Genomic DNA, 172,191 nt, shown 5'->3' on the forward strand with positions numbered 1-172,191 from the left:
GGCGGCCCCGCCAGGACCCTGCGCGCCGTCCGATCGGCCGGCTGCGCACCCGCCTTGAGTACCTGGACTCGCAAGCCCTCGAGGACCAATTGCCCACCCTGCTGCGGGACCTGCAGCAGGCCTGCATGGCGTCCGCGGACGCGGTGGCCGAGCGGTTCTTCCCCTACCAGGGGCCCGTCGAGTGGGCCCAGGAAGGAGCGTGAGCATGACCCGCCGGCTCCGCATCAAGCACACCACCCGCGTCTCCTACGCCCAGCCCGCGGCCTCCTCGCACAACGAGGTCCGCATGACCCCGCTGACGCTGCCCGGCCAGACCACCCTGGACGCCCGGGTCACCGTCAACCCGACGACGCCCACCTGGTCGTACTGGGACTACTGGGGCACCCAGGTCACCGGCTTCGACCTGATGGACCCGCACGGGAACCTCACCATCACGGCCTCCAGCCTGGTCGAGACGTCCCCGCCGAGCCCGCTGCCGGCCGCGCCCGGCTGGCCGGACATCGCCGAACGCACGGCGCACTCCCGGCTGCTGGAGTTCGCCGGCCCGACGGGCCGTACGACCGTCCCGCCCCGGCTGGTGAAGAAGGCGCGGAAGGCCGCCGCCGGCCTGGACCCGCACGAGACGGCGCTCGCGGTCTCCGCGCTGGTCGCCGACCGGGTCTCCTACCTCCCCGGCGCCACCAGCGTGAACACCTCGCCCGTCGAGGCCTGGGAGCAGGGCGCGGGCGTCTGCCAGGACATCACGCACCTCACGATCGCCCTGCTGCGCGGCGTCGGCCTGCCCACCCGCTACGTCTCCGGCTACCTGCACCCCGAACGCGAGGCCGAACTGCACCGGCCCGTCGCCGGCCAGAGCCACGCCTGGATCGAGTACTGGGCGGGCGACTGGTGCGGCTACGACCCCACCAACCGCGTCCGCGCCGACGAGTCCCACGTCGTGGTGGCCCGCGGCCGCGACTACGACGACGTGACCCCGCACAAGGGCGTCTACCGGGGAGTCGCGGGCGGACCGCCCGAGGTGTCGGTGGAGTTCACGCGGGTGGCGTGAAGCGTCACTTCAGGCCGACCGCCGAGCACTTCGACTTGTAGGCGCCGGTGCAGATGTCGGAGACCGTGTAGATGCCGTCCGCGACGACCGTCGACTTGATGGTCTTCGCGGTCAGGGCGCTCACGGTGACCAGTTGGGCGGGGATGCCCTTGTTGGTGGGGCTGTCCACGCTGTCCGCGGTGAGGGCGTCGAACTGGATGTCCTTGCCCTGCACCTTGAACACGGCCATCTGGGCGGCGGCGTCGGCCTCGTCCGGGTAGGGCTTGTAGACGGTCATGTACTGCTCGCCGGAGAGGATGCGCTGCACCGCGTCGAGGTCCGCGTCCTGGCCGGTGATCGGCGGCATCTTGGTGACGCCGGCCGCCTTGAGGGCCTTGACGATCCCGCCCGCCATCGCGTCGTTGGCGGAGTAGACCGCCGCGATGTTGTCCTTGCCCATCGCGTCGACCGCCTGGGTCGTCTCCTTCTGGGCGATCTTCGGGTTCCAGTCCTTGGTGTCGTAGGACCGCGCGACCGTCACCTTGCCGTTGAGCTCGGACATGGCACCCGCCTTGAACTGCTTGGCGTTCGGGTCCGTCGGCGAGCCGTTGATCATGACGACCTTGGTGGAGGTGTCGGCGTTCGGGCCCAGCGCGTCCAGCAGCGTACGGGCCTGCACCTCGCCCACCAGCTCGTTGTCGAAGGAGACGTAGGCGGCGATCGGGCCCTCGGCGAGGCGGTCGTAGGCGATGACCGGGATGCCGGCGTCCTTGGCCTTCTGCACCTCGCCGGCGATGGCGTGCGAGTCGACGGAGTCGAGCACGATGATGTCGACCTTGTCGTCGATCATCTTCTGCATCTGCTGCGCCTGCTTCGGGGCGGACGACCCGGCGTTGGCGTAGTCGACCTTGCCCTGGTTCTTCGTGAGCTCCAGGATCTTCTTCTTCATGATCGGGTAGTCGAAGTTGCTGTACCGGGTGTTGATGAGGTCCGGCATCAGGACGCCCACGGTCATGTCGTTGCCCTTGGTCGGGGCCGCCGAGGAGCTGCTCCCCGAGATCCCCAGCACGCCGCAGCCCGCCAGCGAGAGGGTCAGCGTGGGCGCTGCCACGGTTATGGCGATACGACGCATGGAACTGCTCACTGGGCTGCTCACTTCTGATGCCTTCGGGTGCCTTTGGGGAGATGTCTGAAAAGACAACGCGGCCCCGCCCCCGGGCGTCAAGCGGAACCACTTAACGAGTGCGCAACGCCACGCTCCGCTTGTGGTGTGAAGATGTGGCACAACCCCCTCCAAAGGGCCTTTACGGACCGTTCAGATTCCCCACGGTTCCCGATCATGTCATCCCCGAACACCGGTGCGGAACCGACCATGCGATCGAACGAACCCGGCCAGACGTACGCCGGCCCACGCGCCGGACACGGCGAGGGGCCCGGAGGTTCGCCGTGAACCTCCGGGCCCCTGTCGCCCGTGCCGTCCGTCGCCCGCGGGTCAGTCCTGCGGTCGCTTGGGCCGCCAGACCACCAACGCGCTCGTCTGCTGCACCTCCTGGTACGGCACCAGGTCGCGCCGGTAGGAGGCGTGCACCGCCGCCTCGCGCTGGCGCATCGCCGCCGCCGCGCCGTCCACCGCCGCCTGGAGCTCGGCCACGCGCTGCTGGAGCGCGGCGACCTGGTTCTCCAGTTCGATGATGCGCTTGATGCCGGCCAGGTTGATGCCCTCGTCCTGCGACAACTGCTGCACCTGACGCAGCAGTTCGATGTCACGGGCCGAGTAGCGCCGGCCCCGGCCGGGGGTCCGGTCGGGCGAGACCAGGCCCAGACGGTCGTACTGACGCAGTGTCTGCGGGTGCAGACCGGAGAGCTGGGCCGCCACCGAGATGACGTAGACCGGGGTCTCCTCGGTCAGTTCGTACGGGTTGCGACGACGGCCGTCCATCTCTGTCATGCTCCCTTCGCGGCCTGGAACAGCTCCGCCCGTGGGTCCTCGCCCACGGTCGCCTCGCGATACGCCTCGAGCGCGTCACGAGCCTTCCCCGTCACGTCCTTCGGGACACTCACCTCGACGGTGACCAACAGGTCCCCGCGGGTGCCGTCCTTACGGACCGCGCCCTTGCCCCGGGCGCGCATCGTACGGCCGTTGGGCGTGCCCGGCGGCACCTTCAGGGTGACCGGCGGTCCGCCCAGGGTGGGGACCCTGACCTCGCCGCCGAGCGCCGCCTCCGCGAACGTCACCGGGACGGTCACCGTGAGGTTGTCGCCCTTGCGGCCGAAGACGGGGTGCGCGGAGACGTGCACCGTGACGTACAGGTCGCCCGCGGGGCCGCCCCGTTCGCCCGGCGCGCCCTTGCCGCGCAGCCGGATGCGCTGCCCGTCGGACACCCCGGCCGGGATGCGGACCTGCATGGTGCGCGAGGACTTGGCGCGCCCGGAGCCCTTGCAGACCTCGCAGGGGTTCTCCGCGATCAGGCCGCGGCCCTTGCAGTCCGGGCAGGGGTCGGTGAGGGAGAACCCGCCGCCGGAGCCCCGGGCGACCTGGCCGGTGCCGACGCACGTCGGGCACACCCGCGGGTTGCCGTTCGCGTCGCCGGTGCCCGAACAGGCCTTGCACGGTGCCTGCGAGGACATGCGCAGCGGGACCGTCGCCCCCTCGATCGCCTCGGTGAAGCTGAGACTGACCTCGGTGTCGATGTCCTGGCCGCGCCGCGGCTGGGTACGGGTCGTGCCCGTGCCGCCGCGGTTGAAGAGGCCCCCGAAGACGTCTCCGAGTCCGCCGCCGAAGCCGCCGGCCCCGGAGCCCCCGCCCTGCGCGCCGCCTCCGAAGAGGTCGCCCAGGTCGAAGTTGAAGGAGCCGCCGCCCGCGCCCGGCCCCGGACGGAAACCGCCGTTGCCGAAGAGGGTGCGGGCCTCGTCGTACTCCTTGCGCTTCTTGGGGTCGCCGAGGACGTCGTTCGCCTCGGAGATCTCCTTGAAGCGCTCCTCGGCCTTGGCGTTGCCCTTGTTCGCGTCCGGGTGGTACTCGCGGGCGAGCTTGCGGTACGCCTTCTTGATCTCGGCCTCGGTGGCGTCCTTGGGGACGCCGAGGACCTTGTAGTAGTCCTTCTCGATGAAGTCCTTCGTACTCATCCCCGACGTACCCCCTTTCCGGTGTTCCGCTCGGTGTCTACGTCAGCCCTCCTCAGGGCCGTTGTCCTTCTTCTCCTCGGCCGCCTCGGAACTCTCCTCGGCCTTGACCGGCTGCGCGCCCGGCTGCGGTTCGGCGACCGCCACCCGCGCGGGGCGGATGGTGCGTTCGCCGATGCGATACCCGGGCTGCAGGATCGCCACGCAGGTCGTCTCGGTGACGTCCGGCGCGTAGGAGTGCATCAGGGCCTCGTGGATCGTCGGGTCGAAGGGCTCGCCCTCTTTGCCGAACTGCTGCAGGCCCATCTTCGCCGCGACGGTCTCCAGCGACTCCGCGACGGACTTGAACCCGCCGACGAGTTCGCCGTGTTCCCGCGCGCGGCCGATGTCGTCGAGCACGGGCAGGAGTTCGGTCAGGAGGTTCGCGATGGCGATCTCCTTGACCGTGATCCGGTCCCGCTCCACACGGCGGCGGTAGTTCTGGAACTCGGCCTGCAGCCGCTGGAGGTCCGCGGTGCGCTCCTCGAGCGCCTTGCGCACCTGGTCCAGCTGGGCCGTCAGACCGGCGATCTGCGCTGCGTCCCCGGCCGGGGCCGCCCCCTCGGAGGCGGCCTTCGGCTCGGCGTCGTCAGAGGTGGCGCCGGAGGGGACGTCGGGCTTCTCCTCGAAGCCCGGGGTCTCCTCCGTCACGCGGCACCGTCCTTGCGCTCGTCGTCCACGATCTCGGCGTCGACCACGTCGTCGTCGGCCTTCGGGGCCTCGGCGTCGGCGGACGCGCCACCGGCGGCCTGGGCGTCGGCGTACATGGCCTGGCCGAGCTTCTGCGAGACGGCCGCGACCTTCTCCGTGGCGGTGCGGATCTCGGCGGTGTCCTCGCCCTTGAGCGCGGCCTTCAGCTCCTCGATGGACGCCTCGACCTCGGTCTTGATCTCGCCGGGGACCTTGTCCTCGTTGTCCTTGAGGAACTTCTCCGTCTGGTAGACGAGCTGCTCGCCCTGGTTGCGGGTCTCGGCGGCCTCGCGGCGGCGGTGGTCCTCCTCCGCGTACTGCTCGGCCTCCTGGCGCATGCGGTCGACCTCGTCCTTCGGCAGCGAGGAGCCGCCGGTGACGGTCATCTTCTGCTCCTTGCCCGTGCCCAGGTCCTTCGCGGTCACGTGCATGATGCCGTTGGCGTCGATGTCGAAGGACACCTCGATCTGCGGGACGCCGCGGGGCGCCGGCGGCAGACCGGTCAGCTCGAACATGCCGAGCTTCTTGTTGTACGCCGCGATCTCGCGCTCGCCCTGGTAGACCTGGATCTGCACGGAGGGCTGGTTGTCCTCGGCGGTGGTGAAGATCTCGGACCGCTTGGTCGGGATCGTCGTGTTCCGCTCGATGAGCTTGGTCATGATGCCGCCCTTGGTCTCGATGCCGAGGGACAGCGGGGTCACGTCGAGGAGCAGGACGTCCTTGACCTCACCCTTGAGGACACCGGCCTGGAGCGAGGCGCCGATGGCGACGACCTCGTCCGGGTTCACGCCCTTGTTCGCCTCCTTGCCGCCGGTCAGCTCCTTGACGAGCTCGGCGACGGCGGGCATACGGGTGGAGCCACCGACCAGGACGACGTGGTCGATCTCGTTGATCGAGATGCCGGCGTCCTTGATGACGTTGTGGAACGGCGTCTTGCAGCGCTCCAGCAGGTCCGCGGTCAGCTGCTGGAACTGGGCGCGGGTGAGCTTCTCGTCCAGGTGCAGCGGGCCCTCGGCGGAGGCCGTGATGTAGGGCAGGTTGATCGAGGTCTCGGTGGACGAGGACAGCTCGATCTTGGCCTTCTCGGCGGCCTCACGCAGACGCTGCAGGGCCATCTTGTCCTTGCCGAGGTCCACGCCGTGACCGCCGGCGAACTGCTTGACCAGGTAGTCGACGATGCGCTGGTCCCAGTCGTCACCACCGAGGTGGTTGTCACCGTTGGTGGCCTTCACCTCGACCACGCCGTCGCCGATCTCCAGCAGCGAGACGTCGAACGTACCGCCACCGAGGTCGAAGACGAGGATCGTCTGGTCGTCCTTGTCGAGGCCGTACGCGAGCGCGGCCGCGGTCGGCTCGTTCACGATGCGCAGGACGTTCAGACCGGCGATCTCGCCGGCCTCCTTGGTCGCCTGGCGCTCGGAGTCGTTGAAGTAGGCGGGGACGGTGATGACCGCGTCCGTGACCTTCTCGCCCAGGTAGGACTCGGCGTCGCGCTTCAGCTTCTGCAGGATGAAGGCGGAGATCTGCTGCGGGTTGAAGTCCTTCCCGTCCAGCTGGATCTTCCAGTCCGTGCCCATGTGGCGCTTCACGGAGCGGATGGTCCGGTCCACGTTGGTGACCGCCTGACGCTTGGCCACCTCTCCGACGAGCACCTCACCGTTCTTGGCGAAGGCGACGACGGACGGCGTGGTCCTGGCGCCCTCGGCGTTGGTGATGACGGTGGGCTCGCCGCCCTCCAGAACGCTGACGACGGAGTTAGTCGTGCCCAGGTCGATGCCGACCGCACGTGCCATGGTTGATTCCTCCAGCTGACTTGAGTGGAACGGACTCAAGTGTGCACGACGCCCGCCGATGGGTCAACAGACCTGAGTCGCCACGACTCAAGTCTTATCCGTTCCTTACACGCAACTGGCCTCTGACCTGCGTCGATACCGAACCCCTAGGGGGATAATCGGGGACACGAAGGAGTGAGAGAACCAGCACGAGCGCCCCGCCCGCCACCCAGAACACCCCGGACCGCGCGACCCATCCCAGGTGCACGAGCACCCCGACGAGTACCCCCACGAACGCCCCGAGACCGAGCAGCACCGTCGCCCCCGGCGGGGTCAGCCCGGTCCGCCGCAGCCGGTGCGCGAGATGGTCGGGCCCGCGCCGCAGCAGCGGCCGCCCGGTCAGCCGCCGCCCCAGCACCACCAGGAGGACGTCGGCGCCCGCGACGGCGGTGAGGCTGAACAGCACGCCCGCGCTGGAGGCGAGCCCGTACCCGGCCCGCGTGAACACGGCGGAGGCGGCCAGCACGAACCCCGTGAACAGCGAGCCGCACGCACCGAGCCCCACGCGCGCGGGATGCCAGTTGTGCATCAGGAACCCGGTCAGCGCGGCCGCGAGCACGCTCAGCAGCACCGCGAGCCCGTCCATCACCTCGGCCGCCGCGCAGGCCCCCACCCCGAAGGCGGTGACGACCCCCACGGTCCCGGCGAGCGCGTCGGCATGGTCGAGCGCCCGGAAGGCGAGGGTGACGAAGACGATCCAGCCGACGGCGAGCAGCCCCGCCCCGAGCCCGGTCTCCTCGTACGGCACCACCGAGGCCGCCGCCACGGCCGTACCGACGACCAGCACCCGGGCCTTCACCCGCCGCACGTCGGCGACCAGCCCGAGCAGGGCGACGGCGCCTCCCGCGACGAGCAGCCGGCCGACCCCGTCGCCGAGCCGCGTCACCCCCGCCCAGTCCCCGCCGACCGCGACGGCACAACTGGCGGTCACCACGGCGACCCCGCCGAACAGCGGCAACGGCCGCTGGCGTCGGCGGTCGACGACCCCGAGGCGCAGGGCGGGCACCCGCAGCAGCGCGCTGAGCACGGCGGCGAGCAGAAGGGCTGAGGTTGCGGCGGCGATCCCGTAGAGCACGGGTCTAAGTTAGGGGCGAATGTAGCAATTTGGTACGAATAACACGATCGGATCGTCCCGGACCTTTGAGGTCACCCTCAGCGACGCAGATCACCGCACCCCTGACTACAGTGCGGCGGAGAATGTGGGTAGTCTCAGACGGACTGCATAAGTTACCGCTTAGTAATGTCGAGGATTCCCTCGAAGAAACCCTCGCAGGCCCGAGGAGCCCCGAAATGCAACTCGCCGCGATCATCGTGTCGCTGGTCCTGATCGTGGTTGGCGTCGCCCTGTTCGCGCGCGCCATCCTGCAGATCTACACCTTCATGCGGCTCGGCCAGAACGTGCCCGCCGGTACCCGTACCGACGAGCCCGTCCAGCGCACCGTCACGGTGGCCAGGGAGTTCCTCGGCCACACCCGGATGAACCGCTGGGGCGTCGTCGGCGTGGCGCACTGGTTCGTGGCGGTGGGCTTCTTCACCCTGCTGCTGACGATCGTCAACGCCATCGGTCAGCTCTTCCAGGCCGACTGGCTCCTGCCGGTCCTCGGCGACTGGACCCCGTACAACGTCTTCGTCGAGTTCATCGGCACGATGACCGTGCTCGGCATCCTGGTCCTGATCGGCATCCGGCAGCTGAGCCACCCGCGCCGGCCGGGCCGCAAGTCCCGGTTCGCCGGCTCCAACTTCGGCCAGGCCTACTTCGTCGAGACGGTCATCCTCGTCGTCGGCGTCTGCATCTTCATGCTGCACGCCCTCGAAGGCGCCCAGCACCACGTGAGCGGCTACGAGACCTCGTTCTTCATCTCCTACCCGGTGGTCCACTGGCTCGCGGGCATGGACGTCTCCACGCTGCAGAACCTCACCTACTTCTTCGCCGGCCTGAAGATCGCGACCTCGTTCATCTGGATGATCGTCGTCGCCCTGAAGACCGACATGGGCGTGGCCTGGCACCGCTTCCTCGCCTTCCCGAACATCTGGTTCAAGCGCAACGCCACCGGCGAGACCTCGCTCGGCGCCCTGCTGCCGATGACCTCGGGCGGCAAGCCGATCGACTTCACCGACCCCGGCGACGACGACGTCTTCGGCGTCTCCCAGGTCGAGCAGTTCTCCTGGAAGGGCCTGCTCGACTTCTCCACCTGCACCGAGTGCGGCCGCTGCCAGTCGCAGTGCCCCGCCTGGAACACGGGCAAGCCCCTGTCCCCCAAGCTCCTGATCATGTCCCTGCGCGACCACGCGCACGCCAAGGCGCCCTACCTGCTCGCGGGCGGCGGCAAGTCCATGGAGGGCGAGGAGAAGGCCTCCGAGGAGCAGCTCGCCGGTGTGCCGGCCGCCGCCCTCGCGGAGGCCGAGCGCCCGCTGATCGGCACCGCCGAGGAGAACGGCGTCATCGACCCGGACGTCCTGTGGTCCTGCACGACCTGCGGCGCCTGCGTCGAGCAGTGCCCCGTCGACATCGAGCACATCGACCACATCGTCGACATGCGCCGCTACCAGGTCATGATCGAGTCGGCCTTCCCCTCCGAGGCGGGCACGATGCTCAAGAACCTGGAGAAGAAGGGCAACCCCTGGGGCCTGGCCAAGAAGCAGCGCCTGGAGTGGCTCAAGGAGGTCGACTTCGAGGTCCCGGTCGTCGGCCAGGACATCGAGGACCTCACCGAGGTCGAGTACCTGTACTGGGTCGGCTGCGCGGGCTCCCTCGAGGACCGCGCCAAGAAGACCACGAAGGCGTTCGCCGAACTCCTCCACATCGCCGGCGTGAAGTTCGCGATCATGGGCGGCGACGAGAAGTGCACCGGTGACTCCGCGCGCCGCCTCGGCAACGAGCCCCTGTTCCAGGAGCTCGGCATGGAGAACGTCATGGCGCTGAACATGGCGTTCGGCGAGGAGCTGGACGACGACGGCAAGGTGGTCCCGGAGTCCGCCAAGCCGAAGTCGGCGAAGAAGATCGTCGCCACCTGCCCGCACTGCCTCAACACGATCGGCAACGAGTACCCGCAGCTCGGCGGCGACTACGAGGTCATCCACCACACCCAGCTGCTGCAGCACCTGGTCGACGAGGGCAAGCTGGTCCCGGTCACCCCGGTCGAGGGCATCATCACCTACCACGACCCCTGCTACCTGGGCCGCCACAACAAGATCTACACGCCCCCGCGCGAGATCATCGCGGGCGTCCCGGGCCTGCGCAACGAGGAGATGCACCGCCACAAGGAGCGCGGCTTCTGCTGCGGCGCGGGCGGCGCACGGATGTGGATGGAGGAACGGATCGGCAAGCGCATCAACAACGAGCGCGTCGACGAGGCCCTCTCCCTCAACCCCGACATCGTCTCGACGGCCTGCCCGTTCTGCCTGGTCATGCTCACGGACTCGGTGAACGGCAAGAAGAACGACGGCAAGGCGAAGGAATCCATCCAGGTGGTGGACGTAGCACAGCTGCTCCTCGACTCCGTCAAGACCCCGACCGACCCGGCGGGCGAGGAGAAGTCGGAGAGCGCCCCGGAACCGGAGCCGGTGAAGTAGCCCGTACGCAGCGCGGCGCCCCCTGTCTCCCACGAGCCAGGGGGCGCCGTCGTAAGCGCTGCTAGGCCCCCTTCGGCCCCGCCTGCTGCACCACGTCGAACGACCAGAGGGTGGACCCGGACGCCGCGGGCTTCGGCCGCTCGCCGCCACCCTCACCACCCCCCTGGTGGGCGGACTTCATCGGCCCTTCCATCCAGGCCTGAAACGCCTCCTCGTCCCGCCAACGCGTGTACACGAGATACTGCTCGGTCCCCTCGACCGGCCGCAGCAGCTCGAACCACTCGAACCCGTCGGAGCTCTCCACAGCATGGGCCCGCGAGGCGAACCGCTTCTCCAGGATCTCCCGCTGCTCAGCGGGAACGGTCAGTACGTTGATCTTGACTACGCTCATGGGTTCATCCTGCCGCAGGGGCGATGAGAAGGGCGTGAGCGGCCGGCTCAGTTGATGGTGAGGGCGGCGGAGTCGTTGCGGCCGTTCGGATCGAAGGCGGGCCGGTGGGAGTGGGCCGGATCCGGGCCCCAGTTCAGCTGGACGCTGCCCGCGGCGTGGGTGATCACGTCGTCGACCCGCAGGGTCAGGGAGAAGTCGGCGACCTGTCCCCTGGGCACGAGGTAGCCCGGCAGGTGACAGACGTAGGGTCCCTTGGCCGCGGCGGTCGGATTGTCCTCCTGCCACGGATCGCAGTCGGCCGAATGGCCGACGACGGTGGTGCCGGGCGGGAGCGTCACCCAGGCGGTGGGCACTCCGTCACCACCGCTGCGGTCGTACAGGGTCGCCGGACCGTTGGCGGCCAGGTGGAAGCGGAGGGTCGCGGTCTTGCCCGCACCCGCTTGAGCACTCGCGCCGGAGACCGCGAAGTCGGCCGTGTTGCGGGCCTTGAGGGACGCGATCCCGTAGTCCGTGACGGTGCCGTCCTGCGGCAGGGAGACGGATCCCGCCGGGACCGAGGAGTGCCGGCCTGCCTTGATCACCCTCAGTTTGAGCGCGGGCGCGGTCTTCTTGCCCCACGTCCACTTCATGCCCGGGCCGTCCGGCCAACCTGGCTGGCCGAGAGGCGCGGTGAGGACGTCGAGGTAGGTGAACAGGGCGGTGGAGTTCACGTGCAGGCGCACCGGGGCGGACAGGGCGGCCGTCTCCGCGATGTCGATGGCGCCCTTGGGGTAGCACCTGGCGAGGTGGACGACGCCGTCGGACCCGTACTGGCAGTTGGAGTAGTGGTCGACGAAGTCCAGGCCGGGTGAGACCGCCAGGACGGTCTGCACACCGCGGGCGGGACGGTTGCCGACGTTGCTGAACTGGACCGGCTCCGTGAGGTTGCTGCCGACCTTCAGATCGGTGTGATCGGCGAGGCGGTTCAGGCCGAAGGACGGCCCTCCCACGGTGACCGATCCCGTGCCGCCCACGATCTGCGCGTGCGCGGACCGGCCGGTGATCTTGTACGTTCCCGTGGCGCCCAGCCGGCTGCCTCGGAGCGCGGTCAGGGTCAGCTGGGTCTCGGACCCGAGTCCGTTCTTCGGATCGGAGCCGGACTCGAACATCTCCCCACACGTGGCCACCAGGCCATGGGCGGTGCAGTTGCTCGAGAACGTCACCTTGGCGATCTTCGACAGACCCCGGGCGTCCACGGTCAGCGTGGCGTCGTACGCCTGGAGGTTCTTGGTCTTGGTGTGGAACTCGAAGGACACGCCCGCCGTGGCGGGAGCGGCCGGCAGGGCCGCCGGAGCCGGCGCGTCCAGCGTGATCACCGGCTGGCTGGAAGTGGCGACGGCCGGACCCGCGACCAGCAGCGATGCGGCCAGACCGGCAGCAGAGGCGAACACCGCGGTTAAGCCGGTGAGGGAGTTACGTCTCATCAACGTCCTTATGTGGGAAGGGGTTTGCGTGGGTTCGGTGAACGGAACCGGTGCGACCTTAGATCACTGGTACGACAAACGCCCACGCCTATTCCTGTCACACGACCGGCTCGCCGATGCCCAGCAGGTTGCCCTCGCTGTCGTGGAACCAGGCGCCGCGCTCGCCCCGGTAGCCCTTGCTGGGGTAGTGGCCCTCGACCTCGGCGATGCCGTCCACGGTCCGCAGTCCCGGCACGTCCACGTCCTCGAACTCCACGCCCCGGCGCCTGAGTTCGGCGACGACCGCCTCGATGTCCGACACCTCCCAGGCCATCTGCGTGAAGGTGCCGGGCGAGGCGCCGGTCGACCGGAAGAGGACGAAGTCCACGCCGCCGCACCGGTACAGCAGACCGCCGGGCCGCTCGTCCACGGGCTCCAGGCCGAGCACCTCGGCATAGAAGCGCCGGGCACGGTCGAGGTCCTGTGCGGGCAGCCGGGTGGCGACCCTTCCTGCGGCCAGGAGCCTCCGTGCGTCCGGGGCGTCGTTGTCCTCCATGTCTCCACTGTGCCGCCTTCGGCAGACAGCGACGCTCACCGAACTCTTGTACAACCCTTACGGTCCATCGGAGGTCTCCCCTGCGCGACACCACGATGCAGGAGTCACCCGCGCCCCTTGGAGCCCTTCTTGCCCAGCCGTACCCGCGCGAGCTCCCGGCACCGTCCCATCGACCGGGGGCGGCCGTCCGGCACCCCCGACTGCCGCAGGAGAAACCGCATGCACCAGCCACTCCGCCTCGCCCTCGCGACGGCCACCGCCGTCGCGCTGACGGGCGGGCTGCTCACGTTCACCGCCGCCACCGCGTCCGCCGCCGACTCCGTCCGCGTCAAGCAGGCCGACTTCAACGGCGACGGCATCGGCGACATCGCCACCTCGGCGGCGACCGCCTCCGTCGGCGGCCAGAAGAACGCGGGCCAGATCGTCGCCCTCTACGGCAGCGTCACCGGCATCTCCTCCGCCAAGCGCTCCACCATCAGCCAGAACACGCCCGGCGTCCCGGGCACCGCCGAGGCCGGCGACGAGTTCGGCGCGGACCTGGTGTACGCCGACTTCAACGGCGACGGCTACGACGACCTCGCCGTCTCCTCCCCGAACGAGAAGCTCGGCACCGACGTCAACGCCGGCTCCCTCGCCATCCTGCTGGGCTCCAGGAGCGGCCTCACCGGCAAGAGCATCGACGTCCCGGACCCGGCCCCCTCCTCGCACGACTTCTGGGGCAAGAATCTGGCCGCCGGCGACTTCGACGGCGACGGCAAGGCCGACCTGGCCGTCGGCAGCTCCTCCAACGTCGTCTACGTCTACAAGGGCGGCTTCAGCAACGCCGGCACCCCCGGCGGCCGCTACACCATCAAGCCGCCGATCCAGTCGGGCACCGACGACTTCCCGTACGGCCCGCTGCACCTGACCGCCGGTGACGTCAACGGCGACGGCCGCACCGACCTGATCGTCGACGGCTACGAGACCCGAACCTCCCGCGGCTGGAACACCAACTACTGGATCCCCGGCTCCGCGAACGGCCTCACCGTCGCCGGCGCCAAGACCCTCAAGACCGGCGTCGTCACCGGCATCGGCGACATCAACGGCGACGGCTACGGCGACATCGTCAGCGGCGCCTCCTGGGACGCGACGGCCGGTGACGGCGCGACGATCCCGGACTCCGCCACCGGCGGCAAGGTGAACATCACCTACGGCTCCGCGTCCGGGCCCGCCTCGACCACCGGCGTCACCCAGAACACCGGCAACGTCCCCGGCTCCTCCGAGAAGGGCGACGGCTTCGGCTGGGACCTCGACCTCGGCGACGTCAACGGCGACGGCTACCAGGACCTCGTCGTCAGCTCCCCGAACGAGGACCTCGGCGCCAACACCAACACCGGCTCGGTCACCGTCCTGTACGGCTCCGCGTCCGGTCTGAACACCTCCTCCGGCATGCAGGGCATCGCCCAGAGCACGCCGGGCGTCCCCGGCGACGACGAGAAGAGCGACCTCTTCGGCGCCGACGTCAAGCTCGACGACGTCAACGGCGACGGCCGGGCCGACCTGCTGGTGGGCTCGTACGAGAACGGCGGCGACGGCGCGGTCACCTACCTGCCCTCCGACGGCAGTAAGATCACCGCGACCGGCTCCCGGGCCCTGTCCGCGAGCGCGGTCGGCGTCTCCACCACGGGGACACCGCAGTTCGGCGCCCTGTTCGCGGACTGACGCACCGCCAGGCCGGCCGGCGGACTCGCCGGCCGACGCGGCTGCTTGGCTCTCCCTAGGGGGTGCCTTTGCCGTCCCCTTAGGGGATGTCACAGCTCGGCAGCAAAGCCGGGTCCGGACCGCCGGGCCCGGCACGCCGCTCTCCGGCACCAGGTACGTTCGAAGACGTGGCTGGATTCAGGATCGGACGCGGCGGCAGGAACAACGGCGCTCCGCACACGCGACCGCAAAACCCCCCGCAGGGACAGCAGGCGCCGCAGGGGCCGCCGTACGGCTACCCGCCCGCGCCGCAGCCCTACCAGGGGCAGCAGCAGTACGGCGGCGGATACGGGGGCGGCTACGGCGGCCGGGAGGAGCCGGAGTACTTCGGCGACGGCGGCTACGCCCCGCAGGGGAACCCCGACCCCTACGCGGCCGACAACCCGGGCAACACCCAGGCGTTCGCGGTGGGCGAGGACCCGTACAGCCAGGGCGGCACCTACCGCGCGGGCTCGGCCCCGGCCGGTCCCATCGGCCCGCGCCTGCACTGGAAGGACCTGCTGAGGGGGATCGTCCTCTCCCCCAACCAGACCTTCCTCCAGATGCGCGACTACACGATGTGGGGCCCCGCCCTCGTCGTCACCTTCCTCTACGGCCTGCTCGCCGTCTTCGGCTTCGACGGAGCCCGTTCGGACGCGATCCACGCGACGCTCTCCAACGCCGTGCCGATCGTCCTGACGACGGCCGTCGCGATGGTCCTGTCCGCCTTCGTCCTGGGCGTGGTGACCCACACCCTCGCCCGCCAGCTGGGCGGTGACGGCGCCTGGCAGCCCACGGTCGGCCTCTCCATGCTGATCATGTCCGTCACGGACGCCCCCCGCCTGGTCTTCGCCATGTTCTTCGGCGGCAACGCGACCTTCGTCCAGTTCCTCGGCTGGGCCACCTGGATCGCGGCGGGCGGCCTGCTGACCATGATGGTCGCCCGCTCCCACGACCTGCCCTGGCCCAAGGCCCTGGGCGCCTCGTCCATCCAGCTGATCGCCCTGCTGTCGATCGTGAAGCTGGGGACGTTCTAGTCAGGGCTTCCGATCAGGGCTTCTAGTCCTGCAGGAAGGCGAGGATGTCGGGGTTGAGGACGTCCGGGTGGGTCGACAGCATCCCGTGCGGCAGCCCCTCGTAACTCTTGAGCGTGCCGTTCTTCAGGAGCTTGACCGTCAGCGGCGCCGAGTCCTCGTACGGGACGACCTGGTCGTCGGTTCCGTGCGCGACGAGGACCGGCACGTCGATCTGCCGGAGGTCCTCGGTGAAGTCGGTCTCGGAGAACGCCTTGACGCACTCGTAGTGGGCGTTGGCCGCGCCCATCATGCCCTGCCGCCACCAGTTGTCGATCAGCCCCTGCGACACCTGGGCGCCGGGCCGGTTGAAGCCGTAGAACGGCCCCGCGGGCACGTCGAGGTAGAACTGCGCGCGGTTGGCGGCGAGAGCCTCGCGGAAGCCGTCGAAGACCTCGATGGGCAGGCCGCCCGGGTTGGCCGGCGACTTGACCATGACCGGCGGTACGGCGCCCACCAGCACCGCCTTCGCGACGCGGCCGGGCTTGGCGCGGGCGACGTAGCGCGCGACCTCCCCACCGCCGGTGGAGTGGCCGACGTGGAACGCCTCCCGCAGGTCGAGCGCGTCCGTGAGGGCGGCGACGTCGGCTGCGTAGGTGTCCATGTCGTGGCCGGTGGCGGTCTGACTGGAGCGTCCGTGGCCGCGGCGGTCGTGGGCGATGACGCGGTACCCGTGCGCCAGGAAGAACAGCATCTGGGTGTCCCAGTCGTCGGCGCTCAGCGGCCATCCGTGGTGGAAGACGATCGCGCGGGCGTCGCGTGGCCCCCAGTCCTTGTAGAAGAGGGTGGTGCCGTCATCGGTGGTGACTGTGCCCATGGCTGTCCTCCGCTCGGCGGTCCGGACGTACCCGGCCCACGGTACGCGCGGGCCGCGAACGCCGCCCCCGGACGACGAGATCGAGGTGGGGGATCTTGCGGAGGTGCCGGGCGTCGGTCACCCTGGCGTGATGGGGGGCACGTTGGTACGGAGGGCGGCGCGGGCGGCGCTGTGGACGGTGTTGTGCGCGCTGCTGGCAGCCGTCCCGTTGGGGATCTCGCTGCTGTCGCTGCGGTTCGTGCTGGACGAGCAGCGCGGGGGGCACCACACCCTGGTCCTCCTGTTCACCGCCGCGGCACAACTGCTGGCCTTCGGTGGGTTCATGCCCCTGCTCTTCTACGTCAACCACCGCTGGGCCGACCGGACCGGCAAACGGAACGCGGTGGTCTGCTGGGCCGGAATCGTCGTCGTCCTCCTCGGCTGGTTGGGGGCCCTCATCTCCGGCAGGGGGGACGTCGACCAGCAGATCCTGCACGACCGCGGGGTGACGGAAGCAGGCGTGGTCACCAAGTACGAGAAGGTCCAGGGCGACAACGGCGGCACCATGGAGGTCGTGGCAACGGTGCGTCTCACCGACGGCACGACGACCACCGTCAGCGGCTACGACCCGAAACGCGACAGCGCCGTGCAGGTCACCGTCGACCCCCTGCACCGGGCCGACCCGCAGTTCGGCCGGCCTCCGGGCGCACCCGACAGAGTGGACCTGAAGGTGTGCGCCGCGATCCTGACCGTCGGCTACCTCGTAGCGGCGAGCGGCATCGCCGGCCCCCTCGCCGAAGCCCTCACCTCCCGAGGACCACGCCGCCGAGGAACCCCGACGGACGAAACACCGGCCGACAAGGCGCCTTCCTACGGCTAGGAACCGCGCTCCTCAGAGGTCCCCGACTTCCGCACCGCAGGCAGAACGGACCACGGGAAGTTGATCCAGTCATCGGTGCGCTTCCACACGTACTCGCACTTCACCAGCGACTGCGACTTCTCGTAGATGACGGCCGAGCGGACCTCGGCGACGTGGTCGAGGCAGAAGTCGCGGACCAGCTTGAGCGTCTTGCCGGTGTCGGCGACGTCGTCGGTGACGAGGACCCTCTTGTCGGAGAAGTCGATGAGGTTGGGGACGGGGGCGAGCATGACGGGCATCTCGAGGGTGGTGCCCACGCCCGTGTAGAACTCGACGTTCACCAGGTGGAGGTTCTTGCACTCGAGGGCGTAGGCGAGCCCGCCGGCCACGAAGACGCCGCCGCGGGCGATGCTCAGCACGATGTCCGGCTCGTACCCGTCGTCGACGATGGTCTGCGCGAGCTCCCGGACGGCGACCCCGAAGGCCTCGTACGTGAGGTTCTCGCGGACCTCGCTCATACCTGCGTCCGGTGGAAGTTGAGGTACGACCGGGAGGCGGTGGGCCCGCGCTGCCCCTGGTACCGGGAGCCGTACCGCTCGCTGCCGTAGGGGAACTCGGCCGGTGAGGTGAGCCGGAACAGGCACAGCTGGCCGATCTTCATCCCCGGCCACAGCTTGATGGGGAGCGTGGCGAGGTTGGACAGCTCGAGGGTCACGTGCCCGGAGAAGCCGGGGTCGATGAAGCCGGCCGTGGAGTGGGTGACGAGCCCGAGCCGGCCGAGGGAGCTCTTGCCCTCCAGTCGGGAGGCGAGGTCGGTCGGGAGCGTGATGACCTCGTACGTCGAGGCGAGCACGAACTCGCCGGGGTGCAGGATGAACGGCTCGTCGCCCTCGGGCTCCACGAGCCGGGTGAGGTCCACCTGCTCGATGGAGGGGTCGATGTGCGGGTACTTGTGGTTCTCGAACACCCGGAAGTACCGGTCCAGCCGTACGTCGACACTCGACGGCTGCACCATGGATTCGTCGTAGGGATCGATCACCACCCGCCCGGCGTCGATCTCGGCCCGGATGTCCTTGTCTGAGAGAAGCACGCCCCGAGGATACGCAAGGCGCGTGGACGGCCCACAATCGCGCCGCACCACACGCCTCTCGTCTCACACCTCAGCTGTCACCGCCGCGCGCTACCGCTTCTCCAGATCGACCGGCACGACACTGCGGAGCCGGGCACAGCGTGGGCACCTCACCAGCCGGCCGGGGCCGAGCCGCTCGGCCTGCTGCATCGGGAACGAAGCGGTGCTGAACACGTGCCCATCGGCACAACGGACGACGGTGCGCTCCATCAAATCCATGAGTCCCTTCCCCAAGAGCCGCGTCCGGATGCTGCTCTCCGGACGACAAATGCCACATTACGGGATCAACGGAACGACCCTCCAGGCGGCACTCCGACCACGCCCGGACCCTCTCCCACCCCTCCACCGTACGCCCCAACTCCCGCCCCCCGCAGCCCCGTCACACCCCCGAAACACACTCAGGCCCCACGGCTTCAGCGCCGGGGGCCTGGCATGAGGTAGGGTAACGATGCGTCCCGACACCGACTCGGTCGGCGTCTTACGCGGGTGTAGTTTAATGGTAGAACATCAGCTTCCCAAGCTGAGAGCGCGAGTTCGATTCTCGTCACCCGCTCTTCTTGAAGCCCCAGGTCAGCGGCCTGGGGCTCTTTTGTGGCGGGCTCTCTGTCGCGTTTTCCGGCACACAAGGCACCCGAAGATTGGGCACGCGGAGGGCACGAGTGCTTGCCGAGTGCCATCCACTCGCCACTCCCATTGCCGAAACCCGCCGCTGACCTGCCGTTTCATGGCACCCACCGCAGTGATCGCCGATGAGACTCTCAGCCTGCCGCTCCCCCCTCGGACCGACAGGGCGCTTTCCTGCCCTGCAGAGCAGAGGGGACGGCAGTCTCAACTTGCCACGTAAGACAGTTCGTCTTACATTGATTGCATGGCTGACACCATCACGATCCGCAGCGACTCGGAGACCGAGCACGCTCTGGATGTTCTCACCCATGACGGCAGCTCACGCTCGGCGGCCATCCGCCAAGCCGTGCTCGAAGCCGCCCTGCGAAAGGAGCGGGCCGCCGCGATGCGTCGCGCCGTCCTGCGTATGCCGCTCGGTGAACCGGACGGCATCGACATCGCCGCGGAGATCGCCCACAGCCGCGAGGACGAGCGCTGATGATCTATCTCGACTCGGCCGCCGTCGTGAAACTCGTCCACGCCGAGTCCGAGTCGCAGGCATTGCGCGACTGGCTCGACGGACGAGCGGAGACCGGGTGGACGAGCTCGGTTCTGATGGAGATCGAGGCATCGCGGGCCCTTGCGCGCTACGCCCCGGAGGCCGTTGCCCGGCTCCACCCGGTCCTCGACCTGATCGAGTTGGTGGAGCTGGACGCCGGCATTCGCATCTTGGCCCAGACCGTCAAACCGGTGACCGTACGGAGTCTGGACGCCATCCACCTGGCAACAGCTCTCCGCATCCGCTCCCAGCTCACCTCCTTCGTCACGTACGACAAACGACTGGCCGATGCCGCTCAAGCAGCCGAACTGACCGTCGACATGCCCACCTGAGACATCTCTTCACCGTCAGGGCCCCTGACCTGAGGCGTCGCCCGAGCAAAGCGTCACGCCACCGCCCAACTCGCCTTCATGGAACGCGCGTATGCGTCCCGTCGAAGGCGCCCGCACCGACCTCGCTTCACCCGCGTGCCCCATCCGTGCCCTTCAGAGCGGACAACAACGGTCACCAAGGGTGCGATCCCGACCCGCCACGGAAGCCTGGTCGCGCGTTACCGCAGGTCAGCACGGTATTCGGCGAGAAAGCGCCGTCGCCCCAAGCTGAGAGCGCGAGTTCGACGCGCATCGGCTTTCAGGACAGCCGCGTGAGCGATGCGTCAGGGAGCGGCGCCGGACCGGGAGGCGGTGGCGGCCGGTGCCGGTCCGGTGTCCAGGAATTCACGGATCGCGAAGCCCGCCAGCACGATGACCGCGGTCCACACCACGACCATCGTGGTCGGGTAGTTCCAGGTGAACAGGACGATCGCGGCGACCACCACGATCGCGACCCCGATCCACCGCTTGAAGCGGTGCACGAACCGCCCGACCGCCCCCAGTCGAAGCCCTCCGGAGACCGCCACATCACGCCCGGCGCCGATGCTCCGGCTGCAGCTCGTGCGCACGAGGACGGCGATCCGCGACGGGCCGCTGAGGAAGGCGCCGAGAGCTGTGACGAGGGCTGCGGCACCGAGCGCCCGTACACCGGCGCGCAGGAACTTGATCAGCGCGTCGTACACCGCTCCGGCGGCGGCCGACGAGGCGCCGGGGGGCAGATGGTCGAGGTACACGTCCCGGAAGACGGTGAGCATGATGCCGAGGAGCAGCATGGCCGCGAACACCGCCAACGCGGCCCCGATCAGCGCGTGCCGGCGGTTGAACGCGGTGTAGATCCCCGCGGCGGCGACCAGCAGGGCGATGACGGGCAGCCAGCCGCCCATGATCTGCAGCACCCTCATGTACGTTCTGATCTTGCCGATGTCCTTCGACTCGAACACCACGAAGTTCGTGTGGACATCCGGGATCTTCGCGGCCACGCCGAGGCCGGCGCTGACCAACCGCTCCTTGACCTTGGCCACGATGGGCGCCACGTCGATGGCCACCTGGTTGTTCTCGAGCGAGACCGCGCCGTCGGCTCTGCCCGTCAGGGCCTTGTCGAGGGCCGAGTGCACTCTGCGGTTGCCCTCCACCCAGACCGTCTCGAAGGCATTGCTGGTGACCACCCGCTCCACGGTGCCGCTGACCAGCTGCTTGAGACCGTTCGTGATCGGTCCCTGCAGATTGCCGACCAGCTGGGCCGCCTTCGGTGGCACGCCCTTCTGCGACACGGTGTCCTGCAGCTGCTTGACCAGGGCGTTCACGTCGATCTGTGCCAGCACGGCGTCGGTGACCCGCCGGGTGACCGCCTTCTGCACATCCGGATTTGTTGCCAGCGGTCCCACGGTGGCGACGTAGCGGTCCGTGTCCCGCACGATGCTGTTCGCCCAGACCGCGACGACGGACAGCAGCGACAGCAGGGCAGCGAGGAGAATCAGCAGGACGGAGCCCGTGGACCGGAACGGGTGATGTCGTGCCGCGTGCGGGCGTCCGCCACTCTCGAGGACACCCACACGGTGCCGCAGTTCATCCAGTTCGGTGCGCTCCCGGTTCGAGAGCGGCTCGTCGCCTGTGGGTGTCATGGGCACCAGAAGACCCATGTGCTGCCGCGGGCGCGAGTCGGGTGATCCCGACGAGTGAACCGCGCACGACGTGCGACCGGCGCGGTCCGATGATGCAATGGCATGGGGGACGACCACGAGCTCAGAGGTGACGCCGTGAGCGACGCATTCGACGCAGTCGACACATCCGGCGAGATGGGACCGATCGACTATCTGGTCGTCGAGTTCCCCGGCAACCGAATGACCGGCGAGGGGCTCCCCCTCCTGGTCGATCTGGTGGACCGCGGCCTCATCCGGATCCTCGACCTGACGTTCATCCGGAAGGACACCGACGGATCCGTGATCGTCCTGGAGGTCGGAGATCTCACCGGCGACGGCCAACTCGACCTGGCCGTCTTCGAAGGAGCGTCCTCCGGGCTGCTGGGCCAGGACGACCTCGAAGAGGCAGCCGCCGCCCTGGAACCCGGCAACTCCGCCGGCGTCCTGATCTACGAGAACCTCTGGGCCGCCCCGTTCGCCGCCGCCCTGCACCGCGGCGGTGCCGAGCTGGTCGCCTCCGGAAGGATTCCCGTACCGGTCGTTCTGGCCGCGCTCGACGCGACCGAGACCGCGCCCTGACGAGCAACTGGAAGCGAGAAGGGAGATCGCCATGCCGGGACTCCTCCGAGGCGTCGCCCGCACGGCCGTCGTCGCCGGAACGGCGACCGCCGTGTCGAACCGTGTATCCCGCCGACAGCAGGGGCGATGGGCGGCCCAGCAGGAGTACCAGGCGCCCGCACCGCAGCCGGCGCCTCCTGCCGAGCAGTACGCTCCCCCGGCCGCCGACATGACCAGCAAGATCGAACAGCTGAAGCAGCTGGGCGACCTCAAGGCCCAGGGGGTTCTCACCGAAGCTGAGTTCGAGGACCAGAAGCGCAAGCTGCTCGGTTCCTGACCCGCTCCGCAGTGCTGTGGATCCGGGATCTCGATCGCCGTCCGAGGCCCGCCCGCTGTTGACCCCAGGAGTGGAGGGATCCCAGATGTGCCGCTGGATCGCCTACTCGGGCACCCCCGTCCTACTCAGCCAGGTTCTGTTGGAGCCGGGCCACTCTCTGATCGACCAGAGTCTGCACTCCCGTATGGGGGTGGAGACCACCAACGGCGACGGCTTCGGTGTCGGCTGGTACGCCAGGGACACGGCCGACACTCCGGCGATCGTGCGAGACGTGGGGCCGGCCTGGAACAACCGCAACCTGCGGGAGGTCGCCCAACACGTCCGCTCGGATCTCTTCTTCGCGCACATCAGGGCGGCGACCGGGACAGCCGTGCAGCAGTCCAACTGCCATCCCTTCCGCAACGGTCGCTGGATGTGGATGCACAACGGGATGATCAACCAATTCCGCCTCCTGCGGCGTGACCTCGCCCTGGCGGTCGATCCATCGCTGTACCCCGACCTCGAGGGGACCACCGACTCCGAGCTCATGTTCCTCCTCGCCCTGACCTTCGGCCTGACGGAGGATCCGCCGGGAGCCGTGGCACGTATGGCGGGCCTCGTCGAGAGAACGGGGCACGCGCACGACGTCCGGCACCCGCTCCAGATGACCGTCGCGGTGGCCGACGGCGAGAACGTATGGGTCTTCCGCTACTCCAGCGAAGGGCGCTCACGGTCGTTGTACTTCAGTACCAAGGTGGACACCCTGCGCGCACTCCACCCGGACGCGGAGTTCCTCCGGGACCTCTCCGACGAGACCCGCCTCGTCGTGTCCGAACCGCTGGGCGACCTCCCCGGCGCCTGGAACGAGGTACCGGAGAGCAGCTACTGCATCATCCAGCCGGGCAATGACGTGATCGGCACCTTCCGGCCCGACCTCCAAGGCGCGTAGGGCTCCACCGGAGGGAGTCGGCGGTGTCCAGAACCAGGACCGCCCCGACCACGGTCCGCGGTGCGCGCCGGGCCGAGCACCGGGCCCGCGCGGACTACACGGGCGGAGTCTACGGATCCATGCTCGCGGCCTCCGTGGTGATCGGCGCCGGCTCCCTGGGCTCGTTCCCCCGCACCGAGCTGGTGCTGCTGCTGTTGCTCACCGGCGTCGTGTTCTGGATCGCGCATGTGCATGCCCACCTGTTCGGGGCGCGCCTGGCTCAGCGGGCGCTGGACCGCCGGGTGGTCCTGGACGTCTGCCGCGACGAGTGGCCGATCGTCAAGGCCGCCGTCCCGCCGGCGGCCGCGGTGGCCGTCAGCCCGCTCCTGGGACTGGATGTGCGCGGTGCCCTCTGGCTGGCTCTCTGCGTGGCCGTGGCCGGCCAGGTGGGCTGGTCCGTGGCCGCGGCACGGCACACCGGTGCTTCGCGGCGGCTCGTGGCCGCCACGGCATCGGTCAACCTGCTGCTCGGCCTGCTGATCATTTCTTTCAAGATCGTTCTGAAGCACTGACGCGATCGGCTCAGAGTTGCTCCGCTCGGACGCGGCCGGTACGGCAGGCGGCTTCCAGTGCCGCGAAGTCCCGCTCGTTCTGGTCGGCGTAGGACTGGGCGAACTCGGTGAGCGCGCGGTCGAAGCGGTCGCTGCCGCCCAGGTAGGCGGCGATGGCGACGGGATCACCCGAGCGGGCGTGGGCCCGTGCCAGGGACGCCCCGCACAATCGGCCGAAGAGGGCGAGCAGAGCCGGACTCATGCTCTCCGGCCGTGCGATGCCCTTCCAGTCCCACAGCTGGCGCACGTAGAAGTCCCGGTCCTGCCCGTCGAGGCCCACGACGTGCGTCCAGCCCAGGAAGATGTCGCCGGACGTCTGCATCAGGCGCTGACCGGCCACCACCCGGCGGCCCTGGTTGTCGTAGCGATCGCCGCCCGTGTGAGCGGCCAGTACCGACTCCCCGGCCTCCTTGGCCTGCAGCAGAAGGGGATCGTCGTCGTCCCTGCCGAGCAGGAGCAGGATCCAGCAACGGGTGCCGACGCTTCCGACGCCCACCACCTTCCGGGCCATGTCCACCAGACGGTAGTGACGCAGCAGGTGGCGGCGTTCGGACGGCAGAGTGCGTGCGTAGTCGGCCAGCAGGCCCTGGAGCTCCTTCTCCCGCCCGGCCTCGGACGGTTGGGTCGGCGCCAGCTGCCCGAGCGGAGTGATCAGCGGCGGGTCCGGTGCGATGCGCCGGCCCTCGGCCGTGACCCGGGTGAGCTTCGCGAAAGCCCGGAGATGCGTACGCGTGCGGGCCCGTTCCGCTGCCTGGGAGGTACGGCGCCGGACCTCCTCGTCCATCGAGGAGGCCAGCAGCTTCCGCACCTGGTCGGCGTCGTCCTGCGCGTACCAGATGTCCAGGGTCCGCGCGCCGGCGAACCCGCGCATCCGCTCCCGGTACGCCGCCACGCAGGCGCGCACGGCCCTGTTCTGTTCCTTGGACGAGAAACCGTTCGCCCGGCCCGCCGTCACGAGGCTCGAAGCCAGCCGCTTGACGTCCCATTCGAAGGGCCCGGGCAGGGTTTCGTCGAAGTCGTTGATGTCGAAGACGAGACGGCGCTCCGGCGAGGCCAGCAGCCGGAAGTTCAGCAGATGGGCGTCCCCGCAGAGCTGCACCCACAGCCCGGTGTTCGGGAGGGGTGCCAGGTCGGCTGCCATGATCGCCGCCGCGCCGCGGTAGAAACGGAACGGCGACTCGAGCATCCGGCCGTAGCGGATGGGTACCAACTCCGGTACCCGCTCGGCCGACTGACGCTCGATCACCTCCACCGGATCGGGCCGTCGCGGATCCGCCTCGAACCAGCCGTGACTCGAACGCGGCGCGCGCGTGCGCGCCCTCGTGCCCTGGGCCGCTCGGTCGGCCAGTGGCAGGGACGCGGTGAAGTGGCTCGGTACGGTCATGATCCGGCCTCCCGGTACGGTCTTGCGGCGCCGGATGCTGCGATGCCCACCGGCAGCACCCTTCCCGCCATGTGCGCCATCGTCAGCAGGCGCCCGCTCCGGCACCGTGGCGTGATGCCTCCGGGGCCGACGGTGCTGGACGTGGTCCACCTCACCGCCACGGCGACATCGGCGGATCACCCGTGGTGGGTGACCCTGGGCGACCGTGTTCCCGCTCCCGCGCGCGGGAGCGGGAACCCTGGGATGCTGGTGAAGGAGCGCCGCCCATGACGCGACTTTGACGGACAGTGGTGGTGAGCGCCTTGGCGGATACCGACGACCGTGCTCGAATACAGGCCGATCCCGGTCTTCTGAGCGTCGATCCTCTGGGGGACCCGTTCCTCCGCACCCGGATCGCGCTGCCGTCGAGGCCGGCGACATACCTGCGACGGCAGCGGCTCCTCCGGCACCTGGACCAGGCGCTTCAGACTCCGTTGACCCTGGTCAACGGAGCGGCCGGCACAGGAAAGACCCTGCTGGCCGCCGACTGGGCCGCCGGACTGCGGCAGCCGGTCGCCTGGCTCACCGCGGAGGAGGAGGACGGGCGTCCCGGCGTGTTCTGGGCCTACGTCCTCCAGGCTCTGCGCGCGTGCGGTGTGCCGGCCTCCGGCGCCCTCGGGCTTCTGACCGAGGCGGCCAGGGTGGACCACAAGCTGCTGGCGACGCTCGCCGCCGAACTGAACGAACGCGACAAGCCCGTCGTCGTCGTGCTCGACGAGTACGACCGCGTGACCGCCCCCGAGGTGGCGGAACAGCTGGAATTCGTCCTGCACCACGCCGGCCCGGGCCTGCGCCTGGTCCTCGTCAGCCGCACGGAACCCCTGCTGCCGCTGCACCGCTACCGGACGGCCGGCGAGCTGACGGAGATCCGCGCGGCGGAGCTGGCCTTCACCACCGAGGAGGCCGCCACCCTGCTGGAGCTGCACGGTCTGAGCCTGCCGGTCCACGCCACGCACGCCCTGGTGGACCGCACCCGGGGCTGGGCCGCCGGCCTGCGCCTGTGCGCCCTGGCCGCGCAGGAGAGCGCCGACCCCGAGGTGTATCTGAAGGAGTTCGAGGCAGGCCGCAGCACGGTCGCGGACTTCCTGCTGGCCGAGGTTCTCAAGCGGCAGACGGACGAGGCGCAGGACCTCCTGTTGCGCGTCAGCGTCCTGCAGCGTTTCTGTCCCGACCTGGCGAACGCGCTGACCCTGCGGACCGATGCCGAACCCATTCTCGTCGGGCTGCACCGCTCGAACGCGTTCATCGAGCACCTCGGGCAATCGTGGTACCGGCTCCACCCACTGTTCGGGGAGATACTCCGGGCCCATCTGCGGGTGCGCCTGCCCGGGCTGGAGCCCGAACTCCACCGGCGGGCCGCGCAGTGGCTGCTCAGCTGCGGATCCCTCTCGGAGACACTGGCTCACGGCGCGGCCTCGGGCGACTGGGGTTTCACCGCCGGTGCCCTCGTCGACGACCTGGCGATCGGACAGCTCTTCACCGGCCTGCGCTCGGATGAGCTGGACCAGTTGTTCGCCGGGATGGACCTCGATGCCGCCGGCCCCGCGACGGACCTCGTCCGGGCGGCCCGCGACCTGTCCCGGTGCGATGTCGACCGCGGTCTCTCCCACCTGCACCACGCCGAGGAGCGGTTGGCCTCCGCGCCCGTCGGGGCAGCCGCGAAACTGAGCTGTGCGCTGCTGGAGGCACTGGCCGCCCGGCTGACCGGTTCGCCCGAACGTGCCGAGAAGGCCGCGGAGGTGGCCGATGAACTCCAGCGGGAGGTCCCCGGACATCTCCTGGACAAGCATCCCGAGGTCACCGCGCTCCTGCTGACCCATCTGGGCTCCACACGCCTGTGGGCCGGGCGCTTCGAGGACGCGCGGGCCGCCCTGGCCACGGTGGCCGCTACTCCTGGCGGATCGTCCACCGTGCTCCCCCGTGAGGAGTCGATGGGGCACCTGGCACTGATCGACTACCTGAACGGCTGGATCGGCCGGGCGGAGCGCAAGGCTCTGGCGGGAGTCTCCGAGGCGGGACAACTCGGTCCGTCCCAGCCGCGCGGCTCCGGACCGGTCGCGGGCACGGGCCTGGGACTGCTGGTTCTCGCCGCCGTGGCCGTCGACCGCGATGAGCTGGACCGGGCCCAGGCTCTCCTCGACGAGAGCGTCCTGCTCTCCTCCGCGACACAGGATCCGGTGCTGGCCGCGGGACAGGCCATGGCCAGGGCTCGTCTGCTGCTGCTCCAGGGCCACTCACGAACCGCCGTCGAGGCGGCGGACCCCGGCGTCCACGCCGTCGTGCCCTCACCCTGGGCGGAGAGTCATGAGGCGCTGGTCACCTCCGCCGCGCATCTGGCCGAAGGGCGGCCGGAACGGGCCGCCGAGGTGCTCCAGGGCGTGTCCGGTGACCAACCGGCATGTGCCGTGGAGGCCGCGCGGACCCTCCTCGCCGCGGGCCGTCCGGAAGCGGCGGTCGACCTGCTCGACAGCATCGCCTACCGCAGCCGTACCGGTCCGGCGGTGGCCGTTCGGGCCGGCCTGGTCAGAGCCCGGGTCGCGGACACGGCGGGGGACGCGGCCACCGCCCGCAGGCTCGTCGAGCAGGCACTCCTCGATGCCCGGCGCGAGCGGCTTCGCAGACCGTTCCTCGACGCCCGACCGTGGATCAACTCCTTCCTGTCCACCGAACCACTCCGCGAACTGGCTGACGGCTGGCTGACGCCTGGACCGTCCCGACCGGGTGGGCGGACCGCGGTCGAGGAGCGGCCCTTGTCGCTCGTCGCGGAGGGGTTGAGCCCACGCGAGCACGACGTCCTGGAGCGGCTGGCCGGGATGATGTCGACCGAGGAGATCGCCGCCGACCTCTACGTGTCGGTCAACACGGTGAAGACCCACCTCAAGAGCGTCTACCGGAAGCTGGCGGTGAACCGGCGCAACGAAGCCGTGCGCCGCGCGCGCGACCTCAAACTGCTGTGAACCCGCGTCGGTGAGCGGGCCCCGGCGAGAGTCCTGAGATGGCGTCCTGGGCGCCCGGGGCCTCGTTCACCGGTGTGGTCCCGGCGTCTGCCGGAGGTCGGCCGGGTGGTGGCCCGCGGTCGGCGCGGTGGTACGGGGGAGGAAGGCGGCGGCGGTCAGGCCGCCGAGCCCCACGACGGCGAGGACGGCCATCGCGACGGCGTAGGCGTTCTTCGACAGGCCGGCGACGAGGATGGTGCCGGCGATGGCGGTGCCGAAGGACGAGCCGAGGTTGGAGACGCTGCGGGACAGACCGGAGATCTCGCCCTGGCGTTGCTCGGGAAAGGCGGACTGGACGACGTTGACGGAGGGAGTCAGCATCACGCCGAGCCCGAGACCGATCAGCAGCAGACCCGGGGCGAACGCCCACGGTCCGGAGGAGCCGGCGACGAGGGCGATCAGAACGCCGATCCCGACGACGGCCAGGGCGAACCCGGTCATGATCAGTGAGCGCTGCGACCATCGTTTCGCCAGGCGCTCGGCGGCGAGCGAGGAGGCGAGCAGGCCCAGGGTTGCCGCGGTGAAGATCACGCCCGTCTGGACGGCGTCGTAGCCGCGGACGACCTGCAGGAACGCTGCGACGGTGAACGAGGTGCCCATGAGCAGCAGCCACTGGGCGTTCTGGGTGATCAGACCGAGATTGGAGGTGCCGTTGCGGAACAGGCCGGTCGACAGCAGCGGCTCCCGCCCGGCCTTCTGCTCTTTGCGGGCCCACAGCAGGAACCAGACCAGGACGAGTGTCCCGGCCGCCAGCAGCGCGGCCATCAGCCAGAGGTTGTTGTCGGCGGCGAGGATTCCCATGACGATCAGTACCAGGCCGGCCGCGGAGAGCACGGCGCCGACGCTGTCGAAGTGGCGGCCCGGATCGGGCGGCAGCGGGTCTTCGAGCGAGCGGCTCAGGACGACGATCAGCACGATCACCAGGGTCTGGAAGACGAACGCCGCCCGCCAGCTGATCGCCGAGGTGATCAGGCCGCCGATGAGCGGACCCGCCGCCGCGCCGATGCCGCCTGCCGCCATGACGATGCCGAAAGCGCGTGCGCGTGAGGTCAGGTCGGTGAAGAGCAGCGTGGTGAGAATGTAGACCGGCGGGATCAGCAGAGCGGTGCCGACGCCCTCGAGGATCGAGTTGCCGAGGATCAGCACGCCGAGCCCGGGCGCCACCGCACTGAGCACGGCGCCGATCCCGTACACGACGAGGCCGGTCAGGAAGCAGCGCCTACGGCCGAGGATGTCGGTCAGCTTCCCGCCGGGGATCATCAACGCGGCCATGACCAGCAGGAAGATCGTGATGGCGACCTGGACGCCCTGGACGGTCGTGCCGAGGTCGTGGCTGATGTCGTTGATCATCACGTTCATGTTCGACCCGGCGAAGCTGCAGATGAACTGCGCGAGGGCGAGCGGGGCCAGGACCCGTCGGCGGGATGCGGCCTGTGGCGGATGGCGGAGGCCGACTGGGGGTGGCTGCGCGGTCATGGTCCCTGCACTCCCTCGCGTCCTGTCGTACGCTCTGCGGTCAACGGGCCGCGTCTTCTGCCCGGTCGAGTTCCTCGTCGAGCGCGATCGCGGCGTCGATGAGGGCCAGATGGGTGAACGCCTGGGGGAAGTTGCCGAGTTGCTCGCCGGACGGCCCGATCTCCTCGGCGAAGAGACCGACATGGTTGGCGTAGGTGAGCATCTTGTCGAAGGCGTAGCGGGCCTGGTGGATGCGGCCGGACCTGGCGAGTGCCTCGACGTAGAGGAAGCTGCACAGGTTGAAGGTGCCTTCGGATCCCAGCAGCCCGTCGGGGGAGGCGGCCGGGTCGTAGCGGTAGACGAGGCTGTCACTGACGAGTTCCTCGTCCATGGCGTCGAGCGTGGTCAGCCAGTCGGGGTCGGTGGGGGCGAGGAATCCGACGCGGGGCATGAGCAGCAGAGAGGCGTCGAGGACCTCCGTGTCGTAGTGCTGGACAAAGGCGTGGCGCTTCTCGCTCCAGCCGCGGTCCACGATCTGGTGGAAGACGGTGTCGCGGGCGGCCGACCAGCGGCCGAGGTCGGCGGGCCGTGAGTGGGCGGTGGCCATCTGGACGCCGCGGTCGAAGGCCACCCAGGTCATGAGCCGGCTGTAGGTGAAGTCACGGCGGCCTCCGCGGGTCTCCCAAATGCCCTCGTCGGGACGGTCCCAGTGGTCGGCCAGCCAGTCCAGAAGGCCGGCGAAGTCCTGCCATCCTCTGATGCCGCCGATGTCCTCGGTCTGGGCGAGGGCGTAGGCGGCCTCGCCGTAGATGTCGAGCTGGATCTGGTCGGCGGCCGCGTTTCCGGCCCTGACCGGTGCCGAACGACGGTACCCCTCCAGGTGGTCGAGGACCTCCTCGACCAGGTGGGGTTCGCCGTCGACGCGGTACATGATCTGGAGCGGTTCGCCGGAGGCGGACACGCCGGCCTCGAGGCGTTCGCGCAGCCAGCGGCGGAAGGCGCCGGCCTCGTCGGTGAAACCGAGGTCGGTCAGTGCGCGCACGGAGAGCGATGCGTCACGGATCCAGGTGTAGCGGTAGTCCCAGTTGCGTTCGCCGCCGATCTGCTCTGGCAGGCCCATCGTGGCGGCGGCGATCGGGGCGCCGGTGGGGCCGTAGGTGAGGAGTTTGAGGGTGATCGCGGAGCGTACGACCATCTCGTGCCAGCGGCCGCGGTAGTGGCAGGAGCGCAGCCAGGTCAGCCAGAACGTGCGGCAGGCGTCGAAGGCAGCGACGGCCGCCTCGGCGTCGGGTGCCGGGCCGCCCGGCCGCCCGCTGCGGGCGGCGGCGGGGCCGCTCTCGCTGGTGAGGACGATCGCTGCCAGCTCACCGGCGTGCAGGGTGAAGCGGGCGGTGACATCGCTGCCGTCCGGGTGGAGGCCGACCGGGGCGGTGGCCTGCAGATGCAGGTCCGTGTCCGGGCCGTGGAAGACGACGGACCCGTCGTCGAGGCGGTCCAGGGAGTGCGCGGCCCGGCCGTAGTCGAAGCGCGGCCGGCAGATCAGCTCGAACGGCAGGCTGCCGCGCACCACACGGGCCACCCGGACCAAGCGGTGCAAGGCGGAGGGGGTCGTCGACGGGTCCGGCTCCATGAAGTCGACGACCTCGCCGACGCCGTCCGGGGCCATGTAGCGGGTCACCAGGACGGCGGTGTCGGCAAGATACAGCTGGCGGACGGTGACGTCGTCTCCGGCGTCGGCGGCCAGCCGGCAGTGACCGCCGCGGTCGCTATCGAGCAGGGAGGCGAACACGCTGGGAGAGTCGAACCTCGGGGTGCACCACCAGTCGACGGTGCCGTCGGCGGCGATCAGCGCCGCGGTCTGGAGGTCGCCGACCAGCCCGTGATCGGCGATCGGGGGGTAGTCGTCCATGGCTTCTCCTCGAGGGGCAGGGCACGAGCGTCTCCACCGCGGCGCGACCCGGTACTGCAAGCCCGGGAGCCCGGGCCCCGCCCTGAGCGCGGGGGAGCCTGACAGCTTCCCGGCCTGGCGTGCCCGGCCCGCGCCGTCGGATACCTCAACGAGATCACACCAGCGCCGGGCGGCGGGTCACCTGTACCGGGTGAGGTCCGGCCGGGCAGGGAGGTGGACGATCCCAGGGAAGGGCGCAGGCCGCCTGCCTCCACGCCGCCCGCGGGAGAACTGCCCATGCGCTACGAGATTCGCGTCGAGGGACACATGTCGGAAACGCTGACCAAGGCCTTCCCGGAGTTGGGTCACGTGATGATGTCCGGCCAGACGGTCCTGTTCGGCCCCGTCGTGGACGAAGGGCACCTCTACGGGCTGCTGGCCCGCTTCCAGTCGCTGGGACTGCGCGTCCTGGAGATGCGGCAACTGCCGGAGGATCTGGGCGACTGACCATCCCGGCACGAGAGCAGCCAGCACGGAGTCGCGGTCGTGTGCCGCGCCCCGGTGGCCACGACGGTGCCGCCCGATCACCCGCTGTGGGTGACTCGGCGGTCGGGTGGCACGCGGGACGCTGGGACAGTCGGAGGTCCCCACGCACCGCCCCGTCGGCGGTCCGGGAGCGACCCGCAGGATCGCGCGAGGAGGAGCCATGACCATGTCGCGTGATCCGGCGTCGCCTGCCGAACCGGAACCCCCTGCCGACGGGGCGGCCCCCCACCCCGTGAATGATGCCGCGGACGTACTGGCGCATCTGGGCCGTTCGTGGACCTGGATCCTGGGCTCGGCGATCGCGACGATGGTGCCGGGTGTCCTGGTGCTGGTCTGGCCGGACGAGACCCTGCACGTCCTGGCTGTCCTCATCGGCCTGCACCTGCTCGTGACCGGGGCGTTCCGGTTCGTGGCCTGTTTCGGCCGGGAGGAACGCGGCGAACGGCTCACGGGGCTGCTGGCGGCCGTGCTGTACGTGCTGACCGGGGTGTTGTGCCTGCGGAACCCGCTGCAGACCATCGCCGTGCTGTCCTTGATCGTCGGCGTCGTCTGGCTGGTGTCGGGCGTCCTCACCCTCTACACGGCCCTCGCCAACAAGAACCTGCCGCACCGCGGCGTCGTCCTGGGCGTCGCGGTGCTCGGCATCGTCGCGGGGATCGTGGTGCTCGCCCTCCCGGCTGAATCGGCCCGCGCCCTGACCCGGCTGCTCGGCCTGTGGCTCGTCCTGCTCGGTCTGGCCGAAGCGGCGGTCGCCCTCGCATGGCGGGCCGCGCTCCGAAAGGCGCGCGGCCCGGGCCCGCACGATCCCGCCGCGACGACCTGACAACCGGCCCGGCCGGCGAGGCCGGCAGGTGCCGACGGACGGCCGGAACGAGACTCGCTCAAGTTCGGCCCGCTGGGGCCCGTCTTCACGTTTCTGTCCTGGCTGATCGCCGTGTTCCTGGTGGCCGTTTCGGGCCTTGCCCTCGGAGAGTACGTCGCCTCCTCCGAGTGGTACCGGGCAGCCGCCGCACCCCGCCACCGTACAAGGCCGGCCCCTGATCCGACCGGACCGGACGGTCCGCACGCTCACCCATGAAGGGTGAGGCACCGGGCTCTGGCCCGTGCACACACTGAGGCGAACACGCAATGGCGGCCGGGCGAGCGCCCGGGATGGAGGAGTGACATGAGCGCGCAGACGTACCTGGCGTACGACTACCCCATGCTGAGCGTCTTCTGGAGCATGTTCCTGTTCTTCCTGTGGATCATGTGGTTCGTCCTGCTCTTCCGCGTCGTCGTCGACATCTTCCGTGACGACGCCATGAACGGGTGGGCGAAAGCCGGCTGGCTGGTGTTCACCATCGTCCTGCCCTTCCTGGGGGTCTTCGTCTACGTGATCGCCCGCGGCAAGAACATGGGCCGCCGGGAGATGGCACTGGCCCGAGCGCAGGAGGAGGCCTTCGACGCCCGCGTCCGGGAGGCCGTGACCGACCAGGGTCAACGCAGCAGCGTCGAAGAGCTCGCCAGGCTGTCCGAGATCCGCGCCCGCGGCGACATCACGGACGAGGAGTTCAGCAAGGCGAAGGAACTGGTCCTGACCGGCCACGGACCGGCAGACGGCTCGGGCGCCACCCCCTCCGGCTACGGACGCTGACACGCGCGGGACGACACGCAAAGGGGTAGCAGCATGACCGCGACACACACACGACAGGCGGACTCGACGAAGCAAGGGTGGGCTGAGGGCCTGACGGCCTTCGCGGGCGTCATGCTCGTCCTCGTCGGCCTGCTCGACATCTTCCGGGGCATCATGGCCATCGCCTCGGACGACATCTTCCTCACCACACGCAACTACGCCTTCCAGTTCGACCTGACCGGCTGGGGCTGGGTCCACCTCGCCCTTGGCGCGGTCGCCGTCATCGTCAGCATCGGGCTGTTCCAGACCGCGACATGGGCACGCGTCGCAGGCGTGGCCATCGCCGGACTCGTCATCATCGCCAACTTCCTCTCCCTGCCGTACTACCCGGTGTGGTCCGTCGTGATGATCGCGATCTCCGGGTTCATCATCTGGGCCCTGTGCGTGGTCCGGCGCGACGAGTCCTTCGACCCGTACGAGCACGCACCTCACGACATGTGAACGAGCAGGAGAAGGGCCGCGGCCCGCGGGTGGACGGCAGGCGGCCCACCATAAGCAAGGCCCAGGTCAGGAGACCTGGGCCATTTGCTGTCTGTGCGTGATCTCGCTGGGCCGAGCGGGAAGCGGTCCAGGCGAAAAAGAATCTGTGGCTCTTCGCGGCAACCTTTTCGGCCTCTGGGACCACTCAGCGTTGTCCGGCCAAGTGGTTCGGTCAGAGCGACAGCTGAAAGAGAGCACAGGCGTGTCCCTGGAACGAGAGCACAGACATGTCCCCGGCCCGCCCACGTCATCGGGAGCGTCCCGCGCCCGCGGCCACCGTGCCGACGGCGGCGCGCGCAGTGGTCGCCCGAAGCATCGTGGCCGTCGGTTGCTCGCGCGTCGGGGTGTCTGGGCGGGTGCCGCCATGGTGGTCGTGGCCGGCTCGGCTGTCGTGGTCAGCCAGGCTTCGGCGCAGCAGACCCTGGATCTGAAGAAGTGGTACGTGCTGGTCAACCGCAACAGCGGCAAGGTACTGGACGACCGTGCCTCCGCCACGAACGACGGCGCGGCGGTGGTGCAGTGGGCGCGCCACGGCGGGGCCAACCAGCAGTGGCGGTTGATCGACGCGGGTGACGGGTACTACCGGCTGCAGAACCGGAACTCCGGCAAGGTGCTGGACGACCTCGGCTGGTCGAAGACCGCCGGCTCCGCCATCGTGCAGTGGAAAGACCTGAACGGCACCAACCAGCAGTTCAAACTGGCCAAGTCGCCGGACGGCTACGTGCGGTTGGTCAATCGCTTCAGCGGCATGGCTGTCGCGGTTCACAAGGCCGCCAAGGCCGACGGGGGCGACGTCGTCCAGAACCGCGACCGGGGCAGCGCCGATCAGCAGTGGCAACTCGTGCCGGCCGGGAGTGTCGGCAGCGCCGGTACGCCCTCCGCGCCGGGCGGCAGCGTTCCCGCGAGCCAGACCCCGAGCGGCACGCGACCGTCGCCGTCGTCGCCCGCGGCCGGTGGCGGCAGTTCGACGAAACGCTTCCTGGGCAGTGGCACGGTGCTCATCGGCGGCTCGATGTCCGACGCCTCGGCGGCCGCCGCACCGTTCGACGTGCGGTACGCCTATGTGCACAGCCAGCCCGCGCCCTCGTCGGACTACTACTCGGCGGCGCGCTGCCACGACGGTTGGTCGGGCTGGTGGGGCTGCTGGAACGGCAGCACCACGGCGCCCGGAACTTACGTGACCTGGCGGGACTCCGTGGCGGCGCAGGCGACGTACAAGGGCAGCCCGCGTCCGCAGAAGATGCTCTGGACCTGGTACTCGTTGCGCGACCTCGGGGATGCGGCGGGCCAGGGCGACGGTCCGGGCGAGGTCGTGGCCATCAACCGGCGTGACCTGCTCACCCGGTACATGAACGACTACCGTTTCTTCCTCCAGAAGATCGGCACGTCGCACGACGCGATCGACCTTGAGCCCGACTTCTGGGGCTACGTCCGGTCGCTCGGCGATCCGCACAAGGTTGCCGCGCAGGTCTCGGGCGCGAATCCGACGGACTGCGGATCGCAGGAGAACAGCGCCGCCGGACTCTCCCGCTGCCTGATCTCCATGGCGCACAAGTACGCGCCGAACACCGAGGTGGGGCTCCACCTCACCTGCTGGGACTGGCAGACCAACACACAGGCGTGCGTCAAGGACTACGCGAGCCTCGGGGCGCAGAACGCCGACTTCCTGGTCACCGATGTGTCGGACCGCGACGCGGGCTGGTACGCACAGCCGGCCCACGGCGGCAGTGACCACTTCTGGACCGACCAGAAGGCCGCCGCCGCGCTGCAGTTCTACAAGACGATGGCCGAGTCCGTGGGCAAGCCGGTGGTCCTGTGGCAGGTCCCCGTGGGCAACATGGCGCAGAACAACACCCTCAACCATTACAAGGACGACAAGGTGGACTGGTTCTTCGGACACATGGACCAGGTCGCGAACGCCCATGTCGCCGGCCTGCTCTTCGGTCCGGGACAGCAGGAACAGACCACGGTCGAGTCCGACGGCGGAAACCTGATCCGCAAGACGATCGCCTATCACAACTCGGGCGGTACAGCGCTCAAGTAGGCGAAGACGACGAAATGCGCCCCCCATCGAAGAGATGGGGGGCGCATTGCGTGTCAGCGCTGCTGGGTGAGGACGCCCGGCCGCCACGGCAGCCGGTCGTAGGGGCCGCTCGCGGTGGGGGACTTGCCCTGGTAGAGGAACTGCAGGTGGCAGGGGTCGACGGTCATGGTCTGGTCGGGGTTGTCCCGGACCAGGTCGCCGTGGCTGATGTCGTTGGTCCAACCGGCACCGCTGTTGGCCTTGCCCGCGAAGGGGTTGGACTCGGTGGCGGCCTGCGGGGTCCATGAACCGTCCAGGCTGGAGGCCGTGAACGAACGGAAGTAGCGCTGCTCGTTCGCCCCACGCGCCTCGACGATCATCAGGTACTGGTTCTGGCCCTGGACCTTGTAGACCTGCGGCGCCTCGAACAGGTTCTTCGTCGAGTCGCTCATGACCGTCGTGTACGACGAGCCGAAGTTGCCCGGGAAGTTCCCGATCGGCATGCTCGCCCGGTAGATCTTGCCGTTGTCGCCGGCGAAGAACAGGTACATGTTCCGGCCGTCGCCGATCAGGGTCTGGTCGATCGGGCCGGTGCCGGATTCGGTGCGGGGGATGCTGCCGGTGAACAGCGGCTGCGGCTCGGACCAGCCGTTGGGGTTGGTGGGGTCGCTCGAGGTGCGGTAGACGAAGGCCGACGCGCCCCACTGGGACGCCAGCACCCAGATGTTCTTGGGCGCGAAGTAGAACAGTGTGGGCGCCACCGCTTTCTGGCTCATGCCGGTCTGGCCGGCCGACGCCATGTCCGCCCAGTTCGTGAACGGCTTGAACATCATCGAGCCGTACGACGATCCCGCGACGCTGGACGCGTACACCAGGTGCTTGCCGTGGTACGTCACGGTGGTGAAGTCCTTCACCGCGTCCCACCCGTTCGCCGGCTGCGCCAGCGCACCCGTCGACGTCCACCGGTAGGTCGACGGAAGGGCGCACGTGCCGCCCGCCGACGCGGGTCTCGAAGTCCTGAGGTTCCAGTGCTGGTTGGCGCCAAGCCTCGAGTCCCGGATCTGGACGGGAGTGCCGTTGGCGGTCCGAGTGCCGGGGATCTCCAGTGCCCGGCCGCTGGCGACGTTGGTCAGCGTGTAGGAGCCGTCGCTGTTCCGGGCGGCCCGCCAGTGCTGGTTGGCGCCGCCGTTGGAGTCCCAGACCTCCATCCTGGTCCCGTTGCCCGTCCGGTTGGCCGGCTCGTCCAGTACCCGGCCGCTGGCGACGTTGGTCAGCGTGTAGGAGCCGTCGCCGTTCCGGGCGGCCCGCCAGTGCTGGTTGGCGCCGCCGTTGGAGTCCCACACCTGGAGCGGCGTGCCGTTGCCGTTGTATCCCGCGGGCTCGTCGAGAACGCGTCCGGCGGCCGCGTTGGAGAGCGTGTAGACGGCGCCGGAGGTGATGCCCCCGGCCGTCGTGCCGCCGCCTGCGGTGCCCCCGCCGCTGCTGCCGCCCAGGGTGCTGAGCACCGCGTTGTAGGCCTGCTTCTTGTTGCCGCTCGCGTCGAACAGCAGCGGGTTCTCACCGGTGCGCCAGGAGTCGCTGTCGCGGATGCCCCACACCGTGATGCCCGTGCAGCGGGCCACGTTGAGGCAGTCCTGCACGGTGTTGGCATACGCGGTGGCGGATGCCTGGGCGATGTCGAGTTCGGTGATCTGGACGTCCACGCCGAGTGCGGCGAACTTGGACAGAGTGGTCTGGAAGCCGGCCGGAGGGCCGCCGGCGCCGAAGTGGCTCTGGAAGCCGACGCAGTCGACGGGCACACCGCGGGACTTGAAGTCCTTGACCATCGCGTAGACGCCCTGCGTCTTGGCGTCGGTCCAGTTCTCGATGTTGTAGTCGTTGTAGCAGAGCTTGGCGGAGGGGTCGGCGTTCCGGGCCGTGCGGAAGGCCTCCTCGATGAAGCCGTTGCCGAGCACGTTCTGGAAGACCGAACCGCGGTGCCGGCCGCTGCCGTCGTCGGCGAACGCCTCGTTGACCACGTCCCAGGCGTAGATCCTGCCCTTGTAGTGGGTCATCTCCTGGGTGATGTGGTTGTCCATCACGCTGCGCAGGGTGTTGGCGTCGGTGATGGACTTGACCCAGCCGGGCAGTTGGGAGTGCCAGACGAGGGTGTGGCCGCGCATCCGCTGCCCGTGGCCGGTGGCGTGGTTCACGATCTGGTCGGCGGGCCCGAAGTTGAAGGTGCCGCGGGACGGCTCGGTGGTGTCCCACTTCATCTCGTTCTCCGGGGTGATCATGTTGAACTCCCGGTCGAGAATCGTGGAGTACGTCGAGTCACCGAGCCTGCCCGAGGACACTGCGGTGCCGAAGTAGCGGCCGCTGCCGGCCGCCGCGGCGGCCAGGGCCGGTGTGCGGGCCTCCGGCGTGCGTGCGGCCAGCGCGACCAGCGGTACGGCGGCACCCGCGGCGGCGAGGACCACGGCGGCTGCGAGCACGCGGCGGGTGGCCGGACGACGGCGATGAGAGCGGTTCTGATCTGACAACGGCATGTCCTTCTGGCACAGCGGGACCTGATTCCGGTCCCGGTCATCCGCCAGTTGCCGCCACGCACACAAAAGTTGCCGCGATCGAGGGAATTCTCAGGGCCGCACGAACCCTCCCCGGACCGACGCGGAGCCGCCGGAACCCTGCGCGTCGACGCGGTAGCCGTCGCCCGCGGCACTGCGCACGCCGGCGCCGTTGTTGAACTGGGCGGCGAACTCATAGCTCGCGGCCGGCACGGTCAGGCCCGGCTTGAGGACCCAACGGAAGACCAGCGCGCCGCCGGCCTCCTGGACGGTGACGGTGAAGTCACCATTCGGCAGGGTCTGCCAGGTGCCGGTGTTCGTCACCCCGCCGGTCTGCACGATCCGCATCTCGACCGTGAGCGAGGTGAGCGGCTGGGTCGTCCTGAGGGCGAGGTTGCTCTGCGTCCAGTAGACGGTGCTCTTCGGATCCATCGAGCCGGCCGACCACAGCGGCCCGTTCCGGTTCTCGCCGGCGGCCGACGAGGCACTGGTGGCCGGCGGAGTCGGGCGCGCGCTGCCCGGGGTGGTGGCCGGGGCCGGCGTGACAGGGGTGGGGCGGGCCGATGTCGGGTGCGGGGAGCCGGCGGTGGGGGACGGCGTGGCCGGCACGGTCACGGTGGCCGACGGCGACGGGGTCGCGACGATGGCGGCGACGGCCAGGCCGCCGGTCGCCAGGATGCCGGCGGCGGCGAGCCCGGCGAGCGCGACCCTGGTCCCCGACCTCGCGAACGGCCGCGCGCGGTGCCGGACGGCGGGGCCGGCCATGCCGCGTTGCACCCGGGCCAGCATCCTCGCGCGCTCGGGCCGGTGGGCCTCGGCGGCCTCCCGCAGCTGACGGACGATCTCCTCGTTCACCGATTCCTCCTCCCTGCCATCAGGTCCCCGGCCGCTCGTGCGCCCAGTATCCTTTCCAGCTCGGCCATCGCCTTCGAGGTCTGGCTCTTCACCGTGCCGACCGAGATGCCGAGCGCCGCCGCGGTGTCCTTCTCCGACAGGTCGAAGGCGTGCCGCAGCACCACGCAGGCCCGCTTGCGGAACGGCAGCCGGGCGAGCGCCGCGCGGACGTCCAGCACGGCCGCCATGTCCGGCCCCTCCACCTTCTCGGGGCTGCGGGACCAGAACAGCGTGATCCGGCGCCGCTCGCGCACCGCGCTGCGGATCCGTCCGCGCGCCAGGTTGGCCACCACCCCGCGGGCGTAGGCGAGCGGGTGGTCGGCCTGCCGCAACCGGTCCCAGCGTTGCCACAGGGCGACCAGGGCATCCGCCGCGAGGTCGTCCGCCGCGTCGGTCTCGCCGGTCAGCAGGTGAGCCAGACGGGCGAGTTCGGCATAGTGGCGTTCGAAGAATTCGTGGAACTCCGCGGACGCGTCATCGAGGACCATCCCCGGGTCGCCCTCTCCTGGCAATGATGTGTGCGTTGGTTGCGCGTTCAACAATGGCGGGCGCAGCCTAACAGCGCCCGGCCCGGGATTCGAACGGCGGTCCTGCCCGGTTGCGGGGCGGTGACGGCTGACCGGCGGGCTGGTCATCAATGCCGGACCAGTCCGCGCCTGTGCCACGGTCGCGGCGCGGCGTGCTTCGTTGCCCTCATGCCCGTCCATCCGGTAGTTCGACTAGGCCTTCCGGATCCCAGTTGCCGCAGAGGACGAGAAGGTTGCCGCCCCGACGCTGTTCTCTCGGCGACCGGGTGCACGGTTTTTGAGATCCCGGCCACCGCCCACCGGTCTTCATGCCCGTAAGGATCACCAGTACTTCAGGAAGCACCCTGACTCGATGAAGCGATCTTGGCACCTTGTCCTGGCGTCGGCTCTCGTCGCGGGAGCCGTCACACCGGTGGTTGCGGTGGGCAGCGCGGTCGCCGCGGACGGCGACATCACCTCGGCCGTCCTGGCGAACCGTGATGTCGTCCTGACCGGCGACGCGATCGTGCGCGTCCCGCAGGGAACCCACACGTACACCGGCGTGATCAGCGGTGAAGGAGCCCTTCGCGTGTCCGGCACCGGCACGCTGGTCCTCGCCAGGGACAGCACCTTCACCCTGCCGCCCTCCCGGCAGCACCAGAGCGTCCAGATCCCGGGCGGCAACCACCCGTACGTCGTGGTCGGCAGTCCCGACGAGCCCGCGGTCACCGTGGACGCGGGGGCGACCCTCCAGTACGGCACCGGCGGTACGACCGGCCTGATCGGGTCCTTCCCGTACAACACGCCCGGTTACCAGCAGAACCAGGACAACATCCGGGTGGACGGCACCCTGCGCCTGTCGCTGACCCGGCTGTTCAACCTGGGCGTCATCAGCGGCTCCGGCCTGGTCACCCAGCCCCGGAACATGTGGGGAACGCTCCAGATCTGCGGCACCAACCCGTTCTCCGGCATCTTCGACAACGGCACGGGCGTCAACTTCGCGAGCACCACCTGTGCCGCCGACCTGCCAGGCGCCCGCTCCATCGTCAACCGCGGTTCATGGATCATCGACACCCCGCTCTACCACACGGTCGTACAGCGGCAGAACTTCTACAGCCACGAGTACGGCAACGACGTGAACGTGCACTCCCGCCCGGGCAGCAAGGTGATCCTCACCGGCGTCTACAGCTGGAGTGACAGCGGCGACGGGGCGGCGCCCTCGCTGAGCGACCCCGGACTGAACTGGCGGCCCGTCGCCCACAAACTCAACAAACGCGGCACCAACATCGAGGGCGCCGACGTCCAGTGGGGCGACGGCACCACACACCAGATCTTCATGCCCGGCACGGCGCAGACGGTCTACATCAACCTGCACGCCAGACGGCAGCGCTCCCGGCTCACCTTCGACTACGACGGACCGGTGACCCTGGGCGCGCCCATCGGCGGCGGTATCTATCACGACACCCTCAGCGCTCCCGGCGCCGGGGACATCGTCATCGCCGGTACCAGCGGCAACGACGTGACCTTCGCAGCAGCGCAGTACTACGACGGATCCACCACCATCGAACCGAATGCGACCCTCCGTCTCGGCTCCGGGACCGCGGGCGGCGACGGCAGCCTCCACACCGGCGGAGCCTTCGACAAAGTGATCGACAACGGTTCCCTCGTGCTCCGCAACACCGGGACACCCGCCTCCCTCCCGGCGATGACCGGTGCCGGATCGGTGACGCAGAGCGGAGCCGCGGCCACCACCGTCACCAGCGCCGCCTACACTGGCGCCACCACCGTGACCAAAGGCAGCCTGATCGTCTCCGGGACCTCTCTGCGGACGTCCAGCGCGGTCGCACTGACCGGTTCCTCGGCCGTCCTGGATCTCAGCAAGGCACGCGACACGACGCTGCGCAGACTGCGGGCCGTCACAGGCGCGAAGATCCTTCTTTCCCGGAACTCCCCCGAGCTGACCGTCGGTTCCACGACCGCGAGAGTCTCCGGTACCGGTCTCGCCATCGGCGGGACGCGCTTCTCCGTCAGCCGGGCCGGCGCCCACACCGTGCTCACCGCTCTCGCCTCCTCCGCCGCGACAGGACCCTCGCCCTCCCCCGTCCGGACCGGCCGAGCGGCCACCCCCCTGGGCGCCTCCACCGGCGCCATGGCGGACACCGTCGGCAACTCCGGTGCTCTGTGGACCGTCACAGGACTGGCGGGCGTCGTTCTCGCCGGCGTCGCCGCGGTCTCCGTCTTCGTGCGCGTCCGCTCGCGTCAGCGTAGGTCCCCGCGTCACTCCCGCTGATCTCCGGCCGCCACGGATTCCACCGGCCGCCCATGACTGTCGGCGCTCACCCCTTACGATGACCTCGCTGCCACGGTGTGTGACACCGACGGCGACGGCCCGGGACTCTCGCGACCCGGCTCGGTCGGCGCGAGCGGGGCCTCGTACCCGCGTCAGGTCGAAGGGAGACCCGATGCCAAGGCATGCCGCGCCCGCGGCCGATGTGATAGCCGCGGCTCGGGCCGGCGATCGCGGCGCCCTGGAAGAGCTCAGTTCCCGGACGCTTCCGCTGGTCTACAGCGTCGCGGCGCGTGCGCACCCGTACCGCGACGACGTCGACGACATCGTCCAGGAGACGATGATGCGCATCCTGCGCGGCATCGGGGGACTGGAGCGCCCGGACGCGTTCCGGTCCTGGGTGATCACCATCACCGTGAACGAGGTCCGCGACCACCTCCGCAGGCGCGGCAGGAGAGAGACGACGGGAGCCGCGTTCGACGCGGCCGAGCACCGGCCCGACCCGGCCGCCGACTTCGCCGAGAAGGTCATCCTCGACCTGCGGCTGTCCGGGCAGCGCGAGGAGTCCGTGCGCGCGACCCGCTGGCTCGACGAGGACGACCGGGAGCTGCTGTCCCTGTGGTGGTTGGAGACGGCCGGCCGGCTCGCGCGGGCCGAGCTCGCCTCCGCTCTGGACATGACCGGCCATCAAGCGGCTGTACGGGTGCAACGCATGAAGGAGCGCCTGCACACCTCCCGCGTCATCGTCCGAGCCCTCGCGGCCAGGCCCGCCTGCGGAGAACTGACCCGGCTGACCCTGGGCTGGAACGGGACCCCCAGCGGCCTGTGGCGCAAACGCCTCGGCCGCCATGTGCGGCAGTGCCCGCGCTGCGTGCGCCACGAGGAAGGCCTGCTGGCCCCGGAAGGACTGCTGGCGCCCCTGGCCCTCCTGCCCGTGCCGGCGGCCCTGCTGGCCTGGCGCCCGTGGCTGTCCGCGGGAACGCACGCGGCGGCCGGCCGTGCCGGCACCACGGCCACGTCGGGCAGCGGGGGTTCCACGACGGCGGGGACGGCAGGGACCGCGGGGACGAGCCTCACCGCGAAGGCCGTGGTGGTGGCGAGTGCGCTGCTCGCCGTGGGCGGTGGCGTGCTCGTGTACGTGGCCCCGTGGTCCAGCCCTTCGGCGCGTCCGGCCACCGCCCCGACGGCTTCCGGGTCGGCACCCGCGGCCCCGCTCACCGCATCCGCGTCACCGTCACGGCCGGCACCGGCACGGGGCTCGGCCGTCTCGCATCCCTCGCCCGGTCCGCGGTACGGGTCCGTGGTCGACACCGTGGACAGCGCGCCACCGCCGAACCGGCCGCCCGCCGCATTGCCCCACCGCCCGCAGACCACGGTGACGATGACCGGGCTCAAGAGACACCTGGACGGCTACCAGCTCGTCCACCGCGGGGACACGGTGGTACTGCGCGGGAAGGGCTACTTCACCGTCCACTGGGACGTGATGTACGGGCGCCCCGGGCTGCTGACCATGCCCTCGTGGACCGGGCTGCGCGGAAGGCTGTTCCACGTGGCCTCGGGCGGCGGCCACCGCATGGACGACCGTCAGCCGGGCGCGCCCGCCGGCGGCACCTGGATGGGCAACCGGCAGCAAGGACTGATCGTCCTGCCGCCGGGAGCCCAGCAGATGTGGCAGAACGAGTACTACTACCTCGACGGCAGCGTCATCCTCCACCTCAACGAAACCCAGGCCGACTACAACCTCGACGTCCTGCACTCCTCCTGGCAGGAGACAGCCGACGACATCGCCACTCCCCCGGCCCCGCACTCCGCCGACCGCGAACGGTACGGACTGGTGCGCGACACCGGCCGCGACGACGCCCCCGTACCGCAGTACACCACCCGCTCCACGCCGACCGACGCGGCCTCCGTGCCCCAGCGCTCCGTCGTGTCCTGACCATGGTTCGGGGGCCGCGGCAAGGCTCACGGCAGGGTCCGCTCCAGCCAGGCCAGCAGGTCGCCCTCGACTTCGGCGCGGTTGGTCTCGTTGAACAGCTCGTGCCGCGCTTCGGCGTAGACGCGGTAGGTGATGTCGGTGAGGCCGGCCTGCCGGTAGCGGTCGACGAGCAGGTCGCTCAGCGTGAGTCCGGCGTTGAGCGGGTCCCGGTCGCCGACCAGGACGTATACGGGCAGGTGGGCCGGGATGCCCCGGGGCTGCGCGAGTGCTGTCGAGGCGGCGGCGACCTGTCGCATTCCCTCGGCGTCGAGGCTGGAGCCGCAGAGCGGGTCCGCGAGGTAGGCGTCGACGGCTTCCGGGTCACGGCTGAGCCAGTCGAACGGCGTCCGAGCGGGCTCGAAGCCTTTGTTGAGGGCGACGAGCGGGTCCCCGGTGTCGGCCGCCTGGTTGGCGAGCATCGCGTCGACCGCTGTGGTGCCGGCCAGAGCCAGGGCGTCGATCAGGTGGGAGTGGTGCAGTACGTACTGCTGCGCGGCGAAGGAGCCGAGGCTGTGGCCGAGCAGCACCAGGGGCAGACCCGGGTGCCGCTCCCGGATCGTCTCGGAGAGTGTCACCAGATCGCCGACGAGGCTGTTCCAGCCGTCCTCGCCGAGATGGCCGGGCGCGGTGTGCGTGCTGAGCCCGTGTCCCCGGTGGTCGTTGGCGTACACGGCGAAGCCCCGGGCCGTCAGCGCCTCGGCGAGCGCGGCGTACCGGCCGGCGTGTTCGCCCATGCCGTGCGCGATCTGCACCACACCGCGCGGTGGGCCGGCGGGCTGCCACACGTGCACGTGAATGCGCACGCCGTCCTTGACGCTGTCGAAGTCGAACATGATTCTCCTGGGAAAGGGTGAGTGGAGAGACTTGGTCCGTGCCGGTGGGGCGGTCAGGAACGCTCGCCCAGGTAACCGGCCACGATCCGGGACCGGTCCGCTCTCAGCTCCCGGGCCGTGGCCTGCACGGTGAGTTCGCCATGGGAGAGGACACAGCCTCGGTCGGCGACTTCCAGGGCGAGGCCGACGTGCTGCTCGACGAGCAGCACCCCGCAGCCGGACTCGTCGGCGAAGCGCCGGACGACGGGCAGCAGTTCCTCGACGATGACCGGGGCGAGGCCGAGGCTGAGTTCGTCGAGCAGCAGCAGCTTGGGACGACGGGCCAGCGCCCGTCCCAGAGCGAGCATCTGCTGTTCTCCGCCGGACAGGAGCCCGGCCTTGCGGTCCCGCAGGCGGGTCAGGACCGGGAAGTAGGCGTACGCCGCCTGCTCGTCGAGCCGTTCTCCCCGGTGTCCCAGCCGCAGGTGTTCCGCCACGGTCAGTCCGGAGAAGATGCCCCTGCCTTCCGGGACATGGGCGATGCCCCGTCGCGCGCGGGCCGCCGCCGGCACCTGGTCGAGAGGTGTTCCGGTGAAGGCGACGGTCCCGGCGGCGGGACGCAGCAGCCCGGAGACGGCCTTGAGCGTGGTGGTCTTGCCGGCGCCGTTGGCACCCAGCAGGGCGACGACCTCGCCCGGGCCGACGGTGATGTCGAGGTCGCGGACGACGGAGGCTCCGTCGTAGCCGGCCGTGAGTCCGGTCACTTCCAGGACGGGTGTGCTCATGATGTCTCCGGTGCGCTGCTGGGAACTCCGGGCCGGCCGGTGGCGAGAGAAGGAGTGCCGCCGTCCGGTACGGGTGCGTCGGCGGGCTGGACGGCGGACGCGCCGAGATAGGCGGTGATGACGGCGGGGTCGTCGCGGACCCGGCTCGGGGGTCCCGCCGCGATCACCTTGCCGAACTCCAGGACGACCAGGTGGTCGCAGATGCCCATCACCAGACCCATGTCGTGGTCGATGAGGAGCAGTGCCGTACCGGCGTCGGCGACGGCGCGCAGGCGGCGGCCGAGTTCGGCGCTCTCCGCGGTGTCCAGGCCGGCGGCGGGCTCGTCGAGGCAGATGATGCGGGGGCGGGCGGCCAGGGCCCGGGCCACGCCGACGAGTTTGCGCTGTCCCTGGGACAGCTCGGCCGGGGATGCGTCGGCGAGATCCTGCAGGCCCAGCGTGGTGAGGGCATCGGCGACGGCGGAGGGCGGCGGTGTGCGGCGGCCGAAGGTCTCGCCGAACACCCTGACCCAGGTCGGGTGTTCCGCCGTCACGCGCAGGTTCTCCGTCACCGTGAGGTCCTCGAAGAGTTCGCTGCTCTGGAAGGTGCGGGCGAGACCTCGGCGGGCCCGGGCGTGCGGGGCCATGCCGGTCAGGTCCTCGCCGTCCAGTTCCACCCGGCCCCGGGAGCTCACCAGTCCGCTGACCGCGTCCACGAAGGTGGTCTTGCCCGCGCCGTTCGGTCCGATGAGTCCCACCAGTTGGCCTTCGGCGACGTCCAGGGTGACATCGCTGAGTGCGTGGACGCCGCCGTAACTGACGCCCAGCGAACGGACCTTGAACATGGTCATCGTGCGACCTCCTCGGCTGCGGGCGCCGTTACGGCCCCGGCGGTGTCCGACGTGGCGTTCTCGGCGAGGGTCTGGGTGGCTTTCGCCGCGCGGGCGGCTCTCTTCGCCCTCTTCCTGCGGTGGTTGGCGCCCGCGATGCCGTCCGGGTTGGCGATCAGGGTCAAGATGAGGGAGACCCCACCGAAGAGCAGGGCCCAGGTCCCCTTGATGCCGAACCACTTGTCCAGGGCGTGCGGGACGAGTGCCTCGGTGGACATCAGGCCGGCGATGACGGCTCCGGAGACCATCGTGATGCCGCCGATGTAGGCGAAGCCGATGAGGCCGAGTGCGGCCAGCGCGGTGAACCGGACCGCGCTGACGGAGCCGAAGTTGTAGCCGTACAGGGTCCCCGCGGCGCTGGCGATGAAGGAGCTGATGGCGAACGCCGCGATCTTCACCCCTCGTACGTTGACGCCTGCCGCCGCGGCCGCACGCTCGTTGGAGCGGACGGCGAGCATGCGCCGGCCCAGCCCGGTGCGTCTGAGGTTGGCCACGTACAGGCCCAGGGCGACGGCGACGGACAGGACGAGGAAGCCGAAGAGGGGGCTGGGTTCGTTGCCGTCCAGGCCGCGGAAGGCCGCGCCCGGACCGAGGTCCACGCCGAACAGGCGGGGAGGGGGCACCGTCACTCCGGCGGTGCCGCCGAAGGAGGTGTTCGTGAACAGGGCCTGTTCCATCGCGAGTGCGGCGGCCAGCGTGACGACGGCCAGGCTCACGCCGCGGACCCTCAGGGCGGAGATGCCGGCCGCCACACCGAGCAGGGTGGCCAGCAGGGTCGCGCCGAGGGCGTTGAAGGGGAACGGGATGTGCAGTCCGGTCGCCAGGTGGGACAGGGCGAAACCGGCGGTGCCGGAGAGCGCGAGCTGCATCACCGAGATCTGTCCCACGTAGCCGGTGATGACGACGTACGAGAGAACGATGATCGCGCCGATCAGCGAGTTGGTCAGCGCCTGGCGGAAGTCGAAGGGCAGCACGACCAGGGCGAGGGCGGCGGCGGCCGTGGCCAGGACGGCCGGTCGCAGCAGCCGGTCCGGCAGCGGTACGGCGGGCAGCCGCTGCTCGACGAGTTCACCGCGGCGCGGCAGGCCCGCCCCCTTGACGTAGAGCGCGACGATCATCAGGAGGAAGATCAGCAGCTGCTGGAGTCCGGGCATGGCGTTGCCGTTGTCGGTCGGGAACCAGCTCTGGGTGGACAGGTAGTAGACGACCGACTGCAGGACGCCGATGAGGATGCCGGCGGAGCAGGCGATCCACAGTGAGGTGAATCCGGCGAAGAGTGCCGCCGCCAGGGCCGGGACCACCTGCAGCGGGAGCGTGACGGAGTCGACCTGGACGATGGGTGCGGCCAGGACCCCGAGCAGCCCCGCGATCAGCGCGGACAGCAGGGTGTTGGCGAGGGAGACGCTGTTGGGTGACAGACCGGCCAGCAGGGCCGCCTGTTCGTTCTCCGAGGCGGCGCGGGTGGCGAGCCCGAACCGGGTCCACCGGTACAGGGTCCCGAGGGCGAGCGCGACGGCGATCACCAGCCCGGTCAGGATGAAACGGTCGACGGGCGTGGTGACGCCCAGGAACCTGACGGCGTTGGAGGGCAGGATGCTGGGGGCCTGCTGGGGCTGGGTTCCGAACACCAGCAGCACGGCGGCCTGCAGGGTGAGCAGAATGCCGAGTGACGCCGCGAGCTTGGCCAGTGGTGAGACCGCGCGCAGGGGCTTGAACACCGCGACCTCGGTGAGCACACCGACCGCGAGCGCCGCCATGAGCGCCCCCGCCAGGGCTGCGGCGGTCGGCAGGGAGAAGCCGAAGAAGCCGGTGCTCAGGGCCCAGAAGGTGTAACCGGCGACCATCGCGACAGCGCCGGTCGACAGGTTGATGATGCCCGAACCCCGGTAGGTCGCCACGACGCCGAGTGCGATGCCGGCGATCAGTGCCCCCTGGCCCAGGCCGAGCACGGCGAAGAGCAGGATCTGTTCCATTGCTTACTCCTTGAGCGCCGTGTTCCTGGGCCCTGGGGGAGCTGTCGGGCCTCAAGGAACACGGCACGGGAAAGGTCTGTCGCGGGCCGGACGCGGCCCGGGCGGACGGTGGGACGGGGGTCACCGCGGCGGGCGGAGCCAGTCGGTCAGCGGCTGGAAGGCACCCTTGCCCTTGTACTGGTAGAACCGCGCCTGGTCGTTGCAGACCGCGGGGGCGTCCGGGTACTTGGCGCACTTGACCTCGGCGGCGCCCATGACGACCGGCCCGGTGAACTGCTTCAGCTGCGCGGAGACGGCAGCCGGGGTGATCTTGTCGGCTCCCACGGCGTTGAGCGCCTTGGCGAACGTCAGGATCGTGCTCCAGCCCAGGGGGGCGAAGACCTGGGAGGCGGTGGCCTGGTCCAGCCCCACCTGGCCGGATGCCGCCAGGAACGCCTTGGAGTCGGGGGCCGAGGTGTCGGTCGGCAGCGTCTGGGCGACGCCGTACGTCCAGGTGGGCAGATCCCCACCCAGGCCCTTGGCCACGTCCGGTGACATGCACAGGGGTGTGGACACCACGGGCTTGTGGATGCCGAGTTGCTTGATCGCCTTGGCGACTCCGACGCACCCGGAGCCGATCGTGATGGGCACGATGACGTCGGCGGAGTTGGCGCCGGCCGCGGTGACCGGGCCGATCAGGTCCGTGGCCTGCGCGTCGAAGCCGACCGACTTGACGGTGAGGCCGGCGGCCTCGAGCCCCTTGACCGCGGCACTCGAGGCGATCTTGTCGCCGGGGGTGTTCGTGTGGATGACGGCGGCCGTCTTCGCCTTGAGGACGTCACGCGCGTACGTTCCCCAGGTGCCGAAGATGTGCGGCAGGTCGCCGAAGGTGCTGTAGGTGTTCTTCGCCGTGGGCAGGGTGGGCCCCGTCGCCACGCCGACCAGAACCGGCTTCCTGCCCGCCACCACGGAGTTGAAGGAGGCGTCGCCCAGGTACAGATTGCCGAGGGCGATGGCGGAGACGGCCTGGTCGCCGAGCAGTTGCTGGCCGCACTTCTGCCCCTCCTCCTCGGCGGAGACCACCGTGCAGATGTTCAGTGCCAGCGGGTGGCCACCGATTCCGCCCAGTTTCTCGTTGACGTACCGAACGGCCGCCTTGGCGCCCAGGGTCGCCTCCGGGCTGCCGCCGGGGCCGCCCTCGACGTTCACCCAGCCGAGCGTGACCGGGGAGAGGCCGGAGTCGGCCTTGCCCGCCTTGCCTCCCACGTAACTCTGATAGTCGGTCACCACGGCGGCCGACGGGCGGGTGTCCGCGGTGGCTGACGAGTCGGCTGCGGCGGCGCCGGTCGAGGCGGAGCCCGGGCTCTGCGCACCGCTGCAGGCGGTGAGGCCCATGACGGGCGCCAGGAGGGAGGCGATGAGGCTCAGTCTTCGGGCACGCGAATGGGTAGGCATACGAGACCTCCGTGGAGCGGAGCGAAGGGGGAAGACATGCCGGAGGGCATGCGCGACGGGGAGTGGTGACGGGTCGGCCGGAAACCTGGACTACCCGCGGTGACCAGCACGGAAGGCAGCTCTGGACACCAGGAAAGGCCTGATCGGGCGGCCTTTCGAGGTTTCGTAACTTTCTTACGAACCGGGAATCTAGGTGTACGCTAACCCCCTGTCAACGCCTCGGTTCACTTTGATTTAACGATCAAGTAGCTCGATGTAACGATCAGGCAAGGAGAGGGGGAGGGCGTGACGACGCAGGCCGGAAGGCGCAGACTGCCTCGGCGATCGCTCGAGGAGACTCGGGCTCTCATGCTGGAAGCGGCGACCAAACTCGTCTGTGCGGGAACCGCCGACACCAGCGAGGCCGCGGTCTCCGCCGCACTGGCCCATGTGCGGGTCAAGCAGGTGACGGAAGAGGCCACCCGCATCATCCGCGACCGGCTGGGCGACGAGGCGGCACCGGCGGTCACCACGGGATCGATCTACCAGATCTGGCCGGCTCAGGCCGACTTCCAGGCCGAGTTGTTGTTCCACCTCACCTCCCGGCAGGCGGAACTGGTACCCGGTCTGCCCGACAGCATCCGGCGCTTCCAGACGGCCGTCGAGAAGGGCGTCACCTGGCAGGAAGCCCTCAACGACGTCCTGACCGACAACCACAAGAACCACCGGGTGGACCCGATCTACCGGGTGATGCTCGGTTTCTACGCCAGCGCCGCGAACCCCCGCGTACGTGAGGCGCTCGGACACTACGGCGACTCGTTCACGAAGGTGGCCTGCGAGGCGTACCAGGCCCTGCTCGACACCTACGGACTGCGCATGCGTGCGCCCTACCGGGTCGATCAACTCGCCACCAGCATCGCGTCCCTGCTGGACGGCTTCCACATGCGGTGGATCGCCGGCTACGGGGACCTGGCGGACCCGCACGGCGACGAGAACTGGTCCCTTGTCACCAGGGTGGCCGTCATGCTGTTCGACCAGTTCACCGAACCCGTACCGGCAGGATCTGTTTCGCGCGGCGCATTGGAAGGCTAGCCTTGCAAAACGCATATTGGAAGCCTAGCCTTCCAATATGCGTTCACGAGCATCAGGCGACGGCACCGGAACCTTCGAGCCGGACCCCGCGCTGATCGGGGTGGCCACGCGGCTGCGGATCAGCATCGGCACGTTCAGACGCCGCAGTCACGAAGCGCTGAGCGAGGGAGATGTGACGGGCCCACAGCTGACGGCCCTCTCCCGGCTCGAACGGCTGGGCGCGGTCACCACCGCGGAGCTGGCCCGGCGTGAGCAGATCACTCCCCAGGCGATGGGCGCCACCGTCGCGGTCCTGGAAAACCGTGGGCTGGTGACCCGTACCGCCGATCCCGCCGACGGGCGTCGCTGGCTGCTCACGGTCACCGAGGCCGGCCGGGCCGTGCTGAGTTCCGAGCGCAGCGCTGTCGCCGACCGGATGGCCGCGGCGATGGCGACGTCCTTCACACCCGAGGAGATCGCGACTCTCGACGCCGCGGCGCCGCTGATCGAGCGGCTGGCAGACCTGTTCTGACCAGCCATCGTGATCATCGAGCCGCACCCCGAGGAGCGGAGAGCGTGCCATGAACGAGCCGGAGTCCGACATCGTCGCAGGCGCCCGGAGCGAGACAGGCGGTGCCGCACGTCCCTTCTCCTGGCGGTTCACTGTGCCGTTGTTGATCGGCTCCGCGCTGAACCCGATCAACAGCTCACTGATCGCCACCGCGCTGGTACCGATCGCCGCCGGCCTGCACGTCCCGGTCGGGCAGACCGCAGCCCTGGTGACCGCGCTGTATCTGGCCAGCGCCATCGCCCAGCCCACGGCCGGCAAGGCCGCCCAGGTGTTCGGTCCGCGACGGGTCCTTCTGACCGGGACCGTGCTGGTGGCAGCCGGCGGCACGGTGGGCGGCCTCGCGCAGGACCTGAGCACCCTGCTCATCAGCAGGGTTCTGATCGGTCTCGGCACCTCCTGCGCCTACCCGACGGCGATGCTGCTGATCCGCGGCCGAGCCCACGACGCCGGCCTCGACGAACCGCCCGGCAACGTCCTCGGCGCACTCCAGATGGCCGGCACCGCCACGGCGTCGCTGGGACTGCCCGTCGGCGGCATCCTGGTCGGCGCCCTGACCTGGCGGTCGGTGTTCTTCCTCAACGTGCCGGTAGCACTGATCGCCCTGGCCACGACACTGGCCTGGATCCCCCGCGACCACCCCGTCGGCCGTGACCACACCCTGCGCGGCATCGCCTCCGCCCTCGACGTGACGGGCATCCTCGCGTTCGGCGCGACGATGACCGCACTGCTGGTGTTCCTCTACGACCTGCCCGTCGTGCACGGGTACCTGCTGGGCATCGCGGTGGCAGCGGGAGCGGCCCTCGCGGCCTGGGAGTCGCGTGCCGCCACCCCGTTCCTCGACGTGCGCCTGCTCGCGGCCAACCTGGCTCTGACCCGAACCTATCTGCGTTTCGGCCTGGCGATGCTGTGCGTCTACATCGTGCTCTACGGGCTCACGCAATGGGCCGAGGCGGTACGTGGCCTGTCCGAGAGCGCATCCGGACTGCTCCTGCTGCCCATGACCCTGGCGTCGGCGGTGGTCATCGCGCCGGTGTCGCGACGCAACCTCGTACGAGGGCCGCTGATCGCCGCCGCGCTGATGTGCATGGCCGGGTCGGCGGGCGTTCTCCTGTTGACCTCGTCGAGCTGGATCGGCCTGTTCGTCGCCGTCACCGTTGTGTTCGGCATCTCGATGGGCGCCGCTTCGGCCGGCAACCAGACCGCCCTGTACGACCAGGCTCCCGCTCGACAACTCGGCAGCGCCGCGGGTCTGCTGCGCACCTTCGCCTACATGGGCTCGATCGCCTCCTCGGCCGTCACCGGCATCGTGTTCCACACGCACGTCAGCGACCACGGCCTCCACCTGATCGCCTGGATCATGGTCGGCATCAGCGCCGCCCTGATCGTCACGACCGTCGCCGATCCCTCGCTGTCCCCGCGATCCCGACGCTGACAGCGGCCACTCACAGCACCTGTCCCACCGAGTCCGGCAAAGCCCGGAGAAAGCCCGGAGAACCCAGTGCCTGTCACCGTCCTCGACCCCACCACCGCACTCATCGTCGTCGACCTGCAAACAGGACTGACCGGCCTGCCGACCGTGCACCCGCTCGACGACATCGTCGCCAACACCGCCGCACTGGCCGACGCCTTCCGTGCCAAGGGACTGCCGGTCGTCCTGGTCAATGTCGCCGGCACCGCCCCCGGCCGCACCGAGCGAGGCGACGGCGCCCGCGACCTGCCCGACGGCTTCACCGACCTCCTCCCGGCACTCGACCAGCAGTCCGGCGACAAGACCGTCACCAAATACACCTGGGGCGCGTTCCACCACACCGACCTCGCCGACCATCTCGACAAGCTGGGCGTCACCCAGGTCGTCATCACCGGCGTCGCCACCAGCTTCGGCGTCGAGTCCACCGCCCGCCAAGCCCACGAACACGGCTACCACGTCACCCTCGTCACCGACGCCATGACCGACATCGGCCTGGCCGCCCACGACAACAGCACCCGCCACGTCTTCCCCGCCCTCGGCGAAACCGGCGCCACAGCCGAGATCCTGGCCCTCCTGTGCCCCCGGGATCACGAGGCGACCTGAAACAGGATCACTGTGCTCTACGAGACCGGGGCGGTTCATGCCCCCACCCGGCGGGTGGTGACCGGTCGACCGGCGGGGGCGAACCGGCCGACTGCCGGATGGGGCCCCGGTCGTCGGGACCCGACACTGGGATCATCACGACGGCGACAGGGAGATCTTCCATGACGTGCTCCCCTGGAGTACCTGCTCAACGCCCCCACCAGGCCCGCCAAGTACGTCCGGTGAGATCCGGCCTGGGCGCGCGGGGAGCGTCGGTGGCCAGCGGCTGCGGCAGATGCGGTGTTCACAGGATTCCGATCGCCGGCTCAGTGGACCATCGAGGCCGCCCGCGTGGCGACGATGTGCACCCCTGCCTCGTACCACTCGGGACGGACGACGAACAGGACAGCGGCGCCCGCCACCAACGTCAGGCCGAGAAGTTCCCGCAACCCTCCCCTGCCGGGTGCGACGTCGCGGCCGGTGGTCTCCGGCTCCTTGTCATGAACGTGGCGTGTCATGCCTCCACCCTGGACGCCGAGCCGCGCTGCGCACATCCGGCGACTGTCGGGTCCACCCCCGCCGAGTGGCTGGAGAAGGCCGGTCCGGGGCAGAGGGTCAGGGCCCGTCCGGCAGGTCGCCGAGGAGCTCTCGCAGCAACTGCTCGTCCCCGGCGGGCAGGTCCTCCACGAACCGGGTGAGGACGGCCGCACGGTCCGCGCCGGATTCCATGACCTGCCGCATCCGGCGGGCCGTCAGGCCGTGGGTGTCGGCGACCGGTGCGTAGGCGTAGGCGCGGCCCTGCTTGCCGCGGGTCAGCAGGCCCTTGTCGAACATGCGGGACATCACCGTGACCACGGTGCTGTAGGCCAGGCCGTCCTCGAGGTGCCGGCGCACCTCGCCGGGGGTGAGCGCCTGTCGCGAGGACTGCAGCAGGGCCAGGACCTCTGCCTCCAGCGCGCCGCCCGGTCTGCGTTCCCCCCGAAGGCGTCCGGAGTTCATGAGTTGGCTACCATCCGTTCATCGTCTACAGTCCTGTAGATCTTCTACGAGTTTGTAGATCGTCGGCTGGAGCCGTGCACAACATCCGTACCTTCTACAAGCGAGTAGATGCTATCGAGGTGGTGGCGGCTCGGGCCGACCCGTAGCCCGCGCCCCTGGGAGATCGCATCCGATGACTGTCCACCCCGCTGTCCAGCTCGCCTTCGACGGCTCGGGCATCGACGGCTCGCTGTTCACCACCGTCACCGGCATCGCCCGCGACACCCACTGGCTCAACACCCCGATCGCCCTGTGGACCAACGCGGGGCTCGGCGTGTTCGCGGTGCTCATGGCCATGGGCTGGTGGCGGGCCCGCCGCGGTGACGACCGCAGCATGACCCTCGCCCTGGCAGCGCCGGTCGCCGTGGTGGCCGCCTTCGCGCTCGCCGAGGTGGCCAAGAAGCTGGTCGCCGAGGTACGGCCCTGCTACTCGGTTCCGCACGCCTACTTCGTCGACTCCTGCCCCGTACGCACCGACTACGCCTTCCCCAGCGGCCACAGCACCACCGCGTTCGCCACCGTCGCCGCGCTGTGGCTGCTCGACCGGCGCCTGTCCATGATCGCTGCCGCCTTCGCGCTCTTCGAGGGCTTCACCCGCGTCTACCTCGGCGACCACTACCCCCACGACGTGCTCGGCGCCGCCCTCCTCGCCCTGCCGGCCGCCTATCTCACCAGCGCGATCCTCGGCCGCGTCGCCGTCCCCCTCGTCGCCCGCCTGCGCACCGGCGCACTGCAGCCCGTGCTCACCGCCGCCCCGGCCGGCGCCCACGCCGCCCGCTGACGCAGGGCCGGGATTCAGTGCGCGAGACGGCGCACGCGGGAGAGCTTCCCGGAGTGACCAAGAGCAGCTGGTGACCCGCGCACCGAAGGACGCCGCGTCTCAGGTCTCGGGGACCCATTCATGGGGAGGGGGCATCCGGCTGTAGTGGGGGCCCCGGGGGCCGTAATGGGCAAGGTGGAGGATGTCGCCGCCGACCGCGAGCTCTGCCGGCGGAGGGTTGGGAACGTAGACGCGCGGCATACGCCGCCCGTCGACCACGATGCCCTCCCGGAGATCGTTCCGGGCGTCCGCCCAGGTCTGGGCCCGCTCGCGGGTCCACGGGTTCTGCAGGGTCCGCGGGGCGGCCGGGTCGTGGTCGTAGCCGTTGAGGCTGCGGACGAGTCCTTCGCTGTAGACACCCTTGACCCGGAAGTTCTCCAGGTCGTCCGCGCGCACGACCATGTTGACGTACCGGCGGCCGTTGCCCCTGTGCCGCCCGACGGCATGCCAGCGACCCCAGCCAGGGTCCCAGCGCATGGGCGGGATCCACAGCAGGGCGCCTACCGGGAAGTGCTTCGTGCCGCGCTGGATGTCGAGACCGCCCTCGCCGCGCGCGGTCTCCTGCGCCACGTTGGCCACCAGGCACCAGCCGAGCAGCCCGTCCGGCGCCTCTTCTTCGGTGGGTTCCGTGTCTGTCACACCGAGAATCTTCAGGCACGGCACGGGACATGAGCCAGCTCTTATCGACCGCGGCGCGGTTCAGCGGCGTCAAAGGCCCTTCAGGACGCGATCGAGTGCGGACCGTCCTGCGGGGCCCCAGTGCGGCTTGCCACCGGGCAGGCCGCGGTCTCCGTTCTGGCCCATCGCCATCAGGAACAGGCTCTTCCTCGCGGCCAGTCCGCGCGCCCGGCGCACCGCTGCCTCGTCCGCCTGCGCGTAGCTGTCGAAGAAGCGCGAGGCTGCGCCCTCGGGGAGCAGCACCCAGGCGGCCGCAAGGTCCCAGGCCGGGTCGCCGGCGAACACATCGCCGAAGTCGACGACGCCCGTCAGTGTTCCCGCCGCGACGACGACGTTCGCGGGATGCAGGTCACCGTGAACCCACACGCGCGGGCCCTCCCAGCCGGGAGCCGCTGCCGCGTCGTCCCACACGGCTCGGATGTCGTCCTCGGCGAAGCGGCCGAGGTCCACGGCCCGCAGGAAGCCTTCGAAGGCCTCTGTGCACGCCTTGGGGTGACCGCCGCGGTCCGAGGCCTCCGGTGCGTCGGCGGGCGCCTCCACATGAAGTGCCTTGAGGAAGCCCGCCAGAACGTCGGCCGCGTGGTCGCCGCGGGTGATCGAGCCGTGGTCCAGCGGCGTGCCCTCGACCCAGGTCATGACGGTCCAGATCTTGGGAAAGCGTTCGGACGGCGCACCTTCCCGTACCGGAACGGGAATCGGCAGCGGCAGGCGCGCGGCCAGCGCCGGCAGCCACCGGCGTTCCTTGAGCTGCGCATCGGAGCTCGTGTCCATCCGCTGCATGCGGACGGCCAACTCGTCGCCGAGCCGCCACATTTGGTTGCCCCAGCCACCGTCCACTTCACGAATGGGCAGTCCGGCCAGGTCCGGATGCTGTTCCCGCAGCAGCTCGCGGACCAGATCCTCGGTGATCTCCAACTCGGTCTCGATCATGCCGGGTCACCGTACAGGTGCCGCCCGCCGCCATGCCGGCGCGGCGTTGTGGCGGGCGGCCGCCTGCGTCAGCGGCCGTCGCGGCCCACCGTGAGCCGGGACGGCCGGTAAGGGACGTACGCCGCCCCGTCCAGACCGAGTGCCGTCGCGGAGCGTTGGAGCGCGGCCGAGGTCGCGGCAGCGTCCCAGTGGCCGGTGTTCACGCGGTGTTCGAGGGCGTGCAGGGCCGCCACGGTCTCGGCGGTGGAGAAGGTGCAGTGGCCCTGTCGCTCGACGTAGGCCTGGCGGAGCAGCGCGGCGTCGCCGGAGGCGCGGACGCGAGCGGCGAAGCGGTTCTCCTGCTGTACCGGGACCAGGTTGTCGCCGGTGGTGTGGACGTCGAGCAGCGGCACCTCCAGGCCCTGGCCCGCGGAGGAGGTCCGCTGCGCGGTGCGTACCGCGGCGGGGTCGGCGGTGATCGCGGCGCCCTCGGTCAGAGCGCGCAGGTCGGCGCGGAGGTCGAGGCCGGCCGCCCGGTAGAGGGCGCGGACCTGCGGTGCGTGTTCGGAGCCGGCGAGGAGGCGGGCGTAGTCCACTCCCCTGTTCCAGGAGTTGTTGCCGCCGACGGACTGCTCGATCGCGTACCGGCCGCCCTCGACGAACGACAGGATGCCCTGAGCGAACCAGTCGTACTGCTGCTCCTCCTGGCCCGTCCAGTCGGTCGGGGCGGGCCGGTCCTTGCCGGGTGACCAGGCGGGCAGGTTGAGGTAGGCGGCGGCCAGGGCGACCCGGGCGCGGCCCTGCGGGGTCGACTGGGCCGCGGTGACCGCCTTGGTGAGGAGGTCGGCGGTGGCGGAGGCGTCGGCGGCGGTGCCGAAGCGGACGAGTTTCACGTCCTGGGCGGGGAGCAGCAGGCGGGCGATGGTGTACTCGGCGTCCAACTGGTAGTTGTCCAGGTCCGTGCCGCCCGCCACCAGGCCGCACTGGCCGAGCGCGCCGTCGATGCGGCCGCCGCCGTCCCGGGCGAGCTGCGCGTTGACGAGTCCGCCCATGGACTGGCCGACGGCCAGGGTGCGCCGGGGTTTTCCGATCTTCGCGGTGACGGCGTCGAGCGTGCCGAACTGGTCGCGTTCGGCGCTGTTGAGGGCCCACATCGAGCCATGGGGGTCGTACGACGAGCCGGCCATGGCGTAGCCCTCCGCCAGCAACTCGGTGCGTACGGCGTCGGTGGGGGCGTCCCGGGCGACGGTGGGACCGAAGCCGTGGCTGAACAGCAGCAGGGTGCCGTTCCAGTGGTCGGGGACGTCCGCGATCCAGGTGGCGCCGTCGGCGAGGGTGCCGGTGAGGTGGGTCGCGGTCTCGGTGTCCGACTGGGCGGCGGGGGCGGGGAGGGTGGTGAGCGCCGCGGACGCCAGGGTGACCAGGGTGGTCAGGGCGATCCGCAGGCGGGTGCGGGGGATTCGGGTACGGCTGCCGGCGGGCATGGTGCGGCTCCTTGGGGGGAAGGGCGGCTGTGGGGGTGTGCGGGGCCGTAGCAGATGCTCAGTGCACTGAGCGAGAGCGCTCGAGGAATGTAGGGCTAATTTTTTGCCGCCGTCAAGAGAGTGCACAACCTTGGCGAAAGCTGTGCGTCGGGCGTGTGCGTGTTCGAGTGTGCGAACAACGCAAGCCACGTCGGCGGAAGTCAATATCTGTGGTCGCCGCGTGAGAAATCGGAGTGGCGTGCCGTGAATATTCCTGTGACCGCGGGCCGCGTGGAATTACTCACCGCGCAGGGCCGACATCGACGTGCTACTGTCGTCGTCAGTTGCAGGTGTGGTTGCCAGAAGGTTTCTTTCCGACGGCTGATCAACACGGCGACACGGAATACGCACAGGGCGTACTCCTGACACCGCCCTCCGAAGGAGAAACAAAATGGCCAGCGGCACCGTGAAGTGGTTCAACGCGGAAAAGGGATTCGGCTTCATCGAGCAGGACGGCGGCGGCGCCGACGTCTTCGCGCACTACTCGAACATCGCCACCCAGGGCTTCCGTGAACTGCTGGAAGGTCAGAAGGTGACGTTCGACATCGCGCAGGGCCAGAAGGGCCCGACGGCCGAGAACATCGTTCCCGCGTGACGCACCGGCACTGACGCGTACTCGCAGCTGGGGCCCGCACCTTGGGGTGCGGGCCCCAGCTCGCTTTGTCACCAAGTGTTGAGTCCCTGTCTTTTTTTCGGCCCGTTCCAGCGATTCTCTGCGCCGCTTTTCCTGCTGCGGGAATTCCTTGATACGTGCCCGCATCGAGGAAGATTCCCATGAACCGCACACGCACCACGCGCGGACGCGCTCATCGCACGAACGACCGTGGTGGAAATGCCGCCGCCGGCCGCTCCGGCGGTCCGCGCCACTCCAACGGCCACAGGAACGGACAGGCCGCGGGGGGTGAGTTCGCGCTCCCGAAGACGCTCACGCCCGCGCTGCCCGCCGTCGCGGCCTTCGCCGATCTCGCCATGCCGGCGTCGCTGCTGACCACGCTAGGCCGACAGGGGGTGACCGCACCGTTCCCGATCCAGGCGGCGACCCTGCCGAACACCCTGGCCGGCCGTGACGTGCTCGGCCGTGGCCGCACCGGCTCGGGCAAGACCCTCGCCTTCGGCCTCGCGGTACTGGCCCGCACGGCGGGCCGTCGCGCCGAACCGCGCCGCCCCCTGGCCCTGATCCTGGTCCCCACCCGCGAACTCGCCCAGCAGGTCACGGACGCGCTGGCTCCCTACGCCCGCTCCGTGGGTCTGCGGCTCGCCACCGTCGTCGGCGGGATGTCCATCGGTCGGCAGGCCGGAGCGCTGCGGACCGGCGCCGAGGTCGTCGTCGCGACGCCCGGCCGGCTCAAGGACCTCATCGACCGGGGCGACTGCCGACTCGCCGACGTGGGCGTCACCGTTCTGGACGAGGCCGACCAGATGGCCGACATGGGCTTCATGCCCCAGGTCACCGCCCTGCTCGACCAGGTGCGTCCCGAGGGGCAGCGGATGCTGTTCTCGGCCACCCTCGACCGCAACGTCGACCTGCTGGTCCGTCGCTACCTGACCGACCCGGTGGTGCACTCCGTCGACCCCTCGGCCGGAGCCGTCACCACGATGGAACACCACGTGCTCCACGTGCAGGAGGCGGACAAGCACCGGACGACCACCGAGATCGCGGCCCGGGACGGCCGGGTCATCATGTTCCTGGACACCAAGCACGCCGTGGACCGGCTGACCAAGCACCTGCTGAAGAGCGGCGTCCGCGCGGCGGCCCTGCACGGGGGCCGGTCCCAGCCGCAGCGCACCCGGACCCTGGCGCAGTTCAAGGACGGCGACGTCACCGTGCTGGTGGCCACCAACGTCGCGGCCCGCGGCATCCACGTCGACAGCCTCGACCTGGTCGTCAACGTGGATCCGCCCAGCGACCACAAGGACTACCTGCACCGGGGCGGCCGTACGGCCCGCGCCGGGGAGTCCGGCAGCGTCGTCACCCTGGTGACCCCCGCCCAGCGTCGCGACATGACCCGGCTGATGGCTACGGCCGGCATCACCCCGACCGTCACCCCGGTCCGCTCCGGCGAGGCGGCGCTGAGCCGTATCACGGGTGCCCAGGCGCCCTCCGGCATCCCGGTGGTCATCGCCCCGCCCGCGGTGGAAACCCCCAGCCGCGTGCCCTCGTCCCGCAGCCGCCGGGGCCGACCCGGCCAGGCCCGATCCACCGGCACGGGGGCGCGCCGCAGGGCACAGCGACGGCCCGGGAACGACTCGGCTGCCTAGTCCGGCGCAGTACCCGAAGTCCCGTCGCCGCGAGGCCGCAGGCCCGAGCGACCAGCCCTCTCCGAAGGAGACACCTTTGACACCAGCGCGGATCCCGTACCGCAAGCCGGCCCCCGCCCCCGTGCCCGTGCCCGCCCCCGTAACGGAGGATGCCGAAGGGCACGGACCCCGGGTGTGCGACGACATGACCGTCGAGGTTGCTCTGGCCGTCATGGCGGGTGCCCGGGTCGCGTACCTGACCGTGTGCGACGGTGACGACCAGAGCACGGGTTCGATCACCCTGGCCCGGCTCGCCGTTGTCCGCGCCAGTCCCACCTACACGGACCGGATCCGTCTGCGGGACGTCCTCGGCGGACCGCCCTCACCCGGCGCCCGCCCCCGCGACCAGGGCCGGGTTCCGCGCGTACACGCCTTCTCGCACTGATCCGCCCCGCCTCCGGGGAGCCCGTGCTCCCTCCCCCACGACCACTCTTCTGTGAGGCATCATGCGCTGTGTCATCGCCCAGTACCCGTTCGACCTGACCAAGGCCGGGGTGCTCGCCTCGATGAAGGGCATCAGGCCCGAACTCGTCACAGGTGAGTCCGTGACCGTCGGCCGCCGCCGCTATCCCGTCAAGCAGGTGGGTCAGGTCGTCACCCGACAGGATCCGCGTGACTTCACCGCCGGCGAAGTCGTGCGAGCCATGACGCGCCTCGGCTTCACCTGCCACGGCCGCCCCGGGGCCACGTCCGTGCACGTGGGTGCTCCCGATCCGCTGCGGGCCGCGTCGGCTCTGCTCGGCGGCGCATGAGCCACGACCCTGTGAGAGCGGGCGGGAAACCGCCCTCAGGTACCCGGTGGGCCCTGCCGACGCGCGTCGGCAGGGCCCACCGTTGTGGTCACCGTCCGCTCAGATACCGCGGTGGGCGAGCACGCGGACGACAGCGTCTCACCGGTCGATGTAGGTGAGATCGCCCACTGTCCACGCGCTGACGTCCTCGATGGCGACCCGGTACATGCCGCCCGTCTCCGGGATGCCGAGGCTGCCCTGCAGGATGCGGGCGAGATGGAAGTGCAGATGCGTCGGCGCCTCGCCGCGACCGGGGCGGTCGCCCCGCGGATCGCGGACGAAGACGTCCGAGAACGGGCCGAGACGGTCCGAGTCCTTGAGGACCTCCGCCACCCGCTCCCGCCACACCGCTTCGGGAGCCAGCCGGCCGGTGATGACGGCACCGCCGACCACCACGGTCAACGACATCTGATTGCTGCGCTCGGACTCGACAGCGGCGGAGATGGCGACGAGCAGCTCATCAGGGTTCGACATGACAGCAGAGTTTATTCGGCCCGCGGCTGTTGGAGCCGCCCGGCTCACGAACAAGGGCCGGACGCGCGCTCGCCCTCCTCCGCCGAAGGCATGAAATCTGCTCTTGCCACAGTAGACATTCGCTTCCGGAGTGAGTATGGTTCTTCTCGTGAAGAAGGTCGAACGAGACCGCGGTTGACCGCGAGAGGAATGGAGGAGCAGACGCCATCAGGATCGCCCGGCCCGAGGAGCACTCGGCCGGGTACCGCAAGACCCCGGAATGGATGGTGGTCCCCGGTCAAGCAGCTGCGATCCCCCGCTCCGCCCTGCCGGGCCGGGTAGCGGAAACAGAAGGTCGGCACAGCAGTACGGCCGACAGATGGTGTTCAATTTCCTTCGGGGCCCTGGTGCGTACGGCACCAGGGCCCCTCGACGCGTTGCACAGCGAGGTGACATGACATCGGACAACCCCCTGAATGATCGTCTGGACGACGACGACTACCCCGCGTACTCCATGGGCCGCGCGGCCGAGATGCTCGGCACCACCCCGGCCTTCCTGCGAGCCATCGGCGAGGCTCGTCTGATCACTCCGCTCCGCTCGGAGGGGGGACATCGCCGTTACTCCCGCTACCAGTTGCGGATCGCCGCGCGCGCCCGCGAGCTCGTCGACAAGGGGACCCCGATCGAGGCCGCGTGCCGGATCGTCATCCTCGAGGACCAGCTCGAGGAAGCGCAGCGCATCAACGCCGAGTACCGCCGTGCCGCCAGCGGATCGGCGGGCGGTCCGGCCTCCGCCTGACCGGTCCGCTCTCCCGGCTGTGCGCCGAGTTGTCCGCGAACTCCCCCGGGATTGTCCGTGATCGGTAACGGGCGCATCCGCCGGCCGCCGTCCCTCGTCCTGTCAGTTGGTCGCCCGGCGACCGGGGAATCGGCGAGGAACTGCGCGAGAGCGGGGCGGAGATGGCACGGCACGGCGGGCGGGGCTGGTACGGCAAGGTGGTCGGGGCGGCGCTCGGGGTGACGCTGCTCGCCGCCGGCGCCTCGGTGTGGACCGCACAGGCCGGTGGTGTCTCATCGCCCAGGAAGACCACGTCGGCGGCACGGGACGCCGCTGTCACGCCGGTCGCGATGACCATCGTGCACGCCTCCGACAAGGGAGCGCGCGGCGTCAACATCACGGTCGACGACGGCCCTGACCCCGTGTGGACGCCCCAAGTGCTCGCCGTCCTGCGGGAGTACGGGGTGAAGGCCACGTTCTGCATGGTGGGGACGCAGGCGCAGGCCCACCCGGACCTGGTGAAGCAGGTGGTCGCGGCCGGGCACCGGCTGTGCGACCACTCGGTGTCGCACGACACCACCATGGACAAGAAGCCCGAGGCCTACCAGTCGCAGGAGATCCTCGGCGCCGAACGCATGATCACCGAGGCGTCCGGGGGCGTACGGCCGATGTACTACCGGGCGCCCGGCGGGGCCTTCACCCCCTACAGCCGCCAACTGGCCGCCTCCCGGGGCATGCGCCCGCTGGGCTGGAACGTGGACTCCAAGGACTTCGAGCGGCCGGGTACGGACGCCATCGTCGCCACGGTCGAGCGGGAGCTGCCCAACGGGCCGACGCTGCTGTTCCACGACGCGGGCGGCGACCGCTCCCAGACCGTCGCCGCCCTGCGCCGCGTGCTGCCCTGGCTCAAGCAGCAGGGCTACTCCTTCGGCTTCCCGGTCCGCTGAGCCCCGTCCGACAGACCCAGTGGGGAGCCCCAGGTCAACGTGACGTGACCTGGGGCCCGTCGGGTGCGTGGATGGCCGAGGGCGTCAGCCGGCCGGCGTCATCCGTCGGTGCGGGCCGCGTGCCGCCATGCCGGTGGTCACCAGCCCGGCCCAGGACGCGATGATCACCCAGATGCCGATCGCCATCGCCACCCAGCCCATGCCATAGGTCCGCTCGTACACCGAGCCGAAGCCCAGGGCCAGGACGGCCAGGGCGATGCCGGTGACGAGGTTGCTGACGGTCAGCGGGCTGCCGTTGAACCCGACGACGGGGAGCGCCGAGGTCTCCGCCTACCGGGCGCGGAGTGCGATCAGATCAGGATGTTGTTCGATGTGCGGTTGCGTGGCCACGTCGGCCACCCCCCTTCACAGCGGGGAATGGACCTCACTCGTCACGGTGACGGGTTCAGCGGGTCGTCCATGAGGCCGGCGAGGCGGTCGGGCTCGCCCGACTGGTTTAGCCCGAGGTCGAGGTCGCCCGCCGCGTCGGTCAGCGCCCTGAGAGCGGGGACGAGACCCGCGCGCTCCCGCTCGGGCAGCCGCTCGACGAGCGTGCGGATCGCCGCCCGCCGGTGCGTGAGGACACTTTCGACCAGCGCCTCCCCCTCGGCGGTGAGCCGCAGGACGACCTCGCGGCGGTTGTCCGGGTTGACGCGTCGGTCGATCAGGCCGAGGGACTCCAGGCGCTCCACCATCCTGAGCGCCGTGGAGGGGTTGACCCCGAGGGTGGCGGCCATCGCGACCAGCTTGATCGGGCCGCAGGTGTGCAGGGCGACGAGCGAGCGCAACTGGGGCAGGGTGAGGGAGACGTCGACCGCGCCGAGGGCACGTGCCGACAGGGCGACGATCACCCGGGACGCGGCCATGACCGCCAGCGTGACCTCCTCGGCCTCGCGATCCGGGTCCCCCTCCGGCGTACCGGGAACGGCGGGAGCCTCCTCCCGGTCCGCGTCCCGCCCACCCCTGGACATCCGGTCCCCTCTCTCCGATCCCTCTGCGGCTCTGCGACGGCGGTCTGGAAACCGCCCGGCCACCCCTAGTGACCATTGCACACTGCAATGGTAAGCTGATCGGCGTAGCGGGGCCGTGCGGGCGCGACGACTGCGGCCAAGGGTGATGACCATGCAGACCGAACCGATACACGAAGCCTATTCCTTCGTCTGCCTGCGCTGCGGGCACGCCTGGGAGGGCGCGTACGAGCTACAGCACGTCGTGGACGCCGAGGGGCGGACGCGGGTCGTCTACTACGTGCACCCCGGCTTCCGGGTGCCGTCCCCGCTCACCGAGAACACCTGCCGGGTGTGCCGCGGACACCAGATCCGCATCCTGCGCCCGGGCCGGGTCCGCTCGGCCCACCTCACCCCCCGCTGACACACCGCCCCCGATCGCGACGGACGTGCGCCACAGCACGTCCGTCCGCCGGTCCGCGCCCGGGCATGACCGCTGCCCGCCGGGCGGCGGTCACCAGTTGAGGGCGTCGTCCATCGACTGCTGCCAGTACGTCACCTTGAGCGAGTCGTCGACGTAGACGCCCTTCGCGGGCAGCGACGGGTGGGCGGCCGCGCCGACGCTCCCGCTGCCGGACCGGCCCTGGAAGTAGACGGCGAGGGACTTCACGGTGTGGCCGTGCGCGCCGCTGCCGTCGGTGGCGGACAGGCTCACGGAGGCGTAACCCGACTCGCCGGGCTGGAGGGTGACGACCGCCTGCGGCTGCGACTCCTTGATGACCGGAGGCACGGCCTGGGCGTCGCCGAAGCGGACCGCCGGGTAGTAGTAGAGGTAGCAGGCCCGGCTGCCGGTGTTGGTCACCGTGAGCAGCATGTGGTTCACCGGGCGGGTCAGCGGGGCCGCGACCGTCCGGGTGTTGGACCCCTCGCAGGTGACCGCGCTGCCGGAAGCGGGCGCCTTCGGTACGGACGTACGCGTGGCGGTCCTCCCTCCGTCGGCGGACTTGCCGCCCGAGGAAGCCGACGCGCCGGTGGAGCCGGCGGACGCGGACGAGCCCGTGGATCCCGTGGAGTTGGTGCCGGCGTTCGACGCGACGGCCGTGGAGGACGAGCCCGTGGAGGCGTTCGTCGCCGCCCCCTCGTCGTGGACGCCCGTTCCGTCGCTGCACGCGGTCAGGGAGAGCGCGGCGAGAACGGCGGTGGCCGCGGCGGCGGCGAGACGGGCGCGGGAGGTACGGAGGTTGGACATGTCTGCTGTGCCCCTTCGGAGTTCGGGTCGCGGTGGTGATTGGATGACCGAAGCTTGTGAGGTGATCCGTCCCAACCGCCACGCCCAACGGGGAGTTGGGGACGCTGGAACGCCGAAACGGGCTCTGACCAGGGAGAACACAGGGGCCCTGGAACGGGGGAACGGGATGACGGGGTTGAGGGGAACGAGTGTCAGGGGCAACCGAGTCGGGGGACACCGAGGCTTTCGCGCAGCTGCTGCGGGAGCTCAAGGTCCGGTCCGGACTGAGTTACGGGGTGCTGGCCAAGCGCCTGCACATGAGTACGTCGACGCTGCACCGCTACTGCAACGGCACCGCGGTGCCGGTCGACTACGCCCCCGTGGAGCGCCTCGCACGGGTGTGCCGGGCGACGCCGCAGGAGCTGGTCGAGCTGCACCGGCGCTGGATCCTGGCGGACGCGGCACGCAGCCGGAAGGCCGCGCAGGCCGCGGCGGAGACGGCCGAGGCCGGGGCGGCCGAGAGAACCGTTCCGGCCGACGGGCCGGAGGCCGCGCTGTCGGAAACCGACGGTGTGGCTGAGAACGAGGTCCCGGCTGTCGTCGACCTGCCCGCCGGGCCCGCGCCGTCGCGTCCACGCCGCCGGCTCCGTCGTCGTACCGCGCTGATCGCCTCCGTCGCGGTGGTGGCCGCGCTGGGGAGCCTCGTGTACGTCCTGCGTCCGACGTCCGAGCGCACCGCGGACACCTCGGCGCCGACGTCCACCCGCAGCGCGGACGCCGGTGCGAGCGGGCAGCCCTCCAGTGCCCCGCCCACGGGCCGGAAGACGCCCGGTCCGTCCGCGTCCGCCTCCAACACCCCAACGGGGAAGGCCAGTTCCCAGGCCGCCGGGTCCGGCTCCGGGCAGAGCGACAGCGGTCAGGGCGCCAGCTCGTCCAACGACCCCGTCCCGCTGACCGTCAGCACCCGTCCCTACGTCTACGACAGCCCGTGCAGCCAGCACTTCCTCGTGGACAGCGAACCCTCGCAGGTCGGGCCGCCGGCCCCCAGCGAGCAGGACGCGCCGCGCTGGGCCGCCGCGTACGGGGCGGTGTCCTCGGGCGAACAGGAGGTCGCCCTCACCGTCCAGGGCACCGGCGCGGAGACGGTCGTCCTGGAGGCCCTGCACGTCCGGGTGTTGAGCAAGGCCGCGCCGCTCGCCTGGAACGACTACTCGATGGGCGTCGGCTGTGGTGGCGGCGTGGACACCAAGTCCTTCGACATCGCCCTGGACGGCGGAAGTCCCACGGTCACCGTGAAGGGCGGCCAGCGCGACTTCCCGTACAAGGTCAGCGAATCGGACCCCGAGGTCTTCTACGTCGTCGCCCACACCACGGCGCACGACGTCCGCTGGGACCTCACCCTGGACTGGTCCAGCGGCAGCCGTCACGGTACGGTCCACGTCGACAACGCCGGCACCCCGTTCCGCACGAGCGCCGACGTCGGTCGCCCGGGGTACGACTACCCGTTGGGCGGCGGTGAATGGATCAAACGCGAGAGCTGACCGGGGCGGGAGCGGGGTGGCCCCCCACGCGCGGGCCATCGCCGGGTAAAGGGTTCGGCATCGTCGGTTCAACGGTCTTGAGATGTGCATGACCTGTCCGATGGGATGCGCGGAGACCTTTTCGCGATCACATCGTGAGACTCCTCACCACAGGGGGATCCATGCACATAGCCCGCACCGGGCTCGGCGTCGCGGCCGCCACGTCGGTCGCCGCCCTCGCGGTCACCGCACTGGGGACCGCCGCGCCCGCCGCCGTACCGCACACCCTGGCGGTACCGGCCGTCGCCGGCCACACCCTGGTCCACGGGGTCAGCAGCCCGCTGAGCAGCGAGCAGTGCCAGGCCAAGTGGCACATCAACTGCTACAACCCGTTGCAGTACCGCGCCGCGTACGACCTGAACGCCCTGTACAAGAAGGGCGTCACGGGCAAGGGACGCACCATCGTCATCGTCGACTCGTACGGCTCGCCGACCGTCCAGCACGACCTGGACGTCTACAGCAAGCAGTTCGGGCTGCCCAGCACCAAGGTGAAGGTCGTCAAGTGGGGCAAGGTCCCCCCCTTCGACCCCAAGAACGCCGACATGACCGGCTGGGCCGGCGAGACCACCCTGGACGTCGAGATGGCGCACGCGGTGGCGCCCGCCGCCAAGATCGTCCTGGTGGAGACGGCGGTCGCCGAGACCGAGGGCACCACCGGTCTCCCCGAGATGATGAACGCCGAGAAGTCGCTGATCGACCACGGCGTCGGCGACGTCATCAGCCAGAGCTTCGGCGCCACGGAGAACACCTTCCCCGGCTTCGACAAGGGCGACTTCTCCAGCATCAAGAACCTGCGGTACGCCTTCCAGGACGCGAACCGCAAGCACGTGACCGTGCTGGCCGCCTCCGGTGACGGCGGCGCGACCGACCTGCAGATGGACGGCAAGACGTACTACAACAAGCGCGTCAACTCCTGGCCGTCCTCCGACCCGCTGGTCACCTCGATCGGCGGCACCCAGCTCCACCTGAACGACAAGGGCGCGCGCCTCAAGCCGGACAGCGTCTACAACGACTACGGCTCCGGTGGCGGCGGGCAGTCCCACGTCTTCACCCGGCCCTCCTTCCAGAACGGCGTGAAGAGCGTCGTCGGCAGCCGGCGCGGCACCCCGGACATCTCGATGTCCGCGGCTGTCAACGGCGGCGCGTGGACCTACTCCAGCTACGACCCGACCGCCGTCGGCTGGGGCGTCGTCGGCGGCACCAGCGAGGCCACCCCGCTCTTCTCGGGCATCGTCGCGCTCGCCGACCAGGCGGCCGGCCACCGGGTGGGCAACATCCAGCAGGCCCTGTACGGCCTGTACGCCCACCACGCGAAGAGCAACGGCATCGTCGACGTCAACGACGGCACCGACAACAGCTACCAGGGCGTGACCGGCTACAAGGCCGTCAACGGCTACGACCTGGCGTCCGGCGTCGGCACCGTGGACGCCCTGCGCTTCGTCCCGGCCCTCGCGAAGGCGAGCCGGAACCACTGACGCACCTGCCGTGACAGGCACCGAACGAACGGCCCGGGTCCACACGCCCGGGCCGTTCGCGTGTTCCCGGCCCCGGATCCCGTGCTGTGATACCTTGGCGAGAGTTGCAGTTTTGGTTACCAGAGACATCGGATATTCGGGTGCTCTTCCGACTTTGCGTCGACGAGCACCCTTTCTTTGTTTCCGGAGCTTTCCGGATTTTTCCGGAGGGGCGCTCAATCAGAGCGGCGACTCCGGGGTCCGCACGGTGCGGGCTTCGGTAACTGCCCCCCAAGGGAGATTCGACATGGCATCCGGCACCGTCAAGTGGTTCAACTCGGAAAAGGGCTTCGGCTTCATCGAGCAGGAGGGTGGCGGCCCCGACGTCTTCGCCCACTACTCGAACATCGCCACCTCCGGCTTCCGTGAGCTCCAGGAAGGCCAGAAGGTGACCTTCGACGTCACGCAGGGCCAGAAGGGCCCGCAGGCGGAGAACATCCTTCCCGCCTGACGCCGACGCGTCCCAGGCGCGCGGGGCCCGCACTTCACGGTGCGGGCCCCGCTCCGTTTTTCACCCGTTCGCCGTTCCCCGGACACTCGGAATTCAGCCGCCCTCATTCCCGGGCGGTGCCCAGAAAGCGGAGGACCGCCAGGACCCGGCGGTGGTGGCCGTCCGCCGGGGGCAGGTCGAGCTTGGCGAAGATGTTGTTGATGTGTTTGGCGACCGCGCTGTCGGTGACCACCAGGTCCTCGGCGATGGCCGCGTTGGAACGGCCCTCCGCCATCAGCGCGAGCACCTCCCGCTCGCGCGGTGTGAGCCGCTCCAGCGGGTCGCTGTCCCGGCGCAGCAGCAGCTGGGCGACGACCTGCGGGTCCAGTGCCGTACCGCCGGCCGCCACCCGCCGTACCGTCGCCCGCGAACTCCTCGACATCGGCGACGCGTTGCTTGAGGAGATAGCCGACGCCGCTGGTGTCGGCGGTGAGCAGGTCGGCGGCGTACCGCTCCTCCACGTACTGGGACAGCAGGACGACGGCCGTCCGGGGCCACCGTCGGCGGATGGTCAGCGCCGCGTGGACGCCCTCGTCGGTGAAGCCCGGCGGCATCCGCACGTCGATCAGCGCCAGCTCGGGCCGCTGCTCCTCCACCGCGGCCAACAGGGCTTCCGCGTCGCCCACTTCGGCCCCGACCTCGAAGCCGGCCGTCTGCAGCACCTTGACCAGCCCCACCCGCAGCAGCACGGAGTCCTCGGCGATCACCGCCCGCACGGCAGCTCCGCGGTGAGCGTGGTGGGGCCTCCGGCGGGACTGCTGATCCGGAAGACACCGTCGACTGCGCCCACCCGCTTGGCCAGCCCGCCAAGGCCGGTCCCTGCCCCCGCGTCGGCGCCGCCCACGCCGTCGTCGGTGACCTCGACCCGCAGCACCTCCGCCGTCCGCCGTACCGTCACGTCCACCTGGGTGGCGCGGGCGTGCTTGGTGACGTTGGTCAGCGCCTCGGAGACGACGAAGTAGGCGACCGACTCCGCGCCGCGCGTCATCCGCCCCCGCAGGTCGACGCGCAGGCGCACCGGCAGCGGCACCCGGGCGGCGAGGCCGGACAGCGCGGCGTCCAGGCCCCGGTCGTCGAGCACCGCGGGGTGCAGGCCCCGTACCAGGTCGTTGAGTTCGCTGATCGCTTCCTTGGCCTCGCGGTGCGCCTCGTCGATGACCCTGCGGGCCTCCTCGGGCAGGTCGGTGAGCGTCGCCCGGGCCAGCCCCAGGTTGACCGCGAGGGAGACCAGGCGCTGCTGGGTGCCGTCGTGCAGGTCGCGCTCGATGCGGCGGCGCTCGGCGTCGGCGGCGTCGGCCAGGTCGGCGCGGCGCACCGACAGGTCGGTCACCCGGCGCTCGAGCCGCTGCGCTCGGCTGGGTCCGAGCAGCGCCGGTGCCAGACGGCTCTCCGCCCGGGTCACCCTCCCGGCGAGCCCGGGAGCCGCCCCGAGGAGCAGCACACCGACCGCGGTGAGGTACCCCGCCTGGAGGGTGGAGGGGGCGTCGGGTCCCGCGTAGGGCGCCACCGCCCACATCCACACGTAGACGGTGACGCAGGCGATGCCCGCGCCCCACACGGCCAGCACCAGCACCTCCCCGGCGGCGAGAAACGGCCCCAGGAGCGTGTGGTACGCGGCGCGGCGCCAGGTCTGGGCGGAGACGAACAGACGGAACGCCCGCCGCAGCCGCGCGCCCTCGGCCGGCAGGGGGTGCGGGATGTCCACCCCGAGCAGTTCGTGGTGCCGCCACCGCTGCACGGCCGTCAACGGCACGGCGAGCAGCGCGAGCAGGACGAGGACGACGTACATCCCCGGCAGGACGTCCCAGGGCCGGTGCACCGACTTGACCAGCGGCTTGGCTCCGAGCCACAACCACGCCGGTACAGCGGCGAGATGCGGCAGCACACCCGAGGCCAGGAAGGCGGTGTCCTGCCGGGCCGTCCCGGCCCGCCGTCGCACCAGGCGGGCCGAGGGCCCCAGTACGGAGGGAAGCGTCATGGACCGACCGTAGGACTCCCGGTGGGCGGGCACCATGCACCTGTCTTCAGGATCGGTGGTGAAGCAGGCATCCCCCCGAACCCGGATCCGTCCGTTACCGACCGTCGCGACCCCGACGGCCACGCTGTCCAACAGGCCGCCGACCGAAGGCGGTTGGGCACGACGAACGGGGTGAGGACGCCATGGACGGATCGTACGCACCGGACTCAGGAGCCCGGCAGGCGGTGAAGGACCGCCCGCGCCCGCCGTCCGCTCCCCTGCCGGCGCCCCGCCGCGCTCGGGCCGGGTTCCGCTCCCGTCACCTCGGCCTGGCGCTCGTCGGCTGCGGTGCGGCCATGGTGCCCTGGCTGGTGGTCCTGGCGCGGACCCTGCCGGACACGGCCCAGGTCCGGCACTGGTCCACCGCCTGGGTGGGACTCGACGCCCTGGAGGCGCTCGGCCTGACCGTCACCGGCCGCCTGCTGCTGTGCCGCGACCCCCGCCACGGGCTCACCGCGACGGCGACGGCCGCCCTGCTGGTCGTCGACGCCTGGTTCGACGTGACGACCGCGGCGCCGGGCCCCGAGCTCACCGCGGCGGTCGCGATGGCCCTGGGCGTCGAACTCCCGATGGCCGCGCTGTGCACGACCCTCGCGGTGCGCTGCCCTATCGGGCCGTCTGACGGCCCCTAAGCCCGGATGGCGTCGGCCGGTGGTGTGCGCAAGGCTCGGCGGGTGGGGAGTTCCGTGGTGAGGAACGCCGTGGCGGTGACCGTGAGTGCGAGCGCGGGCAGGAGCCACGGCGGGCCGGACGGCCACGGGTGGCCGAGGAAACCCTGGCCGAGCAGCGCCAGGGGTACGGCCGACAGCAGCAGGGCCGTCACGAGGGCCGTCAGCGCCGTCACCGCCGCCTCGCGGCGCACCATCGTGCGGATCTGACGCGGGGTGGTGCCGTTGAGGCGCAGGGCGGCCAGTTCCACCCGGCGCTGGGCGGTGGCGGCCACCAGCTTGTTGGCGATGCTGAGCAGCAGGTAGACGAGCAGGACCACGATGGTGGCGAGGTTGATCCACACCTCGGGCGGCGCGTTCCGCAGCCCCGACGCGGGCGCGGTGTCCGTGAGGGTGAACCCGGGACGGGACACGGCAAGGGCGTTGCGGGCAGCCGGTGTCCCGTCGGTACGGATCAGGATGCTCTGGTCGAGCCCGGTGGTGGTGTGCCCGGCGGCCAGGTCACGGGAGAGGACCACCGAGCCGAAGCCCAGGCCGCGGGCGTAGACCGCGACCACCGTCGCCTCGACCGGCGCCCCGTCGCCGAGCACCAGCCGCACCCGCGCGCCCGTCCCGGCGCCCCGCGACCGGGCGACGTCGCTGCTGACGGCGACGGTGTTCCCGGTGAGCCGGTCCAGGCTGCCGTGGCGCACGTCGAGGTCGAGGACGCCCGCCGCGCCCGGGGTGAGGATCATCGCCGGACCGGAGTCGGTCTCGGTGTCCCCGAACAGCTTGTACGGCCACACCACGGTCGTCGTCCCGGCCGGCGCCGCCGCCCGAACCCCGGGCGTCCGGCGCACCTCGGCGAGCGTGCCGGCCGGCAGCCCGCCCAGGGCCGGGGCGCTCAGGCGCAGTTGGGCCAGGGTGCCGCTGTGGGTGTCGTGGGCGGTGGCAGCGAGCACGGTGGTCTGGGTGAGGGTGTACGTCAGCACGAACACGACCGCCATCGCCAGCGTGCTGACGATCCCCGCGTTGCGCAGGGCGTAGGCCCGCACGTTCGCCATCGCCAGCCAGGTCGGCGCGGAGGCCGAGGCGCGGGTGCGCCGCGCGGCCGCGGCGCCGATCCCCCGCACCAGCGCCGGACCGGACAGCGCCAGTCCGATCGCGCCGAGGATGCCCGCGACGGAGGTCGCCGTCGCGCCGAGCACGGTGCGGGAGAACAGGGGGACGGCCGACATGGTGGTCGCGGCGACGACGATCAGCAGGCCGGCCCGGGTCCGCGTCCGCGAGGGGCGGCGCGGCTCGCTCCGCGACTCCGCGACCGCCTCGGTCGCCGGCATCCGCGAGGTGCGCCACGCCGAGCCCCGGGCGGAGACCTGCACGGCCAGCGCCATCAGGAGGACGGTGGCGAGAGCGGGCAACGGGCTGAGGGTGAGCGGGAGTTCGGCCGGTACGACCCCGCGGTCGACCAGCAGTCGGCGGAACTGCCCGGCGAGCAGATAGCCGAGGCCCACGCCCGGTACGACGGCCACGGCGGCGACGACCGCGGACTGGGCGGCGGCCAGCCGGCGGATCTGCTTCGGGGTCGCGCCGACGGCCCGCAGCAGCGCCAGGTCACGGCGCTGGCCGGCGATCGACACGGCCAGCGCGCTCGCCGTCACGAAGCCCGTGATCAGCAGGATGACCCCGGCGAGCGAACCGGCCAACAGGACCAGCAGCGAACGGGACGCACCCGCGCCGGGTGAGCCGAGGTCCCCGCGGCCGGCTCCGGTCGCCGTCACGAGTCCGGTGCCGGCCAGTTTCCTACGGACCTCCTCCGCGACGTGCGCCCCGGCGCCGGGCGCGGTGCGCAGGCCGACCAGGTCGACGCGGTCGCCGCGGCCGGAGAGCCGTACGGCCGTCGGGTCGGCGAAGAACACGCCGGCGCCGGGCGCGTCGACGATCGCGGAGACGCGGTACACGGCGGCCGGGCGCCCGGCCGCGATCACCCGCACGCGGTCGCCGGGGCGCACAGCGGCCGCGTCGGCCGTCGCGCTGTCCAGGGCGACCTCGGCGGCCCCGCTCGGCCCGCTGCCGTCGACCCGCACGCCGTCCAGCAGCCGCGTCGACGACCAGCCGTGCCCCGCCGACTGCGGATCGGCGGCCGGTACGACGCGGCCGTGGGCGTCGACGAGGGCGGCGGGGAAGCCGAGGTCGCCCACCGCGTCGGTGACGCCGGGGAGTTGGGTCAGCTCGGCGACCAGACGGGCGGGCACGGTACGGCGTTCGGGCAGGGCGATCGGCAGGTCGCCGGGCGGGTGGTACTCCTGGTCGGCGGCGACCACGACGTCCGCGCCGGCGAGGCGGCCGGCCGGCAGATGGCAGCGCAGCCCCGACTCGGCGAGGACACCGGTCCCGGTGATCAGCGCCGCACCGCCGAGCACCGCGCAGGCCACCGCGACCAGGGCGGCGAGACGGTGCCGGACCATACGGGCAGCGATACGCACCATGTCTCAGCTCTCTCCCAACGCGACGAGCTGCTCGGCCAGTTGGGGTGCCGTGGGTTTGGCGAGGGAGTCGACCACCCGGCCGTCGGCCATCACCAGGACCCGGTGGGCGCGGGCCGCGGCGGCGGGGTCGTGGGTGACCATCACGACGGTCTGGCCCAGGTCGTCGACGAGGTCGCGCAGCAGGTCGAGGACCTCGTGGGCGCTGCGCAGGTCGAGCGCGCCGGTCGGTTCGTCGGCGAACACGACGGCGGGCCGGGCCACCAACGCCCGTACCACGGCGGCCCGTTGCTGCTGACCGCCGGAGAGTTCGGCCGGGCGGTGGGTGAGCCGGTCTGCCAGGCCGACGCGGGCCACCAGCGTCCGCAGCCAGTCGCGGTCCGGGGCGCGGCCCGCGAGGCGCAACGGCAGGGTGATGTTGTCCTCGATGCTCAGCGAGGGGATCAGGTTGTACGCCTGGAACACGAACCCGACGCGTTCGCGGCGCAGTTCGGTACGGCGGGTCTCGTTCAGGCCCGAGATCTCCCGCCCGTCGACGCGGACGCTGCCCGAGGTCGGCGCGTCCAGCCCGGCGGCGCAGTGCATCAGCGTGCTCTTGCCGGAGCCCGAGGGGCCCATCACGGCGAGGAACGTGCCGCGCTCCACCGTCAGCGACACCGCGTCCAGCGCCCGTACGCCTCCGGGGTAGGTCTTGCTCACCCGGTCCAGTTCGATCGCCGGGTTCACTTGCGGCCCCGCAGGTTGCGCACGACGAGGGTGCCACCGCACAGCACGGTGACCGCGCCGCAGGCCAGGTGCACCCAGGTGTTCGCGTCGCCGAAGGAGGCGGCCATGTTGGCGACCGCGCTCAGCACCACGAGGGTCCACAGCAGGGCGCGGGCCACGTCGCCGCGGGTGACGGTGGCCGAGGGCGTGGTGTCGGCGCTGGTCAGGCGGTAGGGGTCGGTGTTCGGCACGGGGTTCCTCCCATAGGTCGGCCGTCGTCACCGACGCTAGGGACCGGCGGGCCCGGGGCCGATCCCGCAGTCCGCCCGGTCGGAGGTACAGCAGGCTGTACCTCCCGGCCCCGGAGCTGTCGGCGAACGGGCCTGCGGCATAAGGTCCTTCGCGACGAAGGGAGGGCGCATGGCCGTCCAGCGGGAGAGCGCGCACGCCGGGCTCGGGCACACCCTGGTACGGACCCTGGGCGCCGCCGGGTCCGCGATCGCGCAGCTCGTCTCCGGGCTCGGGACCGCCTTCCTCGCGCTGCTCCTGCTGCTGTGGCTGGCGGTCACGGCCGTGAGCGGTGTGGCCGGCGTCGGCCTGCTCATGGCGCCCGCGGTGCTGCACGCCCTGCACGCCCTGGCCGGGCGGGAGCGCGGGCGGCTGGCCCGCTGGGGCCCGGAGGTCCTCGCGCCGGACCCGCCGCCCACCCGCCTCGGCCCCGCTTTGACCGACCCCACCACGCGGCGCGAGCTGCGCTGGCTGCTCCGACACGCCACGCTGGGCCTGCCGTTGGGGCTGCTCGGCGTCCTCCTCCCGATCTCCGCCGTACGCGACACCCTGTTCCCGCTGTACTGGAAGGTGGCGCCCAAGGACACCACCGCCACCTCCATCGGGATCGGTACCGCGCACTCGTGGGCGGACGCGCTCGCCGTGGCGCTGCTGGGTGTCGGCTGGATCGTGATCCTCCTCGGGCTCGGCCCCGGCATGGCCCGGCTGCAGGCCCGCCCGGGACGCGCGCTGCTCGTGGCCCCGCCGGGGACGGACCTCTCACTGCGGGTCGCCGAACTCACCGCCACCCGGGCCGCCGCGCTCGACGCCCACGCCACCGAACTGCGCCGCATCGAGCGGTCGTTGCACGACGGAACGCAGAACCGGATCGTCTCCGTCACCGTGCTGCTCGGCGCGGCCCGCCGGATGGTCGCCCGCGACCCGGCCGGCGCCGACGAACTCCTCGAACGCGCCCAGTCGGCCGCCGAACAGGCCCTCGCCGAACTGCGCACGGTCTCCCGGAGCATCCTGCCGCCGGTACTGGCCGACCGGGGGCTGGAGGGCGCCCTTGCGGGTCTGGCCGCCAACTGCGCGGTGCCGTGCCGGATCGACGTGGAGGTGCCCGCGCGGTGCGCCGCCTCCGTCGAGGCCACCGCCTACTTCGTCGTCGCCGAGGCGTTGACCAACATCGCCAAGCACAGCGGCGCCCGGCACGCCACGGTCACCGCGCGCGGGCGCGGCGGACGCCTGCTGCTGTGCGTCGAGGACGACGGCCGCGGCGGCGCCGACGAGGCCGCCGGCTCCGGACTCACCGGCATCCGCCGCCGCGTCGCCGCCCACGACGGCACCCTCTCCCTGGCCAGCCCACCCGGCGGCCCGACAACCCTGAAGGTGGAGCTGCCATGCGGATCGTGATGGCCGAGGACGACCCGCTGCTGCGCGAGGGCCTCGCCCTGCTGCTGCGCGCCGAGGGGCTGGACGTCGTCGCCACCGCGGGTACGGCCGAGCAGGCGCTGGCCGCGATCGACGAGCACGAGCCGGACGTGGCGATCCTCGACGTGCGGATGCCGCCGACCCACACCGACGAGGGGATCGTCGCGGCGGTCGAGGCCCGGCGCCGACGGCCCGACCTCGCCGTCCTGGTGCTGTCCGCGTACGTCGAGCAGAGCTTCGCCACCGAGCTGCTCGGTGGGGGCGTCGGCGGGCTCGGCTATCTGCTCAAGGAACGGGTCGGACGGGTCGAGGAGTTCCTGGACGCGCTGCACCGGGTGGCGGGCGGCGGCACCGCCATCGACCCCGAGGTGGTCGCGCAGCTGTTCACCCGCTCCCGGCAGGACAGCCGCCTGGAGCGACTCAGTCCGCGCGAGCGGGAGGTGCTGGCCCTGATGGCCGAGGGCCTCGGCAACAGTGCCGTCGCCGAGCGCCTCGTCGTCACCGAGGGCGCCGTCCACAAGCACATCCGCAGCATCTTCGCCAAGCTCGACCTGGCACCGACGGACCGGGTGGACCGGCGGGTCGCGGCGGTCCTGCACTATCTGGAGGACCTGCGCGGGCACTGACCCCCCCGACCGCCGTCAGCTCAGCGCGTCCGTCTGGACGTCCTTGCGGGACACGGCGAGGTACGTGACCAGGATCAGGATGGCCGCCGTCCAGGCGAGGGTGACCGGGCCCAGGCCCCAGTCCAGGCCGCCGCGGCCGTGGTTGAGCGCCATCCAGTCGGCCACCGAGGCGCCGAGGGGGCGGGTGATGACGTAGGCGGACCAGAAGGCGGTCACGGCGTTCAGGTTGCCGCGCCAGTGGGCGAGGGCCGGGACGGCGATCGCGGCGGCGTACAGGACGGCGGAGCCGAGGTAGCCGAGGCCGATGGTGGCGGACAGGTCGCCGGCCGCGGTGCCGAGGGCGAAGGTGGCGAGGACCGCGGCCCAGTAGTAGACCTCACGGCGGCGGGTGTGGATGCTGTGGATGGACAGCGTCCGCTCGCTGCCGTACCAGAGGGCGAACACCGTGGCGAGCGCCACCATGAAGAACGGGGTGGACAGCAGGTACGGCACCCCGAGCCCGACGTGCAGGATGTCCGCGGCCATAGTGCCGAAGACGCTGACCATCACGATCGCGGTCCAGTAGATCCCGGCCACGTACCGGCGCACCGCGAACTGCACGGCCAGCGCCGCCACGAACGCCACGCCGCCGATGCCGACCGCCGGGATCGGGCCGAGGAGATGGGCGAGCCAGTCCGAGGCCGTCTCGCCCATGCCGGTGGTCAGCACCTTGATGACCCAGAACCAGACGGTCACCTCCGGCACCTTGCTCATCGTGTGCCGTACGGTTCCGCGGGGCCGGTGGGGGGCGAGGCGATCTGTGCTCATGCGGGGCACCATGGCACGCGCGCGCCCGAGTGCCACAGACCTCTTTGCCATTGTTTTGGCGCTTCTGGAGGTTGTGTTGCCCAAGGGGCGCCCGAGCCTGAACACAACCTGAACGCGTCGGCCGTTCGCCTGCCCGAAGTGCGTGGACAGTGGTAAGGACGGCGCTACTTCAGGCCGATGGCCGCGCAGTCCGCCGCGTACTTCGCCGTGCAGATGTCCTTGACGGTGTAGACGCCGTCCTTGATCACGGTGTCCTTGATGTTGGTCTTCGTGAGGGCGACCACCGGCACCAGCATCGCCGGGATCTTCTTCTGCGAGGGGCTGTCGATCGTGTCCTGGGTGAGCGCGTCGAACGCGATGTCCCGCCCCTGCACCTTGTACACGGCCATCTCCGCCGCGCCCGTCGCCTCCAGCAGGAAGGACTTGTAGACCGTCATGGTCTGCTCACCGGCGACGATCCGCTGCACCGCGTCCAGGTTGGCGTCCTGCCCGGTCACCGGCGGCAACGTGGTGGCGCCCGCCTGCTTCAGCGCGTCGATGACGGCGCCCGCCATTCCGTCGTTGGCCGAGTAGACCGCGGCGATGTTCTTCAGGCCGATCGACTGGATCGCCTTCTCCATGTTGGCCTTGGCGATCTTCGGCAGCCACTGCGGGGTGTCGTAGGACTTGGCGATGACCACCCGGCCCTTGAGCTCGCCCATCGCGCCGTCCTTGAACAGCGCCGTGTTGGGGTCGGCCGGCGAGCCGTTCATCATGACGATCTTGCTGGTGGCGGCCTTGTCCCCGAGCGCGTCGGTGATCGCCCGTGCCTGCACCTCGCCGACGAGTTCGTTGTCGTGACTGACGTACGCGTCGATCGGGCCCTGGGCGAGCCGGTCGTAGGCGATGACGGGTATCCGGGCATCCTTGGCCTTCTGCACGGACGGCGCGATCGCTTTGGCGTCCACGGCGTCGACGAGGATCACGTCCACCTTGTCGGCGACCAGTTGCGCGAACTGCCGGCTCTGCCTGGCCGCGCTCGCCTCGGCGTTGGCGTACACGACCTTCCCCTTGCCGCTGGTGAGGGAGGCGACCTGCTGCTTGATGATCGGGTAGTCGAACCGTTCGAAGCGGGCCGTGTCCTTGTCGGGCAGCAGCAGTCCCACCCTGATGTCGTCGCGCTTGTTCGGCGCCGGGGCGCCGCTGTCGCCGGTGACCCCGTTGACGACACCGCACCCGCCGAGCAGCAGCGCGCAGACGGCGGCGAGGGGGAGGGTGCGGCGAAGTGCGGTCGATCTGTGGGGGGTTCGTACGTTCACGTGCGAGGTGCCTTCCGGGCGAGGGGGGACGGGCCACGGTGACTGAGAAGCCAAACGGCGCTGTGAAGGCGGGGTCAAGACATCTGGATGTCTTTTCGCAAACGCCCACCGAGTTTTCGCGCACGCTCACGGAATCTCCGCGCCCGCTTATGACTGAAGGCGGCAGCCGGTCGGTCGGGCGGCGTTGGTCAGGCAACCGTAAAGAACCTTGACAGCCGAATGGTCTAGTCCAACTATGGGTCGCCATGAGACGACCTCGCGCGCTGCGTGCGCTGCTGTCCTGCATCTCGGTGACCGGCCTGGCGGCCGGTCTCGTCGCGCTCGGGGGTGGTGGGGCCCTCGCCGCCGAGCAGACCCCCGCCCATCCCGAACGGCCCCTGCCCGCCCAGGTCTCGGCCCCCTACTTCGAGGCCTGGACCGGCGACAGCCCGGCAGCCCTCGCGGCCGCGTCCGGCAACAAGTACCTGACCATGGCCTTCCTCCAGACCGACAAGCCCGGTTCCTGCAACGCCTACTGGAACGGCGACACCACCCAGCCGATCGCCAAATCCACCTTCGGCGCGGACATCGCGGCCATCCAGGCGCGCGGCGGCAACGTCATCCCGTCCTTCGGCGGTTACGGAGCCGACACCACCGGCACCGAACTCGCCGACAGCTGCACCGACGTCGACGCGATCGCGAAGGTCTACGAGAGCCTGGTGACGACGTACGGCGTCACCCGCATCGACCTCGACGTCGAGGCCGACTCCATCACCAACGCGGCCGGGATCGACCGCCGCAACAAGGCCATCGCCGAGGTGCACCGCTGGGCGGCGCACACCGGACGGCACGTCCAGTTCTCGTACACGCTCCCCACGACGAACACCGGGCTCGCGCCCAGCGGGGTCGCGGTGCTGCAGAACGCCGTGGACAACCACGCGCGTGTGGACGTCGTGAACATCATGACCTTCGACTACTGGGACGGCGCCACCCACGACATGGCCGCCGACACGGTGACGGCCGCCACGGGCCTGCACACCCAGCTCACCGCCCTGTACCCGCAGGCGGACCCGGCCAGGCTGTGGCACCGCATCGGCGTCACCGAGATGCCCGGCATCGACGACTACGGCCCGCAGGAGACGTTCACCACGGCGGACGCCGTGAAGGTGGAGCGCTGGGCCGAGGCGCGCGGGATCAACACCCTCTCCTTCTGGGCCCTGCAGCGCGACAACGGCGGCTGCGTGGGGACGAAGGGCGCCAACTCCTGCTCCGGGATCGCCCAGGACACCTGGGCCTTCAGCCACACCTTCGAACGGTTCACGCGGGGCTGAAGGGTTTGTGTGGGGCTCCGGGGTTCCGGTGCGGCCGAAAGGTTTCCAAGGGACCCAAGACGGGCATGATCGGTCACTTCAGCGCCGAATCCGTGCAGGAGTCCCACACAGACTCCATACAGTCTGTCGAAACCCCCGTTAGCGTTGCAGGCCGTTCGATCCCTCGTGCGAATGGTCAGGTAGACAGCGGATGGACTACTGCTCCTCGTGCCGCCGGCACCTCAACGGCGCCCTGGTGTGCCCCGGTTGCGGTGCATACGCCCCGGACATCGCACCGGTGACGACGACCGGCGGCGCGCACCGCGCCCCGGAGCCCACAGTGACGTGGCCCGACGTACCGGAACCGCGGCCCCACGGCACGACGGGAACCGCCCCGTCCGACACCTTCGAGGACGTCGAAGACGTCGAGGGCGCTCGGGACGTGGAGGACGCGCCGCCCGCGTCGGAGGGCCGGGCGGCACGTCGTCGCCAGCGGGAGCGGTGGAAGAAGAACCAGCGCCGCGCGGTGGTCGCGACCGCCGTCGCGCTCGTCGGCGGCGGACTGACCGTCGCCTCGATGGACCGCGGCTCGAGCCACACCGACCAGGCGTCGGCGGGTCCCGACCTGACGAGCATGGGCACCGAGGGCCGGCCGGCGAAGGAGCCGAGCATTCCCCCGTCGAGCGCGACCCCCACCGCGCAGCACACCTCGCACACGGACGCCGGCACGTCCGCCACGCCCGGCGGCCGGCACCGGCGCACCGCGGCGACCGCGCCCGGCACCGACTCGGCGCACACCCAGCCGTACTCCGCCTCGACCTCGCACACCACGACGACGGCGACGCGCCCGAACACGCCGTCCGTCACCACGAACACGACGACGACCACGTCGACCGGCACCGGCACGAGCGCCGGCACGTCGACGAACCGGACGCCGTCGTCCACCTCGACGTCCGCGTCCACGTCGACGTCGTCGTCCGGCGGTTCCACCTCGTCCTCGGGCACGTCCTCCCAGACGAGCGGTAGCACCTCCACGGCCTCGACCTCGCCGTCGGGCCTGTGCGTGCTCGGCCTGCTCTGCGTGAGCTGAGACCGTACAGGGTCAGCGCGCGTGCCGCTCCTGGACGGCGGTGAGCGCGCGGACGACGAAGACGCCGGCCACGGCCGCGCCCACGGTGGCGGCGTCGGAGACGAGGAGTGCCCAGTAATCCGTGTAGGCACGGGCGATGACCTGGTCGGTGGAGGCGCCGGACAGCAGGCCGACGCCGCTGAGCAGCCCGACCAGCCACAGTGCCCACCACACGTTCACGCAGCGCGGCAGCCGCTCGCCCGGGGCGCTGTCCCGGTGGACCTCCGCGACGATGCCGCGCGGAAACCAAAGGTTGACGACGGGGACCACCCACCCCAGATAGACCCACAACCCGGCGTAACGCGGCGGCCGCCCGGACAGCTCACGGGCGTTGGCCCGCGCGCGCCCCAGCCATCCCACGAACGCCACCGCGCAGACCACCACGGCGATCCCGCCGGCCGAGACGACCAGGTGGTACTGGTCCTCCAACGAGGTCAACGGCCGGTGCACACCGCCCCCTTGGTCCGGCGCCCCGGACGCCGGCTCCCCGGCCACGGCCAGCCGCACCTCCCAGACGGCACGCACCGCCCAGACGAAACCAGCCAGAACGAGGCTCCCCACGGCGAACCGTGCGGCCCCGCCGAGCGGGAGGAGGGCGGGGGCGGACAGGGGGGCGGGGGGTGTTATCGCGTCACTCACCGGGGCATCCTCGCGGACGGCGAGGGCCTTCGGCCAGGGGGACAGGCGGTGGGGGCGAAGGGAAGGGAACCCTTCACCTCCCCTTCACGCGCCGCACTTCACGATCCGGCCGCCCATCGGCTCTCCCCGTCCCACCTCACGTTCCCCTCCCCGCGCGGTGCGGCCCCAGTTCCCGCAGCACGTCGGCGAGTTGGCCGGCATCGAGCGCGGCGCCCGGCAGCGGGGCCGGGGCCGGGCGCAGACCGTCGAGGAGGAGGGCGACGGGGCGGCGCCAGGCGTCAGGGGCGGTCACGGCCGTCAGGGCCGGTACGGCGCGGCCGAGCGCGGCGAGGGCGAACAGGACGTCCTCCGTACCGACATCGGCACGGACCGTGCCCTCCGCCCGGCCGCGCTCCAGCAGAAGCTCCAGCGTCTCCCGGTTGTGCGCGTGCACCGCGTCCAGGGCCTGGACGCCCTGGACGCGGGTGGTCATCAGGTCGTTGGTACCGCGGTCGGCAGCCAAGGTGGTGAAGACAGCCCGGAGGTAGCCGGTGAGCCCGGTCCAGGCGTCGGGGGCGTTCCTGGCCCGTTCCCCCGCGGCCGTGGTCTGCCCCAACTGGTCGCGGAAGACGGCGTCGACGAGGGCGGCGCGGCTCGGAAAGTGCCGGTAGAGGGTCGCGTTGCCCACGCCAGCCCGGCGCGCGATCACGTCCAGCGGCGCGTCCAGTCCCTGCTCGGCGAACACCTCGTGGGCCGCGTCCACCAGCTGATCCCGATTACGGCGTGCGTCACGCCGCAGTGGTGCCGGACCGTCGGTCATCGTCGTCGTCCTCTCCGGAAACGGGGAGCACTCCCCGGTACTGCTGCTATCGTCGCGTGGCCGATGCGAAAGCCGTGGAACGGCTGCTGCACCTCGCCAAGACCGACCGCGAACGTCGTAAGGCGAGGGGCTGGTGGAACCAGTACCCGGAGCTGCGGTCACTCGTGGAGTACGTGGCGCTGGAGGACATCGCCACCGGTGTCCGTACCTGGCAGGGAGCCTTCGTGCCGGGGCTTTTGCAGACGCCGGACTATGCCCGGGCCCTGGCGGTGGGCAACGCGGACTGGGAGGACCCGGACGAGATCGAGCGGTTCGTCGAGGCGAAGGTCGCACGGCAGGCCCGGCTCACGGACGACCGCCCGATCAGCCTGTGGGCCGTCGTGGGCGAGGGGGCGTTGCGCCAACTCGTGGGCGGGCGCGAGGTGATGCGCGCGCAGCTCGCCCATCTCGTGGAGGCCGCACGGCTTCCCGTGAGGGTGCAAGTGGTCCCGTTCCTCGCCGGCTCCCACCCGGGCATGACCAGTGCCTTCAGCGTGGTCTCGTTCGGCGAACCCGGTGCGATGGACGTGGTCTACATGGACACGGCCTCGTCTGCGCTGTGGCTGGAGAGCGAGGCGGATGCCGCCCGTCACAACGCCAGGTTCGAGCGGATCGCCCGCAGTGGGCTCGCTCTTCGGGACTCCGTCACCGTGATCGAACGTATCCGCGAGGAGCTGTGAGCCGTGCCGCACCACGAGTTCATCAAGTCCAGCCACAGCAGTGGGAACGGTGAGTGCGTCGAAATAGCCCGCAACATCCCCGGCACCGTCGCCGTGCGGGACTCCAAGGACTCCGGCGGTCCGATACTCCGGTTCGCGGCGGCCGCCTGGCGCGCGTTCCAGGTCGGGATGCCGGCAACGCCGCTCGACGGCCCCGGCGCGCCCTAAGGATGCAACGCCGTCCGCCCCGCGAAGGACTCGCAGGGCGGACGGCGGCGTTGCCCCGGTGGGCTAGTTGGTGAAGTACAGGTACTTCCAGTCGCTCAGCGTCGTCGAGTTCACCGTGTCGCCCGAGGTGCCGTTGACGTAGGCCGCGCGGACGCGGGCCTTGATGCCGGACTGGCCCGGGGCGCCCATGTTGACGGACGACTTGCCGTTGGTGCCGAGGGCGAAGTACTGCGGGCTGTCCTGGCTCGGGTACCACTTGCCCTGGTAGAGGATCTCCAGCTCCAGGCGCTGCTTGCGGCCCGGGTAGTACGTCATCGTCGTGGTGACGATCGGCGCCGTCTTCTTGTGGAACCAGTAGTAGGTCTGCGAGCCGATCGCGGCCTTCTTGTAGTTCTTGGTGACGGCCGTGGAGACGCGGACCTGGGCGTAGCCGGTCGACTTGACCGTCCTCGGCGCGTACCGGGCGTCGCCCCTGAAGACCGCCGTGACCGCGGTGTCGCGGGTCATGCTGATCGTGGCGGTGAAGTTGCCGCTGGAGTTGACCTTGCCGGAGGCGACCAGCTTGTTCGGCTTGTCGGTGCCGAAGGGGTCGGCCCAGATCTCCACCGTGCGGTTCTTGTACGTCGTCCCGAGGTGCGCGGTGAACTTCGCGCCGGCGCCGTACGCGTACAGCTTGGCGTTGTTGTTCAGGCTGAGCGCGGTCCCCGTGCGGGAGACGGCGACCTTGTCGGACGCGCTCACGGCGGAGTGCGTGGCGTCACCGGCGTAGGACACCTGGTAGGTGACCGTGCCGCCGGCCTGCGGGGTGTCCGTGAAGGAGTACGTGCCGCCCGGCCTGACCGTGACGGCGGGCAGCGCCTTGCCGTTCGGGGACTCGAGGTCGGTGCGGGTGACCTGCAGCTTCACCCCGGTCGGCAGCGTCTCGGACGCCGAGACGCGGCCGGTGACCGTCAGCTTCTTGGCACGGGGCGCGCTGGTGGGGGCGTTGACGGTGAGGGTCGGGTTGTTCAGGGTCGGGCCGGTGAGGGCCCTGAGGGTGTAACCGGTACCGTCCGCACCCGTGCCGACCAGCGCGAAGACCCGGGAGAGGTCCGGAGCCCAGCGCAGGGCGGTGGCGGAGGACGTCCCCAGGTCGTAGCTGTGCAGCGGACTCGTGGAGTCCGGCCGGTACGTCAGGACCTGGTTGCCCGAGGCCTGGGCGACGATGCCGTTCGACGCGATGTCGGCCGACTGCCCCGTCGGGTAGGAGCCGGCCGCGGTGAACTTGCCGTCCGCGTAGGCGTCCCGGTCCTTGCCGTTGACCAGCACCTGCTTGCCGCCGGGTACCAGATCGATGTCCCCGATGCCGCTGTTCAGGGTGTAGTCGCCCTGGTACCAGGAAACCAGCTTCGGGGTGCCGCCGGAGACGTCAACGACGGCCATCGAGTCGGAGGAGATGCCGGTCTCGCCCACGGCGAGGATGCCGGGCTGGCTGTCGTCGGTGTCCAGCAGGCCCTGGCCCCAGATCCCGGGTCCGGTGCCGTCGGTCGGGAACTGCTTGAGCGTCACCGGGTCGGTGCCGCTCGCCGGGTCCACGGACGGGTCGACCGAACCGAGGTTGCCGTCCCACTGGTCGCCGTAGGTGAACCACACCTTGCCGCCGCTGACGGCGACGTGGCGCGGGCCGGTGTTGGTGGCGACGGTGTAGCGGTGCTTGATGTCGAGGGTGGCCGCGTCCAGGGCCACGATCTCGTGGGTGCCGGGCAGGGCCGCGTACAGGGTGCTGCCGTCGTCGGACACCGCCAGGTCGGTGACGCCGGGGAACCCGCTCGCGGAGTCGACGGCCGTACCGGAGTAGTCGGCCGCGGTGACCGTGCCGGCCGAGCCGTCGCCGACGAACACCCGCTTCAGGGCACCGTCGGCGACGATGCCGCCGGGCGCCGTGACATGGGCCGGGGCCGCCGAGGCGGTGCCGGCCGCGACGACGCTCAGCGCCGCCGAGGAGAACAGGACAGCAAGCGCTGTCGCGGTGGAGATGCTGCGCCTACGCACAGTCGTGTGACCCCCAGAGGAAAACCCGGTGCACGACCGGGCAGACGAGTGCGCCGCGCAACACCCGGTCTTGACGCACGGGGCGCGGCTGCCTGCGCAGCCTATGTCATGGATGTGACAGTTGAGGAGGGAGTTTCACCTGCGCGGGGATTCCGTGACGGTGTCGAGCACCGTGACCCGACGGAAGTTGCACCCGGCGGGTGTCGGATCGCCGGGCTCAGCGTCCAAGGCGAGCGCGGAGCCGGACACGGACCCCGTCCGCTGGGCCGCGTGGGTCTTCAGGGCGACGCTCACCAGGCCGAGCAGCAGGTCCACGTCGGCGTCGCAGTCGAGGTGCACCGTGACCCAGCGGGAGCCGGGGACCATGCGGATGGCGGTCGACTCGGCGAAGTCGTAGTGCAGGCGCTGGATGGCCCGGGCGGTCAGCTGCAGGTCCACGTCACGCTCGGAGTGGAAGTGGACGATCTCGTGGTGGGCGGAGCGCAGCGCCCGGCCCGTCCCGCAGTCGGCCGGACACGGGCTGAGGTCGGGCCACGTCTCGAGCTGCCGCATGGCTTTCTGCGCCGGTGTCATGGGCCCATCGTGCTGCGCTCACCGCGCGGCCACCAGGGATTGCGCGATCCGTAACCCATGGGTGACGAAACCGAGCGGACGACTTTCCGGGCGTTTGGGTCGATAATCGGGTCATGAGTACGGCGACGTTTGTACTGGCGGCCACGTCGGTCAATGTGGGCCACGTGGTCGGCGCCTTCATCGGCGGTCTGGTCATCGCCGGTGCCCTGATCTGGGCCTTCTGGTTCGGTATGCGGGTGCGCGACCGCGAGCTGCCGCGGCCGCTGCCGGACGAGCAGCCGCACCTTCCCGAAGGCGGTGCCGTCCATGAGGCGAGCGAGGTGCGTGAACCGGACGAAGTGCCCATGGACGGCGGACGACGTCTGATGCCGCACGAGCTGCACCAGGCGGCCAGCAGGACGGGGAAGGACCAGCGACGCCGCCGCTGGATGCCCGGCTCCAGCGGCTCCTTCGGCAGCGGCGGCCTGGGCTGACGCGCGGTGGGCGTGGGGAAGGCTGCGTCTGGGCCGACGCGGGCTGCTTGGCCGACCGGGTCGGGCCTTCACGGCCGGCTCCGGCCGTCCCCGGGCGGGGCTCGTACCTTCCCGGGCCGGCTCGGGCCGTCTCGAAGCCGCTCAGGTCCGCCAGAATCCGCTCGGGTCCTCCAGAAGCCGGTTCAGGCCATCCAGAAGAAGACCGCGGTCATCCGCTTGTCCTCCAGGGTGCTGCCTGCGTAACCGGTCGCGCTGTGCACCAGGTTGGCGTTGTACAGGAGCAGCCGGTTGTACTTGTGCGGGACGCGGACGTCCTCCTCGAAGTGGTCGCCCGGCACGAACCGGGTGCCGAGCGCCTCGACGAGGTTGTTGTGCGGGGCCTGCACGATGTTGCCGCCGAGCCGGCCGCCGGGCAGCGACTGGCGGTAGAAGGCGGTGCCGCAGTCCTTGCCGACGCCGGGGTTGAGGTACAGCACGGCCGCGTACCGGCACAGCGCCCGTGAGTCGGTGTGCGGACGCGGCTGGCTCTCGCCCTCGCCGACGACCTGGACGCAGTTGTGGTTGAGCGTGCCGCCGCCGGGCGCCTGCTGCACCCACAGCTCCTTCGCCCCGGTCGCCTTCTTCACCAGGCGTTCCACGCGGGCGAGTTCGTCCGGCTCGAGCCCCGGCATGGTGCGCAGGCCCGGCCAGGTCTCCGAGGTGTAGGGGTAGCCCTTGACCCAGTCGTCCTTCGCCAGACAGCGGGCCCGTACGGCGTCCGCGTCCGGCAGGACGTCGTCGAAGACCCAGTAGTCACGGCCCTTGGTGGGCTTGCGGTACGGCAGGACGGGCAGGGTGGGGATCCTGGGCGGGGGCTGTGGGGGCATGGGGCGAATCTAGGTCGAGGGTTCGTCTCGACTCTCCCGCGAAGTGGTCAACATTCCGTCAACCGTGGGGTGTTGGGCCCAGTGCCGACGGGCGTACGAGAGTCGACGTCTGCTGTCGCCGCCTCTTCGGCTGCGACGAGGACCAGGTCCGTCGGGAGGCCGCCCTGCGGCAGGCCGCGGAGGGATCTGGGCATCAGGTCGCCGCGGCTCATCCCCACTCTCGACGGCGCCCACGTCTGCCGCCTCGCCGGAGCGCCGGCGGGCTCCTGGGTGAAGCTGTACGAGTGGGTCGAGGGTGCCGCGGCGGACGCCTCCGACCCGGCGATCCTCGACTGGTTCGGGCGGACCGTGGCGCTGCTGCACCGGGCGGGGGAGGGCGCACGCGAGACACCGGACCCCTGGTACGAACGGTGCCCGCGGGACGCCGACTGGAAAGAGCTGCACAGGAAGGTCGGCGGGGCCGGTCTGCCGTGGGCGGACGCGCTCGCCCGGTTCGTCGAGACCTCGGCCGCGGAGCTGGCGCGCTGGGTGAGCCCGACCGACTCGGACGACCTGGTGACGTCCCGCCTCGATCTGCAGCCCCAGAACGTCCTGGTCGACGACGCCGGGCCCGTCTCGGCTCTTCGCCACCGAACCCAACTACGTGTACGTACAGGCCGAATGCGCCGCCGACCCCGAAGTGACCGCCGAACAGCGGGCGTTCGGGAGCGAGCAGGTCGTCGCCCGCCTCACCCCCGTGCCGGATCCGGCTGCCGTCATCTGCCTGACCACCGCGCTGCGGGGCGTGCGGTGACCGGCCGGTGCGAGGATCCGTCCGGTTATGCGACGGGTTGCCTCCTCGTCGGCACCGCCACCCGACGAGACTTTACCAATCCAAAAGGTTTCGGCCGCTTACCTCTGCGTACTTCTGTGCGTCCGACCGCCGTTGATCGGCGGACCCCCGACCGGGCAGGAGGCACGGTGCGCTTTTCGCGGAACGCGACGGGAACTCTCTTCGTGGGCGGTGCCCTCAGTATCACTCTCGTCGCACTCGCCTATCCCGCGATGCTCGGAGTGAACACCGTGTCCAGCTCAGGGACGAGAGTGATCGCACAGACCCAGTGGGGACCGCTGACCGAGTCGGACCGGGACTTCGTGGTCAAGGTGCGCGCGGCCGGGCTGTGGGAGTACCCGGTGGGTCAACTCGGCCTGCAGAAGGGGCAGAGCCAGGCGGTCAAGATCGCGAGCAAGCACCTGATCGACGGGCACGCCGCGCTGGACGCCAGTTGCCGCAAGATCAGCACGATGCTCAACATCACCATCCCCAACATCGCCAGCCCCCAGCAGGAGGGCTTCGTCAACACCCTCAGGGGGGACAGCGGCAAGCAGTTCGACGTCGACTTCGCCAACATCCTGCGGGTGACGCACGGTTCGATCTTCAACACGATCGCGAAGGTCCGCTCGACGACGAAGAACACCGTGGTGCGGACCCTGGCGGACCAGGCAAACGCCACGGTGCTCGACCACATCACGGTCATGGAGCAGACCGGGTTGGTCAACTTCGACCAGGTCCTCTTCCAGGAGACGACCCCGCCGAAGCTGCCCGCCACGGACCTGACCCCGCCGCCCCCGGCCCCGGGCCAGCCCGAGGTCGTGCTCACCCCGCCGGTGGACACCACCACCCAGCCGCCGCTGCTGCCCGGCGAGTCCTCGCCCGGCACGGGCGGCGCGGGCGCCAACCCGAGCCCGACGGTGCGCTGACACAGCAAGGACGAGCAAGGACGGTGCCGTCGACGGGTCAGCTCCCGTCGGCGGCACAGTGCTTGAGCAGGAGGCGTACGTCCTCGTCGACCACCCGGTAGCGCACGATCCGCCCCTCCTTCTCCCCGGCGACCACCCCGGCCGCCCGCAGCAGTCGCAAGGCCTGTGAGACGGCGGGGTCGTTCATGCCGGTCGCGATCGCCAGGTCGGAGACGGCCAGCGGGCCGGTGCGGTGCAGGGCGATCAGCAGGGCGAGCCGTTTCGGGTCGGCGAGCAGCGAGAAGCGGTCGGCCCAAGCACGTACATGGGCCTCGTCACCGATGGCGGCGATGGCGTCGCACACCCGGTGGCCGTCGATGGTGCGGCGGTCCGCGCGGTCGGCCGGGACGAGATGCATGCGCACATCCTCGCAGGCACCTCTGTGATCTTCGATACCTGCACAGGTATGCAGCTATGCAGGAGGGGCCCGATCCCCCTACGGTGGGCGGGCCGTGGTGTTCGGGAAGTCGGTGCGATGCCGACGCGGCCCTCGCCACTGTGATCGGGAAGTCACCGGTCCACGTCCCGCAAGGGGCAGCCACTGGCCGTTTCACCGCGGCCGGGAAGGCGGACCGGCGACGCGCGACCCGTCAGCCAGGAGACCGGCCACGGCATCTCACGAAGTGATCCACGAGGTGCTGGAGCGTGAACATGACCGACGCTGCTTCTTTCCGCTGGCGGCGCGAGGACACCGTCAAGACCGCTGGGCTGGTGGCGGTGATCGCCGCCCTCCATGTCGCCGCCTTCGGGATCCTCTTCCTCCTCGTCGTCCCCGGCCACTACGAGGTCGGCTCCAAGGCCTTCGGCATCGGCCTCGGCATCACCGCCTACACCCTGGGCGTGCGGCACGCCTTCGACGCCGACCACATCGCCGCGATCGACAACACCACCCGCAAGCTGATGGCCGACGGCAAACGGCCGGTGTCGGTGGGCTTCTGGTTCGCACTGGGCCACTCCAGCGTGGTCGTGCTGCTGGCCGCGATGATCGCGGGCGGCACGGCACTCGCCGGCAAGGTCATGAACGAGAACTCCGCCACCCACAAGGTGCTCGGCGTCCTCGGTACGACGATCTCGGGCACGTTCCTCTACGTCATCGCCGCCCTCAACCTCGTCGCCCTGATGGGCATCCTGAAGGTGTTCAAGGCGATGCGGGCGGGGACGTACGACGAGTCGGAGCTCGAAGGGCACCTGGATTCCCGGGGGTTCATGAACCGGATCCTCGGCCGCCTCACCAAGTCGATCACGAGGCCCGGGCAGATGTACCCCCTGGGCTTCCTCTTCGGGCTCGGCTTCGACACCGCCACCGAGGTCACGCTGATGGTGATGGCCGGGTCCGGCGCGGCGGCGGGCCTGCCCTGGTACGCGATCCTGTGCCTGCCGCTGCTCTTCGCGGCCGGGATGAGCCTGTTCGACACGCTGGACGGCACGTTCATGAACTTCGCCTACCAGTGGGCGTTCTCCAACCCGGTCCGCAAGGTCTTCTACAACCTGACCATCACCGGTCTGTCCATCGCCGTCGCCTTCTTCATCGGCACGATCGAGTTGGTGGGCGTCCTGCACGACAAGTTCGACCTGACGGACTCGGTCACGGGCTGGATCGCCGGCCTCGACCTGGACAACGTCGGCTACGTCATCGTCGGCCTGTTCGTGGTGGTGTGGGCGGCCGCGCTGGCCTACTGGCGGCTGGCGAAGGTCGAGCAGAAGTGGTCGGTACGGGCCGCGGAAAGTCCGTGACTCGGGAGCCCCCCTAAGGTAATATATTGATAAAGCAAATTTGCGGAAGCCAAGTTGATCGAGGGAGGCGTTCGTGTTCGATCTCCGGACAGAGGCAGAGTTGAGGCTGCACTCCGAAAAGACGGCCCGGGAACTCGCGCTGCGGAAGCAGCGGGAGGAGCGGGAGAAGTCGGAGGAGCGGGACGAGGCCGACGCCGACGAGTCGACGGCTACCCCGCAGGACGGTGGCGCTACGGCTTCTCCACCGCCGACAGCCACAGCTTGACGAAACGGTCCACGTCCACGTCCAACGCCACGTCCACCAGGGGCTGTTCGCGAGCACCCTCGTGGATCTCGGACTCGCCGGGGCGGGCGCGGCGGTCGACGATGGTCTGGCCCCGGGTGGGTCCGGGGACGAGGGAGACCTCGACGGGGAGCAGGCTGGTGGTGATGCCGGCCGGGTCGGCGACCGAGCAGACCGCGCCCGCGTCGCCGAGCCCGCCGGCCGGGTCGTCGCTGTCGGGATCGGGCGAGGCCGGGCGGTGGGCGAGGAGTTCACCGGCGAGCCGGGTGCCCGGTTCCGCGCTCGCCCGCAGCCGCCGTACGTCCGCGCCCGGCACGATCACCCGCTGGAAGACGTCGAGGCCGTACATGGTGATCGGCACGCCGGCGGTGAGCAGGACGGCGGCCGCCTCCGGGTCGTGCCAGACGTTGAACTCGGCGACCGGGGTGGCGTTCCCGGTGGCGACCGCGCCGCCCATGAAGACGATCCGCTCGATGTTGCGGACCACCTCCGGGTGCGTCCGCAGCAGCAGCGCGATGTTGGTCAGCGGCGCCGTCGGGACCAGCGTCACCGGACGCGGCGAGGCCAGGATCTCGCGGCGCAGCAGCGTCACCGCGTCCACCTCGGCCGGGGTGCGGGTCGGCGCGGGCAGCCCGAGGTCGCCCATCCCGTCCACACCGTGCACGTGCCGTGCCGTGCGCACCGGCTCGATCAACGGCCGCTCGGCGCCCCGCCCGACGGGGATGTCCGGGCCGCCGGCCTGCTCCAGCACCGTGAGGGTGTTGCGGACCACGCCGTCCACGTCGGTGTTCCCGGCGACACAGGTGATCGCCCGCAGGTCGATCCCCGGGTGCCGCACCGCGAACAGCAGGGCCAGGGCGTCGTCGACGCCGGTGTCGCAGTCGATGATCACCGGAATGGGCTGACCGGTCACGGCGGGCTCCCTCGTCGACGGGCGTCTCTACGACACCGACCTTACGCAGCCGCCCACAGCTCGGCGCCACGAGCGTCCACCCGCTCGCCGATCCGCCGCAACAGCTCCCCGGCCGGCAGCGCACCCGGGCGGCTCCCGTCCCGCAGGCGTGCGGCGGCCAGGTCACCGGCCGCCTCGCGCTCGCCGATCACCGCCTGGTACGGCACGAGGCGGGCGGCGCGGACGCGTGCGCCCAGGCTGCCGTGCTCGGGGCCGGCGAGTTCGGCCCGCAGGCCCTGGGCGAGCGCCCTCTCCAGCAGCGCCCGGGCCTGTGGCCGCTGCTCCTCCGACACGGGCAGCACCACCAGCTGGACGGGCGCGAGCCACGCCGGGAAGGCGCCGCGGTGCTGTTCGACGAGATGCGCGACCACCCGTTCCATGCTGCCGACGACGCTGCGGTGGACCATGACCGGCCGGTGTTTCGCGCCGTCGGCGCCGACGTAGCGCAGGTCGAAGCGCTCGGGCTGGTGGAAGTCGATCTGGACGGTGGAGAGGGTGGACTCACGGCCGGCCGGGTCGGCGATCTGCACGTCGATCTTGGGGCCGTAGAACGCGGCCTCGCCCTCGGCCGCCTCGTGGTCGACGCCGAGGTCCGACAGCACCTCGCGCAGCAGGGCGGTGGCCCGCTTCCACAGGGCGGGATCGGCGACGTACTTGCCGCCCTCGCCGGGCAGGGAGAGGCGGTGGCGGGCCGGCCTGATGCCGAGGTCGGCGTAGGCGCGGGCGATCATCTCCAGGGCGCCGCGCGCCTCCTCGACCGCCTGGTCCAGGGTGCAGAAGATGTGCGCGTCGTTGAGCTGGATGGCGCGCACCCGGGTCAGGCCGCCCAGCACACCGGACGGCTCGGAGCGGTACATGCCGCCCACCTCGGCGATGCGGAGGGGAAGTTCGCGGTAGCTGCGGGCACGGGAGCGGTAGATGAGGGCGTGGTGGGGGCACAGGCTCGGGCGCAGTACGACCTCCTCGCCGCCCAGCCGCATCGGCGGGAACATGTCGTCGCCGTAGTGCGCCCAGTGCCCGGAGATCTCGTACAGCTCCCGCTTGCCGAGGACGGGCGAGTACACGTGCCGGTACCCGGCCGCCCGCTCCAGCCCCCGCACGTACTCCTCCAGCACGTGCCGCACGGTCGCGCCGTCGGGCAGCCAGTACGGCAGCCCGGCGCCCATCAGCGGGTCGGTGTCGAACAGCTCCAGCTCACGGCCGAGTCGCCGGTGGTCGTCCATGGTCCGTCTCCTTGCTCGGGGAGGGACGAGCGACCCACGACGAAGCCCCGGGGCACTCGCCCCGGGGCTTCGGACTCCAGTCCGTCGTTCAGCGCGCCGGGACAGTCTCCGGCGTCGTCGTGGAAAGGGACTGGGCACGCTTCACGGGGCGACGGTAACGCCGCGCGGGCGACTGGCGCGACGGGATTTCCGCTCACCCGTACGGCTCCGCGCGGTGGTGGGCCGAAGGACGTGGTGGTCCCGTGGAGGCGTACCCGATCCTGTACGTCGGTCAGGAGCCCCGATGCCCCGCACCCGCGCGCGTGTCCTCGCCGCCTCCGTCCTCGCCGTGACCACGCTGGTCGGCGCGAGCGCCTGTAGGGCCCTGACGGGCGGGGCGACGGCGCGCGGGCAGGCCGCCTCCTCCGCCGCCGCGCCCCCGCCGGCCGCGCCCGCCGCGCGTCCCCTGACCGCGGCCCAGGCGCAGAACGCGCTCGTCACCCCCGCCGATCTGGGGCCGCCCTGGGCGCCGACGCAGGGGGCGGCGACCTGGCGGGACGGGGTGCTGAAGGCGACCACGGACGCGGCCGACTGCCGACGGCTGCTCGACGCCCTGTACACCGACGACCTGTTCGGCACCCCGGCCCCGGTAAGTGCCGTAGCCGGACTCGACGACTCCCTGGACCAGGCCCAGTTGCGCTACCAGGTGCTCGCGCTGGACGCCGGGGACGTGCGGCGGACGCTGGACTGGATGCGGACACTGCCGCAAACGTGCGGGCGGTTCACGGCGGTGACCCAGCACGGGGCCGTGCAGAGCGTCCAGGTCGTGGACGCGCATCTGCCGGCGGTCGGGGACGCGCGGCAGGGCCTGCGGGTGACGCTGACCGCGCAGACCGCGGACGGCGAGCCGACCGTGCTCACCCTCGACGTCGCCGCGGTGCGGGCCGGCGAGGACACCATCGCCGTCACCGACGGCGGCCTCGGGGACGTCTCGCCGGACGTGACGAAGGCGGCCGTGCAGACGGGCGTGCGGCGGCTGGCCGACGTACGCACGCAGAGCGGGGCGCAGGTCTGACGGTCACCACCCGTCCTACGGGCGTCGCGGTGTCTCCTCCAGGAGTTCCCGCGGGTCGAGCCGGGCGAACAGGTCGAGCGGGTCGAAGTGGTGCCGGAGCCCTCGTCAGTCACGGTCGAACCTCTTCCTCTGCGAGACGATGTCGCGCGCCACCTCGAGCGCGGTGCGGTTCAGCGCGAACGCGCGGGCGCGCAGCCGGGCCAACGCCTCGTCGGAGCCCACGCCGAGCTGCGCCATGATCATGCCGATGGCCTGGTAGACCTCGTCGTGGTCGGTGGCGAGACCGCTCAGCCACGGTTCGTCTCCCCCCGGCTGCCCGTTCTCCGCCTGCCGCGGCAGCGCCATCAGGGCCAGCGTCATGAGGCTCGCGACCAGCAGGGCGGTGCGCACCTCGCGCTGGGTCAGCTCACCAGGGGTGTCCCGGTACAGGTCGAGCGTGCCCACGCAGACGGCGTCGTTGCCCAGCGGCATCGAGTAGACGGCCGACACCCCGGCGGCGGTCGCCTGCTGCGCGAACACCGGCCAGCGGCGCGCGTCCGCGCCCGCGCTCAGGTCGGAGGCGAGCACGGGGGCGCCGATCTCGGCCGCGTACATGCACGGGCCGTCGCCGAGCGTGGCCTGCACCTCCGACAGATGGGCGGCCTGCTCGTCGCTGGCGCTGAGCTGGATGGGCATGCCGTCGCTGCGCAGGGAGACGCTCGCGCCGACCACCGGCAGCAGCTTCACCGCGACCGAGCACAGCCGCGCGGGGACCTCCACGGGTTCGGCGCCCCGGACGCCCTCGGCGATCACGTCGGCGGCCCGGATCCGGTCGTCGCCGCGTTCCTGGCTCGCGTTGGTGCCGCCCAGACGCGGGTCCTCACCCGACTCGTCGCCGGAGAAGCCGTAGCGGTCGTCCCTGGGCCGCACGGCCACCGCCTCCTTCGCTCGCAGCGCGGCCGTCGTCGGCCATGGGCCCCGGCCGCGGGTTCACCCGGAACAGGGACCGTGGCTCGTGGCTGGCCCGCTGGATGCGCCCACCGACTACCCCTCACCCCGGGCCCGAAACGGTCACAGGGGAGGTTGGGCCGGGGCCGGCCCCAGAGTGGTCGTGCCGGGGGCCGTGCGGTGGCCGAGGCCCGTGCGGTAGGCATCCAGGGCCGCCTCCACGCGGCCGGTGCGACGCAGCAGATCGCCCAGCAGGCGGCACAGGTCGGCCAGGTCACCGGCGGCGCCCGCCCGCTCGAGCAGGCTCAGGGCCCGTACGTAGTGCTCCTCGGCGGCGTCCGTGTCGCGGGCGTCCTCGGCGATGATGCCGAGCAGCCGGTGGGCGGCGGCGGAGTGCAGGGCGCCGCGTTCGGAGTGGAGGTCGCTGAGGACGTCGTTCAGGAGGTCCGCGGCCTCCTCGGACCTGCCGCGCCGGTGCAGGACGTCGGCGAGTTCGACGGCGACCTGGCTGCTGTAGAGCGCGGCACGGCCCGCCGCGAGCATCTTCAGCGCCTGCCGCAACTCGTCCTCCGCCCGCTCCAGTTCGCCGTTCTGGGCGCAGACGTATCCGCGCATCCAGTGGCAGCCCGCGAGTTCCGTGCGCAGGTGCAGGGTCCGGTACAGCTCGGCGGCCTTGGCGAGCGAGGCGTCGGCCTCGGCGGTACGGCCCTCGGCTAGCAGGGTGCGGGCGACGGACCGGTGCATCCGCGCGACCAGGGCGGGGTCGCCGGACTGCGGGGCGAGGGCGAGCGCGAACTCGGCGGCCTGGGCGGCGCGGGCGTGCGCGCCCATGTCCATGTAGGGGCCGATGGCGCTGGCGTAGAGCAGGAGCAGGGCGTCGGGGTCGTGCAGGCCGCCCCGGTTGAGTTCGTCGAGGGTGGACTCCAGCAGGTAGACGGCGTAACGGAGTTCACCGGCGAGGTAGTGGGAGACGGCACGGCCGCGCAGCGCGGGGACCCGGGCGGGCAGGGGGGCGTCGGCGAGGACCCGCTCGGTGTGCTCGAAGTACCGCCGGGCGGCGGTGAGTTCACCGGTGTCCAGGGCGCACTCGCCGAGCCCGAGCAGCGCGGCGGCCTGCACGTCGGCCAGTTGGTGCCGCTGCGCCTCGGCGAGCAGGCCGGCGAACAGGTCGGCCGCCTCCTCCGCCTCCCCGCCCGAGAGCATGCGCTGCGCCTCGGTCAGCCTGAGCCGCAGGTCGGTGGCGAGCCGGGCCGGGCGCCCGGTGAGGAGTTCCTCGTACTCCACCCCGAGCCGCTCGGCGATGTGCCGCAGCGCCTCGTCGGAGGGCCGCACCCGGCCGGCCTCCAGGGTGGAGATGTAGGCGGGCGTGTAGGCGGGCTCCGCCAACTGCTTCTGCGTCAGCCCGCGCTCGCCCCGCAACTGCTGCACCCGGCGCCCGATGGTCTCCGGGTCGTCCCGCTCCGACATCCCCAACTCCCCCTGGCCCTCTTGCCGTTCGGCCCCGTCGACCCCTAGGTTAAACCGCGTATTAAACACGCTTAACCGATTGCTGAAACCGAGCTGTTGCGAGGTGGCCATGCACGACCGCACCAGCACCGCCGAACGCTACGCCCGGGGCGTCGCCGCCGCCCTCGTCGCGGTGGCCGCCCTGGTCCTGGCCGCGAACGCGGGCCCCGCGAGAGCGGACAACGCCGACCAGGTCACCCAGGTACAGCAGGCCCGGCACGGGGGTTGACCGCACCCCGGGACCACTTCCCCCCTCCCCTCGACGGCCGCTTTCCGTACGCTTCCTGGATGACCTCTGCCGCGGCCCGCGCCGCCCTCGACCTCACCGCCGGTCTCCCGGTCGCCGACCTGGAGGACTTCTACCGGGACCTGCACCGCCATCCCGAGCTCTCGCTCAGGGAACACCGCACGGCCGGCAAGCTCGCCGACCGGCTCAGGAAGGCCGGTTACGAGGTCGAGGAGGGCGTCGGCGGCACCGGGGTCACCGGTGTCCTGCGGTCCGGCGACGGGCCGACGGTGCTGCTGCGGGCCGACATGGACGCCCTGCCGGTCACCGAGGAGACCGGCCTGCCGTACGCCTCCGAGGTACCCGGGGTGATGCACGCCTGCGGGCACGACCTGCACGTGACCTGGCTGGCCGGGGCGGCCGAGGCGCTGGCCGCGGGGCGCGACGCCTGGTCCGGCACGCTGGTCGTGGTGGGGCAGCCCGCCGAGGAGACCGGGCGGGGCGCGGCCGCGATGCTCGCGGACGGGCTGTACGAGCGGGTCCCGCGCCCGGACGTGCTGCTCGGCCAGCACGCGGCACCGGGTCCGGCGGGCCTGTACCCGCACGTGCCGGGGCTGATCATGTCGGCGACGACGGACGTCGAGATCGTCGTCCACGGGCGCGGTGGGCACGGCTCGCGGCCGGAGACGACCGTCGACCCGGTGGTGACGGCTGCCCACATCGTCACCCGGCTGCAGACGGTCGTCAGCCGGGAGATCGCGCCCCGCGAGTCGGCGGTGCTGACTGTCGGCCGGATCGAGGCGGGCACGGCCCCGAACATCATCCCGGCCACCGCCCGTGTCTGGCTGAACCTGCGGACCCAGTCGGACGCCGTGCGGGAGCGGATGCTCGCCGCGATCCGCCGGATCGCCGAGGGCGAGTGCCGGGCCGCGGGCTGCCCGCGCGAGCCGGAGGTGCTGCTCGGGGAGGCGTTCCCGATGACGGTGAACGACCCGGCCACCGACCACCGCGTCGCCGAGGTGCACCGGGAGGTGTTCGGCGCGTCGACCGTGTTCGACCCGGGCCCGGCGATGGGCAGCGAGGACTTCTCCCGGCTCGCGGAGGGCGAACTGCCGTACTCCTACTGGTTCGTGACCTCCACCTCCGCGGCGACCTGGGACGCGGCGCCCGGCACCGACCTGATGGAGAAGTTCCTCGCCGTCCCCAGCAACCACAGCCCTCTCTTCGCCCCGGACCTCGCGACGGTCCCCCCGGGCGTACGGACGCTGGTGTCGGGGGCGCTCGCGTACTTGACCTGACCGCTGCACCCGCTAATGCGGCAGTGCCTCCCTGAGGGCCGTGTCCAGGTTTCTGGCCAGTTGCTCGTCGCCGGGCGGGTCGTCGCCGAACAGGGGGCCGAGCTGGGCGATGAAGGTCTGGGTGAAGGCGCCGTACAGGGGAGTGCGGGGGCGCTGGACGGCGGCGCGCAGGGCCGGGAGCAAGGTGGGGCGGGCGTACTTCGGGCGTCCTGCCCCGTCGCGGGGCATGCGGTCGGCGCTCTCGCGGGTCGGGGCGGTGGCGGGGGAGCCGGTGGTGCAGCGCAGGGTGTCGTCGGTGTACGCGGAGACGCGGGTGGCGGCGAACCCCGCGTCCAGCAGGCAGCGTTCGCTCTCCTTGCCGGTGAGGAAGGAGATCAGGTCGGCCGCGCCCCGCGCCCGCCGGGACGACTCGGTCACCGCCAGGTTCTGCCCGCCGAGCACCGCCCGCCCGGGCAGCGGGGCCACGCCCAGCTGCTGGTCGGTGAAGGTGCGGAAGAGGGTGACGTAGCCGTAGGGCCAGAAGCGCAGGAACTCCGTGCGGCCGTCCGCGAAGGCGCCGAGCGAACCGGCCTCGTCGGAGTGCACGGCGTCCGGCAGCAGGTACGGTCCCTCGGTGCGGCGGCGCAGTTCGGCGACGCCCTGCGCCAACTGGTCCACGGTGGCGTCGTAGTGGCCGTCGGCGTCGGTGATCGTGAGCCCGGGCACGGCGGTCGCGAAGGCCTCGAAGGCGTTGACGGTACGGCCCTCGTAGTCGGCCAGCTGGGTGGTCCAGCCCTTCTCGTAGCCCTTGGGGCCGAGGTCGCCCACATCACCCATCAGGGTGTCGAGGTTCGTCCAGGACAGCGGGGCGGCGCCGAGGTCGGTCTGCCGGACGCCGGCCCTCTCCAGCCAGTCGCGCCGGTAGTAGAGCAGCCCGACGTCGCTGTTGAACGGGACCGCGTACACCTTGCCGCCCCAACGGGCGGTGCTGGCCACAGACTTGATGACGTCCCCGGCGATCGTCGACTCCGGCAGGGCCCGCACCAGGTGCGCGGCGGCGAACTCGGGCACCCAGGTCACGTCCAGGTTGACGACGTCGTAGGAGGCGCTGCCGGACTGCAGGGCGCCGAGCAGCTGGCTGCGCTGTTCGTCGGCGCTGCCCGGCAGTTCGACGAGCCGGGCGTGGTAGCCGGTCCGTTTCTCCGCCTGCCGCTTGTTCCAGGCCTCGATGAGCTGCTCGCGGATGCCGTTCTTGCCGGTGACGTCCCGGCCGCTGGCGACGACGATCTCGCCGGGCACCTCGACGGAGGCGGGTCTGTCAGCCTCTGGCCCGCCGGTGCAGGCGACGGCGAGGAGGAGCGCGGCGAGCGGTGCCGCGAGCCTGCGCAGGGTCATCAGTCCTCCCCCGTTCCCGTGCGGGCGACCTCGTCCTTCAGGCCGGTGCCCAGGTCGTGGTCGGCGTCCAGGCAGCGGCCGCCGCTCGCCCCGGAGATCCGGGCGTCCGCCTTGCCGGGGTCGCAGCCGCCACCGACCAGCGACACCATGGTCACCGGCACCCTCGCGGCACGGGCCCGGCCGAGGACGTCGGCGATGTTCCGGCCGGTCAGCTTGTCGTTGTCCTCGTCGTCGGTGATGTACACGATCAGCTGGGGCCGGTCGTCGTCCGTCCCCCGGTGCCGCATGTCGTCGAGCGCGGCGAGCAGCGCGGCGTGCGGATCGGCCTGGGCGTCGGCGACCTCGGCGCGGTCGACGGCCCGTTCGGCGTCCTTGCGGTGGTGCCGGCCGAAGGGCAGCAGCGTCGTGTACGGCCGTCCCCCCGCGCTGCCGGACACCGCCCACACCCCGTACTCGTCCTGCGCGCCGAGGCCGCCGAGGGACTGCTTCAGCAGCCCAGGCCCGCCGCTGGGCCCGTCCCACAGGGCGCTCATGGAACCGGAGTTGTCCAGCAGGTACAGCACCCTGCCGGGTCCGTCGGCTGACCGGTAGCGGCTCAGCGTCGCCTCCATCGACTGCTGTCCGGTCGCCCCGGCGAGCGGGGAGGGGCCGGGCAGCACGCCGTCGGCGGGGGCGCCGGTGTCCAGCAGGGCGCGCCGTCCCGTCGGGCCCCGGAATCCGTCCCGGGCGAACACGGCACGTCCGCCCGGGCCGCCGAGCCAGGCGCGGAAACGCTGGGCCGCCTGGTCGCGGGCGGCGCCGTCGCGGTCGGCGTCCTCCCAGCGGACGCGCACGAAGGTGGCCTCGACGCCGGGCACGTCGTCCGGGTACTCGGCGACGCGGGGGCTGCGGGTCGTACGGTCGCAGCCCACACCGGTCCTGAGCAGGAACTCGGGGACGAGGGCGGCGGTGCGGGCGTCGGCGGCGGGGTCGCCGGGCAGCGCGCACAGCAGGTCGGCGGCTGTCTTGGAGGGCGGCCCGGGCTGGGCGACCCGGCGTTCGGCGGCCGCCGTGCCGGCACTGCCGTACAGGCCCATGGTGGCCAGCAGCGCGGCATCCGCGTACTCCGGGTCGGGGCGCCGTACCTGAGCGTCGCTGCTCCGCTGCCGCAGCCGGTCCAGCAGGGCCGACAGCGGCTGTCCGTCACGCTGCGGCGCCGCTGCGGGGGAGAGGTCCGCGGGGACGGCGAGCACGATCGGGGAGTAGGCCAGCGGCCCGTCCTCCTCCAGGTGGGCGACGGTGTCGGTGTCCTGCCCGGCGGTGACGCGGCCGACGTCCGCGGGGGAGGCGGGGATCCAGATGTCCGGCTGCGGGCCGATGTCCCGCTGCGGGTTGGTGTCCTCGTCGCGCGGCTCGTGCCAGGCGTCCGTCTGCCGCCGCAGCGCGTTCACCACGTCGGCGGCGCCCGCGCTGTAGACGGTGATGCCGGTGCGCCGGCAGCCGTCGCCGTCGGCGTTCTGGTCCGAGGTCAGATAGGCGTCGGCCGCGGCGGTGAGGGTGGGCTCGAGGTCCGGGTCGGTCAGGACCCGCAGCTCCAGGGGTGGGGCGCAGGGGGCGGGGGCGGTCCGCAGGGCGGTGAGGCCGTAGGAGCCGAGACCGAGGGTGGCGAGGGCCAGGACGAGCAGGACCCGAGTGAGCACCCGCAGTCCTTGGAACCAGGCGGCGAAGGCCTGCAAACCTGCTCTCGAGGCGCGCCGGAGCGCCTGCCGGCCGCGGCGGACGAGGGACGAGGTCGACGGGGGCGGCGGCGGGGGCGGGGGAGGCGGCCCGGGGTCCCCACGTGCCGACAGCAGGACGTCCTCCCCCGGTTCCGTTCGGCTCAGCGGCTCCCACGGCTCGTCGCGCAACGTCCTCAGCCCGGCGGAGGCCATCCGTACGCGTAAGCGCTCCGCTACCGAACTGAACCGCAACTCCCCGTCCTGCCCCAGCAGTTCGGCCAGCTCGGCGGTGAACGGCGTCGGGGTCCTGTCGTCCCCCGCGTCGATCCGGTTGTTGGCCTGCACGCTCATCAGCAGCAACACCCGCCGCCGGTCCGGGAACTGCTCCCAGATGAAGGCCGCGTTGCCGGCGTAGCAGCAGTCCAGGACCACCACGATCCGCTCGGCCCGGCTAGCGTGCAGCATCGTCAGGACGGTGGTGAAGGTCTCGGCACCGGGGAAGACGGAGTCCTGCCGGCCCCGGTAGACCTGGGCGCCCCGCATCTGCAGGAACAGCTCGTTCGCGGCGCTGGGCACCGCCCCGTGCCCCGCGAAGTACAGCAGCAGCACGCCCTCGGCCTCGGCGGCTGCCGCACCGAGGGCCTGCAGGAAGTCGTGCGGGTACGGCGAGCGCAGCACGGTCACCTCGTCCGCGCCGAACACCCCGCCGCCCTGCAGCGCCTCCGCGAGCCGGTCCAGGTTGTGCCGTACGGCCGGCAGGTCGCCGGGCACGCCGTGCGGAGCCGGCTTGGTGACGTCGTACTCCGACACCCCGACCAGCAGCGCCCGGTTCGCCGTTCCCCGAGGGTCGTAGCGGCTCACGGGGCTACCTGGGGTCGGGGTCCGCGCCGTCCACGTCGACGCGCGGCGGTTCACCGTCCTCGACGTCACGGCGGTTGGACCGCCAGGCCTCCACCGCGACCCGCACCGCGTGCAGCAGTTCCTTGAAGGCCGCGGACGCGCCCGCGCCGATCAGCGCGAGGACGATCTCGTCCCCGAAGCCCATCGGGGCGCCGCCCTCGTCGTCGCTGCGGTCCCGCGCCCTGATCTCCAGCTCACCGCGGCCCAGCCACACCTGGAGCGGCTGCTCCCGCGCCAGCCACTCCTTGAGCGCGCCGACGTCGCTCTCGCTCGCGGTGCGGTCGAGACGCACCCGTATCGCCCGGTTGGCCACTCCATCCCCCTCAGCCATAACTCACCATCATGACACCGGGGTCGCCCACTGGGCAGGGTACGGAACCGGCCGCGCTTCAGCCCTGCGTCTGCAACTGCCGCAACTGCCGCCGCACATGGTCCAGCGCGCCCTGCCGCCGCCCGGGCACCCGCGAGCGCAGATCCGCGAGGCGCGGGCCGATCTCCCGGGCCGCCTCCGCGTCCCGGATCTGCCCCCACTGGTGGTGCGCCCGGTCCACGGCCGCCTCCACCTCCGGCGCGTGGGCCGGCTGCCCCGCCGTCAGCCGCGCCGCGGCCACCGCCAGCCAGGTCCGGCAACTGCGCACCGGATCCCCGGCGAACATCGCCAGATCCGCCCGCACCTCGGCCCAGTGCAACGCGGCCTCGGACCCGGGCCCGTGCGCCTGTACGGCGGCCTGCTCCTGCCGGGCGGCCAACGCATCTGCGTCGGGGTGCCGCCCGCAGCGAACGGCGGCGGAGATGGCGTCGTGGGGGTCGGGGGCGGGCGGGTTGCCGGGGGCCGGGTTGCCGGCGGCCGGCTCCTGAGCGGGCGCGGCGCCAGGCGAACCGTGCACGGCGAACACCAGGCCGACGGGAAGGTCGGCGGGCGTCTGCTGAGCGGCCCCGGCTGTTCCCGGGCCCTTCGCAGCGAGGACCAGGTCGGCGGTCAGGTCACCGGCGGGCGGCTCCTGGTCGGCTCCGGCTGTTCGCGGGCCCTGCGCGGCGAGCAGCAGATCTGCGGGCAGGTCACCGGCGGGCGGCACCTGAGCCGTTTCGGGCCCTCGCCGACCCTGCGCCGCGCGCACCGGGCCGACGGGCAGGTCACCGGCGGGCGGCACTTGAGCGGGCGCGGCTGTTCGCGGGCCCTTCGCAGCGAGCGCCAGGGCTGCGGGTGGGTCACCTGCAGGTGGCTCCTGGTCGGCTCCGGCTGTTCGCGGGCCCTGCGCGGCGAGCAGCAGATCTGCGGGCAGGTCACCGGCGGGCGGCACCTGAGCCGTTTCGGGCCCTCGCCGACCCTGCGCCGCGCGCACCGGGCCGACGGGCAGGTCGCTGGTGGGCGGCTGCTGAGCCGCCACGGCCCCTCGCAGACCCGGTGCCGGGAGGACCAGGCCGGCCGGTTCGTCGGTGATGCGGCTCAGGGCCTGTTGGTGGAGCTGTTCCAGGGGCGGACGGCGGCCGCTTCTCAGGATCGTCGCCACGGCCTTCATGTACGTCGGCACCGCCACCTCCCGCCGGCCCGGCGGTGGCGCGACGCGGCCGTGGACCGTGGTGGTGCGGCCGCAGTCGAGGGGGTTGGCCCGCAGCCACTCCCAGGTCTCCGCGTCCGCGTGCAGGTCGAGCAGGAGGGCGGTCGAACCGGGCGCGCGCAGCCGCAGCTCCTCCCGGATCCAGTGCCAGGGCAGGCCGGTGTAGCGGACCGTGGCGGGGGTCGTCCGGGCCAGCGCGAGGTGCGGCAGCCGCTGACGGCGGTCGAGCTGGATCTGCCCGGCGACGAAGACGGTGAGCGGGCCGGGGGCCGCCGCGGCCGCCCGCAGCCGGGTCAGCACCGCCTGCGGCTCCAGCGGGTCGGCGAGTTCGACGACGTTGGCCGTTTCCGTGCCGGACAGCACGGCCGGCGGGACGGCGGCGAGGACCGGGAGCACGGAGGCCGCGTCCACCAGGCACCCCTTGCCCGCCGGGGCGGCGGCGAGCAGCAGCACGGTTCCTGGCATCGTTCCCTCCCCATCCCCCGGCGATCACGTACGGCAGCACCGTAACCGCTGCGGCTGCAAAGGTGGGCCTCAGGACCGCAAACGACCCCTCCCGCCGACTTGCCACGGCCCCTTCCCAGGTGTGCATTGGTAGGCGGGGGCACTCGGGGGCGAGGAGAGAGAGGAGCGCTCTCATGGCACACACGGCACCCACCACCGGCGGAATGATGGGACGCGTCAGGGCGAACCGGGCGGCCCGGCCCACGCTGACCCCTGACCTCTTCGACGAACGCGTCCACACCGCGGGCCGCTACGGCATCCCCGTCGTCCTCGGACTCGTCTACGGCTTCTGGGCGGCCGCCAACCGCCGCGGCGGCGGCGAGATCACCGGCTGGAACATCCTGTTCGGCTTCGTGACGGCCGCCTGCTTCATCGTGCTGTGCATCGCCGTCGCCACGTTCGCCCCGCTTCTCAAGCGGGAGCTGCACTCGCTCGTGAAGTCCGCCTTCGCCGGGGCCGCGGTCGCCTTCCTCTACGACCAGTCCGGCCAGACCGCCCTGCGGTCCGTGGCCCTGGGCGTGGTGGTGACGGCCGGCATCTTCCTCGTGTTCTTCTACCGGTACTACACACGCGAGGACGCCTCCGGCAACCGCATCCGCTGACGCACGGATTTCCCACCGGTTCGCCCTCCACACCACCCGTTCGGCCCAGCGGATCCACCCGTTCGCAGTCGTCCCGCTCGCGCTCCGGGGCCCCGCGCCGTTGTCTGGGAGCGTGACCGCACGCCTCAGGAGCGCCCTGTCGGCCGCTCTGATCGCCCTCGCCTGTCTGCTCGCGCCCTGCGGCGCGCTAGCGGCCTGGGCGGCGTACGGACTCGCCGACACGGGCGCGTACGTCACCACGATGGCGCCGCTGGCAACGGACCCGAACGTGCGCAACGCGGTCGCCGACACCGTCGGCGCCGGGATCATGGACCAGGTCGGCGACCGCGCCGACGTGCGCCCGATGCGCTCGGCGGTCGGCCCGTTCGTGCACGACGCGGTGCGCTCCTTCACCCGTACCGAGGCCTTCCGGGCCGCCTGGGACACCGCCAACCGGGCCCTGCACGACGCCGTGCTGCGGGCCCTCAACGACGACAGCGAGCAGGACGTGACCGTCGACCTCGCGCCCGTCACCGCCCAGGTCAAGCGTCAACTCACCGATGACCACATGCCGTTGGCGAACCGCATTCCCATCGAGCACACCGCGGTCAACGTCCTCCCGGCCCAGAACCTGGACCGGCTGCGGAAAGGGTTCCACGTGCTGGAAGTCGCCGGTTTCTGGCTCCCCGTGGCGGCCGTCGTGTTCGCCGTCACCGGCATCGCTCTCGCCCTGCGCCGCCGCCGCGCGCTCACCGCGACCGCCCTCGGCACCGCGCTCGGCGGCGCCCTGCTGGGCCTCGCGGTCGCCGTCGGCCGTGGCCTCACCCTGGCCGACCTGCCGGAAGAGGCCCGCCGCCCGGCCGCGGGCGCCGTCTACGACGCCCTGACCGAGACGCTCCGCGAGGCCGCGTGGCTCCTGGTCGCCGTGGGCCTGGCGGTAGCCCTGACCACCTGGCTCACCACGCGCTGGTCCCTGCGCCTCCCCCGCCCCCGACGCCGCCCAGCCCCTACACCGGACCCGACCCAACAACCGACCCAGGCCCAGGCCCAGGCCTGAACGCACCCGGCGCCCACAACCCGGGCCGAGCCCGGCGTCACCCCAGTCCCGCGCCCTCTCGCGCGACCCCCGCCAGCGTCGCCAGCGCCCGTGTCAGGTCCGGCACGGTGGCTGACGCCAGGCCGAGTCTGATCGCGGCCGGGGTGCGGGCGGGGTCCACGGTGAAGGCGGGACCGGGGGTCACGGCGATGCCGTGCCGGGCCGCCGCGGCCGTGAAGGTGTCCGCCCGCCAGGGCGCCGGCAGCTCCCACCACGCGAAGTAGGCACGCGGATCGCACCGCACGCGGAACTCCCCGAGATGCCGCCGCACCAGCCGCTGCCGGCGCCCGGCGTCCTCCCTCTTCGCCGCCACCAACCGAGTCACCGTCCCGTCCTCGATCCACCGCACGGCCGCCTCCAGCGCGAACCGCCCCGCGTTCCACCCTCCGGAGCGCACCACGGCCGCCACCGCCTCAACGCGCGGCGTCGGCACGGCGAGGAAACCGACGGTCAGCCCGGGCGCGACCCGCTTGGAGAGGCCGTCGACGACATGGGTGAGGGCGGGCGCGTAGGCCGCGAAGGGCCGCTCGGTGTCGTCCGCCAGGAAGGACCAGATGCGGTCCTCGACCACGGGAACCCCCAAGTCGGTCACGACGGCCGCCAGTTGACGCCGGCGCGCGTCGCTCATGGTCACCGAGGTCGGGTTGTGCAGGGTCGGCTGGACGTAGAGGGCGGACAGCGGAGCCGTCCGATGGGCGGCCGCCACGGCGTCCGGACACAGCCCGTCCTCGTCCATGGCGAGCGGCACGAGCGTGCGGCCGAGTCGCCCCGCGATCTCCTTGACCAGCGGATACGTCAACGTCTCCACGCCGACCCGGCCGCCCGGCCGGACCAGGGAGGCGAGAGCGGCCGCGATGGCCTGCCGGGCGTTGCCGGTGAAGAGCAACTGCCCGGGCAGCCCGAGCAGCGCCGAGGCCGCCGCGCGGGCGGCCACGGTACCGGCGGCGGGGGCCGGGCGGAGGGCGTCGGTCAACACGTCGGGCCGCAGCAACGGCGCCAGGGCGGGCGCGAGCAGCTCGGACTGGCCCGGCGCGGAAGGGTAGTTGAGCTCCATGTTCACCGGCGCATCCGTCGCCGGCTCGGTGAGCGCCCGCCCGGCCGGCCGCGCGGGGGCGGCCCGCACGAAGGTGCCCCGCCCGACCTCGCCGACGACCAGCCCCCGCCGTACGAGTTCGCCGTACGCCCGCTCCGCCGTCGAGGCGGCGATGCCGTGCCGACGCGCGAACGTCCGCTGCGGCGACAGCCGTTCGCCGGGCTGCAGCCGTCCCGCCGTGATGTCGGCGGCTATGCGGTCGGCGATACGCCGGTAGTCGTGTCCCATGGACCGGATCCCCCTGACATTGCACCGAGGGCAAAGATCTTATTGCACCGAGGAGTTGGGCCGACCTAGGGTCGGCGCCATGGCACTCCCCCTGGTTCTGGTCCACGGCCACCCCTTCGACCACACGATGTGGAACCCGCAAGTCGAGGCGTTCTCCACCACCCGCCGAGTCATCGCCCCCGACCTGCGCGGCTACGGCACCGGCACCTCACCGGCCGGCCCCGAGGTCACGCGCTTCGAGGAGTTCGCCGAGGACATCGAGGCACTGCTGGACGCGGAAGGGGTGGAGGCCTGCGTGCTGGCCGGCCTGTCCATGGGCGGCCAGATCGCGATGGACTGCTACCGGCGGTTCCCGGACCGCATCCGGGGCCTGGTCCTCGCCGACACCTTCGCGGCGGCCGAGACCCCCGAGGGCGTCCGCGTCCGCCACGCGATGGCCGACCGCCTTCTCCGGGAGGGCATGCGCGGGTACGCCGACGAGGTGCTGGAGAAGATGGTCGCCCCGTACGCCGACGCCGACGTCAAGACGCACGTGCACCGCATGATGACGGCCACGTCCCCCGCCTCGGCAGCGGCGGCCCTGCGCGCCCGCGCCGCCCGCCCCGACTACCGCGCGCTGCTGACGACGGTGAGCGTCCCCGCCCTGGTCGTCGTCGGCGAGGACGACACGTACACGCCGGTGGCGGAGGCCGTGGCATTGCACGCGGCCCTGCCTGACGCGACCCTGCACGTCGTCAAGGGCACGGCCCACCTGCCGAACCTGGAACGGCCGGCGGAGTTCAACGAGGTTCTGGGCGGCTTCCTGGCGCGGATCGACACCTGCCCGTAATCTCAGGGTTTGTGACCTCCACGGCCCGGCACCTCGGATCCTGGTCCGCCGGACTGCTGCTGGCCGGCGTCAGCGTGGTGGTGGGCTGCCGGGCGGCCGACACCGACGGCATCACCCCGGTCCCGCAGCTCCTCGCCTTCCTCCCCTGGCTGCTCGCCCCCACCTCCGTGGCCCTGCTCCTGGCCCTGCTGACACGCTGGCGCACGGGCATCGTGTGGTGTCTCGCCGTGCTGGCCCTGCTGGCCTGGTTCATCCAGCCGTACGGAAGCCCCGACGAGCCCCATGGCCCCAACCTCGCCGGTTTCCGGGTCCTCACCTCGAACGTCGAGTTCGGCCAGGGCACAGGCTCCCTCATCCCGGTCATCCGCACCCGGAAACCGGACGTCGTCTTCGTCGAGGAGTGCGAGTACACCTGCCAGGCCAGACTCCGCCGGGACGTCGGCACCGCGTACCCGTACCGGCAGGCCGTGCTGGCCGGCGGCTCCGGCGGGTCCCTCATCCTCAGCCGGTTCCCGCTCGAGGGCACCGCGGGCGTCCCCGGCACCATGGGCATGCCCGGCGCCGTCGCCGACGTGCAGGGGCATCCCGTACGGCTGCAACTCGCGCACCCGATGCCTCCGCTGCCCGGCCAGGTCGACCTGTGGCGCCGGGAGCTCGGGCGGCTGCGGGACGCGGCCGCCGCCACCCGCACGCCGCTGATCCTGGCCGGCGACTTCAACTCCTCCCAGGACCACGCGGCCTTCCGCCGCATCCTGGCCAGCGGTCTGCGCGACGCCGCCCGGCTCGCGGGCCACGACCGCACCCCGAGCTGGCCGTCCCGCACCGCGGCGGTGATCGGCACACAGATCGACCACGTCCTGGTGTCGAAGGACTTCTCGGCGAGCGGCGCCCGTTTCCTGCACGTGTCCGACACCGACCACCGCGCGCTCGTCGTGGACGTCACGCTTCACCAACGGGGATGACAGGTGAGGCGGTATTGACACAAGACGGTTTCCCTCTCCCGCCCCTCCTCAAGATCGCCATCCGGGGCCGCTAACCTTACGTGTCCGTCCTGGCCAGCGATTGACGGTTTCACCTCACGCGAAGGGTTGCGCGCATGGGCATTCTCACTCACCTGCGAAACGCGTTCGGCAGGTCACGCAAGGGGCGTGCCACCGAAGCAGAGGGTGCCGACCGAACGCCTTCGCAGTCCCCCGAACCGACGGTCCCCGCCCCTTCCCACGAGCCCGACCCGACCCCCGCGTCCCAGCTCCCGGAACCCCGCACCGAAACGCCCGACGAACACGAACTGGTCGCAGCGGCCTTCGACAAGGTAACGGTCCCGAAGCCGACCCGCTCGCCGGAACCGACGGGGGCCGAGGCGACGGAGGCAGAGGCTGCCGCTGAGGCGCCGGAGACCGAGGCCGGCATTGAGGTTGCGGAAACCCAGGCCGGCATTGAGGTTGCAGAGGCCGAGGTGGCGGAGGCCGGGTCTGTGGAGCCGGTGGCGGTCGAGGTGACGGAGCCCGAGGCAGTGGAGCCGCCGAAGACCGAGGCTGACGCCGAGCCGAGCGAGACGGAGGTAGTGGAGCCGCCGAAGAGCGAGGCTGACGCCGAGCCGAGCGAGACGGAGGTAGTGGAGCCGCCGAAGAGCGAGGCTGACGCCGAGCCGAGCGAGACGGAGGTAGTGGAGCCGCCGAAGGCCGAGGCTGTCGTCGAGCCAGCGGCCTTCGAGCCGACCGAGCCCGAGCCCGAGCCGACCGAGCCCGAGGCGGCTGAGCCCACGGTGGAAGAGTCGCCGGACCCGACGGCTGCCGAGCCCGCGGTGGCTGAGCCGGTCGCGGACGAGCCGACGCCTGTGCCGGTGCCCGAAGCGGAGTCCGAGCCGGTGGCGGAGCCCGAGCCCGAGGCTGTGCCGGAAAACGAGGCCGCGGCCGCCGACGGCGAGGACGCCCCACAGGGGCCACCCGCACCCGACGACGAAAGCGCCACGGGCGGTGCGGGTGGAAAGGACTCCCCGGCCGAAGGCGAAGCCGAGGCCGAACCCCCCGCCCAAACCCCTGCGGCCGCCGACGGCGAGGACGCCCCACAGGGGCCACCCGCACCCGACGACGAAAGCGCCACGGGCGGTGCGGGTGGGAACAACACCCCCTCAGACACCGACGCCGCCGCGGCCGCCCTCGCCAAAGCCAACCTCACCGGCACCCGAGCGCAGCTCTACCTCGTACTCGACCGCTCCGCGAGCATGCGCCCGTACTACAAGGACGGCTCGGCTCAGGCCCTGGCCGACCAGACCCTCGCCCTGGCGGAGCACCTCACCCCCGACGACACCCCCACCGTCCACGTCGTCTTCTTCTCCACCGAGGTCGACGGCACGACGGACCTCACCCCCGCGTCCCCCGAGAACGCGATCGACGAGGCCCACGCCAACCTCGGCCGCATGGGCCGTACCAGCTACCACGCCGCCGTAGAGGCCGTACTCGCGCACTACGACAAGAACACCACCCCCGGCGGCCCCGCCACCCCCGCCCTGGTCGTCTTCCAGACCGACGGCGCCCCGGACGCGAAGACCCCCGCCACCCGGTCCCTGACCGACGCCGCGAAGTCCCACCCCGCCGTCTTCTTCTCCTTCGTCGCGTTCGGCGACCACGACAACAAGGCCTTCGACTACCTCCGCAAACTGAAGACCGACAACACGGCCTTCTTCCACGCGGGCCCGACCCCCCTGGAGCTCACGGACGCCGAGCTCTACGACGGCATCCTGATCGACTGGCGCCCGTAAGCCCCGGAGCCCCCGCAGCACCCTCCATGCCGCCCGCTTCCCATCCCGTAAAACGGGAGGCGGGCGGCATACACATGTCGGCTACGATTTCAAGGTTCGCAGTAGCAGCAGAAACCGACCTGGGAGCAGCCCCCGATGGCTCGACACCTCATCACCAGCGCCCTTCCGTACATCAACGGAATCAAGCACCTGGGCAACATGGTGGGGTCCATGCTCCCGGCGGACGTGTACTCCCGCTACCTCCGGCAGCGCGGCCACGACGTCCTGTACATCTGTGCGACGGACGAGCACGGCACCCCGGCGGAGCTGGCCGCGAAGGAGCAGGGCCTCCCGGTCGACGAGTTCTGCGCCCAGGCGCACGACGCCCAGAAGGCGGTCTACGACGGCTTCGCACTGGCCTTCGACTACTTCGGCCGCAGCTCGAGCCCCCAGAACGTCGAGATCACCCAGCACTTCGCCCGCCGCCTCAACGAGAACGGCTTCATCGAGGAGCGGGCGATCCGCCAGGTGTACAGCCCCACCGACGGCCGCTTCCTCCCGGACCGCTACGTCGAGGGCACCTGCCCCCACTGCGGCTACGACAAGGCCCGCGGCGACCAGTGCGAGAACTGCACCCGCGTCCTGGACCCGACCGACCTGATCAACCCCCGCAGCGCCATCTCGGGCTCCACGGACCTCGAGGTCCGCGAGACCAAGCACCTCTTCCTGCTCCAGTCGAAGCTCCAGCACGAGGTCGAGGAGTGGGTCTCGCGTCACGAGGCGCACTGGCCGCAGCTGGCCTCCTCCATCGCCCGTAAGTGGCTGAACGAGGGTCTGCACGACCGCGCGATCACCCGTGACCTGGACTGGGGCGTCCCGGTCCCGGCCGACACCTGGCCGGAGCTGGCGGCGGAGGGCAAGGTCTTCTACGTCTGGTTCGACGCCCCGATCGAGTACATCGGCGCGACGAAGGAGTGGTCGGACCAGGACCCGTCGACCCGTGACTGGAAGTCGTGGTGGTACGACGTCGACACCGACGTCCGCTACACGGAGTTCATGGCCAAGGACAACGTCCCCTTCCACACCGTGATGTTCCCGGCCACCGAACTCGGCGTCCGCGAGCCGTGGAAGAAGGTCGACTACGTCAAGGCCTTCAACTGGCTGACGTACTACGGCGGGAAGTTCTCCACCTCGCAGAAGCGGGGCGTCTTCACCGACCAGGCCCTCGACATCCTCCCGGCGGACTACTGGCGCTACTTCCTGATCGCCAACGCCCCCGAGTCGGACGACTCGTCCTTCACCTGGGAGCACTTCACGGCGACCGTCAACAAGGACCTCGCCGACACCCTCGGGAACTTCGTCAACCGTGTGCTGTCCTTCTCGAAGAAGCGCTTCGGCGACGAGGTCCCGGCGGGCGGCGAGCCCGGCGAGGCGGAGACCAAGCTCGGCGAGCAGATCGCCGAACTCCTCGCCGAGTACGAGTCCCAGCTCGAGTCCCTCCAGTTCCGCAAGGCGACGGCGGCCCTGCGCGCCCTGTGGTCGGCCGGCAACTCCTACCTGGAGGAGAAGGCCCCCTGGCTGGAGATCAAGACCGACAAGGACGGCGCGGCCCTGACGCTGCGCACGGCGATGAACCTGATCCACCTCTACGCGGTGGTCTCGGAGCCCCTCATCCCGACCACGTCCGCCGCCATGCGCCAGGCCTTCACCCTCCCCGACGACACGGCGACCTGGGTCACCCCGTCCGAGGCGAAGTCCCTCACCACGGTCCCGCCCGGCACCCCCTTCACGGTCCCCCCGGTCCTCTTCGCCAAGCTCACGGACGAGGACCTGGAAACGTACAAGGAACGCTTCGGCGGCGAGTGAGTAGGACCGCGTACGGCACGTGCAGGTGAGAGGTCAGTTCCCCGACGCGTAGGCCACGAAGTCCGCCCAGACTTCCGGCGCCAGCGCGAGGCGCGGGCTGACCTCGCGGTACCTGGAGTCGCGGACGTGGATGGTGCTGGGGGTGGTGGCGACCTCGACACAGGACTCACCGTCGGTGCCACCGCTGTAGCTGCTCTTGAACCACGCCAGTTCGGAGGCGTCCTTTGGTGAGGCCTTGCGGATCATGTTTCTTCCAGCAGTTGCTCGATGAAGGCCAGCGACTCCCGCGACGAGAGCGCCTGCGCCCGGATGGTGCCATACCGCAGTTCAAGAACGCGCAGGTGCTTCGGATCGGTGATCGGCCGCCCGTTGAACGCACCGTCAGAGCGACCTGCGGCCGCTCGTCGCGGGACCGCACAACATGCCGGTGCTCACCGACCCGGCCGAGGTCCGCAAGGATCTCGCCCTCGCCACGCTGTCAGCGATCACTCACGCCACACATCCGGACGCCGGGGCCATACTCAAGTCAATGACGACCGTACTGCGGGACACACCGCAGAGCGTCGCCGAGCCGATCATCGAACTCATCTCACAAGGCGTGGGCAAGCACCCAGTCGCACAACTGTGGAGGAAACTGGTGGCCGTGGACCTCTCCTTCTACAAGTCATACATCTCCGAGGAAATCCGGGACGAGGGCCGAGCCCAGGGCGAGGCGCGCCGCGCCGCCGAGGACGTCCTGGACATCCTGGAAGTGCGCGGTCTCGACGTCCCCGAAAGCGGTCAGGGAACGCATCACCGGCTGTGGTGACCCCGAAATCCTGCGCCACTGGCTGCGGCGGGCCGTCACAGCCCCGACGGCAGAAGACGTCTTCACGGACGAGTAGCCCCAGACCGTTGCAGAGAGGCCGACCCGGTAGGCGGGCCGGCCTCCCGAGCTTGGTGGGACCTTTTGTCGAGCATTTCCGCTGGCTCCTGGCACCCGGTAACAACGTCATGCGTCTTGCGTAAGAGGAGTCGGCCGTCTCTCACCACCGGCATCGACCTCGGGGCCCGGGGAGCCCGAGAGGCAAACGCCCGTCCGCTTGTGGAGATCGGCCCCGTCCCGTGAATCTTCGGCGAGGCCAATGGTCTCGTCATCGGGGACTGGGGGATATTGCCACGCCGCATACGTATGGTTTGCGCCATGGCAGTCCCTGAGGTCATACCGATCTCCTACGAACCGCACGGCCGGGCCGAGGCCATCGGCCGGTACGCGGACGGCCAGTTCCTGGGAACGGTCACGTACGCCTTTCCGCGCGGGTACCGTCCGGACGACGGCTGGGAAAACGAGAAGCGCCTCTTCGCGGTGCTCCACACCTTCGACGCCGAGGGCCGGCACCGCGACTCGGAGATCTGGTGTGCCGGCACCTGGGCGGAGCAGTTGCGCGCCCCGGACGGTGAGGCGTCGATCCTGCAGCGCGCCCGCGTCCATCTGGCGAAACTCCTGCGCAGCCTGCCCCGCCGCTCCTACACGGACATCGCGATCCGGCCCTTCCAACTCACCGTCGACGGCGTACTGTTCGGGCTGGTGACCGGCCAGGACGAGGAGGGCGGGTGGGCCGAGCTGTACCCGGACCGCCTGTTCTTCAGCCCGCCCTGGGACGGGTCGTACGACGTCTGAGATGGCGCACGCAGAAGGGCTCGAAACCGGCGCCGGTTTCGAGCCCTTCGGATGTGCTGCGGGTCTGCTGGGGGGTTACTTCGGCTGCGGCTTGCGCACCGACAGGTGCAGTTCCCTCAGCCGCGCCTCCTCCAGCTCCGTCGGCGCGCCCATCATCAGGTCCTGGGCGTTGCCGTTGAGCGGGAAGGAGATCGTCTCGCGGATGTTGGGCTCGTCGGCCAGCAGCATGACGATGCGGTCGACGCCGGGGGCGATGCCACCGTGCGGCGGGGCGCCGAAGCGGAAGGCGCGCAGCATGCCCGCGAACTTCTCCTCGACGGTCTCCCGGTCGTAGCCGGCGATCTCGAAGGCCTTGAGCATGATGTCCGGCTCGTGGTTGCGGATCGCGCCGGAGGACAGCTCGACGCCGTTGCACACGATGTCGTACTGCCAGCCCAGGATGTCCAGCGGGTCCTGGGTCTCCAGGGCCTCCAGGCCGCCCTGCGGCATGGAGAAGGGGTTGTGCGAGAAGTCGATCGCGCCGGTGTCCTCGTCCTTCTCGTACATCGGGAAGTCGACGATCCAGCAGAAGCGGAAGACGTTCTCCTCGAAGTGCCCGGCGCGCTTGGCGGCCTCGACGCGGACCGCGCCCATGATCTTGGAGACCTCGTCGAACTCGCCGGCGCCGAAGAACACGGCGTGCCCGGCGGCCAGCGAGAGCCGCTTGGTCAGCTCCGCGACGTTCTCCTCGGTGAGGAACTTCGCGATCGGGCCGGTGAGGGAGCCGTCCTCGGCGACCCGCACCCAGGCCAGGCCCTTGGCGCCCAGCGAGACGGCGAAGTCGCCGAGCTGGTCGAAGAACTTGCGCGGCTGGTCCTGGACGGCCGGGACGGGCAGCGCCCGCACGTGCTTGCCGGCGAACGCCTTGAACTCCGAGGCCTCGAAGACGTCGGTGATGTCGACGAGCTCCAGCTGGGCCCGCAGGTCCGGCTTGTCGGAGCCGTACTTGAGCATCGCCTCGCGGAACGGGATCCGTGGGAAGGGGGAGGTGACGTGGCGGCCGCCGCCGAACTCCTCGAACAGCTCGGTCATCAGCTGCTCGATCGGCTGGAAGACGTCCTCCTGCTCGACGAAGCTCATCTCGACGTCGAGCTGGTAGAACTCGCCCGGCGAACGGTCGGCGCGGGCGTCCTCGTCGCGGAAGCAGGGCGCGATCTGGAAGTAGCGGTCGAAGCCGGAGATCATCAGCAGCTGCTTGAACTGCTGCGGCGCCTGTGGCAGGGCGTAGAACTTGCCCGGGTTCAGGCGGGAGGGCACGACGAAGTCGCGGGCGCCCTCGGGGGAGGTCGCCGACAGGATCGGCGTCGCCATCTCGTTGAAGCCGAGCGCCGTCATCTTGTGCCGGATCGCCGAGATGACCGCCGTGCGCAGCATGATGTTCTTGTGCATGCGCTCGCGGCGCAGGTCCAGGAAGCGGTACTCCAGGCGCCGCTCCTCGTTCACCCCGTCCTCGGTGTTGATGGTGAAGGGGAGCGGGGCGGCGGCGCCGAGCAGCTCGACCTCGCGGACCTCGACCTCGACCTCGCCGGTCGGCAGGTCCGGGTTCACGTTCTCGGTTCCACGTGAAACAACCGTGCCGTCTACACGGACCGTGGATTCCTTCGTGACCTTGTCGAGGGCCTCGTAGGCCGGGGTGCCCGGGCGGGCGACGAGCTGCGTGATGCCGTAGTGGTCGCGCAGATCGATGAAGAGGATGCCGCCCAGGTCGCGCCGATTGTGCAGCCAGCCGCTCAGCCGGACGTCGGTGCCGACGTCAGAGGCGCGGAGCTCGCCGCAGGTGTGGGACCTGTACCGATGCATGGTCGGGTGTTCCTCTTCGTTGGTGGTGTGCCGAGGTGCTCTCCTCGACGGGAACGGGCCATGGTGCCCGGACCTCCCCAGGGTACCGGCCGACCCAAGATCGGTTCCCCCGCATTGATCCGGGGCGCTTCGGTGGCATCCGCCGATCTCCTTTCCATAAAGTGGGTCAATGCGCACTGGCGAGCCGCTGCCGCCCGTGGGGGAGGTCCTCGCCACCCTCGCGACCGGTCTGTGGCACTGGGACACCGCCACCGAGCTGGTCACGGTCGACTCCGAGGCGGCACGGCTGCTCGGTCTGCCCGCCCTCCAGACCACCCTCACGGAGGCACAGGCCAGGGCCCGGCTGCACCCGGTCGACTGGAACGAGATCATCAGCGTCGTCGGCCTCGCCGTCGCCGAGCGCACCCTCGCCGAGGTCCGCATCCGGATCATGGACGAGCACGGCCGGGTGATCCGCGTCGTCCGCTCCCGCTCGAAGCCGTCGTACGACAAGGACAGACAGGCCTTCCAGCTGATCGGCACCCTCCAGGAGGTCACCGAACCGACGCCCGGCACGCCCGCCGGGCGCAGCGCCGTCATGGGCGACTGGCGGCGCTCCCGGGAGGCCTTCCTGCTGGACGCGGGCCGGGCGCTGGCCGAGGCGCGCTCGACGGAGGAGGTGCTGCGGGTCGCGGCGGGCCTGTCCATGCCGGGGTTCTCACCGGACGGGCTCGCGGTGTTCGGTGTCGAGGGCGACCGGCTGACCATCGTCGGCCTGCACGGCTACCAGCCCGGAGACGGCGACCCGTTCTCCCCCATGCCCCTGGACACGGACTACCCGGCCGCCGAGGTCATACGGACCGGCCGTGCCGTCTACCTCTCCACTCCCACGGACTACAAGACCCGCTACCCGGTGATGTGGCAGCTGGTGGAGAGCTTCGGCCGCCAGTCCTGGGCCTTCCTCCCCCTCACGGTGGCCGGCCGCACCATGGGCGCCTGGATGGCCTCTTTCGCCTACCCGGTCGCCTTCACCCCCGACGAGCGCTCGGTCCTGACCACCGTCGCCCGGATGCTCGCCCAGGCCCTCTCCCGGGCCGGCGCAGCCGAGACCGAGCGCGCCCTGACCGACGGCCTCCAGCGCTCCATGCTGCCCACGCTGGGCCCCCAGATACCGGGCATGAGCGTCGCCGCCCGCTACGTCCCCACCGGCGGCGGACTCCAGGTCGGCGGCGACTGGTACGACATGATCCCGCTGCCCGGCGGCGGCCGGATCGCCTTCGTCATCGGCGACGTGCAGGGGCACGACGTCCGCGCGGCCGGCCTGATGGGCCAGCTCCGGATCGCCCTGCGCGCCTACGCCTCCGAGGGCCACCGCCCCGACGCCGTCCTCTCCCGCGCCTCCCGCTTCCTGCACGGCATGGCGGACGGCGACCCGGAGTCTCCCGACCTGCGCTTCGCGACCTGCCTGTACGTCGAGGCGGATCCGGCGACCGGCATCCTCGACATCGCGCGGGCCGGCCATCCCGACCCGGCGATCCGGATGGCGGACGGCACGGTCCTCACGCGCCCCACGGCCGGCGGCCTTCCGCTCGGCATCGACCCGGACGCCGACTACCCCACCACCCGCATCACCCTGGAACCCGGCGAGACCATGCTGGTGTGCACCGACGGGCTGATCGAGACCGGCGGCCACGACCTGGAGAGCGGCTGGCAGCGTATCCGCGCGATCCTCGAGGACCACAAGGGCGACCTGGAGGAACTCGCCGACGCGCTGGTCCAGGGTGTCCACGGTCCCTCCTCGCACCACACCACCGGCCCGCTGGCCGACCGGCGCGAGGACGACATAGCGGTGATGCTGCTGTGCCGCCCGGGGGAGGGCCCCGGCCGCGACGACCCGCTCACCGCGCCGCCCATGGTCCGCCGCACGATGCTCTCCGTCGCGCAGGCCGAACCCGAGCGCGTCGGGGTGGCCCGGCAGCACCTGCGCGAACTCCTGCACGACTGGTCATCGCAGGACCAGGTCGACTCGGCGGTCCTGCTCCTGTCCGAGATGCTGACGAACGTCCTGGTCCACACGGACGCGGACGCCCTGATGCAGGCCGAGGTACGCGGCACCCCGGGCAACCGCCGCATGCACGTCGAGGTCACCGACACCAGCGACGACCTCCCCCACAAACGCCGCCCCGGCGAACTGGCCTCTTCGGGCCGCGGCCTGGTCCTCATCGAACTCCTCGCCCAGTCCTGGGGGGTGGACCCCCGGGGGGAGGGCAAGAGCATCTGGTTCGAGCTGTACGAGGACGGGTAGACCAGTTCGCACGAAACGACAGGCCTACTGCGGGCCGCTCTCGGACATTCCGTGGACCGCCGGGATGGTGCCGAGGCGGCCCTTCTGGAAGTCGTCGAACGCCTGCTGGAGTTCCTCACGGGTGTTCATGACGAACGGGCCGTAGTGGGCCATCGGCTCGCGGATCGGCCGGCCGCCGAGCAGGACGACCTCCAGGTCCGGCGTGTGGCTGTCCTGCTTCTCGTCCGCGCGGACCGTCAGGGACGACCCCGCGCCGAACACCGCGGTCTGGCCCAGGTGGACCGGGCGCCGCTCGGCACCGACGCTGCCCTTGCCCGCCAGCACGTACGCCAGGCCGTTGAAGTCCTCACGCCAGGGCAGCGTGATCTCCGCGCCCGGCGCGAGCGTCGCGTGGATCATCGTGATCGGGGTGTGGGTGATGCCGGGGCCCGCGTGGCCGTCCAGTTCACCGGCGATCACCCGAAGGAGCGAACCGCCGTCGGGGGAGGTCAGCAGCTGGACGCTGCCGCCGCGGATGTCCTGGTAGCGCGGCGCCATCATCTTGTCCTTGGCCGGCAGGTTCACCCACAGCTGCAGGCCGTGGAAGAGACCGCCCGACATGACGAGGTGCTCCGGCGGCGCCTCGATGTGCAGCAGACCGGAGCCGGCCGTCATCCACTGGGTGTCGCCGTTGGTGATGGTGCCGCCACCGCCCTGCGAGTCCTGGTGGTCGAAGATGCCGTCGATGATGTAGGTGACGGTCTCGAAGCCGCGGTGCGGATGCCAGGGGGTGCCCTTGGGCTCTCCGGGCGCGTAGTCCACCTCACCCATCTGGTCCATCATGATGAACGGGTCGAGGTGGCGGTAGTTGATCCCGGCGAACGCCCGGCGCACCGGGAAGCCCTCGCCCTCGAAACCGCTCGGCGCGGTCGTGACGGCGAGTACGGGACGGGCCACGGCGTCGGCCGGGGCGGCCACGCGCGGCAGCGTCAGCGGGTTCTCGACGGTCACTGCAGGCATGTCGGTACCTCCTTGTGCGGCCAGTTTAGTTGAGCGTTGAACTTTCTGCCACCCCACAACACAGAGAGCCCGGAGGGCATTCCCTCCGGGCTCCCGGGTGCGGGGGCGGTTCAGCCGTACATTCTTCGCATCGCGAAGTCGACCATCTGTTCGACGGCCTTGGCGTCGAAGACCATCCGGTGCTCGCCCTCCATGTCGAGGACGAAGCCGTACCCGGTGGGCAGCAGGTCGATGACCTCGGCGCCCGTGATCACGAAGTACTTCGACTCCTTGCCCGCGTACCGGCGCAGCTCCTTGAGCGAGGTGAACATCGGGATCACCGGCTGCTGGGTGTTGTGCAGGGCGAGGAACCCGGGGTTGTCGCCTCGCGGGCAGTAGACCTTGGAGGTGGCGAAGACCTGCTGGAAGTCCTCGGCCGACATCTGCCCGGTGGTGAAGGCGCGCACCGCGTCCGCGAGGGACGGCGGGGACGGCTCGGGGTACAGCGGCGGCTGCTGGCCGTACCCGCCCGGCATTCCCTGCTGCGGCGGGACGCCGTACTGCTGCTGGGCGCCAACGTTCTGGTCGTAGCCGTACATGCGACAAAGAGTACTGACCCCGCACGAGGGCTCGGTCACAGATGACCGGATCGGGGTTGCTTCTTATTACCGGCGGGTAGCATCATCGGAGTCACTTGTTGGTACGTGAACTAGCGCGAGGGTCCACCGTTGCCTCGCCGATCTCTCTTACGGAGCCGTCGCCATGGGGCACTACAAGTCGAATCTCCGCGACATCGAGTTCAACCTCTTCGAGGTACTCGGCCGCGACAAGCTGTACGGCACCGGCCCGTTCGAGGAGATGGACGTCGAGACCGCGAAGAGCATCCTCGAGGAGCTGACCCGCCTCTCGGAGAACGAGCTGGCCGAGTCCTTCGAGGACGCCGACCGCAACCCGCCGGTCTTCGACCCGGAGACGAACACCGCGCCGGTCCCGGCGTCCTTCAAGAAGAGCTACCAGGCCTTCATGGACTCCGAGTACTGGCGCCTGGGCCTGCCCGAGGAGATCGGCGGCACCACCTCGCCCCGCTCCCTGATCTGGGCGTACGCGGAGCTGATCCTCGGCGCCAACCCGGCCGTGTGGATGTACTCCTCCGGCCCGGCCTTCGCGGGCATCCTCTTCGACGAGGGCAACGAGACGCAGAAGCACATAGCGAAGATCGCCGTCGAGAAGCAGTGGGGCTCCACCATGGTCCTCACCGAGCCGGACGCCGGCTCGGACGTGGGCGCCGGCCGCACCAAGGCCGTGCAGCAGGAGGACGGCTCCTGGCACATCGAGGGCGTCAAGCGCTTCATCACCTCGGGTGAGCACGACATGTCGGAGAACATCCTCCACTACGTGCTCGCGCGTCCCGAGGGCGCCGGCCCCGGCACCAAGGGCCTGTCCCTCTTCCTCGTCCCGAAGTACCTCTTCGACTTCGAGACCGGCGAGCTGGGCGAGCGCAACGGCGTCTACGCCACGAACGTCGAGCACAAGATGGGCCTGAAGGCGTCCAACACCTGCGAGATGACCTTCGGCGACCAGCACCCGGCGAAGGGCTGGCTGATCGGCGACCGGCACGACGGCATCCGCCAGATGTTCCGCATCATCGAGTTCGCCCGCATGATGGTCGGCACGAAGGCGATCTCCACGCTGTCCACCGGCTACCTGAACGCGCTGGAGTACGCCAAGGAGCGCGTCCAGGGCCCGGACCTCGCCAACTTCATGGACAAGACGGCGCCCAAGGTCACCATCACCCACCACCCGGACGTGCGCCGCTCGCTGATGACGCAGAAGGCGTACGCCGAGGGCATGCGCGCCCTGGTGATGTACACCGCCGCCGTCCAGGACGAGATCCAGGTCAAGGAGGCGGCCGGCGAGGACGCGAAGGCCGAGCACGCCCTCAACGACCTGCTCCTGCCGATCGTGAAGGGCTACGGCTCCGAGAAGGCCTACGAGCAGCTCGCGCAGTCGCTGCAGACCTTCGGCGGCTCCGGCTTCCTGCAGGAGTACCCGATCGAGCAGTACATCCGGGACGCCAAGATCGACACCCTCTACGAGGGCACCACCGCGATCCAGGGCCAGGACTTCTTCTTCCGGAAGATCGTCCGCAACCAGGGCGTGGCGCTCAACTCCCTCGCCGAGGACATCAAGAAGTTCCTGGCGCTCGGCACGGGCGGCGAGGAGCTGGCCGGCGCCCGCGAGCACCTGGCGAAGGCGGCCGTGGAGCTGGAGGCGATCGTCGGCCTGATGCTGACCGACCTCGCGGCCACCGAGCAGGACGTCAAGAACATCTACAAGGTGGGCCTGAACACCACGCGTCTGCTGCTCGCCTCCGGTGACGTGGTCGTCGGATACCTGCTGCTCAAGGGTGCCGCCGTCGCCGCCGAGAAGCTGGAGACCGCCTCCGCCAAGGACCGGGCGTTCTACGCCGGCAAGATCGCGGCCGCGAAGTTCTTCGCCGCCAACGTCCTGCCGGGCGTCACCGGCGCGCGCAAGCTCGCCGAGGGCGTCGACCTGGACCTGATGGAGCTCGACGAGGCCGCGTTCTAGGACGGCCTGATCCGGGCCGCGGTGCGACCGGTTCCGGGTTCCGGCGCCCCCGGTTCTGGGTAGCCAAAATTCCACATCGCCCTCACGAGGGCCCGCTCCCTGTACGCGGAGTGGGCCCTCGTACGTCGTTAAGGTGAACCCCATGAGCGAACCCCCCCGCTTCGACCGCGGCCACACCGACGACCTCATGTCCTTCCTGACGGCGAGCCCGTCGCCGTACCACGCGGTGGCGAGCGCCGCCGAGCGGCTGGAGAAGGCAGGGTTCCGGCAGGTCGCGGAGACGGACGCCTGGGACGGGACGCACGGCGGCAAGTACGTGCTGCGCGGCGGCGCGATCGTGGCCTGGTACGTCCCCGAGGGCGCGGCGCCCCACACGCCGTTCCGCATCGTCGGCGCGCACACCGACTCCCCGAACCTGCGGGTCAAGCCGCTGCCGGACACCGGGGCGCACGGCTGGCGGCAGGTGGCCGTGGAGATCTACGGCGGGCCGCTGCTGAACTCCTGGCTCGACCGTGACCTGGGGCTGGCCGGTCGGCTCACCCTGCGGGACGGCTCGACGCGGCTGGTGAACGTGGACCGGCCGCTGCTGCGGGTGCCGCAACTCGCCATCCACCTGGACCGTTCGGTGTCCGCGGAGGGCCTCAAGCTGGACAAGCAGCGCCACATGCTGCCGATCTGGGGTCTGGGCAACGACGTGCGCGACGGCGATCTGATCGCCTTCCTGGAGGAGAGCGCGGGGCTCCCGGCCGGCGAGGTGACCGGCTGGGACCTGATGACCCACTCCGTGGAGCCGCCGGCCTACCTGGGCCGGGACAAGGAGCTGCTCGCCGGACCCCGTATGGACAACCTGCTGTCCGTGCACGCGGGCGTGGCCGCGCTGACGGCGGTCTCCGGCGGCGGCCCCGCCTCCATCCCGGTCCTCGCCGCGTTCGACCACGAGGAGAACGGCTCGCAGTCGGACACGGGTGCGGACGGGCCGCTGCTCGGGAGCGTGCTGGAGCGGTCGGTGTTCGCGCGGGGCGGGTCCTTCGAGGACCGGGCGAGAGCCTTCGCGGGCACGGTCTGTCTGTCCTCCGACACGGGGCACGCGGTGCACCCCAACTACGCCGAACGGCACGACCCGACGCACCACCCGCGGGTCAACGGCGGCCCGATCCTCAAGGTCAACGTCAACAACCGCTACGCCACGGACGGTTCGGGCCGCGCGGTCTTCGCCGCCGCCTGCGAGAGAGCGAACGTCCCCTTCCAGTCGTTCGTCTCCAACAACTCCATGCCCTGCGGCACGACCATCGGCCCGATCACCGCGGCCCGGCACGGCATCAAGACCGTCGACATCGGCGTCGCGCTCCTCTCGATGCACAGCGCCCGGGAACTGTGCGGCGCGGACGACCCGTATCTGCTGGCGAACTCGCTGGTGGCGTTTCTGGAGGGGTAGTCAACCGGGTCGTCGCGCATGGGTGATGTGCGTCCGGGTACACGGGTTCTACCGCAACGACCGGACAGGGAGGCGACACTCATGGGCCTCGGCGGGTGCATCATCCTCATCGCCGTGGGAGCCATCCTCACGTTCGCGACCGACTGGCACATGCAAGGGGTCAACCTCGACCTGGTCGGGATCATCCTGATGATCGTCGGCCTGATCGGCGTCAGCACCTTCAGCGGCATCGCCCGACGCCGGCGCGTCGTGGTTCCGCCGACGACACCGGTCGTGGAGGAGGAGGTCCGCCACCGCCGTACCGACGGATACTCCGACGGGTACGGCCTGTAGACGGATACGGCATGTAGGGGGACAACAAGCGACAAGCGTGAGCATTCCGTGACCGGAAGCGTCTTGTTGGCTTGTGTGAAAATAGTGAAGACTCCGGGACAGAAAGAGCCCGGGGGGTCGGAAGTGCCGGGCGTGAACCGTTCAGCGCACCCGGAGGGCTCCCCGTGCTCCACCCGGCGGAGACGACCGCCGGGGCACCCGTCGCGGTGCCCCGGCACCCGCGACGGCACGCGGCACGCCGCGCCCACGCCGCACCCGACGAACTCGTCGTCCCGCTGCGGCTGGTGGCGCTGATTCCGGCGCACAACGAGGCGGACCGCATCGCCGACGCCGTACAAGGCCTGTGGCGGCAGACCCGGCGCCCCGACCTGATCGTGGTCGTCGCCGACAACTGCACGGACGCCACCGCCGAGATCGCCGTCGCGAACGGCGCTCAGGTCTTCGCCACCCAGGGCAACACGCACAAGAAGGCCGGTGCCCTCAACCAGGCCATCGCCTGGGTGCTGCCCCAACTCGAGGACCGCGACCTGCTGTTGGTGCAGGACGCCGACACCGTCCTCGACCCCTGGTTCAGCGAGACCGCCATCGGCACCTTCAACCGCAAGGTCGGTGCCGTCGGCGGCGTCTTCTACGGCGAGGAGGGCGGCGGCTTCCTCGGCCTGCTCCAGCGCATGGAGTTCCACCGCTACGCCTGGGAGCTGGAACGCACCGGCGGCAAGGCCCAGGTGCTCACCGGCACCGGCACGATGTTCCGAGCGCGGGTTCTGCGCGAGGTGCGGGCCGCGCGCCGCAGCGGTCTGATCGGCGGCGGCAACGCCTACTACAGCCTCGCCTCGCTCACCGAGGACGACGAGATGACCAAGGCCGTCAAGACGCTCGGGTACCGCGCCATGTCACCGGCCGGCTGCGCGGTCACCACCGAGGTCATGCCGACCCTGGGCAAACTGTGGCACCAGCGGCTGCGCTGGCAGCGGGGCGCGCTGGAGAACCTGCGCGACTACGGCTGGACCCGGGTCACCGCCCGGTACTTCCTGCAGCAGTTCCTCATGGGGTTCGGCGCGCTGTCCTTCCTGGTCTACCTGACCTACATGATCACCTACAGCACGCTCTACGGCTGGCCCGGCCTCTCGCCGTTCTGGACCGCCATCGGCCTCCTCTTCGTCGTCGAGAAGACGGTCTCCGTACGGCGCGCCGGGGCGCGTGCGGTGCTGGTCGCCGCGCTGATGGTGCCCGAGATGCTCTACGACCTCTTCCAGCACGCCGTCTACTTCACCTCGCTGTGGGGGCTGTTGCGCCGCAGCGAGGAGAAGTGGGTGGCCACCTGACACCCCCCTGACCCACCCCCCGCGCACCAACCCCCGCTAGGAGAAGCACGACATGTACGGAAGAGTGATCGGCGCCGGGACGACCGGCGCCGGCGGCGCCACGCTGGCCGCCACCGGAATGTGGATGAACAGCATGGCGCTGCTCGTCACGGCCACCACCCTGATGGCCGCCGGGGTGGCCCTGTTCAAGCTGGCGCCGCGCCCGCGCCGTCGCTGAACGCGGTCCCGGTCAGTCGGCCGAGTCGTCCATCCCGGCCAGGACCAACGGCAGCCGGTCCGCCCCGCCTTCGGTGAGGCGGACCGGAACGCCCCAGTCCTGTTGGTGGACGTGGCAGGCCGGGTAGGCGTTTGCCGGATCATCGTCGCAGGACGCCGCCATCGCGGAGATGTGCAGGACGCCCTCCGCTATCCCCGGGTCGAGTTCGAGGACGCGGAACAGGTCCGTGTCCGCGCCGCCCCCGGCGAGCAGCAGCCCGGGCGGGGTCGAGGACACCAGGAGCCGCGTCGACGGGCCGTACCGCGTGTCCAGTTTCTGGCCCGCCGGGGCCTGGAAGACGACGTCAAGCCGGAGCTTGCCCGGGGCCACCTCGGTGGCCTCGCGCTGGGTCCGGTGGGCCACCGACTCCACCCGTACCGCCTCCTCCGGCAGGCGCAGCCGGGTCAGCCGGTGCCGGGCCGACTCGACGACCACGAGGTCGGGGCCGACCAGGACGGCGTCGCTCGGTTCGCGCAGGTCGGTGGCGAGGGTGGTGACCTCGCCGGTCGCGGGGTCGTAGCGGCGCAGGGCGTGGTTGTAGGTGTCGCTCACGGCCACCGAGCCGTCCGGGAGCGCGGTGACGCCCAAGGGGTGCTGCAGCAGCGCCTGTTCCGCGCTGCCGTCGCGGTGGCCGAAGTCGAACAGGCCCGTGCCGACGGCGGTGTGGACGGCGCCGTCCAGGTCCACCCAGCGCAGGGCGGACGTCTCGGAGTCGGCGACCCAGAGGCGGTCGGCGGTGGCGGCGAGTCCGGAGGGCTGGGCGAACCAGGCCTCGGGACCCGGGCCGTCGACCAGTCCCTCGTTGGTGGTGCCGGCCGTGACGGCGACCGTCCGCTCGGCGGGGTCGTAGGCCCACAGCTGGTGGATGCCGGCCATGGCGATCCAGACCTTGCCGGCGAAGACGGCCACGTCCCAGGGGGAGGACAGGTCTGTCTCGCGGGCCGGGCCGGAGGTGGGCGAGCCCTGCCACCACTGGCGGCCGGTGCCGGCGAGGGTGGTGACCTCGCCGGTGGCCAGGTCGAGGCGGCGCAGCGCGTGGTTGACCGTGTCGGCGACGACGACCGAGGAGGCGTCGAGGAGAGCCAGGCCCTGCGGTTCGCTGAAGGACGCGGTCTCGGCGGTGCCGTCGGTGAACCCGCGGGCACCGGAGCCGATCCGCCGTACGACCGTCTCCCCGTCGCTCTCCAGCTCCACCAGCTGGTGCCGGGTGGTGTCGCTGACCAGGAAGGTGCCGCCCGGCAGGACGAGCGCCTTGCCCGGGAAGCGCAGGGTGGTCGGCTCCGGCTCCGGCGCCACGTAGGGACCGTCACCGCGCCGCAGGGTCCCCTTCGCCTCGTGCTCGGCCTCCAACTCCGTCACCAGCCGCTCGATCGCGTGCACATGCCCCTCGCCGGCGTGCTGCGCGACGACGTACCCCTCGGGGTCGATCACCACCAGCGTCGGCCAGGCCCGCACCGCGTACTGCTTCCAGGTCGCGAGCTCCGGGTCGTCCAGCACCGGATGCTCCACGCCGTAGCGCTCCACGGCGTCGACCACGGCCGCGTGCTCTGCCTCGTGCACGAACTTCGGCGAGTGCACCCCGATGACGACGACGGTGTCCGCGTGCTTCTCCTCCAGCTCCCGCAGCTCGTCGAGAACGTGCAGACAGTTCACGCAGCAGAAGGTCCAGAAGTCGAGCACCACGATGCGTCCGCGCAGGTCGGCCAGGGTGTACTGCTGGTCGCCCGTGTTCAGCCAGCCGCCCCGGCCCACGAGTTCGGGGGCGCGGACGCGGACGCGGCGGGGAGGAGAGTCGGTCATGGCTCAAGCGTGCCACCTGCCACTGACAGTCACGAAAGCGCGTGCCCGGTGGTCGCGTCCACGTGGTCCGGGATCTCGTCGTGGTGGTCGCCGACCGTGAGGGTGCCGCTGGGTTCGAGCAGGAGGATCTCGGTGGGGGCGGGGGCGTACGGCCGGTGCTCCGTGCCCCGGGGGACCGTGAAGACCGAGCCCTTCGGGAGGACGACCGTGCGTTCGCCGGACGGTTCGCGCAGGGCGATGTGGAGTTCCCCGTCCAGGACCAGGAAGAACTCGTCGGTGTGGTCGTGGACGTGCCAGACGTGCTCGCCCTCGACCTTGGCGACGCGCACGTCGTAGTCGTTGACGGTGGTGACGATGCGCGGGCTCCAGCGGTCCGTGAAGGATGCGAGGGCGGCGGACAGGGCGATGGGTTCGGTGGTCATGGGGTCATCGTGGGGGTGGGCCGGGCGGGTGTGCGAGTGCTAGAAATCGCACATGGCGCAAGGATCCTCTCAGCGGCCGCAGCAGCCTGTGCGCGCTCCGCATCGGGTCGCGGTGATCGTCGACGAGGGCACCAATCCCTTCGAGGTGGGTGTGGCGACCGAGCTGTTCGGACTGCCGCGGCCGGAACTGGGGCTTCCGGGGCCGCTGTACGAGGTGACTGTGTGCGCGCCCGCGCGTGAGGTGCGCATGAACCACGGGTTCTTCACGCTGACCGGGGTGGCGGGACTGGACGCGGTGGACGGCGCGGACACCCTCGTCGTACCGGGACGGCCCGACAACGTCGTCCCGCGCGGGGCCGCCGTACTCGACGCGATCCGCCGCACGCACGCGCGTGGCGCACGCGTCGTCAGCTTCTGCACCGGGACCTTCGCGCTCGCGGAGGCCGGGCTGCTGGACGAGCGGCGGGCGACAACGCACTGGCGCTGGGCGGATCTGTTCCGCGAGCTGCATCCCAAGGTGCTGTTGGAGTCGGACGTGCTCTTCGTCGACGAGGGCGATCTGCTCACGGCGTCGGGCAGCGCGGCCGCGCTCGACCTCGGCCTGCACATCTGGCGTCGCGACCACGGGGCGGAGCTGGCGAACGCCGTTTCCCGGCGGCTCGTCTTCGCCTCCCACCGGGACGGCGGGCAGCGGCAGTTCGTGGAACGGCCGGTGCCGGACGTGCCCGACGAGTCGTTGGGGCCGCTGCTGGCCTGGGCACAGGAACGGCTCGGCGAGCCGCTGACGGTCGCGGACCTGGCGGCCCGGGCGGCGGTGTCCCCCGCGACACTGCACCGCCGCTTCCGCACCCAGCTGGGCACGACCCCGCTCGGCTGGCTGACCGGGGAACGCGTCGCCCTCGCGTGCCGTCTCATCGAGCGCGGGGAGGAACGGCTGGACGTCGTCGCGGCGCGAAGCGGCCTCGGGACGGCGGCCAACCTACGCGCACGCGTGCGCAGCCGGACCGGGCTCAGCCCCTCGGCCTACCGGCGGCGTTTCGGGCCTGCGCTCAGGGAAGAGGTGGGGACATGAGATTCCAGGTACGCGACCGGCTCCTCGGCTTCGGCGAGGACTACTGGATCGAGGACGAGCACGGCGGCAAGGTCTACCTCGTCGACGGCAAGGCGATGCGCCTCAGGGACACCTTCGAGCTGAAGGACACCCACGGGCGGGTCCTGATCGACATCCACCAGAAGATGTTCGCCCTGCGCGACACCATGGTGATCGAACGGGACGGCCAGCCCCTCGCCAGGATCAGGCGCAAGCGTCTTTCCCTGCTGCGCCACCACTACCGGGTGACCCTCGCCGACGGCACCGAACTCGACGTCAGCGGCAAGATCCTCGACCGCGAGTTCGCCATCGAGTACGACGGTGAGCTGCTCGCCGTCATCTCGCGCCGCTGGCTGCACATCCGGGAGACCTACGGCGTGGACGTCGTCCGCGACGACGCGGACCCGGCGCTGCTGATCGCGGTGACGGTGTGCGTGATCCATCTGGCGGAGAAGGAACGCGAGGACGACTGAGGCAGCTGGTGACGCGGCACTAGAACGTGTGCGGGGGCTCAAGGCCCAGGACCCGGTCCTTGAGGGCCGGGAACTGCTCGCGGGTCGTCGCCACCCTCGCCGGGTCGATGTCGACGGTGAGGATCTCCTCGCCGGAGCCCGCCTCCGCCAGTACCTCGCCCCACGGATCCACCACGATCGAGTGACCCGCCTGCGGAACTCCCGCATGGCTCCCGGCCGTTCCACAGGCGAGCACGAACGCCTGGTTCTCCACCGCCCGCGCCCGGGCCAGCAGCGTCCAGTGCGCCCGGCGTCGTTCCGGCCAGCCCGCCGGGACGACGAGGGTCTCCGCGCCGGCGTCGACGAGCGAGCGGAACAGTTCGGGGAATCGGAGGTCGTAGCAGGTGGCGACGCCCAGGGTGGTGTCGGGCAGACGAACCGTCACCAGGTCGCGCCCGGCGGCCATCAGCACGGCCTCGCCCTTGTCGAAGCCGAAGCGGTGGATCTTGCGGTAGGCGGCGGCCAGGTCGCCGGACGGTGAGAAGAGGAGGGAGGTGTTGTAGAGGGGGCCGTCGGGGTCCCGCTCGGGGATCGAGCCCGCGTGCAGCCACACGCCCGCGTCGCTCGCGGCCTTCGCCATGGCCTCGTACGTCGGCCCCTCCAGCGGCTCGGCCTCCTGGGCGAAGACCTCGTAGGCGAACGCGCCCGTGGTCCACAGCTCGGGCAGCACGACGAGATCCGCCCCGGCCTGCTCCCGTACCAGTGAGGCCACCCGACGCCGACGCGATTCGACCGATTCGCCCTCGTTCACATCGATCTGGAGCAGAGAGGCGCGCACACTACCACCGTCCTGGCATTCGAGCCCTTCACACGGGCCTACGATCGTCACACGAAAGCACTGCCGGGGTGCCTCACAGCAGCGTAACTTAGCGTTCCAAGACACCCGCCGACAGCAGCCGCCACCTCCCACTGGCAACGCCGCCACCACCGCCCGTGTACCGACCGCCGAGGGGTCCCGTTCCGTGAGTCTGCATCCCACCCTCCAGCCCTACGCCGACGCCTGGACCCACTCCATCGAGGCGATATCCGAGCTGGTGCAGCCACTCGTGGAGGGAGAGTGGAACCGGCGCACCCCGTGCCCGGGCTGGTCGGTCCGTGACGTGGTCTCCCATGTCATCGGTCTGGACTGCGAGATGCTCGGCGACCCGCGCCCCATCCACACGCTGCCGCGCGACCTCTTCCACGTCACCAACGACCACCAGCGCTACATGGAGATGCAGGTCGACGTCCGCCGCCACCACACGGCGCCGGAGATGACCTCCGAGCTGGAGTACGTGGTCATCCGCCGCAACCGCCAGCTGCGCAACGAGTCGCGCGACCCGGGCACCAAGGTGCGCGGCCATCTCGGCACCGAGCTGACGCTGGAGGAGTCCATGCGGGCCCACGCGTTCAACGTGTGGGTCCACGAGCAGGACCTGCGCGCCGCCCTCGGCCGCCCCGGCAACCTCGACTCCCCCGGCGCGTACGTCGCCCGGGACATGCTGCTGGCTCAGTTGCCCGCCGTGGTGGCCGAGCGGGCGAACGCCCCGCGCAGTTCGGCGATCGTCTTCGACGTGCACGGCCCGCTGGAGTTCCTGCGCACCATACGCGTGGACATCCAGGGCCGCGGCACCCTCGAGACGGTCCCCGCGCTCGGGCCCGCCGCCACCTTCACCCTCGACTGGGAGACGTACGTACGCCTGGCCTGCGGCCGGGTGACGCCGGACGCGGTGGCGGACCGGGTGAAGGCGGAGGGCGACCCGGAGTTGACGGGCGCGGTCCTGCGGAACTTCGCGGTGACGCCGTAGGGACTGGGCCAGTTGGAGACGGTCGGAGCGGGGCGCCCGCCTCACGCGGGTACGTGCACCGTCTCCACCCGGCTCGCGACCAGCCGTTCCCGCTCGCGGCGGGCGACCCGGCGGCGCAGTCGCAGGATCTGGCTCACGCCGAGTGCCTGCAGCACGAACACCGAGGAGAAGGCGACGGTGTAGTCATCGCCGGTCGCGTCCAGGAGCACGCCGATCAGGAACAGCGTCGTCATCGAGGCGACGAAACCGCCCATGTTGGTGATTCCGGAGGCCGTGCCCTGACGCTCCGGCGGGTTGGCCGGCCGCGCGAAGTCGAAGCCGATCATCGACGCCGGTCCGCACGCGCCGAGCACCGTGCACAGCACGACCAGCAGCCACATCGGCGCGTGCGCGCCGGGCCAGGCCAGCGTGGCCGCCCACATCACGGCCGTCGCCCCGACGGTGCCGAGCGCGAGCGGCAGCCGCGCCGTGTGGTGCCGGGCGACGATCTGGCCGTAGACGAGGCCGACGACCATGTTGGACAGGACGACCAGGGTGAGCAGTTCACCGGCCGCCGCACGGGACAGGCCCTGCGCCTGGACCAGGAACGGCAGGCCCCACAGCAGCAGGAAGACCATCGCCGGGAACTGGGTGGTGAAGTGCACCCACAGGCCGAGGCGCGTCCCCGGCTCCCGCCAGGAGGCCACGATCTGACGGCGTACGTAGGCTGCGCCCTGGTGCGGGAAGGGCTCCGGCTCGTGGCCCTCGGGGTGGTCCTTGAGGAACAGCAGCATCAGGACCAGGACGAGGACTCCGGCGAGCGCGCTGCCCGCGAAGGCGGGCGTCCAGCCGACGCCGTGCAGCAGCCGGGCCAGGACCAGGGTGGAGACCAGGTTGCCCGCCATGCCGACCAGGCCCGCGAGCTGCGCGATCATCGGCCCCCGGCGGACCGGGAACCAGCGGCTGCCCAGCCGCAGCACGCTGATGAAGGTCATCGCGTCACCGCAGCCGAGCAGCGCGCGGGAGGCGAGGGCCGTGCCGTAGGAGGGGGAGAACGCGAACCCGAGCTGGCCCGCCGTGAACAGCACGGTGCCCAGGGCCAGCACCTTCTTGGTGCCGAGCCGGTCCACCAGCAGACCGACGGGTATCTGCATGCCGGCGTACACCAGCAGCTGCAGGATCGAAAAGGTCGACAGGGCGGAGGCGTTCACATGGAAGCGGTCGGCGGCGTCCAGACCGGCCACTCCCAGCGACGTACGGAAGATGACGGCGACGAAGTACACCGAGACGCCGATGCCCCAGACGGCGATCGCGCGCCGGCCGCCCGGAGGATCGCCCGGCAGGGTGACGGAGGAGGAGCTCATCGGACCTCCCCCCGGGCCAGGTGGGAGAACCAGCCCACATGCCGGTGGACGATCCCGACGGCCGCCTCCGCGTCCCCCGAGCGCAGCGCCTCGAGGATCTCCTCGTGCTCGGCGAGGGTCTTGGCGATCCGGTCGGGGTGCGAGTGCATGATCGCGACACCCATCCGCAGCTGCCGGTCGCGGAGCTGGTCGTAGAGGCGGGAGAGGATCTCGTTGCCCCCGCTGCGCACGATCTCGGCGTGGAAGCAGCGGTCGGTGACCGCGGCGGCGGCCAGGTCCCCGGCGGCGGCCTGCTGCTTCTGCCGGGCCAGCAGCTCCTCCAGCCTTTCGACGAGCCCGGCGGGAGCGGGTACGGCCTTCCTCGCCGCGTGTTCCTCCACCAGCAGCCGGGTCTCGACCACGTCCGCGATCTCCTGCGCGGAGACCGCGAGGACCAGGGCGCCCTTCTTCGGGTAGAGCCTGATCAGCCCCTCCACCTCGAGCCGCAGCAGGGCCTCGCGCACCGGGGTCCGCGAGACCCCGACGGCCTCGGCGAGCTCGCCCTCGGTGAGCAGGGTCCCGCCCTCGTAGCGGCGCTCCAGGACGCCCTGCTTGACGTGGGTGTAGACGCGGTCGGCGGCGGGCGGTTGCTTGGCGGTCAGAGTCCCGGGGCTGGTCATGCGAACAGCATAGATACAACACGTACACATGAGGGATCGGGTCCAGCATCCGGACGCGCCACATGCGGACGAATCACCCGTCCCACAAACCCCGCCCAGCAACAGTGCAACCAACTGTGCTATTTACGTGTCTCACACATGCGGCCCCCTTTCGCTTCCCGTCCAACTCGGCCGCACATCAGGGGCTTTCAACATAATCGGGGTATATCAGTTGATTACCGCCATCACCGGCACCCAGGGCAGCCGCCTCCGCCGAGCCGCCGCGGTCAGTGTCACCGCCGGCGCCGTTCTCGCGGCCGGGGCCTTCGCCGCGGCACCCGCGCAGGCCGTCACCGTGCCCTCCATCGTGGCCAAGGGCGGCTACGTCATGAACAACGCGAACGCGTCGACGCTGTACGGCAAGGCGCAGGACACGAAGCGTTCGACGGGCTCCACCACGAAGATCATGACCGCGAAGGTCGTGCTCGCGCAGCCGAACCTGAACCTGGACAAGAAGGTCACGATCCAGAAGGCGTACAGCGACTACGTCGTCGCCAACAACGCCTCCCAGGCGCACCTGATCGTCGGCGACAAGGTCACCGTCCGTCAGCTGCTGTACGGGCTGATGCTGCCCTCCGGCTGCGACGCCGCCTACGCGCTCGCCGACACCTACGGCTCGGGCACGACGCGGGACGCGCGCGTGAAGTCGTTCATCGGCAAGATGAACAAGGCCGCGACGGACCTCGGCCTGAAGAACACGCACTTCGACTCGTTCGACGGCATCGGCAACGGCAACAACTACTCGACGCCGCGCGACCTGACGAAAATCGCGAGCAGCGCGATGAAGAACGCCAACTTCCGCGCGATCGTCAAGACGACGTCGTACACGGCGAAGACGGTCACCAAGACGGGCTCCATCCGCACGATGGCCCCGTGGACCAACACCAACGGTCTGCTCAGCAGCTACAGCGGCACGATCGGCGTGAAGACCGGCTCGGGCCCGGAGGCCGGGTACTGCCTGGTCTTCGCCGCGACCCGGGGCGGCAAGACGGTCATCGGCACGGTGCTGTCCTCCACGTCCATCCCGAACCGCGAGGCGGACGCGAAGAAGCTCATGAACTACGCCTTCGCCAGGCTCGGCTGACGCCGGCTCGGCAATCGTCCGGAGGGGCCCCTCGCGACAGGCGAGGGGCCCTTCTTCTCTGGAGTCGCGGGATGACCGAGCCCACCTACCTCACCGCGGTCCGCCAGTCGTACGACACCGTCGCCGCCGCCTACGCCGAGACGGTCAGGGCGCCGACGGAACTGGACCCGCTCTCCCGCGCGATGCTCGGCCTGTTCGCCGAGACCGTGCGGGACCACGGCCCCGGGCCGGTGGCGGACCTCGGCTGTGGGCCGGGGCTGGTGACGGCGTATCTCGCGAGGCTCGGGGTGCCGGTGTTCGGCCTCGACCTGTCACCGAAGATGGTCGAACTGGCCGCCCGGGCCAACCCCGAGGTCGCCTTCGCGGTGGGCTCGATGACGGCCCTGCCCCTGCGGACAGGCGCTCTGGGCGGCATTCTCGCCTACTACTCCACCCATCACACTCCTCCGGACCGCCTCCCCGCCCTCTACGCCGAGTTGCGCCGCGCGCTGGCCCCGGGCGGACTCCTGATGCTGGCCGGCCACGCGGGGGACGGCGGCGCGCCTCTCCGCCCGACCCGGGCGTACGGCGGGCTCCCGGTCTCCTACGAGACCCACCTGCTCCCACCGGCCCGCCTGGCGGAACTGCTGGAAGAGGCCGGACTGGTGGTCACCGCCCGCCTGGTCCAGGAACCGGAGGGCGGTGGCCGACGGAGGATCGCGACCCTGCTGGCTCACAAACCGCGCGTCACGCCCAGCTGATCAGCCTCTTCGGCTGTTCGAGGATCGCCGCGACGTCCGCCAGGAACCTGGAGCCCAGTTCCCCGTCCACCAGCCGGTGGTCGAAGCTCAGGGCCAGGGTCGTCACCTGACGTGGCTTCACCTTGCCCTTGTGGACCCACGGCTGGAGCTTGATCGCGCCGACCGCGAGGATCGCCGACTCCCCGGGGTTGAGGATCGGCGTGCCCGTGTCGACGCCGAAGACGCCGACGTTGGTGATGGTCACCGTGCCGCCCTGCATGGCGGCCGGGGACGTCCTGCCCTCGCGGGCCGTGGAGACCAGTTCGCCCAGGGACTCGGCGAGTTGGGGCAACGTCTTCGCGTGGGCGTCCTTGATGTTCGGGACGATCAGGCCCCGGGGAGTGGCCGCCGCGATGCCCAGGTTGACGTAGTGCTTGAGGACGATCTCCTGGGCCGCCTCGTCCCAGGACGCGTTGATGTCCGGGTTGCGCTTGACGGCGACCAGCAGTGCCTTGGCGGTCAGCAGCAGGGGGTTCACGCGCAGACCCGCGAACTCCTTGTCCTGCTTGAGCTCCTCGACCAGCTTCAGGGTCCGGGTCACGTCCACCGTCACGAACTCCGTGACGTGCGGCGCGGTGAACGCCGAGCCGATCATCGCCTGCGCGGTCGCCTTGCGGACGCCCTTGATCGGGACGCGGGTCTCGCGGCCCGCGTCGTACGTCGGCACGGGCGCGGTCGCCACGGGCGCCGAGGGCGTCTCCACCGCCGGTTCCGGCGTCTGGGGCGGCGGCGCCACCGCCGCGTGGACGTCCTCCCGGGTGATGATGCCGTCCGGGCCGGACGGGGTGACCGTCGCCAGGTCGACGCCCAGGTCCTTGGCCAACTTGCGCACCGGCGGCTTGGCCAGCGGGCGGGGCTTCTCCGCGGAGGCCGGCGTCGCCCCGTGGCCGTTCAGCTCCGTCTGGAGCGCCGTCGACGCCTGGGAGACCACGACCTCCGGGCCCTTGCGTGGGCGGCGCTTGGTGGAGGACGTCGCCACGCCGTAGCCGACGAGCACCGGCTGTCGGCCCTCCGGCTTCTGCTCCTCGGCCGGCACGGGGGCCTCGGCAGCGGACTCAGCCGGTGGCTCCGCCCCACCCGAGACGTCCACAGCGATGATCGGCGTGCCGACATCCACCGTGGTGCCCTCGGGGAAGTGCAGGTCGCGGACCACACCGTCGTACGGGATGGGCAGTTCGACGGCCGCCTTCGCCGTCTCGACCTCGCACACCACCTGGCCGTCGGTGACCGTGTCGCCGGGCTGGACGTACCACTTGAGGATCTCGGCCTCGGTGAGCCCCTCGCCCACGTCCGGCATCTTGAACTCGCGTACGGACGCTTGCGTCATCGTCGTCACGACCCTCTCCTCAGTACGCCAGGGCGCGGTCGACGGCGTCGAGCACCCGGTCCAGGCCCGGCAGGTACTCCTCCTCCAGGCGGGCCGGCGGGTAGGGGGCGTGGTAGCCGCCGACCCGGAGCACCGGGGCCTCCAGGTGGTAGAAGCAGCGCTCCGTGATCCGGGCGGCGATCTCCGCGCCCGAGCCGAAGAACACCGGTGCCTCGTGGACCACGACCAGGCGGCGGGTCTTCTCCACCGACGTCTGGATGGAGTCGAAGTCCAGCGGCGAGATCGAGCGCAGGTCCAGCACCTCCAGCGACTTGCCCTCCTCGGCGGCCGCGTCGGCGACCTCCTGGCAGAGCTTCACCATGGGGCCGTACGCGGCGAGGGTGAGGTCGGTGCCGGCGCGGACGACCTGCGCCTTGTGCAGCGGCCCGGGGATGGCCTCGGGGTTGACCTCGGCCTTGTCCCAGTACCGCCGCTTCGGCTCGAAGAAGATCACCGGGTCGTCGCTCTGGATGGCCTGCTGCATCATCCAGTAGGCGTCCGAGGCGTTGGAGGGACTGACCACCTTCAGCCCCGAGACGTGCGCGAACAGGGACTCCGGGGACTCGGAGTGGTGCTCGACCGCGCCGATGCCGCCGCCGTAGGGGATGCGCACGACGACCGGGAGCTTGACCTTGCCCAGGGAGCGGGCGTGCATCTTCGCGAGCTGGGTGACGATCTGGTCGTAGGCCGGGAAGACGAAGCCGTCGAACTGGATCTCCACGACCGGGCGGTAGCCGCGCAGGGCGAGGCCGATGGCCGTGCCGACGATGCCGGACTCGGCGAGGGGGGTGTCGATGACGCGGCTCTCGCCGAAGTCCTTCTGCAGTCCGTCCGTCACCCGGAAGACGCCGCCGAGCTTGCCGACGTCCTCGCCCATGACGAGGACCTTCGGGTCCGACTCCAGGGCGCGGCGCAGCGACTCGTTGATCGCCTTGGCCAGGGCCATCTTCTCCGCTGCCATGGTCAGACCCCCTCTGCCTCGGTGAACGACGCCTGGTAGGCGGCGAACTGGGCTCGCTCCTCGTCGACGAGCGCGTGCCCGTCCGCGTACACGTTCTCGAAGATGGCGAAGTGGTCCGGGTCCGGCATGGCGCGGACCGCCTCGCGCACTCGTTTGCCCAACGCCTCGGACTCGGCCTCGAGTTCCGCGAAGAATCCCTCGTCCGTGTGGTTTGAGGCCTCCAGGTAGCGGCGGAGCCGCAGGATCGGGTCCTTCGCCTCCCAGGCCTCGCGCTCCTCGTCGGCCCGGTACTTGGACGGGTCGTCGGAGGTGGTGTGGGCGCCCATGCGGTACGTGTACGCCTCGACCAGGGTCGGCCCCTCACCGCTGCGGGCCCGCTCCAGCGCCCACCTGGTCACCGCGAGACAGGCCAGCACGTCGTTGCCGTCCACCCGGACGCCCGGGAAGCCGTAGCCCTGCGCGCGCTGGTAGAGCGGGACGCGGGTCTGCTTCTCGGTCGGCTCGGAGATCGCCCACTGGTTGTTCTGGCAGAAGAACACGACCGGGGCGTTGTAGACCGCGGAGAAGGTGAACGATTCGGCCACGTCGCCCTGGCTGGAGGCACCGTCGCCGAAGTAGGCGATCACCGCGCTGTCGGCGCCGTCCTTGGCGATGCCCATCGCGTAGCCGGTGGCGTGCAGCGTCTGGGAGCCGATGACGATGGTGTAGAGGTGGAAGTTGTTGCTGTTGGGGTCCCAGCCGCCGTTGTTCACCCCGCGGAACATGCCGAGCAGGTTGGTCGGGTCGACCCCGCGGCACCAGGCGACGCCGTGCTCGCGGTAGGTCGGGAAGACGTAGTCGTCCTCGCGGGTGGCCCGGCCGGAGCCGATCTGGGCGGCCTCCTGGCCGAGCAGCGAGGCCCACAGGCCGAGCTCGCCCTGGCGCTGCAGGGAGGTGGCCTCGGCGTCGAAGCGGCGGGTGAGGACCATGTCGCGGTAGAGGCCGCGGAGATCTTCGGGGGTGAGGCCGGCGACGTACTTGTCGTACTCGGGGCTCTTCAGGCGCTCGCCCTCGGGCGTCAGCAGCTGAACGAGTTCGGGCTTGGTGCTCGGGGACTTCTTCGTCCCGGCGCTGCGTCGCGGCCTGCGCGCGGCAGTGCTCTCCACGGTCACGTGTGCTCCTCCGTCGGTCCGGCCCCCGGGGTTGCCGGGAACCAGTACGGCTCACCCGTTCCGGCACCCGTGCACGGGGTGGGTGCCACTCGGCCGGAACAGGCGTGACAAGGTGCCCCGGCGAGCGCCCTGCAACAGGCACGTTACCCAGTGCTCCACATCTCTGTGAAACCCCTCCTGACCTGGGTTTTTGCTTGGATTTCCAAGTAAATCCGCAGAGCCGGGAACATCTCCTGGTCACAGCCTTGCAGGGGGCCGGAACAACGGCACGTTATATCGGTGACCCAGGTCACGGGAAGAGTCTTCCTGAGGGGCCCGCGCGTGGCGCGCCCCTCAGTACCACCCCTCGTACGTCAGCCGAGGCCGCCGAGCCCGCTCGTCGCGCCGGTGCCCGTCGGGTTCGGCGAGCCGCCCCCCGGCGGAGCCGACTGCGACTGGCTCGGCGGCTGCTGGCTCGGCTGCGAGGTCGTCGGATTGTTCGACGGCTGGTTCGTCGGCTCGCTGGTCGCACTGTGGGTCGGCCGGTGCGAGGGCGTGTACGTCGGCGAGTAGTTCCCGGAGCCGGAGCCCGTCCCGGAGCCGTTGTTCGTGGCGGTGTCGGTGGGCTGGTTGCTGACCTGGTCGCTCGGCGACGAGGTGGCCGTGCCGTCCTTGGTGCTCTGCGAGGTCGTCGGCGACTCGCTGGTTCCCGGGCCGCCACCGCTCCCGCTGCCGTTCTGCAGCGCCAGCGCGACGCCGGCCGCGATGGCGATCACCGCGAGGACCGCCAGGATCCACAGCTTGCCGCGGCCGCTGCCCTGGTTGCCGTGGCCCTCGAAGCCTCCGTCGTCCCCGCCCCCGCGGTAACCGCCCGGCAGGATCGGCTGCGGGATCTGCGTCGTGCCGGAGCCGTCGGCGGGGTGCGGCAGGACCGTCGTACTGGCGAAGCCGGCGGACGGGGTGTGCCGGCCCTCGTGCAGGTCGACCGGGCCGGTGTTCCAGGTGCCGGTGTGGCCGCCCTGGTCGTACAGCATCTGCAGCCCGTACTGGACCAGCCCGCGCATCTCCTCGGCGGTCTGGAAGCGGTCGTCGGGCTCCTTGGCGAGGGAGCGCATGACCAGGCCGTCCAGCTCCGGCGGGGAGGCGCCCTCGGAGATCTGGGACGGCGGGACGGGAATGTCCTGGACGTGCTGGTAGACCACCGACAGCGGGGTCTCACCGACGAACGGGGGCCGCAGGGCGAGGAGTTCGTAGAGCAGGCAGCCCGTCGCGTACAGGTCGGAGCGGTGGTCGACGGCCTTGCCGAGCGCCTGCTCCGGGGAGAGGTACTGGGGCGTGCCCATGACCATGCCGGTCTGCGTCATCGTCGTGGACGCGCCGTGCAGGGCGCGGGCGATGCCGAAGTCCATGACCTTGACGGCGCCGTTGTGCGTGATGATGACGTTCGCCGGCTTGATGTCCCGGTGCACGATGCCGTGCTGGTGCGAGTAGGCGAGCGCCTCCAGGACGCCGGAGACGATGATCAGGGCCTGCTCGGGGCCCGGCGCCTCGGCGTTGATGAGGAGGTCGCGGATGGTGCGCCCCTCGACGATCTCCATGACGATGTACGGAACGCTCTGGCCGCCCACGTAGTCCTCGCCGGAGTCGTACACGGCGACGATCGCGTGGTGGTTGAGCCCGGCCACCGACTGGGCCTCGCGCGTGAAGCGCGCCTTGGAGACCGGGTCCTCGGCGAGGTCGGCGCGCAGCAGTTTCACCGCGACGGTGCGCCCGAGACGCACGTCCTCCGCGGCGAACACCTCCGCCATGCCGCCCCGGCCGAGTCTGCGGGTCAGCCGATACCGGCCGTCCCCGACAAGTCCGCCGTTGCCCCACATCTCCGGCGCATCTGACATACCGCCGCCAGTCGCCTCGGGGTCGGACGGGCCCTGAGCGCGCTGCTGCTGCTCCATCAGTCCTCGCCGTCGTTTCTGCCCGCGGTGCGCGCGGTGTTGTTACGGTCTCCGTCGGCCACGCTACAGCCTCAGCGCAAGCCGCCGGTCCGAGAAGGGGACCGGAACCGGCACGAGACGGACCGGCCATCAAACCGTCTTCCGGTGTGGTCGTGCAAATCCTGTGTACCGGCCGTACAGCCTCTGTAACGCTCGCGCGACGCTTCTTTCGCGTACGGTCACGGAACGGGCACCGCGCTTGACGTGTCAGTGCCCTCGGGCAGACTTGGCCGGGAATGAGCCATTCGATCAACGACAGCCGGGCCGGCGCCTGAAGGCCGATGGGGGACACGCAACATGAGCCAGGACGCCGCACAAGGCCGGTACGCGGGGCAGGCGCTCGCCGGCGGCCGCTATCAGCTGCGGGACTTGCTCGGCGAGGGCGGCATGGCCTCCGTGCACCTGGCGTACGACGCCACGCTGGACCGGCAGGTCGCGATCAAGACACTCCACAGCGACCTCGGCCGCGAGCAGGCCTTCCGCGAGCGTTTCCGGCGTGAGGCGCAGGCCGTGGCCAAGCTCACGCACACCAACATCGTGTCGGTCTTCGACACCGGCGAGGACAGCCTCGACGGGATGACGACCCCGTACATCGTCATGGAGTACGTCGAGGGCCGCCCACTCGGCTCGGTGCTCGAGGAGGACGTACGGCAATGCGGCGCGATGCCCGCCGACAAGGCGCTGAAGGTCACCGCGGACGTGCTCGCGGCGCTGGAGATCAGCCACGAGATGGGGCTGGTCCACCGGGACATCAAGCCGGGCAACGTGATGATGACCAAGCGCGGCGTGGTCAAGGTGATGGACTTCGGCATCGCGCGCGCGATGCAGTCCGGTGTGACGTCCATGACACAGACCGGCATGGTCGTCGGCACCCCGCAGTACCTCTCACCCGAACAGGCCCTGGGCCGCGGCGTCGACGCCCGCTCCGACCTCTACTCGGTCGGCATCATGCTGTTCCAACTGGTCACCGGGCGCCTCCCGTTCGACGCGGACTCCCCGCTGGCCATCGCGTACGCGCACGTCCAGGAGGAGCCGGTCGCGCCCTCCTCGATCAACCGGGCGCTGCCCCCGGCCGTGGACGCGCTGGTCGCCCGCGCGCTGAAGAAGAACCCGAACGAACGCTTCCCGAACGCCGTCGCCATGCGTGACGAGTGCCTGCGGGTGGCCGCGTCCTTCCAGGCCGCCCCGCCCAGCATCGTGCCGGGCGCCCCGGCGCAGAGCGGCGCCGGCGTCGGCTCGGCCGTCTTCCCGCCGGTCGACCGGGCGACCCCGCCGTCCTCGGGCCCGGTGCAGACGCCGTACCAGCCGCCGACGCCGCACCCGTACTCCACGCCCGCGCCCTCGCCGTCGTACGGCTACCCGCGGCAGGGCGGCTACCAGACGCCCGCCGGGTACGGCGGACAGCCCTCCACACCGCCGCCGTACAACATCACGCCGCAGCCCGCCACGCCCGTGCCCCCTGTCGGCGAGCGGAACAACAAGCCGGTCGTCGTGGGCGCGGTCATCGTGTCGATCATCGCCATCACCGGGCTGCTGGCGGCCGTGCTGGTCAGCGGCGGCGGCAACAAGGACAAGAGCGCGAGCGGGAGCGGCGGCACGAGCCCGTCGGCGACGCGGGTGGCGGGCTACCGAGGCCCCGACACCACGAAGACGATCGACAAGACCGAGTGCACCGAGCCGCAGGAGTCGTACACCGACCCGCACAAGATCCAGGTCCCCGACTTCCGGTACAAGGACATCGGCTCCGTCAAGAAGTGCCTGCAGGCCGCCGGCTGGTCGTTGAAGATCGACAACTACGACGAGAACACCTTCGGCCAGGGCGCGGTGATCGACCAGTTCCCGGCGGCCGGCTCGGACGTCAGCCCGAAGAACGTCGAGCTGGAGCTCCGGGTCTCCACGGGCAACCCGGCGTCCTGACCCGGACCTGCGAAGGGCCCGGACAGCCTCGGCTGCCGGGCCCTCACCCGTGGATGTACGCGGTTACAGGTACGGTCCGCCCGAACGGCCGCCCGCATGGCCGTCCTCGCCCAAGCCCTGGGCGACGCCCGGCGGCAGGGCGCGGCGCATCTGCTCCAACTGGGCCCGCGCCGCCATCTGCTGGGCGAACAGCGTGGTCTGGATGCCGTGGAAGAGGCCCTCCAGCCAGCCCACCAACTGCGCCTGCGCGATCCGCAGTTCCGCGTCGCTCGGGGTGCCCTCGTCCTGGAACGGCAGGGACAGCCTCTCCAGCTCCTCCACCAGCTCCGGCGCGAGCCCGTCCTCCAGCTCCTTCACCGAGCTGCGGTGGATGTCCTTGAGCCGGGCCCGGCTCGCCTCGTCCAGAGGAGCCGCCCGCACCTCCTCCAGGAGCTGCTTGATCATGCTGCCGATCCGCATCACCTTGGCCGGCTGCTCGACCTGCTCCGTCACCGGAATCTCGCGGGAGTCGTCGTCGCCTCCGCCGCCAATCGCCATGCCGTCCTGGCCAACGACCAGGATCTGGGGATTCTCCGGCGACCGTTCGTTCCTCGGCATCTCCATGCCGCCATTCTCTCGCACCCCTGCATCTCACCATCGTGGTGCCCCCCGTACGGGGTGATCCACCGTTCACGCCGTGAAGGTTTGCGTCACTTCCCGTCGCGCTCGGTGACTGTCAGCTGGGTCGGGCGGGCTTCGGTGGTGTCCCCTCGGTCAGCGGACAGCTCCCCGCGTTCGCTTTTTGGCGGAGTCCGGAATGCCGGATGCGCGGCTGGATGTGACGGTGGGGGCATGACTCGATGGGTGCGTGCGGTGCGGGCGGCGGGACTGCTGGCGGGGGTGGGAGCGGGGTTCCTCGCGGGCGCGGACGCGACGGCGTACGCGAGCGTTCCGACGCCCGGCTCCGTATCGGCGTCCCCCACCGCACGTACGGCCGCTCCCGGGCCCCGTACGCCCGCCCCCGGGCCCACGCCCTCGGCCACCGCTCCGTCCGCCCAGCCGTCCCGCGCCGGGAGCCGGGCGGGTGAGGGGCGGGAGCGGCCCGGACGGCGTGAGGAGACGGCGTCGGCGGACGAGGAGGCGACGGGCCCGGAGAACGAGGAGACCGCGCAACCGGACGGGAACGGCGTGGACGGTGGCGACGGGGGAGTCACCGAAAGCGCCGCCGTGTCCGAGCCGCCCCAGGCTGCCGCTCAGGCGACGCCGGTACCCTCGGTCCGGCAGACCGTCACGCGGGCGGCACCCCCCGCCGAGCCCGTCCTGCGCGTCCTGCCGCTGGGCAGCGGCCTGGTCCTGATCGGGCTCGGTCTGGGGCTCGCGTTCGTCGGTCTGCGCCTGCGCCGGACGTGACACCCCCGGCCCGGTGCGGCCTCAGGGCGCGATGAGCAGCACCTTTCCCACGTGGCCGCTCTCCTCCACCACGCGGTGGGCGGTCGCCGCGTCGCTCATCGGGATCTCCCGGTCGACGACGGGACGGACGTGACCGGCGGCGATCAGCGGCCAGACGTGTTCGCGTACGGCCGCCACGATCGCCGCCTTCTCACCCAGCGGGCGGGCCCGCAGCGAGGTCGCGCTGATGGCGGCCCGCTTGGCCAGGAGCGCGCCGATGTTCAGCTCGCCCTTGACGCCGCCCTGCAGGCCGATGATGGCGAGCCGGCCGTTGACGGCGAGCGTCCGGACGTTCCGGTCCAGGTACTTGGCGCCCATGTTGTCGAGGATGACGTCCGCCCCGGCGCCGTCCGTGGCGCGCCTGACCTCCTCGACGAAGTCCTGCTCCTTGTAGTTGACCAGGATGTCGGCGCCCAGTTCGGCGCACTGGTCGAGTTTCTCCTTGCTGCCGGCCGTGACCGCGACCTTCGCGCCGACGGCCTTGGCGAGCTGGATCGCCATCGTGCCGATGCCACTGGAGCCGCCGTGCACCAGCAGCGTCTCGCCCGGGCGCAGATGGGCGACCATGAAGACGTTCGACCAGACCGTGCAGACCACCTCGGGCAGCGCGGCGGCCTGCCGGAGGTCCAGCCCCTCGGGCACCGGCAGCAGCTGTCCGGCGGGGACGACGACCTTCTCGGCATAGCCGCCACCCGCCAGCAGCGCGCACACCTCCTCGCCGACGGCCCAGCCGGAGACACCCGGCCCCAGCGCGGCGATGCGGCCCGAGCACTCCAGGCCCGGGTACTCGGAGGCACCGGGCGGGGGATCGTAGAAGCCCATCCGCTGCATGATGTCGGCCCGGTTGACGGCACTGGCCACCACCTCGACCAGCACCTCGCCCTCGCCGGGCACCGGATCGGGGACCTCGCCCCACACCAGGGCCTCGGGTCCGCCAGGTTCGGGAATCGTGATCGCATGCATACAGGGACGCTACTGCTTCCCGGCGCTCCGGCGCCGCGCAGGGCAGGGCAGGGCAGGCCCGGATCAGTTCCGCGGCATGGGCCGGACGTCCGGCGCGACCTGGTTGCCCGGCGTCACCCGCACGATCGTGATCAGACGATCGGTCAACTGCAGCTTCCCGATGGCCGGATCGTCGTATCCGAGCACCCGGTGCCCGCGTACGACGCTCACCACCAGGTCCTGCGTCTCGCGCGGCCCCTTGCCCGCCTCCGCCTTGGTGACCGGCCGTTCGGCCATGTCGAGCCCGCTGCCCTGCTGGATGAGGTCCTCCATCACCATGCCCGCCGCGGGGCTGAGCACCGACAGTACGAGCAGCCGGCCCGCGGCGCTCGCGCTGGTGATCACCGCGTCGGCGCCGGACTGCTCGAGCAGCGGAGCGTTCTCCTCCTCGCGCACCGCGGCAACGATCTTCGCACCACGGTTGAGCTGCCGGGCCGTGACGGCGACGAGCACGGCCGTGTCGTCGCGCTGGGTCGCGATGATGATCTGCCGCGCCCGGTGCACCTCGGCCCGCTTCAGCACCTCGCTGCGGGTCGCGTCACCTATGACGCCGGCGTACCCGTCGGCCGTCGCCGCGTCGATCGCCTTCGTGGCGGGACCACGACGACCGCTCATTCCTCAGCCCGGTAGCGCAGACGGTCTGGATCGCCGAACGCCCCTTCGTCCCGAACCCGACGACGACGGTGTGATCTCGCAACGCGGACCTCCAATGGTTCAAACGCCACTCCTCCCGGGTGCGTTCGGTGAGGACCTCGAGGGTGGTGCCGACCAGGATGATCAGGAAGAGCACGCGCAGGGGCGTGATGACGAGGATGTTGGTGAGCCGGGCGCCGTGGCTGACCGGGGTGATGTCGCCGTATCCGGTCGTGGAGAGGGTGACGGTCGCGTAGTGGAAGGCGTCGACGAGGTCGATCGAGCCGTCGGCGTTGTCGTTGTAGCCCTCGTGGTCGGCGTAGACGACGAGCGCGGTCGTAACCAGCACCAGGAGGGCCATCAGCAGGCGCTTGGCGACCTGTTGGATCGGCCGCTCCACCACCTTGCGCGGGAGTTTCACCCGATGGGTCACGAGATGTCCGTCCGCCTGGCGGGCGACGGCGTCATGGCCCGGAAGTTTCACGTGAAACACACCTCGATCCCGGCGGACGCCCAGGGCAGATCGAGGAGTTCCAGCTCCTGACCCGCCCGAGCGCCGCCGGGCGGTACGACCGCGAGGGCGTCGGCCGCCGCGATGCCCCGCAGCATGGCCGGCCCGTTGTAGTGCAGCGCTACGGCGACATCGCCGCGCAGCACGACGGGGATGAGCCGGGTGTCGTACGGGTGCCCGTGTGCCGTCTCCTGCAGGGGCAGCGCGTACGGCTCGGGGGCGGGGTGCGCGGCGAGGGTGCGCAGCAGGGGTTCGGCGAGGGTGAGCAGACCGGAGACGGCGGCGAGGGGGTTACCGGGGAGGCCCACGAGGTGCTGGTCGTCCTTGGTGCGGGCCAGCAGCATGGGATGGCCGGGGCGCACCTTGACGCCGTCCACGAGGAGTTCGGCACCGAGGCTGTCGAGCGTGGGGTGGACGTGGTCGACGGGGCCGGAGGCGGTGCCGCCGGTGGTGACGACCAGGTCGGCGGTGGAGCCGGCGATCGCCTTGCGCAGTGCCTTGGCATCGTCGCCGAGCCGGCGTACGGCGGTGACCTCGGCGCCGAGCGCGCGCAGCCAGGGCGGGAGCATCGGCCCGAGCGCGTCCCGGATCAGGCCGTCGTGCGGCCGTCCCTCGGTCAGCAACTCGTCGCCGAGGACGAGGACCTCGACGCGGGGGCGGGGTACGGCGGTGAGGGTGTCGTACCCGGCTGCCGCGGCGAGCCCGAGCACGGCCGGGGTCACCAGGGTGCCGACGGGCAGGAGTTGGTCGCCGGAGCGGCACTCCTGGCCGCGGGGCCGGATGTCCTGGCCGTGGTGCATGTCCCGGGTGGCGTGCAGGCGGCCCTGGGCGTCGGTGCGGCCGTGTTCGGTGCGCAGGACGGCGGTGGTGTCCAGGGGAACGCGGGCGCCGGTGGCGATCCGCACGGCCTCGCCGTCGGTGAGCGGCTCCGGCTCCGCGTGGCCGGCCAGCACGCCCTCGTCCCGCACGTCCCAGGGGCCGGGCCCGGCGACCGCCCAGCCGTCCATCGCCGAGGTGTCGAAGGAGGGCAGGTCGGTGAGTGCGGTCACAGGAGCGGCGAGAGTGAGGCCGAGAGCGGAGTCCATGGCGACCGAGACGGGGGCGCGGCCGGCGGCCCGGACGGCGGCACGGGCGGCACGGGCGGCGATCGCGCGGGCCTCGTGCCAGGGGGTGGCCCGGTGGTGGGCGTCCGACGAGTGGGCGCCGTGCCCGCCCGGCGCGGGGACTTCGGGCGTACGACCGCCGGGGTCGCCCGTGGGGGTGCGGCCACCGTGTTCGTTCACCAGCGCAAGCACCTCCTCGACGTCGAGGTCCTCGGCGTCCTCGCCGGTCCGGGTGGAACGGGCGGTCATCCGGCGTCCGGGCGGGTGTCGGGCGTGGCGTCCGGGGCGGCGTCGGCCTTGTCCGCGGCGGCCTCCTCGGCCCAGCGCAGGGCGAGCGCGGCGGCCTTGCGGGCGGCCTCGGCGACGGCTTCGGGGCCTCCCCCGGCCCGTCCGGCCGCGTAGCCGACGAGGAAGGTGGTCAGGGGCGCGGCGGGCCTGGCCACACCGTGCGCTGCGTCGCGGGCGAGGTCGAGCAGGACGCCGGTGTCGACGTCGAGGTCGATGCCCAGCTCGTCCTTGGCTGCGGAGATCCATTCATCCAACACGTGCCCATGCTCCCTGATACGTGCCCTGGCGGTGGCGATGTCGTCCCAGGTGTCGCAGTCGAAGGACGCGACCGGGTCGGGGACGCGGATGAAGTCGAGCGCGGCGGTCAGCCGGCGCAGAGGGAGGCCGGTGAGGCCGTCGTGCTCCCCGGCGAGCGCGGTCAGTTCGCGGTGCAGTGCCTGCGTGCGGTACGCGGCGACGAGGGGCTGGTCGCGGGCGTCGGCGTCGGTGAGCAGGGCACCGTCGGCGGTACCCGTGCCGAGGGCGGCCAGCAGTCGGCGGACCGTCCCCGCCTCGATGAACGGAAGGTCGGCGGACAGGACGACGACCTGCTCGGCCGTGGTGTGCCGCAGTCCGGCGCCGAGAGCGGCGAGGGGGCCCGCGCCGGGCGGGTCCTCGCGGGTCCACAGCACCGACCGTGGGGTGGGGCGGGGGTCGGCCACGACGACGGTGGTGCGCGCGTCGGCGCAGGCGGTGAGCACCCGGTCGAGCAGGGCGCGTCCGCCGACCCGGACGCCCGGTTTGTCGGCGCCGCCGAGCCGCCGGGCCCCGCCCCCGGCGAGCACGACGGCGTCGTACGCCGGATCGGGGCCGGAGGCGTCCGGGCGCTCGTACGAGGTCACCCCATGAGTATGCGGGCCGTCACGATCACAGGGAACGTGCGGGCGTCCACGCCGTCACAGCGTGCGCAGCAGCACCGCCGGCGCTTCCACGCAGTCGGCCACGTACCGCAGGAAGCCGCCCGCCGTGCCGCCGTCGCACACCCGGTGGTCGAAGGTGAGCGAGAGCTGCACGACCTGCCGCACCGCCAGCTCGCCCTCGTGCACCCACGGCTTGGGGACGATCCGGCCGACGCCCAGCATGGCCGCCTCGGGGTGGTTGATGATCGGTGTGGAGCCGTCGACGCCGAAGACCCCGTAGTTGTTCAGCGTGAAGGTGCCGCCGGTGAGGTCCGCGGGGGTGAGGCCTCCCGTGCGGGCGGCCTCGGTCAGCCGGGCGAACTCCGCGGTCAGCGACTCGGCGTCGCGTGCGTGGGCGTCCCTGACGACCGGTACCACCAGGCCCCGCTCGGTCTGCGCGGCGAAGCCGAGGTGCACCTGGTCGAGCCGGACGACCTCCCTGGCGGCCGTGTCCACCGTGGAGTTGAGGTCGGGGAACCGGGCGAGGGCGGCGGTGCAGATCCTTGCCAGCAGGGCGAGCAGGGAGATCTTCGGCCCACCAGCCGCGTTCATCGCGGCCCGCGCCCGCATCAGCTCGGTCGCGTCGGCGTCCACCCAGCAGGTCGCGTCCGGTATCTCCTGCCGGCTGCGGGAGAGCTTGTCGGCGACGGCGCCGCGGATGCCCTTGAGGGGGATGCGGGTGCCCTCGGTGACAGGGGCCGACGAGGTGGGAGCGAGGGGTTCGGTCGACGGTGCGGTGGCCGGCCGGCGCGCGGCAGCGGCCTCCATCGCATGCTCCACGTCGGCCCGCAGGATCAGCCCGTCGGGCCCGGAACCGCTCAGCTCCCGCAGGTCCAGGCCGTGCTCGCGAGCGAGGCGGCGGACGAGGGGCGAGATCACGGGAACGGGGCCGTCGCTCCGGCGGTCGTCGGCCTCGGCAATCCGCGCGTCCCCCGCCGTGACCGTGCCGTTCTGCCTCAGCGGCCCGCGGCCCAGGCCCGGCGCGGTCCTGCCGTCGGAGCCGTCGTCGGCGGGAAAGACGTGTCCGTATTCGGGTGTGGCCGCACCGGTGCCCGGCCCCGTCGGCCGTACCCGCCGCCTGCGGGCCGGAGGTGCGCCGGTGCCGTAGCCCACCAGGACGTTCCCCGAGCCCTCGGTCCCGCCGTCGGAGACGTCGGCGGCGTCGGAGGCCCGCGGCCCCACCGCGACCGTCAGCAGCGGCGCCCCCACGGGCAGTTCCGTGCCCTCCTCGCCGAAGCGGGCGGTGACCACGCCGCCGTAGGGACAGGGCACCTCTACCATCGCCTTGGCCGTCTCGACCTCGACGACCGGCTGGTCCACGGCGACGACGTCGCCGACCTCCACCAGCCAGCGGACGATCTCCGCCTCGGTGAGCCCCTCCCCGAGGTCGGGAAGCTTGAACTCCAGCACCTGTGCCATCAGTTCCCGGCCTCCCACTGCAGCCGCGCGACGGCGTCCAGGATGCGGTCCACCCCGGGCAGGTGGTGGCGTTCCAGCATCGGCGGCGGATAAGGGATGTCGAACCCGGCCACCCGCAGCACCGGCGCCTCCAGGTGGTGGAAGCAGCGCTCCGTCACCCGGGCCGCGATCTCCCCGCCCGGCCCGCCGAAGGAGCCCGACTCGTGCACGACGACCGCGCGCCCGGTCCGGCGTACGGAGGCGGCGACCGTCTCGTCGTCGAACGGCACCAGGGAGCGCAGGTCGACGACTTCGAGGTCCCAGCCCTCGGCCTGCGCCGCCTCGGCGGCTTCGAGGCAGACGGGCACGGACGGTCCGTAGGTGATGAGCGTGGCGCTGCGGCCCGGGCGGCGCACCACCGCGCGGCCTATGGGTTCGACGTCCGTCGGGTGTTCGGGATTCCAGGAGTCCTTGGACCAGTACAGCCGCTTGGGTTCCAGGAAGACGACCGGGTCGTCGGAGTCGATGGCCGCACGCAGCAGGCCGTAGGCGTCGGCGACGGTGGCGGGCGTGACGACATGGAGCCCCGGAGTCGCCATGTAGTACGCCTCGGAGGAGTCGCTGTGGTGCTCGACGCCGCCGATGCCGCCGCCGTAGGGGACGCGGATGGTGAGGGGCAGGGGCATCGTGCCGCGCGTGCGGTTGCGCATGCGGGAGACGTGGCTGATCAGCTGCTCGAAGGCGGGGTAGGCGAACGCGTCGAACTGCATCTCCACGACCGGCCGCAGGCCGTACATCGCCATGCCGACGGCCGTGCCGAGGATGCCGGCCTCGGCGAGCGGGGTGTCGGTGCAGCGGTCCTCGCCGAACTCCTTCGCGAGCCCGTCGGTGACGCGGAAGACGCCGCCGAGGGTGCCGACGTCCTCGCCCATGACGTGCACGGCGGGGTCGGCGGCCATCGCGTCGCGCAGCGCGCGCGTGAGGGCCTGCGCCATGGTGGCCGGCTTGAGGGCGACGGTGGTCATCAGTGCCCGCCCTCCCGCTCCGCCGCGAGCTCTGCCTCCAGCAGCGCCCGCTGTTCGCGCAGTTGTGGGGTCGGCTCGGCGTAGATGTGGGCGAACAGGTCCATCGGGTCGAGCCCCGGGTCCTGGTTCATGCGCTCACGCAGATCGGCGGCCATGGTTTCGGCGGCTTCGCGCGCGCGGCGGACGCCGTCCTCGTCGAGCAGTCCGCGCTCGGTCAGCTCGTGCTCCAGGAGCGCGATCGGGTCGTGCGCGCGCCACGCCTCGACCTCGGTGTCGCCGCGGTAGCGGGTCGCGTCGTCGGCGTTGGTGTGCGCGTCGATGCGGTACGTGATCGCCTCGACCAGCATGGGGCCGCCGCCCTCGCGCGCGTGCCGTACGGCGTCGGCGAGGACGGTGTGCACGGCGGCCGCGTCGTTGCCGTCGACCAGCCGGCCGGGCATGCCGTAGCCGACGGCCTTGTGGGCCAGGGAGGGGGCCGCGGTCTGCTTGGCGAGCGGGACGGAGATCGCGAAGCCGTTGTTCTGGACCAGGAAGACGACGGGGGCCTGCCAGACGGCGGCGAAGTTCAGCGCCTCGTGGAAGTCGCCCTCGCTGGTGCCGCCGTCGCCGACCATGGCGAGCGCGACCACGTCGTCGCCCTTGAGGCGGGCGGCGTGCGCGAGGCCCACGGCGTGCGGGAGCTGGGTGGCGAGCGGGGTGCACAGGGGGGCGACGCGGTGCTCGTGCGGGTCGTAGCCGGTGTGCCAGTCGCCGCGCAGCAGGGTCAGTGCCTGGACCGGGTCGAGGCCCCGGGCGACGGCGGCGAGGGTGTCGCGGTAGCTCGGGAAGAGCCAGTCCCGGTCCTCGAGGGCGAGCGCGGCGGCGACCTCGCAGGCCTCCTGGCCGGTGCTGGAGGGGTAGACGGCCAGACGGCCCTGCTTGGTGAGGGCGGTGGCCTGTGTGTTGTAGCGGCGGCCGCGCACGAGTTCGGCGTAGAGGCGGCGCAGCAGGGCCGGGTCGGCCTTCGCGGCCGCGTCGGTGCCGAGGACGCGGTACGGCTCGGCGTCGGGCAGCAGCGGCGCGGGGTCCGTGCGCGGTTGCCAGGCGGGCGGCGGCGAGGGCCGGTACGCGCCCCGCTGCTCCATGACCGTCATGACGGCACCTCCTCGTGGGAGCGGCTTCGGGCGCGCCACGGCCGTGATGCGCCTCACCTACCGATTGTTCGGTCGTCGGCACATTTTGGCTACAGGCACCTCCGGGCTGTGGACAAACGGTTCTCCACAGCCTGGAATGAACGCAGTACGTCCATGGTAGGGAGGCGGGGGGGCATGGCACCTGAACAAATGGCCGAGAGCGGCGAGCCGGCCGGTGCCCCGCCGCCCGCCCGCCCCCTCGACGCCATCGATCTGGACATCCTGCAGATGCTCCAGGCGGACGGCCGCGCCTCGATACGGTCGGTCGCCGAACGGGTGCACGTCTCCCGCGCCAACGCCTACGCGCGGATCAACCGCCTCATCGAGGACGGCGTCATCCGCGGTTTCGGCGCCCGCGTCGATCATGAACGCGCCGGTCAGGGCACCTCCGCTTACATCACTCTGAAGATCGTCCAGAACTCCTGGCGCACCGTGCGCGAACAGCTCAGACAGCTGCCCGGCGCGTCGCACATCGCACTGGTGGGCGGCGACTTCGACGTGCTCCTGCTGGTGCACACACCCGACAACCGGGCGCTGCGCGAGCTGGTGCTCACCCGGCTGCAGGCCATGCCCGAGGTGCTCAGCACGCGCACGCTGCTGGTGTTCGAGGAGGAGGACCTGGAACCGCAGAGCTGAGGCTCACAGCTCCCTGCGCAGCCCCGAGAACACCAGTTGCGCGACCGCGTCGGAGACCTCCCGCTCGCTCATCCCCCGCCCGTCGGGCCGGTACCACTCCACGATCGAGTTGATCATCCCGAACACCAGCCGGGTGGCGAGCCGCACCTCGACGTCGCCGCGCACGTCACCGTCCGCGGCCGCCGCCTTCAGCAGCTCGGCGACCTGGTGGTCGAAGTCGCGGCGCCGCTCCAGGGCCCACCGCTCGGTGCCCGTGTTGCCGCGCACCCGCAGCAGCAGGGTCACGTACGGCAGTTCGGCGATGAGCACCTCGACCATGCGCCGCACCACGTACTCCAGCCGGTCCGAGGCGCGTCCCACGCGCGCGTGCTCCTCGTCGAGGATCCCGAACAGGCCGTCCAGGGCCCGGCTGACGGCCCTGCGCAGCAGCTCCTCCTTGCCGGCCACATGGTGGTAGATCGACGACTTGGAGATGCCGGCCGCCTTGGAGAGGTGCTCCATGGAGGTGCCGTCGTAGCCGCGCTCGTTGAAGACCTGGACGGCGACGGACAGCAGCGTCTCCGGGGTGTACGTGTCGCGTTTGGCGGTGGTCATGACTGGCTGCCCTCCCGCTTGTCGGAGGCGTACGCGTGGCGGTACAGCGCGAGGGAGGGGGCGTAGCGGCCGGAGGGATCGCGCAGGTGCAGGTCGTCGAGGAGTGCGTAGGCCCAGTTGCGGCCCAGGCGGCGGCCCCATTCGAAGGGGCCAAGTGGATAGTTGACGCCCAGGCGCATCGCGGTGTCGGTGTCCTCCTCGGTCGCCACGCCCTTGGCGACCGCGTCGTGCGCGAGGTCGATGATCCGGGCGACCGTACGGGCGACGATCATCCCGGGGACGTCGCCGATGACGCTGACGTCCTTGCCGAGCACCTGGAAGAGGCCGGTGGCGTCGGAGAGGGTCTGCGAGGAGGTGTCCTGGGAGGCGGACAGCGCGAGGCGGGTGGCGCGGCGGTAGTCGAGGGCGAGGTCGAAGTAGACGACGTCCCGGAACTCCACCGAGGTCTGCCCGTCGGCGAGCGCCAGCTGGCCGCCGCCCGGCAGCACCAGGCGGGTTCCGTGGTCCTCGTTCTCCTCGCGCACCGGGATGCCCGCCTCGCGGATCAGCGTGAGCAGTTCGCCGGCCGGGCCGAGGTCGCCCTCCACGACGACGTAGGCGGGCGGCTGCCGCTTCTCGGCGGTGTGCGGCTCGGTGCGCTCGGCGCCCTCCGCGTAGTCGTACCAGCCGTGTCCGCTCTTGCGGCCGAGCCGGCCCGACTCGACCAGGCGGCGCTGGGCGAGCGAGGGCGTGAAGCGGACGTCCTGGAAGAAGCTGCGCCACACCGAGTGCGTCACCGACTCGTTGACGTCCTGGCCGATGAGGTCGGTCAGTTCGAAGGCGCCCATCCTGAAGCCGCCGCACTCGCGCAGGACCGCGTCGATGGTGGCGGGGTCGGCGCCCTGCGCCTCGTAGACCGCGAAGGCCTCGGCGTAGAAGGGCCGGGCGATGCGGTTGACGATGAAGCCGGGGGTGTCGGCGCAGGCGACCGGCGTCTTGCCCCAGGCGCGCGCCATCTCGTACGCGCGCGTGGCCGAGGTGACGTCGGTGGCGAAGCCGGAGACGACCTCGACCAGCGGCAGCAGCGGCGCGGGGTTGAAGAAGTGCAGGCCGACGAGGCGGCCCGGGCCGCGCAGGGCGCCGCCGATCGCGGTGACCGACAGGGACGAGGTGTTGGTGGCGAGCAGACAGTCCTCGTCGACGATGTCCTCGAGCTCCCGGAACAGGTCCTGCTTGACGTCGAGCCGCTCCAGGACCGCCTCGACGACCAGGGAGCAGTCGGCGAGCTCGGCGAGGTCCGTCGCGGGCAGCAGTCGCGCGCGTGCCGCGTCCCGGTCGGCCGCCGTGAGGCGGTCCTTCTCGACGAGCCGGTCGAGGCGGGCGCCGATCGCTGCGGCCGCTTCCTGGGCGCGCCCCGCGACGGCGTCGTACAGCCGCACGCGATGACCCGCGACCAGCGCGACCTGGGCGATGCCCTGGCCCATGGTGCCGGTGCCGACGACGGCCACGGGGCTGCTGAGGTCGAGTGCTGTCATGTGCGCGATCCTCCCGCACGGCGTTTTCCACAGATGCGGCGGACCCCCTTGTCCCGACCGATCGTTCGGTTACTCTAACTCTGACTGGCTGTTCCTGCCCCTGTTTCTGCCCAGGTCATGAGCTCGACGAAGAGTTCCTGAGACGAGGAGTTGGTCCCGCATGGCCGCCGAACTGACCGCGCACGACCTGATCGCCAAGCACCGGCCCACCCTCGACCAGGCGCTGGAAGCGATCCGCACACGCGCGTACTGGTCCCCGCACCCCGAGCACCCCAAGGCCTACGGCGAGGACGGCAGCCTGGACATGGCCGCGGGCAAGGCCGCGTTCGACGCCCTGCTGGGCACCCGTCTCGACCTCGGCCAGCCGGGTACGGACGACTGGGTGGGCGGCGAGGTGTCGCCGTACGGCATCGAGCTGGGCGTGGAGTACCCGCACGCGGACGTCGACGTGCTGCTGCCCGCCATGAAGGCGGGCCAGAAGGCATGGCGGGACGCGGGCGCGGAGGCCCGTGCGGTGGTGTGCCTGGAGATCCTGAAGCGGATCAGCGACCGGACGCACGAGTTCGCGCACGCGGTCATGCACACCAGCGGCCAGGCGTTCATGATGGCGTTCCAGGCGGGCGGGCCGCACGCGCAGGACCGCGGCCTGGAGGCCGTCGCGTACGCGTACGTGGAGCAGGTGCGCACGCCCGACCTCGCGGAGTGGACCAAACCGCAGGGCAAGCGTGACCCGCTGGCGCTGACCAAGCAGTTCACGCCGGTTCCGCGCGGGATCGCGCTGCTGATCGGCTGCAACACCTTCCCGACGTGGAACGGCTACCCGGGCCTGTTCGCCTCCCTGGCCACCGGCAACGCGGTCCTGGTCAAGCCCCACCCGCGCGCGGTGCTGCCACTCGCCCTCACCGTGCAGGTCGCCCGTCAGGTGCTCGCCGAGGCCGGCTTCGACCCGAACCTGGTGGCGCTGGCCGCCGAGCGGCCCGGCGAGGGCATCGCGAAGACCCTGGCGACCCGCCCGGAGATCCGGATCATCGACTACACGGGCTCCACGTCCTTCGGCGACTGGCTGGAGGCCAACGCCCGTCAGGCGCAGGTCTACACGGAGAAGGCCGGCGTCAACACGGTGCTCGTGGACTCGACCGCGGACTACCAGGGCATGCTGTCCAACCTGGCCTTCTCGCTGTCCCTGTACAGCGGCCAGATGTGCACCACCCCGCAGAACCTGCTGATCCCCCGCGACGGCATCCGAACCGAACAGGGCCCGAAGACCTTCGACGAGGTGGTCGCCGACCTCTCCCGCGCCGTCGACGGGCTGCTCGGCGACGACGCGCGGGCCAACGCGCTGCTCGGCGCGATCGTCAACCCGGACGTGAAGGCCCGTCTGGAGGCGGCGGCCGGGCTCGGCGAGGTCGCCCTGGCGTCCAGGGAGATCAGCAACCCCGAGTTCCCGGCGGCCGTCGTGCGCACGCCGGTCATCGTGAAGCTCGACGGGGCCAAGCCGGACGACGAGGCCGCCTACATGAGCGAGTGCTTCGGGCCCGTCTCCTTCGCCGTCGCGGTCGACTCCTCGGCGGACGGCGTGGAGCTGCTGCGGCGCACGGTGCACGAGAAGGGCGCGATGACCGTCGGGGCGTACACGACCGACGAGGAGGTCGAGCAGGCGGTGCGGGAGGTCTGCCTGGAGGAGGCCGCGCAGTTGTCGCTGAACCTCACGGGCGGGGTGTACGTGAACCAGACGGCCGCGTTCTCCGACTTCCACGGCTCGGGCGGCAACCCCGCGGCGAACGCGGCGCTGTGCGACGGGGCGTTCGTCGCGGGCCGCTTCCGGGTCATCGAGGTGCGGCGCGAGGCATAGGGCCTGCCGACGGCACTAGAAGCCGCGCGCGCTCCAGTGGTACAGCGTCATCGCCACGCTCGTCGCCAGGTTGTAGCTGGAGACCTGGGGACGCATCGGCAGGGACAGCAGGTGGTCGGCACGCGCTCGGAGGGGAGCCGAGAGGCCGCTGCGCTCCGAACCGAACGCGAGGACGGCGTCGTCCGGGAGCTTCGTTCCCCGGATGTCGTCGCCCTCCGGGTCGAGGGCGAACAGCGGCCCCGCGGGCAGTTCACCGACGTCCAGTCGCTCGACCGCGGTCGCGAAGTGCAGGCCCGCTCCGCCGCGCACCACCGTCGGGTGCCACGGATCCAGTGTGCCGGTGGTGACCACACCGGTGGCTCCGAAGCCGGCGGCGAGGCGGATCACCGCACCGGTGTTGCCGAGGTTGCGCGGGTTGTCGAGGACGACCACGGGGGCGGTGCGCGGGGTGTGTGCCAGCCTCTCGAGATGGGCCGAGCGGGACGGTCGTACGGCCAGGGCGGCCACGGCGGTGGGATGCGGGCGCGGCACCAGGGACGCGTACGTCGTCTCGGGCACCTCGGTCAGCAGTCCCTCCAGCGTCTGCCGCACGTCGGGCGCCAGCTCGTCGGCGAGGGCGAGCGCGGCGGCCCGGTCGGCGGTGACCGCCACCGGGATCCGGGCTCCGAAGCGCACGGCGTGCTTGAGGGCGTGGAAGCCGTCGAGCAGGACGGAGGAGTCGGCGAGCCGGCGCCAGACGCTCACGGGGTCGGTCATGGCGTGCAGCCTACGTGCGCGTGCGCTCCGGGTTCACGGTCGCGCCGGGCCCTCACGCCGTGGTACCCGCGTGCGTGGGCTCGGGGTTCTCCGGCGCGGGTGGCTCGGGCGGGCGCGGGCGGCCGGTTCTGGCGAGGGCGCGTTCACGCGCGCGTGCCGTCCACCCGCCCAGCCGGCGAAGGAACGGCGTGGGCAGGAAGACCGCGTCCGTCGCGATCATCGCGAGGGAGAAGAACGGCAGCCCGAGGACGACGGCGATCACGGCGTGCTCGGTCATCATCGCGGCCAGCAGCACGTTCTTGACCCGCCGGTTGAACAACGTGAACGGGAAGGCGACCTGCACGATGACCGTCCCGTAGGTCACCAGCATCACCATCGTGCCGCTGGACGACAGCAGGTCGGCGAGCGCGGGCCAGGGCGAGAAGTAGTCGAGGTGCAGCGGGTAGTAGACCGCCGTGCCGTCCTGCCAGAGCGAACCCTGGATCTTGTACCAGCCGGCCGTCGCGTAGATCAGACAGGCCTCGGCCATGATCACGAGGAGCGCGCCGTTGTGCACGACGTTCGTGACCACGTCCACCAGGATCCGCGGCTCCCGGCTCCTCGCCCGGTGCGCGACGATCCAGCGCACGGCCTGCGCGACCCACACCAGCCACAGGACGACCGGCACGGTCGCATCGGTGCCGTCGAAGCGGCCCCCGGCCGTCACCGCGACCAGCGCGAACCCGAGCACGCCCCACAGCGCCGGCCCCACCCGGTCCACCGTCCGTTCTCCACGCGCGCGTGCCTCGCGCGCGAGCCGGTCCCGCCGCGCGTCCAGCGACCACACCTGCCCACAGCGCGTGAAGACCAGGTAGACGGACATCAGGTGCAGCACGTTGTCGCCGCCGTCCCCGATGAAGACACTGCGGTTCTGCAGGGAGAGCACCCCGACCATGAACAGCACGGACATGGTGCGGGTGCGCCAGCCCAGCAGCAGCAGGACGCTCGCCAGCAGCGCGAGCACGTAGCAGAACTCGAACCAGAACCGGCCGTTCGACCACGTCAGGACCGTGAAGGCGTGGTTGTCGGCGATCAGCTGCCGGGCCAGGTTCCAGCTCCAGGGGGCGTGCGGACCGTACATCTCCTCGCGGTGCGGGACCTCGCGCAGCAGGAACAGCAGCCAGGTCGCGCTGAAGCCGATACGGATCGTGGCGGTCTGGTACGGGCCGAGCGCCGCCTCGGTGATGCGGGCGATGCCGGCCGAGACCGACAGGGCGAAACGGTTCACTCGGCACCCCCGTCGGTGTCGGCGGCCGACACGGGCCACCAGGGCAGCTCGCGGTACACCGGCTGCCCGGAGACCTTCTCCCCGCTCCACTTCGGCGGGGGCACGTTGGTGGTGCGGGAGCGGACCTGGACCTGGATGACCGAGCCGCTCTTCCCGGCGGCGTCGTCCCGGCCGAGCCGCAGCGCCGCGATCCGCCGCACGTACGCCTCGGACAGGGAGCCGCGCAGCCCCACGGGACGGTTGTCGCCGTCGTGCGTGGCGAGGAAGAAGTCCCAGGCGCGGCGCAGTTCGTTCTGCTGGGTGTGGCTCGGCAGCAGGTTGCCGTCGATGGCCCGGCCGTCCTCGGCCGACAGGTCGTACCAGCCGGTCGTGCGCACCCCGCCGTCCGCCGCGCGCACCTCGGCGCGGACCTGGACCGCGATGTTCTGCTGCAGCGGGTTCGGCGCGAACAGCTTCCAGTTCTGCTCGAACTCCGGGTAGATCCAGTCGTCGATCGCCTTGCCGTGCTTCTTGGTGACCGTGTTCGCGGGCGCGACGTGCAGGAACACCATGCCGATGTGCACACAGGCGGCCACGGCGACCACCGCGAGCGCCAGCGCGGCGGCGATGCGGTAGCGCAGGGAGAGAGCGGCGACACCGGTGCGGGACTCGGCGTACGGCCCGGCGGGACCGGGGTCCGTCGCGGGGGCCGGACCGGGTACGGCGGGCCCCGGTCCCGGGGTGGGCAGGCCGGCCGTGCCGTGCTGCCCGGGCGCGCCGCCCGGCTCGTGAGGCCCGTGCCGGGCGTCCGAGCCTGTGTCGTACCCGTCCATCGCGCCCCGTCTCCGCTTTCGGTCCGTCTTCGGCCACCGGCCGCGGGTCGCCGCAGCGCCCGCGCGTTCCGCTTCACCGCACTAGAACGGGAACGGTACTCAGACCCGCCCCTCGGGCACAGCCCCGTCGGGTTGTCCACAGGCAATGCCCGCAGGTTTTCCACAGCGGTTGACACCTCACGGCGGCCGACCCACCATGGAAGCGAACGAACCGAACGATCGGTCGGGAGCCGGCTCCGGACCCAGCCCAGGTCGAGGGGGACCGCATGGCGACAGCCGCCGCCCAGCAGGCGCACGGCACACAGGACGTGGCCGTGGCCACCGACGCGTACCAGCGCGCCTTCGACGCCGCCGTGGCCGCCGACGAGCGCATCGAGCCGCGGGACTGGATGCCCGACGCCTATCGCGCGACGCTGGTGCGGCAGATGGCACAGCACGCCCACTCCGAGATCATCGGCATGCAGCCGGAGGCCAACTGGATCACGCGCGCGCCCTCCCTGCGCCGCAAGGCCATCCTCATGGCCAAGGTCCAAGACGAGGCGGGGCACGGGCTGTATCTGTACAGCGCGGCCGAGACCCTCGGCACCGGCCGCGAAGAACTGCTCGACAAGCTGCACTCCGGCCGCCAGAAGTACTCCTCGATCTTCAACTACCCGACGCTGACCTGGGCGGACGTCGGCGCGATCGGCTGGCTGGTGGACGGCGCGGCGATCACCAACCAGGTCCCGCTGTGCCGCTGCTCGTACGGCCCCTATGCGCGTGCGATGGTCCGCATCTGCAAGGAGGAGTCCTTCCACCAGCGCCAGGGGTACGAGCTGCTGCTGGCCCTCAGCCGCGGCACCCCCGAGCAGCACGCGATGGCTCAGGACGCGGTGGACCGCTGGTGGTGGCCGTCCCTGATGATGTTCGGGCCGCCCGACGACGAGTCGGCGCACTCCGCGCAGTCGATGACGTGGAAGATCAAGCGGCATTCGAACGACGAGCTGCGCCAGCGCTTCGTCGACATCTGCGTCCCCCAGGCCGAGTCGCTGGGCCTGACCCTGCCCGACCCGGACCTGAGGTGGAACGAGGAGCGCGGGCACCACGACTTCGGTCCCATCGACTGGACCGAGTTCCACGAGGTCCTGAGGGGCAACGGCCCGTGCAACGAACAGCGGATCAGCCAGCGCAGAAGGGCCCACGAGGAGGGCGCGTGGGTGCGGGAGGCCGCCGCCGCCCACGCGGCCAAGCACAGCCACAGGACGGGAGAGCGGCAGGCATGACGAACACCGACTGGCCCCTGTGGGAGGTCTTCGTGCGCTCACGCCGGGGCCTCTCCCACACCCACGCCGGCAGCCTGCACGCACCGGACGCGGAGTTCGCCCTGCGCAACGCCCGCGACCTGTACACCCGGCGCGGCGAGGGCGTCTCGATCTGGGTCGTCCCCTCGTCCGCGGTCACCGCGTCCTCACCCGACGAGAAGGACCCGTTCTTCGACCCGGCCGCCGACAAGCCGTACCGGCACCCGACCTTCTACGAGATCCCGCAGGGGGTGAAGCACCTGTGACGACGACCGTCCCCACGACCGCCGCCCTCGCCCTCGGCGACGACGCCCTGGTGCTCTCGCACCGCCTCGGCGAGTGGGCCGGCCACGCCCCCGTCCTGGAAGAGGAGGTCGCCCTCGCCAACATCGCGCTGGACCTGCTCGGCCAGGCCCGGGTGCTGCTGTCGATGGTGGGCGACGAGGACGAGCTGGCGTACCTGCGCGAGGAGCGCGCCTTCCGCAACCTCCAGCTGGTGGAGCAGCCCAACGGCGACTTCGCCCACACCATCGCCCGCCAGCTGTACTTCTCCACCTACCAGCACCTGCTGTACGCCGAACTGGCCGCCGGCGACGGCCCCTTCGCCGATCTCGCCGCGAAGGCCGTCAAGGAGGTCGCCTACCACCGCGACCACGCCGAGCAGTGGACCCTGCGACTGGGCGACGGCACGGACGCCGGCCACGAGCGGATGCGGCGGGCCTGCACGGCGCTGTGGCGCTTCACCGGCGAGATGTTCCAGCCGGTGGACGGACTGGACGTCGACCGCGCCGGGATGGAGGACGCCTGGCTGGAGTCCGTCGGACGGGTGCTCGACCGCGCCACCCTGACGGTTCCCGAAGGGCCGCGCTCCGGCGCCTGGACGGCGGGCGCGGGCCGCCAGGGCGTGCACACCGAGCCCTTCGGGCGGATGCTCGCCGAGATGCAGCACCTGCACCGCAGCCACCCGGGGGCGTCATGGTGACCGTCACCCCGCTGGAGGCGGAACTCCTCGAGATCGCCGGTTCGGTGCCCGACCCCGAGCTGCCGGTGCTCACCCTCCGGGAACTCGGCGTCGTACGGGCCGTGCGCGTACACGGCGCGGACTGCGTCGAGGTCGAGCTGACGCCGACGTACACCGGCTGCCCGGCCATCGAGGCGATGTCCCTGGACATAGAGCGGGTGCTGCACGCGCACGGCGTGCGCGAGGTCGCCGTCCGCACGGTGCTGCGGCCGGCCTGGTCGACGGACGACATCACCGCCGAAGGGCGGCGCAAGCTGCGGGAGTCGGGTATCGCGCCGCCCCGTCCGGTGCATGACCGCGGCCCCGTGACGGTGAGGCTGGGCCCGACCCGCACCCTCACGGCCCAGACGAACCCGGTCCGCTGCCCCCACTGCGGCTCCGCCGACACGGAGTTGCTCAGCCGCTTCTCCTCCACCGCGTGCAAGGCGCTGCGCCGCTGTCTCGCCTGCCGTGAACCCTTCGACCACTTCAAGGAGTTGTGATGGCCCGCTTCCACACGCTCCCGGTGGTGGCGGTCGACCGGCTCACCGACGACTCCGTGGCCCTCACCCTCACCGTCCCGCCCGAGCTGCGCGAGGAGTACCGGCACACCCCCGGCCAGCACCTCGCGCTGCGGCGGAAGGTCGACGGCATCGAGATACGCCGCACGTACTCGATCTGCTCCCCGGCGCCCGACGGGGACGGTCCGAGCACCCTGCGGGTGGGTGTGCGGCTGGTCGACGGCGGGGCCTTCTCGACGTACGCGCTGAAGGAGATCGGCGTCGGCGACGAGCTGGAGGTCATGGCACCGGCCGGCCGCTTCACCCTCGAACCGGCCCCCGGTCTGTACGCGGCGGTGGTCGGCGGCAGCGGCATCACCCCGGTGCTGTCCATCATGTCCACGCTGCTCGCCCGCGAGCCGCAGGCGCGGTTCTGCCTGATACGCAGCGACCGGACGGCCGCCTCGACCATGTTCCTGGAGGAGGTCGCCGACCTGAAGGACCGGTATCCGGACCGGTTTCAGCTGGTGACGGTGCTGTCCCGGGAGGAACAGCAGGCCGGACTGCCGTCCGGGCGACTGGACCAGGAGCGGCTGAGGGGACTGCTGCCCGCGCTGCTGCCCGTCGACGCGGTGGCGGGATGGTTCCTGTGCGGTCCGTACGGACTGGTGGAGGAAGCCGAGCGGGCGCTGCGCGGGCTCGGGGTGCCGCGTGCCCGTGTCCACGAGGAGATCTTCCACGTGGACAGCGCCGCCCCGGCGCCGGGCTCGGCGGCCACCGCCCCCGCGCACAGCACGGTCACCGCCCGGCTAGACGGCCGCGGCGGCACCTGGCCCGTCAGGGACGGCGAGTCCCTGCTGGAGACGGTGCTCCGCAACCGGCCCGACGCGCCCTACGCCTGCAAGGGCGGCGTGTGCGGCACCTGCCGCGCCTTCCTGGTGACCGGGGAGGTGCGCATGGACCGCAACTTCGCGCTGGAGCGGGAGGAGACGGAGGCGGGTTACGTGCTGGCGTGCCAGTCGCATCCGGTGACGGAGAAGGTGGAGCTGGACTTCGACAGATGAGGGTGCCGTGGCCGCACCGTTCCCTTCTCCTAGAACCTGTTCTATCTTGACGGTCCGTCAGATCAGCGGACCCTCCGGAGGGACAGGACCGTGGACTTCACCTTCACCGAGGAGCAGGAGGCGGCGGCCGAGGCGGCGCGGGGGGTGTTCGCCGGGGTCGCGCCGGACGCGGTGCCCTCTCCCTCACTGGTCGCGGGCGCCGTCGCCGAGGACTTCGACCGCGCCCTGTGGGCCAGGCTCGCGGAGGCCGATCTGCTGAGCCTGCTGCTGGACGCCGAGTACGGCGGGGCGGGCCTAAACGCCATCGCACTGTGTCTGGTACTGCGGGAGTCGGCCAAGGGGCTGGCACGGATTCCGCTGCTGGAGAGCAGCGCGGCCGTCGCGGCCGTACAGGCCTACGGCGGCCCGGAGTTGAAGTCGGCACTGCTGGCACGGGCCGGCCGGGGCGAGGTGGTGCTCACCGTCGCCGCGAACGGCCGCACCGGCCACGACGGGGCCGAACTCGCCGTCACCGCACGCCAGGAGGGCGAGGACTGGCTGCTGGACGGCGTACAGACCGCGGTGCCGTGGGCACACACCGCGGACTTCGTCCTCGTACCCGCGCATACGGCCGCGGACCGGACGCTGCTGGCCGTCGTTCCCCGCGTCCACCCGGGGGTCGTGCTCGGGGAGCAGATCTCCACCACCGGGGAGCGGCTCGGCGAGCTGCGGCTGGAGTCGGCGCGGATCGCCGCACGGGACGTGATCGACGCGGACGGGGCGTGGGAGTGGCTGCGCGGGCTGCTGGCCACCGGGACGTGCTCGCTCGCGCTCGGGCTGGGTGAACGGGTGCTCGCGATGACCAGCGAGTACGCGGGCAAGCGGGAACAGTTCGGGCATCCGATCGCCACGTTCCAGGCGGTGGCCGTGCAGGCAGCCGACCGCTACATCGACCTGCGCGCCATGGAGGCCACGCTGTGGCAGGCCGCGTGGCGTCTCGCCTCCGGGGCGACCGGCCCGCTGCCCGCCTCCGGCGACGTCGCCGTCGCCAAGATCTGGGCGTCGGACGGCGTACGGCGGATCGTGCAGACGGCGCAGCATCTGCACGGCGGGTTCGGCGCCGACGTCGAGTACCCGCTGCACCGCTACCACGCCTGGGCCAAGCACCTGGAACTGTCGCTCGGCCCGGCCGCGGCGTACGAGGAGGCCCTGGGCGACCTGCTGGCGGCGCACCCCCTGGGCTGACCGGGACGGACTACAGGACGAACCCGGGCTGTCCCCCGTCGGTCACGACGGGCCGGCCCGCGGCCGCCCACACCTGCATGCCGCCGTCGACGTTCACGGCGTCGAGGCCCTGTTGGACCAGATACATCGTGACCTGCGCCGAACGGCCGCCGGAACGGCAGATCACATGAACGCGGTCGTCCTGCGGCGCGGCCTCGGTGAGCTCGCCGTAGCGGGCCACGAACTCGCTGATGGGGATGTGCAGGGCACCTTCGGCGTGGCCCGCCTGCCACTCGTCGTCCTCGCGGACGTCCAGCAGGAAGTCGCCGTCCTTGAGGTCGCCGACCTCGACCGTGGGCACACCAGCTCCGAAACTCATGCCCCGACGCTACCGGACGGTGCGGGGAGGGGGTGGGGTGGCTGGGGTGGGGCCCACCACGACTACCCCTCGAGCAGCTCCGCCAGCTCCCGCTCCCGCGACGCCACATCCGCCAACAGCTGCTCGGCGATCTCCTCCAGCAGGCGGTCCGGATCGTCCGGCGCGAGGCGGAGCATCGAGCCGATCGCGCCCTCCTCCAGCTCCCTGGCCACCAGCGACAGCAGCTCCTTGCGCTGGGCGAGCCATTCGAGGCGGGCGTACAGCTCCTCGCTGCGGCTCGGGCGGCGCTCGGCCGGCTCCGGTCCCTTGGCCCACTCCTCGGCCAGCTCCCGCAGCATGACCTCGTCCCCGCGGGCGTAGGCCCCGTTCACGCGGGTGATGAACTCCTCGCGGCGGGCCCGCTCGGCGTCGTCCTGGGCCAGGTCGGGGTGGGCCTTGCGGGCGAGTTCGCGGTAGAGCCTGCGGGCCTCGTCGCTGGGGCGAACGCGCTGCGGGGGCCGCACGGGCTGGTCGGTGAGCATCGCCGCGGCCTCCGGGAACAGGCCGTCGCCGTCCATCCAGCCGTGGAACAGTTCCTCCACGTCCGGCATCGGCATCACCCGGCCGCGGGCCTCGTCCGCCTTGCGGATGTCCTCGGGGTCGCCGGTGCGGGCGGCCCTGGCCTCGGCTATCCGGGCGTCCAGCTCGTCGAGGCGGGCGTACATGGGGCCGAGTTTCTGGTGGTGCAGCCGGGAGAAGTTCTCGACCTCGATACGGAAGGTCTCGACCGCGATCTCGTACTCGATCAGCGCCTGCTCGGCGGCGCGCACGGCCCGCTCCAGCCGCTCCTCGGGGCGCGGCGTACCGTCCTCGGGCGTCGCCTGCGCCTCACCGGCGACCCCACCCTGCTCAGTTTCCGGGCTCGTCACCCGACCAGCGTAGGCCACGACCGAACCGGCCCCGCCTGAACACCGACGACAACAGAGCAGGCGCCCCTGATCTCATCCCGCCCTCTCCGCCCGCCCTCCCCTCCCCCTCCTGCTCACACCCCCATCTCCGCCGCGACCCGCCCCGCCCGCACCGCGGCCACGAACTCGGCGTGGTCGGCCTCCGTCCGGTCGGCGTAGGTGACGGCGAAGTCGGCGACGGCCTCGTCCAGTTCCTCGTTCTTGCCGCAGTACCCGGCGATCAGGCGCGGGTCGGCGCTGTGGGAGTGGGCGCGGGCCAGGAGGGCGCCGGTCATGCGGCCGTAGTCGTCTATCTGGTCGGCGGCCAGCGCCGCGGGGTCGACGCTGCCCTTGCGGTTGCGGAACTGCCGTACCTGGAAGGGCAGTCCGTCGACCGAGGTCCAGCCGAGCAGGATGTCGCTGACCACCTGCATCCGCTTCTGTCCGAGGACCACCCGCCGCCCCTCGTGCTCGACGACCGGCGCCTCGAAGCCCGGCGCCTCGAAGCCCGCCGTCACCAGATGCGGGACCAGCGCCGAGGGGCGGGCCTCCTTCACCTGGAGCACCAGCGGTTCGCCGCGGTGGTCCAGGAGCAGCACGACATAGGAGCGGGTGCCCACGCTGCCGGTGCCGACGACGCGGAACGCCACGTCGTGCACCGCGTGCCGGGCCAGCAGCGGGAGGCGGTCCTCGGACAGCGTCTCCACATAGCTCTCCAGGGACGCCGCGACCGCGGCCGCCTCCTCGTCCGGCACCCGGCGCAGCACCGGCGCCGCGTCCACGAAGCGCCGGCCGCCGTCCTCGTGCGGCTCGGTCGACTTCGCCGCGAACCGCCCGCTGGTGTTGCCCCGCGCCTTCTCGGAGACCCGCTCCAGCGTGCCGAGCAGGTCATGGGCGTCGGTGTGGGAGACCAGTTCCTCGTCCGCGATCGCGTTCCACGCGTCCAGCACCGGCAGCCTGGCCAGCAGCCGCATGGTGCGCCGATAGGCGCCGGTGGCGTCGTAGGCGGCCTTGCGGCACTGGTCCTCGTCGGCGCCGGCCTCCCGGCCCGCCAGCACGAGGGAGGCGGCGAGCCGCTTGAGGTCCCACTCCCAGGGGCCCTGGACGGTCTCGTCGAAGTCGTTCAGGTCGATCACGAGGTCGCCGCGCGCGTCGCCGTACAGGCCGAAGTTGGCGGCGTGCGCGTCCCCGCAGATCTGGGCGCGGATCCTGGTCATGGGAGTGCGCGCGAGGTCGTAGGCCATCAGGCCCGCCGAGCCGCGCAGGAACGCGAAGGGGGTGGCCGCCATCCGGCCCGCCCTGATCGGCGTGAGGTCGGGTATCCGGCCGAGGTTGGACTCCTCCACCGCGGCGACCGCGGCGGGCCGGGCGGCGTCGAGGTCGAACGTGGCGTGCGCCCGGCGTGGGACCAGCTTGCGCAGCGCCTTGCCCTCCTCCTTGGGTGATCCGGCGGCCGGCCACTCGGCGAACCCCCGCACCCTCGGCAGCCGCCGCCCGCCGGCCTCCGCCGCTCCAGCCACCCCGGTTCCGCTCACGCCGACCGCCTCCCCCGCACTCACCCGGCGCCAGCCCGAAACCGGGCGCCGACAACATCAAGACGAACATCAACTCGTGCAGACCGTACAACCGGCGGCGATGCACGCGTCAGACCCTGTGGACAACTCCGCGCCTGTGGAAAACCCCGCCCGAAAGCGTCCCGGCGGGCCCGTGTGATTGTCCTCACCGGGTAATACGGCTCACACCGCCCGGGACAACGCGAAGGCCCCCAGATCTGGGACCTGGGGGCCTTCGGCTGGTGGGGAGCCGACGGAATGGGCTGGTCAGGGCCTACACCAGCACCCACGGAGATCGTTCCCGCGCTCTCGGGCCGATTTTCCCACCACCCAGGCCAGCGACTGCGGCAGGAGACGCCCGGCCTTCCTGACCGCCTTGCCGCCGACGCCGACCAGGACCGGCCCACCGGCCCACTCCGCCCCAGCCGCACCAGCACACCCGTCCGCACTGACCTTCCCGGAGATCCGCCACCTTCTCGCCGCCGTCTTCACCACTCCGGTCACGTTCACAGCCAGGCTGCTGCACTGGTCCGACTGGCGCAGATACCACCAGGCCACAGCCCGACGCTGTCACTACCGACAACCATCCGCCGACGAACTCACCAGACAGATCATGAAACCGCACTGGAGTACTGGGAGGAGCGTCGGCAGGGCCGGAGTCGCTGAGTCTGTCCGTCGCCTGTAAGGCGGCCAGGAATTGCCGGGCCGCCGGCCCATCGCGCAGGGAGTGCGAGGCCGCGGCACCGGTCGGCGGTCAGGCTCCGGGGTGCAGTCCGAGCCAGCCGGGGCTCGGGTCGCCCTTCACCTCACCGAAGTACAGGGCGAAGGTCTGCTTCCAGCGCTCGATCGCCGCGCGGTCGGCCATGAAGCGAGGGAAGCCGTCGAGGTTGCCGTTGGGGTACTCCCAGACGGGCTTCAGCCCGGTAGGCGGGGTGACATCGGTGCGGACCGACCAGCCGTTGGTGGCGGCCTTCTGCTGCTCGACGGAGAGCCGCCAGTTCAGGTACAGCTTTGCGGCGGTGGGGTTCTTGGCCTGCTTGAGGATCGCGGCCCGCTGTCCCCAGGACATGAACGGCGCCTCCTCGGGCAGCACCCACTTGACCGGCCCGGTGGACAGCGGCGCGCCGGATCCGCCGATGCCGATGGCCTTCTGGCCGCTGGTGACGGCCGCGCTCGGGGTGTAGCTGCCGCGGGCGAACTGGAGGTCCTGGGTGGCCAGTCGTGCGAGCCAGTCCCAGCCGTACTTCTCCACGTAGAGGGTGTAGAGGTAGAGGACCGCGTCGTCGTCGTGCGGGTAGGACGAGGCGATCTTCCCCTTCCAGCGGGCGTCGGCCAGGTCGAGCGGACCGCTGGGGATGTCGGAGCCGACCGCGGCGGGACCGTACATGTAGCTGAAGGCACTGACCTGGACGGCGACCCACGCGCCGTGCGGGTCCTTGAAGGGAGCGTAGAGCTTGGAGAAACCGGCCGGCTTGTAGGCGAGCAGGCGGCCCTGCTCCTTCCAGCGCACGAAGTCCTGCACGGTCTGGAGCTGTACGACGTCGGGTATCAGGGTGTCGGTCGCGAACTGGTTGTCGACGCGGACGTCGTGGTACTTGCTGTAGTCGACGACCACCGTCAGGTCGATGCCCGGGAATCGGTCCTTGAAGCCGTTGCGGATTCCGTCCGCCTGACTGGAGATGTCACCACCGGCGTAGAGCACGAGCTTGCCGCCCTCCGCGAGGGCTGCCTGGTAGAGCTCGTCAAGAGTCCGCTTCTCCTCGGCGCCGCCCGTTGCCACGCGGCCCGCAGAGGCTTGGCCGGTGGCGGCCTGAGCGGGGGTGACGGAGGCAGCGGCGACACCGAGACCGAGAGCGGCGCCCGCTCCGGTGGCAAGCAGGCGGCGTCGACTGGGAAGGCTGGTCATGGTGGGGGGAGCCTCTCTGTCCGTTCTGTTCGGTTCTGATCTGCTCTGTTCTTGTTCTGTTGTCTGTGTGTGGTGCGGCTGGACCACGGCAGCGGAGCAGCACGGCGCCCGGGTACGGCACGGATGCCGTGCTGCTGCTGTGGGGGTCAGAACATGGTGTTGTCGTTGGCGCTCTTCTCGGGCACCTCCTGGATCACGTCCCAGTGCTCGACGATCTTTCCGTCGGCGACGCGCCAGAAGTCCGCGACGGCCATGCCCCGGTCGCCGGGCTTGAGGTGCAGGTTGCTGTGGGTGACCACCAGGTCCCCTTCGGCGATCACACGCTTGATGTCCAGGCGCAGGTCGGGGAACTGCCCGCGCAGCCAGTGCACATAGCCGACGAAGGCTCCCGGGCCGTCCTGCGCCTCGGGGTTGTGCTGGGTGTAGCTCTCGCCGAGGTGTGCGGTGGCGGCCTCGGGCTGGTAGTCGTTGAATGCCTGCTCGTAGAAGGCGGTCACGAGCGCCTTGTTGTCCGCAGCGGACATGTCTGTCTCCTGCCTCGCGGTGGGTGCGTTACGAATCAGTCGTTCGTGGCCTCGCGGACGAGCGCCGTGTCGACGAACTGTTCGAAGCGGACGATGAGTCCGCCCCGTACGACGAAGTGGTGGGCGACGCGGACGTCGATCGGCTTGCTCGTGGCCTTGTTGACGGCGGTGTAGCGGGCCAGGACGACGACGTTCTCGCCGTCGACGACGTAGGTGTCGTCGTGGGCGGCCCAGCCGTCCCACTCCTTGCCGAGCTGCTCCATGACGTTCGAGGTGACGCCTTCGGGCGTGCGGTAGGTCCCGGCCAGGGGGAAGCCGGCCATCTCCGTCCACTCCACGTCGGGGGCGAGGGTGGCGCGCAGGGCGTCCAGGTCGCCGGCGGCCGAGGCCAGGTACTGGCGGCGTACGACGTCGGCGGGGGCGGGGGAGGTGGCGAAGTCGGTCATGGTCAGCCCCACTTCATCTCGCCCTTGGCGACCTTGGCGCCGATCTGGGCGGCGATCAGCATGCCGTTGCCGGGGTAGCGGGCCACGAGCGCCTCGGTGAGGGCGGCGCCGTCGGCGGCCTTGCCCAGCTCCTCCTCGAAGGCGAGCAGGTACTCGCGGGTGGCGGTGATGGCGGAGGCGTCGGCGGCGGTGCCGGGGAGGCGGTGGCCGGGGACGACCAGGTCGGGCTGGAGGGCGGCCATTTCGTCGAGGACGTCGATCCAGGCGGCGCGGTCGTCGGGGGTGGGGGTGTCGGCGACCCAGACGTGCTCCTGCTGGAAGAGAAGGACACCGCCGAG

161 protein-coding genes, 1 tRNA gene, 7 pseudogenes and 1 riboswitch (1 of these 170 cut by a window edge) are annotated in these 172,191 nt (G+C 71.2%); of the genes and pseudogenes, 78 read left to right on the plus strand and 91 right to left on the minus strand.

The annotated features are described in order from the left end of the window. A protein-coding gene (locus ACIRVK_RS16105; RefSeq protein ID WP_404247304.1) for an alpha-E domain-containing protein crosses the window boundary here: on the plus strand, positions 1–203 show its 3' end. The gene continues 730 nt to the left of window position 1, outside the view; only the last 203 of its 933 coding nucleotides appear in the window; the start codon falls outside the window, past its left edge; it ends in the stop codon at positions 201–203. A 2-nt stretch (positions 204–205) separates the two neighbouring features. Continuing rightward, positions 206–1,048 (plus strand): transglutaminase domain-containing protein, encoded by an 843-nt coding sequence (locus ACIRVK_RS16110; RefSeq protein ID WP_404247306.1) that lies wholly within the window; start codon positions 206–208, stop codon positions 1,046–1,048. 4 nt (positions 1,049–1,052) lie between these two features. On the opposite strand, the gene ACIRVK_RS16115 is transcribed toward ACIRVK_RS16110, so the two are convergent. From ACIRVK_RS16115 to ACIRVK_RS16140, 6 genes are all read right to left on the minus strand, one after another. Next, entirely contained in the window at positions 1,053–2,159 is a 1,107-nt protein-coding gene (locus ACIRVK_RS16115) for a sugar ABC transporter substrate-binding protein (protein ID WP_404247308.1), read from the minus strand. Positions 2,160–2,519: 360 nt separating this feature from the next. Further along, a complete protein-coding gene (locus ACIRVK_RS16120; protein WP_404247616.1) occupies positions 2,520–2,966 on the minus strand; it encodes a heat shock protein transcriptional repressor HspR in 447 nt (148 codons plus the stop codon). Positions 2,967–2,971: 5 nt separating this feature from the next. Beyond that, a complete protein-coding gene (gene dnaJ / locus ACIRVK_RS16125) occupies positions 2,972–4,153 on the minus strand; it encodes a molecular chaperone DnaJ (RefSeq protein ID WP_404247310.1) in 1,182 nt (393 codons plus the stop codon). Between the two features lie 42 nt (positions 4,154–4,195). Beyond that, positions 4,196–4,840 carry a nucleotide exchange factor GrpE gene (gene grpE, locus ACIRVK_RS16130; protein WP_404247312.1) on the minus strand — a complete coding sequence of 215 codons (645 nt, stop codon included), beginning with the start codon at positions 4,838–4,840 and terminating at the stop codon, positions 4,196–4,198. Continuing rightward, positions 4,837–6,672 (minus strand): molecular chaperone DnaK, encoded by a 1,836-nt coding sequence (gene dnaK, locus ACIRVK_RS16135; RefSeq protein ID WP_404247314.1) that lies wholly within the window; start codon positions 6,670–6,672, stop codon positions 4,837–4,839. The genes grpE and dnaK overlap by 4 nt, the downstream gene beginning before the upstream one ends. Positions 6,673–6,766: 94 nt before the next feature. Then, positions 6,767–7,786: an MraY family glycosyltransferase gene (locus ACIRVK_RS16140; protein ID WP_404247316.1), complete on the minus strand. Its 1,020-nt coding sequence runs from the start codon at positions 7,784–7,786 to the stop codon at positions 6,767–6,769. A gap of 215 nt (positions 7,787–8,001) precedes the next feature. On the opposite strand from ACIRVK_RS16140, the gene ACIRVK_RS16145 reads away from it, so the two are divergent. Then, positions 8,002–10,284 carry a (Fe-S)-binding protein gene (locus ACIRVK_RS16145; RefSeq protein ID WP_404247318.1) on the plus strand — a complete coding sequence of 761 codons (2,283 nt, stop codon included), beginning with the start codon at positions 8,002–8,004 and terminating at the stop codon, positions 10,282–10,284. Between the two features lie 61 nt (positions 10,285–10,345). Here ACIRVK_RS16145 and ACIRVK_RS16150 read toward each other — a convergent pair whose 3' ends face one another. The 3 genes from ACIRVK_RS16150 to ACIRVK_RS16160 form a co-directional block, all read right to left on the minus strand. Beyond that, positions 10,346–10,675: an antibiotic biosynthesis monooxygenase family protein gene (locus ACIRVK_RS16150; RefSeq protein ID WP_404247320.1), complete on the minus strand. Its 330-nt coding sequence runs from the start codon at positions 10,673–10,675 to the stop codon at positions 10,346–10,348. A 47-nt stretch (positions 10,676–10,722) separates the two neighbouring features. Next, complete coding sequence (locus ACIRVK_RS16155) at positions 10,723–12,138, minus strand: hypothetical protein (RefSeq protein WP_404247322.1); 1,416 nt, start codon at positions 12,136–12,138, stop codon at positions 10,723–10,725. Between the two features lie 97 nt (positions 12,139–12,235). Next, on the minus strand, positions 12,236–12,673 hold the full coding sequence (locus tag ACIRVK_RS16160; protein WP_404247324.1) for a VOC family protein: 438 nt from the start codon (positions 12,671–12,673) through the stop codon (positions 12,236–12,238). 219 nt (positions 12,674–12,892) lie between these two features. Between ACIRVK_RS16160 and ACIRVK_RS16165 the strand changes: the two genes are divergently transcribed. After that, positions 12,893–14,374: an FG-GAP and VCBS repeat-containing protein gene (locus tag ACIRVK_RS16165; RefSeq protein WP_404247326.1), complete on the plus strand. Its 1,482-nt coding sequence runs from the start codon at positions 12,893–12,895 to the stop codon at positions 14,372–14,374. 86 nt (positions 14,375–14,460) lie between these two features. Continuing rightward, positions 14,461–15,429, plus strand: coding sequence for a Yip1 family protein (locus ACIRVK_RS16170; RefSeq protein WP_404247328.1), 969 nt, complete (start codon positions 14,461–14,463; stop codon positions 15,427–15,429). A gap of 22 nt (positions 15,430–15,451) precedes the next feature. Here the strand turns inward: ACIRVK_RS16170 and ACIRVK_RS16175 are convergent, their stop codons facing one another. Further along, positions 15,452–16,282: an alpha/beta fold hydrolase gene (locus ACIRVK_RS16175; RefSeq protein WP_404247330.1), complete on the minus strand. Its 831-nt coding sequence runs from the start codon at positions 16,280–16,282 to the stop codon at positions 15,452–15,454. A gap of 130 nt (positions 16,283–16,412) precedes the next feature. Here ACIRVK_RS16175 and ACIRVK_RS16180 point away from each other — a divergent pair, with 130 nt between their 5' ends. Then, entirely contained in the window at positions 16,413–17,141 is a 729-nt protein-coding gene (locus ACIRVK_RS16180) for a hypothetical protein (protein ID WP_404247332.1), read from the plus strand. On the opposite strand, the gene ACIRVK_RS16185 is transcribed toward ACIRVK_RS16180, so the two are convergent. Together ACIRVK_RS16185 and dcd are read right to left on the minus strand one after the other, a co-directional pair. After that, positions 17,138–17,638 (minus strand): phosphoribosyltransferase, encoded by a 501-nt coding sequence (locus tag ACIRVK_RS16185; RefSeq protein ID WP_404247334.1) that lies wholly within the window; start codon positions 17,636–17,638, stop codon positions 17,138–17,140. The genes ACIRVK_RS16180 and ACIRVK_RS16185 overlap by 4 nt on opposite strands. Beyond that, positions 17,635–18,210: a dCTP deaminase gene (gene dcd, locus ACIRVK_RS16190; protein WP_404247336.1), complete on the minus strand. Its 576-nt coding sequence runs from the start codon at positions 18,208–18,210 to the stop codon at positions 17,635–17,637. The genes ACIRVK_RS16185 and dcd overlap by 4 nt, the downstream gene beginning before the upstream one ends. A gap of 521 nt (positions 18,211–18,731) precedes the next feature. On the opposite strand from dcd, the gene ACIRVK_RS16195 reads away from it, so the two are divergent. The 3 genes from ACIRVK_RS16195 (at position 18,732) to ACIRVK_RS16205 (ending at position 19,743) form a co-directional block, all read left to right on the plus strand. Next, positions 18,732–18,802 (plus strand) — tRNA-Gly (locus ACIRVK_RS16195). A gap of 315 nt (positions 18,803–19,117) precedes the next feature. Further along, the gene (locus ACIRVK_RS16200) at positions 19,118–19,351 is read left to right on the plus strand and encodes a hypothetical protein (RefSeq protein WP_019070418.1); all 234 of its coding nucleotides are present in this window, start codon (positions 19,118–19,120) and stop codon (positions 19,349–19,351) included. Next, a complete protein-coding gene (locus ACIRVK_RS16205) occupies positions 19,351–19,743 on the plus strand; it encodes a type II toxin-antitoxin system VapC family toxin (RefSeq protein ID WP_404247338.1) in 393 nt (130 codons plus the stop codon). Before ACIRVK_RS16200 ends, ACIRVK_RS16205 begins: the two co-directional genes overlap by 1 nt. Before the next feature lie 323 nt (positions 19,744–20,066). On the opposite strand, the gene ACIRVK_RS16210 is transcribed toward ACIRVK_RS16205, so the two are convergent. Further along, entirely contained in the window at positions 20,067–21,404 is a 1,338-nt protein-coding gene (locus tag ACIRVK_RS16210) for a hypothetical protein (RefSeq protein ID WP_404247340.1), read from the minus strand. A gap of 174 nt (positions 21,405–21,578) precedes the next feature. On the opposite strand from ACIRVK_RS16210, the gene ACIRVK_RS16215 reads away from it, so the two are divergent. The 4 genes from ACIRVK_RS16215 to ACIRVK_RS16230 all read left to right on the plus strand — a co-directional run bounded on the left by ACIRVK_RS16215 (position 21,579) and on the right by ACIRVK_RS16230 (position 23,796). Further along, the gene (locus ACIRVK_RS16215) at positions 21,579–22,001 is read left to right on the plus strand and encodes a DUF6325 family protein (RefSeq protein ID WP_404247618.1); all 423 of its coding nucleotides are present in this window, start codon (positions 21,579–21,581) and stop codon (positions 21,999–22,001) included. Between the two features lie 31 nt (positions 22,002–22,032). Continuing rightward, entirely contained in the window at positions 22,033–22,317 is a 285-nt protein-coding gene (locus ACIRVK_RS16220) for an SHOCT domain-containing protein (RefSeq protein WP_404247342.1), read from the plus strand. 85 nt (positions 22,318–22,402) lie between these two features. Next, positions 22,403–23,245: a class II glutamine amidotransferase gene (locus tag ACIRVK_RS16225; protein WP_404247344.1), complete on the plus strand. Its 843-nt coding sequence runs from the start codon at positions 22,403–22,405 to the stop codon at positions 23,243–23,245. Between the two features lie 23 nt (positions 23,246–23,268). Continuing rightward, positions 23,269–23,796 (plus strand): hypothetical protein, encoded by a 528-nt coding sequence (locus tag ACIRVK_RS16230; protein ID WP_404247346.1) that lies wholly within the window; start codon positions 23,269–23,271, stop codon positions 23,794–23,796. Positions 23,797–23,806: 10 nt separating this feature from the next. Here ACIRVK_RS16230 and ACIRVK_RS16235 read toward each other — a convergent pair whose 3' ends face one another. Then, positions 23,807–25,219 carry a DUF2252 domain-containing protein gene (locus tag ACIRVK_RS16235; protein ID WP_404247348.1) on the minus strand — a complete coding sequence of 471 codons (1,413 nt, stop codon included), beginning with the start codon at positions 25,217–25,219 and terminating at the stop codon, positions 23,807–23,809. A gap of 287 nt (positions 25,220–25,506) precedes the next feature. Here ACIRVK_RS16235 and ACIRVK_RS16240 point away from each other — a divergent pair, with 287 nt between their 5' ends. Next, positions 25,507–28,215, plus strand: coding sequence for a LuxR C-terminal-related transcriptional regulator (locus tag ACIRVK_RS16240; RefSeq protein WP_404247350.1), 2,709 nt, complete (start codon positions 25,507–25,509; stop codon positions 28,213–28,215). A gap of 66 nt (positions 28,216–28,281) precedes the next feature. Here ACIRVK_RS16240 and ACIRVK_RS16245 read toward each other — a convergent pair whose 3' ends face one another. Both ACIRVK_RS16245 and ACIRVK_RS16250 read right to left on the minus strand, forming a co-directional pair. Further along, positions 28,282–29,730: an MFS transporter gene (locus tag ACIRVK_RS16245; RefSeq protein ID WP_404247352.1), complete on the minus strand. Its 1,449-nt coding sequence runs from the start codon at positions 29,728–29,730 to the stop codon at positions 28,282–28,284. A gap of 40 nt (positions 29,731–29,770) precedes the next feature. After that, the gene (locus ACIRVK_RS16250; RefSeq protein ID WP_404247354.1) at positions 29,771–31,618 is read right to left on the minus strand and encodes a glycoside hydrolase family 15 protein; all 1,848 of its coding nucleotides are present in this window, start codon (positions 31,616–31,618) and stop codon (positions 29,771–29,773) included. A gap of 276 nt (positions 31,619–31,894) precedes the next feature. Between ACIRVK_RS16250 and ACIRVK_RS16255 the strand changes: the two genes are divergently transcribed. The 5 genes from ACIRVK_RS16255 to ACIRVK_RS16275 all read left to right on the plus strand — a co-directional run bounded on the left by ACIRVK_RS16255 (position 31,895) and on the right by ACIRVK_RS16275 (position 36,339). Continuing rightward, entirely contained in the window at positions 31,895–32,104 is a 210-nt protein-coding gene (locus ACIRVK_RS16255) for a hypothetical protein (protein ID WP_404247356.1), read from the plus strand. A gap of 199 nt (positions 32,105–32,303) precedes the next feature. Beyond that, positions 32,304–32,966, plus strand: coding sequence for an HdeD family acid-resistance protein (locus ACIRVK_RS16260; RefSeq protein WP_404247358.1), 663 nt, complete (start codon positions 32,304–32,306; stop codon positions 32,964–32,966). Between the two features lie 342 nt (positions 32,967–33,308). After that, on the plus strand, positions 33,309–33,776 hold the full coding sequence (locus ACIRVK_RS16265) for an SHOCT domain-containing protein (RefSeq protein WP_404247360.1): 468 nt from the start codon (positions 33,309–33,311) through the stop codon (positions 33,774–33,776). A gap of 33 nt (positions 33,777–33,809) precedes the next feature. Next, positions 33,810–34,256: a hypothetical protein gene (locus ACIRVK_RS16270; RefSeq protein ID WP_404247362.1), complete on the plus strand. Its 447-nt coding sequence runs from the start codon at positions 33,810–33,812 to the stop codon at positions 34,254–34,256. Between the two features lie 403 nt (positions 34,257–34,659). Beyond that, positions 34,660–36,339 (plus strand): RICIN domain-containing protein, encoded by a 1,680-nt coding sequence (locus ACIRVK_RS16275; RefSeq protein WP_404247364.1) that lies wholly within the window; start codon positions 34,660–34,662, stop codon positions 36,337–36,339. A 53-nt stretch (positions 36,340–36,392) separates the two neighbouring features. On the opposite strand, the gene ACIRVK_RS16280 is transcribed toward ACIRVK_RS16275, so the two are convergent. The 3 genes from ACIRVK_RS16280 to ACIRVK_RS16290 all read right to left on the minus strand — a co-directional run bounded on the left by ACIRVK_RS16280 (position 36,393) and on the right by ACIRVK_RS16290 (position 40,246). Next, positions 36,393–38,846, minus strand: a complete 2,454-nt coding sequence (locus ACIRVK_RS16280; protein WP_404247366.1) for a non-reducing end alpha-L-arabinofuranosidase family hydrolase — start codon at positions 38,844–38,846, stop codon at positions 36,393–36,395. A 90-nt stretch (positions 38,847–38,936) separates the two neighbouring features. Then, on the minus strand, positions 38,937–39,719 hold the full coding sequence (locus ACIRVK_RS16285; protein WP_404247368.1) for a hypothetical protein: 783 nt from the start codon (positions 39,717–39,719) through the stop codon (positions 38,937–38,939). After that, positions 39,716–40,246 carry a SigE family RNA polymerase sigma factor gene (locus tag ACIRVK_RS16290; protein WP_404247370.1) on the minus strand — a complete coding sequence of 177 codons (531 nt, stop codon included), beginning with the start codon at positions 40,244–40,246 and terminating at the stop codon, positions 39,716–39,718. Before ACIRVK_RS16290 ends, ACIRVK_RS16285 begins: the two co-directional genes overlap by 4 nt. 391 nt (positions 40,247–40,637) lie before the next feature. Between ACIRVK_RS16290 and ACIRVK_RS16295 the strand changes: the two genes are divergently transcribed. Continuing rightward, on the plus strand, positions 40,638–42,554 hold the full coding sequence (locus tag ACIRVK_RS16295; protein WP_404247372.1) for an autotransporter: 1,917 nt from the start codon (positions 40,638–40,640) through the stop codon (positions 42,552–42,554). Between the two features lie 172 nt (positions 42,555–42,726). Further along, complete coding sequence (locus ACIRVK_RS16300; RefSeq protein WP_404247374.1) at positions 42,727–44,487, plus strand: sigma-70 family RNA polymerase sigma factor; 1,761 nt, start codon at positions 42,727–42,729, stop codon at positions 44,485–44,487. 26 nt (positions 44,488–44,513) lie between these two features. Here the strand turns inward: ACIRVK_RS16300 and ACIRVK_RS16305 are convergent, their stop codons facing one another. The 5 genes from ACIRVK_RS16305 to ACIRVK_RS16325 form a co-directional block, all read right to left on the minus strand. Continuing rightward, complete coding sequence (locus ACIRVK_RS16305; RefSeq protein ID WP_404247376.1) at positions 44,514–45,359, minus strand: lysophospholipase; 846 nt, start codon at positions 45,357–45,359, stop codon at positions 44,514–44,516. 53 nt (positions 45,360–45,412) lie between these two features. Further along, positions 45,413–46,123, minus strand: coding sequence for an ABC transporter ATP-binding protein (locus ACIRVK_RS16310; protein ID WP_404247378.1), 711 nt, complete (start codon positions 46,121–46,123; stop codon positions 45,413–45,415). Beyond that, the gene (locus ACIRVK_RS16315) at positions 46,120–46,953 is read right to left on the minus strand and encodes an ABC transporter ATP-binding protein (protein WP_404247380.1); all 834 of its coding nucleotides are present in this window, start codon (positions 46,951–46,953) and stop codon (positions 46,120–46,122) included. The genes ACIRVK_RS16310 and ACIRVK_RS16315 overlap by 4 nt, the downstream gene beginning before the upstream one ends. Next, complete coding sequence (locus ACIRVK_RS16320; RefSeq protein ID WP_404247382.1) at positions 46,950–48,965, minus strand: branched-chain amino acid ABC transporter permease; 2,016 nt, start codon at positions 48,963–48,965, stop codon at positions 46,950–46,952. Before ACIRVK_RS16320 ends, ACIRVK_RS16315 begins: the two co-directional genes overlap by 4 nt. Before the next feature lie 120 nt (positions 48,966–49,085). Beyond that, positions 49,086–50,399: an ABC transporter substrate-binding protein gene (locus tag ACIRVK_RS16325; protein WP_404247384.1), complete on the minus strand. Its 1,314-nt coding sequence runs from the start codon at positions 50,397–50,399 to the stop codon at positions 49,086–49,088. 348 nt (positions 50,400–50,747) lie between these two features. Between ACIRVK_RS16325 and ACIRVK_RS16330 the strand changes: the two genes are divergently transcribed. The 4 genes from ACIRVK_RS16330 to ACIRVK_RS16345 all read left to right on the plus strand — a co-directional run bounded on the left by ACIRVK_RS16330 (position 50,748) and on the right by ACIRVK_RS16345 (position 54,091). Further along, entirely contained in the window at positions 50,748–51,470 is a 723-nt protein-coding gene (locus ACIRVK_RS16330) for a hypothetical protein (RefSeq protein ID WP_404247385.1), read from the plus strand. 37 nt (positions 51,471–51,507) lie between these two features. Then, positions 51,508–51,981: a MarR family winged helix-turn-helix transcriptional regulator gene (locus tag ACIRVK_RS16335; protein ID WP_404247387.1), complete on the plus strand. Its 474-nt coding sequence runs from the start codon at positions 51,508–51,510 to the stop codon at positions 51,979–51,981. 49 nt (positions 51,982–52,030) lie between these two features. Beyond that, positions 52,031–53,452 (plus strand): MFS transporter, encoded by a 1,422-nt coding sequence (locus tag ACIRVK_RS16340; protein WP_404247389.1) that lies wholly within the window; start codon positions 52,031–52,033, stop codon positions 53,450–53,452. A gap of 66 nt (positions 53,453–53,518) precedes the next feature. Beyond that, positions 53,519–54,091, plus strand: coding sequence for a cysteine hydrolase family protein (locus ACIRVK_RS16345; protein ID WP_404247391.1), 573 nt, complete (start codon positions 53,519–53,521; stop codon positions 54,089–54,091). Between the two features lie 305 nt (positions 54,092–54,396). Here the strand turns inward: ACIRVK_RS16345 and ACIRVK_RS16350 are convergent, their stop codons facing one another. Together ACIRVK_RS16350 and ACIRVK_RS16355 are read right to left on the minus strand one after the other, a co-directional pair. After that, entirely contained in the window at positions 54,397–54,588 is a 192-nt protein-coding gene (locus tag ACIRVK_RS16350) for a hypothetical protein (protein WP_404247393.1), read from the minus strand. Between the two features lie 97 nt (positions 54,589–54,685). Then, positions 54,686–55,069, minus strand: a complete 384-nt coding sequence (locus tag ACIRVK_RS16355; protein ID WP_404247395.1) for a BlaI/MecI/CopY family transcriptional regulator — start codon at positions 55,067–55,069, stop codon at positions 54,686–54,688. Positions 55,070–55,241: 172 nt separating this feature from the next. On the opposite strand from ACIRVK_RS16355, the gene ACIRVK_RS16360 reads away from it, so the two are divergent. Then, on the plus strand, positions 55,242–55,889 hold the full coding sequence (locus ACIRVK_RS16360) for a phosphatase PAP2 family protein (RefSeq protein WP_404247397.1): 648 nt from the start codon (positions 55,242–55,244) through the stop codon (positions 55,887–55,889). 99 nt (positions 55,890–55,988) lie between these two features. On the opposite strand, the gene ACIRVK_RS16365 is transcribed toward ACIRVK_RS16360, so the two are convergent. The 3 genes from ACIRVK_RS16365 to ACIRVK_RS16375 all read right to left on the minus strand — a co-directional run bounded on the left by ACIRVK_RS16365 (position 55,989) and on the right by ACIRVK_RS16375 (position 58,999). Then, entirely contained in the window at positions 55,989–56,567 is a 579-nt protein-coding gene (locus ACIRVK_RS16365) for a hypothetical protein (protein ID WP_404247399.1), read from the minus strand. Between the two features lie 69 nt (positions 56,568–56,636). Continuing rightward, positions 56,637–57,536, minus strand: a complete 900-nt coding sequence (locus ACIRVK_RS16370; protein ID WP_404247401.1) for an aminoglycoside phosphotransferase family protein — start codon at positions 57,534–57,536, stop codon at positions 56,637–56,639. 68 nt (positions 57,537–57,604) lie between these two features. Beyond that, positions 57,605–58,999, minus strand: coding sequence for an alpha/beta hydrolase (locus ACIRVK_RS16375; protein ID WP_404247402.1), 1,395 nt, complete (start codon positions 58,997–58,999; stop codon positions 57,605–57,607). A gap of 430 nt (positions 59,000–59,429) precedes the next feature. On the opposite strand from ACIRVK_RS16375, the gene ACIRVK_RS16380 reads away from it, so the two are divergent. From ACIRVK_RS16380 to ACIRVK_RS16395, 4 genes are all read left to right on the plus strand, one after another. Further along, the gene (locus ACIRVK_RS16380) at positions 59,430–59,633 is read left to right on the plus strand and encodes a cold-shock protein (RefSeq protein WP_030563973.1); all 204 of its coding nucleotides are present in this window, start codon (positions 59,430–59,432) and stop codon (positions 59,631–59,633) included. Between the two features lie 179 nt (positions 59,634–59,812). Then, complete coding sequence (locus ACIRVK_RS16385) at positions 59,813–61,297, plus strand: DEAD/DEAH box helicase (RefSeq protein WP_404247405.1); 1,485 nt, start codon at positions 59,813–59,815, stop codon at positions 61,295–61,297. 184 nt (positions 61,298–61,481) lie between these two features. Beyond that, positions 61,482–61,721: a CBS domain-containing protein gene (locus ACIRVK_RS16390; protein ID WP_404247407.1), complete on the plus strand. Its 240-nt coding sequence runs from the start codon at positions 61,482–61,484 to the stop codon at positions 61,719–61,721. Positions 61,722–61,782: 61 nt separating this feature from the next. Beyond that, positions 61,783–62,088 carry an SCO5918 family protein gene (locus tag ACIRVK_RS16395; protein WP_404247409.1) on the plus strand — a complete coding sequence of 102 codons (306 nt, stop codon included), beginning with the start codon at positions 61,783–61,785 and terminating at the stop codon, positions 62,086–62,088. A gap of 138 nt (positions 62,089–62,226) precedes the next feature. Here ACIRVK_RS16395 and ACIRVK_RS16400 read toward each other — a convergent pair whose 3' ends face one another. Beyond that, on the minus strand, positions 62,227–62,601 hold the full coding sequence (locus tag ACIRVK_RS16400) for a hypothetical protein (protein WP_404247411.1): 375 nt from the start codon (positions 62,599–62,601) through the stop codon (positions 62,227–62,229). A gap of 433 nt (positions 62,602–63,034) precedes the next feature. Here ACIRVK_RS16400 and ACIRVK_RS16405 point away from each other — a divergent pair, with 433 nt between their 5' ends. Continuing rightward, the gene (locus ACIRVK_RS16405; RefSeq protein WP_404247413.1) at positions 63,035–63,379 is read left to right on the plus strand and encodes a helix-turn-helix domain-containing protein; all 345 of its coding nucleotides are present in this window, start codon (positions 63,035–63,037) and stop codon (positions 63,377–63,379) included. Positions 63,380–63,540: 161 nt separating this feature from the next. Beyond that, entirely contained in the window at positions 63,541–64,305 is a 765-nt protein-coding gene (locus ACIRVK_RS16410) for a polysaccharide deacetylase family protein (RefSeq protein WP_404247415.1), read from the plus strand. A gap of 84 nt (positions 64,306–64,389) precedes the next feature. Here the strand turns inward: ACIRVK_RS16410 and ACIRVK_RS16415 are convergent, their stop codons facing one another. From ACIRVK_RS16415 to ACIRVK_RS16425, 3 genes and pseudogenes are all read right to left on the minus strand, one after another. Next, the gene (locus ACIRVK_RS16415; protein ID WP_404247417.1) at positions 64,390–64,527 is read right to left on the minus strand and encodes a hypothetical protein; all 138 of its coding nucleotides are present in this window, start codon (positions 64,525–64,527) and stop codon (positions 64,390–64,392) included. Between the two features lie 9 nt (positions 64,528–64,536). Next, a pseudogene (locus ACIRVK_RS16420) lies at positions 64,537–64,602 on the minus strand (hypothetical protein); the annotation flags it as partial. A gap of 134 nt (positions 64,603–64,736) precedes the next feature. Further along, positions 64,737–65,315, minus strand: coding sequence for a MarR family winged helix-turn-helix transcriptional regulator (locus ACIRVK_RS16425; RefSeq protein ID WP_404247419.1), 579 nt, complete (start codon positions 65,313–65,315; stop codon positions 64,737–64,739). 151 nt (positions 65,316–65,466) lie between these two features. Here ACIRVK_RS16425 and ACIRVK_RS16430 point away from each other — a divergent pair, with 151 nt between their 5' ends. Continuing rightward, positions 65,467–65,715, plus strand: a complete 249-nt coding sequence (locus tag ACIRVK_RS16430) for a hypothetical protein (RefSeq protein ID WP_404247421.1) — start codon at positions 65,467–65,469, stop codon at positions 65,713–65,715. Positions 65,716–65,805: 90 nt separating this feature from the next. On the opposite strand, the gene ACIRVK_RS16435 is transcribed toward ACIRVK_RS16430, so the two are convergent. Next, complete coding sequence (locus tag ACIRVK_RS16435) at positions 65,806–66,540, minus strand: DUF4232 domain-containing protein (protein WP_404247423.1); 735 nt, start codon at positions 66,538–66,540, stop codon at positions 65,806–65,808. Between the two features lie 188 nt (positions 66,541–66,728). On the opposite strand from ACIRVK_RS16435, the gene ACIRVK_RS16440 reads away from it, so the two are divergent. The 3 genes from ACIRVK_RS16440 to ACIRVK_RS16450 all read left to right on the plus strand — a co-directional run bounded on the left by ACIRVK_RS16440 (position 66,729) and on the right by ACIRVK_RS16450 (position 70,064). Continuing rightward, complete coding sequence (locus ACIRVK_RS16440; protein ID WP_404247425.1) at positions 66,729–68,060, plus strand: helix-turn-helix domain-containing protein; 1,332 nt, start codon at positions 66,729–66,731, stop codon at positions 68,058–68,060. 161 nt (positions 68,061–68,221) lie between these two features. Continuing rightward, entirely contained in the window at positions 68,222–69,574 is a 1,353-nt protein-coding gene (locus ACIRVK_RS16445; RefSeq protein WP_404247427.1) for a S8 family serine peptidase, read from the plus strand. A gap of 286 nt (positions 69,575–69,860) precedes the next feature. Further along, complete coding sequence (locus ACIRVK_RS16450) at positions 69,861–70,064, plus strand: cold-shock protein (RefSeq protein ID WP_057577999.1); 204 nt, start codon at positions 69,861–69,863, stop codon at positions 70,062–70,064. Positions 70,065–70,167: 103 nt separating this feature from the next. On the opposite strand, the pseudogene ACIRVK_RS16455 reads toward ACIRVK_RS16450, so the two are convergent. Together ACIRVK_RS16455 and ACIRVK_RS16460 are read right to left on the minus strand one after the other, a co-directional pair. Further along, positions 70,168–70,819 (minus strand): annotated as a pseudogene (locus tag ACIRVK_RS16455) (response regulator). After that, the gene (locus ACIRVK_RS16460) at positions 70,807–72,081 is read right to left on the minus strand and encodes a sensor histidine kinase (protein ID WP_404247429.1); all 1,275 of its coding nucleotides are present in this window, start codon (positions 72,079–72,081) and stop codon (positions 70,807–70,809) included. The pseudogene ACIRVK_RS16455 and the gene ACIRVK_RS16460 overlap by 13 nt, the downstream one beginning before the upstream one ends. A 182-nt stretch (positions 72,082–72,263) precedes the next feature. Here ACIRVK_RS16460 and ACIRVK_RS16465 point away from each other — a divergent pair, with 182 nt between their 5' ends. After that, complete coding sequence (locus ACIRVK_RS16465; protein ID WP_404247431.1) at positions 72,264–72,752, plus strand: hypothetical protein; 489 nt, start codon at positions 72,264–72,266, stop codon at positions 72,750–72,752. Here the strand turns inward: ACIRVK_RS16465 and ACIRVK_RS16470 are convergent. From ACIRVK_RS16470 to ACIRVK_RS16480, 3 genes are read right to left on the minus strand one after another with little or no spacing between them, the layout of a single operon-like run. Then, the gene (locus tag ACIRVK_RS16470; protein ID WP_404247433.1) at positions 72,749–75,256 is read right to left on the minus strand and encodes an FtsX-like permease family protein; all 2,508 of its coding nucleotides are present in this window, start codon (positions 75,254–75,256) and stop codon (positions 72,749–72,751) included. The genes ACIRVK_RS16465 and ACIRVK_RS16470 overlap by 4 nt on opposite strands. Positions 75,257–75,259: 3 nt before the next feature. Next, positions 75,260–75,979, minus strand: a complete 720-nt coding sequence (locus tag ACIRVK_RS16475; RefSeq protein WP_404247435.1) for an ABC transporter ATP-binding protein — start codon at positions 75,977–75,979, stop codon at positions 75,260–75,262. Beyond that, positions 75,976–76,209, minus strand: a complete 234-nt coding sequence (locus ACIRVK_RS16480) for a hypothetical protein (RefSeq protein WP_404247437.1) — start codon at positions 76,207–76,209, stop codon at positions 75,976–75,978. Before ACIRVK_RS16480 ends, ACIRVK_RS16475 begins: the two co-directional genes overlap by 4 nt. 169 nt (positions 76,210–76,378) lie before the next feature. Here ACIRVK_RS16480 and ACIRVK_RS16485 point away from each other — a divergent pair, with 169 nt between their 5' ends. Next, the gene (locus ACIRVK_RS16485) at positions 76,379–77,641 is read left to right on the plus strand and encodes a sensor histidine kinase (protein ID WP_404247439.1); all 1,263 of its coding nucleotides are present in this window, start codon (positions 76,379–76,381) and stop codon (positions 77,639–77,641) included. Next, positions 77,629–78,285: a response regulator transcription factor gene (locus tag ACIRVK_RS16490; protein WP_404247441.1), complete on the plus strand. Its 657-nt coding sequence runs from the start codon at positions 77,629–77,631 to the stop codon at positions 78,283–78,285. The genes ACIRVK_RS16485 and ACIRVK_RS16490 overlap by 13 nt, the downstream gene beginning before the upstream one ends. 15 nt (positions 78,286–78,300) lie before the next feature. Here ACIRVK_RS16490 and ACIRVK_RS16495 read toward each other — a convergent pair whose 3' ends face one another. Continuing rightward, complete coding sequence (locus ACIRVK_RS16495; RefSeq protein WP_404247443.1) at positions 78,301–79,092, minus strand: hypothetical protein; 792 nt, start codon at positions 79,090–79,092, stop codon at positions 78,301–78,303. 164 nt (positions 79,093–79,256) lie between these two features. Beyond that, positions 79,257–80,390: a sugar ABC transporter substrate-binding protein gene (locus ACIRVK_RS16500; protein WP_404247445.1), complete on the minus strand. Its 1,134-nt coding sequence runs from the start codon at positions 80,388–80,390 to the stop codon at positions 79,257–79,259. Between the two features lie 245 nt (positions 80,391–80,635). Here ACIRVK_RS16500 and ACIRVK_RS16505 point away from each other — a divergent pair, with 245 nt between their 5' ends. After that, positions 80,636–81,700: a chitinase gene (locus tag ACIRVK_RS16505; RefSeq protein ID WP_404247447.1), complete on the plus strand. Its 1,065-nt coding sequence runs from the start codon at positions 80,636–80,638 to the stop codon at positions 81,698–81,700. Positions 81,701–81,895: 195 nt separating this feature from the next. Here ACIRVK_RS16505 and ACIRVK_RS16510 read toward each other — a convergent pair whose 3' ends face one another. The 3 genes from ACIRVK_RS16510 to ACIRVK_RS16520 all read right to left on the minus strand — a co-directional run bounded on the left by ACIRVK_RS16510 (position 81,896) and on the right by ACIRVK_RS16520 (position 84,246). After that, positions 81,896–82,714: a hypothetical protein gene (locus ACIRVK_RS16510; RefSeq protein ID WP_404247449.1), complete on the minus strand. Its 819-nt coding sequence runs from the start codon at positions 82,712–82,714 to the stop codon at positions 81,896–81,898. 67 nt (positions 82,715–82,781) lie between these two features. Continuing rightward, a complete protein-coding gene (locus ACIRVK_RS16515) occupies positions 82,782–83,447 on the minus strand; it encodes a DUF4328 domain-containing protein (RefSeq protein ID WP_404247451.1) in 666 nt (221 codons plus the stop codon). A gap of 136 nt (positions 83,448–83,583) precedes the next feature. Further along, a complete protein-coding gene (locus ACIRVK_RS16520; protein WP_404247453.1) occupies positions 83,584–84,246 on the minus strand; it encodes a TetR/AcrR family transcriptional regulator in 663 nt (220 codons plus the stop codon). A gap of 56 nt (positions 84,247–84,302) precedes the next feature. Here ACIRVK_RS16520 and ACIRVK_RS16525 point away from each other — a divergent pair, with 56 nt between their 5' ends. Beyond that, complete coding sequence (locus ACIRVK_RS16525; RefSeq protein WP_404247455.1) at positions 84,303–84,965, plus strand: DUF5753 domain-containing protein; 663 nt, start codon at positions 84,303–84,305, stop codon at positions 84,963–84,965. A gap of 3 nt (positions 84,966–84,968) precedes the next feature. Next, a complete protein-coding gene (locus ACIRVK_RS16530) occupies positions 84,969–85,172 on the plus strand; it encodes a DUF397 domain-containing protein (protein ID WP_404247457.1) in 204 nt (67 codons plus the stop codon). A 63-nt stretch (positions 85,173–85,235) separates the two neighbouring features. Here ACIRVK_RS16530 and ACIRVK_RS16535 read toward each other — a convergent pair whose 3' ends face one another. Beyond that, a complete protein-coding gene (locus tag ACIRVK_RS16535; RefSeq protein WP_404247459.1) occupies positions 85,236–87,203 on the minus strand; it encodes a YncE family protein in 1,968 nt (655 codons plus the stop codon). A 135-nt stretch (positions 87,204–87,338) separates the two neighbouring features. Then, positions 87,339–87,776 carry a luciferase family protein gene (locus tag ACIRVK_RS16540; RefSeq protein WP_404247461.1) on the minus strand — a complete coding sequence of 146 codons (438 nt, stop codon included), beginning with the start codon at positions 87,774–87,776 and terminating at the stop codon, positions 87,339–87,341. A gap of 113 nt (positions 87,777–87,889) precedes the next feature. Here ACIRVK_RS16540 and ACIRVK_RS16545 point away from each other — a divergent pair, with 113 nt between their 5' ends. Further along, the gene (locus tag ACIRVK_RS16545) at positions 87,890–88,249 is read left to right on the plus strand and encodes a DUF6479 family protein (protein WP_404247463.1); all 360 of its coding nucleotides are present in this window, start codon (positions 87,890–87,892) and stop codon (positions 88,247–88,249) included. A 182-nt stretch (positions 88,250–88,431) separates the two neighbouring features. Here ACIRVK_RS16545 and ACIRVK_RS16550 read toward each other — a convergent pair whose 3' ends face one another. Continuing rightward, positions 88,432–89,115, minus strand: coding sequence for a DUF6445 family protein (locus ACIRVK_RS16550; protein ID WP_404247465.1), 684 nt, complete (start codon positions 89,113–89,115; stop codon positions 88,432–88,434). Here ACIRVK_RS16550 and ACIRVK_RS16555 point away from each other — a divergent pair. Further along, positions 89,106–89,908: pseudogene (locus ACIRVK_RS16555) on the plus strand (phosphotransferase). The gene ACIRVK_RS16550 and the pseudogene ACIRVK_RS16555 sit on opposite strands and share 10 nt — an antisense overlap. A 203-nt stretch (positions 89,909–90,111) precedes the next feature. Further along, entirely contained in the window at positions 90,112–90,855 is a 744-nt protein-coding gene (locus ACIRVK_RS16560; protein WP_404247620.1) for a DUF4142 domain-containing protein, read from the plus strand. A 37-nt stretch (positions 90,856–90,892) separates the two neighbouring features. On the opposite strand, the gene ACIRVK_RS16565 is transcribed toward ACIRVK_RS16560, so the two are convergent. Continuing rightward, on the minus strand, positions 90,893–91,252 hold the full coding sequence (locus ACIRVK_RS16565) for an ArsR/SmtB family transcription factor (protein ID WP_404247467.1): 360 nt from the start codon (positions 91,250–91,252) through the stop codon (positions 90,893–90,895). A gap of 78 nt (positions 91,253–91,330) precedes the next feature. Then, positions 91,331–91,520: riboswitch (cobalamin riboswitch) on the plus strand. Between the two features lie 25 nt (positions 91,521–91,545). On the opposite strand from ACIRVK_RS16565, the gene ACIRVK_RS16570 reads away from it, so the two are divergent. Beyond that, complete coding sequence (locus ACIRVK_RS16570) at positions 91,546–92,628, plus strand: HoxN/HupN/NixA family nickel/cobalt transporter (RefSeq protein WP_404247622.1); 1,083 nt, start codon at positions 91,546–91,548, stop codon at positions 92,626–92,628. A gap of 230 nt (positions 92,629–92,858) precedes the next feature. Here ACIRVK_RS16570 and ACIRVK_RS16575 read toward each other — a convergent pair whose 3' ends face one another. Both ACIRVK_RS16575 and thrS read right to left on the minus strand, forming a co-directional pair. After that, the gene (locus ACIRVK_RS16575; protein ID WP_404247469.1) at positions 92,859–93,824 is read right to left on the minus strand and encodes a nucleoside hydrolase; all 966 of its coding nucleotides are present in this window, start codon (positions 93,822–93,824) and stop codon (positions 92,859–92,861) included. Positions 93,825–93,865: 41 nt separating this feature from the next. After that, positions 93,866–95,086 (minus strand): threonine--tRNA ligase, encoded by a 1,221-nt coding sequence (gene thrS / locus ACIRVK_RS16580; protein ID WP_404247471.1) that lies wholly within the window; start codon positions 95,084–95,086, stop codon positions 93,866–93,868. A 283-nt stretch (positions 95,087–95,369) separates the two neighbouring features. Between thrS and ACIRVK_RS16585 the strand changes: the two genes are divergently transcribed. Then, a complete protein-coding gene (locus ACIRVK_RS16585; protein WP_404247472.1) occupies positions 95,370–96,140 on the plus strand; it encodes a hypothetical protein in 771 nt (256 codons plus the stop codon). 105 nt (positions 96,141–96,245) lie between these two features. On the opposite strand, the gene ACIRVK_RS16590 is transcribed toward ACIRVK_RS16585, so the two are convergent. After that, entirely contained in the window at positions 96,246–97,055 is an 810-nt protein-coding gene (locus ACIRVK_RS16590; RefSeq protein WP_404247474.1) for a GAF and ANTAR domain-containing protein, read from the minus strand. 135 nt (positions 97,056–97,190) lie between these two features. Then, positions 97,191–98,534: a tetratricopeptide repeat protein gene (locus ACIRVK_RS16595; protein ID WP_404247476.1), complete on the minus strand. Its 1,344-nt coding sequence runs from the start codon at positions 98,532–98,534 to the stop codon at positions 97,191–97,193. Between the two features lie 109 nt (positions 98,535–98,643). On the opposite strand from ACIRVK_RS16595, the gene ACIRVK_RS16600 reads away from it, so the two are divergent. After that, complete coding sequence (locus ACIRVK_RS16600; protein WP_404247478.1) at positions 98,644–98,802, plus strand: hypothetical protein; 159 nt, start codon at positions 98,644–98,646, stop codon at positions 98,800–98,802. Between the two features lie 59 nt (positions 98,803–98,861). Next, positions 98,862–100,097: an amidohydrolase gene (locus ACIRVK_RS16605; RefSeq protein ID WP_404247480.1), complete on the plus strand. Its 1,236-nt coding sequence runs from the start codon at positions 98,862–98,864 to the stop codon at positions 100,095–100,097. Positions 100,098–100,109: 12 nt separating this feature from the next. Here ACIRVK_RS16605 and ACIRVK_RS16610 read toward each other — a convergent pair whose 3' ends face one another. Genes ACIRVK_RS16610 through ACIRVK_RS16625 form a run of 4 tightly spaced genes read right to left on the minus strand, consistent with a single transcriptional unit; the run spans position 100,110 to position 106,092 of the window. Continuing rightward, on the minus strand, positions 100,110–101,471 hold the full coding sequence (locus ACIRVK_RS16610; RefSeq protein ID WP_404247482.1) for an extracellular solute-binding protein: 1,362 nt from the start codon (positions 101,469–101,471) through the stop codon (positions 100,110–100,112). Next, on the minus strand, positions 101,471–104,029 hold the full coding sequence (locus ACIRVK_RS16615) for a substrate-binding domain-containing protein (protein ID WP_404247484.1): 2,559 nt from the start codon (positions 104,027–104,029) through the stop codon (positions 101,471–101,473). The genes ACIRVK_RS16610 and ACIRVK_RS16615 overlap by 1 nt, the downstream gene beginning before the upstream one ends. A gap of 4 nt (positions 104,030–104,033) precedes the next feature. Then, positions 104,034–104,399 carry a hypothetical protein gene (locus tag ACIRVK_RS16620; RefSeq protein WP_404247486.1) on the minus strand — a complete coding sequence of 122 codons (366 nt, stop codon included), beginning with the start codon at positions 104,397–104,399 and terminating at the stop codon, positions 104,034–104,036. A gap of 58 nt (positions 104,400–104,457) precedes the next feature. After that, positions 104,458–106,092 (minus strand): hypothetical protein, encoded by a 1,635-nt coding sequence (locus ACIRVK_RS16625; RefSeq protein WP_404247488.1) that lies wholly within the window; start codon positions 106,090–106,092, stop codon positions 104,458–104,460. Positions 106,093–106,265: 173 nt separating this feature from the next. Between ACIRVK_RS16625 and ACIRVK_RS16630 the strand changes: the two genes are divergently transcribed. Together ACIRVK_RS16630 and ACIRVK_RS16635 are read left to right on the plus strand one after the other, a co-directional pair. Next, positions 106,266–106,733, plus strand: a complete 468-nt coding sequence (locus ACIRVK_RS16630; protein WP_404247490.1) for a hypothetical protein — start codon at positions 106,266–106,268, stop codon at positions 106,731–106,733. Positions 106,734–106,845: 112 nt separating this feature from the next. Continuing rightward, positions 106,846–107,769: a hypothetical protein gene (locus tag ACIRVK_RS16635; protein ID WP_404247492.1), complete on the plus strand. Its 924-nt coding sequence runs from the start codon at positions 106,846–106,848 to the stop codon at positions 107,767–107,769. Positions 107,770–107,806: 37 nt separating this feature from the next. On the opposite strand, the gene ACIRVK_RS16640 is transcribed toward ACIRVK_RS16635, so the two are convergent. Continuing rightward, complete coding sequence (locus tag ACIRVK_RS16640) at positions 107,807–109,129, minus strand: PLP-dependent aminotransferase family protein (protein ID WP_404247494.1); 1,323 nt, start codon at positions 109,127–109,129, stop codon at positions 107,807–107,809. Positions 109,130–109,208: 79 nt separating this feature from the next. On the opposite strand from ACIRVK_RS16640, the gene ACIRVK_RS16645 reads away from it, so the two are divergent. The 4 genes from ACIRVK_RS16645 to metG all read left to right on the plus strand — a co-directional run bounded on the left by ACIRVK_RS16645 (position 109,209) and on the right by metG (position 114,564). Then, entirely contained in the window at positions 109,209–109,958 is a 750-nt protein-coding gene (locus tag ACIRVK_RS16645; RefSeq protein ID WP_404247496.1) for an alpha/beta fold hydrolase, read from the plus strand. Between the two features lie 11 nt (positions 109,959–109,969). After that, positions 109,970–110,920 carry an endonuclease/exonuclease/phosphatase family protein gene (locus tag ACIRVK_RS16650; RefSeq protein ID WP_404247498.1) on the plus strand — a complete coding sequence of 317 codons (951 nt, stop codon included), beginning with the start codon at positions 109,970–109,972 and terminating at the stop codon, positions 110,918–110,920. Between the two features lie 134 nt (positions 110,921–111,054). After that, positions 111,055–112,719, plus strand: a complete 1,665-nt coding sequence (locus tag ACIRVK_RS16655) for a VWA domain-containing protein (RefSeq protein WP_404247500.1) — start codon at positions 111,055–111,057, stop codon at positions 112,717–112,719. Positions 112,720–112,854: 135 nt separating this feature from the next. Next, positions 112,855–114,564 carry a methionine--tRNA ligase gene (metG, locus tag ACIRVK_RS16660; protein WP_404247502.1) on the plus strand — a complete coding sequence of 570 codons (1,710 nt, stop codon included), beginning with the start codon at positions 112,855–112,857 and terminating at the stop codon, positions 114,562–114,564. 33 nt (positions 114,565–114,597) lie between these two features. Here the strand turns inward: metG and ACIRVK_RS16665 are convergent, their stop codons facing one another. After that, positions 114,598–114,810 carry a DUF397 domain-containing protein gene (locus ACIRVK_RS16665; protein WP_404247504.1) on the minus strand — a complete coding sequence of 71 codons (213 nt, stop codon included), beginning with the start codon at positions 114,808–114,810 and terminating at the stop codon, positions 114,598–114,600. Beyond that, positions 114,807–114,965: pseudogene (locus ACIRVK_RS16670) on the minus strand (transcriptional regulator); the annotation flags it as partial. The pseudogene ACIRVK_RS16670 and the gene ACIRVK_RS16665, both read right to left, overlap by 4 nt. Between ACIRVK_RS16670 and ACIRVK_RS16675 the strand changes: the two are divergent. Further along, positions 114,956–115,448 (plus strand): annotated as a pseudogene (locus tag ACIRVK_RS16675) (hypothetical protein); the annotation flags it as partial. The pseudogenes ACIRVK_RS16670 and ACIRVK_RS16675 sit on opposite strands and share 10 nt — an antisense overlap. 299 nt (positions 115,449–115,747) lie before the next feature. Continuing rightward, on the plus strand, positions 115,748–116,224 hold the full coding sequence (locus ACIRVK_RS16680; RefSeq protein WP_404247506.1) for a hypothetical protein: 477 nt from the start codon (positions 115,748–115,750) through the stop codon (positions 116,222–116,224). A 75-nt stretch (positions 116,225–116,299) separates the two neighbouring features. Here ACIRVK_RS16680 and aspS read toward each other — a convergent pair whose 3' ends face one another. After that, positions 116,300–118,063: an aspartate--tRNA ligase gene (gene aspS, locus ACIRVK_RS16685; RefSeq protein ID WP_404247508.1), complete on the minus strand. Its 1,764-nt coding sequence runs from the start codon at positions 118,061–118,063 to the stop codon at positions 116,300–116,302. A 169-nt stretch (positions 118,064–118,232) separates the two neighbouring features. Between aspS and ACIRVK_RS16690 the strand changes: the two genes are divergently transcribed. Beyond that, entirely contained in the window at positions 118,233–120,347 is a 2,115-nt protein-coding gene (locus ACIRVK_RS16690) for a SpoIIE family protein phosphatase (RefSeq protein ID WP_404247510.1), read from the plus strand. Positions 120,348–120,371: 24 nt separating this feature from the next. Here the strand turns inward: ACIRVK_RS16690 and ACIRVK_RS16695 are convergent, their stop codons facing one another. Together ACIRVK_RS16695 and ACIRVK_RS16700 are read right to left on the minus strand one after the other, a co-directional pair. After that, positions 120,372–121,346 carry a pirin family protein gene (locus ACIRVK_RS16695; RefSeq protein WP_404247512.1) on the minus strand — a complete coding sequence of 325 codons (975 nt, stop codon included), beginning with the start codon at positions 121,344–121,346 and terminating at the stop codon, positions 120,372–120,374. Positions 121,347–121,456: 110 nt separating this feature from the next. Next, on the minus strand, positions 121,457–121,924 hold the full coding sequence (locus tag ACIRVK_RS16700; protein ID WP_404247514.1) for an SseB family protein: 468 nt from the start codon (positions 121,922–121,924) through the stop codon (positions 121,457–121,459). 163 nt (positions 121,925–122,087) lie between these two features. Between ACIRVK_RS16700 and ACIRVK_RS16705 the strand changes: the two genes are divergently transcribed. The 5 genes from ACIRVK_RS16705 (at position 122,088) to ACIRVK_RS16725 (ending at position 127,224) form a co-directional block, all read left to right on the plus strand. Beyond that, on the plus strand, positions 122,088–123,914 hold the full coding sequence (locus tag ACIRVK_RS16705) for an acyl-CoA dehydrogenase (protein ID WP_404247516.1): 1,827 nt from the start codon (positions 122,088–122,090) through the stop codon (positions 123,912–123,914). Between the two features lie 142 nt (positions 123,915–124,056). Further along, positions 124,057–125,349, plus strand: coding sequence for a M18 family aminopeptidase (locus tag ACIRVK_RS16710; RefSeq protein ID WP_404247518.1), 1,293 nt, complete (start codon positions 124,057–124,059; stop codon positions 125,347–125,349). 81 nt (positions 125,350–125,430) lie between these two features. Further along, positions 125,431–125,682 carry a DUF6458 family protein gene (locus ACIRVK_RS16715; RefSeq protein ID WP_404247520.1) on the plus strand — a complete coding sequence of 84 codons (252 nt, stop codon included), beginning with the start codon at positions 125,431–125,433 and terminating at the stop codon, positions 125,680–125,682. A gap of 164 nt (positions 125,683–125,846) precedes the next feature. Continuing rightward, positions 125,847–127,007 carry a glycosyltransferase gene (locus ACIRVK_RS16720; protein WP_404247522.1) on the plus strand — a complete coding sequence of 387 codons (1,161 nt, stop codon included), beginning with the start codon at positions 125,847–125,849 and terminating at the stop codon, positions 127,005–127,007. Between the two features lie 52 nt (positions 127,008–127,059). Further along, positions 127,060–127,224 (plus strand): hypothetical protein, encoded by a 165-nt coding sequence (locus ACIRVK_RS16725; RefSeq protein WP_165954846.1) that lies wholly within the window; start codon positions 127,060–127,062, stop codon positions 127,222–127,224. A gap of 12 nt (positions 127,225–127,236) precedes the next feature. Here ACIRVK_RS16725 and ACIRVK_RS16730 read toward each other — a convergent pair whose 3' ends face one another. Both ACIRVK_RS16730 and ACIRVK_RS16735 read right to left on the minus strand, forming a co-directional pair. Continuing rightward, entirely contained in the window at positions 127,237–129,063 is a 1,827-nt protein-coding gene (locus tag ACIRVK_RS16730; RefSeq protein ID WP_404247524.1) for an NHL domain-containing thioredoxin family protein, read from the minus strand. A gap of 29 nt (positions 129,064–129,092) precedes the next feature. After that, entirely contained in the window at positions 129,093–129,485 is a 393-nt protein-coding gene (locus ACIRVK_RS16735; RefSeq protein WP_404247526.1) for a cupin domain-containing protein, read from the minus strand. 52 nt (positions 129,486–129,537) lie between these two features. Here ACIRVK_RS16735 and ACIRVK_RS16740 point away from each other — a divergent pair, with 52 nt between their 5' ends. After that, a complete protein-coding gene (locus ACIRVK_RS16740) occupies positions 129,538–130,557 on the plus strand; it encodes a GlxA family transcriptional regulator (protein ID WP_404247528.1) in 1,020 nt (339 codons plus the stop codon). Beyond that, a complete protein-coding gene (locus tag ACIRVK_RS16745) occupies positions 130,554–131,048 on the plus strand; it encodes an LURP-one-related/scramblase family protein (RefSeq protein ID WP_404247530.1) in 495 nt (164 codons plus the stop codon). The genes ACIRVK_RS16740 and ACIRVK_RS16745 overlap by 4 nt, the downstream gene beginning before the upstream one ends. 19 nt (positions 131,049–131,067) lie before the next feature. On the opposite strand, the gene ACIRVK_RS16750 is transcribed toward ACIRVK_RS16745, so the two are convergent. Further along, positions 131,068–131,865 (minus strand): carbon-nitrogen family hydrolase, encoded by a 798-nt coding sequence (locus tag ACIRVK_RS16750; protein WP_404247532.1) that lies wholly within the window; start codon positions 131,863–131,865, stop codon positions 131,068–131,070. Between the two features lie 184 nt (positions 131,866–132,049). Here ACIRVK_RS16750 and ACIRVK_RS16755 point away from each other — a divergent pair, with 184 nt between their 5' ends. After that, complete coding sequence (locus ACIRVK_RS16755; RefSeq protein ID WP_404247534.1) at positions 132,050–132,874, plus strand: maleylpyruvate isomerase family mycothiol-dependent enzyme; 825 nt, start codon at positions 132,050–132,052, stop codon at positions 132,872–132,874. A 41-nt stretch (positions 132,875–132,915) separates the two neighbouring features. Here the strand turns inward: ACIRVK_RS16755 and ACIRVK_RS16760 are convergent, their stop codons facing one another. Both ACIRVK_RS16760 and ACIRVK_RS16765 read right to left on the minus strand, forming a co-directional pair. After that, positions 132,916–134,217 (minus strand): nitrate/nitrite transporter, encoded by a 1,302-nt coding sequence (locus tag ACIRVK_RS16760; protein ID WP_404247536.1) that lies wholly within the window; start codon positions 134,215–134,217, stop codon positions 132,916–132,918. Beyond that, the gene (locus ACIRVK_RS16765) at positions 134,214–134,876 is read right to left on the minus strand and encodes a GntR family transcriptional regulator (RefSeq protein ID WP_404247538.1); all 663 of its coding nucleotides are present in this window, start codon (positions 134,874–134,876) and stop codon (positions 134,214–134,216) included. Before ACIRVK_RS16765 ends, ACIRVK_RS16760 begins: the two co-directional genes overlap by 4 nt. A 211-nt stretch (positions 134,877–135,087) precedes the next feature. Between ACIRVK_RS16765 and ACIRVK_RS16770 the strand changes: the two genes are divergently transcribed. Together ACIRVK_RS16770 and ACIRVK_RS16775 are read left to right on the plus strand one after the other, a co-directional pair. Continuing rightward, entirely contained in the window at positions 135,088–135,999 is a 912-nt protein-coding gene (locus tag ACIRVK_RS16770) for a D-alanyl-D-alanine carboxypeptidase family protein (RefSeq protein WP_404247540.1), read from the plus strand. Positions 136,000–136,070: 71 nt separating this feature from the next. Further along, positions 136,071–136,739, plus strand: a complete 669-nt coding sequence (locus ACIRVK_RS16775) for a class I SAM-dependent methyltransferase (protein ID WP_404247542.1) — start codon at positions 136,071–136,073, stop codon at positions 136,737–136,739. Here ACIRVK_RS16775 and ACIRVK_RS16780 read toward each other — a convergent pair. From ACIRVK_RS16780 to ACIRVK_RS16795, 4 genes are all read right to left on the minus strand, one after another. Next, entirely contained in the window at positions 136,726–138,114 is a 1,389-nt protein-coding gene (locus tag ACIRVK_RS16780) for a dihydrolipoamide acetyltransferase family protein (RefSeq protein ID WP_404247546.1), read from the minus strand. The genes ACIRVK_RS16775 and ACIRVK_RS16780 overlap by 14 nt on opposite strands. A 10-nt stretch (positions 138,115–138,124) precedes the next feature. Then, positions 138,125–139,105 (minus strand): alpha-ketoacid dehydrogenase subunit beta, encoded by a 981-nt coding sequence (locus tag ACIRVK_RS16785; protein WP_404247548.1) that lies wholly within the window; start codon positions 139,103–139,105, stop codon positions 138,125–138,127. 2 nt (positions 139,106–139,107) lie between these two features. Continuing rightward, complete coding sequence (gene pdhA / locus ACIRVK_RS16790; RefSeq protein WP_404247550.1) at positions 139,108–140,256, minus strand: pyruvate dehydrogenase (acetyl-transferring) E1 component subunit alpha; 1,149 nt, start codon at positions 140,254–140,256, stop codon at positions 139,108–139,110. A gap of 353 nt (positions 140,257–140,609) precedes the next feature. Next, positions 140,610–142,187: a protein kinase gene (locus tag ACIRVK_RS16795; protein WP_404247552.1), complete on the minus strand. Its 1,578-nt coding sequence runs from the start codon at positions 142,185–142,187 to the stop codon at positions 140,610–140,612. A 336-nt stretch (positions 142,188–142,523) separates the two neighbouring features. Between ACIRVK_RS16795 and ACIRVK_RS16800 the strand changes: the two genes are divergently transcribed. Then, positions 142,524–144,143, plus strand: coding sequence for a protein kinase (locus ACIRVK_RS16800; RefSeq protein ID WP_404247554.1), 1,620 nt, complete (start codon positions 142,524–142,526; stop codon positions 144,141–144,143). Between the two features lie 63 nt (positions 144,144–144,206). Here ACIRVK_RS16800 and ACIRVK_RS16805 read toward each other — a convergent pair whose 3' ends face one another. Then, complete coding sequence (locus tag ACIRVK_RS16805) at positions 144,207–144,746, minus strand: bacterial proteasome activator family protein (RefSeq protein WP_404247556.1); 540 nt, start codon at positions 144,744–144,746, stop codon at positions 144,207–144,209. A 228-nt stretch (positions 144,747–144,974) separates the two neighbouring features. Here ACIRVK_RS16805 and ACIRVK_RS16810 point away from each other — a divergent pair, with 228 nt between their 5' ends. Beyond that, positions 144,975–145,532: a hypothetical protein gene (locus ACIRVK_RS16810; RefSeq protein WP_404247558.1), complete on the plus strand. Its 558-nt coding sequence runs from the start codon at positions 144,975–144,977 to the stop codon at positions 145,530–145,532. A 21-nt stretch (positions 145,533–145,553) separates the two neighbouring features. Here the strand turns inward: ACIRVK_RS16810 and ACIRVK_RS16815 are convergent, their stop codons facing one another. The 7 genes and pseudogenes from ACIRVK_RS16815 to pdhA (ACIRVK_RS16845) all read right to left on the minus strand — a co-directional run bounded on the left by ACIRVK_RS16815 (position 145,554) and on the right by pdhA (ACIRVK_RS16845) (position 153,602). Then, the gene (locus tag ACIRVK_RS16815) at positions 145,554–146,534 is read right to left on the minus strand and encodes an NAD(P)H-quinone oxidoreductase (RefSeq protein ID WP_404247560.1); all 981 of its coding nucleotides are present in this window, start codon (positions 146,532–146,534) and stop codon (positions 145,554–145,556) included. 63 nt (positions 146,535–146,597) lie between these two features. Beyond that, positions 146,598–147,690: pseudogene (locus ACIRVK_RS16820) on the minus strand (potassium channel family protein). Further along, complete coding sequence (locus ACIRVK_RS16825; protein WP_404247562.1) at positions 147,687–149,069, minus strand: molybdopterin molybdotransferase MoeA; 1,383 nt, start codon at positions 149,067–149,069, stop codon at positions 147,687–147,689. The pseudogene ACIRVK_RS16820 and the gene ACIRVK_RS16825 overlap by 4 nt, the downstream one beginning before the upstream one ends. Continuing rightward, on the minus strand, positions 149,066–149,989 hold the full coding sequence (locus tag ACIRVK_RS16830; RefSeq protein ID WP_404247564.1) for an NTP transferase domain-containing protein: 924 nt from the start codon (positions 149,987–149,989) through the stop codon (positions 149,066–149,068). Before ACIRVK_RS16830 ends, ACIRVK_RS16825 begins: the two co-directional genes overlap by 4 nt. A gap of 54 nt (positions 149,990–150,043) precedes the next feature. Next, entirely contained in the window at positions 150,044–151,465 is a 1,422-nt protein-coding gene (locus ACIRVK_RS16835) for a dihydrolipoamide acetyltransferase family protein (RefSeq protein WP_404247566.1), read from the minus strand. Next, positions 151,465–152,469, minus strand: a complete 1,005-nt coding sequence (locus ACIRVK_RS16840; RefSeq protein WP_404247568.1) for an alpha-ketoacid dehydrogenase subunit beta — start codon at positions 152,467–152,469, stop codon at positions 151,465–151,467. The genes ACIRVK_RS16835 and ACIRVK_RS16840 overlap by 1 nt, the downstream gene beginning before the upstream one ends. Then, positions 152,469–153,602, minus strand: coding sequence for a pyruvate dehydrogenase (acetyl-transferring) E1 component subunit alpha (gene pdhA / locus ACIRVK_RS16845; protein WP_404247570.1), 1,134 nt, complete (start codon positions 153,600–153,602; stop codon positions 152,469–152,471). Before pdhA (ACIRVK_RS16845) ends, ACIRVK_RS16840 begins: the two co-directional genes overlap by 1 nt. A 174-nt stretch (positions 153,603–153,776) precedes the next feature. Between pdhA (ACIRVK_RS16845) and ACIRVK_RS16850 the strand changes: the two genes are divergently transcribed. Then, the gene (locus ACIRVK_RS16850; RefSeq protein WP_404247572.1) at positions 153,777–154,277 is read left to right on the plus strand and encodes an Lrp/AsnC family transcriptional regulator; all 501 of its coding nucleotides are present in this window, start codon (positions 153,777–153,779) and stop codon (positions 154,275–154,277) included. 3 nt (positions 154,278–154,280) lie between these two features. Here the strand turns inward: ACIRVK_RS16850 and ACIRVK_RS16855 are convergent, their stop codons facing one another. Both ACIRVK_RS16855 and ACIRVK_RS16860 read right to left on the minus strand, forming a co-directional pair. Then, positions 154,281–154,871 carry a TetR/AcrR family transcriptional regulator gene (locus ACIRVK_RS16855; protein ID WP_404247574.1) on the minus strand — a complete coding sequence of 197 codons (591 nt, stop codon included), beginning with the start codon at positions 154,869–154,871 and terminating at the stop codon, positions 154,281–154,283. After that, complete coding sequence (locus ACIRVK_RS16860; RefSeq protein ID WP_404247576.1) at positions 154,868–156,385, minus strand: 3-hydroxyacyl-CoA dehydrogenase; 1,518 nt, start codon at positions 156,383–156,385, stop codon at positions 154,868–154,870. Before ACIRVK_RS16860 ends, ACIRVK_RS16855 begins: the two co-directional genes overlap by 4 nt. Before the next feature lie 160 nt (positions 156,386–156,545). Between ACIRVK_RS16860 and paaN the strand changes: the two genes are divergently transcribed. Next, positions 156,546–158,237, plus strand: a complete 1,692-nt coding sequence (gene paaN / locus ACIRVK_RS16865) for a phenylacetic acid degradation protein PaaN (protein WP_404247578.1) — start codon at positions 156,546–156,548, stop codon at positions 158,235–158,237. 15 nt (positions 158,238–158,252) lie between these two features. On the opposite strand, the gene ACIRVK_RS16870 is transcribed toward paaN, so the two are convergent. The 3 genes from ACIRVK_RS16870 to ACIRVK_RS16880 are packed head-to-tail and all read right to left on the minus strand — an operon-like array spanning position 158,253 to position 161,072. Next, entirely contained in the window at positions 158,253–158,993 is a 741-nt protein-coding gene (locus ACIRVK_RS16870; protein ID WP_404247580.1) for a TrmH family RNA methyltransferase, read from the minus strand. Between the two features lie 52 nt (positions 158,994–159,045). Further along, positions 159,046–160,260, minus strand: a complete 1,215-nt coding sequence (locus tag ACIRVK_RS16875) for an HTTM domain-containing protein (protein ID WP_404247582.1) — start codon at positions 160,258–160,260, stop codon at positions 159,046–159,048. Then, positions 160,257–161,072 (minus strand): DUF5819 family protein, encoded by an 816-nt coding sequence (locus tag ACIRVK_RS16880; RefSeq protein ID WP_404247584.1) that lies wholly within the window; start codon positions 161,070–161,072, stop codon positions 160,257–160,259. The genes ACIRVK_RS16875 and ACIRVK_RS16880 overlap by 4 nt, the downstream gene beginning before the upstream one ends. 266 nt (positions 161,073–161,338) lie before the next feature. Here ACIRVK_RS16880 and paaA point away from each other — a divergent pair, with 266 nt between their 5' ends. From paaA to ACIRVK_RS16910, 6 genes are all read left to right on the plus strand, one after another. After that, positions 161,339–162,334: a 1,2-phenylacetyl-CoA epoxidase subunit PaaA gene (paaA, locus tag ACIRVK_RS16885; protein ID WP_404247586.1), complete on the plus strand. Its 996-nt coding sequence runs from the start codon at positions 161,339–161,341 to the stop codon at positions 162,332–162,334. Further along, positions 162,331–162,618 carry a 1,2-phenylacetyl-CoA epoxidase subunit PaaB gene (paaB, locus tag ACIRVK_RS16890; protein WP_404247588.1) on the plus strand — a complete coding sequence of 96 codons (288 nt, stop codon included), beginning with the start codon at positions 162,331–162,333 and terminating at the stop codon, positions 162,616–162,618. Before paaA ends, paaB begins: the two co-directional genes overlap by 4 nt. Next, complete coding sequence (gene paaC, locus ACIRVK_RS16895) at positions 162,615–163,334, plus strand: 1,2-phenylacetyl-CoA epoxidase subunit PaaC (protein ID WP_404247590.1); 720 nt, start codon at positions 162,615–162,617, stop codon at positions 163,332–163,334. Before paaB ends, paaC begins: the two co-directional genes overlap by 4 nt. Then, positions 163,328–163,855: a 1,2-phenylacetyl-CoA epoxidase subunit PaaD gene (paaD, locus tag ACIRVK_RS16900; RefSeq protein WP_404247592.1), complete on the plus strand. Its 528-nt coding sequence runs from the start codon at positions 163,328–163,330 to the stop codon at positions 163,853–163,855. Before paaC ends, paaD begins: the two co-directional genes overlap by 7 nt. Then, positions 163,855–164,916: a 2Fe-2S iron-sulfur cluster-binding protein gene (locus ACIRVK_RS16905; RefSeq protein ID WP_404247594.1), complete on the plus strand. Its 1,062-nt coding sequence runs from the start codon at positions 163,855–163,857 to the stop codon at positions 164,914–164,916. Before paaD ends, ACIRVK_RS16905 begins: the two co-directional genes overlap by 1 nt. Before the next feature lie 90 nt (positions 164,917–165,006). Beyond that, on the plus strand, positions 165,007–166,140 hold the full coding sequence (locus ACIRVK_RS16910) for an acyl-CoA dehydrogenase family protein (RefSeq protein ID WP_404247596.1): 1,134 nt from the start codon (positions 165,007–165,009) through the stop codon (positions 166,138–166,140). Positions 166,141–166,150: 10 nt separating this feature from the next. Here the strand turns inward: ACIRVK_RS16910 and ACIRVK_RS16915 are convergent, their stop codons facing one another. From ACIRVK_RS16915 to ACIRVK_RS16945, 7 genes and pseudogenes are all read right to left on the minus strand, one after another. Continuing rightward, positions 166,151–166,480 carry a rhodanese-like domain-containing protein gene (locus ACIRVK_RS16915; RefSeq protein ID WP_404247624.1) on the minus strand — a complete coding sequence of 110 codons (330 nt, stop codon included), beginning with the start codon at positions 166,478–166,480 and terminating at the stop codon, positions 166,151–166,153. 80 nt (positions 166,481–166,560) lie between these two features. Further along, positions 166,561–167,406 (minus strand): J domain-containing protein, encoded by an 846-nt coding sequence (locus ACIRVK_RS16920; protein WP_404247598.1) that lies wholly within the window; start codon positions 167,404–167,406, stop codon positions 166,561–166,563. Between the two features lie 113 nt (positions 167,407–167,519). Further along, positions 167,520–168,959, minus strand: a complete 1,440-nt coding sequence (locus tag ACIRVK_RS16925) for a DUF2252 domain-containing protein (protein WP_404247600.1) — start codon at positions 168,957–168,959, stop codon at positions 167,520–167,522. Positions 168,960–169,731: 772 nt separating this feature from the next. Continuing rightward, a complete protein-coding gene (locus ACIRVK_RS16930; protein WP_404247602.1) occupies positions 169,732–170,883 on the minus strand; it encodes an ABC transporter substrate-binding protein in 1,152 nt (383 codons plus the stop codon). Positions 170,884–171,029: 146 nt separating this feature from the next. Continuing rightward, positions 171,030–171,407 (minus strand): nuclear transport factor 2 family protein, encoded by a 378-nt coding sequence (locus ACIRVK_RS16935; RefSeq protein ID WP_404247604.1) that lies wholly within the window; start codon positions 171,405–171,407, stop codon positions 171,030–171,032. Between the two features lie 35 nt (positions 171,408–171,442). Then, the gene (locus tag ACIRVK_RS16940) at positions 171,443–171,853 is read right to left on the minus strand and encodes a nuclear transport factor 2 family protein (RefSeq protein ID WP_404247606.1); all 411 of its coding nucleotides are present in this window, start codon (positions 171,851–171,853) and stop codon (positions 171,443–171,445) included. 2 nt (positions 171,854–171,855) lie between these two features. Beyond that, positions 171,856–172,191, minus strand: a pseudogene (locus tag ACIRVK_RS16945) (MBL fold metallo-hydrolase); the annotation flags it as partial.

Source organism: Streptomyces sp. NPDC101152 (genome assembly GCF_044768275.1).
GTDB lineage: Bacteria > Actinomycetota > Actinomycetes > Streptomycetales > Streptomycetaceae > Streptomyces.

What these genes read in the sequence shown, in the direction of transcription:
- ACIRVK_RS16110 (WP_404247306.1), top strand. Translation starts at nt 206, where the DNA reads ATGACCCGCCGGCTCCGCATCAAGCACACCACCCGCGTCTCCTACGCC.
- ACIRVK_RS16115 (WP_404247308.1), bottom strand. Translation starts at nt 2,159, where the DNA reads ATGCGTCGTATCGCCATAACCGTGGCAGCGCCCACGCTGACCCTCTCG.
- ACIRVK_RS16120 (WP_404247616.1), bottom strand. Translation starts at nt 2,966, where the DNA reads ATGGACGGCCGTCGTCGCAACCCGTACGAACTGACCGAGGAGACCCCG.
- dnaJ (WP_404247310.1), bottom strand. Translation starts at nt 4,153, where the DNA reads ATGAGTACGAAGGACTTCATCGAGAAGGACTACTACAAGGTCCTCGGC.
- dnaK (WP_404247314.1), bottom strand. Translation starts at nt 6,672, where the DNA reads ATGGCACGTGCGGTCGGCATCGACCTGGGCACGACTAACTCCGTCGTC.
- ACIRVK_RS16145 (WP_404247318.1), top strand. Translation starts at nt 8,002, where the DNA reads ATGCAACTCGCCGCGATCATCGTGTCGCTGGTCCTGATCGTGGTTGGC.
- ACIRVK_RS16150 (WP_404247320.1), bottom strand. Translation starts at nt 10,675, where the DNA reads ATGAGCGTAGTCAAGATCAACGTACTGACCGTTCCCGCTGAGCAGCGG.
- ACIRVK_RS16155 (WP_404247322.1), bottom strand. Translation starts at nt 12,138, where the DNA reads ATGAGACGTAACTCCCTCACCGGCTTAACCGCGGTGTTCGCCTCTGCT.
- ACIRVK_RS16160 (WP_404247324.1), bottom strand. Translation starts at nt 12,673, where the DNA reads ATGGAGGACAACGACGCCCCGGACGCACGGAGGCTCCTGGCCGCAGGA.
- ACIRVK_RS16165 (WP_404247326.1), top strand. Translation starts at nt 12,893, where the DNA reads ATGCACCAGCCACTCCGCCTCGCCCTCGCGACGGCCACCGCCGTCGCG.
- ACIRVK_RS16170 (WP_404247328.1), top strand. Translation starts at nt 14,461, where the DNA reads ATGTCACAGCTCGGCAGCAAAGCCGGGTCCGGACCGCCGGGCCCGGCA.
- ACIRVK_RS16175 (WP_404247330.1), bottom strand. Translation starts at nt 16,282, where the DNA reads ATGGGCACAGTCACCACCGATGACGGCACCACCCTCTTCTACAAGGAC.
- ACIRVK_RS16180 (WP_404247332.1), top strand. Translation starts at nt 16,413, where the DNA reads ATGGGGGGCACGTTGGTACGGAGGGCGGCGCGGGCGGCGCTGTGGACG.
- ACIRVK_RS16185 (WP_404247334.1), bottom strand. Translation starts at nt 17,638, where the DNA reads ATGAGCGAGGTCCGCGAGAACCTCACGTACGAGGCCTTCGGGGTCGCC.
- ACIRVK_RS16200 (WP_019070418.1), top strand. Translation starts at nt 19,118, where the DNA reads ATGGCTGACACCATCACGATCCGCAGCGACTCGGAGACCGAGCACGCT.
- ACIRVK_RS16205 (WP_404247338.1), top strand. Translation starts at nt 19,351, where the DNA reads ATGATCTATCTCGACTCGGCCGCCGTCGTGAAACTCGTCCACGCCGAG.
- ACIRVK_RS16210 (WP_404247340.1), bottom strand. Translation starts at nt 21,404, where the DNA reads ATGACACCCACAGGCGACGAGCCGCTCTCGAACCGGGAGCGCACCGAA.
- ACIRVK_RS16215 (WP_404247618.1), top strand. Translation starts at nt 21,579, where the DNA reads ATGGGACCGATCGACTATCTGGTCGTCGAGTTCCCCGGCAACCGAATG.
- ACIRVK_RS16220 (WP_404247342.1), top strand. Translation starts at nt 22,033, where the DNA reads ATGCCGGGACTCCTCCGAGGCGTCGCCCGCACGGCCGTCGTCGCCGGA.
- ACIRVK_RS16225 (WP_404247344.1), top strand. Translation starts at nt 22,403, where the DNA reads ATGTGCCGCTGGATCGCCTACTCGGGCACCCCCGTCCTACTCAGCCAG.
- ACIRVK_RS16235 (WP_404247348.1), bottom strand. Translation starts at nt 25,219, where the DNA reads ATGACCGTACCGAGCCACTTCACCGCGTCCCTGCCACTGGCCGACCGA.
- ACIRVK_RS16245 (WP_404247352.1), bottom strand. Translation starts at nt 29,730, where the DNA reads ATGACCGCGCAGCCACCCCCAGTCGGCCTCCGCCATCCGCCACAGGCC.
- ACIRVK_RS16250 (WP_404247354.1), bottom strand. Translation starts at nt 31,618, where the DNA reads ATGGACGACTACCCCCCGATCGCCGATCACGGGCTGGTCGGCGACCTC.
- ACIRVK_RS16255 (WP_404247356.1), top strand. Translation starts at nt 31,895, where the DNA reads ATGCGCTACGAGATTCGCGTCGAGGGACACATGTCGGAAACGCTGACC.
- ACIRVK_RS16260 (WP_404247358.1), top strand. Translation starts at nt 32,304, where the DNA reads ATGACCATGTCGCGTGATCCGGCGTCGCCTGCCGAACCGGAACCCCCT.
- ACIRVK_RS16265 (WP_404247360.1), top strand. Translation starts at nt 33,309, where the DNA reads ATGAGCGCGCAGACGTACCTGGCGTACGACTACCCCATGCTGAGCGTC.
- ACIRVK_RS16270 (WP_404247362.1), top strand. Translation starts at nt 33,810, where the DNA reads ATGACCGCGACACACACACGACAGGCGGACTCGACGAAGCAAGGGTGG.
- ACIRVK_RS16275 (WP_404247364.1), top strand. Translation starts at nt 34,660, where the DNA reads ATGGTGGTCGTGGCCGGCTCGGCTGTCGTGGTCAGCCAGGCTTCGGCG.
- ACIRVK_RS16280 (WP_404247366.1), bottom strand. Translation starts at nt 38,846, where the DNA reads ATGCCGTTGTCAGATCAGAACCGCTCTCATCGCCGTCGTCCGGCCACC.
- ACIRVK_RS16290 (WP_404247370.1), bottom strand. Translation starts at nt 40,246, where the DNA reads ATGGTCCTCGATGACGCGTCCGCGGAGTTCCACGAATTCTTCGAACGC.
- ACIRVK_RS16295 (WP_404247372.1), top strand. Translation starts at nt 40,638, where the DNA reads ATGAAGCGATCTTGGCACCTTGTCCTGGCGTCGGCTCTCGTCGCGGGA.
- ACIRVK_RS16300 (WP_404247374.1), top strand. Translation starts at nt 42,727, where the DNA reads ATGCCAAGGCATGCCGCGCCCGCGGCCGATGTGATAGCCGCGGCTCGG.
- ACIRVK_RS16305 (WP_404247376.1), bottom strand. Translation starts at nt 45,359, where the DNA reads ATGTTCGACTTCGACAGCGTCAAGGACGGCGTGCGCATTCACGTGCAC.
- ACIRVK_RS16310 (WP_404247378.1), bottom strand. Translation starts at nt 46,123, where the DNA reads ATGAGCACACCCGTCCTGGAAGTGACCGGACTCACGGCCGGCTACGAC.
- ACIRVK_RS16315 (WP_404247380.1), bottom strand. Translation starts at nt 46,953, where the DNA reads ATGACCATGTTCAAGGTCCGTTCGCTGGGCGTCAGTTACGGCGGCGTC.
- ACIRVK_RS16320 (WP_404247382.1), bottom strand. Translation starts at nt 48,965, where the DNA reads ATGGAACAGATCCTGCTCTTCGCCGTGCTCGGCCTGGGCCAGGGGGCA.
- ACIRVK_RS16325 (WP_404247384.1), bottom strand. Translation starts at nt 50,399, where the DNA reads ATGCCTACCCATTCGCGTGCCCGAAGACTGAGCCTCATCGCCTCCCTC.
- ACIRVK_RS16330 (WP_404247385.1), top strand. Translation starts at nt 50,748, where the DNA reads ATGCTGGAAGCGGCGACCAAACTCGTCTGTGCGGGAACCGCCGACACC.
- ACIRVK_RS16335 (WP_404247387.1), top strand. Translation starts at nt 51,508, where the DNA reads ATGCGTTCACGAGCATCAGGCGACGGCACCGGAACCTTCGAGCCGGAC.
- ACIRVK_RS16340 (WP_404247389.1), top strand. Translation starts at nt 52,031, where the DNA reads ATGAACGAGCCGGAGTCCGACATCGTCGCAGGCGCCCGGAGCGAGACA.
- ACIRVK_RS16350 (WP_404247393.1), bottom strand. Translation starts at nt 54,588, where the DNA reads ATGACACGCCACGTTCATGACAAGGAGCCGGAGACCACCGGCCGCGAC.
- ACIRVK_RS16355 (WP_404247395.1), bottom strand. Translation starts at nt 55,069, where the DNA reads ATGAACTCCGGACGCCTTCGGGGGGAACGCAGACCGGGCGGCGCGCTG.
- ACIRVK_RS16360 (WP_404247397.1), top strand. Translation starts at nt 55,242, where the DNA reads ATGACTGTCCACCCCGCTGTCCAGCTCGCCTTCGACGGCTCGGGCATC.
- ACIRVK_RS16370 (WP_404247401.1), bottom strand. Translation starts at nt 57,536, where the DNA reads ATGATCGAGACCGAGTTGGAGATCACCGAGGATCTGGTCCGCGAGCTG.
- ACIRVK_RS16375 (WP_404247402.1), bottom strand. Translation starts at nt 58,999, where the DNA reads ATGCCCGCCGGCAGCCGTACCCGAATCCCCCGCACCCGCCTGCGGATC.
- ACIRVK_RS16380 (WP_030563973.1), top strand. Translation starts at nt 59,430, where the DNA reads ATGGCCAGCGGCACCGTGAAGTGGTTCAACGCGGAAAAGGGATTCGGC.
- ACIRVK_RS16385 (WP_404247405.1), top strand. Translation starts at nt 59,813, where the DNA reads ATGAACCGCACACGCACCACGCGCGGACGCGCTCATCGCACGAACGAC.
- ACIRVK_RS16390 (WP_404247407.1), top strand. Translation starts at nt 61,482, where the DNA reads ATGACCGTCGAGGTTGCTCTGGCCGTCATGGCGGGTGCCCGGGTCGCG.
- ACIRVK_RS16395 (WP_404247409.1), top strand. Translation starts at nt 61,783, where the DNA reads ATGCGCTGTGTCATCGCCCAGTACCCGTTCGACCTGACCAAGGCCGGG.
- ACIRVK_RS16400 (WP_404247411.1), bottom strand. Translation starts at nt 62,601, where the DNA reads ATGTCGAACCCTGATGAGCTGCTCGTCGCCATCTCCGCCGCTGTCGAG.
- ACIRVK_RS16405 (WP_404247413.1), top strand. Translation starts at nt 63,035, where the DNA reads ATGACATCGGACAACCCCCTGAATGATCGTCTGGACGACGACGACTAC.
- ACIRVK_RS16410 (WP_404247415.1), top strand. Translation starts at nt 63,541, where the DNA reads ATGGCACGGCACGGCGGGCGGGGCTGGTACGGCAAGGTGGTCGGGGCG.
- ACIRVK_RS16425 (WP_404247419.1), bottom strand. Translation starts at nt 65,315, where the DNA reads ATGTCCAGGGGTGGGCGGGACGCGGACCGGGAGGAGGCTCCCGCCGTT.
- ACIRVK_RS16430 (WP_404247421.1), top strand. Translation starts at nt 65,467, where the DNA reads ATGCAGACCGAACCGATACACGAAGCCTATTCCTTCGTCTGCCTGCGC.
- ACIRVK_RS16435 (WP_404247423.1), bottom strand. Translation starts at nt 66,540, where the DNA reads ATGTCCAACCTCCGTACCTCCCGCGCCCGTCTCGCCGCCGCCGCGGCC.
- ACIRVK_RS16445 (WP_404247427.1), top strand. Translation starts at nt 68,222, where the DNA reads ATGCACATAGCCCGCACCGGGCTCGGCGTCGCGGCCGCCACGTCGGTC.
- ACIRVK_RS16450 (WP_057577999.1), top strand. Translation starts at nt 69,861, where the DNA reads ATGGCATCCGGCACCGTCAAGTGGTTCAACTCGGAAAAGGGCTTCGGC.
- ACIRVK_RS16460 (WP_404247429.1), bottom strand. Translation starts at nt 72,081, where the DNA reads ATGACGCTTCCCTCCGTACTGGGGCCCTCGGCCCGCCTGGTGCGACGG.
- ACIRVK_RS16465 (WP_404247431.1), top strand. Translation starts at nt 72,264, where the DNA reads ATGGACGGATCGTACGCACCGGACTCAGGAGCCCGGCAGGCGGTGAAG.
- ACIRVK_RS16470 (WP_404247433.1), bottom strand. Translation starts at nt 75,256, where the DNA reads ATGGTGCGTATCGCTGCCCGTATGGTCCGGCACCGTCTCGCCGCCCTG.
- ACIRVK_RS16485 (WP_404247439.1), top strand. Translation starts at nt 76,379, where the DNA reads ATGGCCGTCCAGCGGGAGAGCGCGCACGCCGGGCTCGGGCACACCCTG.
- ACIRVK_RS16490 (WP_404247441.1), top strand. Translation starts at nt 77,629, where the DNA reads ATGCGGATCGTGATGGCCGAGGACGACCCGCTGCTGCGCGAGGGCCTC.
- ACIRVK_RS16495 (WP_404247443.1), bottom strand. Translation starts at nt 79,092, where the DNA reads ATGAGCACAGATCGCCTCGCCCCCCACCGGCCCCGCGGAACCGTACGG.
- ACIRVK_RS16505 (WP_404247447.1), top strand. Translation starts at nt 80,636, where the DNA reads ATGAGACGACCTCGCGCGCTGCGTGCGCTGCTGTCCTGCATCTCGGTG.
- ACIRVK_RS16520 (WP_404247453.1), bottom strand. Translation starts at nt 84,246, where the DNA reads ATGACCGACGGTCCGGCACCACTGCGGCGTGACGCACGCCGTAATCGG.
- ACIRVK_RS16540 (WP_404247461.1), bottom strand. Translation starts at nt 87,776, where the DNA reads ATGACACCGGCGCAGAAAGCCATGCGGCAGCTCGAGACGTGGCCCGAC.
- ACIRVK_RS16545 (WP_404247463.1), top strand. Translation starts at nt 87,890, where the DNA reads ATGAGTACGGCGACGTTTGTACTGGCGGCCACGTCGGTCAATGTGGGC.
- ACIRVK_RS16550 (WP_404247465.1), bottom strand. Translation starts at nt 89,115, where the DNA reads ATGCCCCCACAGCCCCCGCCCAGGATCCCCACCCTGCCCGTCCTGCCG.
- ACIRVK_RS16565 (WP_404247467.1), bottom strand. Translation starts at nt 91,252, where the DNA reads ATGCATCTCGTCCCGGCCGACCGCGCGGACCGCCGCACCATCGACGGC.
- ACIRVK_RS16570 (WP_404247622.1), top strand. Translation starts at nt 91,546, where the DNA reads ATGACCGACGCTGCTTCTTTCCGCTGGCGGCGCGAGGACACCGTCAAG.
- thrS (WP_404247471.1), bottom strand. Translation starts at nt 95,086, where the DNA reads ATGGACGACCACCGGCGACTCGGCCGTGAGCTGGAGCTGTTCGACACC.
- ACIRVK_RS16585 (WP_404247472.1), top strand. Translation starts at nt 95,370, where the DNA reads ATGCCCCGCACCCGCGCGCGTGTCCTCGCCGCCTCCGTCCTCGCCGTG.
- ACIRVK_RS16595 (WP_404247476.1), bottom strand. Translation starts at nt 98,534, where the DNA reads ATGTCGGAGCGGGACGACCCGGAGACCATCGGGCGCCGGGTGCAGCAG.
- ACIRVK_RS16600 (WP_404247478.1), top strand. Translation starts at nt 98,644, where the DNA reads ATGCACGACCGCACCAGCACCGCCGAACGCTACGCCCGGGGCGTCGCC.
- ACIRVK_RS16605 (WP_404247480.1), top strand. Translation starts at nt 98,862, where the DNA reads ATGACCTCTGCCGCGGCCCGCGCCGCCCTCGACCTCACCGCCGGTCTC.
- ACIRVK_RS16610 (WP_404247482.1), bottom strand. Translation starts at nt 101,471, where the DNA reads ATGACCCTGCGCAGGCTCGCGGCACCGCTCGCCGCGCTCCTCCTCGCC.
- ACIRVK_RS16620 (WP_404247486.1), bottom strand. Translation starts at nt 104,399, where the DNA reads ATGGCTGAGGGGGATGGAGTGGCCAACCGGGCGATACGGGTGCGTCTC.
- ACIRVK_RS16625 (WP_404247488.1), bottom strand. Translation starts at nt 106,092, where the DNA reads ATGCCAGGAACCGTGCTGCTGCTCGCCGCCGCCCCGGCGGGCAAGGGG.
- ACIRVK_RS16630 (WP_404247490.1), top strand. Translation starts at nt 106,266, where the DNA reads ATGGCACACACGGCACCCACCACCGGCGGAATGATGGGACGCGTCAGG.
- ACIRVK_RS16640 (WP_404247494.1), bottom strand. Translation starts at nt 109,129, where the DNA reads ATGGGACACGACTACCGGCGTATCGCCGACCGCATAGCCGCCGACATC.
- ACIRVK_RS16645 (WP_404247496.1), top strand. Translation starts at nt 109,209, where the DNA reads ATGGCACTCCCCCTGGTTCTGGTCCACGGCCACCCCTTCGACCACACG.
- ACIRVK_RS16655 (WP_404247500.1), top strand. Translation starts at nt 111,055, where the DNA reads ATGGGCATTCTCACTCACCTGCGAAACGCGTTCGGCAGGTCACGCAAG.
- metG (WP_404247502.1), top strand. Translation starts at nt 112,855, where the DNA reads ATGGCTCGACACCTCATCACCAGCGCCCTTCCGTACATCAACGGAATC.
- ACIRVK_RS16665 (WP_404247504.1), bottom strand. Translation starts at nt 114,810, where the DNA reads ATGATCCGCAAGGCCTCACCAAAGGACGCCTCCGAACTGGCGTGGTTC.
- ACIRVK_RS16680 (WP_404247506.1), top strand. Translation starts at nt 115,748, where the DNA reads ATGGCAGTCCCTGAGGTCATACCGATCTCCTACGAACCGCACGGCCGG.
- aspS (WP_404247508.1), bottom strand. Translation starts at nt 118,063, where the DNA reads ATGCATCGGTACAGGTCCCACACCTGCGGCGAGCTCCGCGCCTCTGAC.
- ACIRVK_RS16690 (WP_404247510.1), top strand. Translation starts at nt 118,233, where the DNA reads ATGCGCACTGGCGAGCCGCTGCCGCCCGTGGGGGAGGTCCTCGCCACC.
- ACIRVK_RS16695 (WP_404247512.1), bottom strand. Translation starts at nt 121,346, where the DNA reads ATGCCTGCAGTGACCGTCGAGAACCCGCTGACGCTGCCGCGCGTGGCC.
- ACIRVK_RS16700 (WP_404247514.1), bottom strand. Translation starts at nt 121,924, where the DNA reads ATGTACGGCTACGACCAGAACGTTGGCGCCCAGCAGCAGTACGGCGTC.
- ACIRVK_RS16705 (WP_404247516.1), top strand. Translation starts at nt 122,088, where the DNA reads ATGGGGCACTACAAGTCGAATCTCCGCGACATCGAGTTCAACCTCTTC.
- ACIRVK_RS16710 (WP_404247518.1), top strand. Translation starts at nt 124,057, where the DNA reads ATGAGCGAACCCCCCCGCTTCGACCGCGGCCACACCGACGACCTCATG.
- ACIRVK_RS16715 (WP_404247520.1), top strand. Translation starts at nt 125,431, where the DNA reads ATGGGCCTCGGCGGGTGCATCATCCTCATCGCCGTGGGAGCCATCCTC.
- ACIRVK_RS16725 (WP_165954846.1), top strand. Translation starts at nt 127,060, where the DNA reads ATGTACGGAAGAGTGATCGGCGCCGGGACGACCGGCGCCGGCGGCGCC.
- ACIRVK_RS16730 (WP_404247524.1), bottom strand. Translation starts at nt 129,063, where the DNA reads ATGACCGACTCTCCTCCCCGCCGCGTCCGCGTCCGCGCCCCCGAACTC.
- ACIRVK_RS16735 (WP_404247526.1), bottom strand. Translation starts at nt 129,485, where the DNA reads ATGACCACCGAACCCATCGCCCTGTCCGCCGCCCTCGCATCCTTCACG.
- ACIRVK_RS16740 (WP_404247528.1), top strand. Translation starts at nt 129,538, where the DNA reads ATGGCGCAAGGATCCTCTCAGCGGCCGCAGCAGCCTGTGCGCGCTCCG.
- ACIRVK_RS16745 (WP_404247530.1), top strand. Translation starts at nt 130,554, where the DNA reads ATGAGATTCCAGGTACGCGACCGGCTCCTCGGCTTCGGCGAGGACTAC.
- ACIRVK_RS16760 (WP_404247536.1), bottom strand. Translation starts at nt 134,217, where the DNA reads ATGAGCTCCTCCTCCGTCACCCTGCCGGGCGATCCTCCGGGCGGCCGG.
- ACIRVK_RS16765 (WP_404247538.1), bottom strand. Translation starts at nt 134,876, where the DNA reads ATGACCAGCCCCGGGACTCTGACCGCCAAGCAACCGCCCGCCGCCGAC.
- ACIRVK_RS16775 (WP_404247542.1), top strand. Translation starts at nt 136,071, where the DNA reads ATGACCGAGCCCACCTACCTCACCGCGGTCCGCCAGTCGTACGACACC.
- ACIRVK_RS16785 (WP_404247548.1), bottom strand. Translation starts at nt 139,105, where the DNA reads ATGGCAGCGGAGAAGATGGCCCTGGCCAAGGCGATCAACGAGTCGCTG.
- ACIRVK_RS16795 (WP_404247552.1), bottom strand. Translation starts at nt 142,187, where the DNA reads ATGGAGCAGCAGCAGCGCGCTCAGGGCCCGTCCGACCCCGAGGCGACT.
- ACIRVK_RS16800 (WP_404247554.1), top strand. Translation starts at nt 142,524, where the DNA reads ATGAGCCAGGACGCCGCACAAGGCCGGTACGCGGGGCAGGCGCTCGCC.
- ACIRVK_RS16805 (WP_404247556.1), bottom strand. Translation starts at nt 144,746, where the DNA reads ATGGAGATGCCGAGGAACGAACGGTCGCCGGAGAATCCCCAGATCCTG.
- ACIRVK_RS16810 (WP_404247558.1), top strand. Translation starts at nt 144,975, where the DNA reads ATGACTCGATGGGTGCGTGCGGTGCGGGCGGCGGGACTGCTGGCGGGG.
- ACIRVK_RS16815 (WP_404247560.1), bottom strand. Translation starts at nt 146,534, where the DNA reads ATGCATGCGATCACGATTCCCGAACCTGGCGGACCCGAGGCCCTGGTG.
- ACIRVK_RS16825 (WP_404247562.1), bottom strand. Translation starts at nt 149,069, where the DNA reads ATGACCGCCCGTTCCACCCGGACCGGCGAGGACGCCGAGGACCTCGAC.
- ACIRVK_RS16835 (WP_404247566.1), bottom strand. Translation starts at nt 151,465, where the DNA reads ATGGCACAGGTGCTGGAGTTCAAGCTTCCCGACCTCGGGGAGGGGCTC.
- ACIRVK_RS16840 (WP_404247568.1), bottom strand. Translation starts at nt 152,469, where the DNA reads ATGACCACCGTCGCCCTCAAGCCGGCCACCATGGCGCAGGCCCTCACG.
- pdhA (WP_404247570.1), bottom strand. Translation starts at nt 153,602, where the DNA reads ATGACGGTCATGGAGCAGCGGGGCGCGTACCGGCCCTCGCCGCCGCCC.
- ACIRVK_RS16850 (WP_404247572.1), top strand. Translation starts at nt 153,777, where the DNA reads ATGGCACCTGAACAAATGGCCGAGAGCGGCGAGCCGGCCGGTGCCCCG.
- ACIRVK_RS16855 (WP_404247574.1), bottom strand. Translation starts at nt 154,871, where the DNA reads ATGACCACCGCCAAACGCGACACGTACACCCCGGAGACGCTGCTGTCC.
- ACIRVK_RS16860 (WP_404247576.1), bottom strand. Translation starts at nt 156,385, where the DNA reads ATGACAGCACTCGACCTCAGCAGCCCCGTGGCCGTCGTCGGCACCGGC.
- paaN (WP_404247578.1), top strand. Translation starts at nt 156,546, where the DNA reads ATGGCCGCCGAACTGACCGCGCACGACCTGATCGCCAAGCACCGGCCC.
- ACIRVK_RS16870 (WP_404247580.1), bottom strand. Translation starts at nt 158,993, where the DNA reads ATGACCGACCCCGTGAGCGTCTGGCGCCGGCTCGCCGACTCCTCCGTC.
- ACIRVK_RS16880 (WP_404247584.1), bottom strand. Translation starts at nt 161,072, where the DNA reads ATGGACGGGTACGACACAGGCTCGGACGCCCGGCACGGGCCTCACGAG.
- paaA (WP_404247586.1), top strand. Translation starts at nt 161,339, where the DNA reads ATGGCGACAGCCGCCGCCCAGCAGGCGCACGGCACACAGGACGTGGCC.
- paaB (WP_404247588.1), top strand. Translation starts at nt 162,331, where the DNA reads ATGACGAACACCGACTGGCCCCTGTGGGAGGTCTTCGTGCGCTCACGC.
- paaD (WP_404247592.1), top strand. Translation starts at nt 163,328, where the DNA reads ATGGTGACCGTCACCCCGCTGGAGGCGGAACTCCTCGAGATCGCCGGT.
- ACIRVK_RS16905 (WP_404247594.1), top strand. Translation starts at nt 163,855, where the DNA reads ATGGCCCGCTTCCACACGCTCCCGGTGGTGGCGGTCGACCGGCTCACC.
- ACIRVK_RS16930 (WP_404247602.1), bottom strand. Translation starts at nt 170,883, where the DNA reads ATGACCAGCCTTCCCAGTCGACGCCGCCTGCTTGCCACCGGAGCGGGC.
- ACIRVK_RS16935 (WP_404247604.1), bottom strand. Translation starts at nt 171,407, where the DNA reads ATGTCCGCTGCGGACAACAAGGCGCTCGTGACCGCCTTCTACGAGCAG.
- ACIRVK_RS16940 (WP_404247606.1), bottom strand. Translation starts at nt 171,853, where the DNA reads ATGACCGACTTCGCCACCTCCCCCGCCCCCGCCGACGTCGTACGCCGC.